The following is a 213029-nucleotide window of genomic DNA, read 5'->3' as shown; positions in this document are numbered from 1 at the left end:
GGTCCGGCAGGTCCAGTAGCGCCGTCGGCACCAGTCGGTCCGGCAGGTCCAGTCGCACCGTCGGCACCAGTCGGTCCAGCAGGTCCGGTCGCGCCGTCGGCACCAGTCGGTCCAGCAGGTCCAGTAGCGCCGTCCGCGCCAGTCGGTCCGGCAGGTCCAGTCGCGCCAGTCGCACCGTCAGCACCAGTCGATCCGGCAGGTCCAGTCGCGCCGTCAGCACCAGTCGGCCCGGCAGGTCCAGTCGGTCCAGCAGGCCCTGTAGGTCCTTCACCGTAAGGCCCAGTTGGTCCCATCGGTCCTTCGGGGCCAGTCGGTCCAGCAGGTCCGGTTGGTCCAGCAGGTCCAGCAGGTCCGGCAGGCCCTGTAGGTCCTTCACCGTAAGGTCCGGTCGGCCCCATCGGCCCTTCGGGACCAGTAGGTCCGGCAGGTCCGGTCGGTCCGGCAGGTCCGGTTATACCAGGAAAGCCGGATGGTCCTTCTATCTGAACGATAGCGGAGCCTTCCGTTACCGTGATCTCCATAGTGTTGGATTGGAATATCAGATTATCGCCAACATCAACGGAAGCTGATCCGTTTGGTCCAATAACTGTAAAGAGGGGACTTACATCAATAGAGCCAGTCGCACCCGTTGCACCGGTTGCGCCAGTAGCACCCGTCGCGCCGGGGAGACCTTGCGGTCCGGCAGGTCCAGTCGGTCCGACGCCATAAGGACCCGTTGGTCCAGTCGGGCCCGTTGCGCCAGGGAGGCCTTGCGGCCCAGTCGGTCCAGTCGGTCCGACGCCATAAGGCCCCGTCGGTCCGGTCGGGCCCGTAGGGCCAGGCAATCCTGGGAGACCCTGCGGTCCAGTTGGTCCGACCCCATACGGTCCAGTCGCGCCGGTTGCGCCTGTTGCGCCTCGCGGTCCGGGCAGGCCAGGGATGCCGGGAATGCCCGGAGGCCCGGGAGGGCCTTGTTCGCCGTCTCTACCGCGTCTGCCTCTTCTTCCTCGTTCGCCGTCCTCGCCTCGAGGTCCGCGAGGGCCTTCAGGTCCTTGAGGACCCTGAGGTCCCTGAGGTCCCTGAGGGCCTTGCTGTGCTTCAAGCCGAACGTTGGCCGAACCCTCGGATACGACGATATCGATCGTTTCGGATTCGAAATTTAATGTTTCGCCTAAATTGACTCTAGCCGATCCAACGGGACCGGTTACGTTAAAGAAACCGCGTCTGCGTCTTTTGCAGCATCTTTTTTTCTTTTTCTTCCTGTGAAGACAGCTGGATATTCTTTTTGCTTTTTTGGAAACAACGGCGATGACTTTTTTCTTCGATGCCAGCTTTTTTGTTATGAGTTTAATCTTCTTCTTTTTCCGAGACAAGGAATCCAGATTCAAGCACCTCCTCTAGGTTTGGATTATAGTACGGTTCCTGGACTAAAAACGTATGTGCGTTTGGTAAGTAACCAATGTATTTCCAGCTTTTGAACGATAAAATGTGCTCTTGCGTAGAGAAGGCCGGCAATAAGAAAAGCCCGACGCGCGGGCGGCGTCAGGCCTTCTGGAAATCACGGTAAGCTTACACGATCGTAACGCCCGCGCTGGCATAACCGGCAACCGCGTTCACGAGGGATACGCCGCTTGCCGTAGCCGAGAATACCATGAGCAGACGGGTACCCGCCGCAACGGGAATGTTCAGACCGGATAGCGCGCCGGTGCTGATCGTACCGAGATCGAGTACGCCGGTAAGACCAGGCGACAGCAGAATCTCAGCCCCTGGAATCGGCTCGAAAATATTGTTCGGTACAGCGGAACGATACAGCTGAGCGCGAATCGTAATCGCCGAGCCGATCAGGTTCAGCGCTACCGTGGTGCTGAAGTAAGCGGCCATCGATTCAATCGTTCCGGCGCGTGGAATGGTGAACGCGAAATTCAGCAGAGTGCCGGCAGCGCCGGTTAAATCGATGTTCGCTCCCAGAACATCGAGAGTAGGACCGCTGAAGCCGAATCCGACAAGCCCGGCCGTGCCGGCAAGGCCGCCAAGAATGGTCGTCAGTTCAACCGGCAAGCCTGATGAGAACGGTAATAGAACAGAGCTTCCCGGAGGACCGGCTTCGCCTGTAGGGCCTGTTGCTCCGGTCGCTCCGACAGGTCCCGTTGCGCCGTCCGCGCCAGCCGGCCCAACAGGTCCGGCAGGTCCAGTTGGTCCAGTCGCGCCGTCCGCGCCGGCAGGCCCTTGCGGACCTATTGGTCCTTGCAGCCCTTGAGGCCCCGCAGGTCCGGCAGGCCCGACAGGTCCGATTGCGCCGTCCGCGCCGGTTGGTCCGGCAGGTCCGGTCGGCCCTGTAGGTCCCATCGCGCCGTCCGCTCCCGTCGCGCCGTCGAGGCCGGCAGGCCCTTGCGGACCTACCGGTCCTTGCAGACCTTGAGGTCCGGCAGGCCCGGCAGGTCCTTGTGCCCCCGCTTCGCCCTGCGGTCCTTGCGGCCCGATAGGACCCGGAGCGCCCGTCGCTCCGGTAGCGCCCGTGGCACCCGTAGCGCCGGCATTACCTTGCGGACCTTGCACGCCGGGGAGGCCTTGCGGTCCGGCGACGCCTGTGGCTCCTGTGGCTCCTGTCGCGCCGGTTGCGCCCGTAGCGCCTGTCGCGCCGATTAGACCTTGTGCGCCTGCCGGCCCTTGAGGACCCGCGACGCCTTGCTCGCCTTGCGGTCCTTGCGGTCCGATCGGCCCTTGCGGCCCTTCCGGTCCTGCCGGACCGGGCAATCCTTGAATCCCTTGCGGCCCTTGCGGTCCCATTACGCCCGGAGCGCCAGGTACGCCCTGAGGACCTATCGGTCCTTGCGGACCGGCAGGGCCTGCGGGTCCCGGGGGACCGCCGGCCGGTCCGGCAGGTCCCTGGGGTCCGGGAGGCCCTTGCGGTCCGGCAGGACCTTCCGGACCGGTCGCTCCGGTATGTCCTCGTTTTCCTCGTTTTCCGTCTTCGCCTCTTTTACCGCGTTCCCCCTGCGGACCCATAGGTCCGGCTTCTCCGGGAGGTCCGTCCGCGCCGGTCGGTCCCGGAGGACCCATTAGCTCCTCTCGGAAGCGTGTAAGATCCAGGTCCAAATCCATTTCGGACGTGACGAGCCGTGGCTCCCTTACTTTAAGTTTCTTTCTTTTGACGCCGGTGGCTGCGAGAGACTTCCTGCGCTTAGAAGAGGGTTTGCCGCCTCTGAATGCTTTGATATGGACGATTTTTGATTTCGATCCGCTTTTGCGGCGTTTACGATTGAGCGAGAAATTCAGTTGGAGCACCTCCTAGGTGATTTCCTTTATCTTACGGGCGGGTACATAGATTTGATTGGGTTCATAGGCGCGGCAGGATGGGCAAACTCCCATTTTTTGAAAATTGGGCTGCTCAAAGCGGCTCATGCACGGGAGGACGCCGAATGGACGGGCAAGGGGCCTTTGTCCCGATTAACGGGCCATTTAGCGATAAGGACTGCAATAGAGGCTTAACAATCGTGGATAAGGGATCGTCATCAGCCCGTTGCCGGGAGGAAGAAGCTCGGAAGAACGGCCCATATGCCGTACAGCCTCAACACAAGCGCGGAGGTGCGCGACATGCCTGCAAAGACGCGCATCGACAAGGCGAGGTTGACATCGTTGTTGAGAATCGTTATCATAACATCGTAAGTGATAATGATTATCAACTAATGGAACGAGCAGCCATGACGATACCCATATCATATAGAGAGCAGACAGCTCTCGCGCGGATAGGAGATAGAACGATGCATACCGAAACCAAACAGCCCTGGAACTGGATGTTGTTCCCGTTCTCGTCCGTCAAAACGAGCCCGTACGGCGTATTCGCCGCAACCGTAGGGCATGGCGTCTACGAGATCGACGGCGCGCAGAACTGGGATAAGCTCGGCACGGGGTTGCCGGACACCGCAAGCATTTACCGGCTTCAGCTGCATCATGATCGGCTTCATGCCTGTACGAGCACCGGCTTGTACGAATGGATGGGCGAGCATTGGGAGAAGGACGGATTGGCGTTGCCATGCCATCAGTACAAGAGAATAGGAGGAGCCTGCTACGCGGCGACGGACGACGGCATTTGGATCCGCACCGGATCGAAGTGGGGGCAGCTTTGCTGCGAAGGCAAGCGGGTATACGATTTTCTCAATTTGCCGCAATACGTTATCGTGGGTCATGACAGCGGCATATCGCTATACGATAGATTCATGGACGAATGGGCGCACTTCGAGCTTCACCGGAGCGTGACGAGTCTTGCCGTATACCGGGGCCATTTGATTGGGGCGACCGATCAGGGAGAGCTGCTAGTCGGCGACAAGAAGGGGCAGTTCGAAAGAATCCAATTCGGGGGTAAATACATTTTCTCCGTCGCTTCCCAAAATGGGGACACTTACGCCTGCACGGACCAAGGCCTCTACAAGCTGGCTTATATCGCCGATAGGCTCATCCTGCTGTCGGTTCAGGTTGGGTTTCCGGTGACCGACGTCGATCACCGCGGCGACAAGCTGTATTTGGCTACTTTGTTCCAGGGTATTCGCACGTTTGACCTATAGCGGATTTACGAAGCTTCGTTTCTGCCCACAGGGCGGGAGACGAAGCTTTTTTTACCACTTCGAAAGCCGAGATTCTATTTGGCGATAAATCCTACCTCGTGCTTACGAAGCGAGTTTGCTTCGCAAACTTTCAGGTCGCTCGTCTCCGAAAGGCCTCGATATAGGATTTTTCATGGAAATTGACGAATAAATTTGGGCAGGGAAAGTATGGACAAAAGCTCGTCTCTTCAAGTAACATGGCAGTATTCAAGAGAGATGTCCGCGGACACCGCGCATCTAAGGAGAGATCAGCTTGTCAGACGAATTATTGCTAACCTTCCGTTCGCCGCCGCTTCCTTTTTTTATCGAATCGAATCGCCTGACCTACCAAGCGGGCGAGGAGCATCCTAACCGCACGAATCTCGGGGTGTTCGACCTGCTGTTCGTGAACGAAGGCACTTTGTATGTGGCGGAGGAGCAAAATAAATGGACGCTGTCGCCGGGGGACGTTCTCATCCTGCGCCCGGATCGCTGGCATTATTCGTTCCGTCCCTGCTCGGAGGAGACGGTGTTCGATTGGGTGCATTTCCAGACGGTGGGCGCATGGGAAGAGACGCGGGACAATCAGCCGGGGAATATTCGCGGCGATTATTATACCTACGCGATCCGTCTGCCTAAGAAGATGAGGCTGTCCTATCCGGATGAAGCGAAGCTCATCTTCTCGCAGCTGCACGAAGCGGCCAAAAGCTCCACGCACGGTGCGTTCTGGGACCGACAGCAGCGCTTCCTCCATTTGCTGCAAATGCTCGACGAGGGCTGGCGTTCCGACGCGGCCAAAGCCGCGGTATCCATTGCGGAGCGCGCCGCCGCCTACTTGAAGCTGAATTATCGGTCGCCGATCAGCAATACGATGCTCAGCGAAGCGATGGAGCTGCATACCAACTACATCACGCGCTGCATGACCGAGGTGTTCGGCTGCACGCCGCAGCAATATTTGCTGTACTACCGCCTCGATCAGGCCAAGCTGCTGCTCATCAAGACGGATTGGAACATCGCGAGAGTGGCGGAGGAAACAGGATTCCGGCAGACGCCGCATTTCTCGAGACTGTTCGCCGCCCATACGGGCATGCCGCCCTTGAAGTTCAGGAAGCGCTTTACGACTTGACGGGGCTGGGTTGGGTTAAGGGCTGAAAACGCCTTCCGGCGTCCTCTAACTGGGGGCGGGAAGGCTTTTTTGCATCATGCATAATTTTCCTCTCTGCTACAAAAACTGGATGAAACAACCCAGTCTAGGGCAGAAGGAGCGATTCGCGATGATAGAACGGTTTTCGTTGACGGCGGAAATAGGCGATTTAATGGACAGATTCGGCATTCAAAAGGTGGTTCACGGTCACTCGAACCGATTCAACGTAGCGCCGACGCAGACGGTGTCCATCATTATGAACGATCGGCATCAGACGCGCGTGCTGCAGGAGTCGCGCTGGGGTTTATTCCCGTTCTGGGCGAAGGACTCGCTTAACACGGATTATGCTACGCTTGGAGAGAAGCCGTTCCTGCAAAGAATGCTCCAGCGTCAGCGCTGCATCATTCCGTGCAGCGGCTTCTACGGCCAGAAGCAGTTCGGCAAGGAGCGCGAGCCGAGAGCGATGCACACGGTCGTGCCTTCCCAGCCGCTGCTTGCCGTGGCGGGCATCTATGATTGCTGGCGCCATGTGAACGGCAAGGAAGTGCGGGCCGTTACGATGCTGACCGCCGCTTCTTCGGGCACGATGTCGGTCTGGCAGCCGCGCGTTCCCGTGGTGCTCGACGAAGAGGGCGTGGAGGATTGGCTCAACCCGCAGCTGTCGGATTTCGGCAAGCTGCGCAAGCATCTGGAGGCGCCGGAGGGCTATCTGATGCGCTCCTATCCCGTTACGAACGCCGTCCACGACGACTGGTACGAAGCCCCGGACTGCATCCGGGAAATCGCGATTCCTGATTTTGCTTAAAATATAGCAGCGAGTAGAAACCCCCTTGGTAGCCGTCCACGGCATTCGAGGGGGTTGTTTGCGTTTGGGCGGAACTTTTAAGGGCAGCAGCGCCTTCTTATGCTTGAGAGCGTCCATGACTCGCGGTGTAAGGCGTTCTCAGCGCCTTGCAGGATCGAAATCGAATGGGACAGGCGCCGCAAGGCGCCCTCAGCGCCTTGCAGGATCGAATTCGAATGTTACAGGCGCCGCAAGGCGCCCTCAGCGCCTTGCAGGATCGAATTCGAATGGGACTCGCGCTGCAAGTCGCTCTCAGCGCCTTGCAGGATCGAATTCGAATGGGACATGCGCTGCAAGGCGCTCTCAGCGCCTTGCAGGATCGAATCCGAATGGGACAGGCGCTGCAAGTCGCTCTCAGCGCCTTGCAGGATCGAATTCGAAGGGGACAGGCGCTGCAAGGCGCTCTCGGCGCCTTGCATGCTCGCATTCGAATGCGATATGTGGCGATTGTAGCAAAAAGCCCCGAGTAACCGGGGCTTTGTTTGTTCCAATATTCGTTTAGTTGTCTCGTGATCGCAAAATCTCGTCGGTGAGCAGTGGAACGACCTCGAATAGGTCGCCGACGATGCCGTAGTCGGCGATGCCGAAGATGGGGGCATCGGGGTCCTTGTTGATGGCAACGATCGTGCGCGACTGGCTCATGCCGGCGAGATGCTGGATGGCGCCGCTGATGCCGCAGGCGATGTAGAGCTGCGGCGTTACGACCTTGCCGGTCTGCCCGATCTGCAGGGCGTAGTCGCAGTAGCCGGCGTCGCAAGCGGCGCGCGAAGCGCCCACCGCGCCGCCGAGCGCCGCGGCCAGCGCCTGCAGCGGCTCGAAGCCCGCCGCGCTGCGCACGCCTCTGCCGCCGGACACGACGACGTCGGCCTCGGCGAGATCAAGCTGCCCGCCGGCGCGGCGCAGCACCCCGCGCACCGCGGTCAAGAGCGGCGGCGGCGCGTAAACCAGCGCCTGCACGCTGCCGCTGCCGCTCCGCCCGCCGGCGTCCCCCGGCTCCGCCGGCGGCAAATTGTTCGGGCGCACCGTGATGACCCACGGGTGCCCCGCAGCGAGGCTGCGCCGCTCGAACGCCTTGCCGGCGTAGAGCGGGCGGACGAACAAGGCGCCATCGCCGCCGTCCGGCTCGATGGCGATCACGTCCGCGACGTGGCCGGCGCCATAGGCCGCGGCCACGCGGGGCGCGAGCTCGCGCCCCGCCGCGGTATGGCCGAGCAGCAGCGCGTCCGGCCTTACCGCATCCATGGCCGCCCGCAGCGCGGCGAAGTACGCCTCGGGCGCGTAGCTCCCGAGTGACGGGTCGTCGGCGATATGCACGACGTCCGCCCCTCGGGCTTGCAAGGCGGCGGCGTCATCCGCCACGATGCCGGAGCCGGCGAGGACGGCATGCACGGCGCCGTCCTCCCCCGCGAGGCGCCTGGCCGCGCCCAGCGCCTCGAAGGCGACGCGCCGCAGCTGGCCGTCGCGGCGCTCGGCGTATACAAGTATCGTTCTTGGCATGCTTTTGCAGCTCCTTTCGTTAGTCGGGGGCGCCGGGGAATCGGCGCATCAGATTAGCGTCTTCTTTGAAACACAGCGGTGCCAAGCTCATCGCCGGCTTACGCCCTTCCGATTACGGCAGCACCTTCGCCTCGGAGCGGAGGAGCTTCACGAGCTCGGCCGCCTGCTCGCCCGGCGTGCCGGCAATCCGCTTGCCCGCGGCGCGGGGAGGGGGAGGGTAGAGGCCGGCTTGGCTGGTACGAGCTTCTCCCGCGACGCCGGCGCCGAGGCTGAGCTCGCCCAGCATAATCGTCCGCAGCGGTTTCTTCTTCGCTTTCATGATGCCGGGCAAGGACGGATAGCGGGGCTCGTTCAAGCCTTGCTGGGCGGTAATGAGCGCGGGCAGCGGAATCGCGACCGTCTCCGTGTCGCCCTCCGCGTCCCGCTCGACGAGCGCGTAGCGCTGGGCCGCGGCCGGATGCTCGATGCCGAGCTCCGAAGCGGAGCCGACGCCAAGCTTCACTGCCGCGGAAGCATGGGGCAGTCCGAGCCGCTCCGCAACTTGCAGCGCGACGCTGCCGGCGCCGGTATCGACGGCGAACAGACCGGCGAGCAGCAAGTCCGGCGCCAGCGGCCGGATCACCTCGGTGAGAGCGAGGGCGATCACGTAGCTGTCGTCCGGAAGCTCGCCGGCGTCCAGACGAACCGCTTCGTCCGCGCCTACCGCAAGCGCGGTGCGGAGCGCCTCCTGCGCGCGTTCCGAGCCGCAGGTGACGGCAATGACCTCGCCGCCGGACTTCTCCTTGAGGCGGATCGCTTCCTCGAGCGCGTATTCGTCATAAGGATTGATGACAAATTTGGCTTCCCGTTCGTCGACGCCTTCGGGCGTGACGATTATTTTCTCCTCGGTGTCGAAGGTTTGCTTGAGCAGCACGACGATTTTCATCATTGGAGCCTCCCTGGAAGCTCTGTCCCGGCGCTAGCCGAGCAGAAGGATTTGACTGTCCATCAGTGCTACCTTATGCCCCGGGCGAAGCGATTAGACCGCTTTCAGAAGCCTTGCGCGAAGCATGTTCACCGTCCATGGGTCATATACATGGAGCACCGCGGATATTTTTGAAAGCGCTTCAAAAGCTTGTCCTATCCCATCGGGCAGAAGCCCCCGGCCGCCTAGGCGGGGCAAAACGGAGGAGGAAGGAGGGCTGTTCGGATGGCAGGAATATGGCAGGTTCTGCAGGCGAACGCCATGCTGGCGGACTATCCCCGCAGCGTGGAATGGATCAGGTGGGGGCTGTTCGCGGCTGCGGCGGTCGGCGCCGTCTGGTTGTTCGCTTTGGTCGTGTTGAGGCGGATCGGTTATATGAAGCTTGGAGTCCCCGTTCGATTCGAGAGGCATAAGCCCAAGCGGGGGCGGGGGTTCTCCGGGGAGGTGTTCGGCCATCGCAGGCTGCTCGCCGACGCGCGCAGCGGTTTTATGCATCTGGTTTATTTTTACGGCTTCATTATGCTGCAGTTCGGCGCGATCGACCTGATCTGGAAAGGCTTGAACGGCGGCGAGGCGCTTCCGATCCCGTTCTACCCGGCCTTCTCCTTGTCGCAGGAAGTAACGGTTACGCTCGTGCTGGCGGCGGTGCTGTACGGGACGTACCGGCGTTATGTCGAGCGGCTGTCGAGACTGAAGCGGGGATGGAAGCCGTCGCTTGTCATGTGGTTCATCGGCTCCCTGATGCTGACGGTCCTTCTAGCGCTGGCGTTCGAGCGGCTTGCCGTCGGGGAATCGGAGGCGGTCTCCGCGGCTTACGCGCCAATCAGCGAGCCGTTGTCCCGATTGCTGCTCCTAGCGGGCGTCCGGGAGGGAGGCTGGCTGGCCTATGCCGGATTCGAGCTGTTCTGGTGGCTGCATCTGCTTGTGCTGCTGGGCTTCTTGGTGTACGTGCCGCAATCCAAGCACTTTCATCTCCTCACGGCGCCGGTCAACCTATGGTTCCGCCGCAATGAGCCGACCGGGCGCCTGACGCCGCTTGATCTGGAGAACGAGGAGGCGGAATCGTTCGGAGCGGGCAAGATTGAGCATTTCAGCCAAAAACAGCTCCTCGACCTGTACGCCTGCGTGGAATGCGGAAGGTGCACGAACGTCTGTCCGGCAGCCAGCACCGGCAAGCTGCTGTCGCCCATGCACATGATCGTGAAGCTCCGGGACCACTTGACGGAGAAGGGCGCCGCTCTTACTTCCCGGTCCCCTTGGCTCCCGGCCAGCTTGTGGGCGGGCAAGGATTACGGCGTCAAAGACGCCCATGTCATGGGCGCGGTAATTCCCGCATGGGACGCTGAGCAGGAAGGCGAGGAGCCGTCGTACCGGACGAATATTTCGCCGACGATGGCCGTTCAGGGAGCGGCTTGGAGCAAGCGCGAAGGCGCGAAAGCGGTGGAGCTCGAGCTTGTAGGAGACGTCATGACGGAGGATGAGCTGTGGGCGTGCACGACCTGCCGCAACTGCGAAGAGCAGTGCCCTGTCGGCAACGAGCACGTGGACAAAATTATCGACATGCGCCGGCATCTGGTGCTTATGGAAGGCAAACTGCCTGCCGACGGTCAGCGCGCTCTCCAGAACATCGAACGGCAAAGCAACCCGTGGGGGCTTCCGCGAGGCGAGCGGGTTGCCTGGATCGACGCCTGCGAGCAGAAGACCGGCATTCGGGTTCAGACCATGGAGGAGCGGCGCAGGGCCCGGGGCCAAATGCCCGAGATTCTGCTGTGGGCCGGCTCCATGGGGGCTTACGATTCCCGCAGCCGGCGCGTTCTGTTCGATCTGGTAAGGCTGCTGACCAAGGCAGGCGTGGACTTCGCGACGCTGGGCAACGAAGAGCGGAGCTCGGGCGATACGGCCCGCCGGATCGGCAACGAGCTGCTGTTCCAAGAGCTGTGCCGCGAGAATATCGCAACGCTGGAGAAGTACGGCGTTCGGCAAATCGTCACCGCCTGCCCGCATACCTTCCATACGTTCAAGAACGAATACCCCGACTTCGGGCTCGATCCGCATGTGCGCGTGGAGCATCACAGCGAGCTGCTCGCCCGGCTTCTGCAGGACGGCCGGCTTACGCCGAGATTCGCGCTCGAGGAGCGCGTCACGGTGCATGATTCTTGTTACCTCGGCCGCTACAACGATACATACGAGGCGCCCCGGTCTTTGCTCCGCGCCATACCGGGCGTCCAGGTCGAGGAGATGGAGCGTTCCGGCCGGAACGGCATGTGCTGCGGCGCGGGCGGCGGGATGATGTGGATGGAGGAGCATGCCGGAACGAGGGTCAATTACGCCCGGACGGCGCAGGCGCTTGAAGTAAAGCCTTCGATTATAAGCTCCGCCTGCCCTTATTGTCTGACGATGATGGAAGACGGGCTCAAAGCGCTGCAGGATGACGATGGGCGCGTTACGGCCCGCGACGTCGCGGAGCTGCTGGCGGAGAGCGTGTTCGGCGAATAAGCGACAATTAATGAAGCGAGGTGACCTATACGATGAAATCCAGTTCAATTCGCAGCGCAGCGGTTATAGGCTCGGGCGTGATGGGCGCCGGCATCGCCGCCCACTTGGCCAATGCGGGCATGAGGGTCGTGCTGCTTGACGTGGCGCCGACGCAGCTGACCGCGGAGGAAGAGAAGAAGGGGCTGACGCTCGCCGACGCCGCCGTGCGCAATCGGTTGGCCGCCGCGGCCGTGGCGAAGATGCCGAAGGCCCAGCCCGCGCAGCTGTACGATCCGGCGTGGGTGAAGCGGATTACGCCGGGCAATCTGAGCGATCATCTTTCATTAATAGGCGACGCGGATTGGATCGTGGAGGCGGTCGTCGAGCGCCTCGACGTGAAGCGCGAGGTGCTCGCGGCGATCGAATCGGCGAGACGGCCGGGCACGCTGATCAGCACGAATACGTCCGGCCTCTCCGTCTCGGCTATGGCGGAGGGCAGAAGCTTGGAGTTCCGCCGGCATTTTGCCGCGACGCACTTCTTCAATCCGCCCAGATACATGAAGCTGGTGGAGGTCGTGCCGACGGAGGAGACGGATCCGGAGACGGTGGCTCTGCTGACGGAGCTGTGCGAGAAGCGTCTCGGCAAAGGCGTCGTGGTGGCGAAGGATACGCCGAACTTCATCGCCAACCGGATCGGCACGTACGGGATGCTGGTCACCTTGTCCGATACCCTCGAGCACGGGCTTACCGTCGAGGAAGCCGACGCGCTGACGGGACCCGCGATGGGACGGCCGAAGACGGCGACGTTCCGCATGCTCGACCTGGTCGGCCTGGATACGCTGATCCATGTGGTTGACAACGTTCGCGAACGAAGCGCGGACGATGAAGAGAAAGCCATTTTCGCAAGGCCCGAAATTCTTTCCGCTTTGGTATCGCAAGGCAGGCTCGGCGAGAAGTCCGGCGCGGGCTTCTACCGCAAGCAGCGAGGCGCGGGCGGCCGCAGCCGGATCGAGTCGCTGAACCTCCGCACGATGGAATACGGCGACCAGAGCCGCGTAAGCTCGTCGGTCATCGACGCGGCCAAAGCGGCCAAAGGCGCGGCCGCCAAAGCCAAGGCTTTGCTGACGGCCGATCCCTCGCACAAGCATGCCCAGTTCGCTTGGTCGACGATAAAGAAGACGCTGCTCTACTCGGCCGCCCAAATGGGTATTATCGCCGATTCGATTACGGACATCGACCGCGCGATGCGCTGGGGCTTCAACTGGGAGCTGGGGCCGTTCGAGCTGTGGGACGCCATCGGGCTCGAGAAGTCGGTCGCCCGGATGAAGAAGGAAGGCGAGCGTATACCGGAGTGGGTCGAGGCTTGGCTGGCCGACGGCCATGGCAGCTTCTACAAGGAGGCCGATCAGAAGCGCTTCTACGCCACGAAGGGCGGGTATGCAGCGGAGACGGCCGAATCGGACGTCATTTCGTTATCCGCGCTCAAGTCTTCGGGCAAAACCGTGCTCTCCACCTCGGGCGCCAGCCTTATCGATATCGGGGACGACGTGGTCTGCTTGGAGTTCCATTCCCAGAACAACGCGATCGGCGGGGAGATTCTGACGGCGATCCGCCAATCGGTGCAAGAGGTGTCCCGCAACTGGAGAGGGCTCGTGCTCGCCAACGAGGGGCGCAACTTCTGCGTGGGCGCCAATCTCATGCTGCTGCTCATGGAAGCGCAGAACGGGGAGTGGGAGGAAGTCGAGGAGATTATTCGTTTCTTCCAGGACAGCATGCTTCGGCTCAAAAGATTGGATCGTCCCGTCGTGGCCGCGCCGCATCGGATGACGCTCGGCGGGGGCGTGGAGGCCTGCTTGCCGGCCGATCAGATCATCCTGTCGCCCGAGACGTATTTCGGCCTCGTCGAGACGGGAGTCGGTCTTATTCCCGCAGGGGGCGGCTGCAAGGAAGCGGCGGCGCTTGCCGCAAGCCGGGCGAAAGCGGCGGGGGGCTCGGATCTGCAGTCGCCGCTGAACGCGCTGTTCGAGACGATCGCCATGGCCAAAGCGTCGACAAGCGGCCACGAAGCGGCGAAGCTGGGGCTGCTGCGTCCGCAGGATCGCGTCGTGACGCGGCAGGACGCTCGCATTGCGGAGGCGAAGCGGGCCGTGCTCGAGCTGGACCGGGCGGGCTATGCGCCGCCGGCGGAGGAGCGGATTGCCGTCGCAGGCAGAGAAGGGAAGGCCGTGCTTAAGCTGGCGGTTCAGTCGATGCGGTTCTCGGGCCTAATCAGCGAGCACGACGCCTTGATCGGCTCGAAGCTCGCGCACGTGCTGGCCGGCGGCGACGTGAAGCCGGGAGCCGAGGTGAGCGAGCAATACCTGCTCGACCTGGAATGCGAAGCGTTCCTCAGCCTGTGCGGCGAGCGCAAGACGCAGGAGCGGATGAGCCACATGCTGTCTACGGGCAAGCCGCTGCGCAACTAATCGAAGGGGGATTACGATGAGCAAATTTACCGAGCACGAGCTTGACGCCGTCATCGTCTCCGCGGCGCGGACGGCGGTAGGCAAGGCGAATAAAGGCAGCTTCGCGGAGACAAGGGCGGAGGATCTCGGCAGGGCGGCGATCCGGGGAGCGCTCGAGCGCGTGCCGGAGCTGTCTCCGGAGGCGATCGAGGACGTCATTATCGGCTGCGCGATGCCCGAAGGCGAGCAGGGTCTCAATATGGCGCGCGTCATTAGCTTGTATGCCGGGCTGCCGGTCACGACGCCGGCGGTGACGATCAACCGGTTCTGCGCGTCGGGCTTGCAATCCATCGCCTATGCCGCGGAGCGTATACGGCTTGGCGAAGCCGACGCCGTCATCGCCGGCGGCGTGGAGAGCATGAGCCACGTGCCGATGACCGGCTTCCGGCTGTCGCCTCATCCCGGCATCGTGGACGCGATGCCCGAGGTGTATATGGGAATGGGGCATACGGCGGAGGAGGTCGCGCGCAGATTCGGGGTCACGCGGGAGGATCAGGACGCCTTCGCTGCGGCCAGCCATCAGAAGGCGGCTACCGCCATCGCGGCGGGACTGTTCCAGGAAGAGATCGTTCCGGTCACCGCGAGGAGAACGGGGACGGACGACAACGGCAGGCCTTGGGAGAAGACGTTCACGTTGGCGATCGACGAAGGCGTGAGGCCGGAGACGACGGTGCAGACGCTGGCTCCGCTGAAGCCTTCCTTCGCGAGGGAAGGGACGGTCACGGCCGGCAACTCCTCCCAAATGAGCGACGGCGCGGCAGCCGTGATCGTGATGAGCAGGAAGCGGGCGTCCGAGCTCGGCCTGCGTCCGCTGGCGGCCTTCCGGGGCTTTGGCGTCGCGGGCGTAGCTCCGGAGGTGATGGGCATCGGACCGATCGAGGCCGTGCCGAAGGTTCTCCGCAAGGCGGGCTTGTCGCTGGAGGACGTGGATCTCTTCGAGCTGAACGAAGCGTTCGCGGCGCAATGCGTGCCGATCATCCGCGAGCTCGGACTCGACCCGGAGCGCGTGAACGTCAACGGGGGCGCGATCGCGCTGGGCCATCCGCTCGGCTGCACGGGGACGAAGCTGTCCGTGTCCCTGATCCACGAGCTAAGGAGAAGGGGCGGCGGCATCGGCGTCGTCACGATGTGCATCGGCGGCGGCATGGGCGCGGCCGGCGTTCTGGAGGTTTACGCGCCGTAACGAGGGCCGGCGCGACCGGAAGAAACTTGCGAATTCGTTAGTTAACCAAAGGGAGGACTAGAGGGATGACGGATACGAAACGATTCGGCGGACGGTTTATCGTAGAGGACAGCAAGCCGGAATCTGTCGTGACGCCCGAGGATTTCACGGATGAGCAGCGCATGATGTCGCTTGCGGCGGAGCAGTTCCTGGAAGCGGAAATCGAGCCGAACGACGCGGCGATCGAGGCGCTGAATTACGAATTGACGGTCGAGCTGCTGCGCAAGGCGGGCGAGCTTGGCCTGCTGGGCGCCGACGTGCCGGAAGCCTACGGAGGGATCGGGCTGGATAAAGTGAGCACGACCCTGCTGGCGGAGACGATGGCGAGAGCTTCCTCCTTCGCCCTGTCGGTAGGGGCGCATACGGGCATCGGAACGCTGCCGATCGTGTTCTTCGGAACGCCGGAGCAGAAGCGCAAATATTTGCCGGACCTCGCGATGGGCACGAAAATCGCCGCTTACTGCTTAACGGAGCCCGCGTCCGGGTCCGATGCGCTCGGAGCGAGAACAACCGCCAAGCTGTCGGAGGACGGCAAGCATTACGTGCTGAACGGCTCCAAGCTGTACATTACGAACGCGGGCTTCGCCGACGTCTTCATCGTATACGCCAAGGTCGACGGCGAGAAGTTCACCGCTTTTATTGTCGAACGCTCGATGCCGGGGTTCAGCGTCGGACCGGAGGAGCATAAGATGGGCATTAAGGGCTCTTCGACCTGCCCGCTGTTCTTCGAGGATGTCCCCGTGCCGGTAGAGAACGTGCTTGGCGAGGTAGGGAAGGGGCATCATATCGCGTTCAACATTCTCAATATCGGACGGTTCAAGCTGGGCGCCGCATGCCTGGGCTCGTCGAAGGAAACGATCGAGCTGGCTTCCGCCTACGCCAATACGCGCAAGCAGTTCGGCAAGCCGATCTCGAGCTATCCGTTAATTGCCGCGAAGCTGGCCGACATGAATATCCGGACGTTCGCGCTGGAGAGCATGATCTACCGGACGGCCGGCTTCATTGACGAGACGCTTCGCGACTCCGGGGCGGAGGAGGCCGAGTCGACCGCCGAGGAGGCCGGCATGCGCGCGGCCAGAGCGATAGCCGAATACGCGATCGAATGCTCGATGGTGAAGGTATTTGCTTCGGAAGCGCTGGATGCCGTCGTCGATGAGGGGGTGCAAATACACGGAGGGTATGGCTACATCCGCGAATATAAGGTCGAGCGGATTTACCGGGATTCGCGGATTAACCGCATTTTCGAAGGGACGAACGAAATCAACCGCATGCTCATTCCGGGCACGCTGCTGAAGAAGGCGATGAAGGGCGATCTGCCGCTGCTGCAGAAGGCGCAGAGCCTTCAAGCGGAGCTGATCGGACCGATGCCGCTCCCGGATTTCGCGGAGCCGCTTAGCAAGGAAGCTTACCGGGTAGCCCAAGCGAAAAAAACGTTCCTTGCCATAGGCGGCCTTGCGGTTCAGAAGCTTGGCCTGCGGCTTGAAGAGGAGCAGGAGGTGCTATGCGTATTAGCCGACCTGATGATTCAGACCTTCGCGATGGAGAGCGTCCTGCTGCGCTCGCAGAAGATCCTGCAAGGGATAGGGGGCAAGAACGGGGAGCAGGCCGGGCTTGCCGCGGCCATGACGGAGGTGTTCGTCCAGGAAGCGATGGAGAAGGTCGAAAGTCTTGCCAAGACTGCGCTGTCTGCCTTGGAGCGCGGGGACGGCTTGCAGATGCAGCTGTCCGTCCTGAAGAAGCTTATGCGGGCGCCGCTCGCGGATACGATCGCGCTGAAACGGGAGATCGCGGCCCGGGTGATTCGAAGTGAGCACTATGTCGTGTAGAGGGGGAGAGCATCCATGGAACCGCTTAGACCGGAAGACCCGCTTGTACCCGAACAATCGCGAGCCGAAGAGCAGGATGCCGCGCATGAGGCAGAAGGCGGGGGGGCACAGGAGCCCGCCTTGGTATCCGAGCCCGATCCGGAGACTGATGCAGAGCCGAACGATCCCGCAGACGAGCCGATCCTTCGGCCATGGCTTCGCCATTATCCCGTGGAAGTGCCGCCGAACCTGACATACCCGGACTGCAGCATCGCACGATTTCTGTGCGATGCGGCGGAGCGGTATCCTCACCATAACGCGCTCTATTTTATGGGGAAAACCTTGACCTACCAGGAGCTCTACGCGTCGGCCCGCAAGCTGGCGGGAGGCCTGTCGTCCCTCGGCATCGCGCGGGGCGATCGGGTCGCGATCATGCTCCCGAACTGTCCGCAAGCCGTTATCGCCTATTACGGCGTATTGTTCGCGGGCGCGATCGTCGTGCAGACCAACCCGCTGTACGTGGAGAGGGAGCTCCAGCACCAGCTGAATGACAGCGGCGCGGCCGCGATCATTACGCTCGACATGCTGTACGCCCGTGTCGCGCGCGCCCGCGGCGAGTCGCCGGAGTCAGGCCCGATCCCGGCTCTGAAGCATGTCGTGATTACCTCGATCAAAGACGGGCTGCCCTTCCCGAAGAGCATGCTGTACCCGATCAAGCAGCGTAAGGAAGGCTTCCGGAGCGATATTCCATACGGCAAGCACGGCGTGCTGGCTTACCGGAAGCTGCTCCGGGGCGGCGCCATCGAGGTCGATCCCGATGCGCTGCCGAAGGGCGAGGAGCTGGCCGCTCTGCAGTATACCGGCGGAACGACGGGAACGCCGAAGGGCGTCATGCTGACGCATCGCAACCTGGTCTCCAATACGATGCAGACGTCGGCGTGGTGCTACAAGGCCGAGGACGGCAAGGAGCGTTTTCTTGCGGCGCTTCCGTTGTTTCACGTGTTCGGATTGACGGTACTCATGAATATGTCGGTCATGCGGGCAGGATCGCTCATTCTTCTGCCTCGCTTCGAGACGGAAGCGGTGCTGAAGACGATTACCGACAGGAAGCCGACGATATTCCCCGGCGCTCCGACGATGTATGTCGCTCTTATCAACCATGCGAACGTCAAGAAGTCCGATCTGTCCTCCGTCAACGTGTGCATCAGCGGCTCGGCCGCATTGCCTCTCGAGGTCCAAGAGCAGTTCGAGTCGCTTAGCGGCGGCCGGCTGATCGAAGGCTTCGGCTTGACGGAAGCTTCCCCGGTGACGCATGCCAATCCGATCTGGGGACTGCGCAAAATCGGCACGATCGGCATCCCGTTCCCGGACACGGACGCCGTAGTCGCCGATCCCGCGACGGGCAAGCCGCTGCCGCCGGGGCAGCTCGGCGAGCTGATCATCCGCGGACCTCAGGTGATGAAGGGCTATTGGAACCGTCCTGAGGAAACGGCGAAGACGCTCGCGAACGGATGGCTTCGGACGGGCGACTTGGCGACGATGGACGAGGACGGTTATTTTACGATTATGGATCGCATCAAGGACGTCATTATCGCCAGCGGCTTCAACGTCTATCCTCGGGAAGTGGAGGAGGTGCTGTTCGAGCATCCGGCCGTTCGAGAAGCGGCGGTTCTTGGCGTGAAGGACGCCTACAGGGGCGAGACCGTCAAAGCTTATATCGTGCTGAAGGACGGGTGGCAGGTATCCCGCAGTCAATTGGATCGCTGGTGCAGAGACCGTCTTGCGGCGTACAAAGTGCCCCATCAATACTCCTTTAGGGAAACGCTTCCAAAGACGATGGTCGGCAAAGTGCTTCGGCGGAAGCTGGCGGAGGAGGAGCTAGAGCAGGAGTAGGCTTCGAAGCCGCCCGGCGATGAGAAGGGATGATCGAAATGGATGAACAAGGGCCTCGGCAGCAGCCGGATAGCTCCGAGCTGCTCGACCGTTTGGCGGAACGCGCGCAGCAGACGTTCTGGGGCCTGCTCGGCTGCGAGGTCGTGCAGGCCGACGGCCGCAACGCGACGATCTGCCTCGATATTATTCCGTCGCACTTGAATTTGCTCGGCATCGTGCACGGCGGCGTGCTCATGTCGCTGATGGACAACGCGATGGGACTGATCGTAATGCTGGCGGAGACGGACGGGAAGGCGGTCACGGCTACGATGAATACGCACTTCCTGGCAAGCAGCAGAGGCGGCTTGCTGCTCTGCGAGTCGGAGCTGCTGCATCGCACGGGGCGCACGCTTACTCTGGAGGCGAGAGTCAAGGATGAGGACGGCAAGCTGCTGGCCTGGGGCAGCGGCAGCTACCGGATTATTTAGCTGGCGCAATAAGGGTGCGAGGCACGCTTATTGGTGCCCGACCGGGCGTTTGCGGTGCAATAAGAATGCGAGGCACGCGTATTGGTGCCTGACCGGGCACTTGCTGCGCAATAGACGTGCGAGGCACGCTTAATGATGCCCGACTGGGTCTTTGCGGTGCAATAGACGTGCCAGGCACGCTTATTGGTGCCCGAACAGGCACTTGTGGCGTAATAGACGTGCGAGGCATGCTTAATGATGCCCGACTGAGCCTTTGCGGTGCAATAGACGTGCGAGGCACGCTTATTGGGGCCCGACCGTGCACTTGTGGTGCAATAAGCATTCGAGACACCTTAATGGTAACCGCACGGGCACTTTTGACGTAATAAGCATACAAGGCACGCTTAAAATGCCCGTTCTCTCGTTTGAATTCCGCTCGTGGCACATTCCGCGGAGTCCGTCAACTCCCCTGTACCACGAGTTGCTAGTAGTTGTCGAGTTCGATATAATTATAGCAAATATATGGAAGAATTTTTGTGCATGGTGCACATATTGAGAAGCGGCGGCATGACCGATAATATTCTTAAGCATGTAAAAGAATGGAGGTGGGGATATGGATCAAGGATGGGCGACTGTGCTGCTACTGGCGTTCGGCATCGTTGTCGGCGTCATAGGCGTCATCGCTTACTTGCGCATGCTGCGCAAGGACAAAACGGCGTTCGTCTCATCTAGACCCGATGCCCCGCCTGCCGGTTCGAATGGAGCGGAAGAGGCGAAGGATTCCGAACATACCTTCATAAAGGACTAATATTTGTTCACTTTCATAATCCTTGGCAAACTGTTATAATAGTAAGAAAAATGAAAACATTGTGACTCATTGGCCATGGAGTTGCCTGCACCGAAGGGGGTTCTTGCGGTGTAAGAGCCGCATACGTTCTCGGATAATGCTGTTTAGGACATCCATCCATCGTATAAGGGAGGAGATTTCATGGCGAAACATAGCCAGAATGAAGTCAAGGAAAGTCTGAAGGAACTAACGAGAATTTTCCAGCCCAAGGACCCGCGCAAGTTTGTGAAGGATTACATTCGCAAATATCGCATAACCGGCGGATATGAGGATGAGCTTACATCATTGGTCGAGGATGAGCTTGGCAGACTGAACTCTTCGGTAGGATGATCATAATAAGGATAGGCTTTGCTCCCGGGTGGAGCAGAGCCTTTTTTGTTACAATAATATGGTTACAATAGAAGAAGCTCCGCGGGACAGAAAAAGTATGGCGCTCGTCTGGAGTCTGGTTTATGATAATGAGAATTTATATCATCATTTCTAACAGCAAAGGTGAATGCAATGGGTGCACAGGAAGGAAACGAAAATCGAATAGTCGCGCAGGCAGCCGTCAAAAAAACAAGCAGGCCGCTGACCGCGTCGTTCGTCATTTTACTCGGGCTCGCCGCGCTGGCGATAGGTCTGGTCATCTCCATCTCCTTCGGAGCGGCGGAAATTTCTTTCCGCGTTGTCTGGGAAGCTGTATTCCGGTTTAATCCGGACATCCCGGACCATCAAGTCATCCGGGAGCTGCGGCTGCCGAGGGTGCTCGCGGGCGTAATCGTGGGTGCGAGCTTCGCGGTCGCCGGCGCGATCATGCAGGGGATGACGCGCAACCCGCTGGCCGATTCCGCGCTTCTCGGTCTGAATTCCGGGGCGGCTTTCGCTCTGGCGGCATGCATGGCTTTTTGGCCGGGGTTGTCCTATACATACATGATCTTGTTCTGCTTCGTCGGAGCGGCATTCGCTGCTGCAATCGTGTATGGCGTCGGCTCGCTTGGCAAAGGCGGGGTGACTCCCGTGCGGCTAACGCTGGCCGGCGCCGCGCTGAGCGCGCTGCTCAGCGCGCTCAGCGAAGGAATCGCGCTGCAGTATCAAATTGGACAAGATTTAGCCTTCTGGTTTGCGGGCGGACTCGCCAGGACGAAGTGGGAGCAGCTGCAGATTATGCTCCCGTGGATCGTCGGCGCGTTGCTGGGTGCAATGGCGCTGTCCCGTTCCATTACGCTGCTCAGCCTGGGCGATGAAATCTCCAAAGGTCTCGGGCAGCGGACGCAGCTGGTCAAGCTTGCGGGAACGGTTATTGTGCTTATATTGGCGGGCGCATCCGTGTCGGTCGTCGGAATGGTCGGCTTCGTCGGACTCATTATCCCGCACGTGTCGCGCAGGCTGGTAGGCGTAGACTATCGCTGGATCGTTCCCTGCTCCGCCGTGCTTGGCGGGCTGCTCGTCGTGTTCGCGGATTTGGCGGCGAGAATGATCAATCCGCAGTCCGAAACTCCCGTCGGCGCGCTGATTGCCCTGATCGGCGTTCCGTTCTTCCTCTATCTTGCCCGCAAAGAAAGGAGGGAGCTGTAGATGAAACCGATCGCCATGAGATCATCGGAAGCGCAATCGAGACGAAGAGCTTATATCGTTGCAGCCATTTTGTTCGCGCTCATATTGATCGTATTCTTCATCAGCATGAACACCGGCCAGATCAAGCTCGCTCCTCAGGACGTGCTCGGCACGCTGTTTGGTTTTGGGACTGCCCATCAGGAGCTGATTCTCTTCAAATTCCGGCTGCCGCGCATCGTCATATCCGTGCTGATTGGCGCGGGACTCGCCATATCCGGATGCATATTGCAAGGTATTACCCGCAACGCGCTGGCGGATCCGGGAATACTCGGGATTAACTCGGGAGCGGGTCTCGTCGTCGCTTTATACATTGCGTATTTTCCATTGACATCTGCTGCACCCGTATTCTTGCTGCCTCTTCTGGCTCTGCTGGGAGCTGCCGCAACGGCCGCCTTGATCTACGGGCTTGCCTATAAGAAGCGGGACGGCATCTCGACGACGAGTCTGCTGCTTACGGGCATCGCCGTCACCGCCGGCATCAACGCGGCGATGATCGTCCTGACGATCCGGCTGAATCCCGCGGACTTCCAACGCATCGCAACGTGGCTGGCGGGAAGCATTTGGGGGACGACTTGGAAATTCGTCCTGGCGCTGCTGCCATGGATCGTGATTCTGATTCCTTATGTCATAAGCAAAGCCAGAACACTAGACGTGCTGAATCTGGGAGAGACGACGGCAACGGGACTTGGCGCTCCCGTTAAAAGCGAGCAGCTTAAGCTGATAGCGGCAAGCGTGGCGCTTGCCGGAGCCAGCGTCGCGGTGAGCGGCGGGATTGGCTTCGTCGGACTGATCGGTCCGCATCTCGCCAGACGCTTGGTCGGTCCGAGGCACCGCTTCCTTCTTCCGGTCACGGCGCTTGCCGGCGCGCTGCTTGTACTTGTGGCGGATACGGTCGGACGCGTCATTCTGCCTTCCGAAGTGCCGACCGGCATTGTCGTGGCGGTGATCGGCGCCCCGTATTTCCTATATTTGATGGCTCGTTCCAAAGCGTAAGAAAGGTTGTTCGAACGGAGGGGATCAGGCGTTGAATTACCGATACGAGCAATTGGCCAAACAATTCGCGAGCATTCCGGTTACGGTGTACGGTGTCTTCCAGACGGTACTAGAATCGAATCATATCTACACCGGACACGTGGACAAGCCCACGACCAAATGCGGCATGATCATCGGGCTGAGAGGCGAAGCCGAGTTCATCTTCGACGGAACGGAGCGGTACCGGGTATCTCCGGGAACCGTTCTGCTTGGCGGGGCGGGGAGACAGCTCGAGATCCTGGTGGGCGACAGCGGCTTCGAATATTGCCTCGTTCACTATTTGCTGGATCAGGACGACATGGATAAGCATGCCGTTGCTTATTTGACCGTCACGCTGGAGCCCGAGCTGATCCGCTTGCTGGAGCAGATCGTGAAGGCGGCGTCCGAGCCGGATTATATGGGACAGCTGGAGAAGAAGGCGCTGTTCTATCGGATCGTCACGTTCGTCATCCAATCGGACAGACGCGAGCAGATCGGGGAGAGCTATCCCGTCGTGGAAGACGCGATCGCGTATATCCAAGCGCATTACATGGAGGGGTTGACGCTCGCGGGACTCTCCGAGAGGTACCAGCTGAAGCCGAAGTATTTCTCTTATTTATTCCAAAAATATACCGGAACCGCGCCAATCGATTATTTGATCGCCTACCGGATGAACCGCGCGCAGGAATGGCTGACGACGGGCCAATTCTCGGTATCGGCGGTGGCGAGGAGCGTCGGATACGCGGATCCTTACTATTTCAGCAGGCTGTTCAAAAAATATAAAGGCGTGCCCCCGAGCAAGCTGGGATTCGCCGCCAGAAGAAATTGTCCATCTTAACTTCGGGAAACTCTCTATTCTCACCGGCGCCGTCCGGTGATATCTTTTTAAATGGTAATGAGAATCGTTATCGAATAAATGTAGGGAAAAGTGAGGATACTAGCCATGAGAAAGCATTCATTCATCGGATTTATTAGCGCCATCATCTTGGTGATCCTATTATCCGCATGCGGGAATAACGCCGAATCGAACACGCAGCCGTCTGCATCGCCTGAAGCGAGCGAAACGACAGGATCGGGTGAAGGACAGCAAGAGGAGGTAGCTCCGAAGTTCCCGCGCACGATCAAAGCGGCCAATGGCGACGTGACCATCGCCGAGGAACCGAAGAAGGTTGCGGTTGTGCATTGGGGCTACGGCGATTCACTGCTGCTCTTCGATGTGGAGTCGGTAGGCATCGCCCTTCCTTTCACCGAAGCGCAGTCCGCTCTGAAATCGGAGACTTACAAGCCTTATGTCGACAAAGTCAAAGAGATTAAGATCGTGGGCGAGAATACGACGGTCAACATGGAAGGGCTGCTCGCTTACGGTCCGGATCTGATTATTGCCGGAAGCAGCGTGAACGGTGATATTGCCGAGCAGCTGGAGAAAATCGCGACAACCGTCGTTATCGACGAAGCGGTAACGGACGTGTGGAGCAACTGGCAGGGGCTCGTGACGGAATTCGGCAGCATTCTCGGGCAGGAAGAAGTCGCGGAGAAGTACGTGGCGGACTACAACGCCAAGCTTCAAGAAGCCAAAGAAAAGCTGTCCGGATTGGAAGGCAGCGTCGCGTTCCTGCAGGTCAGGGACAATGCCGTCTGGCTGCAAGGATCCAATTACTTGAAGCCGTACTACGAAGGCATGGGATTGACGCCGCCGGAAGGCGACGCGCAAGGAGAAGGAGCCGAGCTGTCGCTCGAGGGTCTTGTCGCGATTAATCCGGATCATCTGATCCTGGGTTACTTCAACTACGAGGATCGATCGCTCCCGGCTATGACGGACGAGTGGGAGAAGAGCGAGGTATGGGGCACGCTGAAGGCCGTGCAGAACAACCAAGTTTACGGCATTAACGGCCAGCTGGCGCTGGGTTACGGTCCGATTGGCAATTCCTACGGAGTAGATGCGGTGCTCCAAGCATTGGAATAAGAGATAGAGGAGTGTCCGGCGCGAGGTGCGGCGGGCATTCTTTTTTTGCAAAGTAATTGAGAATTGGTCTCAACTCATGTATAGTTGAAGTTATTGAGAATCGTTATCACGAGCAAGCGTAGAGTGACGGGGAGGAAACAGGGATGGAGACAGCGGCGAATAAGCTGGAGCTATATGATGTGACGATAATCGGCGGGGGACCGGCGGGATTATATACGGCTTTCTACAGCGGCATGCGCGAGCTCAAGACGAAGCTGATCGAGGCGCAGGATCAATTGGGGGGCAGGATGCTGCTCTATCCGGAGAAGATCGTATGGGACGTAGGCGGCGTCGTGCCGACTCGGGCCGAGAAGCTGCTTGAGCAAATTATACAGCAGGGCATGACCTTCGACCCGACGGTCGTGATGAACGAGCAGATTGTCGGATTGGATAAGCAGGAGGACGGCACGTTCCTGCTGACGGCGGCGAGCGGAAACAGGCATCATACGAAGACGGTTATCATGACATGCGGGTACGGCATTCGGAAGCTTGCGAAGCTGGAGATTGAAGGAGCCGATCGTTATGAGGTAAGCAACCTGTATTATACGGTGCAGGAGCTGGAGCGCTTCCGCGGCCAAAGAGTGCTGATCTCCGGCGGAGGCGATTCCGCCGTGGATTGGGCTAACGAGCTGGCGCACGTGGCGGCCAGCGTGACGGTTGTGCATCGCCGCGACAGCTTCGGCGGGTTGGAGCGCAACGTGTCGATGATGAAGCAAACCGCGGACGTGCGGACGCCATATGCAATCAAAGCCTTGCAAAGCGCGGATGGGAAAAGCATTTCCCAAGTGCTGCTCCAGCACGTAGAGACGGGAGAGGAAAGCACGGTGGAGGTGGACGCAGTTATCGTCAACCACGGCATGCGCTCGGACTTCGGTCCGATCCGGAATTGGGGCATCGACATGGGCGAATGGAAGGCGAACGTCGGCCCGAAGATGGAGACCAATATTCCGGGCGTATTCGGAGCGGGAGATTTCGTCGGCTTCGAGAGCAAAGTAGGCCTTATCGCCGGCACATTCACGGATGCCGTGCTGGCGCTGAACAGCGCCAAGGTTTACATGGACCCCGAGGCGACGCCGTACGCTTACGTCTCCTCCCATAACGACCGGTTCAAGGAGAAGAACAAGGAGCTGGAGGAGCTGCAGAAAGTGTAGCTGGAGGCTTCGGAGAAGCCGGCTGAACGGAATGGAAGCCGACTTCGAGAAAATGCCGTCTTTTGCGGTAATGAGATCTTGGTTCGCGGAATAGGGTAAGCATATACGCCCCTTTTCTACCCACGACTAAGAAGGAGGTATCGCAAATGTCAGTAGAGTTGAAGACGCGGGAGCATATTAGGGGGATCCGCAAGGCGGGACGGGTTGTGGCGGCATGCCACAAGGCGTTGTCGAAGCGTCTTGCGCCGGGGGTGACGACCCGCGAGATTGACCGGTTCGTAGAGCGTTTCATGATAGATCGGGGGGCGACCCCCGCGCAGAAGGGATACAAGGGCTATCCGTACGCAACCTGCGCATCCGTGAACGACGTCGTCTGTCACGGCTTTCCGGATTCGGAGCCGCTGGAATCCGGGGATATCGTGACGATCGACATGGTGGCGGATATGAACGGTTGGAAGGCGGATTCTGCCTGGACGTATATAGTCGGCAAGTCCACCGCGGCGACGGATAAGCTGTTGCACGTGGCCAAGCAAGCGATGCTTGACGGCATTAAGATGGCGCTGCCGGGCAATTATGTCGGGGATATCGGGCATGCGGTGCAGAAGAGGGCTGAGCGAGAAGGCTTCGGCGTCGTGCGAATGTTCGTCGGGCACGGAATCGGTCGCAGCATGCACGAGTTTCCGGAGGTGGAGCACTTTGGCCCGCCGGGCCAAGGCGTGAAGCTGGAGGAGGGCATGGTTATCACAATTGAGCCGATCATAACGACAGGCCGCCCTGAGGTCTACGTCGGCATGGACGGTTGGACGGCCCGGACGGTGGACGGATCTTGGGCGGCCCAATTCGAGCATACCGTCGCGATCACGAAGGACGGCCCGGTCGTGCTGACGCGGTGGGACTAGCGAGCGAAGAAGAAGGCAGAGCGCTTCCTTGTGGGAGCGCTTTTTTTGTTTGGTGCTGCAGTTGAGCCCGGTGATTGGGAAGAGGAAGTTCGGGGGAAATAGAGGTGTGAGGAACGTCTAATATGCTTGGCTACTTGCCAGGCTCGCAGGCTCGCCGCGGGGGCGGGCCTGCGAGCCTGGGGGCCAAAACACATCTACGGAGCGGCTTTGTCGGCCGCTTCTTTGGCGCGTTTCCAGTCCTCGTGCAGGCGGAGCACCTTGGACCAGAGGGCGTCCCGTTCCAAGCCGTCGTAGACGACCAGCTTCTCGCCGAAGACGTCGCCCATGACGTCCAGCCATTGCTGCTTGTCGAGCAGCTCCGTCTTCCGGATGCTCTTGCCTTCGCGGCTGCTCCATATGCAGCCGCGAAGCTCGTTGCCGCCTGTCGCGTGGCGATGACGAAGCAGGAAGGTGTTCATCCAGGGCGATTCCGGCGACGTGCTGTAATGCTCATGTTTGGAAAGGAATGGCGTGATGTCATCGACGATCTCGGGGGCGACGTCGACGCCGACGAAGCTGGCCAGCGCGTCGTGCTCGAGCCGCCAGCCGCCTGGAGCGACGGCGGAGCTTGTAACGCCGTACGTGTAGGCGCCTTGGACATACGAGCCATGTACAAGGGGGAGCGGCTCATATGGCATATCGCCAAGTCCGACGTCAACGATCCACCGCTCTTGGCCGTCCTCGCCTGCGCCGATCGTAACGGTCTGAGCCAAATGAAAGCCGTTCACGCGCGGCGATTCGCCGTTCGGCTGCACGCCAGCGCGATGCCAGTCGACCTGGTAGCCGAGGGAACGGAGGAGCGTGCCGAACGCCCCGTTCAGGTGAAAGCAATAGCCGCTTCGGCCGGTAAGCAGCAGCTGAACGGATTGCTTCGGGTCGATGGATGCGGGTCTCCCGGCGACGATATCGACGGTTTGCCAGGAGAAGCGTTCGACATGGGCCCGATGGAGCCGCATCAAATAATCCAGGCTCGGTTCCTCGACTTCCGGCATGCCGAACCGCTCCAAATAAGCTTTTATTTCGTGCGGAGTAAGCAAATGAAGAGCCTCCTTCGGGAAATGAATATGGTCGCAAGTATCTATCATCATCTTATTCGAACTCTGGCATGGATTAAATGGTCAGAATGCAACAAAATGAAGGGGACAGATGCGGATCGGAAATAACGACGACGTATCGAATCTGTCCCCTTGCATGTGCTGTAATCTGCCCCTTCTTAGCCATACAGATTTTCGTTATGGTAAACGTAATACTTTCAAGCAAGGAGTCATAAACGATGTCAAATGTAACGGTTCAGGCGGACGGCTTGCGACAAGTGCTCCGTCTGCCTCAGATTATTGCTCTCTATATCGGATCCGTGGTCGGTTCCGGCATACTGCTCATACCGGGAATGGCGGCGGAGGCCGCCGGACCCGCCTCCATACTGGCTTGGCTGGCCATGTCCCTGCTCGTCGTGCCGATGGCCGTCACGATGGGGCTGCTCGCGTCCAAATACCCAAGCGCGGGCGGTGTATCACACTTCGCAAGGCTGGCATTCGGGCCGCAGTACGGCAGCCTTGTCGGCTGGTTCTTCTACCTGTCCGTCCCGCTTGGAGCTCCGGTATTGGCGGTCACCGGCTCCCAATATCTCGCGGTTCTGCTCGATTTGAGCCATGATCAGCTCTACGCGCTTGCCGCGGTGATGCTGCTGCTGCCGATCGTGGTGAACGTATTCGGCCTGAAGCTCGCGGGAGGCGTGCAGACGGCGGTGATCGCGATGATTATCGCGATTCTGCTTCTGGCCATCTTCGCCGCCATTCCCCATCAATCCGCGGAGCGGTTCACGCCGTTCGTGCCGCACGGCTGGTTCAGCGTAGCTCAGGCGGCCGGGCTGCTGTTTTGGTGTTTTATCGGGTGGGAGGCGGTCACGCATCTCTCTTCCGAGTTCGTAAACCCGGAGAGGGATGCGATACGCGGCGTGCTGTGGAGCGCGGGTATCGTGGCGCTGCTCTATTTCTCGGTCGCGTACTTCACAATCGCGACGGGCAGCTATGGAGGCGCCGCTTCGGCCGCTTCCTTAAGCATGATGGTTCAGCTCTCGCTCGGGCAGGCGGGGGGCTGGGCTGTTGCTCTCGCAGCGCTGTTCATCTGCTTCGCCGGTCCCAATGCCTACGTCAGCGCTGCCTCGCGGATCGCCTATTCGCTGGCCAGGGAGGGCGCGGCGCCAAAGGTATTCGGCTTCGTCAGCCCGAAATTCGGCACGCCGACCGGCGGTCTGCTGTTTATCGCGGCCGGCAGCTTTGTAACGCTTGGCCTTATGTACAGCGGAGTGATCACGTTGTCGCAGCTCATCCAATGGCCGAACGCTACCTTCGTCGCGACGTATTTGGCCGGCTGTCTGGCTGGCGTTAAGCTTCTGAAGGGCAGCAAGCTAGGAAGACCGGCGGCGATCATTTCGTTCGCGTGCACGCTCTGCCTGTACCCGTTCCTCGGGTGGTCGGCTCTGTATCCGCCGGCTATCGCGGTCGTCGTTTGGCTCATCGGCCGGCGGGGCAAAAGGAAGGCATAATCCGTTTTGAAACCGATATACGTTAGAAATGGTTATTTTCGTTAAAGGAAAACGCTGTGAAATGTTTAATTCATTAAGAATAAACGATGCGAAGGAGTGAATGGATAGTGAGCAACATCGGAGTATGGGAGCCTGCGGAGCCGGGCGTGAAGCGCAAAATCATGGAGCCGGGCAAAACGGTCATGATGATGGAGGTTCATTTCGAGGAGGGCGCCGAGGGGTATCAGCATTCGCATCCCCATGAGCAAATGTCGTACTGCTTGAAGGGGCGTATCGCGTTCACGATCGACGGCGTCACGACCGAGATCTCGGCGGGCGACAGCATCTACATTCCGAGCGGGGCCGTTCACGGCGTGAAGGCGCTGGAGCCGAGCGCGCTGCTCGATTGCTTCACGCCGGTGCGCGAGGATCTGGTGCGTAGGTAAGCAGGTTGAAGCACGGAAAGCCGGGCGAACGTCGGGAGACGGGGCATCGGCTTTTTTTTGGCTGTATGGTAGGGGAGAGAGAGAGGCCATTTATGGAGGCAGTCGAAACCCCATGACGATGGCGTTATAATGATAGGAGCATGACTTCGAACATTCGGATGGAGGGGGCAGTGTTCATGAAGGGATGGCTGGAGCGGCTGCGCAAAGGATACGGGAAGAAGCTGGTCGCGCTGCATGCGTGGAATGGCTGGATCGTCGTCGTACTGGCGCTGACCGGCTTGATCCTGCTAGGCGGCTTCTGGAGGGGCGTGCTCGGCGAGGGCAGGGTTTGGCTGAAGTGGGCGCATATTGCCGTAGGCATCGCTTCGATCATGCCGATACTGTATTACTTGGCGCTCGCAGGCAAGCATTGGAGGCAGCTCCGGGGCAAGCCATGGCAGAAGTTCAATGTATACGTCGTGCTTGGCTTTCTGCTCGGATGGTTTCTGTCCGGCGTTCTGCTGTGGCAGTTCAAGCTGGTCGGCCCTCGGATATCGAATGCCGCGCTTGTCGCGCATGATCTGCTGACTTGGATCGGCCTTCCTTACATCATCTACCACTCCATTACAAGGGCCAAGTGGCTGAAGGATCCGAAGCGTCGCACGGTGCAGGCCGAGAATAGGTCCGTCGACGAGCTTCATCCGGCCTCTCCGCAGCCGGTTTATACGAGAAGGGCGTTCATTCGCGGCGCGATCGGCGTCGGCTTGGCCGTAACGGTCGGTCCGTCCTTCCTGAAGTGGCTTGGCGAATCGCTCGGGAGCGCCGGGGGCGGCGCCAGCATCGACAAGCTGATCGAAAACAACGCCAACGAGCTCCTTCCGGCGCCGCAGCCGATGACTGCGTCTTCGCCTCCGATCGGAGGCGGGGCCCAGGGGCATTTTCGCGTGTACACGGTAACGCCGATTCCGAGCTTCAACAACGCGAACTGGTCGTTCCGCGTGGATGGTCTGGTAGACCAGCCGCTGCAGTGGAAATGGGAGGAGTTCGTAAAGCTGGCGCGAACCGTGCAGGTGAGCGATTTCCACTGCGTGACGGGCTGGTCCGTCTACAAAAACACATGGGAAGGCATTCCCGTAAAGGAGATGCTGAAGCTGGCGGGCGTGCAGGGAAAAGCGAAGTCGGCCATCTTCTACTCCGGCGACGGCGTCTACACGAGCGGCATTACGCTGGAGCAGCTAGCGAAAGACGACGCGATGATCGCGGTTCTGCATGACGGCAAGCCGATCCCGAGCGATCTCGGCGGACCTGTGCGTCTGATCATGCCGAAGATGTACGCCTACAAGTCGGTGAAGTGGCTGAACCGGATCGAGCTCATCGAGGGCGAGCATATCGGCTACTGGGAGCAGCGCGGGTATGCGAACGAGGCGTGGGTGTAGGTTTTTTGGGGGGCTGGTCGTTCCTGGACTCCGTGAGAATAAGATAGGGGCTAACGGAACTGAAAGACGTTATTCGTCGGAAAATAGGGCGTTTCGGTGTGGTAGCGGAACTGAGAGCCTTTATTTGAGGGAAATTGAATGGAATCACCAAGGAAATAGGCGAATAGCGGCTCTCCGTTCCGTTAGCGATGAAAAAACGCTAGAATACCACAAATAAGGTCATCCAGTTCCGTTACCATTCGAGGGGTTATAGCTTAAGCGTTCGATGGCGTAGGGAAATTCACCTAAGTTGGCCTAATCGGCCTATTGTCCTCTGGCAGCACTGCCCATTTCTTTACTTAGCAGCTGCTGCAGCTGCCGCTTGCATAAGCTCGTAAATTTTGCGGGCGGTGTTGACGTTGCGGACGGTCACTTGGCGATACAGCTTGGTGCCAATTATTTTGTTCATGCCGCTTCTCCCCGCATTCTCCCGGTCGTACGACCATAGGATGGCTCCGCTCACATAGATGACATGATCGACGTCGGGATTGGTCGTTAATTGCTCAAGCACCGATTCGTTGTTGATTTCGTCCCACAAATACAGCACGTCGCTCTTCATGCTCGTGTCGTTCGTCCAGCTGTCGGGCAGCTTGTCCATGATCGTCTTGATTTCATCCATCGTTCGAATCATGACTTTGATGGTCAAACCGAAGTCGCGGGCTATCGCTTCCTCGAGGATGACAGCCAGCTCCGGGGCGGTATGCGTGCTATCCGTGAAAATAATATTTCCCGTATTGATGTACGTCACGACGTTGGTCAGGCCGAGTCCTTCGAATGTGCGCTTCAGCAGCTTCATATCGATCTTGTTGTTTCCGCCGACGTTAATGCCCCGCAATAAGGCTACGAATACCATGCAGTTCCCTCCAATAGACGATCGGATTTGATAGGATATGGAATTATTATAGAGGCAGCAAGAGGGAGAAACAATGAAGAGAAGGGTACAATCCCTCCAATCACCACGTAAATATGGGCATGAGCCGTGGTACAACCTCGAACGGACTGGCATATAATGCAGTGAGGTTGAGGAGGTGATGCAAAGTGTTTGGATCGCTGACTTATTGGATGGAAGTTGCGATGTGGGTCGTGATGGGATCTATGGCTGTCGACTTTTTGGTCGGTCTGTTCATGTCGCTCAAAGACGGCAAGCTGTCCCATGAACTCGTGCTCGGCTACCTGAAGGACATGATGTACTATGTGCTTCCACTCTTCGTGCTGGCAGGTATTTCGGCTATGGACCAGACGGGATGGATCGTCTTAGTCGGATACTACGTTGGGGCTCTCGCAGTAGTAGTCAAGTATATCTCAGATATTAAGGCGAAATTGTAAACGCCTACACTCTCTCACCGCTAAGGAACCTCCGTTCCGCCTGAATAGGTGGAACAGGAGGTTCTTTTTTTGTTGGGCTGTTTTCCGTTATAATAGGACGCAGGAAAGCAAGAGAGGACGGAAACTGGGATGAATAATATCGTTTCTTTGAAATGGCTTTTGGCTCGCATGTACGAGCCTGATATCGTTATCGTGGATTGCCGCTTCTTGATGGGCAAGCCGGACGCCGGCCGCGAATTGTATGAGGCCTCGCATATTCCGGGTGCGGTTTATATGGATCTGGAGAAGGACTTGTCTGCTCCGGTAGAAGAGGATGGGCATGGCGGGCGGCATCCGCTGCCGGATATTTTCGACCTGACGGTCGCGCTTAGCCGTGTCGGCATCGGCAATGAGTCTCGCGTCGTCGCCTACGATGATCAAGGCGGAGCGATGGCCTCCCGTCTGTGGTGGCTGCTCAAGTACCTTGGCCACGAGCAGGTTTACGTGCTGGATGAAGGTTTCACCGCGTGGGTGAATGCCGGATTCCCGGTTTCTTCGGAGCAGAAGGTGCTTATTCCGGCGAAATTCCTGGCGGAGGTTCAGCATTCGATGCTGGCCGAGATGGCCGAGATTCAGGAACGTTTGGGCGACGAGTCCCTGACGTTGATCGATTCGCGCGAAGCGCCGCGCTACCGGGGCGAAGTCGAGCCGCTCGACAAAGTCGCCGGCCACATCCCCGGGGCGATCAACCGCTTCTGGAAGGACGGCTTGAGCGAGTCCGGCGCTTGGAAGGACGCGGCTTCGCAAGCAGATCGCTTTGCCGATCTGGATCGCGAACGCGAGCTGGTCGTCTACTGTGGCTCAGGCGTCACCGCGACGCCTAACGTCATCGCGCTTCAGGAAGCGGGATTCACGAAGGTTCGTCTGTATGCGGGGAGCTGGAGCGATTGGATTTCGTATGAGGAGAATCCGATTGCTAAAGGAGATGAAGAAAGCCCGAGCAAGGCATAGCAGTATTTCGTCTCCTTGTATAGAGTGCCTTCAGACAAATAGTCTTTACATGCCTCTAAAGCGTTCCGAGTCAACACGAAGTCAACAAGCAACTCATGATAGCATGTACAGCACATGACAAACCGAGCGCGTTATCACACGACGAGCATACAATAGAAGGGCCGGGAAGCCACCTCAATCGGTGACTACCCGGCCCTTAACATTTGTACTTTCAAGTAAGTCAACAATTTTTAACAAACAATATGGCAATCAACAGGGAATCAACGTTACTGACGTTGCTGTTTTTCACCGGTCAGCCACTTTTTAATATCGTAATCGTATTTGCGGATGGAAAAGAAGATATAGAGAAAAATCACGGCATTTCCAAATACAAAGGCCAAAGGTGCGAGCAGAAGCACCTTGACGAGGCTTCTTTCCCGAAAATAAATCCAGCATAAAATAAAAAATACACCCAAATACAAATCGACCAATGTCGCTTTGACCCATAATAAAGTGAGGTAGGTTCCCGTAGTTTCAAATATGTTTTCGTTGATCTGAGCGTAAGCAGTACAGCCAAGGATACAGACTGCGAATAGCAGGCTTGTATATTTAATTGCCTTCATACATTCGACTCCTCTTTTTATAGAATCCTCATGCAAAATCCTCTCCGGTGCTTTATCAAAACAAAGCCCATTGGTGTTGCATTAAAGTCAGTATATTAGCTTTTAAAGCAGTTCGGTAGGATGAAATCCCTTCACCCCCCTGAATGAATCACTCAAGAGTTGGCCGTTTTTATGCGCATCATTGATAGTAGACCTTTATTTTGGAGTTTGAATATGATGCGGAGGGACGGGGTGGCACGAGCTCCAAGAACATTCACCATAGCCGCGGGATGGAAGGCTATTATATTTGCAGGAAAATTGATCACTGCGTACGCTTGATAACGAAGAACATGCGGAGTAGTTCGCGGCTATTACTGTATTCGCATGATAGTCCCGAAAAAGGAAAAATAAACGGCGTGACAACGCTGATGTTCCCGATTCGAGTTGGCTCAGTGAAAATCTGACTCTGAGTTTGGAGCGATTGGATTTCGTATTGCGAGAATCCGGTTGCGGTGGGGGATGAGGAGAAGGCGGAAGACGAATAGTAGTATCAACTCGATGTATACATTGCCTTGCGGCTTGTACGCCCTGGCGATGTTTTTTTTATGCCTCGAAGTCAACAAGGAGTCAACAATCGTTCTCTGAAGTGCTTACAGAAAGCCCTAGACCGAGCGCTTGCTCGGCTGAAAAGAGTTGTTATTGTAGTGGTTCTTCCTAGCGAATCAACAACAAGAAGCCTCTCGAGGACTAATCAACATCGAATCAACAACCTTTTGTACAAAGAGTCGGAAATTAGAATTTCACTGCTCTGTTTCTTACAAATTATGCTATAATTAGACAAGCACGTAGAACGGCTTGCAAGGGCGGTCGGCTACCTCTCGAAGAAGGGAGGGATGCCCATGGAGGTTAAAGACGCTTTGACGTTGATGATTGGTTTTGGGGCGCTTATTGTAGCGCTGCTTACGCTGGTTGTTGCCATAGTCGTAGCGTTTAACCAAAAGAAATAGACCGCCCCACTGCAAGGATTGCGGTCTATTTCTGATCTCAGATCCGAAGCCGACCGCCTTTGAAGCGGTCTATTGTGCCAAGGAGTCGTGTTGACGCACGGCTCCTTCTTTAGTTTTATTATAACTTCGCAGTTTTATACATGCAATAAGGTGTCACAAGTCAGCTTGAACGGGATCATCGAATCATGGGCTGAAGGAGAGAGCGATAAGGTATTCATGCTCTGGCGATGTATTTTTTATGACATGAAGTCAACAAGAAATATACGTGTAGAAAAATCTTTACCTTTAATTGCAATAACAGTGAACGATTCGCAACCGGCTCTTGTCTAATAGGATGGAGGTGAATATATGGAATCCCGCATGGAATTTCAATACTTGGTGAATGTGGATCGTATGGACAAGACGGAGTTATATCGACTAATGACTACATATGGCGATGATGTAACGAGATACGCTTATGCCATCACCAAAAACAGGGAGCAGGCCAAGGATATTGCCCAAGAAGTATTTATTAAAGTGTTCCATGACGTTGGCACATTCAAGGGCCGGTCATCTCTGAAAACATGGTTATTCTCAATCACAAGAAACTTGGCTATTAACGAACTGAAGTCCAGCTATATGCGTCGCATCGTTCTGTTCGGCTGGGTGAAGCCGCAAAAGAACGAACAGTCGGCGGAAATGAATTATTTTATGGAACAATCCGTCCGCGAAATAAGAGACATTATCATGTCTTTGCCGAATAAGCTGCGAGAAGTTCTGCTTCTGACTCTTGAACACGAACTGACAATGATCGAGATCGCTAAACTAATAAACGTGTCGGAAGGAACGGTAAAGTCGAGGCTGCATAGGGCGCGTAAAATCGTGAACAGTAAATGGAGGGAGATAGAGCCATGAACGATCGATCTGTTGATTGGGAAAGCAGAGTAAAACAAGGACTGTTCCCGGAGGAAGTTTTCTCTAGTGATATGAGACGGCAGGTTATGGATACATTAGATCGTCGTCCCGGTTACTTCTCACGGCAATGGAAGTTTCTCGCAGGGGCAGTGGTCTTGAGCTTCCTTTCAGTTATTGTTGCGATTAACTGGTCATACGAATTTACCAGCAAGGGCGCTTCCGGCTTGAACGATGAGAGGGGGATGCCTGTCGTATTTAAACCCTTAATTGCGACAGAGTGGGAAGAGGGTGAAACGAATAATCAAGCAGATCCAGACATCCTACCGGGATTATCCAATAAATATAACCCATTAAGAAATAAGACAAACGGACACATTGCGCAAATTCCGTATAGCGATATTCAATTACTTGATGAAAAGCCAATAGAAGGCTTTGGGATGGCACTGCATTATACCCTAAAGCCCGATTCGCTGACCCCGCATGAAACGAACGGGGATGTGGATTATTTTGGGTTCACCTTAGACGAATCTTCCCAGCCGGAAAATCTGTACCATTATGGCTACGGGCATTTGTATGACTTACAGTTCAGTATGACGCGATTGTTCGGACAAGAAGTGTTGAAGATCGAAGGAGCCAATTGCAGAACGGATGGCGAATCCTGCGTCTGGTATGTAAGAAAAGACTCGGACGGCCAGGTTTATTCTTACATAAGTCTTGAGGCTGCCAGTTATGAACGTGACTTGGACGGCGACGGGAAAGAAGAAGCTGTGGTTGTGACCCGCAAACGAAACCAAATCTATATATTTAAAGAACAGGACGGGCAACTTTTATGGTCGAGCGTACGGGAGACTTTGGGAGCTAACCAAGATGACAGTATACAATACGATGATGCTAGCGGTACCTTCACTATACATTCAATCCTTGGGGAGGGGAAATACACCGATAACGTTTACGCTTATAAGGAAGGTTCGGACTCGCTTATTCGAAGGGATAACCGCGGCAGATAGCATCAGTAGAATTTTGTATATGATAAATACATCGCCTTGCGGCTTATGAGCCGTGGCGATGTATTTTTTTGCTAATGCCAGAAATCGGACCAAGGTTTACAATTCGACTCTCCAGTTGCCCATCATCTTGGCAACTTCCGGATCGCGGTACGATAAGAATAGACTTTCTCGCGTATCTAGCGTGGAAATTAGCCCCATTTCGTCCGCGCTTAGCTCAAAATCGAAAATGTTGAAATTTTCGACGATCCGTTCTTTGCGTACCGACTTTGGAATGACAACAACTTCTCGTTGGACAAGCCAGCGCAATACGATCTGGGCGACAGACTTGTTGTGTTTCTCCGCGATCGTGGTCAGCACTTCGTTAAAGAACATGTTGTTCCGTCCTTCGGCGAACGGCGCCCACGATTGGTGCTGCACGCCCTGCTCCTTCAAGAAAGCAGCGCTCTCTGTCTGCTGGTAGAACGGGTGCGTTTCAATCTGGTTGATGGCGGGCACGATCTCGTTATGCACAATGAGGTCCATCAGACGATCCGGCATGAAGTTGCTGACCCCGATTGCCTTGATTTTGCCTTCACGGTACAGCTCTTCCATCGCGCGCCAAGTGCCGTAGTAATCGCCGAACGGCTGGTGAATCAAGTACAGGTCGAGATAGTCGAGCTGCAGCTTCTTCAAGGATTTGGCGAACGCAAGCTTGGCACTCTCGTAGCCGGTATCCTGAACCCAAATCTTAGTCGTAATGAACAGCTCCTCACGAGGTACGCCGCTGCGCTTAATAGCGCGTCCGACCGCTTCCTCGTTAAGGTAACCGGCGGCGGTGTCGATCAAGCGGTAACCGGCCGACAGTGCCTCGTACACCGCGTTCTCGCACTCTTCGGCATCCGGAATCTGGTAGACGCCGAAGCCTAGGATCGGCATTTCTACACCATTGTTCAAAGTTACAGTTCGCATTGCGATTCCTCCTATTGTTCAAATGTATGAGAGCAACCGGTGCGTATCGCGGAAATTGGGGTGGTGCGGGAGTTCCGGTTACGGCACAGTTGCATTACAATAAGCATAGTACCTTCGTGTTACACGAAGGCAAGAGGCAGTTATTCTTTTTTTTCCAAGGGGGACTCCATATGAATACGGTCAAAGAAGCCGCTCAGATCACGGGCCTCACCGAGCACACCGTCCGCTTCTACACGGACAAAGGTCTGGTGCCAAGCTTACGGCGCAATGAGAATAATATTCGATTATTCGATGAAGAATCCATTAACTGGCTGCATGGGATCAAATGCCTCAAGCAATCCGGTATGCCGATCGATGTCATTAAAACGTATATCGATTTATGTCTCGAGGGCGATTCCACCATTCCGCAACGCTACAAGCTCATGATGGAGCATAAAGAAGCTGCGCTCGCCAAGCTAGAAGAAGCCAAGCAGCACGTTGCCCATTTGGAAGAGAAGACAACACTGTACCAGGCCATTTTGGAGCACCGCACCCTAGACACAACCAACCCCGCCAATTGGGAAAGAGTTCAGCATATGCATAGTGACGTATTTTATAAGGCTTCAGAAAGAGTGTGAATGTCGAAGCCGGTTGCGGTGGGGGATGAGGAATCGCTTATTGGCGAGCAAAGTTTACATGTAATGAATACATCGTCGTACGGTTAATAGCATCGGTCATGTATTTTTTATGCTTCGAAGGGGGTCAACACTCACATACAGAATCATAAGAAGTTAAATATCCAATTGTTTCTAGGGTTAAATTAAAAGGAATAAAATGATACGATGGCAGGGGGGCCGCCGGTTTTGAACGGGTCCTCTATTAACGGTCTCCGACCTAGAGAATCGTCATTAGATGTAGTTAATAGAATCCTATAGGGAGAGGAGAGGTTACAGATCTATACCGTTCTAATTGTAGATGATGAACCGCTCGTCCTGGAAGGCTTGAGCTTCATGGTCGATTGGGAAAGTCACGGCTTCCGAATCTGCGGAGAAGCGTGCGACGGGGAAGAGGCGCTGGAGCGTATCAAGGAGCTGGGTCCCGATCTAGTCGTCACGGACATCAGCATGCCGGTCATGGATGGATTGCAGCTGATTGAGCACTGCACGAATGTGCTCCACGCACCTTGCCGTTTCGTTATTCTGAGCGGGCATGATGATTTCTCGGCCGCGCATAAGGCGCTGTCATGCGGAGTGCTCGACTATTGGCTGAAGCCGATCGACACCATGGAGATTCATGCAGCGCTTAAGGAATTTCGCAGCAGGTGGTCGCAATCCGAGGCCGGTGATCGTACGAAGCAACTGGGTAAGGCCTTGCCGCTGGAAGCGGCTTGGACGGTCCCGATTGCTTCGGATCCGCTGCTGGATGCGGAGGATCGCCTGTTATTAGCCATTCAAGCTGGAGACAGGGAGGGGATTGGGAACGCCGCCGAGCAGTTGTGTCACCAGTTGAAGCTTTCATTCGGCGGCGGCGGAGAGATCGGCAAAGCGTACTTGTCGAACGTACTGCTCGAAGTGACCTGGACCGTCTTCGAGGGAGAGAAGCAAGGCTCATCCGCTCTAGACGAACAAGCCCTATCCCCTCCCTGCTTGCCGGGAATGGAGGAACGTTGGCCCGAGGTTTTGACGGCTTACGCTTGCAAGGCAGCGGAGCGGCTGGCGCGGCAGCGGTCGGAGTCCGGCCCGGCTTGGGAGGTGGCCCAAATCATCCGGGAGCGCTATTCCGAGCCGCTTCAATTGCAGACCATCGCGCAGATGCTCCATTTCCAGCCGGCATATCTCGGTCAGTTGTTCAAGAAGCACATAGGCATGTCTTTCCTTGACTATGTTCATCGTACGAGGGTCGAAGCCGGCCGCAAACTGCTCCGGCGAACCGATTTGAAAGTCGCCGATGTCGCGCGTAAGGTCGGCTATGAGGATCCCGAGCATTTTGCGGCGAAATTCAAGCATTGGACGGGCATGACCCCCTCGCATTACAAAAACGGCTAATTCCAAGGAGGCGACCGCATGCCGTTCGGCTGGCTCAGCTTCGTTAACAACATCCCGCTGAAATGGAAGTTTACACTGATATACCTGCTGTGCATTCTGGTGCCGATCCTCACCATCAATGTTCTGCTGTTCCAGCAGATGTCGGAGAGCATTCAAGCCCGGGAACAGAACAACCTTCAGATCGCGATGGAGCGCGCGGACAAGAAGGCGATGGATATGATCGAGGGCGGAGTAACGCTCAGCCATTCCGTCGCGACGGACCGCAGCCTATACGAGCTGCTGGACAAGGAATATACCGATATTGTCGATTTCTACGAAAGCTTCAATGAGACGCTGACCGGCAAAATGAGACCATTCATGTCCGCCTACACATATGTCGAGAATATTTCGGTATTTACGGAGAATCCGACCATCGTGAGCGGAAGCCATTATTTCATATTGGATGAAGCTTCAAAGCGCAGCCCTTGGTACGAGACGGTTACGAGCTCCCCGTCGGCCGTCCAAGTGATGATGTACCGGAGCGTCGACCCGATGAACGCGATGGGTAACAAGGTTTACTTCAGCATCGTGCGCAAATTGAACGAATATCCGACGTACGGGCGCTACGCCAAGTACTTGCGGATTGACCTCAAGCTCAGCAACTTCGAAGAGATTCTCGAAGAGGAGAAGCCGTACTTGGCGATCAGCATGCTGGATCCGCAGGACCGGGTATTGCTGCCCTCCTCCCGGTACATGGATCCGATGGACCAGTGGGACAACGGCGAGCAAGGCGAATTGATATTTCGAAGCATGCTTGGGAAGCCTTCCTACATGCAAGGATGGAAGCTTGTCGGATTTGCGGAGGAGGACCGATTCCAGACCGCCGTCCAGAGCTCGAACCGCTTCATCTGGATGCTTGCGGCCGTCAGCACGTTGCTGCCGACGTCGCTCATCTTCATCATGCTGCGCTCGTATAATTATCGGATTCGCCGCTTAGCCCGTCACATGGAGAAAGCAAAAAACGAGAAGTTCGACCTGATCGTGCTGCGCGAGGGCAAAGACGAGATAGGCGGGCTGATCCGCAGCTACAACCGGATGGCCTCTCAGATCGAGTCGCTCATCAACGATGTCTACAAGCTCGAAATCCAGCAGAAGGACATGGAGCTGGAACGGATCCGCGCCGAAATGAAGCTGCTGCAAAGCCAGGTCAACCCGCATTTTCTGTTTAACACGTTAAATGCCCTGCTCGTTGTCAGCGTGAAAAACGGCTATACGGAAGTGACCGATACGATCCGCAACTTGTCTCAGCTGCTCAGGCGGATGCTCAGCTGGTCAGACGCCGCCGTAACGCTGCAGGACGAGCTTCATTTTACGGAAATGTATTTGAAAATCGAGAAGTTCCGGTTCGCGGACCGGTTCGGCTACGAGTTCGACATCGAGGAAGAAGCGGCGAAATGCCTGGTGCCGAAAATGTGCATCCAGCCGCTAGTCGAGAACGCGTGCAAGCACGGACTGCAGGCGGTGAAGGGGCAGCGCGTTATCCGGATTGAAGCCCGTCGAACAGATACTTATCTATATGTGCAAGTCGAAGATAACGGCAAAGGGATGGATGAAGAGCGGTTGAATGAAATCCGAAGGCTGATGAACGGAAGTCTCGATACGGACGAGAACGTGGGCATGCGCAACGTTTATAAGCGGCTCCGGCTCCATTACGGGGAACGAGTCGATTTTGTCATCGACAGCCGTCCGAATGAGGGGACGAGAATCGGTTTTCGAATTCCTGCGATGTCCGTGGACGAAGGAGGGAAAAGGCATGTATAAGGTAATGCTGGTGGACGATGAACCGCACGCGATCGAAGGCTTGCGAATGTTCGTGGATTGGGAGCAGCTGGGCTTCCAGATTTGCGGCGTGTGCGAGAGCGGCTCTGAAGCGCTGGCGGCAGCGCGCGAGTCGATGCCGCATGTTATCGTAACGGATATCCGAATGCCGGAGATGGATGGCCTGGAGCTCATTAGGAAGCTGCAAGAAGAGGGAGGAAAGGGAGCGCCTGCCGAGATCGTCTTGGTTAGCGCCTACAGCGATTTCTCGTTCGCGAAGAGAGCCATGCAGCTGGGCGTCTATCACTACTTGCTCAAGCCAATCATCGGAGAAGAAGCCGCGGAGGTGCTGACGCAGATTCGAGCCCGGCTGGACGCCCGCCAGGAGGCCATGCAGAAGGGGCAGGGCGGCGGAGAAGCGGCGTCGCTGCCGGCTCTGGCGGCGCGTCTGCTGAAGGACGTGCTGCAAGCGATCGAAGATGCGGACGGGGACCGGGCGGCAAGCGTAATAGATCGATTATTCCGGGAGCTGGAAGGGCATTCGTTCGAATGGGCCGAGCTGTTCGCGGGCTCCCTGACCGTTCAATGCGGCAAGCTGATCCGGGAGTCGGGCGGCGATCCTGCTCTGCTGCTGCGTCCTCGTCAAGCCTCGGATAGGTATGAAACCAGTGCTGATGCGGCATCCGTGCGGGCACGCATTCTCTCATTCGTGGAACAAGTCATAGGCGCCGTGCAAACGATTCGCGAGAGCAAGCCGGGCAGCACGTTGATGGAGATTGACAGGTACGTTCGAAATGATTATCGCAGTCCGCTCACGATTCGGGATATAGCGGCGCGCTTTTATTTGAATCCCGTTTATTTGGGAAGGGCTTATCAAAGCAAATTCGGCCGCGGCTTACTCGATCGGATTCACGATTTGAGAATCGCCGAGGCCTGCGAGAAGCTTCGCGGCACTACCGAGCCGATCAGCGTTATCGCGGAGCAGGTCGGGTATGCGCACTATCGTCACTTCCTCCAGCATTTCGAACGGCGCACGGGCAAGAAACCGGCAGAGTTTCGAACCGCAAAAACCGATTTTTCGGGGGGGTACCCATTTAATACGTGAATTGTCAGCCTAATAAAGAAAGCGTTACCATAAAGAAAGCAAGATGAAAGCGCGCTTATCTTGCGTCACATCCGCTAAGGAGGATTATACATGGGGGTTCGTACTAAGAAGTCAGCTTTATGGTTGCTTATGCTGACACTAACGGTCAGTATGGTTGCAACCGCTTGCTCTGGGAACAACAGCAATAACGGTAATGCGTCTTCGACGGCTTCGTCATCGCCCGATGCGGGCGATTCCACGAATGGAGAGAAAGTGGAACCGTTCACCATCTCCTTGTTTACGGCTGCTACGGGACCAATCCCGACGGATGACAACAAGATCTATCAGGAGATCAAAGAGAAGCTCGGTGTTACGCTGAAGGAAGAATATTTGGTCGGCGATATCGAGCAGAAGCTCGGCGTTATGATCGCGGGCGGAGACTACCCGGACATGATCACGGCGAATACAAAGCTGACGGCGGCCAAAGCGGTCATTCCTCTGGAAGACCTCATCGAGGAGCATGCGCCGAATTTGAAGAAGCATTACGGAAAAGTATGGGAGCAGTTGAAAGACCCGGCGGACGGCCACATCTATTGGCTGCCGAACTACGGGGTCTACCAAGGCGACTTCAAGCCGACGGACTACATGGGGCCGGCCTTCTATATCCAGAAGGCGATTCTCAAAGAATACGGCTATCCAAAAATCAAAACGTTGGATGAATACTTCAAGCTGATCGAGGATTATGCGGCCAAGTACCCTGAGATCGATGGCCAACCGACGATCGGGTTCACGTCGCTCGCTTTCGATTGGCGCGATTGGGGCTTGCGCAACGCGCCTCAGCATCTGGCCGGTCACCCGAACGACGGCGGCGTCCTCGTCGATCCGGATACGAACGTCGCTACGCTCTTCTCAGCTACGGATGTAGCGAAGCCGTACTATACCAAACTGAATGAAATTAATGCCAAAGGCTTGATGGACAAAGAAGCATTCGCACAGAACTATGACCAGTATCTGGCGAAGCTGTCCAGCGGCCGCGTGCTCGCCATGTTCGACCAACGCTGGAACTTCGGGCAAGCTCATGATTCGCTCGTTTCGCAAGGCAAAGTCGATCGTACGTACGTCGGTTTCCCTCTTGTGTATGACGAGAGCACAACAGATTACTACTTGGATCGACCTGTAGTCAATCTGGGCAATGGATTCGGAATTACGGTCAAGGCCGAGGATCCGGTGAGAATCATCAAGTTCATTGACACGATGCTATCGGAAGAGTGGCAGAAGCGCCTCAACTGGGGTGAAGAAGGCGTCGACTATCTCGTTGGCGACAACGGACTCTACTACCGGACGCCGGAGATGCGCGCGCAGCAAGAAGACGTCACTTGGAAGCAAAAGTTCAAAGCGGAATCGCTTTGGGGCTATCTGCCTAAGCTGGAAGGCAACTACCCGGACGGCAATGCCGACGGACCGGGCAACCAGCCTGACGAATATTTCGCAAACTTGAAAGACATCGACAAGGAAGTGTTATCCGCCTACGGCTTTAAGGTGTGGAGTGACTTCTTCTCGTCTCCACCGGAGAACCGCGTTTCGTATCCGGCCTGGAACATTGACCTTATCGAAGGTTCCGATGCAAAAGTCGCCAACCAGAAGATGAAGGATTTGGATTTCAAGTATTTGCCTAAGGCTATCTTAAGCAAACCGGATGAATTCAACAATGTTTGGTCTGAATATGTGGCGGAAATGGGCAAAGTGAATACGCAAGCTTATCTGGATCGAGTCAACGAGCAGCTGAAGTGGCGTGTTGACAACTGGAGCAGTAAATAAGACGAAGAGGAGCGGGAGGTTGGAGCTAAAGTTCCGGCCTTCCGCTCGTTAGAAACAGGAGGCGGGAACCGATGCCGCAGCAAACGGTCCATAAGATTGAAGTCACACCCCAGTCCGCCCGGCGGACGAACACGTTCTGGAGGCGCATGATCCGCCAAAGGCAGCTCATTCTCATGTCCATTCCGATGGTGCTATACATCCTTCTCTTCGCGTACGGCCCCATCTGGGGCTGGCTGATGGCCTTTCAGAACTATAAACCGGGCTTCCCCATCCTTGAACAGACTTGGGTTGGGCTCGATCAGTTCCGGTTTCTGTTCACGGATGATAGCTTTATCCGGGTTCTTCGAAATACGATCGCCATGAGCTTTATTTCGCTCATCCTCGGTTTCGTCACGGCAATCGGCTTGGCGCTGCTCATGAACGAAATAAGGAAAACCGGAATTAAGAGGCTGATCCAAACGATCTCTTATCTTCCGCACTTTCTTTCCTGGGTCATCGTGACCGGTCTTGTCTCCATGGCCTTGTCCACCGAAGGCGGCATCGTGAACGTCGTGCTTATGAAGCTTCATATTATCAATGAACCGATATTATGGTTAGGTGAAGGCAAGTATTTTTGGGGAATCGTAGGACTCACCAACGTCTGGAAAGAAGTAGGCTGGAACACGATCATTTATTTGGCGGCCATTGCTTCCGTCGATCCGTCTCTGTATGAGGCGGCGGAGGTGGACGGCGCAGGTCGCTTCCGCAAAATTTGGAACGTGACGCTGCCCGGCATTCGTCCCGTTATCGTCATTCTGCTGATCATGAACGTGGGCTGGATCCTGAACGGCGGCGGCTTTGACATTCAATATTTCCTTGGCAACGGACAAGTGCTCGACTGGTCGGAGACGATCGATATTTTCGTTCTGAAGTACGGTCTGCGGATCGGGAACTACTCGCTCGGCGTCGCGGCCGGCATCTTCAAAACCGTCGTCAGCATTGTGTTGCTCTATTGCGCGAATATCATCGCCAAGCGTCTCGGCGAAGAGCGAATCATATAAGGAGGGCTCCCTATGCAAACAGTACGAACCAAATTCAAAGCGGAGCCGTTTCTGTTCCATACGTTCAACTATCTCATCATGCTGTTCATCGTGATCGTCACGTTATATCCGTTTCTTAATACGCTGGCGATCTCGTTCAACTCGGGGATCGACACGACGCGCGGCGGCATCTACATTTGGCCGCGGGAATGGACGTTCAAAAATTACGAGGCGGTCTTCGTGAGCGGGAAAGTGTATGATGCGTTCTGGGTGTCCGTAGCCAGGACCGTCATCGGCACGGTGATCAGCGTCTTCCTGACGGCGATGCTGGCGTATACCATCAGCCGTAAGGAGTATATGTTCCGGAAGCCCGTCACGCTGATTTTCGTGCTCACCATGTACTTCAGCGCCGGTCTTATCCCTTCCTATTTTTTGATTAAGGATCTGCATCTGCTGAATAACTTTCTGGTTTATATTCTGTTCCCGGGAGCCGGGGCAGGGCTGATTAGCGCGTTCAACATGCTCGTCGTCCGCACTTATATTCACACGCTGCCGGAAAGCTTGGTCGAATCGGCCAAGATGGATGGCGCGAGCGACTTCAAGGTGTTCATCAGCATCATTCTGCCTCTCTGCGCGCCCGTGCTGGCGACGATATCGTTATTCACGGCCGTCGGCCAATGGAATCAGTGGTTTGACACGTTTATCTTCGCCTCGTCGAGGCAGGAGCTCAGCACGCTCCAATACGAGCTCATGAGGCTATTGTCCTCCTCGATGAATTTCAACAGTAATCCGAACATCTCTTCAGCGGCTGCCGCGGATACGGCCACGATGCTTACGCCGCTGTCGATTAGGGCCGCCATCACGATCGTGGCATCGCTGCCGATTCTGGTCGTGTACCCATTCCTGCAGCGGCATTTCGTCGCCGGCTTGCAGCTTGGAAGCGTGAAGGAATAGGCTCGGCGCCAAGAACGGTATATTGGAGTGGAATACACCATCAAGAGGTTATATCTTGATGGTGTATTTTTTCATGGAACAAAGTGGCAGCAGCATTGGCAAGTGATAAAATTACAGTATCGGAATATAAGCGAGGGGTGCGTATGTTTAAAATTGGAGCGTTCGCCAAACTGAGCGGAATGACGATCAAAACGCTGCGTCACTATGATGAACTTGGCCTGCTAAAGCCCGCTCACGTAGAGAAGGATTCGGGCTATCGATACTACACGGCAGATCAGCTGCTGACCATTCGTCGCATCGAAGGGTTCAAAGAACAGGGCCTGACACTCGAGATGATGCGGCCGCTGTTGACCGGAGCGGTTTCTCCGTCGGAAGCGGTAAGTACGCTGCTCAAGAAGCGGGAGGAACTCGAGTCGCAAATACGGATGGCCCAGCAGCAGCTTGAAGAGGTCGATGAACGGCTCGTACGGGTAGTAAGACATGCGGCGACTGCAGAGGATGGGAAGATTTCGCTGCGAAGCGTGGAGCCTGTTCTCGTGGCTTCCATCCGCGAGAATACGCCGAAGGGCAAGCTTTGTCTCCTGCTCGACGAACTGAAGCGGTATGTCCGCTCACACGGTGAGGATCCGGAGCGCGAGATGACAATCGTATGGCACAGGAAGGCTGATTGTGACGAAGAGCCTTCGGACATCGAGGTGGCTATGCCAATCTCCAAAGAGATACCTGACAGCCGCAGTGTGAGCATCTATCAAATGCCAGGCGTGAAGGCTGCTGTTATTTATACCCACCGATGCGACCCGTATAAAAATAATTGCAAGGCGGCCGAGGTGCTGAGGTCATGGGCAGCTAACGAGGGTTACCGGCCGCTCGAGACGGTTCCGGTCCGGGAGGTATATCTAACGTCGGACAAAGATATCTACGGCCAGTTACGAATGGCGGAGACGATCATGCCGATCGAACGGATTCGAAAAAAAGCTTCGGGATCCACTTGACTCTCCGCTCCAGGGGAGGGTTTATCATGGTACTTACCAATTGATAAGGAGTGGGTCTATATGAATAGCAAACGTCTGGAAAGCAAAGTCGCGGTTGTCACAGGAGCCAGCCGTGGAATCGGGAGAGGGATCGCTCTGCGCCTCGCGGACGAAGGTGCGCTGGTCGCTGTACATTACGGCTTACGGAGAGACGCGGCGGAAGAGACTGTTTCCATGATACATGCCGCGGGCGGCACGGCTTTCGCCATTGGCGCAGAATTGGATTCCCTGGACGGTGTCGACAAGCTACTTAACATTCTGGATGAGGAGCTTATTCGCAGGACGGGCAGCAACCAATTTGATATCTTGGTCAACAATGCTGGAATCGGCACATCGTCGTCATTTGAAGAGACGAACGAAGAGGATTTTGATAAGCTGTTCGCGGTCAATGTCAAAGCGCCGTTTTTTCTCGTCCAACGATCGCTCGGACGCTTGCGGAACGGCGGTCGCGTTATTAACATTTCATCCGGAGTGACACGAATTGCCTACCCGCATATTATGGCCTACAACTTGACCAAAGGCGCAATCAATACATTTACCCTTCACCTGGCCCAGCTTCTGGGTCCGCGGGGTATTACCGTCAATGCGGTCATGCCTGGCATCGTCGATACGGACGTTAACGCGGCGTGGCTGCATACGCCCGAAGGTCGAACGCACGCCGAAGGAATGTCCGCGCTTGGACGAGTGGGCGAACCTGCGGATATCGCGGATATCGTCGCGTTTGCGGCTTCGCCGGACGGCCGTTGGGTAACGGGACAGATGCTCGATGCGACGGGCGGGTCTCATTTGTAAGCGAGAGACGCAACGCCATGAAGGGCCATTTGCGGAGGATGGCCCTTCAACTTGCGGTTACAGAAAGCGCGGGGAACCGTGCCGCATTTCACGCCAGCCTTTATCCCTTTGCGCCATTAGCTCTAAACCATTGGACCGTATCCCGAAGGGTATCCTCAAGCGGTCTAATGGCAGCCTTCAGATTACGAACGGCCTTTGCCCCGCTTGTTCGCTTCATTTCGGTCATGACACGAAGCTCCTCTATGGAGAGATCGGTTTCCTTGTTTCGCAATACGGCTATTCGTTCATTGATCCATGTTGACAGATAGACAAGAGGAAGGGGGAATTTTTTGGACGGTCCTTGGACACCGGATACTCTCTGAAGAATGGCGAACAATTCCTCTAAATTCGTATAATGGCCGGAAATGATATATCGCTCGTTGCCAACGGAGGATTCGGCCGCTTTAATCATCGCAAGCGCCACATCCCGGGCGTCCACGACGTCGATACCGGAAGGGAAGGACCCTGGCAGCTTTCTGGACAGGAAGTTCAATACTAGCTGGCCGCTGCCGGTCGGAGCGGAATCGCCGGGACCGAACATCCAGGCGGGCAGAATCGTTACGACCGGGGTTTTGTGCTCCCGCAGAAATTTATCGATTGCCTGGTCTCCGACCACCTTGCTTTTCCCGTATAAATTAAGTGCTTCATCGGGATCCATCCGGTCGCTTTCGTCGCTTGGCCTTCCATCCCCGCGTTTGCGAATAGTCGCATTTGTACTGGTATGAATAATTTTCCCCACGCCGTATTTTTCCGCATACTCAAATAATCGAACAGTCTGAGTCACGTTCACCTTGTGTAATGGGGTCCAGTGATCTCCTCTGCGGAACGTCTCGCGGAAATAAGCCGCGGTATGAAAGAGAACATCGCAATCCTTCAGATGATGCGCCCATGGTTCAATGTCCATCATATCCCCGGTAATAACTTCGACGTTCAACCCGCCAAATAACGTTTCTGCTTTTTTGGCCGATCGGACAAGGGTCTTGATCTGATAACCCTGATCCGCCAAAAGCCGAATTAAATTGCCGCCGAGCAATCCTGTGCCTCCAGTAACAAAAGCGCGCATCGTACCACTCCCCATCATGTAAATTATTGGTTTAAACCCAATACACAACACAACTCGAACAAAGTAAACTGAAAATGCAAAATTAGTTTAGTTTGTTCATATCGTCAAGAATCGTTTACTTCAGGGCAAATGTGAGCTACGATGGAAAGGAGGAGATAGGAGGCAGGGAAGATGGAGAAAGACCAAATCAGATACAAATATTTCGAAAAAATAAAGCCTGTTTTTAGAAAAAACCGATTCAGCCAGCTCAATATGGATGATATTGCGAGACATATGGATATTAGCAAGGCGACCATGTATAAATACTTTTCTTCCAAGGACGATATCGTCAAATTGTTTGTTGATAGTTGCGCCGACTACTTTAAATCCGGCGAGAAAATGATGGTAGACCAGGGAATATCCTATTCAGAGCGATTTCAGATCGTCTTTGAGCATTCTTTGAAAGCGGCGGTGTATGTTCCCGATATTCTCCTGCAGGATTTGAAGGAAGCGTATCCCAATTTGCTAGATACTCTCCTGCGAGCAGAACAAGAACGCCTAACCTGTTTTAGGCAGTTTTTCGAGGCTGGTGTCGCCGAAGGCGTATTCAATCCCATAAACCCGGCATTGTTCTTGGTGCAGGATGATGTCGTGCTTAGACGTATACTCGAGCCGGCGTTTACCATACAATTCGATATCACTTTGAAGCAGGCGTTGTTGGATTATTACTTGATAAAAAAACAGCAATTAATAACGCCAAGCTTTCTGGATTCGGTAGACGATGCGGGTATGGATAAGAAGATCCTGCAAGTCATTCAGCAGCTTTCATGAGGATTTAGCGGTAGTAATCATAGAGGGGGAGTCTTGCATGGATAAAAAAGCAGCGGATATTGCGGCGAATGAAATGCCAGAAGGAACACAGGTTTTATTTGGGGATTATGCGGAAGCGGGAAAGTTTTATTCCTGTTCTTATCGGCCCGACGTCGTCTATGCTACCTATGGAGAAATCGAAAGAAGACTTCAAATCATCATGCCGCGCCGAGAGGGGTACAAATTTCCTCTTGTCGTCTTTGTTCAAGGCTCTGCCTGGAGAAAACAAGACGTATATGCCGGGATTCCCAATCTCTCTCAAATCGCGGCAAAGGGATATGTGGTAGCCAGCGTTGAAATCAGGGATACCGATATCGCGCAGTTCCCGGCTGCCGTCGAGGATGTAAAATGCGCGATTAGATTTATGCGAAGGCACGCAGAAGAATACGGAATCGATTCGAATCGTGTAGCCGTATGGGGCGACTCATCCGGAGGACATCTTTCTTTAATGACGGGACTTACGATAGGCGACTACAATAACGGACTTTATGGGGAGCAGTCGGACGAGGTAAGCGCGGTAGTCGATTATTATGGCGTGACGGATCTGCTTACCTTGGGAAAATATAATGACATTCTGGATCACGATGCCGCCGATTCCCCTGAAGGTTTGTTGATCGGGGGCAAGGTTAAGGAGCATATCGAAATCGCGAAGAAAGCAAGTCCTATTCATCAGAATCTGAATAAAGAGCTTCCGCCGTTTCTTATCATGCATGGAGACAACGATCGAATCGTTCACGTGAATCAGAGTATAGAAATGTATAAGACGCTGAAGGAACACGGGCATCGGGTTTTGTTTTATAAGGTAGCTGGCGCCGACCATGGTCCAGGCTTCTGGAGTCCCCAGGTTCTTGCTATTACCGAGCAGTTTTTGTCTGCTTATTTGAATCGGCCAGTCGCCAATTAATGATCGAGGGGGACGAAGAATGCAAAACGCAGCGAAATCGAAGCTAGAGAGCCATGAAATAGAACGGATCATTCTTCATGCATTCGGAAAGCGCCCGCAAGAGACGAAGGAGTTAACTGACGGGTGGGCGAACAGCGCCTACTCGATCCTTATGAGCGATGGAACGGCTGCCGTTCTTAAGGTCGCGCCGATCCACGGGACAAAGATGATGCGGTACGAACGAAGCATGATGAGAACGGAAGTCGAAGTCCTCCGCTTGCTGGACAAGGGCGGCGCGGTTCCAGTTCCGAATGTATTGGCTTACGATGATGCCTGCACCTTGGTTCCGTCGGAGTATTTCATCATGGAGCAGCTCCATGGCGTCCCCTACAATAAAATAAAAGAGTCATTGTCCACGAGTGAAAAAGACGCGATCGAAAGCGAGCTGGGCGCATACAATCGACTCATTAACGAAAACCGCGGAACCCGTTTCGGGTATTATGCGCAGGAGGATTCGTGGAAAACGACATGGGCCGAAGCCTTCCAGCAGATGATTATGGGGGTTCTGGCCGACGGCAAGGACGCCGAGATTGAGCTGCCGGGCGGATACTCCGCCATAGAAGCGGAAATCATTCGCCATGCGGACGCCTTAAGCGAGGTGGAGCAGCCCAGTCTCGTGCACTGGGATCTGTGGGAAGGCAACGTATTCGTCGATAACGGGAAAATATCGGGTTTGATCGATTTCGAACGGGCGCTCTGGGGAGACCCGCTCATGGAGCATTTTTTCAGCCACTTTAACCGGTCCGGCTCGTTCGCGGAAGGCTATGGGAGGAAGGTCGCGACGATCCATGAGCGGAGAAGAAGAGCGCTGTACGATCTGTATTTGGATCTCATTCTATGGATTGAATGTACATATCGCCAGTATGAAAACAAGGATCACTGGAATTGGGCCCGGGAAAATATGGCGCGAGGCTGGGAACGGTTTGTCGAGTTGAAGCGGCTTTAAGATCTCACATTTCATAGAAAATTCGAGAAAGTACATCGCTCAGACGGCGATGTGCTTTTTTTGCGCCGCCGCCTTTATTTATAAACGTTTTTTATCTGGAAGGAAGACCCAACTTCGTCTAGACTATTGATTGTTGCTAATGAGAAGGGGGAAAGCCCATGGCTGACCAACAGAAAATATCTACGATATGGCTGCTGCGTTACTTGAAGCCGGTGAAGGGCCGCATTATCCTGCTGCTCATCCTGCTTCTTGGATCGACGGGTCTTCAATTGATGAATCCACAAGTCATTCAGCGCTTTATCGACGCGGCGTCGGGAGGCGGAGGGATGAGCGAGCTGCTGGAGCTCGCGGCGTTGTTCCTTGTGCTCGCCGTCGTCAATCAATCGCTGGGGGTTGCGGTCACTTACTTGGGAAGCGACGTGTCCTGGCGAACGACCAATCGTCTTCGCGGCGACCTTCTGAAGCATTGTCTGCGGCTCGATATGCGATTCCATAACCAGAAGACGCCGGGCGAGATGATCGAGCGCGTTGACGGCGACGTGTCTAATATTTCGAATTTTTTCGCGATGTTTATTGTGCAAGTTATCGGCAGCTTCGTACTGCTCGCCGGCATTCTCGGCTTTATGTATACGGTTAGCGTGCCGATCGCCGCCGTGATGACGGCGTTTACGCTTCTGTCCGTTCTCGCGATGACGATCATCCGCAATGTTGGCGTCCAGTCTTCCAGCAAGGATCGTGAAGCGAGCGCCGCTCTGTTCAGCTTGATCGAAGAACGGATTGCCGGCATCGAGGATGTGCAGGCGAACGGGCAAGTCCCTTACGTCATGAATCGCTTCTACCGCGCCATGCGCGCCGTCTTCCTGAAAGGGAGAAAAGCCTGGATGCTTCGCGTCGTGCCTTGGAATATGACGGTTTCCTTGTTTACGCTGGCGGTCACGGCCGTCATGCTGCTGGGCGTTCGTTCCTATATGCAGGGCGAGATCAGCCTGGGCATGCTTTATCTGATCTACCAATATACGCAAATGCTGAATGATCCGATCGAAAGGCTGGGCGACCAGGTGCAGGAATTCCAAAAGGCCAAGTCGGGCATGCTTCGTTCCCGCGAATTGTTATCGCAGCGCACGGAGATCCTGGACGGCGAAGAGGAGTGGCTGCCGGATGGCGCGCTCAGTCTAGAGTTTGAACAAGTAAGCTTCAGCTACAGCAAGGATAAACCGGTCCTGCAAAATATCTCGTTCTCGCTTCAGCCGGGAGAGCGCCTCGGCATTATTGGGCGAACGGGCAGCGGGAAGTCTAGTCTAAGCCGGGCGCTGCTCCGCCTGTATAACCTGGACAGCGGCGTCATTCGCATTGGCGGAGTGGATATCACGAAGCTCGCGTTGCCGGCGTTGTACCGCCGGGTCGGCATGGTGACGCAGGACGTTCAATTGTTCGACGGCACCCTGCGCGACAATTTGACCTTGTTCAATGAGAACGTGACGGACGCGTCCATCATGGAGACGATAGGGCAGCTTGGTCTGCGTCCCTGGATTTCGGCTCAGCCGGAAGGGCTGGATACGCATTTGTCGTCGGGCGGCTCATCGTTGTCGGCAGGCGAAGCGCAGCTATTCGCGCTTGCGAGAGTGTTTCTTGCCAAGCCGAGCTTGATTGTGCTGGATGAGCCTTCATCGAGGCTTGACGCCGCGACGGAAGCGATGCTGCAAGCGGGAGTGAACCAGCTGCTGCGGCACAGCACGGGCATCATCATTGCCCATCGGCTGGCTACCTTGGAGCAGGTAGATAAAATTATGGTGGTCGGCGACGGCCGCCAATTGGAGTTCGGCTCGCGGGAAGAGCTGGCGGCGAATCCGGATTCGCATTACGCCAGACTGCTGCAAAGCGGGCGAGAGGAGGAGCTTGCATGACGATCACCGGGTTTATCGGCCGTCTGTTCCGATTCAGACTGGCCTTGTTTCTTGTGAATGGCTTGCTATGGTGCGCCTTTCATTCGCTGCCGCTGCTGATCGGCATCGGCATGCAGCATTTTTTCGACCGGGTGGCCGTCGAGGGTTCGGATTTTATGTGGCTTGCCGCGCCGCTCGTGTTTATCGCGGTTGTCCGGCTTGGAAGAGTCGGCGTTTTTTTCGCGGCCTTCTATAAGTGGATTACTTACATTTACCATATTCAAGCGATTCTGCGTACGAACATGCTGGCCGGCATTATGCGCTGGCCGGGAAGGAATCTGCCGGCATCGCCGGGCGAGGCGATGAGCCGATTCCGGGACGATGTCAATGAAGCCGTTGAATATGTGGAGTCCTGGGTCGACTTCTGGGGGATGTTCGTGTTCGCCGTCATGTCGGTCGGCATTATGGCTTCGATCAACTGGCAGATTACGCTTGTAGCTTTGCTGCCTTTTGCGCTGGTCACGCTGATTAATAATTTATCGGGTAGCCGCGCCCGCCGCTATGGGAAGGAGAATCGCGAGGCGACAGGCAAAGTGACGAGCTTTATCGCGGAAACCTTCGGAGCCGTGCAAACCTTGAAGCTGGGGCAGGCCGAGGAGCATGTGTCCAAGCGGTTCGAGCATTTGAACGAAAGCCGCCGCAGGGCGGCGCTCAAGGATGACCTGTTCAAGCAATGGATGAAATCGCTTAGCCAGCATGTGCTCAGCATTAGCACCGGTCTTGTACTGCTCATGTGCGCGGCGGAGATGAAGGCCGGCCAGTTCACGGTAGGAGACTTTGCGTTATTCTCAAGCTACTTGATGAATATCGGCTACAGCATCTCCTTGTTCGGTTATATGGTATTCCAGCATAAGCGGCTGAAGGTGTCGTTCGACCGTATGCGAACTCTGTTCCGATCCGGCGAAGAGGACCGCATTATGGAGTATCGGGAAACGTATCTGCATAAGGATCCGCCTCCGATACCCGAGGTCTCTAAGAATGATAATGAAAAGCTTCGAGAATTGGCGGCGAGCGGGCTGACCTACCGATATCCGAATTCGGACAACGGCATCGAAAATATTGATCTCAGACTGAAGCGAGGCCAGTTCCTCGTTATTACCGGCCGGATTGGCTCGGGCAAATCGACGCTGGTAAGAACGCTGCTCGGACTGCTGCCCAAGCAGCAGGGAACGATTCGCTGGAACGGCCAAGAGGTTGACCCGGCGAGCTTTCTGATGCCGCCCTTTGCCGCGTATACGCCGCAGGTTCCGCGCTTGTTCAGCGACACGCTGAGAGAGAACATAACGGCAGGCAAAGAAGACGGCGACCTGGATCGAGCGATTCGTTTATCCGTTATGGATAAAGATATTCACGATCTGGATAAAGGAATGGAGACGTTCGTCGGGCCAAGAGGCGTCATGCTGTCCGGCGGCCAGATTCAGCGGGCTGCGACGGCCCGCATGCTGATGACGGGCGCCGATTTGTATATTTTCGACGACCTGTCCAGCGCGCTCGACGTGGAGACGGAGCAGAAGGTATGGGATGGGTTATTCAAGGAACGCGATATGACCTGCATCGCCGTATCCCATCGGAGGGCCGCGCTGTCGAAGGCCGACCATATCATCGTCTTGAAGGACGGCCGGATCGAGGCGGAAGGAACCTTGTCCGAGCTGCTGGCAACGAGCGAGGAGATGCGGCTTCTATGGCAAGGGGAGGAAACTCCGGAGCCTAAGCTGGTCGAGAGTAAGAGCTGATTTACTCCAATAGCGAGGGAGAGGCGAGCCTGATACCGGCGCGCCTCTTCTTTGTGCTTATGAATTCACCGTTCGAATATCGCCAGAGATGCCATGGGTTAGCAGAAAGTGGTCAAACCTAGCCTGTGCGCCGTCGCCGACCGGAGACTGCGCGACCACACCTACTTTGATCTCCTCCGGACAATTGAGCCGGAAATAACGGACCAGCTTCCATTGCTCCCCGTCCAGCGAATAGTGGAAGGCGAAGCAGTTTCCGGCTCTTGCCATTCGCAGATACGGCTGACTGGTATCCGCTTTGGCGGAGATGCAATCATCCGAGCTTTCTTTGGTCACGACACTAAGGATGGAGGGATGATCCGCAAAAAACTCAAAGCAGAGCTTAGCCCAATGAGTGTCATCGGACATAAACATCAAGCATCCGGAATCGTATTGCTGCTTCATCTCCACGCTGACCCGGGTGACCGCGCTGAAATCGCCCTTGACCCGAGTATACAAAAAAGGAGCAGAGGATTTGACGTTGTCCCCAGATGGATCAATAAAAAAATCGGCAAAAGCTCGCGCTGAGACGATTAATGCCCGATTGGCGTCGAATTCCCAGTAATCCGGCTCATTTAACCAGTTCAGTCCCGCTTGCAAAGATTGGCCGGAGCAGCTATCAAATAAGTTCATGGATACACCTCTTTTTTCATTTTTTAGCTACAATATAGGAATATTATGGCAGGTAAAACCTTAACCAGCAAGGGAGGCGGCCCGACTCTGGTCTGGCTGTGCCGGTTAGAAGAGTTACCAAATATGGGATGAACGTTTTTGTGGTACAATGGTACGGGCAAATCGAGAGATTAATATGTTGGAATTAGCGTGCATATAGGAATGGAGATATAGAACAATGAGTTTATTGACAGTCGAGCAATTATCGCATACGTTTGGCGATCGGGTATTGTTTAGGAATGTGTCCTTCCGTTTGCTCGAGGGAGAGCATGTAGGGCTGGTTGGCGCGAATGGTACTGGAAAATCCACGCTTATGAATATTTTGACAGGCAAGCTGTTGAAGGACGAAGGCAAGGTGGAATGGACGCCCCGCGTTCGTTACGGCTATTTGGACCAGCATACGAAGCTCGAAGCGGGTAAAACCATTCGGGATGTATTGAAAGATGCGTTTCTGCCTTTACTTGTACTAGAAGAAGAGCTGAACGCTATCATTGCGCAGATGGGCGATGCCGATCCGGATACGCTGGAGCAGCTCTTGGAGCGAATGGGGGAGATACAGGAAGAGCTTGAAATCGGCGATTTTTATTTAATCGACGTGAAGGTCGATGAAATGGCCAATGGTTTAGGTCTTAACGCGATCGGTCTTGACCGCGACGTCACGGCGCTAAGCGGCGGTCAGCGGACGAAGGTGCTGCTCGCCAAGCTGCTGCTCGAGAAGCCAGGCGTTCTATTGCTTGATGAGCCTACGAACTATTTGGATGAAGAACATATTCATTGGCTGACCAATTATTTGAGAAACTATCCGCATGCCTTTGTTCTTATCTCTCATGAAACGGGCTTCATGAATCAGGTCGTCGACGTCATCTATCATCTGGAATTTACGAAGCTGACGCGTTACTCGGCCAATTACGAGAAGTTTCTGGAGATGGCCGAGCTGAACAAAGCGCAGCATATCGACGCCTACGAGAAGCAGCAGGAGTATATTAAGAAGCAAGAGGAGTTCATCCAGAAAAACAAGGCGCGCGCTTCAACCTCCGGGAGAGCGAAGAGCCGCGAGAAGCAGCTCGGCCGGATCGACCGCATCGACAAGCCCGAGGAAGCGGCAAAGCCGACTTTTCATTTTAAAGAGTCCAGATCAAGCGGCAAGACCGTATTCGAGGCGGCGGGAATGGTCATCGGCTATAATAAGCCGCTCCTTCCTAAGATGGATATGGTCATTGAGCGAGGCGATAAGATTGCGATCGTAGGCTGCAACGGCGTCGGCAAGTCCACGCTTCTTAAGACGATTCTTGGCGTTATTCCTCCGCTGGATGGCAAAACATATCTTGGCGATTATTTATTCCCCGCTTATTTCGAGCAGGAAGCCAAGGCTCCAACGATGACTCCGCTAGAAGATGTATGGGAGGAGTTTTCCTCCATGAACCAGCATGAGGTTCGGGCGGCGCTAGCCCGCTGCGGGCTAAAGAATGAGCATATTACACGCTCTCTTAATCAGCTTAGCGGCGGAGAGCAGGCGAAGGTTCGTCTTTGCAAGCTGATGATGCGGGAAAGCAACTGGATTTTGTTCGATGAGCCGACGAACCATTTGGACGTAGTGGCCAAAGCCGAATTGAAGCGAGCGCTGCAAGCTTACAAGGGTACAGTCGTACTCGTCTCTCACGAGCCGGACTTTTATGAGGAGTGGGTCACCAAAACGTGGGATGTAGAAGCATGGTCCATGAGCAGCCTGAACATATAGCTGGCTAGCGTCATATTGCGAAGTATTGGAGGGCTGCGACCGGTCAAGTGCTGTGACCTGTTGCAGCCCTCTTTGGCGTGCTTGTTCAACGGCTTGCTTAATCCCTTATCTTATAAGCTGACAGGACAAGCCCTATGTGCTGAATGACGAATTCAACATGTTTATTGTCTTGGGTTAGCCTGCTCGACATTACCCCGCCTTCGATCGAAGAAACGATGAATGAGGCAACGGCTTCGGTCCCCATATCCGGTTGAAGCTCCCCGTTGTCAACGCCTTTATCCAATATGCTTTGAATGAGGGCTGCGAATCGGCCATGCGCGGCTACCGCATCCTCTCTTAATGCAAGGTATCCGTCGTCTGCTTCAACCGCCGTGTTGCGCGCGAGCTGCAACGGTTGGTGGAAACGGGGCATCGAAGATTCTATTTGGGGCACGGCGGACCTCTAGAAGCGGATGAAGTTCGGAGGCATGCTCAATATCTGATGACGCTGTAGCTTACCATGTGATTCAATTGGTATAATGTGGGTTAGTCATATTATACAACCTACTATGTTCAGAAACGGAAATGGAGGAAGTGCAAATGGCGAAGGTTGCAGTTGGACAGGAAAATGGAAATGCGGTTGAGCTGCATTACGAGGATGTAGGAAAGGGAAAACCGGTTGTCTTGATTCACGGTTGGCCGCTTAGCGGGAGGTCCTGGGAGAAGCAAGTGCCTGCATTGGTGGAAGCCGGTTACCGGGTCATTACATACGACCGCCGCGGGTTCGGTCAGTCTTCGCAGCCTTGGGACGGTTACGACTACGATACATTCGCTGCGGATCTGAATCAATTAATCTTGCATCTGGACCTTCACGATGTGACGTTGGTCGGTTTCTCGATGGGAGGCGGAGAAGTAGCGCGTTACATCGGTACTTATGGGACAGAGCGTGTGGCAAAAGCGGTGTTGGCCGGAGCCGTTCCTCCGTTCCTGCACAAAACCTCGGATAATCCGGACGGCGGATTCGACGATGCGGCCATTCGAGGCCTTCAAGACGGGGTGAAAGCCGATCGCCTGGCATTCCTGGATACGTTCACCAAGAACTTCTTCGCCTCGGGTGACCGAACGGACTTGGTTTCCGAAGAGTTCCGTCTCTATAATCGAGATATTGCGGCCTTCGCGTCACCGAAAGGCACGCTCGATTGCATCTCCGCATTTTGTTACACCGATTTTCGCGGAGACTTGGAGAAATTCAACTTGCCGACCCTCATTCTTCATGGCGACTCCGACGCGATTGTCCCTGTTGAAATAAGCGGACAGAAGGCGCATGAGCGGATAGCGGGCAGCCAATTGGTCGTTATCCAAGGCGGGCCGCACGGATTTAACGCAACGCATGCCGAAGAATTCAACCAGGCGTTGGTGCAATTTTTAAATTCCTGAATGGTATAGAGGCGCGCTGAGCGCCGCCTTTCTATAGTCTAGTATGCTGGGAGTCGTGCTGGAGCGCGGCTCCTTCTTTCGTTTTATAGCAAGCGGGGATGGAAAATGCTAGTGGATGAATTAGTATGATGGTATATTAAGGGGTGTTGAGATTCGATCAGAGGAGATAGATGACATTGAAGAAGGCTAAAAAAGGGTTGATCGCTGTATTAAGCGCCATCATGCTGGCTGGCGCTGCTCCGGCATACGATGCCGTACAGGCAGTAGAGAGCAAGATGGTAGAGAATGCATCCGTCCACGTTCTCATAGACGGCCAGCCGCTTCGTTCGGACAAGCCGGTTCTCATCGACGGGAGAAAACGCTTCGTGCCGCTGCGCGCCGTGTTGGAGCAGATGGGCTGGAAGGTGGAATGGTCGCCTGGTCTCATAAAGATCACTTATACGGAACGGCATATTAGCGTCACGAGCAATTTGTGGCTGAAGGATGAAAGCGACATTCGGATGGTGAACAGTACGGCTTATATCGACATGTATCGCCTTGGGGAGATTAGCGATACCGTTGTGAAGTGGATCGACGACACGAGCACCATTATGGTCACCTACGAAAGCGTAGAGGATGACGAAAGCTCCTATGAGGAAGAAGCGGAGCAGCCCGCGTTGTCTGAAGAGGAGAGCAAAAAGGTAAATTACGGGAAGTACGAGAATTCTCCTACTCTTGACGCTTTGGTTGAGCTTAGTGAAGAGCTAACGCGGGAAGGATACGATATTTGGGACGGGATCGGCTTTTACCCCACCTATGACCTCAGCGGCTATTTCAATACGCCGCTGGACGTAATCACCTTCGGATGGACGGGCGGAGACGGCGAGCATTACGGGTTCCTGACGGATTTCGGAATGGCTGCCAGCTTGGAAGAAGCGCCGATCGTCATGGTATCTCCGATGAGCTTCGACCAGCCTGCCATCGTCGTAGCGGACAATATCCGTGAATTCCTTCGCATCGGGATGGTGGATACCAGTCTGTTCTATATGAACTATAAGGATGAACAGGATTATCTGGAGCAGCTTGAGGAGTGGGAGAACGAGTCGGACTATACGCTAACGGATGAAGAGCGTGAACAATGGGAGGAACAGAAGCGGATTGTACGCGAACGGGTAGAGGCGAAGCTGAAGCTGCCCGCCATTCGCGATCCCTACACCTATTCGGAGAAAGTGAGAGCGAAGCGGGAGAAGCAAATCATTGTCCCGACGGAGGATCTGCTGGGCGTCCTGGAGGTGGATTCGCAGGCTGCCGGACTCAATCACAGCACGATCGTGCTGGATGAAGATATCAGCTTAATAGAGCTCAAGGCGTTCCTGAAAAACGCAACTTACGCGTCTAAGCTTGCGCTTTTCCGTGATTTCCACCTTCATTTGGAATCCTACTTCTATCATGAAGACGGCATCGAAGAGACGATCATTCAAGAAATGGAAAGCCTCGGACTGAATGATGAGCTCGCGAGAATGAAGGCAACCCGGATCCGGTATGGTATTAATAAATAGATAACGGAAATTAGGAGGCACCAGTCTTGGTACTGGTGCCTTTTGTTATCGGCTTGCTGCCGAAGTACTGTAATAAAATCGCAATTTATAAGAAACGTTTAGTCGTTGTTTCTGTCATAATGAGGACTGGGAAATTGGCTGTATGGCAATTAATTGTTATAGGAAGCCTCGGGAAAGGTGGAAGAGATGACACATATGGAAGAGAAAAAACATTGGAAGAGGGACATTATTCTCTTCCTGAGCGGTCAAACCATATCGTTGTTCGGCTCGGCGTTAGTTCAATATGCGATTATGTGGCACGTCACGCTAACCACGCAATCAGGACTCATGATGACGCTGTTCATCGTTTGCGGGTTTATCCCTACCTTCCTGTTATCGCCGTTCGCCGGCGTATGGGCGGACCGCTTCAACCGGAAAAATTTGATTATGATAGCGGACTCCATGATCGCCGCCGTGACGCTGGTTCTCGCGATTACCTTCTTAATGGGCTACGACGAGCCGTGGCTTCTGTTTGTCATCGCTGCCGTCCGGGCGCTCGGAGCGGGCATACAGACGCCGGCGGTTGGGGCGATATTGCCGCAAATCGTGCCCGAGGATAAGCTGACGAAGGTTAACGGCGTTAACGGAACGCTTCAGGCGTTAATGATGTTTGTTGCGCCCATCGTGAGCGCGTCGCTGCTTTCCATGGCAACGATCGAGGTCATTTTCTTTATCGACGTGGCCACTGCGCTGATCGCGATCTTCACGCTGCTGTTCTTCTTAAGGATCCCTTTGCACCAGAAGGCGGCGGACGGCCAAACCACAAGTTATTTGGACGATTTCAAGCAGGGAATAACCTACATCAAGAACCATAGCTTTCTGAAACCGTTTTTTATCTTTTTCGCGTTTTTCTTCGTATTGATGGCGCCTGCCGCGTTTCTAACGCCTCTGCAGGTCACGCGAAGCTTCGGCGACGATTACTGGCGATTGACGGCTATCGAAATTGCGTTTTCGGTCGGCATGATGGCGGGCGGAGCCATTATCGCGTCATGGGGCGGCTTCCGCAACAAAGTGTATACCATGGCTTTCGCTAACTTGATTATGGGCGCATGTACGCTGGTGCTGGGCATTGTTCCGGTGTTCTGGATTTACTTAATCGTGATGGCCGTATTCGGCGTTGCTATGCCTATGGCGAATACGCCGACGACCGTCCTGCTGCAGGAGAAGGTGGATTCGAACTATTTGGGCCGGATTTTCGGCGTGTTCGGCATGATATCGACCTCGATGATGCCGATCGGCATGCTCATATTCGGTCCGCTGGCTGATGTGGTGGAGATCGAGTGGCTGCTTGTCGGAACGGGTTTGCTTATTCTCGTTCTGGCTCTCTTCTTCGTTGGCAACAAACAATTAATCGAAGCCGGAAAACCGGCAGCGACAGGGCAAGAATAGACGCGAAGGAAGCAAGGATGATGGTGCGGGTTGGGGACCGAGACAGGGAGGAACATGAGACCTGATTCGGTCTCTTTTTGTGCATATAAGGACAGGTAGAACATATCAGCTAAGCTCTCAGCAGGAAAACGTGCTATAATATGGGAATCATAGGCTTGGAAGATTAACCAATTCTTCATATGAAGAAATTATAAATGCGGAGGCGGGATCCATGAAGCTGGAAGCGGATATAACGGAACAGGTGAAGCACACGCAGCGCAAATTAAGGGGATTGACTTTATCGAGGGTATTGGAAGAATTCGATGGCCAAATTATGGGGCTGAGCGACGAGAAGCGCATGTTGAAATATGCGAAGATGAGAGGCAGCGCGTATTTGTTTTTTCGCGGGAGCGCTTATTTGTTTTATTTCGATGTAGGAAATGAATGGCTGCCTTATCATACCGACCCGGAGCGGCCGACATGGATTCAGGGCGACCTGCACTTCGAGAACTTCGGGGCGTTCCGAAGCGAGAAGGGGCGAATTGTTTTTGACGTTAACGATTTCGATGAAGGGTGTATGGGGTCTTATCTGTACGACGTACTTCGTATGTCCGTCAGCCTCTTTCTAGCTATGTCCGAGAATGGGCTCCTGCCGCCGGAGGAGCAGACGGATATCGTAAACGCCTATTTGACGGCTTATGTGGAGCAGATTAGGAAGTACGCCGAACGCAAGGAGGATCCCGCAGACCTCGTGTTCGACGAGCATTCGACCAAAGGCCCGGTCCGGAAGCTGCTAAGGAAGACGGAAAAGCTTGCGGCCAGCCATTTCATCGAAAAAATTACGTTACTGGAAGAGGGGAAACGCACCTTCCGGTGGTCGGAAGAAATTCAGAAGCCGACGGATGAAGAAAGAGAGCTCATCGTGGACGGCTGGAACGAGTACATGAGCGACTTGGGCTCCCGCTTGGGGCTCGCGGCGAATTACTTTCAAATAAAGGATATCGCGGTTAAGCACGGCTCGGGTACCGCGTCTATCGGATTGGACCGCTTCTACGTGCTGATGGAAGGCGGGGCGGAGAATCAAGGGCTAGACGATATTATTATCGAGATTAAGGAAGTGCGCGCGCCGGTTCCGGTGTACTTCATGCCTTATAGCGAGGCGTTCTGGGAGCAGTTTGCCCATCAGGGCAAGCGGGTTATTACCACACAACAAGCGATGCATCATGAAGCGGACCCGTTCCTCGGCTACTTGACGCTGAATGGCCGACATTTCTACGCGAGGGAAAGATCGCCGTACAAGAAGAAGCTGAAGCTTGCCAAGCTGGTGGAGCCGAAGGATTGGGCGAGAACAGCGGAATGTATGGGACAGATTACGGCCAAAATGCATGCACGCGCGGATGCTGACGTGGATAACGGCATATTGAGCTATCACAGCGAGGACGAGATCGTCCGGGCGATAGGCAAGGATACGGGAGCCTTCTGCGAATATGTGGCGAACAGAGCCTTATCCTACTCGGAGCAGGTCATCGAGGATTATCAGCTGTTCCAGGAATGGAGCGAAGACTGGGAGGCGAAGCGTCGCAGGTCGGCCGCCCGGAGGAAGCAGAGCGTAACGAAGTCGTAAACGAAAAATAGGGGGGGAAGACCGCGATCCATAGAGGGGCGCGGTCTTCTCTTTTTTTTAACGGTACCGCTCCAGAACAAATTCCGTAAACGTCCTTGCTGCGGGAGTATGGGCAGAGACGGCACGCGTAACGAGTCCAATGGAACGATGAAATGCCGGAGTTAACGGCAGAGCGGCAATTCCCGTTGATTCCGACGGAATGGCGAGATGGGGAAGCAAGGTGACTGCTAATCCTGCCCGCACGACCGAAAGGATAGAGTTGGTGTTGCTCAAATCGAAGGTTGCGTTCAATCGAACGGATGAAGGCGCGGCTTTAAGAATCATGTCGAGCAACTGCTCGTAGCCGCTAACGTTGATATAGTTTTCATTAGCGATGTGTTCGATTGAAAGAGCCGATCGCCCGGCTAGCCGATGGGATTCGGACATGACGACGTAAATCGGATCTTCAAGCAGTGGGAAAAAATGAAGGTCATTCTGCGGATGGATAGAAAAACCAACGTCCACCTCGCGGATTTTGACCCAGGCAGCGATATCGTAATAATCGCCCTCCCTCACGAGATAGTCGATGCTCGGGTATTTCTCCTGAAAACCAACCAGTAGCTCTGGCAGCAGATTCGCGGTAAAGCTTGGAAAGGAGCCGATTTTTATTTTGCCTGTTTCAAGCTTCGTCAGTCTTGATGCTAGCTGCTCAATAATTCGGGTTTGATTGATGGCCTCTCTGGCATGAGAAAGGAATGAAGCCCCTGCCACCGTAATTCGAACCTCTCTTCTGTTTCGGTCGAATAGCCCGATGCCTAGCTCTGATTCCAGCGCTTGAAGGGAATGGCTGATGGCGGATTGCGATAAATTCAGGCGCTCTGCGGCTTTTGTAAAACTTCCGGTTTCATATATGGCAATAAAGATTTCGAGCTGAAGAAGCGTCATTATTCACTTTCCTTTTTAAATGAAATTAATTCATATCTATTAGTATTATTATTCGTTTGATTCATATTAATCTCCATCTTATACTAAACGGGAAAGAGGATTCAACTTAAGAAAGGTGTTGCTGCGCATGATGCGGGAAATGACCATGAATGACTATGATCAAATGATTGCTTTATGGAATGAAATTGAAGGACTTTCTTTGAGCGATGCCGATTCTCAACCTAATATGGAGTCGTATTTAATCCGAAATAAAGGACTCAGCTTTGTATATGAGACGGGTGGTCGCATCGTGGGAACTATATTATGCGGACACGATGGACGAAGAGGATTTATACATCATGTCGCTGTTCAACCCGAGTATAGGATGCAAAGGATTGGTCAGCTGATGGTCGATCAGTGCTTAAGTAAATTGAAGGAAGAGGGCATTGATAAGTGCCACATCTTCGTATTGGACGATAATGAGGCGGGCAACCGTTTTTGGAGCAGGACAGGCTGGCAGAAAAGAAGCGGCTTCTCGGTATATTCTAAAGACATTCGATAAACGGAAGGGGCCTAAACTGCTAGAGGCAGCTGGTTCGTCTTACGACGAGACAGCTGCCTCTTTATTTATTCTTATCGTAGAAAACTCAGACTATTGCTTTTTGCTAGTCTATCTTCCGAAATAATAGTTAAGGCAGAGAACGGTTAACGGCATCAGTTATAAGAGCTCGTCTGCAGGAGCATACTGAATGATACGAATCTAGTAGCGGCTTACATAGACTTCAGTTTACCTATGAGGTGGTGTGCAGAATGCAAACTCAAACTTTATTAATGCCAGCGGAAACGATGACCAGAATCGCCCATGTGGCAGGCAATTTTCAGACGCAGCTCGGCATCGCAGGCAACTGGATCGTGGACGCGGCGGAATCTCGGATGAACCATATTGGTAACGGTCTGCATATTCTAAGAGTATCCCTAACTCCCGGCAGCTACGAATACAAAGTAGCTCTGAACGGCAGCTGGCACGAAAACTATGGCGCAGGCGGGGAACCGGGAGGGTACAATATATCGTTCAGGCTTGACGCCCCCAAGGAGGTAACGTTTATGTTTCATGACGATGCCGCATCCAAAAGAGTGGCGGAATGGTATGAAGACATTGCGGACTCCAATGTCGCGCACGCGACATGGGCAGAGTTGGATGCGAATTATGTTTATGACGGAGACGATTTGGGCGCGGTGTATGCGAACGGTCAGGCGGTCATGAAGCTGTGGGCGCCGAAGGCGGATGCGGTCACGGTTCGGTTCTATGATAAGGACAACGCCGAACGGCTGATTGGCAGCTTGGCCATGACGCGAGGCGACAGGGGTGTATGGTCCGTAAAGGCAATGCCGGAAGCACTGAACATCGCGGATGTAAGAGGGTATTATTATCAATATGAAGTGACGCACGGCAAGACGACGCAAAGCGTGCTGGATCCTTACGCGAAGTCGATGGCCGAATTCCGTGTCAGCCCGGCGGGATATCCGCTCGGGGAAGACCGGGATATCGTTGGCAAAGCGGCCATCATCGATCTCGAAAGCACCAATCCCGAAGGGGAATTCGGCTTCGCCCGGATCGAAGGGTACGAACGAAGAGAAGACGCCGTCATCTATGAAGCGCATGTCCGCGACTTCACGTCCGATCCTTCCATCGCGGGCGAGCTGCGGGCAAGATGGGGATCCTTCCGGGCCATGATCGACAAGCTGGATTATATCCGCTCGCTCGGCGTCACCCACGTTCAGCTTCTGCCCGTCATGGCTTGGTATTACGGCGATGAAGCGGCCATGGGGGATAGGGAGCTCGAGTATTCCACGGAGAACAACCAGTACAATTGGGGGTACGATCCGCACAGCTATTTCTCGCCGGACGGAGCCTATTCCGAGAACGCGCGCGATCCCGAGCTTCGGGTAAGGGAGCTCAAGGAGTTAATCGCCGCGATTCATTCGGCCGGAATGGGCGTCATTCTCGACGTTGTCTATACGCATATGGCGAAGGCATGGCTGCTGGAGGATATCGTCCCGGGCTATTATTTCTATCGCAATGAAGCGGGAGAGCTGCTCGGCGGCTTCGGCAGCAACCTGGCAACCAATCACAAGATGGCGGAGAAGCTGATGATCGATTCCGTCAAATACTGGTTCGAGGAATACAAGATTGACGGCATGCGCTTCGATATGATGGGCGACGCGACGTACGAGTCGGTGCAGCGCGCGTATGACGCGGCGGCGGCCATTCATCCCAATCCTCTGTTCATCGGGGAAGGCTGGCGAACGTTCTCCGGGCATCTGGGGGAGCCCGAGCTGACCGGAAAAGGGGCCGATCAGGATTGGATGGATAAGACGGATGATGTCGGCGTCTTCTCCGACGAGTTCCGCAACGAGCTCAAATCAGGCTACGGCTTCGAGGGCGAATCCCGGTTCCTGACGGGCGGAGCGCGTCATATCGCCACGTTGTTTCAGAATATTAAGGCACAGCCTCATAATACGCCGGCGGATTCGCCTGGCGACATGGTGCAGTATCTGGAAGCGCACGACAATCTGACGCTGCATGACGTGATTGCCTTGACGCTGAGAGCGGATCCAAACGACCCTGCTCATGCCAGCGACATCCATAGGCGAATTCGGCTCGGTCACGTACTGCTCTTAACGGCGCAAGGGACGGCATTCCTGCATGCCGGCCAGGAATACGGCAGGACGAAGCAGTGGAGAGGCGGCGGCACGCCGGCTCACGCGCATCCGTTCTATTATGGACACGGCGAGTTCGCCGGGTACTTCGTGCACAACTCCTACAATTCTTCGGACGCCATTAACCGATTCGATTGGAGCAAGGCGACAGATGACGGAACGTTATACCCGGAAAGCCAGCGAACCCGCGCCTATACAGCCGGCTTGATTCAGCTGCGAAAGTCGACGAACGCGTTCCGGCTCGGCGATAGGGACGCTGTGAACCGTCTAGTGACTATGATTCAGGCTCCGGAAATCGGGGAGCTCGATCTCGTCATCGCGTACCGCTGTCAATCGACGGACGGAACGGGCGCTTACTACGTATTCGTGAACGCGGATTCATGGCCGCGTACGCTGACTCTAAACGAGGATCTGACTGGAGGAGACGTTCTGGTGGACAGCGGGGAGGCGGGTACAACCGAAGTGGCGGAGAGATCGGGATTTGCGCTGACGCCAGGCGCCATTGAGATGGAGCCGTTGACGGCGGTTGTTATTCGGGTGAAGCAGCCTGGCGAACATGAGGCGGGATAGTGGGAAAATGGGAAGCTTGCGGCAGAGTCCGCAAGCTTCTTTGTTTTTGATTTCCATGGTTGTCCTCCTGCATACGTACAAGCTACCTTTCAATCGGAGACATATACTATCACCAATCTTACTAGCAGGAGGTGATATTTCATGGGAGCAGAGCTGAAGGCATTTTCATTTTTTGTTTTGCCCAATAACGTTACGGGAGGTACCGCAATTGTATTAACGCCGGCGCCGCAGTCCATCGCTGCGTTCACCATTTCGACTTCGGGCAGCGACCTAGTGAGCTTATTTGGAACTGTAGGATGGCAAGCCGTAGTGGATCAAGGAGGACAAGTCCAGAAGGTAGATGTCATATTCGAAATGTGGCGGGGAGCTGTCGGCACGGGAGAATTAATTTTTCGCGTCATCGACAGCGCGCAAGCGACAAACCAACTAGGCCAGTTATTCGATAATTTGAGGGTAACGACGCTCAAGCATATCGACAAGAGATTTCAGTCGTCGTCATCAAGCGTCTATACGCTTAGCGCGCGGCTTGGAACCGGTGGGGCATCTGCCGCGACGGTGATCGGTCCGATCACTTATTTCGGAGAAGCCATCAAGAATGGGAATTAAGGAACAGGATATGAAGGAGGTGAACTTGAATGGCGAAATTGGAATCTTTCGACTTTCATTGGCAGCAGCTGACACCTTACTCTCTGGCGCAGACGCCGACGGAGTTGGCATCGATTCGCGTTGAAGCTAAGCGTAACGGCGTCGTGAAGCTAGCGGGGAACGTGGGGTGGATTGCACTCATAGATGCTGAAAGTTTAAGCAGCTCGATTGAAAAAGTGGACGTTGTTTTTGAGATTTGGCGTGATGCTATAGGCAAAAGTTCTCCCATCTATGTGGGGAGAGACAGCGCTCAGGCGTCGGATCGCGGGAGAGGACTTACTTTTGATAACTATTGCATTTCATCCATGGATCTCATTGATTACAATGGCGGGGAGAATGGCAAATATATTCTAACTGCTAGAGTGATAAACCTTTTGAACATAGATGCACTCGTTATTGCTCCATTAACGTTTTATGGCGCTGCCATTGAAAAATGAATAATTAGTGAGGAAAGGTGGTGGTTATATTGTCAAAACTCAAAGAGATTGCTTTTAGTATACACTCGCCTAATATCTTGGAGATACCCGTAACGACGGTTCCTCAATCTATTGGGGACTTTACGATGAACGTACGAACGAATAACGTTGTGAAACTGGTAGCGAACGTCGGATGGTTGGCCGTGGAGAACAGTGGGCTACAAAGCGTAGGGCCGGTAAAGGTAGATTTGATCCTTGAGATTTGGAGAGGACCTGTTGGAACAGGCACTGTCATTTATCGTGCAACGGATAGTGCTTCGGCCACAAACCAAAGAGGATTTGCCGTATTTGATAACTTCAGACTTACGACGATCTGTCATGTCGACGGACCTTTCGCATCATCGCAAAATGTCACCTATAATCTGTCCGCCCGACTGGGCACACCGGGAACACCACAAGCCTTGATTGTTGGACCGATTACGTTCTACGGGGAAGAAATTCAGCCGTAATAGAAGCTGATAACGACCAATTTAGGTAGCGTTAAGACTCGCTCGACTTGAAATAAGGCAAGCGAGTCTTTTTTCACTGTTGCAAGGCTTACATAGAATAGTTATGTTATGCTACTTAACGAAGACGATTTTCTTATATGGGAGGGAGCAACATGGTGACATCCCCAAAGAGCTTAAGAACGTGCCCAAACGGACATGCCTACTATAAAAGCAGCGACTGTCCTACGTGTCCGACCTGCGAGCAGGAAAAAACGGCGGGTGGGTTTCTTGTCCGATTATCCGCGCCCGCAAGACGGGCGCTGGAGCATCATGGCATCACGACGCTGCAGCAGCTTTCGCAGCACAGCGAAAAAGAAATTTTGAAGCTGCACGGCATAGGACCTGGATCTCTCCCGAAATTAAGGGAAGCGCTGGAGGAGCAAGGACTTACGTTCAAGCCATAGCGGTGAACGAAAAACAGAGCAAAAGATGCGGCAGCATCCTTGCTCTGTTTTTCTGCGTTACGCTTCGTCAACAAGCTTATCTACGAATTGATGGAGCTGATGGAGAATGAGACCGTTCATTCGGTCGAGATGCTGCAGCCCCTGCTCATTGTCGAGCCAGTCGCGCCTCAGCATGGCGTTATGCTTGAAATAAAGCGCCCCGCCCTTGGCGGCTACGCCGAACGCGCCGAGAGGGAGCGTGTGGTTGAGACTGGCGCAAATATCCAAGAGACGCTCATAGCTCTCCGGCTCCGTCTCCTCGCGGACGACCGAGAACGTCTGCAGCAGGTGGACGCCTTCCTGCGCCGCTTCGTCCAAGCCGGGGATGAACCCGATCTCGAAGATGAGCGAATCGCTGCGGGATCCGATCTCGTCGAATCGGATCAAAAGCGATGCGTAAGGCGCTTCTTCATCCGGCTCCGCCAGCTTCGAGGCGATCCCGTGGCCGTCGTAATAATCGAATAGTCGGGTTAACACGGAGTAAGCGAACGATGATGAGTCTGTCATGGCGATGCTCCTCTACGTATGCAGTTTTTTGGCGATCATTTCTTTGCTCGGCGCTTTCTTCTCCTTATCGATTCTAAGCCCGATGCCTTCGATAATTTGAATGCTTTCCTTGTCCTCGCCGGCCACGCCGCTCTCGTACAGCATGGAAGCCAGATCGGTTACCAGCTGGGCATAACACTGACCAACGCTATTGAAGCCGTGCTTCTCGAGCAGCGCCTGCCGGAGCTGGCTTTTCTCGATGCCCTGGTTCTCGGGAAGCGCCGCGGCTTCCTCGACTTTGAGCGCCTTGTCGACGAACATTTCTTTTCTCTTGTACTTCTTGTAAAATTTCACGACCGCCGCGACCCCGCCTAGAATAGCGGCAAGCGCGATGAGGATCGGTCCGGCCGGTGAAGCGGCCGCGGCGATCAGCATGGCCCCGCCGGCGATCATCATCGCTCCTTTGACGGCGGTCATTCCGCTCTTGGACTTGTTCATCTCCTGCGTCGACCGGCCAAGATTCGCCGCCAGCAGCTTCTTGTCGCTCGTCTCGTCGCCTTCCTTCTCGGTAAGCTCTTCTTCGAGCTGACCGAGCTTCTTCGCGTTGCGTCCGCTCTCGATATAGCCTGCTGCGCCTCCAACCATGTAGGCCGCGCCGCCGACGATGGCGCCGGCGCCCGCCGCCACGGTAGCCGCGCCGTTCAGCGCCATGCCGGATACCTCTCTGACGCCGTTCACCGTGCCGGCGGAGAATCTCGCCAAATCGGCGGCTCCGCTCGCGCCTTCCCCGGCGACGATCTGGGCCTTGCCGGCAGCGCTCATAGCGCCGTCGTAGTTCTGCGTCGCGTTGTAAATCTGCGACACGGCCGCGACGCCGCTCAGGCCGCCCGCAATCGGAGCGGCGACCAGCGCCGTGCCGGTCGCCCCGCCGGCTCCCAGCGTCTTGCTGATCGTCGCCGAGCCGGAGACGCCGCCAGCCGCGCCGGACGTGCCGATCGCGGCATAGCTGGCGTAATCGCGGTCTTGGTCGGCATTGTAGTTGTTCGTATCGATCATCTTGGCCTGACGGCAGATGACGGAGAACTTGTCCCAATCGACCGACTTGGAGATCAAGCCGGTCATCATGATTTTCTTCACGGCCTCGACCGATATGGACCGGGCGCCACCGGCCATAGAGCGGATCGCGCTCATCTTCTGCTCGGGACTCAAGACATCGAAGAAGCCGAATAAGCCGGATTTCTTGGAGGCGTTCGCCTGCTCCTTCAGCCAGCCGTACACATCCGCATAGCCGCCTTTGCCCTTCAAATCGGCCGGTATGCTCGGCGTCGCTATGACGGCCTCGGCAGACGCCGCGCCGGCAGACGCGTTCTGAAACAAATTGCCGGGGCGTACGACATGCGGCTGGGCAGGAGGCCCGGACCCGGAGACGGCGCCGCTTCGTTCGCGGAACAGCTGCACAACCGCTTGATTGCCTGCAGTCCGCTGCAATTGCATAATAGCCGCGGGGGTCATATGCCCTTGATTGATTTTCGAGAATGCTTGTCTGGGTTCGAAATCGGCCTCGCTGGATGCGCGAGAGGCATGTGGGGAGGGAGCGGTAGATTTGGCTTGCGGCAAGCGATCGGCTGGTTCGGGCATTGGAATCCCCTTCTGCTAAGTGGTAATAGATAGAAACATCGTACCATAACGCCATTACTATAGCACTACTTCCTGGAATGGGATTCGACATTTTTCGATGAAACGGAGCTGCGGAACATATCCGTCTTAACGGCGAGAGAAGTGACGATCATATCCCTTCAAGGGTTCTAAGAGGCAAAGTCCCTGCTTGCGGATGCAAAAACTAACTTTTTTTTAAATTTTTCCGTGCGATTCACAGCCGAGAAGGGGGTTATAAACGAACATGCCGTGTTAGGTTACAGGCAACTGGAGCCAAGAGAAACTCCGTATAAATCGTAAAGTTTATATAAATGTAACGATACCTAACTTAAGTAGTTATCAAGAATTACAGTTAATAATTGTGATATATTCGGACGAAATTGCGAAAAGCACGACATAAAAAAAGTTATCAAACATCCATCTGTGACTAGCCTAGAGCATTCGCGCGAATGAAAAAAGAAGATGGAAATCAGCAAGTCTGCCAGCGGAAAAATAAAATGGGGTTGACAAAATACGATGTTAGGTTACCTTCTGTTTGCACTATATAAATATTTGTTTGCATTATTGCGATGAATTATTTAAAATAAATCGATGTTATGATTGGAATTCAGCGAGTCTGAGACATTTTTGGCTAAACCCTTGTCTTCTGTCTCTAAATCTCGAAGGACGGAGATGAGCTCCAGATAATAGGTGGTTTACCTTGATTTTAGGAGGAAAAAAATGGAAAAAATTAAAGTGGGTATCGTCGGTTACGGTAACCTCGGCAGAGGCGTCGAAAAGGCGATTAAACAAAATCCGGATATGGAGCTTGTTGCGATTTTCACCCGCAGAGAGCCGGAGCAGCTGGCGACGGGCGAAGTGAAGTTCGAGCATATCTCGGTGGCCGAGCAGTACAAAGGCAAAATCGACGTTATGATTCTCTGCGGCGGTTCGGCGACGGATCTTCCGGAACAAACGCCGTTCATGGCAAGCATGTTCAACACGGTTGACAGCTTCGACACGCACGCGAAAATTCCGGAGTTTTTCGATCAGGTAAATGCTTTAGCGAAGCAAAGCGGTAAACTAAGCGTTATCTCGACCGGCTGGGATCCGGGTCTCTTCTCGCTTAACCGCTTGCTGGCACAAGCCATCCTGCCGGAAGGGACGGATTATACGTTCTGGGGCAAAGGCGTCAGCCAAGGACACTCGGACGCTATTCGCCGCGTGCCTGGCGTGAAGGCGGGCGTGCAGTACACCGTTCCCGTCCAATCGGTCATCGAGCGTATTCGCGCCGGCGAAACTCCTGATCTGGCGACGCGCGAGAAGCATCTTCGCGAGTGCTTTGTCGTAGCCGAAGAGGGCGCCGACCAAGAGGCCATCCGCCAGACGATCGTTTCGATGCCGAACTACTTCTCCGATTACGACACAACGGTTCATTTCATCACGGAAGATCAGCTGAAGGCCGAGCATCAGGGAATGCCTCATGGCGGCTTCGTCATCCGCAGCGGTATTACGGGAGAGGGCACGAAACAAATCATCGAGTTCGGCCTCAAGCTGGAGAGCAATCCCGAGTTTACGGCAAGCGTTATGGTCGCATACGCAAGAGCGGTTAACCGGATGAGCATCGAGGGGCTCAGCGGCGCGAAAACCGTATTCGACGTCCCATTCTCTTATTTGTCCCCTAAGTCGCCTGAAGAGCTTCGCCGCGAATTACTGTAGAATCTACAGTAATTCGCGTTAACCCTAATCCTATTCATAAACGAACGATGAGTAGAGTTCAGTCTTTATCCCCGTCGTTTCGTGCCAAAGGAGTGTCCACCGAGTGAACGATGTAATGGTTAAACAGCAATCCGCAAGGGAATATGTGCAGTCCATTTACGAAACGGTAATTCACCGCAACCAAGGCGAGAAGGAATTTTTCCAAGCAGTCAAAGAGATACTGGATTCGCTGATTCCGGTGCTCGAGGCTAACCCGCATTACATCGAGCACAGCATCCTCGAGAGAATTACCGAGCCGGAAAGACTCATCTCCTTCCGCGTGCCATGGGTTGACGATAACGGCAAGGCACAAGTCAACCGCGGCTTCCGCGTTCAGTTCAACAGCGTTCTTGGGCCTTACAAAGGCGGTCTTCGATTCCATCCTTCCGTTAACGCAAGCATTATTAAATTCCTCGGCTTCGAGCAAATTTTCAAAAACTCACTCACCGGCCAACCGATTGGTGGAGGCAAAGGCGGCTCCGACTTCGATCCGAAGGGTAAATCGGAGCAGGAAATCATGCGCTTCACGCAAAGCTTCATGACCGAGCTCTACCGCTACATCGGCCCTGATATCGATGTGCCGGCTGGCGACATCGGCGTCGGCGCGCGCGAGATCGGTTATATGTTCGGACAATTCAAGCGGATCAGAAGCGGCAATGAAGCGGGCGTTCTTACGGGCAAAGGCCTGGGATACGGCGGAAGCCTTGCGCGTAAGGAAGCGACGGGTTACGGCTGCGTCTATTTCGTCAACGAGATGATGCAAGCGAAAGGACTGAGCCTGGAAGGACGCACGGCCGTCGTATCCGGCTCCGGCAACGTATCGATCTACGCGATCGAGAAGCTCCAGCAGTTTGGCGCGAAGATCGTAGCCTGCAGCGATTCGAACGGCTACATTCACGATCCGGAGGGCATTGATCTGGCTCTTGTGAAGCAGCTGAAGGAAGTGGAGCGCAAACGGATCAGCGAGTATGTGAAAGCTCGTCCGAATGCGACTTATACGCCGGGCTGCGAAGGCATCTGGTCGATCCCTTGCGAGATCGCCCTGCCATGCGCAACGCAGAACGAGATCGACGAACAGTCGGCGCAGACGCTTGTCGACAACGGCGTTATTGCCGTAGGCGAGGGCGCGAACATGCCTTCCACATTGTCCGCGATCGATGTTTTCTTGAACAACAATGTGTTGTTCGGGCCAGCGAAGGCGGCTAATGCAGGCGGCGTAGCGGTGTCGTCGCTCGAGATGGCGCAGAACAGCATGCGTCTGTCGTGGTCGTTCGAGGAAGTGGACGCGAAGCTTCATGAGATCATGCGGGATATTTATCGTAACAGCGAAGCGGCAGCTGCCAAATACGGCTATCCGGGCAACCTGGTTGTCGGATCGAACATTGCTGGCTTCGTCCGCGTCGCGGACGCGATGATCGCACAAGGCGTGGTCTAATATATTCATCATACGTAGGCAGTGCGGAGATAACCTCCGCGCTGCTTTTTTTATTTTGTAATCCGTATCGAACTCTCGCAATCTAGCAAAAGCATAATTTTAATAGTAGTAGGATTAGCCCTATCAAAATCTGCTAGCGATACATTTAATATAGAAACTAGCAGAAGGGAGGGGACGAACATGTCGGGTAAATTAACAGAGTTGATTGAAAACGGCGGCTTCGAATCAGGGGTTCTTGCTCCTTGGACGGTCGTGGTGGGAACGGCGGTCGCCACGAGCGGGGCGAAGGCGCATTCCGATAATTTCGTTGCTTCGATAGGAACAAGCACCATATTGAGACAAACCATACGCAGAGGACTAACGGATGACAAAGCGTACCGGTTATCCGGCGCTTTATCCGATGGCGGAGGCGGGACTGATGTGCCGGAAAATCCAACCGTTGTTGTCCGATTGCAATTCATTGATGAAGACGGGGATATTCTGGAGATTTTCGCGAAAAAGTTTAACCGGCTAACGATTCCGAAAAACGCGGAAGGAAATTATCGGGTATTCAATCTATTAGCGAAATCGCCAGATAATACCGTAGGAGCAATCGTTACGATTGAAACCGCTGCTGACGGATTAGAAGGGATTGTTATCGCGGACGATTTCTCGCTCATTCAGGAGAACAACGACTAATCCTCGTTGAAGAGCTTGGTGCAAGCGCCACGAAAGCCGGAGTCCTCGCATGAGGACTTCGGCTTTCAGCTAGGTCCTGCATATAAATCCCCTCCTCCGCACAAAATGAAATGATTAGAAACAGAGGAGGTATGTGGGATGAACACCCAAAGAGCGCAGGAAATCGCGGAATCGCCAGTTATGGCGAACGTGGAGTACAATGGAACCCGCGTTTATATTCAGCATGTGAACGAAAGCAACGATACTGTCAGAATTTATCCCCTCGACCGGCCGGAAGAGGAGATGGAGGTGCCCGTTCGGAGTCTCTCCGAGCCCGATACGCAAGTCGCCATGGAAGTCGAGCAGATGGCCTGCAGGGTTCAAAGCGATACATAAGCAAGCCTTGGAATCCAAAAGAAACAGCGGCAGAGGAGGACGATAACCGTCCATCTCTACCGCTGTTTTTCGATTACTGCTGTTGCCGCGATTGCTCTACCAGCTTCCGTGCCTCGTGGCGTGTCATGACCTGGAGCTTGCTCAGAATGTTCGACACGTTGTTGGCGACGGTCTTGGCGCTGATGTGGAGGTGGTCGGCGATCTGAGCATTCGTGTCGCCGCTTGCGATGCGCGCCAAGATTTCCGCTTCGCGGCGGGTCAGCTCGGCGAAAGCCGGATCGCGCAGCAGCTCATGTCCTCCGACACGCCGTCCCGCCGCTTCTTCCTCGGGGAGAGCGGCCGCGGCCTGCGGGGCTTGCGAGGCAAAATAATGCATCATCCGCTCCGCGATTCCCGTGCCGAAGACGGCCCGGCCGCTTCCGACCATTCGGATCGCCTGAAGCAACTCCTCCTCGTCCGCATCCTTCAGCACATAGCCTTTGGCGCCGACCCGCATAGCGGTAAACACCGATTGATCTTCCTGATTCATGGTTAGAATCAGCACCTCGATCGACGGATACAGCTCCTTGATCCGTTCGGTCGCCTCGATTCCGTTCATGCCCGGCATTCGGATATCCATCAGGATCAGGTCGGGCTCAAGCTCGCCGGCCAGCCTTACCGCTTCTTCGCCATCCGACGCTTCCCCGATCACCTCCAGATCATCCGTCGTGGCGAGCAGGCTTCGAACGCCGCCCCGGAACATCGGGTGATCCTCGGCAATTATTATTCTCATCCGTCCGAGCCTCCTTCTATTGCAGCGGGAGCATCGCGCGAACTCGCGTGCCGCCGGTGTTCATTCGTTCAATGACGCATTCTCCGCCGATCTCCGCGGCGCGCTCGCGCATGGAGATCAGCCCGATGCCGCCCGTCATTCCCGTCAATGCCGGACGCTTTGCCGTGCCTACGCCTATGCCGTTGTCCGTAACTTCCACGAGCAGCTTCCGGTCCTCCGTCACGGTCAACGTGACTTGGCAGTCGGTTGCGTCCGCATGCTTCACGACGTTAACCATCGATTCCGTCACGATCCGATAGACCGCAACCTCGACGGCCGCGCGAAGCGAAGGCAGCTCCTGCGGAGCGTCAATCCGCATATGAAGCCCTTTGCTCGCAGCACCGTCCGCGCCAGTCGTGGCGGGCTTCGCCATCTCGTCCATGCGGGCGCGGATGGCGCCGACCAGCCCGAGCTCGTCGAGCGCAGGCGGCCGGAGATCATTAACGAGGGAGCGGATGTCTTGGACGGTCGAACGAATGACATGCCCAAGCTCATCAAGCTTGGTCACCGCCGCGGCGGGTTCCTTGTCGACGAATTTGCGCGCGATGGCGACATTCAGCGCTAGTGCGGCGAGGCGGGGCGCAAGATCGTCATGCAGGTTGTTCCGAATCCGCCGGCGCTCCTCCTCTCTGGCGAGGACCAGCTTCTCACGGGATTCCTGCAGATCCTCCGCCAGCCGCCGCATCCCTTGCAGCATATCCGCGTTGTTGACGATCGGCGCCGCTTGTTGAAGGAGCACTTCGAGGAAAATCAGATCCTCCGACGAAAAAACTTCTCCCGCCGAACGTCCCGCGGCGTACAGAGTGCCTATGGTTTTGCCCTGATAGACAATCGGAAAAGCATGCAGCTCCAACTCGTCTCTCCGCTCGCCGGCCTCGGCCAGCCTTGTCTCTTGGCCTTCAATATCCATCGCGATGCTGGCGTAAGGCAGTCGAAGCGCGACTTGCACCTGCCGGGCGATCGCGGACAGCATCGCATCGGGCGCAAGCGGCTGCATCATTTGGCTGCCCAGCTCTAGCAGTACGGCGTAAGGATCGTCATGGCGGCCTTTCATCAGCCGGTTCACCAATTTCTGAAGCCACTCCTTGAGGGGCCCGAACACGACGGCGACGAGCGCCGTCGCGATGAGTGAGACGACATAATTGCTCCAGTCGACGAACAAATTGCCGAGGTACAGCACGACGCCGGTATACAGTAGCACGATACATACCGTCAGGGCGCCGTAGACGATCGTCCGGTTAACGAGCGGATTGATGTCCCACAGTCTCCGCCTTAGAACGGCCAGCGTCAGCGTAATCGGAAGAGCCGACAGGCTGAGGTGGAGAGCGGCATTCAGATAGAGATAATAAACGGCATTCCCCTTGTAGAAGTTCGGATCGAACATCATGCTGATCACCACGAACCCGAAGAAGCAGACCGTCACGCCGTATACGACCCATTTGGTTTGCTGGCGCTGCTCGGGGGAGGAAACCTTCCTGAATCGATGAACCTGGGCATAGATCAGCAGCAGGGTGGTCGATGCATACCAGATAAGCTGAATAATTTGAGGGACGTGCAGAGTCCGCCATAAATTCCCTTCAAAAAAGATATGCGCAATATCCACGATCGCAATAAGCATCATGGCATACCTCGACCAGGTCGGCACAAACTTGCCGTTCGGGAACAGGAGGCAGAACAGCGATATGGCAATCCAGCCAACACCCGCCACTCCAAAAAACCAGTATTTCGAGAAGAGAAGACCTTCCGAGCCTACCGCGACAAGCGACGGGAAAGAAGTGCCGAAGGCGATCATTGCCAGCGCGGCGAGCAGGCCGATCGGCTCGCGGGCGCTCTTCCATAGCAGGATGAGGGCGGCGGAATAGAACACGATCGTAATCGAGCAGTCGATGATGACATGAAGGAGCGCGATCTCGGCTACCGTGGGTCCGCCAGGCTCCACGTTCAAGGCGGGAACCGACACGCCGCATCCTTCCGTTATACACTGGGCGACAAGCTTGTCGTAGTAGATCGGAATGCAGCTTGCATAGATGGCCGCCGTCACGATAAAGAACAATCCGATAAGGATTTGATAGATTCTAATTTTTCTCATGGCTCTAATTATAGCGGCGATAGAAAGTTTTGGATATGAGAAGGTTGAGAAAAAATGAAACCTTGTTCCCGAGCTTCCCGAAATCGGGAATGCCGATTTCCCGAAAAGTGGGGAAATTCATGCCCTGCCGTCCCACGTTCCCGCGGATGTAGGATAGAGACATGAAAACACACTATCGATGAGGTGAATGAAAATGAAGGATTTACGAGTTTTGAAATGGCTGGGCATGATCTGCCTGCTGGCGGGAATCGCGAGAATCGGCATGACGCCGACGGCGATCGTCTGGGGAACGGACAGCGTGCCGGAATTGTCCTTCGGCTATGCGGCCTGCATTCTGATGGCGATCGGCTCGATTGCCGGCTTTCTGGCGCAGTCGAAGGAAACCGGCTTGCTTGGTTTTATTAGCGTGCTCGGGATGTCGGTCGGCAACATCTTGACGTCTGCGCTGCTGTTTACGCTGTTCATCCTGGAGCCGTCCGCTCCGAGACCGGAAGGCGCGATGGTGGCGATTGCCCAGATGGGAGGGATGATCGGCACGACGCTTTGCACGTTGCTGTTCGCCATTCTGACGTTCCGAGCCAAAGTGTTCCCGCGCTGGGTAGCCGTTCTGTTCGTCCTGAATCTGGTCAGCATGTTCCTTCCGGTGGAAGACAATGTGTACTTCGCATTGTTCTGGGGACTCGCTTACGCGGGCTTGGGCTTCTGCATCTGGACCGGCCGAATGACGCCGCGCTCCCAGCAGGCGCAGCATGCCGACAATTCGCCGCGCAGCGCCGGATTAACCAAGTAAAGCGGCGGGAGGGTGAGAAAATTTCACCCCCGTGGTGAAAAAAATTCATCCTCCCCAACCCCGAAGGAGGAGCGTTATACTTCGATTTGTGATCGGTAGTGCCGACGGGGGCGATCGTCCCGGGCGCTGCCGAAGGTAAGCTTGATACCATGAAGGAGGCTATTATGAAACGAGTTTTATCCGCATTGTTGCTGAGCACGTCCCTGGTGGTTCAATCCGCCTTGCCGGGCGCTGACGCCTCGACATACGCGCTGCCGTCGCTCGCGCTCTCCTACTCCGAGCAGGAGCCGAACAACACGCCGGAGGATAATGAACGTTATTCGCTCGCGGGGGGAGAGAATTTCGTCTTCACCGGAGCGGTAAGCGGGAAGGGCTTCATGGAAGACTTGGTCGATTATTACCCGTTCCAGGTGACGAAAACCGGCTATTTGAGCGTGGTGCTCCAAGAAACGGCTACGGCGAATCTGCTTCAAATGGATATTTTCGACGAGTACGGCAACGAGATCGACGACGACAATCCGAACCACTTGTACGAAATCCACAATGTCCGCCTGGAGCAGGGCCGGCAATACTTCGTCCGGGTATCAGTGCGCGAGGGCATGATCGGCAGCGGCTTCCATTATCGAATGCAGGTCGGGTTCCAGGCGCAAGCGGCTCCCGTAGATGCTTTCGAACCGAATAACACGAGGGAGTCGGCAGCGGCTACCACGCTTGGGGCGTCGTCGTCCGGCAAGCTGGAAGGCGTCATCGGATCCGCGGATGATCAAGATTGGTACCGGTTCGAGGCCGCCGAGACGGGGTATTTCAAGCTGAATCTTCACAACATTCCCGAAGGCCGCGAATACGATTTTAAACTGTACAACGCAGAGGGCGTCCTTATCGCCTCGACGGAGAACCGCCCTGGAAAAATCATGCACAACGTGCACGGCAGCGCGGGCCAAACCTTCTACGTGCAGGTGTATTCTTCGAATGGCTTCGACCTGAACGACACCTACCAGCTCGAGCGCATCTTTACATCCAGCTATGACGCTTTGTCGGGGGACTTCCACGAGTGGAACAATAACCTGCAGACGGCTTCCGTGACGAACCTTGGCCAGACGCGGTCGGATGTCGCCGAAGGGACGATCCATGCCTCGAACGACGAGGATTGGTATGCCGTCCGATTAGCGCAATCCGGTAACTTCCAGGCGCAGCTTCTATACCGGCCGTCGGAAAACTATCATATTGCTTTATACGAAGCGGACGGAGATCCTCTCTATTCGACGGAGTACTTCGAAGAGCACGAGCCGAAGCAGCTTCCGCTGCACTATGGAAATCAAGGCGAGCTATTCTACGTCAAAGTGTTTGCGTCGGGCGGCGATTACGAGCCTCATGACTCCTACGAGTTCGAGGTCGCGCAGCTGGACGGGGACGTCTACGAGCCGAACAATACGAAAGAAACGTATACGTCAACGAAGCTTGGACAGACGAACGGCGCTTATGTGAATGCCACGCTGCACAATCAGCAGGACGTCGATTGGTATTTGTTGTCTCCTTATAAGACGGGATACTTCACCATCGACATGAACAAGATGCCGCTTGCGGGTTACGCCATGAAGCTGTACGACGAATCGATGCAGGAAGTGGGCACGGCTAAGCTTGTTAATGGCAAACCCCAAGTCGCCGACGTATTCGGGAAGAAGGGCCAGCCGTTCTACCTGAAGGTATATTCGACCGCCATCGGCTCGGTTAGCCCGAATCCGTACGAAGTCACGATGTATCTGGGAAGCTCCGGCTTGTCCGAGAATGAAACAGAAAGCAACGATTCCTTCGAAACGGCGAATCTGCTGAAGGACGGAGTCGATAAGCTCGGTGCGCTTTCCTCCTCGACCGATAGGGACTATTACAAGTTCAAGACGAACGGAGCGGGCAAGGTTCACTTCGCTCTGGAAGGACCAGCGGACCGCGATTATAATTTGGTTGTTTACGACGCGAACAAGACCTTGTATAAGGAATCGAGAGTCCCGGGCAATCAGGCCGATTACGTCCTGGACGTTCCGGTGAACAGCAACGAAATCTATGCTTTGGTGTATCCGGCTTCCGGTTCGCAGACGGGCGCGCAGGCTATCTACCGCTTGAAAGCATTCTACAAAGCGGTGGCCGCGGATGCATACGAGAATAACGACACGACGGATAGAGCGACGGAAGCCAGCGTGTCTGCGACAGGCACTCCGAGAACCTTCGTCGGCACAATCCATGCCGGAACCGACATGGATTACTACAAAATCGTGAACACGAATCTGCCTTACGATTTGCAAATCGACTTGACGAACATTCCTGCGGGATCGAACTATGATGTGAAGGTTCTTAACCAAGCGGGCGTTGTCGTGGCAAGCTCCGAGAAAGCCGCTAACCAAAACGAAAGCTTCTCGGTTATCGTGCCGAAAAACGCCATCTACTATATCGGGGTATACACGCAGAATAACTCCTACAATGCGGAACAGCCTTATCAGCTTACGCTGAAGAAGAACGGCGACGTCCCGATCATTATCGTGCCGGGCTTCGGGGGGACGGCTTTGTACGGCCGGGACACCGACGACGGGAAAGTTAAGAACGTATGGATGAACTTTAACGTGTCTTATACGGCCGAACTGATGCTCCAAAACTTTTTTGGAGAAAAGGAAGAGTATATCGGCATTCATTTCAAAGACAAGGACGCGGGACTGTGGGATATTACCGACGTTGCGCCGGAGTCGCCTATGGCAGGCCAAGATATCTACTTCCAGGATATGATCGCCGATTTGAAAGCCGAAGGCTATGTCGCAGGCCAAACGTTGTTCGGACTTCCTTATTACTTCATTCGTGATAATACGGAACATACCGAAGCGCTGAAGAGAAGAACGGATCTGGCGATCGAGAGAAGCGGCTCCAGCAAAGTGATGCTGATCTCGCACAGCAACGGAGGACTCATCATCAAAGAGGCCGTACAGGATTCGAATTACGCGAGCAAGGTTGGCAAATGGGTGGCACTCGGAACGCCTTGGCTCGGGGCGCCGAAAGCATTGAAGGCTTGGATTGACGGCTTCGACTTGGATATTCCGATTCTTGCCAATGACTTGGGCCGCGAGCTTGCCATGCACTCGCCAACGGCATACGGCTTAATCCCGTCTCCAAGCTACCATCATCTTCATGGTCCCGTACTCACTTATTATCAGAAGATGAGCGAGACAAGGAACGATCACTATCCCGTTGTGATTGACGATTATTTCAAGATGGTCGATTTCTTATCCAACGTGAATGATGGAAGAAATTGGGACTATTTGGACTTCCGCGAAGATTTGATGGATCAAGCATGGAAAAAGCACGCGACGATGTATGATCTGGCTCAAACCAACATTCCGCTGTACATTATTTCGGGCGAAGGCGAGCCCACCGTGGGCAGCTACAGATATATGAAGCCTGTAAACGATGTGTCGGAGCTGGCGAACAACGGCAGCGTCGTATTCCCCGAGTATATTAGCGGGGATGGCACCGTTCCCGTGCTGAGCAGCCAGGGCAGGCCAAACTTCCCGGTCGGTACGAAAAACACGGTCGTCTACGGCGTTGGAGGCGTCGAGCACACCCCGCTGGTCATTGATCCAAGAAATCGTCTGATGGTGAAGCAGCTTCTCATCTATGGGAACGAGAATCCGGTTGCCGATCTCAGGGTCGTCTATAAGAACCGTACGGGAGCAGCATCGAACACTATCGGGAAGACGACGCCGATTGCTTCCCCTGAAGGCATTACCGCTACGGTATATTCCATTCCACTGACGGGCCAGGCGTCTACCATAACTCTTACCTTAAAAAATGGCGAAAAAACGTCGATTCAAATGTATGCCAATAAGACATATTTCATCGAGGAAAAAGGGGCCGAGGTAACGGTTAACAACGTTGGCAACGCGCTGTGGATTACCACTCCCGTAGATTCGGGAACGGTCGTGAGCTGGACGGGGGCGGACGTTACCGGGATCACCGTGTATGACCTTCAGAACAGCGAATACATGACGTCTTACGACGTGCAAGCGGCGACCGCCTATAAGACGTTCACGGTAAGCAACTCCGTGGCACAGCCGAACAAACTCAAAGGCGTCTCCGTCCAGGAGAAGCCCTTGATCGAAGAAGATGGCTCGGGATTGCCGGAAGAATACGAGTCCGTTGACGAGGAATCCGGTCTTGGCTTGCCAGGGTCATTCGAATCCATTGGTGGAGAAACGGGATCCGGCTTGCCGCAAGCTTACGAATAATGATGGAATGAACAAAGCCCCCGTCTCAGAGAAGAGACGGGGGCTTTGACAGGCATATGGCGCTCCTACAGTCTCTGCGCGCGTATGTTACCATATAAAACATAGTTTACCGGATAAACAAAGTCTGCTAAGCTAAAAGAACGAAGGGAGAGATCATCAATGGCAGATCAAATAAAAAAGGTAGTCGTTACTGGCGGCAGCGGCATGCTCGGACGCTGGGTCGTTAAACATTTGGTAGAGCACGGCTACGAGGTGCTGAACGTCGATACGCGTCAGCCGGAGGAGCAGCTATGCCCTACGCTGATTGTCGATCTTGAGGATTTGGGACAGACATACGGGGCGCTTGCCGGGGCTGACGCGGTCGTGCATATGGCGGCCATTCCGAGAGCGGGCATGGTGCCGCCGGAGGTGACATTCCGCAACAACGTCATGTCAACGTACAATGTATTGGAAGCGGCTTCAGGGCTGGGCATCCGGAAAGCGGTCCTCGCGTCCAGCGAGTCTTCCTACGGCATTTGTTTTGCCGTTCATCCGTTTGGCCCGCAATACGTGCCGATGGACGAGGAGCATCCGCAGTTGCCTCAAGACAGCTATGGCTTGTCGAAAATCGTGAACGAACAGACCTCGGATATGTTCCACCGAAGATCGGGGATTCAGGTCGTGTCGCTTCGCCTCGGCAACGTCATTCCGCCGGACTGGTACGAGCGGTTCCCGTCGTGGATTCATAAGCCGGAGGAACGCGAGCGGATCCTGTGGAGCTACATCGATACGCGCGATGCCGCAGAGGCGTGCCGTCTCGCGATCGAGGCGGAGGGGCTCGGTTCCGTCGCACTTAATTTGGGCTCGAACGAGACGAGCATGGATATGCCAAGCCGCGAGCTGATGGCCGCGCGATATCCGGAAGTAACGGATTTCCGCGCGCCGCTTGAAGGGAATGAGGCGTTGCTGGACAGCTCGAAGGCGATGAGGCTGCTCGGCTGGGAGCCGAAGTACAGATGGCGTGAACAGCTTGCCAAGGGAAGAAGCTAGACCGTTTTGGGATATGTATTGCTTCTGCTCGCAACGCTGGCCTGGAGCTTCGTCGGGGTGCTCGTCAAGACGGCGTCGACGATGGTGGACAGCTCGGTTATTTCGTTCGCGCGCTTCTTTTTTGGAGTGCTCTTTCTAGGGATATTCCTTTTCATTCGGGACGGCAAAGTGGATCTCCGAGTCGGCCTGAAGTGGATTTGGATCGGAGCGATCGGGAAAGCGTTGAATTATATATTCGAGAATATCGCCATACAGATTGGCTACTCCTATGGCAATATTCTCGTGCAGCCCGTTCAGACGGTCGTGTTGCTGCTGGCAGCTATGCTGCTATTCAAAGAGAAGATTCCGATGCGCGGCTGGATCGCCGCGGCGTTCTGCCTAGCGGGAGTGATTGTGGTCGGATGGAACGGAGAGCCGATCGGCGAGCTCATGAAGAGCGGCGGAATAACGACGCTGCTGTTCACGCTTGCCGGAATCGGAGCGGCGACGCACGTCTTGAGCCAGCGGATGCTGCTGAAGACGATGGATAACGGCAATATGAATTTATCCGTTTTTGTCGTTAGCACCTTGGTCGTAACGGCACCGATTCCGTTTCAATTCGAGGGACTGGCCGGTCCGGTAACGCTTTCGGCTATAGGGGCTCTGGTGCTGCTCGGCGTTATTACGGGCCTCAGCTTCTTCTGGTTCGCGGAAGCGATCAAGCGGGTGCCGTTCGCCGCCGTCGCCATCGTCGGCAATTGTACCGTCTTGTTCGCGATCCTGTGGTCCTACCTGTTTTTCGAGGAGCCGATTACGATTTATCTGATTGGCGGGTCGCTCCTGTTCGTAGCGGGGCTTCTCTTGCTGAACTTGCCTTTGCGTCGAAGAATTAGAGAGCCCAAGCAAGTTCCCGTACAGGCTAAATAAATGTTGAGAGAGTCTCGAGCCATTTCTGCGGAAGCAGGAATGGTTTTTTTATGCGGCTGCAGGGAATGGGGAGAATGGCCTGCCTCCCTGCAATTACCATGCTATTTTGGCTATATAACTAATACAAACGGGACTTTATGCCCATGCCATTTATGCTATGAGAAATTACAATGTACGAAGATGCTAACGATAAAGGCAAACCTATGGAAACATGGGGACGCAAAGCTGCAGACCTAAGGGAGAAGCTCTCCTATGGTGGCTGGGTTGCCAATAGTGTTCCTATTGGTGCATTCACTATTTCTATTAAGGAGTGTACCCCAATGAAGAAGAAGAAAAGCGCTTTAGCCGTATCCACCGCTCTGCTGGTATCCTTGACCCTGGCGATGTCGCCTTCCGCAAGCGCGAAGGGACCCGACTGGAAGGACAAGCCGGCCCACCAAGGCAACAAGGCTGAGGACAGTGAAAAAGGCAAGGGCAAGGGCAAATCCGATAACGAAGAATCGACGGTTTCCTTGGAGGAAGATTTCGCTCAAAAAGAAGAAGCTCTTCAGCAAGACTTCGAGCAGAAGCTCGGCGAGCTGGAAGCCCGAAAAGGCGAGTTGACCGAGGAAGAGTATGAAGCCCAAAAACAACAGCTGGAAGAGGAGTTCGAGCTGGCGAAAGAAGCCTTGGAGCAAGATAGCGAATCCGAGGAAGAATCTCGCAAGGCTTTGAAGGAACAAATCAAAGAAGAGCGCAAAGCGATTCTTGAGCAATATAAAGATAAGAAGGAAGAGCTGAAGGCTCTCGCGGATGAGCTGAAGCAGCAAATTAAGGCGTTAAAGGGAGAGGAAGAGCAAGCGGCGGACGAGCTGTACGAATCGCTCGCGAAATATTATGAGGAAGCGGGAGAGCTTGCAGAAGCGATTGCCGCACAGAAGGAAGCCGTAAAACGCGACCTCAGAAACCTTGCGCGCTACAAGCAGCTGTCCGGACTCTTGGAGCAGGAAGGCTACGATGGCGTGAAAGCCTACGTCAACGGCGAGATGCCGGACTTCCCGATTCCGCCGGTTATCAAAGGCGGCACAACGCTCATTCCGTTCCGCGCGGTTTCCGAGGCTCTCCATGCGGAAGTAACGTGGAACGCCGACGAGCGCTCGGTAACCGTCGTGCGTGATGGAATCGAGATTAAGCTGTTTGTCGATGAGGCGAAAGCCATAGTGAACGGAGAGGAAGTCATTCTGGCGGTTCCGGCCCAAATCATGAAGGGCAACACGATGGTGCCGATTCGTTTCATCAGCGAGGCCCTCGGCGCAGAGGTGCAGTACGAAGGAGATTCGCAAAGCGTCGTGATCGTCGACGAGACGGTGCCGACCGAGCCCGAGACGACGGAAACGGCTCCAGAGGAGGGAGCCGCAACGGAGACGGCGCCTGAGGAGACGGCACCAACGGAGGAAGCAGCAACGGAAACAGTTCCCGCGGAAGCTGAGCCTGCGGGAGGCGAGACTTCGGAGAGCACGCCTGCAGAAACAGCGCCAACTCCGTAGCCGATATAGACAAGACGGGCCTGCCCCCGGAGAGGGAGGCCATTGAAAAGGTCTGGTACAGCCGCTCAATGAGGCGGCTGTATTTTTTTATATTTTGCGCAGATATCCCTACCGCTTAAGCTAAGCCTCTACGCGGTACTGTAACCTTACGATGCCCAAGGTCAATACGCTGCCGTTTCAGACAACAAACGGACGGACTTCGCAGATGGCTGTGACAGTAGGGCTCTGAAAGCTTAAGTTGAGTTGGCAACGGAACTGAGAGGCCTTATTTCAAATATATTCGCCATTTTTCAACGCTAACGGAACGGAGCGCCGTTATTTGCCTGTTTCGAGGGTGAATCTAATCAAATCAAGGGTAATAAAGGCGCACAGTTCCGTTAGCTCCCCCAAAAGCCTAATTTTCCGATGAATAACGTCTCTCAGTTCCGTTAAGCAAGCTTCAATCCTATTCTCCCGAACTCTTGAGCTGGTTACCCAGATTTAACTGATACGTCCGAAATCTCCTATTGCCGCCAATGACTATTAATTGCTGCCTTTCAACCAAACCATGCAGAATGGTTCGAGCATACCGATCCGTAATCCGCAGATGTGCCGCCAGTTCATTCGGGGTAAAAGGCCGGAGCAGCCGCCGCGCCAATCGCACCGTCTCCGCTTCCATACTAGTGAGCCCGCCATCCACGTCGAACGAAAGAAACTTCCCGATGAACGATAATATCAACTGCTTGCAAAATTCCGGTTCATCGCGTATCGATAGATAGGCGATCGGTAAATAGACCCGATCATCGAGCGATAACAAACTTTGCCGGAGACACAAGTCTTTAAAGCGTCGCGTATCCAGATCTCTGGCGTGAGACCGATAATCTTGAATTTCGATATTTCCTTTAGCGCCGCCCCTTAAGAAGGCAAAGTCGAGGTAGCGGTAATTGTTATGAAAATCTCGCACTTCCCATTCCGGATATAAATGATCGAAATGACCGACAACCGGATACCAGATCAATCGGAGCAGCTCCATGGAACTGTGACTAAGACCCTTTTGTAGCAATTCTCGTCTGCGATGGTTTTTCTCCTGATCGATTTGCTTCTGCATCCACAATTCGTATTCTTTTTCGAACACACTCCCACCCTCATTTCCTCGAAAAATAGAAAAGCCGCTTCGATACGATTTCGTATCAAAGCGGCATGTGCTTCATGACCGTTGGTTTTTATAATTTCATTTTGCTGTTATGGTTGCACCTCAGGTTCGTCTGACCCCTGAGATTCGTCTGATCCCTCAGGTACGTCTGACCCCTCGGGTACGTCTGATCCCTCAGGATCGTCCGATCCCCCAGGTTGTTCTGGTTCTTCCGCTGGCAGCTCCGGCTCTACCTCAGAAGATGCAATATCCGAGTCCGTTACCGTAACATCCACGAACTTCACGATTATGTTGGAACTGCTCACCTCATACAGACCAATATGTTGACCAACAACCAGTCCAGTAAGGTAGCCTTCCTCGTTATAAGGCTGTGCATTACTAGGGGAGTAAGTATTGACATAAGGAGTAACGAATGCCGTGTCTTGCACGACGTACAGAAGGTGATTGTTTGGCGAAGGCGTGTACGTAATGATCGTCGAGCCCGCAACATCGCCTTTATCAATCACATCGCCTGTAATTGTCGGAACAGTAGACACCGGCGGCACATAAATCGGCGTCGGAGTAGGTGTTGGTGTAGGAGTCGGGGTAGGCGATTCCGCCGCTTTGATCTCCTCGTACGTTTCTTTCGCTTCATAGGAGCCTATGACAAGCAGTTCCCTTGTGGCTGTTTCTTGACCGCCGAAGGTTCCGTCCTCGCCGTTTGCCATCAATTTTTTCTCGATTGCCAATGCAACGTAGTTTTTTGCCCAATCCGAAACGGTCTCATCTTTTACGCCCGGTGTTTTCTCGGCTTCATTCTTCATCCCGAGACCTTTCACGAGGAAGGCGGCGAGCTGCTCTTTCGAGACGTCGCCGGCAGGGTTGAATTTGCCGTCGCCCATTCCGTCCGTAATGCCCGCCTTTTTGATAGCCTCAATGTAAGGCAGAGCATAACCGTTCGCAGCGTCATCCGATTTGACGTCGGAGAAACTGGAAGTTTTGACGTTCTGATCGACTTTCAGGTTGAAAATGAGAGCAGCTACTTTGGCGAATTGGGCGCGATTCATTTCTTCTTCCAACCCAAACTCGCCTTCGCTTACTCCGTCGAATATACCGGCGGAGATAAGGGCATCGAACTTGGCTTTCGTCGCCTCGTCGAGATCCTTCAAGTCGGTGAAATCCGCCGACGTTTTGGCTTCGACGCCCGGTACGGGAAGGGCGGCTCCGGATGCGAGCAATAAGGCAACCAGCGCCGCGCCCATCCATTTTTTTGATCTCACTATCGCGAACCTCCTTACAAAAAATGTGATAAATAATAGTTCGATAGTATCAGACAAGTTCCGCTATTGTCTATCATTAAATATTTATGTTATTAACGATATCGTCAGTTAAGTATAAAGGAAGGCCTGATTCCCCATCAGAGAGGAGATCAGGCCTTTTGGTTTGGATAGCATCGTTATCCATGACAATCGTCTCATTCAGCGCTCCATCAAAGCGGCAGTCCCCGCGATGATTCTCTCCAGACCAAACTGATAAGCATGCTCCGGTCCGAAGTAGCTTTGGTAGAAGATGCTGGACGCTTCGCCAACGCGGGAGGAGACGGGAAAGCGGCTCCAGTCGGTTAATTTATCAAGGGCCGGCGAAAACTCCAGCCACCACTCGTTATCGTCTATGCCCGACGAGTCGGCTGTCACCTTCATGCTTTTCAGCATCCGGGCACAGCTTTCGACATGCATGAGAATCAGCGAGAGGGTGGAATCCATCTCGATATCGGTAAGCCCGATGCCGTCCAGCGCGCGCAGCTCGAGCTCGTATTTCAGCACAATATGAGGGCCGAGCACCGGCCTTCTCCCGGACAGCTCCGTAATCCATGGATGCTTCATGTACATGTCCCAGTTCGTCTTCGCGATATAGCGGATCGCTTCCTTCCAGTCTCCGCCGCACGCGGCCCGGATGTCCTCGGAGGGGTAGAGGCCCGCTTGCGTGGCGTTCAGCATCAGGTCCAGCAGCTCGGACTTACCCGGCACATAAGTATAGAGCGTCATGGCGCCGACTTCCAGTCGTTCTGCGACCTTTCGCATGGACAATTGCTCGATGCCGTGCGCGTCGGCCAGTTCGATTCCGGCGTCGACGATCTTCTGTATGGTAAGGCCGCGCCGCCCGGGCGCGTTGTGGGATCCCCACAAGAGACCAAGGGTACGGGCGTAATCGTTGCCTGATTTGGAATTGCTCATGATAAAGGTAAGCTCCAATCCGAATAAGTAGTGTCCTTATTCTATCATATTAGGCGGCGCGAGACGAAAGTGGATTCGCAACGCGAATTTCGAAGATTGACACGTTTTTACCCAAATGGTACACTGTACGATACATTGTACGAAATGGCTATTGCCGCTCAAAAGGCGGATCGCCGCGTGCAACGAAAGGTGTCTAACGTAAAGGAGGACGAAGCGGAATGAGTGCGAGCGATTTCGCGATTCGAGCGTACCGGGTGAAAAAGAACTACGGCAAATCCACGGATGGGCCTGGACTGAACGGCCTGACGATGGAGGTTCCGAGAGGCACGATTCACGGGCTGCTTGGACCGAACGGAGCGGGGAAGACGACGGCGGTGAAGATCTTTTCGACTTTGCTCAGGCTGGATGAAGGGGAGGCCAGCGTGGCGGGTTATGACGTAACCGCGGAGGGACATCGCGTGCGTGAACGGATCGGGCTGGTTGGGCAGTATGCAGCGGTGGACGAACAGCTGACAGGCTGGCAAAATCTCGAAATGTTCGGGAGGCTGTACCGGCTGCCGCTTAAGCAAGCTAGGCTTCGCGCGGAGCAGCTGCTGGGCCAATTCGGATTAACCGAAGCGGGGAGCCAGCAGGTCGCGAAGTATTCGGGCGGGATGAGGCGGCGCCTTGACCTTGCGGCAAGCTTGATCGTGTCTCCGGAGGTGCTGTTCGTGGACGAACCGACGACGGGGCTTGATCCTCTGGCGCGGCAGGAGGTCTGGCAAGCCATTCAATCATTGAAGGAAGCAGGCACGACCGTGCTTCTGACGACGCAATACTTGGAGGAAGCGGACCAGCTGGCGGACCGCATCTCGATTCTGAAGGACGGGCGGATCATTCAAGAAGGGACGCCCGACAGCCTGAAATCTTCATTCGGCGGAGACAGGCTCGACATTACGCTGTTAACACAAGAGGATGCTTCCAGCGCGGCGGCGATCCTGCGCGAACTTGGCGACGGAGGGTTCTCCGTCGACGAGGCGAACAACCGAATAAGCGTGCCCGTCAGCGACCGCACGGGCTCGCTGCTGCGGGCGGCGTCCGCGTTCGCGGCCTCCGGCCTGGAGCCGCTGGATATGGTGCTTCGCCGTCCTACATTAGATGAAGTATTCATCCATTACACGACCCGGTCGGATTATCGCGACACGAAGGAGGCTACGCAAGCATGACAACGCAAGCTAAAGGGCTAACCGCTACTCCCCCAAGAGCTTCTCGTTTCCGATTCGCGCTCGTAGACGTATGGGTGCTGACCAAGCGGGAGCTGCTGCATTGGATCGGCAACCCATGGGGGATTATAATCGGATTGTTGTTCCCCGTTCTCATGGTGCTCATGTTCGGCTTTCTATTCGGCGGCGCGATGTCCGTGCCGGGCGGGGGCTCTTATTTCGATTTTTTGATGCCGGGCATGTTCGCGATGACCATGTTCTTCGGCGTGGAGAGCACGGTGCTGGCGATTACGACCGACGCGTCCAAAGGCGTGACGGACCGCTTCCGTTCACTGCCGATCCATGCATCCTCCGTCGTTCTTGGGCGCTGCATGGTGGATATGCTGAATTCCGTGCTGGCGCTAGCCGTGTTGATGGTAACGGGGCTCCTGCTGGGCTGGAGGTGGAACGGAGCATGGGAGCATGCGCTGCTAGCGGTGGGTCTGCTTCTGCTGCTTCGATTCGCTTTGCTGTGGGTGGGCATCTTCATCGGATTAAGCGCCCGCAACGCGCAAGCCGTATCCGCGCTTCAAATTCTGGTATGGCCGATCGGCTTCCTCTCGAACGTGTTCGTGGATACGTCGACGATGCCGGCATGGCTCGGAGCGATCGCATCCTTCAACCCGCTATCGTCGACGGCCACCGCAACGAGAGAGCTGTTCATGAACCCGGGTGCCCAGGGCGATACGTGGATTTCGCAAAGTGCCATGCTGCTAGCGGTAGCTTGGCCGATCGTGCTGCTGGCCATTTTCTTTCCGCTGGCTGTACGTCGTTATCGAAGGCTGAACCGCTAAGCCGACGAGCCGCTGAGTCGTAACAACTGGAAGAGCTTGCTCCGCATTTGCGGGGCAGGCTCTTTTTTTTTGGCAGCGTCATTCCGAATGAGGGGGAAGCAGGTTCTATGCACGCTTGAACAGACATGATACAGTTAAATTTGTATGGAATGGAAAATGAGTACAATCCATTCAAGAGAGTCTTCGCGAAACAAGCTGCAGGAGGTCGACTATGCAACCATTCAATTTCCAGGTCAATCTGAAGGGCATTATTGATTTGTTATCGAATCACCTCTATTCCGATCCCGGCGTCTTCGTACGGGAGCTGCTGCAGAACGGTGTAGACGCGATTACGGCACGAAAAAGGCTGGGGCAGGCCTTCGATGGGGAAGTGAAAGTCGAAGTGTTCTCGTCGCATTCCATATCGATTACCGACAACGGCTCCGGCTTGACGGAAGAGGAGATCGAGCAATTTCTGGCCAGAATCGGAAGCTCGACCAAGCGGGAGGAGCAGGATGCCGCGGATGATTATATCGGCCAGTTCGGCGTCGGGCTGCTTGCCTGCTTCGTCGTGAGCGAGGAAATTGCGCTGGTTACCCGTTCGGCGAAGGACGGACAAGCGTTGGAATGGCGCGGCAAGCCCGACGGCACTTATACGATCAAGAAGCTGGAGCGAGAGGTATCCGTCGGGACAACGGTTTACCTGAAGGCGAAGGCCGATTACGAGGAGTATTTCGAGTATTACCGTTTAAGCGGACTGATCGAGAAGTACGGACAATATTTGCCGATTCCCATACTCTTGATCGAAGACGGCTACGAGCAGACCATGACCGTGCCGACGCCGCCTTGGCGAATGTCCGGGGAGGAGGCGATGGCATTCGTAGAGGAAGCCGTCTACACCAAGCCACTCGATATTATCCCGCTTGAATCCCGGCTCGGAGGGGCGCGCGGCATCGCGTACGTGCTTCCATACGGCGTAAGCCTGCAGGATGAGAAACGGCATCGCGTCTATCTCAAGAACATGCTGTTATCCGACAAAATGACGAACATCCTGCCCCCTTGGGCGTTCTTCGTGAACGCGATCATCAACACGGATAGCTTGCGCCCAACGGCCTCCCGCGAAGCGTTCCAGGAAAACGAGCTGTTCTATACCGTTCGCGACGAGCTCGGGGAATGTATCAAGAGGTACCTCATCGAGCTGGCGGACAGCAATGCGGAATTGTTCGAGAGGATCGTCATGATCCATTACGCTTCGCTGAAGACGATGGCGGTAGAGGATGACGAGCTGTACGCGCTCTTCATCCGTCACTTCCGGTTCGAAACCTCTTACGGCGAGATGAAGCTGGCGGATATCGTCCGCGAGCATTCGTCCATCCTGGTCGCGGCTACGCTGGACGAGTTCAGGCAGGTGGCCCGAGTGGCGAAAGCGCAGAACCTAATGGTAGTCAACGGCGGGTACGTTCACGATCTCGATCTTATGCGGAATCTGCCGTCCGTCCTGGAGCAGGTTACGGTTCAGGTTCTGAACAGCCTGGAATTCGCGAGCCGGTTCGAGGAGCTGAGCGTCGTCGAGCAGAGGGAAGCGAGACCGTTCCTGGATTTGTCGGACGAGCTGCTTGGCGGATACGATTGCCGTTCGCTTATTCGGTGGTTCGAGCCTGCCGATATCCCCGTTCTATACAACACGAATCAGGATATGCACTTCTTCCGGATGGCCGAGGAGAGCGAGCGCGAAGCGAACGCCTTGTTCGCGGAGGTCGTCAGGACGATTCGGGACGACATGTACGAGAAGCCCCATGCCAGGCTGTGCTATAACTACAACAACCCTCTGGTTCGGAAGGCGATCGAATCGGGCGATGCGGAGCTGAAGAAAGCGAGCATCGAATTGTTTTATACGCAGGCGCTTCTGCTCGGCAATCACGTGCTCGGCGCCAAGGAGCTGGAGATGATGAACCGTTCTCTGCTGCGCTTTATGAATATGGGGTTCGATGCACCGGAGGTTAGGTCATGAAGCAGCGATTCGACGAGCTGAGGCGAAGCAGCTGGGGGATGTCCGACGCAAGACAGAAGCTGCTCGTGCTGGAGGAGATGATCGGCATCGCGGATCGCTGGCTGACGGAGGAGGATGCCTATCAAGTCCGCATCCAGTATATGTCCGCCGCGGTCGAAGCGGGAGCGAGGGAGAGATTGCTTGTTGCTTTCGCTTGGTGCCTCTCCAGGTTCGAGCGTTCGCCCGGCGATTTCTCCCAGCACAGTCTGATGTGGCACTACAAATGGGTTTTGAACGAGATTTGGCGGATGCCGGAGTTCAGTCTGGAGGTCATCGGCCGGGTATTCGAGGATTTTAGGCAAAAATGCCTGCAGTACGGCTACAGCCTCCGGCCTTATTACCAGCAGCAGGTTAATTTTATGCTGTCCCAGGGGATGGTGGAGAAAGCGAGGGAAGCCTACAAGCTGTGGCGGGCCGCGCCGCGAGACGGCATGGCGGACTGTCGGGCATGCGAGCAGAACCTGTTCGGCTCTTACCTGTTCCGAATTAACCATTTGAAAAGGGGCTTGCAGACGCTGAAGCCGATCCTCGACGGCAAGATGAGCTGTCAATCCATTCCTCAGAATACGTACAGCAAGGTCATCGTGCCGCTGCTGAAGCTGGGCGAACGCGAACAAGCCGCCGTCATCGCGAAGAAAGCGGACCGGGATGTCAAGGGACCGATGTTTCTGGAGGAGCATGGTACCTTCCTTGAGTATTACGCCGTAACGGATATGAAGAAAGCCGTGAAAATCTACAACGACACGATTCGGTACGGGCTGGCCAGCAAGGTCGGATGGGACAAATTCAACTATTTGCTGTCGGTGCGTCTGTTTCTCCGGGAATGGGGCAAGAAGAAGCGGAGGAAGAAGCTGGCGGAATCGGATTACGTGACGCTGGAGTGGCTGGACCGGGAAATCGCCGGACTGGCGGAGGCGTTCAATCGCCGCAACGGCAACTCGTATATGGATGAGTATATGAAGGACAAGGATAAGCATGCGAGAAGGCTTGTCGAGGCCTATCGGCCGGAGTAGCCTCCTCTGAAGATGTGTTTTTACGAATATCGTGTGCAATATTATTTTTTGGGACAGAATACCAATATTCGTTACATTCCCGGAGGGAAGGCATGAGCGCCAACACGTATTGGTTTCTGGGCCTAAGTCTTATAAGCGTCATTATTCTCATCGTCATGCTGGTCAAGAAAGACAAAACGACGATTTTCCTGATGCTGATGACGATGACGCAGATCGCGTATTTAATCGAAACGGTTATTTATATTTTTTTGGACGCGTACAGGTACTACCCTAAGATTATCTCGAGCGACGCTTTCTACGACAGCAACATGGGGGCTTTGACGTCCAATATGTTTATCGTGCCGACGTTGGCGACTGTTATAGGGGCGTTTCGTTTGCGCTGGCGGTGGATTCTCGTTTTTATCGCGCTGCTGGCTGTCGTGGAATGGCTGTTTCTTAACGCGCACGTCTATACCCACAATTGGTGGAAAACCGGCTATACGTCCACTGGGCTACTGGTGTACTTTCCCATTTCCCTGATCGTTTATAGAAGGCTGCTGCGACCGGCCTCCGGCTGGCTTCACCATTTGCTGCTCTTCTTATCGGTCGCGCCTATTATGGGAACGCTGCATATCATTCCGATCATGCTGTTTCTGAACCGTTCCTATCATCCCGGATGGTTCGCCGAACCCGGGAGAGAAACGACGGCTTTCTCCGCGATCTACTATGTTGCAAGTACCCTGTGTCTAATAGGAATCCTGATGCTGAAGTGGCGCCGGACATGGCCGAAATACGCGCTTCTCGCCGCTTTCTATTCCGGGGTGACGGTTGTCCTGCAATGGACGGGGCTTTTGAGCATTCATACCTGGTGGGATCCGATCTACTTTACGCTATTCCCTCTGGGGGCATATTTCGTGGCTTCGAGAATGAGCAAGCGTCTCAAGCAGGGAAGCCCCCATGCTTCGGGTCGTAAAAAAAGTCTGCCCGGCTCTTGATATTCAAGAGACAAGGCAGACTTTGTTGGTTTGGGGCCGCGATTAGTACATAGGAGGAGGCGGTGTCAAACGGAGCTCTTGCGCCGATGTCAGGTTGCTGGCGATCGCCTGATGGCGCAAGGCCATATACAGCTCCGCTTTGGTCTGATTAATATAAGGGAGGACGAACAGAACGCCGATGCCGCAAGCGAGGACGCCAAGCAGAATCCAACCTAGAAAACTCAGATCAAGCACGAACATTCGGAATTTGTGGCCGCGCGTCATTTGGTTGCTTAAGTCCACGGCGCGTCTTGTTCCTATGTTCGGATTATCCGCCAGAAGGTAAGGGACCATGGAGTACGCGTAGGCTTTGACGATGCCGGGAATGATGAGCAACAAATACCACAAGAAATTAAGAAGTCCTCTCCAGAACATGGCCTTCACGATATCCATGTAGCGGCTGCCGTTAAAGGCGTAGCCGAGATGGTTCAGGTTCGCTTCACGCTCGGAGGAACGTTTGAAATACTTGATGGAGCCGACTTCCAGCGGCGCGCCTACGAAGATGCGGAATGCCACAAAGCAGAGGATCACAATTAACAGAATGCCGAATGCCAACGCGAGAATAGGGGCCAGTACTCCCCAATCAAGCTCCATGCCTTGGACGCCTGACCCGGAGCCGGATGATCCGGTGTTAAAGTTAAAGCTCGGCGAGCTGACGCCTCCGCCTACGATGCCAAGTATGATGCTGACCAGAAAAGCCTTCCAGTAGGATGTCCGCAGCACATATTTGGCATTGCTTTTTAGTTCTTTTCTTTCCCACATGGCAATCCCACTCTCCTTGGATATTCTGAATTCTTCTACCAATTATATGGTACAAGAAGGGGTTCATGCTTGAATAATACGCTAAAAAGACCGGCTTCGTTCCATCCTTGGAACGGTAGCCGGCCTGCCATCCAATCTTTGCTTAGAACGCAATGGCGATTTTGCCGAAGTGCGAGCTTTCTTCCAGATGCTTGAGAGCAAGAACGGCATCGGAGAAAGGATAGATCCGGTCGACGACCGGCCGCATGCGGTTATGCGCAATGGCCGTGTTCATGTCCTCGAACATGGAACGGCTTCCGACGTTGATCGCCTGGAGACGCGCTCTTCGCAGAATGGCGGGGACGAGGTTCAAACCTTCTACGCTGAAGCCCGATAATACGCCGACAATGCTGATTTGACCGCCAACTCTTAGGGCAGCAATTGACTTGTTTAAGGTTGTGTTGCCTCCGAGATCCACGATGTGATCGGCGCCGCGTCCGTCCGTGTATTCGAGAACGGCTTGCTCCCAGTTTGGATTTTTTTTGTATTGAATGCCATAATCCGCCCCCAGCTCTTTGGCGCGCTCGAGCTTATCGTCGCTGCTGGAAGTGACAATGACGCGGGCGCCTTGCAGCTTGGCGAACTGCAGGGCGAAGAGGGAGACGCCTCCCGTCCCTTGGACGACGACGATATCGCCGGCTTTCACGCGTCCTTCTTCCACGATGGCGTGCCAAGCCGTCACTCCCGCGCAAGGGAGGCTTGCCGCCTCCGCATCACTTAAATGTTCGGGGACTCGTACCAGTCCTTCCTCTGAAAGCACGGCATACTCCGCAAGCATGCCGTCCAGCGGGCTGCCCAGCGTGGTGTCCCAGTTCCCCCTAGAGGGGTCGCCCGAAATCCAGCTTTGGGTGAAGATTCCGGCTACCCGCTCGCCAAGCCGAAACTTCGTTGCGTCCGGACCCAAAGCGACCACTTCGCCTACTCCATCGGAGACGGGAATAAGGGGCATGCGGAGATTCGGATCATAATAGCCTTTAATAACACCAAGATCTCGGGAATTAAGCGATGCTGCTTTCATTTTGATAAGCACTTCTTTCCTTCCCGGAGTAGGAATTTCCCGCTCGACCTGCGCTACATAATCGAGACCGAAGCCGCCTTGTATAACATATGCTTTCATTGTACATCTCTCCTTGCTATGGAATAGACATAGCATAAAAGATACTCTAAACTTTGGTAAGACGGCACTTTTGGGTGGGTTGCGAACCTGAAGGTGCGCAAGGGAGGAGTGGAAGCGTGAGAAAACCGGTCATATCGGTAGCAGCTTGCAGCTATTCGCATGTGCTTGAGATCGTCGCGAATAAATGGACGTCCCTCGTGATCTACGCGATGGAAGACGGGACGATCCGCTATGGGGAAATGATGAGGCGGATAGAAGGTATTTCGCAGAAAATGCTGACTCAAACCCTAAAGAAGTTAGAGAGAGACGGTTTGGTTCACCGGAATGTCATCCCTGCCGTTCCGCCGATCGTCGAATATTCGCTTACGCCGCTGGGAGAGTCGCTGCTGCCTAGCATGCGGATGCTGAAAGAATGGGCAAAGAACCATTACGCGGAAGTCGAAGAGTCGAGGGAGGCATACGATTCGCGGGAGCAGCTCCCAGCTTCGGTTGAAGGGTGAAACAACGGCGGAAGCCCCCGAATCGGCCATGTACCGGAAGGTCCCTCGACCGCACATCCCTTTATATAGCCGCTCATCTAGGAAGAAGCCTTCTCTCCGCCGCCTGGCATGTCCGGGCGGTTTTTGCTATTGCAAGACTGTCTCTCTTCGATGCAAGCGTCCAGCATGACCGTGCGACGAACGGGCTCGTCGCTGGACATAATATTGACGAGCGTGGCGGCGATTTGCCGACCGTACAGCTCGAGAGGCACGCCGACCGCGGTGACCGGCACGTCCAGCTCGGCGAGCTGGGGGACGTTGTCGTAGCCGATAAGCGAGAGGTCGCGTGGCACGTCCAGGCCGCCGTCCTGCACCGCGCGGAGAAGGCCGGCCGTCAGGTCGAAGGTGCCCGTGATAACGGCGCTCGGCAGCTCTCGCTGCAGCAACGACCTTCCTGCTTCGAAGCCATGTCTCCATGTATTGCCATGCGAATCGAGCACGATAGCGGAGGCGGGGGACAAGCCGCATTCGAAGGCGCCTTCCATGAAGCCGGCGACCTTCTCCTGCTGTTTGTTGTCCGAATCGCGGTTATCGCCGACATAGGCGATACGAGTATGGCCAAGCGCGGTCAAGTAGCGGACCGCCTCCTTGATCGCTTCCTTGCGCTTGGCATCGACCAAGGCGAATCGGGAGCCGGTCATATGCGACGCGCCGATCGATAGCACGGGAATATCGGTAGGGACAACATCCTCATGCCGGTCTTCCGGCGCGATGTCCTCGAAGACGACGATTCCGTCCATCTGCAGCCGCTGGAAGAGAGCGGCTGCGGGAGAAGGAGCCAGCGTTGAGAGAATGACGTCGTAGCCTCGTTCCGCAAGCTCGTCGTTAATGCGGCCGACCAAAGCGGACAGCGCGACGCGTTCGAGCGACGGCAGAATGACGCCGACCGTCTTGCTGCGCCGGGACACCAGGCTTTTGGCTGCAATATTGGGCTGGTACCCGAGCTGCTCGGCGAGCTCAGCGATTCGCCGCTTCGTATCCGGCTTGACCAGCGGGCTGTCGTTCAGAGCCTTGGACACGGTCGAATAGCTGACGCCGGCCAGCCGCGCGATATCTTTGATCGTCACATTCATTGTAGGTTGCTCCCGTCTTCGAATAACAAACGTTTTCCATAAAAAAATTGAGGTATTCTTAAAATAGCATTGATATAGGCGGAATTTCAACATATGATAGAGTTATACGTAAAATAACAACGTTGTTATTTTCTAATTTCTGCGAGAGGCGGATGATCCTGCATGGCTGCATTTATGGATGACGATTTTTTGTTGGCAGGCGAAACGGCGAAGACGCTGTACCACGACTACGCGAAAGACATGCCCATTATCGACTACCACTGCCACTTGAGCCCGAAGGAAATTTACGAGAACAAGACGTATCAAAACCTGACGGAGGTATGGCTGTATGGCGACCATTATAAATGGCGTCTCATGCGGGCGAACGGAGTGGAGGAGTCCCATGTGACGGGCGAAGCCAGCGACTACGACAAGTTTCTGGCATTCGCCAAAACCATGCAGGTCGCGATCGGCAGCCCGGTGTTCCAATGGTCCCATCTGGAGCTGAGAAGGTACTTCGGCGTGCAAGAAGTCATCAACGAGGCGAATGCTCCGATCATATGGGAGAAAGTAAATGCCCAGCTAACGGGGCAGGGCTTCGGCGCGCGGGACTTCATCGTGAAATCGAACGTGAAGGTCGTATGCACGACGGACGATCCGGTCGATTCGCTCGAATATCATATGAAGCTTCGCGAGGATAAGGAGTTCCCCGTGAAGGTGCTGCCGTCGTTCCGTCCGGACAAAGGTCTGGAGATCAACCGCAAAGGCTTCGGCGAATGGATCCAGGCGCTTGCGGGCGTTACGGGCTCTCCGGTCACGACGTACGACCAGCTGCTTGCCGCGCTTGAGTCGAGAGTCGAGTTCTTCCATTCCGTCGGCGGCCGGGTATCCGACCATGCGCTGGACTTCGTGCCGTACGCCGAGACAACGAAGGAAGAGGCTTCAGCTATCTTCGCGAAGGCGATTGCGGGAGAGAACGTCAGCCTGGAGGAAGAGACGAAATACAAGACTTATACGCTTGTTTTCCTTGGCAAGCTGTACGCGGAACGCGGCTGGGTGATGCAGTATCATATGAACGCCGCCCGCAATAACAATGCGAGAATGTTCGCGAAGCTGGGGCCGGACACCGGCTTCGACGCCATGAACGACCAGCAGATCGCGCTGCCGCTCGCGCGCCTGCTCGATGCGATGGACCGGGAGAATACGCTGCCGAAGACGATTCTCTATTCGCTCAATCCGACGCATAACGCCGTCATCGGCACGCTGATCGGCTGCTTCCAAGGCGGAGGCGTAGCGGGCAAAATGCAGTTCGGCTCGGCATGGTGGTTCAACGATACGAGAGAGGGCATGATCGCGCAGATGAAGTCTCTTGCCGACGCGGGGCTGCTCAGCCAATTCGTGGGCATGCTGACGGATTCCCGCAGCTTCCTGTCATATACGCGCCATGAATATTTCCGCAGAATTCTATGCAATTTGATCGGCGAGTGGGTGGAGAACGGCGAAGTGCCGAACGACACGGAGCTGCTGGGCGACATCGTGCGTAACATTTCTTACAACAACGCGGAGTCGTATTTCCCGTTCGAGTAGTCGTTAGCAGCTGCACCATATGTGGCAAAAAAGAAGGAGGCGTCCACCGGACGTCTCCTTCTTTTCGGGGGAAAGCGCGGTCAGCCTGGCTTACCCCGTCTGCTTATCGCGATACTGGCCCGGCGTCATGCCCTCCAGCTTGCGGAAGGAGCGAATGAAGTTTTGCGGGTTGTTGTACTGCAGCCTCGCCGCGATATCCTTGATCGACATGTCGGTCTCCGACAGCCAGCGCTTGGCCATCATGAACCGGTACGTCGTCAAATATTCGCTGAACGACAGGTTCGTCTCCTTGCGGAAGACGCTGCTTAGGTAGTTGGCGTTATAATGCAGCCGCGAAGCGCACTCCTCCAGCGTCAAGTCGGTATCGTAGTGACGGTGGATAAGGTCGATGATCTTCTCCGAGATGTTGTGGTACTGCTCGTTCTGGCGGTCGCGGAAGATGCTCGCAAGCGGACCGACAAGCTTCAGCCAGAACCACTCCTCGATCTCGTGCGCGATCTGCAGCTCGAAGAGCTCCTCATATAGCGATTCGTTCGTCTCGTGGATGCGGCTCATGCCGATGCCGGACTCCTGGACCGCGATAATCAGGTTGTTCAGCAGCCTCGCCAGCGGGATCTGATAATCCTGGGGCGACATCGCCGCCGAGAATATCGATTGAAGCAGCTGCTTCAGCAGCTCGCGCGCCTTGTCCTGCTCGGCCAGCTTGATCGCGTCGAGCAAGTCGGCCTCCGTCTGGTTCGGATAGTTAAGCAGAAGGAAGTGCTGGCCGGAATTCAGCTTCTCGTACTGCATGATGATGCCCACTCCGAGCTTGATCCGGTGCTTCAACGCTTCGAGCCCTTCCCGGTACGCGAGCGGCAAGTAGTCGAGCGACTGGAATGGGAGCGAAATGCCGATGCTCACCTGCAGCTGCAAGTATTGCTGGATGCTGCGCTGCAGCTGCTCGGTCAGCGCGTACACGTAATCCGTGAACGGCTTCGCCTCGTTGTCCGCGCCGCCGATCAAGGCGACCAGCGTCTGGTCGATCGTGACCGGCATGAGCCGCGAGCCCGGATCGACAAGCTCCTCCATAACGTTCTGGACGGCGAACAGCAGCAGATCCAGATCGTTCCGGCCGAAGCGCTCTTTGTCCAGCGCGTCGATCTGAAGCGTGATGACCGCCATCGACCGCCAGGATGGAAGCTGCTTGCCGTATCCGAATTGCTCCAGCTTGCCCGCCAGCTCGCTTGGCTTCGTCTGCCCCTGATACGCTTTGATCAGGGAGAAGGCGCGAACTTGCTGCAAGTGCTGGCTGACTTCCTTCTCCAGCTTGGAGTTGGACTGGAACAAGTGCTGGACCTGCTCGCCGATCAGCTGGAATTCATTGGCCGGCTTGCTGTGCTGTTCTTCCGGCAGCCGTTCCTTCATCAGCGCCAAGAGCTTCTGAATCGGGGAATACATGCGGCGCGAGCCGATCCAGGCGGCCAGCATCGAGAGAGCGAGCATCAACAAGCACACATAAAGGGTATAAATCCCGATTTTGCGAGATTCCTGACGCAGGTCGTCGACCGATACGGCGGACAGATACTTCCAGCCGTTGAAGCCGGACGCATGGACGCTGACGGAATATTCGCGGGAGCCGGATTTCGCCGTGAAGGGTCCGGCATAAGCCGTCAGCTTGGCCTCGTCAATAAGGCCGCTCTGCTGCACGGGGCTGCCGATCAGCTCTTCGTTCGGATGGAGCAAGATTCGGTTCCTCTCGTCGATAATCATCATGTCGGCGAACGCTTCCTGCTCGTATTGCAGAAATTCGCTGAGCGTGCATGTTGGAATATTAGCGATCGCCAGCGCATACTTTTCCAGTCCCGTGGTCGGCAGCTTCTTCACGAGCGAGATCGTGTACGGGCAGCCGACGTTGCCCGCGCTTTCTTCGCTATAGAACCATTTGGTCGGGTTCAGCATCCACACCGTATCTTCGGGCTGCGCCAGAAGGCCGGCCAGCTGCTCCTTGTATTCGTATTCGTCGAACCGGTAGAGCCCCGAGTTTTTGATCATCCAATTTTGTTCGACATTGACGAGCACGACGTCCTCGACGCGAGTGTCGAACGATTGCATGTGGCGGAGTTCCATGCTAAGGTCATTATAAGTGCTGAAATCGTTTACAGTCAGCGGCTGCTCCATCGCCTTGCGCATAACGGTGGAATTGATCACCTGATTTAGCGTATGGTTGACAGTTGTAAGAATTTGCTCTACATTGGCACTAGTCTGCATAAGCAGCTGCATCTTGCCGTTGTTCACCCTGCTTTCGATCTCGCTCGATGAGGTCATATAGGCGAATACGCCGATGAAGATGACGGGGAGCGTCGCGAGAAGGAAGCCGAAGATCGTCAGCTTGTACAGAAAACTAAGTGAGCGCACTCGAATGATCACCTCGCAGCCATAGATAGCTCTATCATAGCCTGAGAACCGTGAACTAGGAAATAATCATCTTCTCAGCGCATAATCATCGTCTCATATAACGGCAAAATATCAAGCGTGCGGGGGGAAATGCATGAACCGACGAGTAAGCGCTTTAATCATGACGGCAGCGCTCTTGGCGCTGACCGTACTGCTGTCCGGATGCAGCCTGGGGGCCAAGGACGGGCACGCGGCCGATGCATCCAAGGAGAAGACCACGATTTCGATTATGGCACCGCTGCACTTCCCGCATCCCCCGCATGAGGACGTCGTGCAGGAGATCGAAAGCAAGACGGAAGTCGAGCTGGAGATCGTGTGGGTGCCGAACGAAATTTATACGGACAAGATGAATACGTCTTTGACGACCAATTCGATGAAGAAAGTGACGTTCGTCAAAAATACGGATTACATCTTCCTCAAAACGTCGATACGGTCCGGCGCCTTCTGGGAAATCGGTCCCTACTTGCAGGAGTATCCGAACCTGAAGCACTTGGATGAGGATATCCTGCGGCAGGCCGCGGTCGAAGGCAAAATTTACGGGCTCTATACGGAGAGGCCGTCTTCGCGTCAGGGGTTGATTATCCGGAAGGACTGGCTGGAAGCCCTGAACATGAAGGAGCCGGGCACGATCGAGGAGCTGTACGAGGTGCTGCGGCGCTTCACGACGGATGATCCGGACGGCAACGGGCAGCAGGACACGATCGGCTTGACGGACCGCAACGATCTGATCTACGGCGCGTTCAAGACGCTTAGCTCGTATTTCGGCACGCCGAACAATTGGGGCGTGGAGGAAGGACGGCTCGTGCCGGAATTCGAGACGCAGCCTTATATCGACACGATGAATTTCATGAAGAAGCTGTACGACGAAGGGTTAGTTAATCAGGACTTCGCCGTGACGAGCAAGCAGATGCAGCGGGATCTGCTTATCCGCGGCAAAGCGGGCGTCTATATCGGCAGCATGACGGACGTGCAGCGTTTGTCAGACGAAGCGCGGAAGGTGAACCCGAACGCCGAGTTTACGCTGGTGAATCGGATCGAAGGACCAAGCGGCTACAAGGTCTGGTCGATTCCGAATTTCAACGGTCTTTATTTGTTTTCCAAGAAAGCGATACCTACGGAGGAAGAGCTGCGGCGCATTCTGCAGTTCTTCGATTCGACGATGGAGGAGGACGTGGCGAATTTGATGCGTTACGGCTTCGAAGGCCGTCATCATCGGATTGCGAACGGGAAGGTCGTGCTGCCGGAGGAGCTGTCGCCGGCGAGGGTGGCGGAGGTGAACGCGCTTCACGCGCTCATGATCGCCGATCTCAGCAATCCGAACATGATGCAGGTAGCCGAGGGAGAGCCGCTCATGGAGGTTGCGGAGCGACTCAGCCAGGATAACGAGAAGTTTATCGTCAAGGACCCGACCGCGAACCTCGAATCGCCGACGTATGACGAGAAGGGCGTCTCGCTGTACAAGATCATCTCCGACGCGACCTTCAATTACATTCTCGGCCATATGGACGAAGCCCGGTTCAAGGAACAGGTCCAGCGGTGGAGACAGAGCGGAGGCAACGCCATCGTCCAGGAGTATTCGGACGCGTATTTCAACCAATAGGAAGAAAATTAGCGAAAACCGTCATGCCGGCAGGCAAGACGGTTTTTTTGTGCGTCTGGCCGTGTCAGCAGAACAGAACATAATCATCTTCTCAGACAGCCCGCGGCAGGGGAGGAATCTACTCCCGTGATTGTTTCCGTACCGGGGATGCCGGTTATATGCTGAAAGCGTAATCACCAAGCAACTCAAAACGACATGGAGGGGTTTGCCAAGATGAAAAAGAAGAAATCGATGCTTATGCTCCTGAGCGCTATGATGATCGTCACGCTAGGGCTTAGCGCCTGCTCGGGAAATAACGGGGGCAACAACGAACCGTCGCCTGCCGCCAGCAACGCCGGCGCAAGCGAGAAGCCTTCGGAGGCTCCGCCGGAAGAGGAGGAGCCGACGGAAATTACGATCATGCTGCCTCTGAACATCGCGGAGACGCCGCCGGATACGATTAAGACCGAGCTCGAGAAGCTGACGAACACGAAGCTGACGTATCAATTCTTCCCGGCGGATACTTATGAAGAGAAGCTGAACGCTTCGTTCGCGACCGGCGCGCTGCCGCAGGTCACGTACCTCAAAAACCAAGCGACGTTCATCCGATTCAAGGAAGCGATCCGCGACAATCAGTTCTGGGAAATCGGTCCTTATCTTGGCGAATTTGAAAACTTGAGCAAGATGAAAGAATCGATCCTGAACAACACCAAGGTAGACGGCAAGCTGTATTCGCTGTACATCGGCCGTCCGCTGGCGAGACAAGGCCTGATCTATCGGAAGGACTGGGCGGATAATCTCGGCCTCTCCGCGCCTCAAACGACCGAGGACCTGTTCGCGATGGCGAAGGCGTTCACCGAGGACGATCCGGACAAAGACGGCAACGACAACACAGTCGGCTTGGCCGACCGTAACGATCTGATCTACGGCGCGTTCAAGACGCTGTCCTCGTTCTTCGGCACGCCGAACAACTTCGGCGTCAAGGACGGCCAAATATTGCCGGAATTCATGTTCCCTGAATACATCGAGACCATGGATTACATGAAGAGCCTGCGCGATGCCGGCTACATGAACCAAGACTTCGCGGCAACGAGCAAGACGGACCAGGTCAACCTGTTCCAGAGCGGCGAGGCGGGTCTGTACATCGGCTCCATGCAGGACGTCAACAGCCTCTATAACAACCTGGTGAAGAACGTTCCTACCGCTGAGGTAGCGACGCATAACAAAATCGTGAAGCCGGGCGGCACATTCGGCATCTGGGCGATCCCGGGCTACAACAACGTCGTGCTGTTCCCGAAATCCGCAATTAAGGACGAGGCGGAGCTGAAGAAGATTCTCGCGTTCTTCGACAAGATGATGACGCCGGAAGTCGCCAATCTGATGTACTGGGGAATCGAAGGCACGCACTATAGCGTAGTCGAAGGCCAAGCGAAGGCATCCGACGACTCGGACAAGGTCGAGCGCGAAGTCAAAGGATATAAGGACAGCGTAATCGGCGAGCCGGAAACGAACGGTCAATTACAAGGCTTCCACGATCTTCAAGCGCGAATCGACGCGGAGAAGTTCATCATCGAGAACGAAGCCGCGGCGATTCATGATCCGACGGCGCCGCTGGACTCCGTAACATTCACGGAGCAAGGCCAAGAGCTTCAGAAGATCATTACGGATGCCACGTACCAATACATGTACGGCCAGCTGGACAAAGCGGGCTTCGAGAAAGCGGTCGAGACGTGGAAAGAGCGCGGCGGCCAGAAGATCATCGACGAATTTACGGCGGCGTATAACGCGAGCAAATAATCGGTTCGGAAAAGGGGCTGCCCATTCGATGCGGCGGCCCCTTCCATCACCGGCTGGACGCAAGGGCCGGACGAACCGGAAAGGACGGAGCATATGGAACTAACGGCAGAACCGCAAATCGCCCCGCCGAAGTCCAAAACGAGCAGCGAGCTGAAGAAGCGCATTTGGAAAAACAAGCTGCTGTACGTGATGGCGATTCCGGGCATCTTGTTTTTCATTTTATTTAAATACGTGCCCATGTACGGGCTTGTCATTTCGCTGCAGGACTTCAAGCCGTACGAGGGCATTTCCGGCAGCGATTGGGTCGGATTCGAGCATTTCAAACGTCTGTTCACCGAGCCGGAGTTTTTGAACATTTTAACGAACACGCTCATCCTGTTTGGCATGAATCTTATCTTCTTCTTCCCGATCCCGATCATTCTGGCTCTTATGCTGAACGAAGTGAGGATCGCGATCTTCAAGCGTCTGGTGCAGACGCTCGTCTACATTCCGCATTTCATGTCGTGGGTCATTATCGTGTCTATCAGTTACGTCATGCTGACGATGGACGGGGGCATTATTAACGAGCTTATCGCGAAGTTCGGCGGGGAAAAAGTGAATTTCCTGCTGAGCCCGGAGTGGTTCCGTCCCATGTATATCGTGCAAGTCATCTGGCGGGAGGCCGGATGGGGGACCATCATTTATTTGGCGGCGATCGCCGCGATCGATCCCGGATTGTACGAGGCGGCCCGCATCGACGGAGCCGGCCGTTTCCGGCAAATATGGCATATTACGCTCCCCGCGATCCGAAGCGTTATCATCGTGCTGCTTATTCTGAAGATCGGGGACGTTCTCGAGCTGGGCTTCGAGCATGTCTACCTGCTGCTGAATTCGATGAATCGCGGCGTCGGGGAAATTATCGATACGTACGTCTATACGGCAGGCCTGCAGCAAGGGCAGTTCAGCTACAGCACCGCCATCGGGTTTTTCAAATCGTTTATCGGCCTCATCCTGGTCATGGCGGCGAACTGGCTGGCCAAGCGAATGGGAGAAGAGGGCGTCTATTAATCGCGGCGGAAGGGGGAACATGGAATGGTTCAAGACAAAACGTTTGCCAGCAGGCTGTTCGACATCGTTAACTATGCGCTTCTCGCGATTATAGGTATCGTCACGTTTCTTCCGTTCGTCCACGTCGTCGCGGGGTCGTTCACGACCTCGGCCGAGATGGCCGCGAAGAAATTCATTCTGATACCGACGGTGTACAGTCTGGATGCATATCAATATATTTTCTCGACAGGCACGATCTTCCGGGCGATGTTCGTGTCCATATGCGTGACGGTGCTCGGCACCGCCTTCAGCATGTTCATTACGGCGCTGTTCGGGTACGCGCTGTCGCGCAGAGATCTCGACGGACGGAGGGTCATGATGTTCCTCGTCGTGTTCACGATGCTGTTCAGCGGCGGGCTTATCCCGACGTTCCTCGTCGTGCGCGAGATGGGCTTGATCGACTCCTACGCGGCGCTCGTGTTTCCGATCGCCATTAACGCGTTCAACCTTATCATCCTGAAAAATTTCTTCCAGAACATTCCCGAGGGACTCGAGGAGTCGGCCAAAATCGACGGTTGCAACGACTTCGGCATTCTGTTCCGCATCGTGCTGCCGCTGTCGCTGCCGGCTATAGCGACGATCTCGCTGTTCTACGCGGTTACGTACTGGAATACTTACCTCAATGCGATCATGTACCTCAATGACAGCTTGAAATGGCCGATTCAAGTGCTTCTGCGCCAGATCGTCATTCTGGCCAGCGGGCTCGATTCCGACGCTTCGCTTGACAGCGAAGTGCCGCCGCCTGACCAAGCGGTGAAGATGGCGGTTATCGTCGTGGCCACGCTTCCGATTCTTGCCGTGTATCCGTTCCTGCAGAAGCATTTCGCGAAGGGCGCGATGCTTGGTTCGATCAAAGGATAGGAGCTGCAGGCGATGGCGGGGGGAAATGAGGAAGCGTTAGAGTCCTTGTCCGCAATGGGAGACTTGTTCGAAGGGTTCTTCGACTGGCTTGCGGACCGGTACGATCCGGTCAGCGGAGGGTTCTATTACGCGGGGAGCTCGGCGTATCTGGCGAAGGAGCCGGATATCGAATCGACGGCGCAGGCGCTTACTATTTTGGACCAGACGGGGCTGCTGACGGGGATGCCTGTGACCGTCCGCAGAAGGCTTATCGCTTTCTTACAGCGCAAGCAGGATCCGGCCGGCGGTTATTTCTGGGATGAGGACCCGGCGATGAGACAGGACGAGGTCATGGCGGCCCGGGCGATCGGGTATAGCCGGAACGCGCTGTATAAGTTAGGCGCAGAGCCGTTATATCCGCTGCCGGGCGGGCTGACGACGGCACCCTCGTATATGAGCTCGCCTTCGGCTTATCGGGAATGGCTGAAGTCCATTCCGCTGACGAACAGCTGGCGCGGCTGCGACCGGTTATGCGGCTCGCAAGCCTACATCAAAGCGCTGCCTGTAGAGAAGCAGGGCGATTACGTGAAGGAGGCTTTGCGCTTCTTCGAGGAGACGCAGGATTCCGCGACGGGGTTATGGGGCGAGGGCTCGCTGTACGTGAGAGTTTCCGGGACCTTCAAGCTGCATACGTTCTACGGCGCTTTCCGGGAACGGATGCCCAGGACCGACGACATTCGCCGCACCGTTCTTCATTGTCTGAGGACGGAAGAAGCAATCGATATGTGCTATATCCGCAATCCCGTCGACTTAATGTATTACACGAAAGCGGCGATGGACGCGGAGGAGCTTGCCGGTTTTCTCAAGATTACGCTAGGCAATATGGGGAGACTGCTTCGGCCGGACGGGGGCTTCTCGCGCGAGCTGGCGCACTCGCCTGCCGCCCCGAACGTTGCCCAGGTGAAGGATGGCGAATATTACCCGGATATGCCGGAGCCCGTTCGTCTTGGTCTAGGGCTGCTAGAGGGAGACATGAACGCCGGTACGCAGGCGGTGCGAATCCGCGAGTGGTGCCATAAGCTCGCCGGCTTGCCCGCGCCAAAGTGGAAGGTTGATGACGTTCGTTTTTTTGAGCGGTTCCATGCAGGGGTATAGAGGAGAAGGAGGAGACGGAGATGGCGCAAGAGAGAAGCCCGCTGAGTTGGGCTAGAGAGGCATGCGATGCGCTGATGGCGGCATACGAAGCGCCGCAGCTGCCGCCGGCGAACCGGTGGCATTATCATCAAGGCGTATTCCTGTGCGGCATGGAGATGCTGTGGGAGGCGGTCAAGGAGCCTCGCTACGATGAATATATTCGCTCTTACGTAGACGCTCTCGTGGACGAGAACGGCAACCTGTATTTCGCTCGCGACGAGCTCGACGCGATTCAAGCCGGCCTGCTTCTGTTCCGGTATGACGAACGCGAGCCGGGCGGCAAGTACCGAATTGCGGCCGGCAAGCTTCGGCGGCTGTTCGATACGCTGAACAAGACGAAGGAAGGCGGCTTTTGGCACAAGGACAAATATCCGTACCAGATGTGGCTGGACGGTTTGTATATGGGCGGAGTTTTCGCCTTGAAATACGCGAACGCGTACGGCGAGCCCGCACTGCGGGACATGGTGCTGCTGCAGGAGCGCTTGATGCGCCAGCATATGCTGGACGAATCGACGGGGCTGCTGTACCATGCGTGGGACGAGACCCGCTCGTTCCCGTGGGCGAACCCGGACACCGGCTGCTCGCCGGAGTTCTGGGCGCGATCGCTCGGTTGGTACGGTCTCGCGGTCTCGCAGTTTCTGGATGAGCTCCCGGCGGAGGACGAAGGAAGGCTGAGGCTGGCTGAGTCGCTGCGTTCCTTCGTGACGGCTATCGTCCGTTATCAGGACCCGGCGAGCGGATTGTGGTATCAGGTCGTGGATAAGGGCAACCAAGGGGATAACTGGCTGGAGACGTCCGGAACCTGCTTGTTCGTCTACGCCATCGCCAAGACATATAAGCTTGGACTCGTGGGCGACGAATGTCTGGAAGCGGCGAGGAAAGGGTACCGCGGCTTGATCGAGACCGTCCGGATCAATGCGGAAGGTCGATTCGAGCTGCCTCTCATCTGCATCGGCACGTCGGCCGGCGACTACGAGAACTACGTGACGCGGCCGACGAGCGTCAACGATCTTCATGGCGTGGGCGCCTTCGTCATGGCCTGCGTCGAGATGGAGGGGCTGCTCGAGGGAAGCGGAGACGGCAAGCCGGAGCAGGTGGCTTCGCATGGCTAAGTACGATGTGAGGGCATTCGGGGCTGTCGGCGACGGGACAACGGACAATACGTCCGCATTCACGGCGGCAATCGCCGCCTGCTCGGAAGACGGAGGCGGCACGGTGTATGTGCCGGCCGGCACCTATTTGACGGGGCGTATCCGACTGGTGAGCTTCCTGACGCTGGAGATGGAGACAGGTGCTACGATTCGGTTTGTCGACCAATTCGATGCATACCCGGCGGAGAAGACTCGCTGGTCCGGTTACGAGTGCTACGGCTATTCGCCGCTTCTGTTCGGATCCGGTCTGCAGCAGGTCGCCATCCGCGGGAACGGCATTATCGACGGGCAGGGCGAGGCCTGGTGGAACGCGTACCGGAAGCTACGGTACGAAGGCATCGTGCCGGACTCGGTGCGGAGGCTGGAGCTGGAGGAGCTGAACCGCGAGCTGAAAGCGTCGATTCGCAGCAACATTGTGGAATGGGACACGCAGTTTCTCCGCCCGCCGCTGCTGCAGCTGATCGATTGCCGCGACGTTGTGCTTGAAGGCGTAACGCTTCAGAATTCCCCGTTCTGGAACACGCATCTCGTGTATTGTGACGGCGTTCGCATCACAGGCGCGACGTTCCGGAATCCATCCGATGCGCCGAACGGCGACGGCCTCGATATCGACTCGTGCTCGCACGTGACGATCTCGGACTGCCGCTTCGACGTGGGCGACGACTGCTTGTGCCTGAAGTCGGGCATCGACGAAGACGGCCGCCGCGTCGGGCGCCCAACCGAATTCGTGACGGTGACGAATTGCATCATGCAGCGCGGTCACGGCGGTATCGTCATGGGCAGCGAGACGGCGGGCGGGATCCGGCATGTCGTCGTCACGGGCTGTCTCTTCATCGGCACGGACCGCGGTATCCGCATCAAGACGAACCGCGCCCGCGGCGGCGGAGTCGAGGATGTGAACATTAGCAATATCCAGATGAGGGACGTGCTGTGTCCGATCGTGATGAACACCTTCTATCGCCACGGCATTGATGAGTCCAATCCGCTGCTGACGAGCGAAGAAGCGGTTCCTCTGACGGCTGGCACGCCTGTCGTGCGCCGGATTTCCATAAGCGATGTGACCGCGCGGGGCGTGCAGGCATCCGCCGGCTTTATTTACGGCTTGCCGGAGATGCCGATCGAGGATGTTATTCTCAGCCACGTCACGGTCGAGATGACGCAGGATCCGAACGAGCAGGGCGGCGAGCCGGACATGGTGAAGGAGCGTATCGTCATGGCGGGCGAAGGCATGTACGTCAAGCATGTCCGCGGCCTTGAGCTTCATCGCGTCCGGGTCGAGACGCGTCAGGGTCCCGCCGTTCGCCTGGAGCGGGCGGAGGACGTCGTCCTTGACGGCGTCACCATGCGGCGGCGGCATCCGGATACGGAGGTTGTCGTGCTGGAGGATGAGGGCGTAACCGCCGGCGAAGCTCAGCAGCTTCGTATCGGAGAAGCCGAGGCTGCCGGAACGATTGAATAACGGGGTGAAACGGTTATGCCGTTAATGAATAATGGGGCTAACAAACGAGAGAGCCGCATGGCTAGTAGCAAGGCCGCTGAAGAACCTATTTGGTCCATGAGAAGTGGAGGCTAACGGAACGGAGCGACGTTATTCTTCGGAAAATGAGGTATTTTGGGTAACGAGCGGAACTGAGCGCCCTTATTTCCTTGGGTTTGAATAAAATAACCCTTGAAACAGGCATATAGCGTTCCTCCGTTCCGTTGTCATTGGAAAAATGCTCGTAAACCTGGAATAAGATCGCTCCGTTCCGTTACGATCACGATCCATCCGCGAATTCGCATTCGTGCTACACCACTTCCGCCCTATATACGAATAAAGGTACAGCCGCCTCATCATTTTTTTGAGGGCTGTACCTTTCATTTGTTCAGGGGGGCTAGAAGGTAAAACGAGGAAATATGTCGAATAATTTGCAAGCCCATCAATTACATATTATTCGACAAGGTGGAACGAGACATGAAAAACAAATTAATTGCCATCATGGCTGCATTGACGCTGTTGATGGCCTGGGGCAGCCCTGCTTACGCGGAAGACAGAATAACGTACGGGGAAGCGTTGAAAGAATTGGGCTTAATTCAAGGGACGGATCAAGGGCTGAAGGAAGACGCACAGCTGACCCGCGAGCAAATGGTAACGATTCTGGCTCGCCTGAGCGACCGGGAAGGCCAAGCGGCATTCACGCCTCCGGCCGTTCCGAGCTTCTCCGATGTACCGAAGAGCCACTGGGCGTACTCGGATATCGAGAAAGCTTATGAGCTTGGCATTACGACGGGAATCGGCGGAGGTAAATTCGGTATCGGCAATAAGGTAACCTACCAGCAGGCCGTTACGTTCCTGGCGCGCGTGGCGGGCTTCGATATCGATTACGCGAACGCGATCGAGCAAGGGGCGGAGATTGGCATCAATCTGGTCGCAGACAAGGAAGCGACGGCCAACCTCTATCGCGGGGACGTATTCGAGCTGATGGTATGGACGCTAGTTGTATCGACGGATGATGCTGGGGAGGAGCTCCTTATCTACTTGATTCCGACCATCGATCCAGAGGTAAGGGATGCGTTCCTGGACAGCAACATTTTCCTCTATTACAACCCTATGGGAGCGGCATACCTCTACGAAGCGGCCGAGGACGCATACGAGGGGGACGACGAGTTTCTCGCCGAGGCATCCTTGAAGCAGCACCAGTATACGACGCAGGTAGCCGAAGTCATCTCGGCGTTCGTCGGATCCGAGAAGGAAGTGAGTTATTCCGATTTCTTTAAGGCCGCGTCCAAAGGCGGTTCCGTGCTCGAAATGCCGTACGATTGGGCAGTCTATAGCGAAGAATCCGAATACGAGGAGTTCGGCATCTGGGGAACCAGCTACATCAATCTGGATGCGGACGGCACGCTTTACGGAACGGTGGAATCTACCGAAGGGGGAGCCGACGAAAGCGCGTCAAATCCGACGGTATGGCAATTCGGCAAAACCCAGGTGGATGGCCGGTCGGTAGACGCTTATTACGTTCTGATGGAGAATGAATGGTCCGACGGAGAGACCGGCTTGGTGGAGCTGTTCGTGCTGGTGGACGACAAAGGCGTGTATAAAGCGGCTATTATCGGATCGTACGGAGACGGCGTTTATACGCGGGGATAAAAAAAGAAGATGGCCGCGAGCTTGATGGGCTTGCCCGCGGCCTGAATTTGAACGTAAAGAAGCCGCCGGGGATTTGCCCTGGCGGCTCCTTGGCGTACCTGCTCACATCGTAACGATGACGTTACCTTTCTTGCGGCCCGTGTCCACATAACGATGGGCTTCCGCCGCCTGTTCGAGCGGATAAAGCCTATCGATGACGGCGCGCAGCTTGCCTCTCTCGTACAGCTCCTGCAGGTAGGCAAGGTTTTGTTTGTTCTGCATGAGGCCGGCCGTGGCGAACATGGCTTTCTTGCCCCCGGACAAGGAAGTCCGCAGCATATGGAAGACGATGGAGAGCGAGGGCTCGGTTGTGAGGTAGATCCCTCCGGAAGCCAGCGCGCCGCGGCATTCCCCGAACGACCGCTTGCCGACCGCATCGAAAATAACGTCATAGCTTCGCCCTTCCCGGGTGAAATCCGTCCGGGTATAATCGATCACGCGGTCGGCTCCAAGCGATGTGACCAGTGCTGCATTCGCTCCGCTGCATACGCCTGTCACCTCCGCGCCGTAATGCTTGGCAAGCTGGACGGCGTAAGCGCCGACCGCCCCGGAGGCTCCATTGATCAACACGCGCTGGCCGGGTCTGACCTTCGCTTTGTCGCGGAGGAACGTCAGCGCGGTTGGCGCGCCGTCGCTCAGGGCAACGGCTTCTTCGCTGGTCATGGCGGAGGACTGAACGATAAGCGGGGCTTTCTCCGGCAGGCACTTGTATTCGGCATGGGCACCGAACGTTGACGGGCTTAGTCCCCATACGCGGTCGCCCGGTTTGAACGACGTTACGTTTTTGCCTACTTCGTCGACGACGCCGGAGAGCTCCGTTCCAGGGATCGAATGCCTAGGTTTTTTGAACCCGTACATAAGCCGGATGAGGTACGGATTGCCTTGCCGGAATGCGGAATCGGACGGGCCGACTGAAGCCGCGGCAACGCGGATGCGAATTTCGTGATCCTTGGGCGAAGGCTTCCCTACTTCTTGCAGCTGCAGCACGTCCGGCGCGCCGTAGCTTGTGCACACTATCGCTTTCATAAGCATTCCTCCCACAAGTTTAATGGAGCAATCTGGTCACAATCCGAGCATGCTATTGCTCGCCTTCGAGGAAAAAGATGTCTTCGATAGGGGCTCCGAAGACGCGGGCGATTCGAAACGCAAGCTCCAGCGAAGGCGAATAATTGCCTTTCTCGATGGCGACGATCGTTTGCCGGGTTACGCCTACTTGATCGGCGAGCTGCTGCTGCGTCATTTCGTCGTGGTGGAATCGGAATTTGCGGACGTGGTTGCCAATCAAGCTTTTTGCCATGTTAAACTCCTTTGCGGTAGTAGTAGAGCTGCGAGACATAGTCGGTTACTTCGGCAAGGAAGCCGGAGGCGACGAGAATGATGAACATCGCGCCGGGCGCCATGCCCGCGGCCAGGGAAGCCATCGCCAGTACGAACCCGAGGATGAACGTGTAGTAGGAATTTCTCGAAGCCTTGAGCCCGATTAATTTGTCCAACTCATCCGCGAAGTTCGGCTCGTCTTCTTTGGTCGCGATTCGGTGAAGGATGGAGAACACGATGGAGATGACGATTTTCGCGATGATCGTAACCGGGATCAGAATGAGGATGAAGGAGCCCCAGAAGCGGTAGGGACTGTCTGGATCCAGAGCGCCGAAGGGCTCGTTCTGGAACACATACAAGCTGTATAAACCGAAGATGAGAAAAGAGCTGATAAGCGAGACTGCGTTTTTTTTCTCCTGGATGGACATTGAAGGACGCCTCCAAATGATGGGATTAGTATGATATACATAATGTATGATAAACAAAACAATAAGTCAAGTAAACTTTACATGTGGGGGCGTAGTAGGTTACTGTTGCGCGTGGAGTGACATGAGGCGGGTTAGCGGTATGAGCGATCGTTACAGGCGCGCGGCGGTCGATATGAGGCGGGATAGCGGTGTGAGCGATCGTTATAAGTGTGCGGCCGATGGTATGAGGCGTGATAGCAACACGAGCGATCGTTACAGGTGCGCAGCGGTAGGCGTGAGGCGGGATAGCGATACGAGCCATTGTTACTGGTGCGCGGCGGTAGATGTGAGGCGGGATTGCGACACCAGAGATTGTTACAGGTGCGCGGCGGTAGGTTTGAGTCGCAATAGCGACATGAGAGATTGTTACAGCCGCGCGGCGGTAGGTATTAGGCGCGTACTGGAGGGGCGAGAGCAGAATAGCACGAAAAAATCGTGTTACAGGTGCGCGTAGTGGGGCAGAGGAGTGCATTAGCACGAAAAAATCGTGTTACGGGTGCGCGAGGTGGAACTGTTAGCCGCGGCCGCCGACATGTCTGGTCCTGCGCAAAAAAAAGCCAGCGCCCCGGACCGGGTGCGCCAGCTTGCCATGCCCTCTCTTTGCGACGTTGTCGTTGCCGTCCTAATCCTTGGAAACCTTGGGCAGCAGGGAGAGCGCATATAGCGCGGCTGCACCAACGACGATATACACGATCTTCGATCCGACCTCCGTTGCACCCCCGAATAACTCGCTGACGACGTCGTACTCGAACAGTCCGACGGATAGCCAGTTAAGCCCGCCTAAGATGACAAGAATCAAGCTGATGAGGTTAACAACCTTCATACCGGATTCTACCTCCTTGGAGTCGGCATCATGGAACCGCTCGCGGAACCAGTCAGCGTTCCACTCGCCGCATAATGGTCGATCACTACAAGGTTATGTCGAAGAGGGGAATATATGCCAGACGGGCTAAGAAACCTCTATGTGATCGATTCGAGCGGGTTCGCCCGGTAAGGGCCATAAATCAATCACATGCATCACATAATGCCTGAGATCGATCATCGACAAGGCTCGACCGCCCCGTTTATACTGGTAATAAAATGGCAGAGGGCGGTGCCTATGTACAAAATATTAGTCGTTGACGACGAGCCGAACGTGAGCATCGGAATCCGGGATTTCCTGCTGGCGTCGGAGCTGCCCCTGACCAGCGTGGAGACGGCGCTTAACGGCTTCGAGGCCGTCGATTATTTGCGAATGGACCACTTCGACCTGGTGCTGACCGACATCCAGATGGGACGGATGAGCGGCATCGAGCTGATGGAGACGATCTACATGGAGCAGCCCAACCTGCCCGTTGTCGTCATCTCCGCGCACGAGAAGTTCGATTTTGCCAAGAAGTCGCTCAGGCTCGGAGCGAGGGATTACCTCGTGAAGCCCGTGGACGAGGACGAGCTTCTCCGCGTCGTGCGCGGCGTGCTGGTCGAGAAGCAAGAAATCGGCAAGCGTTCTCTGGAGCGCTCTATCGAAGAGCAGCATCAACATAGCTCCGATTCGGCCAGAAGACGCGAGATTCTTATGGAGCTGGTGACGGAGCGGGGGCTGTCGAAGGAGGAGCACAACGAGCTTGCGGCCGAGCTGGGAGGCGAGCTTAGAGGTCCGTATTTCGGCGTCATCTCCGTTCGTCTCGATTTCAGCCACGGCGGGTTCAGCCAGCGCGAAGTGCTGTACCGGGACCGGAAGCTGCTGAAGTTCGCCGCTTTGAATATTTTCGAAGAGAGCTTGTCCGAGTGGGACGGTCTGACGATGAACGGCTTCGGCAACGAGCTGATCGGCATTATCCAGTTAGGCGAGGAGGATGCGGCGGGACAGAACCAGTCCTTGCAATCGCAGCTTCATCTGGTCGGTCAGTTCGTGGCGGTCAACTTCAAACAATATTTGAACATGGACGCGACGATCGGCATGAGCAGCCTGCAAGCCGACGCGACGCTGCTGCCCAAGCAGATGGAAGAGGCGCATCTATCGGCGGAGTGGAAGAAGCTGCATCCCGAGCAGCAGGTATTCTATTACGGGGACGTTGCCGCGCAGGACAGCTTGAATATGGTGGAGTGGATGGAGCGCGTGGAGGAATGCGTGCAGCTGCTTAGGGGAGGCGACAACGAGCAGCTGGCTCCATGCATACGGGACGTGGTCCGGCACCTTGAGAAGCTGGGCCATACGGACGAGCTCGTTAACAGCTATTTCGGCATGCTGGCGTACCGCATCTACGGGCTGCTGATCGAAATCGGGCACGGGAACGGAACGTCGCTGCGCCGTTTCGACCCGGATGTCTACTTCCGGGACCTGCCCTCCGCAAGTAAGATCGAGCGTCTAGCCTCTTATATTGAAGCGGCTGCCCGCTCGCTTGGCGATCTGGCCCGGGAGCGGGACCGCAGCCTTCTGGCGAAGATTACGGGCTTCATCCAGAACCATTACCGCAACCCCGCGCTCAAAATCCAGGATATCGCCGGCGAGGTCCACTTCAGCTCGGCCTACCTTCGCTACCTGTTCAAGCGGGAGACCAACAGGAGCGTATGGGATTACGTAACCGAGCTCCGGATCGAGGAGGCCAAATATTTGTTGGCGACGACCGACAAGAAGCGGTACGAAATCGCGAACGAAGTCGGGTACGAGTCGCCGGAGCACTTCAGCCGCATGTTCAAGCGCTACGCGGGCGTCAGCCCGGCGGATTACCGCAAAGGGGCAGGAGGGATCTGACTGAAGCTGAAATATAAAGTAACGATGGCGTTCGCGCTCTTCATCATTGGCCCGTTCCTGATCGTCGGCTGGGTATCCGCCTACAAGACGGAGAGATCGATGCAGGAGGAGCTGGGCCGCACGATGCTGCAGCTTGCGAAGCAGAACCATGCGACGATCGCGAAGTCGATGTCCGCGGTGAACGACAAGACGATCACGTTTCTCGGGAATCACCTGTTCAACCGGACCGAATTCAACACGTTTTGGTCCAATGTCGAGACGCTCGGCCAGATGAAACGGGCGGACGAAATATTGGAGCGCTGGTCCTCCGACGGTACGCAATATTCGCTTTACATGATTAATAAAGAAGACAAACGAACGCTGGTCGACCTGTCGGGCAAAGAGAGCGGCTTCAAATATATCGAGGACGATGCTTCCAAAATGCCGGCCTGGTCCGAGAGGGCGCTTCAGAAACGAGGGGCCGGCGTATTCCGGCTTATCGCCTCGCCGGCGGGTGTTACCAGCATCAGCTTCGTCCGAAGCGTGCTGAACGCGCAGAACTATAACGACGTCCTCGGCTTTCTCGTCGTCTCCAATCTGGAGGTGTATTTGACGCGGGACCTCCTGAATATACAGCTTCCGGAGCGTTCCGGCATTTTTTTGTTTAATGACGTAAACGAGCTTCTCATGCAAGCCGGCTCGGACGAATTGCCCGAAGACAGCCTCTCCGCGCTGGCGAACCCCGAGGGTTCGAGTTATCATTTCGCCGGCGAGGGCGGGGAGCGATGGTTGTACGCGCTCTCGTACGAGCCCGAGTACCATACCCGTCTCGTCTACCGAGTGCCGCTGCAGTCGGTTTCCGGCGGCTCGAAGGAGTTCCAGTGGGTCATTATGGCGTTGTCGGCCGTCTATCTGGTTCTCGTGCTGCTGTTCGTCTTGTATCTGCTTCGGATCGTCGTCAGGCCGCTGCACCGCTTGGTCGCGATTACGAAAATTTACGAGCCGGGAGTTCCGCTCGACGCGGCCCACGGGAGAGAGCTGCTGCGATCGGACGAGTTCGGCATCTTGTACGGCGCTTTCCTGAAGATGACCAGGAGGCTGGACCGTTCGTTCGAAGAGAATTATTTAATGAAAATCGAACAGAAGGAAACCGAGCTCGCCACGCTGCATTCGCAGATTACGCCGCATTTGCTGTACAACACGCTGGACTCCATCTATTGGTACGCGGTCGGCAAGGGCAACCGGGACGTCGGCGGAATGGTGAAGGATCTGTCAAGGCTGCTCCGGATCGGGCTCAGCAAAGGAAAAACGATGATTCCGATCGGCGAGGAGATCGAGCATGCTTCGGCGTATTGCCGGCTTCAGATGAAGCGGTATCCGGACAAATTCGAGGTGCTCTACGACATAGACGAAGAGGCCAAAAAATACGCGACGCCGAAGGTTATTTTGCAGCCGCTCATCGAGAACGCCATCTTCCATGCCGTCAGCGGCATGGACGGGGAAGGCGAGATCCGGATACGAATCCGCTGCACGGACGCCGAGATCGAGATGGCGGTCGAGGACAACGGATTTCTTCCGGTCGACATCGGGAGATTGGAGCGCATCACGCGAGGGGAGCTCGCGGACAAGGGCTACGGCATCCGGAACGTCCATCAGCGCGTTCAGCTGCATTTCGGCGAAGCGTTCGGCTTGAGCTATGCCCCGCGTGAGGGCGGAGGCGTTATCGCCAAGATCAACCTGCCTCGGCGGGAATATAAGAATACCCATTGACTCCGGCATGCGGCCGGAGTTTTTTTGTCGTTTTCCCCCAGAGAAGGGATGACTCCGCGGCTCGTTTACATCACGCAACTGCTTCAATAGATCATCGATATCGCTGGGGGGCTCGCCTATACTGGGATTAACAGAGAGGAGTGAACGCCGGTGAAGGAGAGAGCGGGATTTGCTTATTTCGTCCATGCTCTATGGAAATTCAGATTTCTGACGATCATGCTGATCCCTACGCTTGCCGTATTGATCGTCAACAGCTACATGCCGATGTTCGGAGTGTTCATCGCATTCAAAAATATCAATTATATCGACGGCATTCTCGGCAGTGCCTGGGTCGGCTTCAAAAACTTCGAGTTTTTGTTCACGTCCGGGTCGATCTGGAGAATTACGCGAAATACGGTGCTGTACAGTCTCGCATTCATGATCTTCAATACGGTCATCTCCATTGCGATCGCGGTCGCGATCAACGAGCTGCGGGGCCGGCTGGCCAAGGCTTATCAGACCTTCCTGATCATGCCGTACTTCCTGTCCATGATCGTCGTCAGCTATCTGGTGTACGCCTTCTTGAATCCGGACAAGGGGCTCATGAACGCCTCGGTTCTCGAATGGCTCGGTGTCGACCCGGTCTACTGGTATTCGGAGAAGGCCTACTGGCCGTACATTCTCATTCTGGTGAACGCGTGGAAGAACGTAGGCATCGGCGCGGTCATCTATATCGCGGCGATAGCGGGCATCGACAACGAATATTACGAAGCCGCCGTCCTCGACGGCGCGTCGAAATGGCAGCAAATCCTCCATATTACGCTGCCGATCATTCAGCCCATCATCATCATTCTGACGATTCTATCTATGGGCAGCGTATTCAATACCGACTTCGGGCTATTCTATCAGGTTCCAATGGATTCGGGCGCTTTGTACCCCGTAACCGACACGGTCGATACCTACGTCTACCGCGTGCTTATTGAATTGAACGATATCGGCATGTCGTCCGCCGCGGCGCTCGCGCAATCGGTGCTCGGCTTCGTGCTCGTCCTGTTGACCAACTCGGCGGTGCGCAAGATCAACCCCGATCAGGCTTTGTTCTAACGTTCTACGATTCCGACAAGAGGTGAAGCAGATGAGCAGTTCCGCCAGCCGGCGGGAGAACACGATCTCTCCCGTCGCCAATACGCTGTTGAACGGCGTATTCCTTATTCTATCGTTCTTGTGCGTCATGCCCGTTATTCTGGTGGTCATCGTATCCTTCACCCACATCGACGCCTTGGTGAACGACGGGTACCAATTCATCCCTAAGAAGCTGTCGCTGATCGCTTACGAGAGTCTGTTCAAGGACTACGGGACGCTCGTGCGGGCTTACGCCATCAGCATCGGGATCACGGTGTTCGGAACGGCGTTAAGCGTCATGCTGATGGCGATGTACGCCTATCCGATCTCCCGTCAGGATTACCCGTTCCGAACGTTCTTCACGTTCTTCCTGTTCTTCACGATGCTGTTCAACGGGGGCGTGGTGAGCAAATATATCATCTTCACGCAGACACTCGGCCTGCTCGATACGTACACGGCGCTGCTGCTGCCGCTGCTGATCGTCCCGTTCAACGTCATCATTATGCGCACGTTTTTCCAATCGACGATTCATCCCGCGCTGATCGAGTCGGCGAGGATCGACGGCGCAAGCGAATTCCGGATCTTCTTCCGGATCGTGCTGCCGCTGTCGCTTCCCGTCATGGCGACGATGGCTCTGCTCGGCACGATCACGTTCTGGAACGATTGGTTCAACTCGCTCCTGTTCATTCGATCCGAGGACAAATATCCGATTCAATATTTGATGCTGCGGGTGCTTAACGATGTCCAGTACCTGCGGTCCAACGTACAGCTGGCCGCGCAAAATCCGGAGATGATGAGCAATCTCCCGGACGAGTCGCTGCAGATGGCGCTGGCCGTCGTATGCATGGGGCCGCTTCTGTTGATTTATCCGTTCTTCCAAAAATATTTCGTCAAAGGCCTCACCGTCGGCGCCGTCAAAGGCTGACCCGGCTGCGGTAGTCTCGGCGACAGGTGAATGCCCGCGCGCCGTGCTATATTATTAGACTAAATGGAGGGTTATAAGATGAGACAAAAAAATCCATTCCTGCTTGCGCTCGCCATCATGCTGGCGGCCGTGCTAGTCCTTCAAGCCTGTTCGTCCGGCGGCAACGGGAATAACGAAGGCAAGACGAACGATGCGGCGTCGAGCGCCCCAAGCGAATCGCCAAGCGGGGACAATGCCGCGGCTGCGCCGGCCGCATCCGAGCTGAAGCCGTATCAGGTGTCCATCGTGTACTTCGGCACGCCTCAGGCAGACGACGGCCTCGTCGAAGAGAAGCTGAACGAATTTTTCAAAGAAAAGATCAACGCCACCGTCAAGCTGCAGCCGATCGCTCCGAGCGACTATCAGAACCGGACCGAGCTGATGATGAATACCGGAGAGAAGATGGACCTCGTCTTCACGACGTCGTGGCTGAACTACTTCGGCAACGTGACGAAAGGCGCGTTCCTGGAGCTGGATGAGCTGCTCGAGAAGCACGGTCAAGGCATTAAGCAAGAGCTGCATCCGCTCTATCTGGAAGCGCCGCGCATGAAAGGCAAGCTGTACGCCGTTCCGACGAACAAAGAAATTACGCAAGGGCAATCGTTCACTTACCGCAAGGATATCGTCGACAAGTATAGCATTCCGATCGACACGATCAACAAGTGGGCGGATCTGGAGCCGTGGTACGAGAAGATCGGCAAGGAAGAGCCGGGGCTGACGAATCTGTACTTGGCCGGCGGCTCGGGCAATGCGGGCGGCGGCATTCACATGATGTTCGAGACGAACTCCAACTACCGTCCGATCGGCCCGACGCCGGGCAAGACGCAGATGTTCCTCATGGATTACACGTCCGAGGACATGCAAGTGAAGACGATACTGGATCCCGAGCTTGTGGATATTAACAAGAAAGAGTTCGAGCTGTTCCGGAGCTACTACGAGAAAGGCTATATTAACGCCGATGCGGGAACAAGCAAGACCGACGCGGCGGATCTGAGACGCCAAGGCAAGCTGTGGATGTCGTCGGGCGTGTGGAAGCCGGGCTCCGACATCGAGATCAAGATCGCCGACAACAACCAGTTCGATTACGTGTCGCATGTCGTGACCGAGCCTATCGTAACAACGGATCTCGCCACCGGCTCGATGTTCTCCATCTCGAGAACGTCCGAGGATCCGGAGCGTGCGATGATGGTGCTGAACTATCTGCATACCGATCCTTACGTCATCAATCTGATCGTGCACGGCATCGAAGGGAAGCACTACAAGAAGGTCGGCGACAACCGGATCGAGCCGATCGCGGATTCCGGCTACGGATCGACGGCGCTGTTCTGGGTCATCGGCAACCAGATGCTGAACTATCTCAAGCCGGGCCAGCCGGACGATCTGTACATCAACTGGAAGAAATTCAATGACGAGGCGGTTCGCTTCCCGCTTATGGGCTTCGTCTTCGACGATTCCAAGGTGAAGAACGAGATCGCGGAGCTGACGGCCGTTGTGTCGGAATACAAAATCCTGGCCACGGGAGCCGTCGCGAATCCGTCCAAAATGATCGACGAACGCAACGCGAGGCTGAAAACCGCGGGCATCGAGAAGGTGCAGGCCGAGCTGCAGGCACAGATCGATACATGGCGGCAGGAGAACAACAAGTAGAGGCGAGGCAACAGCCGGGGAATCCCCTACGGGAGCTCTCCGGCTTCCTTGAATAAACGACCGTGCTCCCAGGTGCGGGACAAGAGAGGAAGCGCATAACGTGAATCCGGAAAAATTGATCTATACTTTCGTCAGCTTCGCGACCCATGTCGATCAGAGCTGGGGGCATGGAATCGCGATCGACGGCATCGATATGACGGCATCGATCGCCCATAAGCACGGCATTCCGGTCACCTGGATCGTCAACGCCGGATCCGCGCCGGTGCTCGCCGAACGCATTAATCGCTGGCATGACGAATACGGGGACGACGTCATCCTGCAGACGCCGTTCTACGCCGACGAATCGGAGCATTCCCGGGCGAAATTACGGGAATCCCTGGAGGAAGGCTGGGCGGCCTTGCAGGAGGCTTTCCCTTGGGCGAAGACGAAGATCGTGGTCAGGGGCAATATTTACAAGGATTTCGTCGAAGTCGCGGAGGAGCTGGGCTTCCAGGGCATATGGGGATATTGCTGGGAGCAGGTATGGTGGGATAACATCACCCACAAGGGCATCCCATGGGGCTCCTGGTACATCGACGGCGGCCGGTTCAAGGCGCCGCATCCGGGCAAGGGCAAGCTGGTCGCCAGCGAATGGACGGCCCGCGATCTGCACGCGACGTATCATTCCGGCAGTCCGTGCATCTACTCGACCGACCCGAACGACGTGCTGCGCGCGGGCTTGTGCACGGGAAGCAACATCGAGTATTGGAAGAAGCTGTTCCATAATTATTTGGACAATACGGCGAATAACGAAGAGGTGTATTTCCTGCAGCAGCAGGAGGGACACGAGATGGAATTCACCGACCGGTTCGCCGTCTATCCCGCCTCTCATGTCGAAGAATGCGCCGGCATGCTCGATCTGTTCTTCGAGTATATCTCGCAGTATCCGATTACGCGGACGACGCTGCCGCTGGCGATCGAAGCGTATCACGAACGTTATGAGCAGACCGCGCCTTCGTACATGCTGACCCGCGATACGCTCGCCCGTCCCGAAGTGAACGAATATACGATGACGATGGGCGGAACGGCCGCCGGGCCGTGGCCCGACACGTTCCAGTATTACGACGCCGAGTGCCAGATGGCTTTCGTCGAGGGCATGTGCACGCCGGAGCGGCTGCGCAATTACGTCGGCAAAGGCAATATGGCGAGCGAATTCGAGGAGGACGTACCGCAAGTATTCGTGAGCGGCTACGAGAAGAACGGGAACGTGATCCGCATGACGTTCGAGATCGGCCATTGGCCTCCGATGCCGTTCGGCCTTGCTTATTGGGACGATCTGCAAGGGTATTCGGTCCGCTCCTGCTCGTCAGGCGTGGAGACGAAGCTGATCCAGGATCGGCTCGCGTTTCTGCGTTTCAATCTTACGGGTGCGCCTGCGAAGATCGAGCTGGTGCTGGAACGGCGGAAGTGATAAGCGGAGGAGGATGGACATGGCGGGCAAGGGAAAGACGATTTTGTTCCAAGGGGACTCCATTACCGACGCGGGTCGGCCAAGGGAAGAAGGTTCTTCGTCATTAGGGCAAGGTTATGTCAATCTGATTGCGGGCAAGCTTGGTTACGAGCTAGCGGAATCCCGCCATCGCTTCGTGAATAGGGGCATCGGAGGCAATCGCGTCTCCGATCTCTACGCGAGGTGGAACGAAGACGCGATTCATCTGCGACCGGACGCGATCAGCATTCTGATCGGGGTCAACGACGCATGGCGCATCGTGCGCAAGCTGCCGGAGGGAGCGACCGACCGGTTCGAGCGCGCTTACCGCCACCTGCTCGACGAGACGAAGGAGATTCTGCCGGACGCGGGGCTCATTCTGTGCGAGCCGTTCCTCCTGCAGGCCGGTATTGCCGTGGAAGGATGGGAAGAGTGGCGCAGCCATCTGGACGGCTATCGGCGAATCGTCTCGACACTCGCGGAGCAATACGGCGCCGTCTTCGTTGCGCTGCAGGAGCCCTTCGATCAGGCGGCCTTACGGACCAATCCTTCGTATTGGCTGAGAGACGGCGTGCATCCCACCGCGGCGGGGCACGAGCTGATCGCGAGGGAATGGATTGGCGCCGTGCAGCGGAGTCCGCTCGCCTTGTCGTAATCTGAGTACGCGAGGGAACAGCAAGTAAAATGAAAGGCTGGCGCATCCCTGATGGAGCGCCAGCCTTTCGTATTTGGGTTAAGCGTCAGCTTCCTGGGTCAGTAACTCCATGATGCGCAAGAGCAAAGCCCCTGCTTCGGCACGGGTCGTGTTCGCGCCGGGCTTCAGCCTGGAGGAGTCGTCGCCTCTCAGCCAGCCTTCATGCGCGGCGGCGGAGATTGCATCCCTTGCCCAAGCGGACACGGCTGCGGCGTCTTGGAACGGGCGCAGCGTCTCGTCCGCGGAGATACCGTTCTCTGCGTTGTAGCCGAGCAGCGTCGCTGCTCGGACAAGAAGCGTGACCAGCTCTTCGCGGGTAATCGGTTCATTCGGACGGAAGCGGCCTTCCGAGCCTTTGACGAGACCGAGCTCGGCCGCCGCCCGAACGTCCTCCGCGTACCAAGCGTCCGTCCGGACGTCGGAGAAGCCGGTTCCGGCCGTCGTCGCTTCCGCCGCACGCGTCGCTGCCGGACGAGCAATGCCTAATTGCTCGATCATATTCATCAGCATGGTGGCGGCTTCCGCTCTCGTTAGGCTTCGGTTCGGCTCGAACCGGCCGGGCGCGACACCTTGCACGATATGGCGGCTGAGCAGAATCCCGATTTCGGGCTTGCTCCAATGCGAGTTCAGATCATCCATTCTTGGAGTGTAACGCATAATGGCGTATTCGCCGTCCAGCTCCGGTTCCGAAGTCAGGAAGCCGGTTCCATGCAGAACGCCGCCGCCCACGTAGGTCCAGCCCCCATCGGCGCCGGGATCCTTGCGATACAGCCCAAGCTCTCTAGGGGAGAAGTCGATTAGAATGAGCGGATCATGCGTAATCGTAAGCTTCAATCTGCCGCCTTCCTGCGCCTTGCCGCTGCTCTCCAGCCTGTAGGTCGGCGAATAACGGATGTAGTCGTCCGATGGCTTCGATTCGTCGTCCTTAAGCTCCGACCACTTCACCTGCACACCGTCAGCATATATGCCGTGCGGAATCATCAGCTTCAGCCGTCCTTCGAACGCTTCGAACCTGCCGCCTTCGGAACCGATCTCCCACTTGCCGGCTGCACCGGGATCCGGCTTCTCGCCGCCGGTCTGGCCGCCTCCCTGATTCGGATCGGGATTTCCTCCCGAGGAGGGGGCGGTTGCAGCTGTTACGACGGCGGCGGCCGAGAAATTGCCTTCATCGTCATAGGCGGTTAGCGAAATCGTATACCGCGTGGATGGCTTCAGTCCTTCAATGGAATACGATTGGGAACCGGGCCGCACTTGAACCGATTGGCTGTCGGCCGGCCGATCGGCTGGGAACCAAGACAATCGCAGTCCGGCTAAATCCTCGGCGAGAGGATCGTTCCATGTGACTCGAAGCCTGCCGTTTCCGGTGTCTGACGCTTCTACTTGGCCCGCGGCCAGCGGAGGCGTCAGATCGGGTCCAGGCGCGTATTCTTCCAGCCGGATGCAGCCGCAGTTCGACTCATTGCCAGACAGATCGACGGAAGTAACCTGGAAGTCATAAACCGACCCTGCTTCGAGCCCCTCGATCTCGGCCCAATGCTTTCCTTTCTCTATGGCTATCGGAGCGGAGTAAGCGGCGGAGCCGGCCGTGCGGTAGCGGATATACGCGCCGTTCCCGTCCGCCTCTTCCGGGCTTTCCCATACCAATATAGCCGTTGCGCCTTCCATGCTTCCCGTGAGATTCTCCACGGCGGACGGCGGCGTGTCGTCGGATGCAAGAGAGGTGAAGGAGCTCAAGTAGGGAGCGTCCAAAGCCGTGCCTGCGTAGCTGGCCAGCTGGCCGCCGACGAGGAGCTCGTATTCGACTCCGGAAGCAAGCGGCGTATCCGGCGTGAAGACGATGGCCTCCGTCAAGCCCAGTCCTTCCGGCGATTGCTCCGGCTGCTTGGCGGTTACGCTGCCGCTTACCGGCTGCCCGCCGCCGCTTCTCGCAACGGAGACCGAATCTTCGCTTACCGACTCGACCAGCATCGGCTTAGTAAAGCCGATCTCGACCGACCGGCCCCCGGGCTCTGGCAGCACATAGCTGACCTCCGGCGGGGCATAGGATGTAAGCGGAATGTTTACTTCGAAGCGGGGAGGAGGGACTTCAAGCTCGTCGCTGTAAGCCGTCTCGTAGCCGTCCTTCTCGTAACGCACCTTCCACATGCCCGCCGGGACATCCCAGCCGTAGCGCCCTTCGCCGTCCGTCCTCTGGGGATTGATCTGGCCGAACCACTCCGCGTCCCATACCTTCCATTGGCCGTCCTCGAGGTACAGCGCGGTTGCCGTTGCACCTTCAATCCGGTTGGAAGGGAGCCCTTCGTAGACGTATCCGCTTGGATCCCAGATATAGACGGGATCGGCATCGGGCGCCTTCCATGGTTTCACCTTGCTGCAATCGTACTGCTTCAGATGATCCTCCAGCTCTTTGAGCTCATCCTCGATAATCTGGTCCAGCTCCTTGCCGGCCCATTGCGACTCGCCCCAGAAGAGGACGGAGCCCCAGCCCGGGAGCAGATTGCCGATACCTCCGATAACGGTCTTCGCAATCTCGTGGGCGGCGATGTCGAAGCGGATCTGCAGCGCCATGTTCGTATAATATTCGGCAGCTTGCGTATCGCAGATGTTGCGTGCGATCTCCAGATCCTTATCTATGCGCTCGAATACTCCCGGGTCCAAGACGGAGTTGACCGTTTTCCAGGTATCGTATACTTTCGTTCCTTTATCCATCGCGTCAATGGTCAGATTAATCGTTGTGCGCGCCGTATCGGAGAGGGCAAGCTTCGACGTGTTCGAACTCCCTTTGGCGACGACGTTTCCGGAATCTCTGCCCGGGAAATAGGCGGACAAGGACATCTCCGCCGGTCCGCCGCTTTGCGAGCGGCTGAACGACAATCCATATACCGAGCGTCCAGACCGCTCGGCTCGCAGGATGTCCTGCTCGCTTGGTTCGAAGCCGGGGACTTCTTCGCGGGCGAGCTTCACGTTCGCCCACACGCCTTCGGTCAGCTCGATTCGCGTCTCAAGGGAATTCGGGGCTACCGTCCGGCCGTCCGGCGTCTTCTCGCCCGCGGATGCCGCCCATTCCGTCTCGAAGCCCGCGAGCGATTCGGGCAGGGTGTTGCGGATATACGCCTCGGAGGGCGCGGGCTCGTAAAGCTCGCTCGGATCCGATTGGGTCTGGTAGGTCACGTAGAGCGGCCCGAGCTTCTCCGGGAATCTTACGACGGCGACGTATTCGTCTCCGTTGCGTTTGGCTTCCACGCTTCCGGAGCCGAATTGCACCCTGACGTCATAGACCCGATCCGGATCGCGGAAGGTTAGACGGAAGGTGAACGGGTTGCCCGGCTCGACGATATACGGGAAGACGGCGGTGCCATCCTCCGGCTTGAACGTCTTCAGCTCGCCGCCCCCGGCCATCTTCATCGAGATCTGCTCCAGACCGGGATCATCCGTTATAAATTGAACGACGGCGTTCTGTCCGGAGAGGCGCTTGCCGGCAAGCGTCGTCTCCGTCCGCAGGCGGTGGAAGCGCATGCCGTTATCCGGCAGCTCAACGCTCATCGACCAAAACCCTTGCGGGGAAGCGGCTGCCCGGCCGAGCGCGAGCGTATCGGCGTAGACCGTTACTTCTTCGCCGGGGGGCGCATAACCGCTTACTCGAATGCTTCGCCGGGTCGTCTGCTCGGGCGCGCGCAAGGTAGCCGCATACAGCTGAACCTGTACGTCGCCGATTCGTTCCTCCTTCGTCCCGCCATCGCCGTCATATCGGATTTTCGCCGAGATGAAGGCGGACTCGGCGAGACTATTCTCGTCGATGCGCAAGCGGAACCGCGCAAAGCCGTTATCATAGTGCTCGATTAGACCCATCGGAATATCGAGCAGCCGGCCGACCGGAGCTGCGGCAAGGGGGCGGCCGTTCAAGACAAGCGAGCCTGCTTCCAAGGACGTCTCGGGCGGCAGCTCGACAATTAGGCGCGCATTCGCCGCGGCACCGCTCGGGAGTCCCGTATTATTGTAGGTGACTCTCACATCGACGGAGCCGCCTTGGGCGATTTGATCCGTCGATGCGGTAATCGCGTTGCCGCGCAGGCCTCCGAATTTGCCCTTAGGTTCCAGCCGTATATTGCCAAGCTGCAGCCGTTGGCCTTCGGCGATCGTGAACTGTACGGCCCCGGTGAACTCCGCGTTTTCGTTGATGATCATGTTGTACGTGCCGGGCTTGGAGAGCTTGACGGTCCTGCCGGGAGGACCGACATCGGCGTAATCGTAATAGGACTCCGTGCTGCCGTCCGTCCGAATGAATGCCGCGCGAACGGAGCGTGCGACCGATCCGTCGGGATTAAGCGCCTGGAACGAAACCTCCGTATCCAGATCCTCCAGCCGGAATTCTAAGGCTGCTTCATTATTCTGATCCAATGTCGCCAGCTGGCACGTCGTAGGCAGTCCGTCCGCGGCACCGCTCACGCAGAGACGCACCGTGTCGCCGGATACGGCCCGAACTTCGAGCGGGTCGCCCGCTGCCATAATGGGATAAGAGGCGTGGATAGAATAGTACCGCATCAGCGACGGGTCGATCTCGAGCGGTCCCTCCCAATTGCCGCCGTCCTTGCGTATGAACAGCTTAAGGCCGATGCGGCCGTTTTCCATCAGCCGCAAATCCGCGGTTTCCGTTTCTCCGGCGGCAACGCTGGTTTTATGAAGAGGGGAGAGCGATCCCAGTCTTTCCTGGTAGCTCGTTGCCCTTACTTCTACGTCCCCGGCCGGGAGCGAGAGCGTATACGTGCCGTTCGCTTGCGAGATGGCATCATACACCTTCGAGTAGCCCTCTTGAACGACGGTCGCCCGGACGTTAACGCCCTTGGCCGGCGTTCCGTCCTTGGCATAGACGGTGCCCGACAGCGTAGCCTGCGGCCGCTTCGTCAACACGGCATCGGCGGTTAAGGAAGGCCGGTCCATGACGGCTTCGACGGTTGTCGGCGCGTAGTCCGCGTTCTTCGGCGTAATGCGCAGCCGAACGGTAGTGTCGGCCTTCGCGCCAAACGTGATGCTGTACGAGCCCCAGGTTTCTCCGCTTGCGAGCGCCTGCCCTTGATCGTCGACTAGCGTATATTTGGCTTCCTGCAGTTTGCCGGCTTCGTCCTTGACACTGCCGCTCAGCGTCATTCGGTAGGTCGGTATGATTTCCGCATCGTATACGGTTCCGGGCTTAGCGGCTTTGATGTCGGCCTTCGTCGCTACGATCGGCCCTGTACCGGATGTAAGCGAGATCGAATAAGGATAGGATTCGCTGGTGAAAGGGACATCGAATGCATAAGTCGTCTGGTTTGCGCCCAGCGTCGTTCGGTCCGTATAAAATTTGCCTGATCTGTCGTTGAACTGCAGGTACAGCGAGCTTCCGCCAAGCGTCCCGGACCATTCCAGACCTTCGGGCGTTCGGATGGAGGTCCGAATACGGGCCGCTATTTGCTTCCCGACAGGATAAACGGTATCGGACCACGTATCGCCGATTTGAATTCGAATCGAGTCGATACGAACCATTCCTTCTTCGACCAGGAACGGGGCGCCTTCGTATTCGCCGGGACTAACCTCGGTGAGAGGAATCAGCTTCTCGGCGTTCTCGGTCGACATGCCGCTGCCCTGCAAGGTGTGCAAAATTTTGGCTTGGAGAGCCAGGCCGGGACCGGCCGATGCCCGTACGATGCCCCGGCTTCCGATAACGGGAGCGGCCGACCAGGCGGGTCCGACCTCGCGGTCGAAATCGAGACTGACAGATTGCACCGTGTCTTTCTTGCTCTCCAGCCGGAAGATGAGCCCGTTTGTTCCAAGTCTCAGCGACAGGCTCTGAGCTTCGGCCGGCATATGCGTGTTCGGAGCCTCGACGGATACCAGGATCCGCGCGCCTTCGCGGCCGCCGCCGGGGAGAGAAGCATGGCCGGAGGCATCCGTTACCGTCTCGGCAATCAGACTGCCGGAGGAATCGCGGAAGAAGACGGGAACCCCGGACAAAGCGGTGCCCTCGCGTTCGTCCAGCACGCTAATATTTAGATGAGCTAAATATTCGGGGGACAGCGTAACAGATGTCGGCAAGCCGCTCTGGGTAATTACTCCCGATTGGCTGGCAAGCACCACTTGCCCGTCAGGACTGACCAAGGAGACGGACAGCTCCGTCCGGGGCGGACCGAACAGCTCGTATTGCATCTGAGAAGAGCTGATGCTCCATTCTCCGACGTTCTCGCCCGGCGCTTGGATGAGCAGACGGGCGAGATCGAGCCGCTCCGGCCGGTCCGCATAAATCTCGATATTGAGGATGCCGGCAAGCTCGGGCAAGGATGCGAGCGCTTTGCCTCCCGAGGCCGCGCCGGCCGGCTTCACGACGATCGACTCCACCTCCGTTATGCCTCTCGTCAATTCGAAGCTGCCCCGATAGGTTTCGGGCGCGCGGGCATCCGCCGACAACGGGACGGACATCTCCTGCATCTCCGGCACATTCGCCGACTTGTAGCGGATGACGGCTTCCACGGTCTGATCCTTGCGGCCGTAGGCCACGAGATCGATCTCGCCGCCCGGCTTTATGAATTGTCCGATCTTGTGCTCGCCATCGGCCGTCCATGAGGCGGAGACGATCGGATCGCCGCTGCCCGCGTCGCCGCAATCGCCGAAGCACGAAGTATAGATAGCGTCTTCGTACCAATAGGCCACGCGGTTGCCCGCGGAGTCGATCACGGGCGCCCAAGCTTGACGCGCCGGATTGCCGACGCGGGTCACCTGGCCGGTCTCCCGGTCGAACCTTTCGATATAAGAGCGCACGCCGGGGAGCTCGGGATCGTAGTCGCTCACGCCGGAGAAGACGTATTGCCCGTCGCCGCTGATAGCCGTTCCGCCATCGTACGATTTCCGGTCCAATTGGTCAGGAGGCGCATTCAGGTAGAGACTCGTGTCCGTTCCCTCATCGACATCGAGGAGAAACACTCTCTCGAGGTAGCTGTCCGCAGCGCGCGTATAAGCGATGTAACGGCCGTCAGCGCTAATGCTTATGTTTCCGCTGCTGCTTTCGTGGGGGAAAAAGCCTGCGAGGCCGTCTTCAAGCAAGCTGTACACCGCGATCGCATTGGAGCCGGGCGGCACCTCTTCGCCGCCGTCCAGATTGGACGCTTCCGTCAGGAAGGCGATCGTATGGCCATCTTCGCTTATGACCGGATTGCCGTTCCATGCGGCCGAGGGCTCTCCGCCGCTGGTTCGGCTGATCAGCCTTCGCTGGCTGGGGTTGGCCTGATCATAGAGGTAGACGTTGCCGTTATCGATGTAAGCGATCCGCATCCCGTCCCCGCTGATCGAAGGTTCGCCTGCGGAAGAATCGGGTTCGGAGACGAGCATTGTCTCTCCGGACGCTGAATCATGCCGATACACATGACGGAGTCCTGGGGCGGCATCGTCCGGCGCGTAAGCTCCCCGAGCGACGAATGCGGTAACCGAGCCGTCCGCGCTAGTGGACGGTTCGAGTACGACGTCGTTCCAAGGCTGTCCCTCGGATTTGACGCTGAGCAGCTTCGTTTCCTTCGTCTCCGTATCGGCCGCGTACAGATTGCTTGGCCGGAGCGAAGGCTTCAGCTCGGCAGTCCCGCTGGCAGCCTCCGCCTTTTCCGCCAGCCGGGTATCGACGTAGGCCAGCGTGGAGCCGTCGGCGCTCAGCGCCGTCTCGGACTGCCGATTATGCAGGAAGCTGACCCCCTCGACGAGCTTAGTCTCGGATAGCGGCGACGTTCCCGCGTAGAGGAATGCGCCGGGTGATTCGTTGCCGGCGTCATCCGCGACGCGAATGTCGTAGACGTAGGAGCGGGAAGGCTCCAGTCCTTCGAAGGCGTATGAAGTCTCCTGCGTCTCGGCGAGCAGTCCGCCGTTCGAATCATAGATCCGGTAACGAATCGGCTCCATGACCGAATCCGGCGGCGACCAACGCAGCAGGAGGGACGTGTTCCCGATCAAATCCCATGCCGGTTCTATAATATCCCCGGGTACGGAGCGATCCGCGATCACGGTCATTCGCTCGGAGGGCGGACTCACTGCGCCCTCGAGCTCCGCAACCGCCTCCAAGGTATAAACTCCGTCCGTATCCAGATAAAGCGATATGGAGAACGAACCGTTCTCGTCCGCGAACGTCTGATCATAATAACCGGGCTCCTGACCATCGAACCCGACGTACAGCGTAACGGCGGCGTTCGGCGCCGCCGTGCCGGCCACCATCAAGTATTCTCCCGTGGCGTAAGCCGGGAGGCCGGTCAATTCCGGAGCGCCGGAGGCGGATAGGGAAGAGGCGGATGTCTCCGCCGCCTCCTGGATCGGAGCCGCAAACCCGCTGATCGGAGCGGCGACAGTGGTCAGAAGGATGGAAGAGGCGAGGGCGGCCCCGAATAGCCTGCGGAGAAGCGGGCTCCGGCGTGCTGCCAGATGTTTCATATGGCCCAAGCTCCTTTCCAGTCCGATGTGAAGAGGCTTATTTTACGCGCGCTACTCATACTGCTACTCCTTTGTCTGCCGACTGCCCGGCGTTAAGCCGGCCTCTCCAGATGCAGTAGCCCATGGCGATGTAAGGAAGCCCCCAGAACAAGGCGAACCATTCCGTCCAAGGCAAGGCGAGCGCGAGGACGTTCGCGATCATCAGCATAATGACCCAGCGCGGGAACACCTTCGCTCTCCAGGACAAGATCGGCAGCAGCACCGAGCCGCCGAGCACGCCTGCCGAAGAGACCATGCCCGTGACAGCGATGAGCAGGCCGTCCTCTTCGCCGTAGTGGCCGTAATGCAGCTTCCCCCAAAGGATGCATGCCGTCAGCAGGTTCCCTATCATGATGAAGACCGCCGTAATAAATCCGAGAATGCCTGTTTCTCTGGACTGCACCAGGAAAAAAGCGATGCTGAAAATCGCCATGAGCACGCAGGCAATCAGCCCGAACGTCAGCTCCTCGGGGCTGTCGCTCCCCCATGCGTAGCTGGATGGCGTCATGCCGATTCTCGCGATGCCCGCAAGCAGGCACCCGAATCCCAGCCATTTGATCACTTGCTCCGCTTTCATTGTTATTCCTCCCGCAACTATGAATTTGTTTTCCGTTCGTAGTGTAGGCCACGCGAATTCCCTCGGGATAGAGCAACGTTCCCGGCCAAGGCGGGAAATCCGGCGGGACTATTCGGGAAATGCGCTTTGACGGCTAGGGAAATTGCTTGCGGCTTCTATTCAGCGCAGAGGGAAGTTGCTACAATGGCTATAATCTGGTAGAGACAGCGAGGAGGAGCGGTTAGATGGCAAGAATCAGCCCGCAGACGAACGGGTCCGGGGTTCAGCCTGCAAGGATACGGCGGATAGAGGGCGCGGCGAGGCTGCTTCTGCAGCTGGCGGTTGCGGTATTCGGCTTGGTCACGCTGCTCGTCTACCTCTCATTCATTCCGGATTACTATGACGTTCTGGTTAATAAGTGCGTTCTCGCAGACTGCGGCTTGGCCAGCCCCGCGCCGCCAACGACGCTTGCTCTGCTCGAAGCCGCGGGACATACGCCCGGCAGCTACGCGCTGCTATACGTGCTGATCGACAGCTCATTCACGCTGCTGTTCGCCGGATCCGCGATCGTGATTGCCGCGAAGGCGCGGCAGGAGCCGATGGCGCTGCTCGCATCGGCCATGCTGCTCGCGTTCGGCGCGACCTTCCCGCAGCTGGTGCATGCATCGGCGGATTCCGACTTTTGGCGAATGTACTTCTCCTTGGCGGCGGCGATTGGCTGGATTACTTTGTTTCTGTTCTTCTGCATGTTCCCGAACGGGAAGCTCGTTCCGAAGTGGACGTTCGCGCCAATCGCGCTGTTCGCTTTCATCCAGCTTAGCGGCGTGTTTCTGCCCGGAACGCGGACCGATCATCACGAGTGGCCGCTGCCGCTGCAATTATTGTTGTTCGTTGCGCCTATCGCAACCATTCTATATTCCCAAATTTATCGTTACCGGAAGCTGTCGACGCCGGAGCAGAAGCAGCAGACCAAATGGGTCGTGTACGGCCTAGGCGTCGGACTGACGGCGTTCATCGTCATTAGCGTCCTATTCGAGCCGAGCTATTACCATACGCCGATGGCATTCGTATATTTGAACGCCGCGCTTCATCTGTTTTTGTTCATCATCCCGTTTACCCTCACTCTGGCTATTCTGCGCAAGCGGCTGTGGGATGTGGACCCAGTCGTTAGCCGTACGATCGTTTACGTCTTGCTGTCGGCCTCAATCATCGGACTGTACAGCTTCACGATTTTTTATTTGAACCGATTGTTCGGAACGGAGGATCGCGCCTTAACGTCATTGGCGGCCACGCTTGCCGTTGCGCTGCTGTTCGCTCCGCTTAAGGATAAGCTGCAGCGTTTCGTGGACCGGCTGTTGAAAGGAAGGCATAACGATCCTTACGGCTTGCTCGCCGAGCTAAGGGGTCTTCTGGCGGAGCCGTCACCGCCGGAGGCGATGCTGGATAAGGTCGTACGCTTTCTTCGCAAGGAGCTTCGCATCCCTTACGCGGCGATTCTGGTAGAAGTGAACGGGCATGACCGGGTGGTGGCGGCTGACGGGGAAGGACGGGAGGAAGACGCGGCCGGCAGCCTGACGTTCCCGATCGTCCACCGGGGCAAGGAGGTCGGAGCGTTGATCGCCTCTCCACGCGCAGGAGAGACGTTCAGCGCGGACGACCGGCGCTTAATCGACGTGCTGCTTGGGCACGCGGGTCCCGTCGTCGACAATTTCACCATGACGAGAGGCATGAAGCTGCTCGCCGAGGATTTGCAGCAGTCGCGCGAGAAGCTCGTGCTCGCGCGGGAGGAGGAGCGGAGAATGCTCCGCCGCAATCTGCATGACGAGCTGGCTCCGAGGCTCGCGTCGCTCGGACTGAACGCGACGGCGGCGGAGATGTACGTGAAGCGGGACCCGGAAGCGGCATCGGAGCTGCTCGGCGAGCTGCGCAAAGTGATTCGTTCTACCGTGGAAGATATCCGTACCCTCGTAAGGGACATGCGTCCCGCCAGTCTCGACGAATGGGGGCTTGCGGGCGCGATCGGGGAACGGATTCGCGAGCTGTCGAAGCCGCTCCAGGTAGCGGGCAGAGGCGGCCGGCCGGCTGGCGGGCTCCGGATCGAGCTGTCGACCGGAGAGCTGCCGCCTCTGCCCGCCGCCGTCGAGGTGGCGGCATATCGAATCGCAACGGAGGCGATAGCCAATGCGGCGCGTCATTCACAAGCCGCGAACTGTACGGTAAAGCTGGAGATGATCTCAGGGAAACGTCTATCCATCGATGTGAGGGACAATGGAATCGGCATCGATGAGAGACGGCTGTCATCCGTAAGGAAAGGGATCGGAATCGGCTCGATTCGCGAGCGCGCGGCCGAGCTCGGAGGATATTGCGTCATCGAGCGCATGGAAGAGGGCGGCACCCGGGTATACGCCGAGCTGCCCGTTATATCAGAAGAGGGGACTCAGCCATGAACATTCTAATCGTTGACGATCATCCGCTCTATCGGAACGGAATTCGTAATCTGATCCAAGCGACCGACGATCTGACGGTTGCGGGAGAAGCAGGCAGCGGCGAAGAGGCAATCGAGCTGGCCGAGCAGCTGCGGCCCGATCTCGTGCTGATGGACATCCGGCTGCCCGGAATGGACGGCATTGAAGCGACTCGCATCATCAAGCAGCGGTTTTCGGACATACACGTGCTGGTATTGTCCATGCACAAGGACGACCAATCGGTGTTTCCGGCGATCAAAGCCGGAGCCCGAGGCTATTTGCCGAAGGAGTCGGACGGCGCCGAGCTGCTCCAGACCATCCGCATGGTGGGGAACGGGAGCGCCGTATTCGGGCCGGACATCGCCTTGCGTCTTGCCAGTTATTTCGAGGATCCTCCGGAGCCGGAGGGCACGCTCTTCGACGAGCTGACCGGCAGGGAGAAGGAAGTGCTTCAAAGACTGGCGGCCGGAGACAGTAACGCCCAGATTGCCGCGAAGCTTGGCCTCTCCGTCAAGACGGTCGCGAATAACGTCACGAACATTCTGAACAAGCTGCAGGTTGCCGACCGGCACGAAGCCCGGCTTCTGGCCAAGACCATGGGCGAAGCGGGGCTCGGCGAGTAAGGTTTGGTACGGCTGTAGCCGCGCGCTCTCTTCGGAGGGCGCGCGGCTTTTTTTGATGAAATCAGACTTTTTACAGTGATTTCCTTATGTATTTTTCGAAAAAATGAAATAATGATGAAAGCTCCTTATTGCGCGCAGGGGCGAATATAATAGAGGCATAACCTTCGGGATAGATAGGATGAATGGCTATGTTCAGGCTGCTTGGCAGAAGCATCAGAGATTTCTACGCTACATACCAGAAGCTGCTGGTTTTCGAATATTTGTACATGCTGCTTACCAGCTTTGTCATTATTCCGGTAATTACGTTTATTTTCAACCGTATTCTGACGGTGGTGGGCTCCGGCTCGCTGCTGAACAATGAGGTGTACCGGCTCGGGTACAGCTACGAGGGCGTGATCGGGCTGACGATGATCGGCATGGTCGCTTCGTTCGCCGTGTTCATCGAGCTGTGCGTGCTCATTATTATGGTGCAGCAGCATTATTTCGGCAGGGAGGTCGCGATCATCGATTCGCTGCTGACGACGCTGCGCCAGACACCGCGATTGCTTGGATTCGGCGTCGTACAGCTGATCGTCTTCCTGCTCGTGCTTATTCCGTTTATCGAATCGCCGATGTCCGCGTCGTTCTACGCCTTGTTCAACGTGCCGATATTCCTGCAAAGCAAGGTGCTGAACGCGCCGATCGCGATGACCGTCGTGTATGGGCTGATCGTGCTTATTACGCTGTATATCGTGCTGCGCTGGATCTTCGTGCTGCACTTCATCGTGCTGGAAGGGAAAACGATATCCGAAGCGATTCGCAGCAGCTTGGCTCTAACGCGCGGCAGGCAGCTCCAGCTGTTCCTCTGGCTGTTCCTGCTGAACGCCGTCGTCTTCGGAACGGGCTTCGCGGCCATCTCGTCGCTGTCCTATATGCCCGCATGGCTCGACATCAACGTGCTCAAAGCGTTCACGGATCACAACTCGCTTACGCTCTCCACGATCCTGACCTATATGTTCGCGCTGCTGCTCATGCCGGTCAATATCATTTTCTTAACGCGAGTGTATTACAATTTCGCCCGCAGGCAGGGGAAGCTCCCCGAGGACCGGCTTACGATCTATCGCAGCGGACTCGGCAGGCTCGAGAAGCGGATCTCCAGCTATGTATTCGTGAGAAAACGGACGAGACTGTTATACGCTTCGGCCGCCGTCGTTTATTTGGGGCTGGCGCTGTATGTCGGCTTCAAGTCGAATGACAGTCTCGTCTATGCCAAGTGGGGGGTGTTAATATCCGCGCACCGGGGCGATGCCGCATCGGCGCCGGAAAACTCGCTCCCATCCGTGCAGGCCGCCATCGAAAACGGCATTACGTCGGTCGAGCTGGACGTGCAGCTGACCAAGGACGGCGTCGCCGTCCTGAATCATGATTACGATCTGAAGCGGGTGACCGGCCACGCGGTGCGCGTGTCGGACTTGACCTACGACGAGCTGAGGAGCTACGCGATCGGACGGGACGAGGAAGGGAACGCGATCCCGATCCCCATGCTCAGCGAGGTGCTGGCGGAGGCCAAGGGGCGGATTAAGCTGCTGCTGGATTTGAAGCCGTACGGACCCAGCGAGGAGCTGGTGCAGGAGGTCGTGTGGACCGTCGAGCAGTTCGAGATGGAGAGCGACGTGTACATTCAATCCTTCGACAGCGAGACGCTCCGTCATATTAGGGCGATCGCTCCGGACATTAAGATCGGGCAGATTCTTTATTTTGCGCTGGGGGACCTGACGGAGCTCGACGTCGACTTCTATACAATCGAAAAAGTGATGCTGACGGAGCAGCTTGTCGAGCAGGCTCATGCGAACGGCCGGGAAATTTGGGTATGGACGGTAAACGACAGGCGCAACATGATGGAGGTTCTGAAATTCCGCGTGGACGGGATCATTACGGATGAGCCCGCGCTCGCGCAGTCGCTTGTCGAGGTTGATTTGTAGGAATGGCTTCGGCCGTCTAATTGTGATATGATTAGCGGTAATTTACAGCTTGCATGTGACTGGCGCTGCATGGGGAACCATGAGGGAGCATGCGAGTAGCGGCCGTACGCCTGGGCAGAGGTAAAGGGTTCATTCCCTTTGCCTCTTATTTTTTGCGAAGAAGATGTGGAGGAGATGGGGATGACGGTGAAAACGGTGCAAAGCGAATGTTTCGAAAAGGTGTATCCGGGAAGAACGTTGATCGTGGGCATGACGCCTTCGGGGGCGCATTACGCGCAGGTGTATTGGATTATGGGGAGGAGCGCGAACAGCCGCAACCGGGTATTCGAGCTTGCGGGCGACGGCGTCAGGAATAAGGCGTACGATCCGGCTTTGATGGAGGATCCATCGCTCATTATTTACGATCCCGTCCGCAGCTTAGGGGATTTGCACATCGTGACGAACGGGGATCAGACGGACACGATCTGCGACGGTTATTTGCAGGGTCTGAGCTTCCAGCAGTCGCTGATGTACCGCGAATTCGAGCCGGACGCTCCGCATTTCACGCCGAGAATATCGGCCGTTCTGGACGCGGGCAAGAAGACGTACACGCTCTCCATTCTGAAAACGGCGGGCAACGATCCTTCGGTATGCCAGCGCCAGTTTTTTGATTACAGCGGGTTCAAGCCGGGCATTGGCCATTGCATCCACACCTACGATTCGGAGCAAGAAGGCCTGCTGCGTCCGTTCCAAGGGGAGCCGTTCGAGGCGCCGCTATTCGATTCGATCGAGGAGACGGCGGATTTTTATTGGAACGGAATTAACGAAGACAATCGGATCGCGATTCTCGTTAAACATATCGACGCGTCTAGCGGGGAAGTTTCGTTTGCGTTCCGGGATAAGCATGGGAAGTGAAGTGACATCTAGAGCCTAACCGCTGCTTGAATTTTATGCAATTCCCGAGCGGTGCTATGAAGGACGCAGGTGCATATTAATAAGTTGGAACTGCCGAAGGCATCGGGAGGCTGCAAAGTCGTAATAGACTTAGCAACCTCCTATTTTTCTTTTTCCAATATATGTACCTGGTGCTATAATGAGAGTAACTGAGATAGGTAGAAATCCCTATTATGAAACGTGATGAAAATCGCTGGCCGTTCAATTGCTGAGCTTCTCTGCCGCCGGAGTTGAGAAGCTACGGGGGCGACGGTAGGGAAGTGGCATCCTGACGAGGAGATTTAGTCCATCCCGTATACGCTGGATATGGTGGAGCGGCATATAGCCGCAGATCGAGACGGAGCAGCGTCAAGACGATTAAAGCGTACCGTAGTCAGGTCGAACGGTTTCTTGCGTCTGGAGGCGATTAGGCCTTACATCTTGTCGATGATGGAGCGCGGCTGCTCGCATGCGCATGTGAAGCAAGCGTTAAGCGCCATCAAATTTATTGTCAAAAGATACTGCAGCTGCATGATGCGACAAACTACGTCAGGTCGAAGAGGGAAAGCAAGCTTCCGCAGGTGCTTCTTTCCACAAGGTCATTTTTATTAAGGCGAAAAAGACTCGGTATAGCTAATTCATGAAGGTATTAACTTTGGCTAACACTGCACTCACGCATTGGGGCTTGCACGACTTGTTCGCAAGAAGCACATTAAAGGGAGTAGAATCAGCGGACATGACCAAATCTTCGACCCGGCGGTTGAGCCAGTGAGGGCTCGTAAATTCATCAAATTTAGCTGAAATCCCCTAAAAATAAAGAGGAGAAATGAAAAATGAATTTTTCAACAATTTGGAACTGGCAGATAGAACCTTTGCCTATATTAATTTCACTATTAGTTTACTTTTTACCTGTTATATGGAGGGAAAAACGTAGTGATGCTTACACTCCACTATATTTTTCGATATATCCATTGGCTAAACTTAATGTTCCCTTATCACGCTATTTAGGTAAAAGCTATTTATATGATTATTTTGATGAGGAAGATGCAGAAAAAGAAAAAAAGGTAATGAAAATAAAAAGTGTATATTCTGCAATAATTTTTGTGGTTGTAACCCCTGTTTTCATATCTGTCATTTGGACATTATATTTGACAGAAAAACAATTCTATATAGTAGCTGCATTTGTTTTACTGTCTATATTATATAGATTTATTAAATCTACTTATTTTTTTAATCATTACACTTATATACCTAGAAGAAAGTTGATTGGAACCTTTTATTTTCTAATACTATTGATTTTTTCTTATATATTAATTAGAAGCCATTTATGGATTAGTCCATTATTACAAAAAAAAGAGTATTTAAAAATTCTTACTTCCGCTGGTGATTTTATTTTAATTAATATCGTTATTAACATTTTGCTTGTAGCGATAATAATTCCAACTTTAATTTCCATAGTTTTTAATAAAGATGAAAGGAAAAAAAATCTTGAGGGAACCAATGCATACAAGCAGGTCGGAGCTTCATATGATTCTGAGATTATTAATGAAAATAAATATTTCTAGAAATAATATCCCCCTTGCTATAATGATTGTCGAGAATGAATTTCGTCCGTTTATTGTTCGACTAATTGAGTATTTATATTTGTTCATATGCTTACGATTTAACAGAGAAAAAGCACTAAATATCTCAATTGGAGTAGCTCAAGTGAAATATAAATATTGGTTGGAGTATTATACCGGGACTGATAATTATAGCTCGTTTTATAACATTTTCTTTTTTGAAGATCCAATAAAAAATTATGATCTTGTAGAGTGGTATCTTAACCAAAGAAAATTCAGAAATAGCATTGAGATTAGTGAAATATACACAGGTGCAAAAAATATTTATTACGCAAATAAAATTGATAAGGCAATGATTACAATAATCAATATTCAAAGACTTGGTAGACACTTAAAAAGTGGGGACATCAGCTAACACCGTATTCACGCTGCGTCTCTATCGCTCCTTGACCGGACCGAAGTAGAAAGAAGTTTCGGTGAATTAGATTCAGTAGCAGAGAAGCAATTTCAACCAGTCAACCTTGCACTGCCTAACCGCGTCATGGCCATTCTCTACGGTCGTTTAAGACAGTGAAGGTTCGTGAGTACGAGAATTTTATAAACAATTTAATATAAACCAAATTTATACTAAACACATTCCGAATATATTATCTATTATCCGCAGGAGGTTAAGATGGGATTCTTTCGATCTAACAGACTTGATGAAAGGCAACAAGGTTTGGAAAAGCTAAATCAACTTAGAAATAATAGAAACAAGACTCTAGTAATACATTACTCTTGTGAATCATTCTTTAATATTGAAGGAAGAACTCCTCGAGTAACAAGTATATGCGTTAAGAACAGAGCAAGTGGTGAAACAAAGGCTTTTTCTATTCATTTACAGGCTCAATTCAAGAAAATTAACCTTGTAAATGCAACAGTACAGGATATTGATCTATTAGAAAAAGAAATGCTGTCCGAATTTAATTTATACGTAAAAAAACATAATTTGTATTACTGGGTTCATTGGAATATGAGAAATGCAAGTTATGGCTTTGAAGCAATAGCAAATAGATGCAGGATAGTTGGTGGTAAGACTTTTTCTATAGAAGATGAACATAAATATGATCTTCCTGATTTACTTGGGAAGTTATTTACCTATAAATTCGTTGAACACAAACCATCAGGTCAATTGTTGAACATGTCAAATTTAAATACAATTTCTACAAAAGATGCACTTACTGGGTTGGAAGAAGCCACAGCATTTAGTAACAACGATTATCTAAAATTACATATGTCAACAATGAGAAAGGTTGAAATGATTGATAGAATTTTGACCTTATTAGAACAAGGGACAATAAAGCAAAAAACAAAGATTAGAGATATTTATGGACTTAGCTTATTAGGAGTATTTGAAATAGTGAAAAACACTCCGTTCATGTTAGTAATCTGGTCACTTCTAGTTTTTATACTAGGAGCTGCAATGGAACCCGTAATACAGAGAATATATGGAACAGCAAACTAAAAACATGTTTGAAAGGGGCTTTCATTTATTGGGAAAGTGATTTCACGGAAGTATGCAATTGTGTATAACACCGCATTCACGCATCGGGACGCTGCCGGCTCGGTCGCCTGTGGTGACAGTTGATAATCTCAGGCGACAACCCTGCATTGGCTAAGTTTTATGTTATGACATAAGAGGAGAACGAGAGCATGAGTCAGATAACAAAACCAAAAAGCAATCTTAAAGAATTAATTATAGTTTCAATTATAGGTGCAATAGTTCAAGGTACCTGTGGTTATTTTTGGGGATATAGTGGTTTGATTGTCTCCTTTTTATTGTTTTTTGTGGCACTATTTTTTAGGATGTTTTCATTGGAACTTCATGGGGAAACTACTAGAATGATTTTTGTGAGTTATATCATGCCACCAATATTTTCAATAATACTGCGATTTTTCATTGTCACCGGATTGTCAATCAAAGATAATCCTGTTTTATCCGTAGCAGGTGTTCTGATACTACTGTCTATGTGTAGTTTTTTTCACCTGTTTTCATATAATAAATGTTGTAATGAATCAAAGAAAAAGATATCCGCATATAAAAGTGGGTTTTACAATGGACATCGTATAAACAATAAAGAATTAAGAATTAAAAATGAGATTAAAGTAATTGAGGGATTACAAGAGAAAATTAAGTTTGCAACAAATTATGCCATGTTTGTTTTAGGCTTTATTACTCTAATCTTTAAACTGGCAGGATATCAAGACAATAATATCTTTCTGGTTACTATCACTTATTACTTATTGTTAGTGCTTTTTATACAAACATTCACTGAACAAAGACTATCAAATATTAAAACACATTAGAATTAAATCAATTACAAAACTAGGTAATCAAAGGAGCGACGAACGTCATATAACTCCATAATTACGAATCGGGCCACTCGGCCTTAGGCCCGGCAGAAGCTATTGGCTAGGTGCTTGGATAGCCGGACACATTCAACTTTGTTGGACGTCGTGAATATACGAAACGTTACCGGAAATTTTTTTGAAAAGGAGTGTTATGAAGTTGTTCCCAAGTAAATTGGCCAAGTTGAGAATACAAAAAGTCAGTAGTAATTATTCATCTGCTGGATACTTAGAAAGAAATAGAATAATTGAAGAAATGAATGGAAGAGGGCTCTTACATTCTGGAATGACTTTCTCCCGACTTTCAGATCTGGTCACTAAACAAGCTAATGATGGAGCACTAGAATCTTTAGTTATTCTGAAAGATGATATCTTAAGTCAACCGAGTGAAAGGCAAATAAATATCAAAAAACTAGATTCAATTATCATAGAGGTTTATGATAATTTAATTACTTCCGGAAATAGTATGCTAAATGAAATGTTAAGTAGGCTAGGATCAGAAGGCTTAAATCAAACTCACGAAATTAGAGTAAATGCTGGAAGAAAGAATTTGAGAAGTGAAGTGGAGCTGGTTCAAGAAGAAATTAGAAGTATGTCAACAGATATAGCAGAAGAACAAAACAAACCTCGCTCCCCATTAACTATTGACAACTTGCACGAAAATGTAATGAGAGTTTCAAAAGACTATTATAAGGATGGGCATTATCGTGCTGCAGTACTTGATACATATATTGATTTAATCAATCGAGTTAAAGTGATCTCAGGAAGAACAGATATTGACGGAAGTCCCTTAATGCAACAAGTTTTCTCTCCAAAAAATCCTCAATTATTAGTTTCGGATGATTCGGATGAACAACAGGGATTTATGTGGCTTTTCTCAGGTGCAGTAATGGCAATCAGGAATCCCAAAGCGCACAGAATTGTCGAAATAACAGATCCTCAAAGAACTTTAGAATGGCTTGGATTTGCCTCTGTACTTCATAGAGTACTAGACGATATAGAGAATGTAGGTAATTCATAGAAGACAGCAACATCCGATAACACTATATTCACTCTTAGGGTTCGGATTTATTATTCTTGCACTACTCACATACATCTCGAATAACTTCAAGAAAAAGTAAGAACACACTAAATGGTTAGCGCCCCAGGTAGGTTCTATTTCCTTTAACAACTTAAAGGGACATCCCATTCAAGTCATTTGTCTGCCGAGTGTTTGTAGCACTCGGCTTCTTTTTAAAAAATATGATTACACAATTGGAAAAAAGTAAACTTTAAATGATGGTTGAAGACTTGTGACTTGAGAATACAACAAGAAAATACCCGGTATGGAAGACGTACAATTACTTGATGGATCTGAGAAGTGAAGATTTTTACAAGTAGCCCAAGCTTCTTTAGGATTTATATAATTAGATTTGGAATGAGCAGACAACACTTCTATGAGTACTCAACTATTGCAAATCTGAATTAGAAACTATTACTGAAGAAGGTGTCTTCATGGACGAGAAGTCTGTAAACAGATTAATCAGTAATGGCGGTGGCGAGGTTGGCGTAGCCATTCCGGAAAACATGAATAAGAATGTCATTCATAAGACAAACAGCATCTACTGGGATACGAAAGGCAATGACTTCTTAAAAGCCATTACACTTCCTTATTATGGGTGGTTCATCTCGGAAGAAAAACACCAGCTCTTTGGCGATATTTCAGGAAAAAAGCTACTGGAGATCGGCTGCGGCAACGGCCGCTCCTTGCAGTACCAAGGGGAACGCGGCGCATCTGAGTTATGGGCTGTGGATATATCGGAAAAACAAATCGAAAAGGCAGCGCAGCACTTGGAGTCACACGGTCTATCGGCAAAATTCATCTGTTCTCCCATGGAAGAAGAATGCGGCATACCGGAGGATTATTTTGACTATGTGTATTCGATTTATGCCATCGGTTGGACAACTGACCTTGAAGGTACCTTTCGCCGGATCGCTTCTTATCTAAAAAAAGACGGCGTATTTATTTTCAGTTGGTCTCATCCTATACACCGATGTGTTACTGAAGATGATGGCAGGTTTGTTTTTAGAAAGAGTTATTTCGATGAAGCTTGGTATCCGGTAGCCGTTGATGAAGGCGAGCTATTATTAGCGGACCGTATGCTATCAACCTATGTGAACGCTCTGGCGAAAGCGGGATTTGTAATTGAGAAACTGATTGAGCAATCTGATGATGAGATTATGCAATTGCGGGACGATAAAAGCGATTTGGCAAGGAGAGCAAAGATGCTTCCTGTAACTTTTGTAATTAAGGCAAGAAAACTATAATAGCTGCGAGGAGGAGCAAGCGTGGAAAATAGTAAATTACTAAGAATGGACAATGTCGGAATCGTTGTAGAATCCCTGGATGACGCGATTTCTTTTTTCGAAGAGATTGGCTTGACCCTTGAAGGGCGGACCACTGTCGAAGGGGAATGGGCGGGTCGCGTAACCGGACTAGGCTCTCAGCGCGTAGAGATTGCCATGATGGTTACCCCAGACGGCCACAGCCGGCTGGAGCTTTCTCGCTTTCTTACTCCTCCCGTTATATCGGATCACCGGAAGGCTCCTGTAAACTCCCTTGGTTATCTACGCGTCATGTTCGCCGTTCAAAACATGGACGAGTTGGTATCCCGACTCATTAAGCATGGTGCTGAGCTCGTTGGCGAAGTGGTTCAGTACAAGGATTCGTATCGGCTCTGCTACATACGTGGAACCGAAGGACTTCTAATCGGTTTGGCGGAACAGCTTGGTGACAAATAAAGGTTCAGAATGAAAGGATAAACTATGGCGGATCCAATAATAGTTACTCCATATAACCCGGAGTGGGTTCGAGAGTTTAATGAGATAGGTACTCGTATTCGACAAGAACTAGGTGACACTGCAATTCGAATTGATCATATCGGTTCAACATCTATTTCGGGATTAGCCGCAAAGCCAATTATAGACATTCAAATATCGGTAAAATCGCTAGAGCCGGTTGATTTATATCGAGGACAAATGGAATCGTTAGGGTATGTTTTCAGAGCGGACAATACGGAAAGAACGAAGCGATATTTCAGGGAAAGCAACAACATGAGAAGAACTCATATTCATATAAGAGAAGCAGGAAGTTTTTCGGAGCAATTTGCTTTATTGTTTAGGGACTATTTAAGGAGTCATTCCGACGATGCAAAGTACTATGAGGCGACCAAGTATAGACTGATGGAGCTGTATCGGAATGATCGACATCGATATGTCGAGGAGAAGGAACCAATCTTCTGGGAAATCATTAGAAAAGCAAGTAGATGGAGTCAAGAAGTCGGATGGAAACCTGGGAAATCGGATTATTAATCATCATATAGTCGGAGGCGATTTTTATGGCTATACATAAGATCGAATGGGTTCAGGCTTCTTTTATCGGTTCATTTACAAAAGAAGTATCTCCAATCCTTGAAGTGTCGTCAGGCGATTCAGTCCGATTCCAGACATTGGATGCAGGCTGGGGAAGCGGTTCAAGTAACAGGGAGCGGATTAAACCATTCTCAAGAAGAGAGAAGATGGACGGGGGGCATGCATTAGTAGGGCCTATTTATGTATCGAATGCCAAAAAAGGAATGACATTAGAAGTTGAATTTAATGAGATCATTCCTGGAGGTTATGGCTTCACTTCAGCGGGTCAATATCCGAACTGGCAAAATCAAAAATTACAATTAACCGAATTTCAGGAAATGATTCTTGATTGGAAGCTGAACAATACAACCATGACGGGCACCTGTGAAATCAATGGTAAACCTTTTACTGTCTCGTTAAAACCTTTCATGGGCGTCGTTGGAATGCCGCCGGAGGACTCTGGTATCCATGCGACTTGGCCGCCGCGTTTTTGCGGAGGGAATATAGATTGCAAGGAATTGGTCAAAGGGAGCAAGCTATATTTGCCTATTCCCGTTGATGGATGTTTTCTGTCGATCGGAGACGGACATGCTTTGCAGGGGGATGGGGAGATAAGCTGTCAGGCCATTGAATGTCCAATGGAACTGGTCGACATAACCGTAAATGTATTAGAAAACACGGCAATAAAAAATCCTCGCGCCAATACTCCCACAGGTTGGATTACCTTTGGTTTTCACGAAGATCTCAATGAAGCAACAGTCCAGGCGCTGGATGGAATGCTTGATCTAATGGGAGAGCTGCATGGATTGAATCGCGTGGAGGCTATGGCTCTGGGAAGCTCGGTAGTCGACTTGCGAATCACGCAAATCGTTAACGGAGTAAAAGGTGTTCATGCTATCTTGCCCCATGGGGTTTTTAAGTAACTCGAGAATGACGCCAGCCTAATTGCATTGCATCTATGAAGATTTTTTTACTTTCGCATTGTGCCAACGTTTACTAGAATAGAAGGGAAAGCCAATCGAGAGGAGACGATGAACATGCAGTATAGAAAACTCGGCAGAAGCGGACTGAAGGTCAGCGAGATCAGCCTTGGGAGCTGGCTGACATACGGCGGCTATGTGGAACGCGAAAACGCGGTGAAAGCGATGCAGACGGCTTACGGGCTGGGCATTAATTTCTTCGATTCGGCGAACGTGTACGAGAAGGGCGCTGCGGAGAAGCTGATGGGCGAAACTCTGAAAGCGTTCCCGCGGGAATCGTATGTCCTTGCGACCAAAGTATTCTGGCCGATGGGCGACGGGCCGAACGATCGCGGCTTGTCCCGCAAGCATGTGATGGAGCAATGCCATGCGAGCCTGAAACGTCTCGGCACCGATTATGTCGACATCTACTATTGCCACCGTCACGATCCGGAGACTCCAATGGAGGAGACGCTTCGCGCGCTGGACGATCTGGTACGCCAAGGGAAAGTGCTGTACGTGGGCGTCAGCGAGTGGACGGCAACTCAGATGGCGGAAGCGCACGCGATCGCGGACCGCTATCTGCTGGACCGCATCATCGTCAATCAGCCTATCTATAACATGTTCAATCGCTACATAGAGAAGGATGTCATCCCTTACGGAGAGCGCGGAGGCATCGGACAAGTGGTGTTCTCGCCGCTGGCCCAAGGCTTGCTGACAGGCAAGTATAGCTCTGTTAACGATATACCGGCGGACAGCCGGGCATCCAAGCTCGAGCATATGCGCAAAGGCGTGACCGAGGAGAAAATCCAGAAGGTCCAAGAGCTCGCCAAGGTGGCTTCCGAGCTGGATCTGACGGTTGGGCAGCTGGCGCTTGCATGGATTCTTCGCCAGCCGAACGTTAGCAGCGCACTTGTCGGCGCAAGCCGTCCGGAGCAGATCGAGGAGAACGCGAAAGCGGCAGGCGTGACTCTTGAAGCCGGCGTGCTGGAGCGGATCGAGCAAATTCTCGCCTAAGGAAGACCGAGCAAACTAGCAGTAATTCATAAAAAAACAAGCCCCCGTTGCTTGTCCCTAAGGGACAAGGAGCGGGGGCTTTTCTGCATGACGGGCCGGGCTTCCGAATAGGTTAGGAATATCAGGGGGAGGTGGTGAAAGCGTTGAACGGAATGAGATGGGTGAAGCTAATGGGCCTCCTGTCCGGCATCGTGCTCCTCAACGTCTTCTTGCTCTCCCCCGGCTTCGTCGGGCTCGAGATCGGCCGAAGCAACGCCATGGAAACCGCCGCCGGAGCAACGGTGTTCGTGATGAGCATCGTCGTGCTGGTGTATGTCAGCCATGCCTTAATTTTCAAGCCTCCCCCGGCATTGCCGTCAGGCCCCAAGGCCTTCTCCCGGGAAGATTATTTGCGAGCTTTCCGCCGATTCAAGGGGATGAAGGCTTATCGGAAGGAAGCCGCCGCCGCCTTGGATCAGATGGATCGCATGGAGAAGAAGAAAGCCGCTTTGGTCGGCGTGCTTAGCAGACGGTTCGAACCGAGCGAACTGAGCTTCCAGAAATTCTCCGCCGCCATCTCCGAGGTGGAGAAGCTGTTCTACCTCCATCTGCGCGGAATTCTGAATAAGGTTAGCGTCGTGCATGCAGCCGGCATCGGTGCGCCGGGGGACGCTAGTCCACATCGCTCTGACCAGCTTATTCAAGAGAAGACGACCCTATACCAACAATATGTGGTTTACGCGACGGGATGTCTGAGCGCAAACGAAGGCATTCTGCTGAAGCTGGACCAGTTGCTTCTAGAAATTACGAAGCTGAGCTTGGCGGACCACCGCGACGTGATGGAGATGGCCTGCATGAAGGAGATCGACGTGCTGATCCAGCAGACGAAATTTTATAAGCCATGAAAGGAGGGGGGAGGATGGGAGGACGAGGCAAGACGGTAATGGTGCTTGGCCTGATCGCGTGTCTGGTATTCGCGCTCGTCTATTACGGCATCCGACTGACGGCCGACTTCGGCAAGACCGATACGCAGATTACGGCGGAAGACGCGGCGAAGCGGCTTGACCGATTATATGGCGACATTCGCGTGACGGTCGAACCAACCGTCAAAGGGTCCATCGATCTCGATCCGGCGGAGGTCGGCGACACGCTGCCGGATATTTCGAAGTTTCCCGTGTCCGTGACGAATTCGACGGATAGCTACGTCGAAATTTTTTCATCTACGGAGAAGTCCGGAACGGGTAACGATGGTTGGCTGAACGAAGTGGCGGAGGCGTTCAACGCGGCGGGAATCGAGGTCGACGGGAAGACCGTATCGGTTCGGATTCGCAACATCGCCTCGGGTACGGCAACGGATTACATACGGTCGGGCAAATACATGCCGGACGCCTTCACGCCTTCGAACGAGCTGTGGGGCGAGATGGTCAGAGCGCACGGAGTCGGAGCGGAGATGATCGCGAGCCGGCTGACCGGCAACGTCGCGGGCATTGTCACCAGCAAGAGCAAATACGAGGAGCTGATCGGCAAGTACGGCGCGCTGAACGTCAAGACGCTGACGGATGCCATCGCGGCGGGCGAGCTGGCGATGGGCTACACGGATCCGTTCGCAAGCTCGACGGGGCTTAATTTTCTCGTGACGGCGCTCGAAACGTTCGATCATTCGAACCTGCTCGGGGAGAAGGCGGTGCAAGGCTTCGAGCGGTTCCAGGAGGGCGTTCCCTTTATTGCTTCGACAACGCTTCAGATGCGGGAGGCGGCCAAGACCGGGATGCTGGACGCGTTCGTGCTCGAATACCAGACGTTTCAGAACTCGGCGGATTTGCAGAGCGGCTACGTGTTTACCCCGTTCGGCTTCCGGCATGACAGCCCGCTGTATGCGATCGGGGACGTGTCGCCGGAGAAGAAGGAGATTATGCGGAGATTCGCCGAATTCGCGGCAGGGGCAGAGTATCAGCGGCTTGCCGGGGAGAAGGGCTTTAACGGCCTCGACGATTACCGGCCGGAGCTGTCCGCCGTGGACGGGAATACGCTGACCGCCGCGCAGAAGCTGTGGAAGGAGAAGAAGAACGGTAGCAAGCCGATCGCCGCCGTATTCGTGGCCGACGTATCGGGCAGTATGGACGGCGAGCCGCTGCACCGTCTCAAGGAGTCGCTGCTCAGCGGGCAGAAGTACCTCGGGCGCGAGAACAGCATAGGCTTCGTCTCGTATTCCGACGACGTCTCGATCCGTCTCCCGATCGGACGATACGACGCGAATCAGCAGTCGATGTTCGTGGGCGCGGTGAACAGCCTGACGGCGGGGGGGGGAACGGCTACCTTCGACGGCATCGTGGTCGCGATGAAAATGCTGCAGGACGAACTGGCGGCAAATCCCGACGTCAAACCCGTCGTCTTCGTCTTGAGCGACGGCGAAACGAACGAAGGCCATTCGCTGAACGATATCCGGGGGCTGATCGAGACGTTCGAAATCCCGGTCTACACGATCGGCTATAACGCCAATATTAAGGCGCTCCAGAGCATTTCCGGCATTAACGAAGCCGCCAGCATCAACGCGGATACGGAGGATGTGGTGTACAAAATCGGGCAGCTGTTGAATGTGCAGATGTAGGTTTATTTTGCTCGAATAAAAAGGGGGCATGGGGATGTCGTTTACGATGGAAGTGATCAGTCCGGAGGAGCTGAAGACCGTCATCGAGGAGGAAGTGAAGCCGGAGCCGCAGGAAGTAAAGAAGCTGAAGGAGCTGGCCGTGAGCAACGTTGCCGCTATACTGGAGCTTGATCTGGAGTCGCTCGAGAAGCGTAAGGCGATCTTGGGCGCCATGGACAGCTTCGGCATGAACACGATGCGGTCGTCCTCGGACAAAAACAACCTGCTGCAGGTGTCGGTCGCGAATTTGGCGAAAACGGGCGATGACGGAGGCCAAGTGGCCAGAGGGTTGACGGAGCTCCATCACCAGCTGAAGGACCTCGATCCGAGCGCGATCGATTTTGCCAAGAGCGGACTGTTCGGCAAGTTTTTTCACCCGCTGCGCGGCTACTTCGCGAAGTACCAGAAGGCGGACGAGGTCATCTCGGACATCATTGTGTCTCTCGATAAGGGCAAGGCCGTCCTGCGCAACGACAATACGACGCTGGAGCTTGAGCAGCAGGCGCTGCGGGAGCTGACGAAGAGGCTGCAGAAGGAAATCCAGCTCGGCCTGATGATGGACGCGGAGATCGAGCGGCAGCTGGAGGCGGCGAAGGCACGGGGGGAGTCGGAGGATAAGATTCGTTTTATTACGGAGGAGGTGCTCTTCCCGCTGCGGCAGCGCGTCATGGACCTTCAGCAGATGCTGGTCGTCAACCAGCAGGGCATCATGGCGATCGAGGTCGTCGTCCGCAACAACAAGGAGCTGATCCGCGGCGTGGACAGGGCGAGGAACGTGACGGTGTCGGCTCTGAAAATATCGGTGACGGTGGCGAGCGCGCTGTACAACCAGCGCATTGTTCTGCAGAAGATCGAGCTGCTGAACCAGACGACCGACATGCTGATCAGCGGCACCTCCAGAATGCTGAAGGAGCAGGGCGCGGTCATTCACAAGCAGGCGCTGGAGGCGAGCGTGTCGGTCGAGACGATGAAGCAGGCGTTCTCGGACGTGCTGGCGGCGCTCGAATCGATCAGCACTTACAAGCAGGAGGCTCTTCCTCGCATGAGGGAGACGATCCTGCAGTTCCGGGAGCTCGCCGACAGCGGCGAGCAGCAGATCAGGCGGCTGGAGAGAGGACAGCGGCTCGGGTTATAGTAGCTGCGATTTGGGGCCTTCCGCGATTTTATGCGGAGGGCCTTTTTGGCGCTTGGGGGGCGGCGATAGCGACACGAGGGATCGTTGCAGGTGCGAGGAGGGCGGGGCGGGGAGCGATAGCGACACGAGGGATCGTTGCAGGTGCGGGGAAGGCGGTGCGGGCTGCGATAGCGACACGAGGGATCGTTGCAGGTGCGGGGAGGGCGGGGCGGGGAGCGATAGCGACACGAGGGATCGTTGCTGCCCGCCCCCAATTGGACATGCTTGCTGACCCGAACCTGCGACTCGTGACACCCGTGACGCCCCGTGACAAAATGGATGACAGCCTGTAACTACTGGCAGCTTCCTCCTTCTTCTACAATTTGTTATGACTAAGCAAACGAATGTAGATGGAGGCGGATGATGGGATGAGGAAGAAGCATAGGCTTGCCCGGGCGGTGCTGGTATTTCTGTGCCTGCTGCTGCTAATGCCGGCAGGCTGGCCGACGGGCGCGGAAGCGGCAAGCAGCGGATGGAAGCCCGCGAAGGGAGAGAAGCTCCCTAGCTGGGCCGAGGAGGAGATTAAGGAGCTCGGCGCGGAGGGGATTATTCGCGGCTACGCCGACGGATTGTTTAAGCCGGAGCGCACCGTGACGCGGGATGAGCTGCTGACGCTGCTGCTGCGTCTTGACGGCAGCAAAGGGAGCGTACAGAACGAAGAGCTGGCATCCATTGTCAAGGAGGCCATAACCAACAAGGTGCCGTTTGGCGCTTACGACGGCAAGAAACCGGCGACGAGGCAGGAAGCCGCTTATTTCATCGGCGAGCTGCTGCAGCTTGGGACGGATTCCAACAACAACCAAGCCAAAACGTACCGAGACGGCGGCCGCATACCTGAATGGGCAGACGAAGCCGTGCAGGCGGTCAGCTCGGAGGAATGGCTGCAAGGCTACGAGGACGGCACGTTCCGCGGCGAAGCCGTGCTCACTCGGGCGCAGGCGGCGGTTATTATTTATCGCATATGGGAGTGGATGCAGGAGCGTAAGCTTCACCTGATGGCCGCGCATGTATCGGACCAGGCAGGCATGCCGCTCCAAGATGCGGTCGTAACGACGCACGAAAAAGGAAAACAGGCCGTCAGCCGCTGGGGCAGAACAAATGCCCTCGGCCTATATTGGACGTTCGCGCCTTACGGCAAGCTGGAGCTCAACGGGTGGAAGGGGACGAAGATTGCGAATGAAGCCGCCACGTTCAGCCGCTCTAACCGTCTTTTCCGGCTGGAGGCAGGCGAAGCGGCCATCATTCAAGGGAAGCTGAAGCAAGCGGATGGCCAACACGCGGCCGGATATGCCGCTGTCTTCACGACGAACCCGACGTTCTTCGCAGTTACCGGTCCAGACGGCGGCTTCCGGGCCTACGTGCTTCCGAACCGTGAGTACGAGCTAACCTTAATAGAGGACCAGGTTATTCAAAATAGGCTGGAGACAGCGGGAACTCCCGATAACGTACTGGGCTACTCCGACATTCCGGCAAGCCTTAAGCTGATCGGCAAGCCGAAGCCGCAGCAGAAGGAATGCGATTGCCAATATAACGAGCTGCAGGGAACGATCAAAGCGCCGGCCGCAGGCGAAACGCTTAATCTCGGAACGTTCTCGTTTACGGATACAAGAGTGCCTGGCGGGGGCCAGCCGGGACCAAGCACCGTCCCCACCACAGGCCCGACAGCAACCGCGACGCCGACCGCGACAGTGTCGCCGAGCCCGACGGCGACGGCGACGGCAACGGCAACGAGCTCCCCGAACCCGAGCGGCTCGCCGACGCCTTCCACGCCGACAGGGCTTGCCGGAGAAGCATTCAATGCCTCTGTCGCGCTGAGCTGGTCCGCGAACGGAGCGGCGGGCTACCGAGTGTACAGGTCAATGGACGGCGGCGCCACGTGGGACGCCGGCACGGATATTGGAGCATCCGCGAGCCGCACCGTAACCGGCTTGAGCAACGGCACGACGTACGCGTTCGCCGTGACGGCTTACAACACCGCCGGATCGGAGTCGCCGCGCTCTGCGTCGATTACGCTGACGCCAGCCGCCGGCGAGGTCCAGCTGCCGCCTGATCCGGCCACGATTGCGGAGCAGCTCCCGCTGACGGGACCGGCGACAATGGCCGACATGTCCGCTTTCCTATATGAAGGAGAGGACCCGATCCAATCAGGCGTTGCCACCGGAGCAATCGAGCTGGATCGCATCGCGGTTCTCCGGGGGAAGGTACTCGATGCCGATAACCGGCCGCTCCCGGGGGTGAAGGTTTCCGTGTTGGGGCATGGCGAGCTGGGTCAGACGTATACCCGGGCCGACGGCATGTTCGACTTGGCCGTGAACGGCGGAGGCGAGCTGACGGTCGAGTACGAACGGGAAGGCTTCATGGAAGCCCAACGCAAAATAGAAACGAACTGGGAAGAGTTCGAGGAGCTTCCGGACGTGACGCTGCTCGCTTACGACACGAAGGTGACGACGATCGGTCTTAACGGCTCGGGCGTCTACCAAGTCGCCCAAAGCAGTCCGGTATCGGATGCGGACGGCACGAGACAAGGCACGCTGATCGTTCCGCCGGGCACGTCGGCAACGATGAAGCTGCCGGACGGCACCGAGCGGTGGCTGCCCGAAATTCATTTCCGCGCGACCGAATACACGGTGGGGGAGAACGGATTATCGGCCATGCCGGGCGAGTTGCCGTCATTCGTTGGGTATACGTACGCGGTAGAGCTGTCCGCCGACGAGGCGATCGAAGCGGACGCGACGGAGGTTACGTTCAGCAAGCCGCTCTATTACTACGTCGATAACTTCCTGGAATTTCCCGTAGGGGAGACGGTGCCGATCGGCTATTACGACCGCGAGGCGGCGAACTGGGTGCCGTCGGACAACGGCGTGATTATCGGTATCGTGGACACCGCCGGAGGCATGGCATCCGTCGACGTAGACGGAGATGGCGCCGCGGACGACGGGGCAGAGCTAACCGCGATCGGCATGACGGAAGAAGAACGAGTGGAGCTCGCCAAGCTGTATTCCGCGGGCAAAAGCTTGTGGCGCGTGCCGATTGCCCACTTCACGCCTTGGGACTGCAACTGGCCTTACGGCCCGCCGGCCGACGCCATCAATCCGCCGAATCGCGAGCCACGCGCCAAAATCGAAAAAGAAAAGGATCCGTGCCCGGAGAAGGGTTCGATTATCGGCTGTCAGGACCAGAGCTTGGGCGAGCGCCTGCCTGTGGCGGGTACGAATCTCGACTTGATGTACCAAAGCAAGCGGACTGAGGGCTACGCGGACAAATCGAGCCTGGACATTCCGCTAAGCGACGACACCGAGCTCCCGGATTCCCTGCGAAGCATATCGGCGACCGTCCGCATCGCGGGCAGGACGTTCACCCGCAGCTTCGCTCCGCAGCCGAATCTATCGTACACGTTCCAATGGGACGGCCGCGACGCGTACGGGCGAATGCTGGTCGGGAGTCAGCCCTACGAAGTGACGGTCGACTATCACTGGAATATTCAGTATTACGCTTCCCCGGAATCGTTCCAAGCGAGCTTCGCGCGGCTGGGCGATACGGCAACCGTTATCGGGTCCAGAGGCCTGCAGACGATCCGAACGTCGAAGAGTTGGGAGGGAGCGCTGGTCAGCCCGGCCAATCCTTACGAGGAAGCGGGCATCGGCGGATGGAGCTTCGACAACTGGCATGTTTACGATCCGGATACGAATATGCTGACGCTCGGCGACGGCAGGTTCAGAATACTCCCTGGATATATGACGGATGCTTTCGAGCTTCGTTACAAAAAAGACCCATCGGCAGCTGAAAGCGCCGTTCTGTCGCAGGATTACGGCGTCAGCGACCTCATCGTCGGAGGAGACGGCAAGGTGACGTTCACGGCGAATAAAGGTTATTCCGGCAGAGTGGAGTTGTTCCAGCTGGAGAGGAACGGCGCGGTCAATCGAATCGACTCGTTCGCTAACAAAGCATGGTTCGAGATTATGGTCGACGACGCCGACAACCTGTATTCGCTGGATATATCCTATGAGACGATCTATCGCAAAAAGCCTTCCGACCTTCAGTGGACGCGAATTGCGGGCATAGGTAACACGACGGACGACTACTCGTCGAATCTGGACGGCAAGATCGCCGTCGACACGGATCTCATCGACCCGCGGAACCTCGAAATGGGGCCGGACGGCAGCCTTTATTTCATTGATTACCAGACTCTTCATAAGCTGGATCCCGACGGCGTGCTGACGGCGCTCGGCGCTAGAGATACATGGGGGACGGACAGCGGTGCCGCCACCAAAACGAATATCGGCAACGTGACGGAATTCCAGTTCGGAGCGGACGGCAGCATCTACTTGCTTGATTCGAAGTGGTGCAACTCGCCGGGTTGTTACCGAAGCCGGATCCGCGAGCTGACGCCGGAAGGAACGCTGACGCATATAGCGGGCGACGTGTTTACCACGGCCAAAAACATTTCGGACGGCATAAAAGCGACTGAAGCCGTTTTTTATGCCAGCGATCTGGTAGTGGGCCCGAACGGCGAGCTTTATTTCGTAGAGCCTGATCAGAACAAGCTTTATACCATAACACCGGACGGCATCCTGCAAGAAGTGCTCTCGGATTTCATGGCGAACGTTCAGAGGAAGGTCGTTAATGAGAATGGGGCGACCGGGGGCAAGGTTCCCATTTCGCTGCTGGGCATTGGACCGGAGGGCGAATTCTATATGGGGGTCCAGCATCGAAATACCAAGGGCGGCAGACTGTTCTACCGCGTGGATGCCAGCCATTACCGAATCCCGTCGGAGGACGGCATGCAGATCTACGAGTTCGATCAGGAGACCGGACGGCATGTGATGACGAGAAGCGCCTTGACCGGCGTCGTGGAAACCAGCTTTGGGTACGACGCCGAGGGAAGACTGATTTCCGTCACCGACCGCTACGGTAATGTGACCGCGGTGGAACGCAATGCGCAGGGCGATCCGACGGCGATTGTGGCGCCGGGAGGACAGCGGACCTCGCTCTCGCTGAGCGACAGCGGAGAGCTGGCGTCGATCGTCAATCCAGCGGGAGAGGCGTTTGCCATGACATACGGAGACGGCTTGCTCACGGAGCTTACGAATCCGAAGCAGGAGACGAGTCGCTACCGCTACGATGAACTTGGATTTTTGGTGGAGGCAGTGAATGCGAAAGGCGGTGTCAAAACGCTGGAGCGATCCATTGCGGGCAATGCCGAGATCGTGACCTTCACCGATCCGAACGGAAGGGCAACTCGCTACGAAACGTCAGCAAATGAAGCCTCGACCGTTCATACGACCACCGATTCGAGCGGCTATAAGACGGTTACGGAGAGCGCGGCGGGACGAACCGAGACGGCAACGCTGCCGGACGGCACGGTCATCCGCAAAACGTTCGGCATCGACCCGCGGTGGGGACGACTGACTCCGTACGTTACCCAGCTGACGTACACCTCGCCGGACGGAACGACGACGTCGTTCCAAGAGCAGCGTTCCGCCGTCATGGACGCGAGCGGCATGCTGCAGTCCTACACGGTAAGGCATACGGTGAATGGGGATATTTCCACGATCCACTATGATGCGGCAGCCGACAAATTCACGCAAACGACGGCGGAAGGCGTCGTAACGGAAACGTATTTGAACGCCAAGGATCAAGTTGCCCGAGTGGCATGGCCGGGTACGACCCTGCATCCAATCGAATATGCGTACGACGGGGCTGGGCGAATCGAGAGAATCGTTCAAGGCGAGAAATTCGTCGCTTACACGTATAATGCGCAGGGCTTAATCGAGAAGGAGGAGGATGCGCACGGCAGCGTCAAGTCGTATACCTATGACGAAGCGGGCCGCATTCTGTCCGTAACGACGCCGGGCAGCAAGACGTATGGCCAGACGTATGACGAGCTTGGCCAGCTGACGGGACTGACGATGCCGGACGGAAGCGGCTACGGTCAAACCTACAACGCGCTGGGTCAATTCGAAGGCTTCGGGCCGCAGGAGTCTGCGCCGTGGACCGAATCCGAGTATGACCATGGAGGAAGCATCACGGAATCCCGATTGGCTAGTGGCCGGACGGTCAGCCACGTTCTGGAGACCGAGGGAGGAAGACGGCCGATCGCGATGAACGATGCCGATATTTTGCGGACGTTTTCTTACGAGGGCAGCTCCGATTTCGCAGCGGCGATCGTAAGCGCCATGCCTGCCGACGCGGCGAGAAACCAATCCATCGCTTATGGCTACAGCGGGGAGAACGTGTCGTCCATGGAGCTCTCCGGCAAAGTGAACGCAAGCTTCGCGTACGATTACGATGATTTCTTTAATTTAACGGCGATGAACATGACGATAGGGGATACGGTCGCGAGCACGGCCATGCAGTATGACCGAGACGATAATCTGACCCGGTACGGGCCGTTCCAGTTCGCCCGCAGCGGACCGCTTCGGGCGGTTGGCTCCATGAGCGACGGCGCGATGGATATTCGGCTCGGCTACGACGAGTACGGGAAGCTGGCCAGCACGGCCTATGTGCTGCAAGGCAATGAGGTGTACCGAGAGGAATACGCGTATGACCTTAGAGGCTTCGTTACGGACGTCACGATTCGTTCGGCAAGCGGGACGGAGACGGTCCATTACGATTACGACGCCGACGGCCAGCTGACAGGTGTGACCCGGACGGATGGCGGCGGTGTAACAACAACGGAAGCTTACGCCTACGATGTGAACAAAAACCGGGTAAGCAGCCAGCTTGGGGCGGCGGAAGCCTTAACGAGCACGTACGGCAATAACGGCGTGTTGCAGCAGGTGGGCGACGTGGCGTATGTTTTCGATGCGGACGGCTACATGACGGCTCGGGGAGCAGACGCGTTCCGCTACGGCGCGCGAGGCGAGCTGCTGGAGGCAACGATAAGCGGAGTTACCTACAAGTACACCTATGACGGCTTAGGCAGAAGAGTGGCCAAGGACGATGGTGAAGGTCGTTCGACAGGGTATGTGTACGGCAATCCGGAGGCGCCGAACCTGCTCACCGCAAGCGTCGCGCCGGATGGCGCGGTTACTCAATACTATTATAACGAGATGGGTCTCCTGATCGGCATGGAGACGGCGGGCACCCGCTATTACGTTATCGCCGACGCGGTCGGCACGCCGAGCAAAGTGCTGGATACCGGCGGTGCGCTCGTCAAGGAGCTGCGTTACGACGGCTTCGGCAGGCTGCTGTCCGACTCGAATCCGGCATTCGAGCTCGTGATCGGTTATGCGGGCGGCATCGAGGACCGCGATACGGGGCTCGTGCGGTTCGGCGCCCGCGACTACGATCCGCTGTCCGGACGGTGGACGGCCCGCGATCCGCTCCTTCTGGAGAGCGGCCAAGCGAATATGTACGCTTACGTCAACAACAACCCGATCATGTTCCGCGACCCGTGCGGCCAGTTCTGCGTAGGCGGGTCGGTCTATTCGGGAGTCGGCGGCGGAGGCAAGGTTTGCATCTCGCACGAAGGCGTCTCCGCTTGCGCTGAGGTCGGCTTCGGCGTAGGCGGTGGAACCGAGATTTCACCGTTCGAGGGCATATCCAAGAACGAGCTGACCATGGAAATAACGGGCAAAGCGACGTTAGGGGTAGTGAACTTAACCGCTGGCTACAAGTTTGCTTATGACTTCGACACGGGCTGCCGGGGAGACGGGATCATAGCAAAAGCCGAGGCGGGACCGTTCAGCTATGACGCGATGAGTCCGGAGGAGTCGGCGGTCAGCGGCGAGAACGACAGCATGAAGTCCAAGGTAAAGGACTTATTGAAGAAGAACGGCTTCAAGGCCGAGGCTGCGGTCAAAACGAAGTTTTGCCGGAACCTGAAGTGGTGAGGCGATAAGTGTAAGGCAGGGGCGTTGGATAGACGCTCCTGCCTTTTTTCTTTTTTAGAGGAGGGAGAAGGGAACGAATGATGCATCCGTACATCATTTTTTCGGCAATATCCGCTTCTTGCTTGTAAATCATGCTAATCTGCAGTATTTTTCTGCTCAAAGTCGCTTGGAGCGCCATAGAGCTTGAAAATCCTGCACAATCTCCTAGGCCCCCTAATTAAACTGGAGTCCTCCCACCCAATAATTTAAACTTAGGACAAGGGAGTGATCCAACGTGGGGAAAAGGCTGAGCAAAGAAACGCAGCTTAAAATAGTTAAAGAAGCACTGGCTGGGATAAAGGTGGGGGCGCTTGCCCGCATGTATGACATCCATCCTGAAACCATCCGTACATGGGTAAGAGATCACCGAGACTCCATTCCAGTGGAAGAGATTCCGCTTGCTGACGAACACTTGCAGGAAATGCAACGACTGCAAGAGGTTGAGCAACGGTATGAAAAAGCCGTTAAAGTACTCGGTGAGAAAGAACTCGAAATTGAGATTCTCAGAGAGCTACTAAAAAAGAAAGACCCCGCTTATCTGAAAAACTTGAAGTAGCAGATCCATTTATTAAGCGGGGAGAAGCAGTGGCAGTGGTTCTGCGCATCCTAGGCATCTCTGAATCCACCTATTATGACCGAAAGAACAGAGAGGCGTCTTTACCGCCTGAATGCCCTACAGAAAGCCGGCGTGGCCGTCCTGTGCCTGGATACTCTCATACGTTTGAGGGTGAACGCGTATACGACGAACAGATCAATGAATGGTTGTTGGAGCTCATTGAAGGCGAGGAGCATGTTTACGGCTACAAGCTACTCGCGCAATGCATACGTGACAAGCACAACGTGCGATTGGACAAAAAGAAAGCATACCGACTATGTGACGAGTTGGGTATTCTTCAAAAGCCCCGTCAGCGGGTTCAGGCGCATCCGCGCAGACTTCCGAGGAACCGTGTCGTTACGGGCTCCAACCAATTGTGACAAATGGATATTAAGTATGGCTACGTCAGTGGGCTAGAGCGATTCTTCTATGTGCTCAGCATCATTGACGTATTTGATCGCGTCGTTGTTAAGCAGTACAGAGGAGCATCTTGTGAAGCTAAACATGCCGTTCAGACGCTTTGTTATGCACTACAGAGCCGTCTAAGTGCAGGTGATGAGATGCCTGTTATTCGTACGGATAACGGCCCTCAATTCGTCAGTAAGCTGTTTGGAGATATGAGCGAAAGTCTCAACGTTGTCCACGAGCGTATCCCCCCAAGAACGCCTAATATGAATGCATACATCGAGTCGTTCCACAGCATATTGGAACGCGATCTGTTCAGCAAGAGAGCTTTCAAGACGTTTGAAGAAGCGTATGATGAGCTCGATCGATACATGGACTTCTACAACAACCGAAAAATGCATGGCAGCTTAAAACGGAAACCTCCCGTCGTGTTTTCAGCTTGGGTCAAAACATTGGAGGATTCTTCAGCATTCCATAAAGCGATGTAATACCTCAAAAAAACGAGCAATTCTACGTCTGCTTCATTTTTGGTGGGCAGGACTCCGGATTAAGGGGCCTAGCCGCAATTGCATCAATGACGATTTCAGGTGCGGGCCGGCTTGAATTTGCTGCAGGATTACATCATTTTGAATTGACGGCGTCATGCCGCTGGAAAGTCTTGATCGGCAACGGGCGCGGCCGGTTCTTTTTTGGAGGAGGAATTTCCGAAAAGGGGGATGAGATGGCAGGACGGTTGCTTAGAGTACTTACCGCATGGGAGCAGGAAAACGAATAACAAGCGCCCGGCAGCCAAAAGCAAAATAACAAAATAGAAGCCTCCTAACCCGCTTGCGATGCGGGGGCGGAGGCTTCTTCAACTCCGCCTTGCGGAGCCGGAAGACCGGTCGAACGCCTCATTTCGGCACCTTATGCGGATAGTTGCCCCTTTGATACGTTTTGCAGCATTATGCCGCGCCTCCCGCTATCCTATAATGTTCCCGTATGAAAGTGCTTTCAACTTTATAACGCGGAAGGGGAGAGGAACGGATGATAAGGATGAAGAAACCGCTCGCATGGCTGCTGGCTATCGTCATGCTCGCTGCGGCGATCGGGGCGCCGGCGCCTTCAATGGCATCGTCGGACGGGGGGACGCCGGCAACGATATTCGGGTATGCGCCATCGGAGCGTTACGCGGCGTCGGTGAACTACACGCTTAAGGCGAATGGCGTGACGATTCCGGTTATTCAGGCTTATGCGGATTACGATTACGCGCATTTCTCCGCATCGGAGGGGCCGATCACGTACGAGCTCACGATTCTGAATACGGACAAGGTGCATGAATATGCCATCAGTCCCAAGAAGCTTGGCCTGACGGCCTCCAAGGTGGAAGGGAGAACGATCACCTTCACGACGGAGAGCGACGAATACTTGATCGTCATGATGAACAACCGCAAGACGAGAATCGTCATCGCGGCGGATCCTATGGAGACGGATGTCCCTGCGTCTACGGGCACCGGCGTATTCAACATCGCCGAGGAGCCCTATTCCGTGACTCCGGCGGGAGGCAATGCGGACGTCGCGGCGCGAACGTCAGCGATTCAGCAAGCTATCGACGAAGCCAGTCAGTACGGTACGGAGCAGGGAGGCGGGGCACAAGGCATTGTGTACGTCCCGCGCGGCACCTATTACATCGGCAACCTGGTGCTGAGAAGCAACACGGCTCTCTACATGGAGCCGGGAGCAACATTCGTCGGCACGGGAAGAACGGCGGACTACCAAGAGCATTGGTTCAAGGATTCCATGGGCCGGCCCGCAACCTGGTGGATATCGACCGAATTCGATTCCGCCAATATACGCATTTTCGGAAGAGGCACCATCGACGGCAACGGGCGGCTGCTTCATGACGACAAGAGCGCGAACGGCCGGGGGATGATCAACAATCTCGTCGTGCCGATCGCGACCGAGCATTTTGCCATGGACGGCATTATTATTCGGGAGTCAGCGGCGTGGGCGGTCATGCCGGTTCGCTCGAACGACCTGCTCTTCACCAACCTGAAGATGTTCAACAGCCTCGGCATGGGCGAAAACGACGGCATCGACATCGTGGAATCGCAAAACGCGGTCGTTCGCAACTCGATCGGGATCGCGCTTGACGACCCGTATTCCACGAAAGCGTGGAAGGAGGATACCGACATCGCCTCGGGCGTTGTACCTTGGCCGGGCAATCCGGAGCCCGTCGACAGCGTGTTGTTCGAGGATGCGATCTCGTGGACGATGTGCTACGGCTATAAGATCGGGCAAGGCGTCATGCAGAACCAGTCCGACATCACTTTCAGGGACGCGGTTGTGTACAAGGCGGCGGTCGGCTTCGCCATTCATCACAAATACGGCACCGGCGAAGTTCGCGACGTCACCTTCGAGAATATCGACGTCGAGGATATCAGCGGCAAAAACGAAGACAACAGCGCCTGGATGACGATGTTCACGGTCGACAGCGGCGGCAATGGCGTCGGCCCCGTTACGGGCGTTACGGTGAAGGACATTACGGTTCGCGACGTCGGCGAAAGCTTCAGCAAGCTGAAAGGCGCGCCGGGAGCGCCGATTACGGACCTGACCTTCGAGAATGTCCGGATGCCGGGCAGCTCGCAGCCAGCGACCACGCTTCACGCGATGAATTTCTTGAGCAAGGAATATTACGGCGGCGTCACGATCCTGCCTACGCAGGAACCGGAGCCCCGCAAATGGACGAACTTGGCGCTGCTGCGTCCGGCCGTCATCTCATCGAACGACGCGGCCGAGAATACGGCGCCGTATGCGTTCGACGGCAAGCTGACGACGCGTTCGGGGACGAAGCGGGCCGTCGATCCGGGCTGGATCTATGTCGACCTCGGAGAAGTGAAGACGATCGATCGGGTCCATCTCATTTGGGAGGCGGCGTACGGCAGAAGCTATCAAATTCAGGTGACGGACGAGGATCCCGGCCCTGCCGGCGATCAGGCGGAATGGAGCGACGTATATTCGACGACGACAGGCAAGGGAGGCCTGGAGGAAATAACGTTCGCGCCGACGGAAGCCAGGTACGTTCGGATGTATGGAACCGCGCGGGCTACCCAATACGGCTATTCCTTGTGGGAGATGGAGGTGTACGGTCCGGAGATATTCGTCGACAGCATCGGGTTAAGCGGCGATGAGCATGTCCTCGAGCTAGGAGAAGCCGTGGCGATCGAAGCCGTCGTATTGCCCGATAACGCGACGAACAAAGCCGTCATTTGGTCCTCTACGAACCCGGGCATCGCTTCCGTAGACGGGAGCGGTCTCGTAACCGCCGCGGGCACGGGGACAGCTTATATTACAGCGACGTCGCAAAGCGGCGAACGGAGCGCGACGGCGAAGATAACCGTGACGGCGCCGGGAGCGGGCATGACATTCATCGAACCGACGCATGCCGCCATACAATATGTCGGACGTTGGGACGCGGCGACTTCGGACACCTACATGAGCCATTGGCCGGGGGCTTCGATTCGAGCCGGCTTCACGGGAACGAAAGCCCGTCTCGTTCTCGGAGGCGCAGCGGATCTTTTCGTGAAAATCGACGATGGAGCGTATACGTTCTACGATAATGCGAGCGGTACGATTAACTTGACGCGCACTCCGCTTGAAGACGGAACGCATGAGCTTACGATCGTGGCCAAGGACATCACGGACCGCGTGGCGTTCCAAGGTCTGCTGGTAGAGGAAGGGAAAACGGTTTTGCCGGCGGAGCCGAAAGAGCGGCTTGTCGAATTCGTCGGCGACTCGATTACCGTCGGCTACAGGATGCCGGACGTGGTCCTTGATTCTTATGCGCGGCTGACGGCCGAGCGGCTTGGCGTCGACCATACGCAGATCGCGTACACGGGCATCTGCCTGCAGACGGGCGTTGCTTGTTACGCGCCGAATTCGCTCGGTATGAGCGAACAATATTTTAAGCTGGGCACGGGCGACGACGCGGCATCGCCAGAATGGGACTTCGCGCGATATGCGCCTGACGCGATCGTCATCAATATCGGCACGAACGACGATAAGTTCGAGGTAACCGAGGAGGCATTCCGGAGTACCTATGCGACCTTCCTGGCAGACATACGAGAGCGGCATCCGAATGCCGACATCCTCGTCATGAGAACGCTAGGGGGCTTCCTCGCGGAGGCAACGGAAGCGGCGGTGCAAGAGCGGATCGAGGCGGGAGACGACGCTGTGCAATACGTGGATACGACGGGATGGCTGGATTCTTACCCGTCTGCCGACTACTATGACAGTCTTCATCCTTCGCGGGCGGGGCATGCCAAGATCGCGGCGAAGCTGGCGCCGATTCTGGAGGAGCTATGGCAGGAGGATCCCGGCACGGGACCCGGGCAGCCAGGCGAACCCGGTCCTGGTCCGGGAGCAGGGCCTGGTAATGGCGTGAATACCGGATCCGGCAATTCTCCGAAGGATGCCGTGATCTACGTGAACGGCAAGGCCGCGACGACCGGCAAGCTCGAGACGAGGATCGAAGAAGGGCGCCGCACGACGACGGTCAAGCTGGACGGGGAGGCGCTTAACGGCAAGCTTTCCGGGCAAGCGTTCATCTCCATTACGGTTCCCGCTGTCGAAGAAGGTGCGCCTGATACCGTTATCGGGGAAATCGGCAGTAAGCTTCTTGCAAATCTGATCAAAAATAATGCAGTTCTGGAGCTGGCGACGGGAGAAGCGTCATACGCTTTGCCGCTTGGGGCGCTGGTTCAGTCGGCCTTCAATGAAGGGGACGGACAGCTTCCTCCGACCGTCAGAATCGTCATCGCGAAGCCGACGGAACCACAATTGCTGCTCGCCAGGGAAGCGGAGGATCGTCATGGCTTCCGGATAGCCGGAGGGCCTATGTCCTTCCATGTCGAGGTCGTCCAAGACGGAAAGACGACTCTCGTCGAGACATTCGGCGTATTCGTGGCAAGACGAATCGCCTTGCCGGATGGCGCCGATCCGGACCGGGTTTTTGCGGGAGCGGTGTTGGAGCCGGATGGCTCGATCCGCTATGTGCCGGCGAAGTCCGTTTCGAAGAACGGCCGCGATTACATCGAGCTGGCCAGCTTAAGCAATAGTCTCTATGTGATCGTACAAGGAGGCGCGGACAGCTTCCCTGACGTCGTCGGGCATTGGTCGGAGGACTCCGTGACGGCAATGGCCGCCCGTTTCGTTGCGGAAGGTACGGACGAGGGCTTGTTCCGGCCCGACCGGGACATCCGGCGCTCCGAGTTCGCGGCCTTGGTTGTAAGAGCGCTTGGCCTAAAGCGGATTGCCGGTAACGGCGAATTCGAATTCCATGACGTGATTGCAGGCGCGTGGTATGAGGCGGACGTGGTGACGGCAGCGTCGTATGGTCTCATCGGAGGCTTCGGCGACGGAACGTTCCGTCCGTCGGATGCGATTACGCGCGAGCAAGCGATGAGCATCCTGGCGAAAGCGGCGGAATTAACAGGCTTGAAGCAGGCGCAGTCGGACGAGGCCGTGGACGATCTTCTCGGAGCGTTCCTCGACGGCGGAGACGTGTCGGAATGGGCGCAGCCTGGTGTGGCTTTCAGCCTAGAGGAGGGCATCGCGAAAGGCAGAAGCGAATCGAGACTCGCGCCGCGCGATCCCGTCACGAGAGCCGAGGCTTTCGTTATGCTTGAGCGATTGCTCGAAAAGTCCGGTTTAATCGAATCGTAAATCGAATGAAAATGGCGGTGCGGGGATCCAGTCGATCCCAGGCACCGCCATTCCGCTTTGGCCTGTTTCATTCATCACGGCCTAACTAAGCTCCCTCACAATCTCCCGGTCGTTACGTTCGATCTCCCGAAAGTCTAGAGACGCATAGAGCCGGGCGGCGCGTTCGTTCTCGGGTCTATGGCCGAGACGAATGCGATCGCAGCCGTGCTTCTCCTTCATATGGCGGAGCAGCTCCTCCATGGCCGCGCGGCCCAATCCCAGGCTCTGATACCGGCGGTCGATGACAAAGGCCATAACCCAGTAGCTCCCGTCGTCGGGATCCGCCGCATAGACGGCAAGGCCGACCAGCCGACTCGCCGCATAGATGGCAAGAGGCGTCATTCCGCAATAAGCGGACTCCGCAAGCCAATAAACGAGAGGAACAGGGAATATGTTTTTCTGCTCCTCCGTTACTTCAATCTGGGTACAGGCATACCAGTTGCCCGCATCGACGGGGCGCAGCTCTACCGCCGGCCGAAGGCGCGTACGTATGCGATCGCATGCTTTCCTAAGCTTATCGTATAGCGTAGCCGCCCACTCCGGCGCGGTATCGGCCTCGAAGCTATCCAAGCTTCGAAGCAGCCTAGCCAGGGTATAGAAATTCGCAAACCTGCGGAATACGGGAAGCAGCTCCTCGCAGCGGCTGTCGAGCGGCCGAACGGAGCGATAACCCGTTAGGAACCGCTCCAGCTTTCTCGCTGAAACGGCATCGACTTCATCCAGCAAATCGGCTGCCGCCGAAGCGATATCCATCGCATGCCAGTGGACGATCGCATCATCGAAATCGATGATGGTGAACCGCATGAGGTGATCGTCATAGAAGACGTTATCCGGCTGAAAGTCGTAATGGATGACACCGAACGCATCGGGACCCGCGGCCAGCTCGGATAATTCCGACAGGAGCCGCTCCAGCTCAAGCAGCAGAAGACGATCCTGCGGACTGTGCTCCAATGATGCAGCGGCCAAATCCAGCGCATCCCGCCAGCTTCCGCGCACGGCTTCGCACGGTTCGTACGCCTCGGAAAGCTGGTGCAGCTTAGCCAAGGCTTCTCCCCAGCGGAGCAGGTGCTCATCGGACATCTCCTCAAGCGGGAGGCTTCGACCTTCGGCTTCTTCGAATACAACTCCGTAATAACGGCCGTGCGCCGTTTCCGCCGTCTCGATGCAGCCGCCCCTCATGGAGCGTACGGGCGCCGCGGCCGGATAACCCGCATCGATCAGATACCGGACGTACTCCAGCTCGGCTGCAACGTTTTCAAGCGTATTATCCTTCTCGTGAACAAAACGCAAGTAGCGCCCTTTGCCCGAAGCTTCGAACCGATACACGAAATTGCTGCTGGCGCGCCAGAGCGTCAGTGTGCCTTCGTCATGCTCCCAGCGCTGCAGGAGCAGACGCGCTGGCTCATCCTGCGCCATTCCCCGAACCATGTTGACTAAATTCATCATTGGCTGTATGCCTCCCATGTCCATCTGAGAGGCCGAACAAGCTTAACTTCGGCAGCCTCTCGCGGACTTTTTTGTATGTGTAACGTGATTCAAACATCATCACTCCTTTCGTTTCGTGTAACGTAGTAGAGCAAAACCGCATCGGAAGCATTCGCTTATCGTAGCAGGGCGTCATTCAGCCCCCATGAGCATTGTCGGTTCCGCGGAGATTTTCTTCAAGGGAACAATTGGTTTAAATCGAAGTTTCTTCTATACTATTAGGAGGTGTCTGATAGTTTCGGAGGAGGAATAGGCTTGATCTACGTCGTGCGTCACGGACAGACCGATTGGAACAGAGAGGGCAGGCTTCAGGGGAGAAAAGGGCTGGAGCTTAACGAAGAAGGCCAGCGGCAGGCGGAGGCCTTGCGCGAGAGGCTGGGTGCCGTCGCATTTGATTACGTGTATTCGTCGCCGCAGGCAAGGGCCGTTCAGACGGCCGAGTTGGCAACGGGAGCGAAGGCGGTCATTGACGGCCGGTTAGACGTCTTTGACTTGGGAGAGGCGGACGGCCTACATCGGAGCGTGGTCCGGTTAGCCGGAGCTATTCCGGATCCTAACGTCTACCCAGGCGTAGAGGATATTCAGCGATTTATGGGGCGCGTGTTTTCGTTCATGCAGGAGCTGGAGAAGAAGCTCGCAGGCGAGGAAGCGAACATTCTGATAGCCGGTCACCGCTGCACGACGGGGGCGATCGGCGCTTATTTCGAAGGGCTGCCGGCGGACGGCAACATTCTGAAGCTTTCTTCGGGCAACGGGGATTACCGCATTTACGATTTCGAAGGCAGGATGAGAGCATGAAAATGAAGCTGCTTTATACGGTGTCCGGGTTATTGGTTGTGGCATGGTTAGGCGCTACGGCTTGGATCGTCTTTCAATTCGTGGAGGGTCGGGAAACCCCCGAAGTGCTTGAACAGGTTAATACGGTTTACGGGGGCGAAATGACGGATTTCACGCTGGAGGATCAGTTTGGGGAGCCTATGGATGTCTCCATTGCGTCGGGTAAGCCAAAGCTTATTAATTTCTGGACGTCATGGTGCCCGGGCTGCCAGGATGAAGCCGATGATCTGAACCGAATCTACGAGGAATACAAAGACGAGATCGAGATCATCTCCGTCAACGTGACGACGAGCGACACGATGGAAGATGCGATGGATTTTATAGAAGAGTACGACGTGCAAATGCCCGTTTTATTCGATTTGGATGGTGAAGTTTCAGGGATATACGACATCACTTCGATACCGACCAATTATTTCGTCCGGGCGGACGGAACGATCGAGCATATTACGTACGAGCTGACGGAAGACAATGCCGAGCCGTTCCTGCAAGAGCTTCTGGAGAGCGGCAGATGAATCGCCTGCTCCGAGACAGACTTTTCTACGCCGGAGCGACACTCGTCGTGTTGATTGCGGGTCTGGCATCCCGGGTATGGGCAGACCGCTTGCCGGCGTTCGTCGCCTCCCATTTCGGGGATGCGCTTTGGGCGGCGATGATCTATTGCGGGATAAGAGTTTTGACCGCTAACAAGACAACGACGATCGCATTCGCCGCGAGCTTGCTGTTCTGCGCTGCCATCGAATTTAGCCAGCTATACAAAGCGGAGTGGATCGAAGCGTGGAGAGGGACTCTTCCCGGCTCCCTCATCCTCGGACACGGATTTCTTGCCGTCGATCTGATCCGGTATGCGGCAGGAATTCTAATTGTATATACCGTGGATCGTATCGTTTGCGCACGGCGTTAAACATTGCTACCATTAACCATACATCACGTGAAAGAAGGAATACGCATCATGACTAATGGTTCATTATCGGAAATATACGCGAAGGCTGCCTATCCGCTGCTCGGTCATGGCAAGAGGAACGTTCAGGTGCTGAAGGAAGCGCTTGAGCAATACGAGGGCGAGCTGGACAGCGATATGTACGGATCGGGCAAGGTCATCGAGAGCTTTCAGGTTAAAATGGCGGACATCCTGGGCAAAGAAGCGGCGGTGTTTTTCCCGAGCGGAACGATGGCGCAGCAGATCGCTTTAAGAATTTGGAGCGATGACCAAGGCAGTAAGAAGGTCGCCTACCATCCGACAAGCCATTTGGAAATACACGAGCAGGACGGCTTGAAGGAGCTGCATCATTTGGAGCCGACTTTGCTTGCCGACCGGACCCGTCCTGTCCTTCTGCAGGATCTGCGCGAGATGGAGGAGACGCCGGCCTGCGTGCTGCTGGAGCTGCCGCAGCGGGAAATTGGCGGACAGCTGCCCGAATACGCGGAGCTGGAGGCGATGTCGGCGTTTTGCCGCGAACGGGGAATCAAGCTTCATCTGGACGGCGCCCGGTTGTTCGAGGTGCTTCCTTATTACGGGAAGACGGCGCAAGAGGTTTGCGCGTTATTTGACAGCGTATATATTTCGGTCTATAAAGGAATCGGCGGCGTGGCGGGAGCGATTCTAGCCGGGGACGTTGGCTTCGCGGAGCAGTCGAAGATTTGGAAGAGGCGCCATGGCGGCGATTTGATCAGCTTGTATCCTTACATCCTGGCGGCCGATTATTATATGGAGAAACGCCTGCCGCTAATGGGGCGTTACTACGAGGAGGCCAAGGAGCTGGCCGCTTATTATAATGGCTGCCATGCGTTAAAGACGATACCGCGGGTGCCCGTGTCGAATATGTTCCATGTCCACTCTGATCTGGACAAGGAGCAATTGGAAGCGGCAATCCTGGAGGCGACGCGGGAGACGGGTGTCGGATTCGCTTCGTCCATCAGGGAACGTGAGGGCGGAGGCTGCTACTACGAAGTAAGCATCGGCGACCGTTATGCGGAAGTGCCGCAGAACGCGCTTCAGCAAGCGTTCCAAGCACTGGGCCGCAAGCTGCGGCATACAGCGGAGCTTTAATTTCAATCTATCAAACAGGCTGCCCATCGCGCGATGGGCAGCCTTTCTTTTTTGAGATAGGGTCGATTAGTAAAGAGGACCCGGCATTGCGCAGCCCGGGAAACCGTTAATATCCCGTACGGATTGGAACGGATACTGTTTGGCGGCGAACTGGCTCTGGTACAGATATTCCTGCAGCACGACGTGTCCGCCGCTCAGACTGCACAATACGCCGGTTACGCCTTGCCCGTTCATTAGCGAGAGGCCGACGGGCTGCCCGACAAGTCCTGTTGCTTTCGCATACCATGGCATTTGCAGCAAGTCATTCACCTCCAGGGCCATTATATGTAGGGGCTCGCGGAGGCGGAACGGAAGCTGTGAATGAAGCTGCTACTATTTCCGCCAAAAAGTCGTACAGTCGGCCTTGTCCTGAATATTAAACTCGATCATTTGCTCAAGCAAAGCGAAATCAACCGGACGATTCCAAGGAATGCGCACCAGCTCCTTCGTGTGATCATAGCCGGCCTGAACGATTGCGTCGGAGAACCGCTCGATTCCTGCTTTCTCGGGGGCGACGGCCATATGCTTCTTGGCCATGCTGAAGCCGATAATGAAGGTGTCATGATCGGTGAACATGGGCTGATTCCACGCTATTTTTGGTACTAGATTTGGAAATCTTTCGGCCACGCGGCCAAACACTTCTTCCATCCGCTCGCGATGATCCGGGTTATCGATACGATCTAAATAATCGGCAAAAGCCTCCATGTGTTTCCCTCCTGAAAGTGTTCCGGGCATTCGTCATTAATATGATAGCAGTGGGACTAGGCGGATACAAGCTTCGGGCAGGGGGCGAAAAAAAAGGATTCTCGGACCGAAAAGTCCGAAGAATCCCTTAAGGGTTATTTACTCAGCTTGATAGCCGCGATCGGCTCGGCTTGCTTGATCGTAACGCCTGTCGTCGCTTCGAAATCGTACATCGCTTTGGCTGTTTCGGAGAACCGGTCGAGCTCGTTGTATGCCGGGATTCCATGGTAAGCCATGTCGAGTCCTTCCTCCTCTTCTTCCGTCGAGGCGCGAAGGCCGACCGTCGCTTTCGCGAGATAGGCAATGCCGATGCCGCCCGCGAAGCCCCACACCAGGATGACCAGGACGCCAAGCGCTTGCGTGCCGAGAAGGGCAGCTCCGCCTCCCGTGAACAAGCCGCCTTGCGAGTCGAATAAACCAACCGCTAGGGTGCCGAACGCTCCGTTAAAGCCATGCACGGCGACCGCGCCGACCGGATCGTCGATCTTCAGGCGGTCAATGAACAGCGTCGCTCCGATGACGATGAGTCCCGCCGCCGCGCCGATAAGAACGGACTGCCATTGATTGACGTAAGCGCAGCCCGCCGTTATGGCGACGAGTCCGGATAAGGCGCCGTTCATTACCATGCTCGGATCCGTCTTGCCGAACTTGAACATCGTGAACAGCATGGAGGCGGCTCCGCCGGCCGCGGCGGCAAGCATCGTATTGAGCGCGATGGAGGAGAGCATGCCGTCGCCCGCGTTCAGCGTGCTGCCCGCGTTGAAGCCGAACCAGCCGAACCATAACACGAACACGCCGGCGGATGCGAGCGGAATATTGGACGGCGCGAATACGTTAACGCTGCCGTCGGTGTACCGGCCTTTGCGCGGGCCGAGGATCCATGCGATGGCAAGCGCCGCCGACCCTCCGAGCAAGTGGATGACCGCGGAGCCCGCGAAATCCTTCATCCCAAGCTGAGCCAGCCAGCCATCCGCGTTCCATACCCAGTGGCCCGACACCGGATACAGAAACAAGGTAAGGAAGGCCGCGATAAGTACATAGGCTTTAAAATTCATCCGTTCCGCAACCGCGCCGGACACGATCGAGATGCATGCAATCGCGAAGCCGAGCTGGAACAGGACATAAGCGGCGGGAGGGAGCTCGATGGCAAGCTGAATCTTCTCCGGAGAGCCGAACAACGAGGTTCCGATGAAGCCGCCTGCGTCGTCTCCGAACATGAAGCCGAAGCCGACCGCCCAGAATGCGAGCGCGCCGATGGTCAAGTCGACAAAAATTTTCATGGTGACGTTCACCGCGTTTTTGGTGCGGACGAGTCCGGCCTCCAGCAAGCTGAACCCGCCTTCCATGAAGAGAACCATGGCCGCCGCGAGGACGACCCATATCGTATTTAAATGAATCGCTTCTACCATGACCGTCTACCCCTCTTCCTTAATCGGGCGAAGCTCGTCGATCGACTCGTCGATGACGCCCGTCCGAATGTTGTAGGCTTGCTCGACCGACGTGATAAAAATTTTGCCGTCGCCGGCCTCGCCGGTCTGGGCGGCCGAGATGATCGCCTGCACGGTTCGCTCGACCATGAAGTCGGAGATGACGATCTCCATTTTCACTTTCGGGTGCAGGCTCATCGTGAAGTTGCGGCCGCGGTATATGCCGCTTCGGTCCTTCTGCATGCCTCGGCCCACGACTTGATTGACCGTAAAAGCCGTTACGCCGATCCCGTGCAGCGCTTTAATCGTATCGTGAAGCTTCTGCGGTCTTAGAATCGCTTCGATTTTTTTCATGAGGACAACCTCCATGGCATCTTTTATACGCCGAACGCTGTGTGTTTCACACAAACGATTGTATATAATGTACAATTTATATGTAACAATATCTCACATCATTAACTATTCGTCAATATATGAGTCTGAAATGTAAAAGAAGATTAATATTTTTGCGGAAATTCATTTTTGGTGTTAGTTAACGTGTCATGTGTGGATGGTGAAAGATTCGGAGGCTAAGCCTTGAAGGCCTTTTGTAGAATGGACGCTCATGACTTCGACATTTCCCGGGGAATAAATGGCAAATCTGCGATTGTCGACGGTAAGGCATACCTTTCCTCTCAAAAATTGCTATATACTAGTTTATAACGACTGTCGATTTAGCCGAGTTTGAATCGTCGTAAAGGTGTAGGCGACATGAGAAGCCTTAAACTAATTGTTCCCGAGGAGGATTTAAGAATGAAATTTATGATGATCGTGAAAGCGACAAAGGATTCGGAAGCGGGGGTTATGCCAAGCCATGAGCTGTTGGAAGCGATGCAGCGTTATAACGAGGAATTGGCGAAGGCGGGCGTGCTGCTGGCGGCGGATGGTCTTCATAGCAGCGCGGGCGGCATTCGCATCTCGTATCCGGAGCCCGGCGGCAAACCGAAGGTAGTAGACGGGCCATTCGCGGAGACGAAGGAAATCATCGCCGGCTACACGCTGATCGAGGTGAAGTCGAGGGAGGAAGCGATAGAATGGGCGCTTCGGATGCCAGATCCGCATGGCAACGGCGAAGGGCAGATCGAGCTGCGTCAAGTGATCGAACCATTCGAATTGACGCAGGACGATGATGCGAGGTCCAGATTGATTTCGCTCCAGGAGGAGCTGGACAGGGCTAAACGCCAGTGAGCCGTTCATCAGCCGGGCGTACGATTGACGCGATATGGCGGATCGAGTCTCCTAAGCTTATTGCCGGATTAACGCGCATGGTTCGGGACGTCGGTCTTGCGGAAGACCTGGCGCAGGATGCGCTCGTTATCGCTCTGGAGAAGTGGCCGGAGACTGGCATTCCGGACAATCCGGGCGCGTGGCTGATGACGACGGCCAAACGCCGGGCGATCGATCTCCTGCGCAGAGAGAAGACGCGGGACCGTAAATACGAGGAGCTTGGCCGGATAAGCGACTTATATACCGAAGAGGACGTAGACGCGAAATTAGACGGGGAGATCGGCGACGATCTTCTGCGTCTGATCTTCGCGACCTGCCATCCCGCATTGTCCCAGGAAGCGCGCGTCGCGCTGACCCTGAGACTGCTGGGAGGATTAACGACGGAGGAGATCGCCCGCGCCTTTCTGACGGCGGAATCCACGATCGCCCAGCGGATCGTGCGGGCGAAGAAGACGCTGAGAGAGGCGCGCGCGGCTATCGAGGCACCGACGGGGCGGGAGCCTCAGGAGCGGCTTGTGACGGTGCTGGAAGTCATTTATCTCATGTTCAACGAAGGATACACAGCTTCTTCCGGGGGGCAGTGGTTCCGTCCGCTTCTATGCCAGGAAGCGCTGCGGCTAGGCCGGATGCTGGCGGAGCTAGCGTCATCCGAGCCGGAGGTTCACGGGTTGGTCGCGCTGATGGAAATTCAAGCATCCCGGTTCAAAGCGAGACAAAACGGGCAAGGCGAACCGATTCTGCTCATGGAGCAGAATCGCGCGTTATGGGACCAGCTTCTCATTCGGCGCGGTCTCGCCGCCATTGAGCGGGCTAGGGGGCTTGGGCGGCCGCTCGGACCCTACGCGCTTCAGGCTTCTATTGCTGCTTGCCATGCGCAGGCCATTGAAGCTGCCGACACCGATTGGGCGCGTATTGCCGCGCTTTATGAGGCGTTGTCGAGAGTTATGCCGTCGCCCATTGTCGAACTGAATAGGGCGGTCGCCATCTCGATGGCGTTCGGTCCGGCATACGGCCTTCAGCTGGTGGATGAGCTCGAAGGCGTGAAAGCGCTGAAGGAGTATCACCTGCTTCCAAGCGTTCGCGGCGATTTGCTGTTCAAGCTGGACAGAAGGGGAGAGGCGGCTGAGGCATTCAGGCGCGCGGCTTCCTTGACGCGCAACGAGCGGGAGAGAGAGCTGCTGCTGCGGCGCGCGGCCGAGTGCGAAGACCCCGAATAAAATATCGTGCGCCGCTGTCGATTGGCTCCGTATTCGTTCGTCGTAAGAGTAGAGACCGCAGATGCGGGACTTGGATCTGGACGGATGAAGGGAGAGGCAAAGCATGCGATTTATGATTATGTTGATGGCGACAAGGGAAACGGAGGCAGGGCTGCCGTTGCTCGTTCAGGACTCGGAGATGGATCGTTTCCATGAGCTGCTGTCGAGGGATGACGCGCTGATCGCCGCCGATCGGCTGATGCCGAGCTCGGCCGGCTTGCGGGTATCGTGCAAGCCTGCGGGAGAAGGTTGTACCGTGGAGGCAGGACCGTTCGACGAAGGTCGTATGCTGACGGAGGTTATGGTCGTAGAAGCGGATTCGATCGAGGAAGTGCTCGAGCGGGTCGTTGGGCTGGGGCGATTTGCGGGCGGCGGTGGATTGGAAGTCGAAATACGGGTGATTCGCAACCACGCCGCGCAGGTGGAGGATAGAAGCGCATCGGCGATGGAAGCCGAGCTGCGGGATCAGATGAGCATGCTGAACAATAGGAGAGGGGTAAAACTATGAATCAGGAAGTCGTTGATTTTATCGCTAATGTCAAGGAGCCTTGGCAATCGGAGCTGTGCCGGGAATTGAGGGACTTGGTGCATCGTGCCTTGCCGGACGCGACGGAGCGTTTGCAGTACAAGAAGCCGCATTTTCTGAGGAATGGCAAATACGCTGCCGTCATTTCGACGTCGAAGGACGCGGTGAGCTTTACCATTTTTAATACGGCCGAGTTGTCTTTGCCGGAGGGTCTGTTCGACGGTCCGCCGGAGCGGAAGACGATCAAGCTGAAGCAGGGGCAGGCTTTGGACGCGGAGCTGCTTGAATCGCTGCTTGCAGAGGCGGCTGCGGGTTTGTAAGGCTGCGCTTTGGGTGGTTCGGAGTAAATAAGTGTGCCAGGCACGTCTAAATGAGCTGGACAAGGTGGTTCGAAGCAAATAAACGTGCCAGGCACGTCTAAATGAGAAGGACAGGGCGGTGCGGGGCGAATAAGCGTGCCAGGCACGTCTAAATGAGAAGGACAGGGCGGTGCCGAGCGAATAAGTGTGCCAGGCACGTCTAAATGAGCTGGACAGGGTGTTTCGGAGTAAATAACGGTGTCAGGCACGTCTAAATGAGATAGTCAGGGCGATGCCGGGCGAATAAGCGTGCCAGGCACGTCTAAATGAGCTGGACAGGGTGGGTCGGAGCAAATAAGCGTGCCAGGCACGTCTACGCTTGACGAGAGCGCCAAGACAGGCAGGCTCGGCTAGGAGGTTCATTTCCCGCCATGTCGCTCCATGTCGATGTCGACGTTCACGCGATAAACCATTGACGGCGTTAATGGTAAGCGGCATTCCCCCAGTTGACAGCAAATGGAACGCCGCATATAATGATTGAAAATTCGATACGCGAGCATTGACCGAAGACATGATTCCTTGTCAGGGCTGTTCAGAGAGAGAGGTCCAGGCTGTAAGCCTCTCCAGCGACCGGCAAGGCGTTACCCCTTCGCAGCTGCGCCCGTGAAGCCGCGGATTCCGTGTCCCGGTAGTAACAGGCGCCGCCTTATCCCCGTTAACGGATGCCGAAAGGATTTGTCCGCCTGCTGCAGACGGCCGGCGAATCGAATGAGGGTGGAACCACGAGCTGAACGCACTCGTCCCTTTGTGGAACGATGCGTTTTTTTGCGTTCAGTTATAACCATTTGAGGAGGTTTATGTCGTGGGGATTCAAGTGAAGCTGTCGGACGGAAGAATAAGGGAGTATGCGAAGGGGACGACAATCGCGCAAATCGCGGAGTCGATCCATGCGGGGCTGAAGAAGAAGGCGATCGCGGGTAAAATGGACGGAAAACTGGTCGATCTCAATTGGCCGATCGAGCGTGATTGCGAGGTGGAAATCCTCACGACGGACAGCGAGGAAGGGCTCGAGATCATGCGCCACAGCGCGGCGCATCTGATGGCGCAAGCGCTCAGACGGTTGTACGGCGGCCAAGCGGTGAAGCTCGGCATCGGTCCCGTCATCGAAGACGGCTTTTATTACGATGTCGATCTCGGGAAGCCGCTGTCCTCGGAGGAGCTCGTCCGAATCGAAGACATGATGCGGGCAATCGTGCGGGAGGATTTGCCGATCGTGCGGAGAGCGGTAAGCCGTGAGGAAGCGATTCGACTGTTCGAGGATTTGGAAGAACCGCTGAAGCTGGAGCTTATTCGCGAATTGCCGGAGGGCGAGGAAATATCGGTCTACGAGCAAGGTGAATTCGTCGATCTATGCCGGGGACCGCATCTTCCGTCCACGGGGCGGGTCAAAGCCTTCAAATTGCTTAACGTCGCGGGAGCCTATTGGCGGGGGAATTCGGAGAACCAGATGCTGCAGCGGATCTACGGCACGGCGTTCCCGAAGGAATCGCTGCTCGAGGAGCATCTCCGCATGCTGGAGGAGGCGAAGAAACGGGATCACCGGAAGCTGGGAGCCGAGCTCGATTTGTTCTGGTTCTCCGAGGAGGCGCCGGGCATGCCGTTCTACCTGCCGAAAGGAATGATCATCCGGACGGAGCTGGAGAACTACTCGCGGGACGTGCAGAGGGCGCTTGGTTATGACGAAGTACGGACGCCGGTCATGATGAACAGCCGGGTATGGGAGCAGTCGGGGCACTGGGATCATTACAAGGACAATATGTACTTCTCGAAGGTGGACGCCGCGACTTACGCGCTGAAGCCTATGAACTGTCCGGGGCATATGATGATTTTCAAAAGCGCGCGGCACTCGTACCGGGAATTGCCGATCCGATTGTCCGAATTCGGGCAGGTGCACCGGCATGAATACTCAGGCGCGCTAGGCGGCATGATGCGGGTCCGCACGTTCTGTCAGGATGACGCGCATCTCTTCGTAAGGCCGGACCAAATTGAAGAAGAGATTGGCGGAGCGATTGAAGTGATTGATCGCATGTACGCCGTATTCGGCTTCGCATACAAGGTCGAGCTGTCGACGAGGCCGGACGATTGCATGGGCTCACCGGAGCTGTGGGATCAAGCGGAGGACGCGCTCCGGAACGTGCTCGAGAAGCGGGGGATCGCGTATCAGCTGAATCCTGGCGACGGGGCGTTCTACGGGCCGAAGATCGACTTCCATATCCTCGACGCGCTGAAGAGGAGCTGGCAGTGCGGTACGGTTCAGCTCGATTTCCAAATGCCGGAGAAATTCGACCTGTCCTACATCGGTGAAGACAATCGGAAGCATCGGCCGGTCGTCATCCACCGCGCGATCTTCGGTTCCATAGATCGGTTCATGGGCATTCTGACGGAGCATTACGCCGGTGCCTTCCCGTTATGGCTCTCGCCTGTGCAGGCGAAGCTTCTGCCGGTGTCCGATCATTGCGCGGAATACGCGCTTGAGGTGAGAGGGCGGCTTGCCGAAGCCGGGATACGGGCGGAGGCGGACGTGAGGAGCGAGAAGCTGGGCTACAAGCTCCGCCAGGCGCAGCTGGAGAGGTCGCCTTATATTCTCGTGCTTGGCGAACGCGAGAAGGCGGACGGAACGGCAGCCGTGCGGAAGCGCGGAGGAGAGGGCCTGGGGCAGATGGTGATTGAGGAAATAATCATGCTGCTGCAAGGGGAGATCGCGGCGAGAAGGTAGAAGGTAGAAGGTTTCGGTCTCGCGCGAAATCAGAATTGAATTTTTGAAAAAATAGAGAAAGGCCATCCGGTCGGGATGGCCTTTCGTTGTCTATTAAGCCTTGTCAGGGGAGGAGATAAGCTTGCGAATCCATTCTCTCGCACCGAACGCTGTTACGTATTGGCTCGACTTCGGGGATGCGATCGAGCAGCATTTGAATAGTTCCGGAAGCGCGTGCGCCTCCAGCTTATTGATCGCTTCCTCCATGTAGCCGGGCAACCGTGCGGTGCTGCCGCCGATGACGAGGGCGTCCGGGTTATACAGATGGAGAAGATTGGCCAGCGCATACCCGAGGTAAGCGCCTGCTTCCCGGACTATGGCGGACAATTGCGCGTCGCCGTCCGCAAGCTTTTGCGAGATCGATGCCGCGTCCAATCCGGATTGATGCGCGATCGCGTATCCGCTTGCTAGCAGATCCAGCGGCTTGGGCTGTCCGTCCGCGGTCGTCATGATCATGTAGCCGAATTCTCCGCTCCAGCCTTTGGCGCCGAGAAGAAGGTCGCCGCGGACGACGACGCCAGAGGCGATGAACGTGTCGATCATAACGACGGCGATCGTGTCGCGATCCGGATAATGCGCGGCCTCGGCCAGCGTTGACGCCTTCGCGTCGTTAATGAAAGCGACGGGAAGTCCCGTCCGCTTCGCGAACAGGTCGGCCGTCGCGCCGCTCAAAGCGGGGATGACGTGACTGAGCTCGACTTTATCGGTGCCAACGACGAGCCCGGGCATGCCGATGCCGATTCCGCTAGGAACGTATGGAAGGTCGGCGACAAAATGTTCAACCTCATATACAATGTGCTGCAGCTCGCACTCTCTGCCTGTAGCGGCGGTGCGCACGATCAGGTCGTCCGGCCCGTCCGCCAGCATGGTCAGCCGTTCTGCGTCGATCTCTACGCCAATATAGCTATTCAATGGTCGAATCCTCCCCATCTCATATGGAATTAATAGGAGCAACGATACGGATAAATGCTAGCATGATTGCCCTCGATGTGGCAATCTATCTTTTTTATGGTAAATTAGTAGTGCGCTACTTTATGATTTGGGAGAGGTTAGAATGAAAAAATGGTTGACTGTCGAAAACGGATTTCTTCTTGCGGCGGCTGGAATCGTCATATCGCTGCTGCTCGCGGGGACGTTCGTCGGGGTAGCGGATAACGGCGATTTTCTGCGCATTATGGGGTCGATCGGCCTGGATTATTATGAGGAGGAGCCTTATGAAGACCGCTTCTTCCGATATGCGCATTCGCTGTTTGCTTACGATGCGTTCTTCCGCGGGTTCTATCCGTCGACGCAGCTCGTCTTGGTGGTCGTCGCGAGGAGCATCGGTTATCTGCTCAACGGAGAGGCGTTCGATGTTCGGGTGCTGGGCGCGATTTATGCCGTCATCTTGATCGCTGCCGGCTATGTGCTGGTCAAGCTCGTCCGGACTCGATCGCTTGCGGCCGCCATTGCGCTGGCCTTGCTGTTATTGTTCGTCTTTTTTGATATCGGTTATTTGGCGTATTTTAACTCGTTATTCGGCGAGCCGGTTTCCATGGTGTTTCTGCTGCTGACGATGGCGCTTGGACTTTATGTAGCCATGCAAGAAAAACCGTCGCGGAGGGCGTTGATTTTGTTTTCTGCGGCTGCCCTGTTCCTGATCGGCTCCAAGACGCAAAACGCGCCGGTCGGCGTCGGGTTCGCGCTTCTCGGACTGAGGTACGCGTGGCTGAGGGACGATAAGCCATGGCGCAGGCTGGCTCTGAGCTTGTCGGCCCTGACATTGCTTCTGTCCGTCGCGACGTATGCGCTTGCGCCCAAAGACTTTAAAGACATTAACACGTACCAAACGGTGTTTTTCGGCATTTTGAAGGATTCGCCGGACGTGGAGGGCGACTTGAAGGAGCTTGGATTGCCGGCGCGGCTGTCGGTGCTGGCGGGAACGAACTATTTTCAAGCGGATACGGCGATCAAGCAGAACGATCCTTCGCTCAAGGCGGATTTCTATGACCGCATTTCGCACGCCGATGTGCTGCTGTTCTATATGAAGCATCCGGGTCGTCTGATCGACAAGCTGGAATACGCCGCGAAATACAGCATGATTATCCGTCCGTATTACTTGGGCAATTTCGAGAAAGCGGAAGGCAAGCCGCCGGGTGCGCTGACGTACAAATACAGCGGGTGGAGCGAATTCAAGAAACACGAGGTGCCAAGCGAGCTGTGGTTTATCGCGTTGTTCTTCGTCCTGTATTTCGCCTTGGCGGCCTGGGAGTGGGCGAAGCGGAAGGACATGCGGTCGCGGACGGCGGTGGAGCTGTTCGTGCTGTTCGGCCTAACGGGGGCGTTCAGCTTCGCCATTCCGATACTGGGGGACGGCGCGGCGGATATCGCCAAGCATTTGTTCTTGTTCAACGCGGTGTTCGATATGATGGCGGTGTCGATGGCCGTGTGGCTGATTTATCGGGTGGTTCATCTTATTAATAGAAACTTAAAAGCTAAATGACCAAAAAAGAAACAGTCTCGATAGTCGCAGGGCGGCTATCGGACTGTTTTTTTTGTTGTCGGCTTGATTATGGAGCAGCGGAAAGCTTGTTGATTTCATCCATGACGGCAGGTCTCTATACGTGAGTGAGCCATCGCAAGCTCGGTTTATCGACATATTCCGATGGTCATAATGGGGAGAAGAAGATCCCATCTTAGAAAGTGGCGAAGCTCATGCACCGAAACTCAAACGTTCAGCCTCGCTCGAATGAGGATCCGTATTGGAAGGAACTCGAGGCCGCCGCGATCCATTCGACTGCGGAAGTCAATCTGGCAAGGCTGAAGAGGGATATGGGAGACAGCGACGATCTCGTGATCAGGCCGATAAGGCATCCGAAGTCGGGCAATACGGCGGCCGCTGTCGTCTACATCGACGGCTTATCGGACTCCGCGGCCATTAACCTTTATATTTTCGACGTGCTGGGAACCTCTCTTGTCAGCCGAGAGGATGACCCGGAGTGGATAGGCATTCAGCCGAATCTTGAGGAGGCGGCCAAAGAGCTGCTCGTTGGTCTCGGTTCCATAGAAAGAGTCCATCAATTAGGGGATCTATACCGGAATTTGCTGTCTGGCGAAGCGGTTATTCTTATCGATGGAGTCAGCTTTGCGTACCGCGCGGATATTCGGAAGTGGAAGGGCCGCGAAGTGACCGAGTCCACGAACCAGACGTCGGTTCGAGGTCCTAGGGAGAGCTTCACGGAAACGCTGCGCGTCAACACTTCGCTTCTGAGAAGGAAGATCAAGGATCCCCGTCTCTGGCTCGAAACGATCGAAATCGGACGGATGACGAAGACCCAGGTGACGATCATGTACGTGAATGGCCTCGCCAAGCCCGCGGTCATCACTAATGTGCGCACTCGTCTGCAGGCTATCGATATCGACGGCGTGCTGGATAGCGGCTATCTGGAGGAGTTGATCGAGGATGCGAAATATTCCTTGTTTCCGACCGTTTACAACTCCGAGCTTCCGGACGCCGTCGCCGCGCAGCTGCTCGAAGGCAAGGTCGCGATCGTGGTGGACGGCACGCCGAACGCCCTTGTCGTTCCAACGGAGCTGTCCGTATTTTTTCAATCGGCGGAGGATTATTACCAGCGCGCGATTTATGCCAGCTTGCTGCGTTTGCTGCGTTTCGGGACCGTGTTCATCTCGCTTCTTTTTCCTTCGTTATATATCGCGATTACGACGTTTCACCGCGAGATGCTGCCGGCCTCGCTGCTCTTCAGTCTGGCCGCTCAACGCGAAGGCGTGCCTTTCCCCGCTTTCGTCGAAGCGCTGGTAATGGAGGTTACGTTCGAAATATTGCGCGAAGCCGGCCTTCGCATGCCGCGGGCGATCGGGCAAGCCGTCTCCGTCGTCGGAACGCTTGTCATCGGACAAGCGGCCGTAGAAGCGGGCATCGTCTCGGCCGCGATGGTCATCGTCGTATCCATTACGGCCATCTCGACCTTCACGCTTCCGTCTTACAGCATGTCGATACCGGTTCGGATTCTTCGTTTCGCTTTCATGGCGGCCGCGGCCACCTACGGCTTGTTCGGCATTATACTCGGCTTGTTCGTGCTGTTGCTGCATCTCTGTTCGCTGCGTTCGTTCGGCGAACCCTTTATGGCTCCGCTGGCTCCTTACAACGCGGCGGAGATGGAGGATACGATAATTCGGATGCCGAGATGGTTATCCTTCAAACGGCCGAACACGTCCTTATCCGGCGGCAGCAGCCGGATCCGCAGGCGCAGATAGGAGGAAACGCCGTGTTCGTACGCAAAATGGTCCTCGTGCTTTTGTGCATGCTGGTATTGTCGGGCTGCTGGAGCAGAAGAGAGCTCAACGACCTCCTAATCGTGCTCGGCGTAGGAGTGGATTGGGAGGATTCGGAGTATCTCGTCTCGTTCCAGGTGGTCAATCCGAGCGAGATATCGGCCCAGAACAAAGGCGGAGGAGAGCGTCCTCCCGGCACGCTTTATCAGGGCAGGGGCAAGACGGTATTCGAAGCGGCAAGAGCTGTGACGGCCGAGGCGCCGCGCAAAATGTATTTCGGCCATCTGCAGCTTTATGTCGTGAGCGAAGAACTGGCCAAGAGGGGGCTGAACCGCTTCATCGACAACGTGCTGAGGGATAACGAATTGCGTCTTGATTTCAATCTGGTTGTAGCCAGAGGCGCGCGGGCGGGCGATATTCTGAACTTGTACACGCCGGTAGAGAAGCTCCCGACCTTCAGCATGCTGCAGTCCCTGCGCACGTCCGAGAAATCATGGGCTCCCACCGTCTCGGTGACGATGGACGAGGCGCTTGACCGTCTCTCCGGCCCGGGATACGAGCTGGCTTTGACGGGGATTCAATTGGTCGGCGATCCGGCGATAGGCGACACTCCTCGTAACGTGCAAACCTTCAAGGCGTCAAGGCGCTACCGTTATAAGGGCATTGCGTTGTTCAGGGGCGACCGTCTGGCGGGTTGGATGAATGAGCAGGAGAGCAAAGGGTACTCGGACATAACCGATAACCTGGACAGCACCTCCATCGAGCTGGCATGCGGCGAAGGCCGTTACCTGGGGGTGGAGGTCGTCTCCTCGAAGTCCAAGATCAGCACCGAGCTTAAGAATGGCGAGCCTTCGGCCGTGGTTCATATCCGGACGGAGGCGACGATCGTGGACCGGCCTTGCAGCGACGTGGATCTGACCGACCCCGCCACGATCGAGAGGCTGGAAAGGGAGTCGGCCGCGGTCATGCTCTCGAACGCGGAAGCCGCAGTCAAAAAAGCGAAGCGGCTGAAATCCGACGTACTAGGCATTGGCAATCAATTCGGCAAGGAGCATCCCGCTTTCTGGAAAGAAGCGAAGGATAGCTGGAATACCGATTACTTCCCAAGCCTCGATGTTGGGTTCCATATCGAGCTGTTCATCCGCAAGACGGGAACGACGTCGAATTCTACATTGAAATAATCGGGAGGGGCGAACGAATGGCTTCCTTAATCGGCGTGCTTGCGATTGCGGGCGGGGTCTTCTGGCTGGAGGCTCCGGGTCTGTTGAAACGAAAGCGCGTGAAAGAAATGGTCTGGTTCGTAAGCTTTCTTCTGATCGGTACCGGACTCTACGGAGCCTTAACGCTGGAAGCGAAGCTTCCGAATCCGTTCAAGCTGCTGGAAATCATGTTCGGTTGGGCGGCATGACTTTAATTGCCGCTTATGAAGGGGCAGGCTAATGAATCCATACGCAAACAAAAAAATAACCGTCAGGCAATTCCAAATCCTGATCATATTAGGTTTGATCGGAGACGCGATCTTGATCATGCCGACAATCACCGCGTCTTCGGCCAGGCAGGATGCTTGGCTGTCCATGCTCGTCGCGTATGCGGTCGGTATGCTGATCGGCGTTTTTTTTGCGCTGATTGCGAACCGGATCCGGCAGTCGGAGAGTCTGATCGCCGCTTCCCGCGAGGTGCTGGGACCATGGGGCGGGGGCTTCGTCGGACTCTTGCTTGTGTTTAATTTCTTCATGTGCGCTTTGTCGCTGCTTAGCGAGATGAGTCAATTCATGACGACGCAGCTTATGACGGAAACGCCGGTGAACGCGATCATCTTCGTGTTCCTTGCCGTCGTCATTCTCGCTTTCCGCTACGGCGTGGAGGTGTTCGCCCGCATGGGAGAACTGCTGTTCCCCGCTTTCCTCGTACTATTCGCGTTTCTGGTCGTTTTCCTGCTTCCGCAAGCGGAAGGGGATCGGCTAATGCCGGTGGCATCCGAGGGGGTGCTTCCGATCCTGAACGGCTCCGTTATGGCAATCTCGATCACTTTCATGGAGATGGTGGTTCTGCTAGCGCTCGCGCCGCACGTCTCCGGCAGCCGCGGGTTGACGAAGCCGATCCTGTCCAGCTTCGCCATCGGCGGTTTGCTGTTGTCAATCGTCGTATTGTTATGCGTCATGGTGCTGGGTCCCAACCTGATGGAGACCAAGCTATATCCTACGTTCGTGCTGGCGCAGAAGCTCACCATCGGCAACTTCCTGGAGAGGATGGAAGCGATCATCGCGTTTATGTGGATCATTACGGTTTTCTACAAAACGCTGCTGCTGTATTACGCGGCAGTCGCGGGGATCGCGCAGCCCTTGAAGCTGAAGGAAAATGTCATGCTGACGATTCCGATGGCGATGATCATGATGGTTTTCACGGTGACAAGCACGCCCAGCATAACCGAATACAGCTACCTGCTGGAGCGATATTATCCATGGTTTGACCTGACATTCTGCTTGCTGGTGCCTTCTCTGCTGCTCGCGGGGCTTCTAGTGAAGAAGAAGCACGGAGGGAATGCTGACTCGAAACCATAATTCATGTTAGGTAATATGACGAAAAACTTCTGCCCTCCATGCTCGTAAAGAGGAGTTATGTCACCTTATTAGAGCTTCTGCACAATAAACGCCTCCAATTTTAGCTATGTTATCTATTGTTCGCGCATTAATCGAATGTTAACATGTCATTAAATCTAACATCCAATTGTGCGAACAAGGAGGGCATCATGGGAGACAAAGAACAGGGTCACTTCGTAGCCTTTCACCACGTCGGCAAAATATATAGCACGGGCACGACCGCGCTTGCGGATGTTCATTTCGGTATCGGGGAAGGGGACTTCGTCAGCTTCCTCGGCCCGTCGGGCTGCGGCAAGTCGACGGCGCTTCGGATGGTCGCGGGGTTGGAGGAAGCGTCATCGGGCAGCGTACTCGTCGGCGGCAAGGAACCGAAGCGCGTTATCCGGGAGTCGAACGATATCGCGTTCGTCTTCCAGGAAGCCAACCTGCTGCCGTGGCGCACGGTGCTGGACAACGTCATTCTGCCGCTGGAGCTGAGGGGCGGAAGCATGAAGGAGCATAGAACCGAAGCGAAGCGAGTGCTCGAGATGGTCGGCTTGAAGGATTATATGAAGGCTTACCCGAGACAGCTGTCGGGGGGGATGAAGATGCGGGTGTCCATTGCCCGAGCGCTTGCCGCGAAGCCGAAGCTGCTGCTCATGGACGAACCGTTCGCGGCGCTCGACGAAATCACGAGGCAGACGCTCCAGATGGAGCTGCTCGACATCTGGCGGCGGGAGAAGATGACGGTGTTGTTCGTGACGCATAACGTGTTCGAAGCGGTGCTGCTGTCCTCCCGGATTGCCGTCATGTCGGCGCGTCCCGGCAGGCTGTCGACGATGATCGACGTTGAGCTTCCGTATCCGAGGACGCTTGCCATGAGAACGGACCGGTCGTTCGGCGAATACGTCGATCGTGCTTCCTCTTATTTGGAACACGGTTCGCTGCGGAAGGAGCTGGGATAATGTCGGTATCTACAGCGGAAACGATTCAAGCGGGAACGCTCGAGCCTGAGGTGAAGAAGCGCAAGGCCGATTGGCGTCAAACGTTTGTTCATTATTACCTGGGTCCGATTATCGCGTTCGTCGTGGTGACCGCGTTGTGGCAGCTCGTGCCGTCATGGCTTGGCATGAAGCCGTTCATCTTCCCGAAACCGACGGACGTGCTGGAAGCGGCCGTTCAAGACTGGAGCATCCTATGGGAAGCCGTACGCATTACGGTGGTCGAATCGGTTATCGGCTTTCTGCTCAGCGCGATTATCGGCATCGGCGTCTCGGTACTGCTGGCCAGCTCGCTTATTCTGGAGCGAAGCATCTATCCGTACGCGATCATTCTCCAGACGATACCGGTCGTAGCGGTCGCGCCGCTTGTCGTGATCTGGTTCGGCGCCGGCTACAATTCGATCGTGGCGATCGCCTTCCTGATCGGCTTCTTCCCGGTCATCTCCAATACGCTCATGGGGCTTAATTCCGTGGACCGCAGCATGGACGAATTGTTTACGCTCTACCATTCCTCCAAGTGGCAGAAGATGTGGAAGCTGAGACTGCCGGCCGCGATGCCGTATATGATGACGGGGCTGAAAATATCGTGCACGCTCTCCATCGTCGGAGCGATCGTCGGCGAATACGTGGCCGGAATCGGGGGCGGGAAGGGCGGTCTCGGCTACGCCATCACCATCGCGGCCGTCCAGATGAAAACGCCGTTCTTGTTCGCTTGCGGCATTGCCGCCGCCATTCTCGGCATTACCTTCTATCTCGTCGTCAGCTTGATCTCGAACCGGATACTCGGCTCCTGGCACGAGTCGGCGATGAAGTGAAGATAAATAAAGATACAAGTGGAGGAGAAGCGGATCATGGGGAAAAGAATGAAGCTCGGGGGATTGGTCTTATCGTTATGTATGATGATCGTGCTGGCGGCGTGCGGAGGAGGAGGCAACGAGCCGGCGGCGGCCCCGCCGGAATCGCCGAATCCGACGACAAGCGCCTCGGCGGAGCCGTCGGCCACTCCGTCGGAGGCGCCGGTCGAAACAAGAAAGGCGAAGCTCGTGCTCAACTGGTTCCCGAAGGCGCAGCACGGCGGCGTCTATGCGGCTCAGGAGCAGGGCATCTTCGCGAAGCATGGCTTCGATCTTACGATCGAGCCGGGCGGACCGCAAGTATCGGCGGTGCAGATCGTCGCGTCGGGGAACGCGGAATTCGGCCTCGCGCATGCGGATCAGATCGTCATCGCCAAAAATCAGGGCATCGATCTCGTCGTCGTCGCGGCCGCGCTGCAGGGAAGTCCGCAAGCATTCATGGTCCAGGAGAATGCGGCGGTGGAGAAGTTCGAGGACTTGAACGGCCGTACGGTATTCATTCAGCCCGGTATTACATACTGGGATTATCTGAAGAAGCAGTATGATCTAAGCGGTGTCAAAGAGATGACGTACACCGGCCAGCACGTGAATTTCCTGGCCGATCCGGAGTCGGTGACGCAAGCCTTCGTCACGTCCGAGCCATTCTTCATGGAGAAGGAGGGCGTGAAGGTGAAGACGCTGCTCGTGTCGGAGTCCGGCTATAATCCGTATAACGTCGTGCTTTTCGTGACGAAAGACTATTTGGACCAAAACAAAGAAGCGGTCGCGAGCTTCGTCCAGGCGTTCTCGGAAGGCTGGATGTCTTATAAGGACACCTCCGCGGAAGTGAACGAAGCGATTCACGCGGCCAACCCGAACATAGCGCTTGACGCCATCCAGTTCGAAGACGAAGCGCAGAGGGAGTTCGTCTACGGAGGCGACGCGTCCGAGCACGGCTTCGGCTATATGACGGAGGAGCGCTGGCAGACGCTGATCGACCAGCTTGCCGAGATCGGCCTGCTGGAAGAAGCATTTGCCGCGAACGAAATATTCACAACGGAATTTTTGCCTGCGCCATAGCCTGCGAGTCCGAATAAGAAAGCCCTGCTTCCCGCCGAAGCAGGGCTTTCTGCCGCTTGAAATAAGGCTGTTTTAACCGCGCGGGCTGCCCAAATCCTCATCGTAATTTCATTGAAAGAGTCTGCCACATAAGCTAGACTAGAGATGGGAGCGAAGGAAAGGATTGGGGATTGAAGTGACGGAGGAATTATTAAGCGCTTTCTTATCATCGATCAGAATCGTCAAAGAACATATAACCGGAGGCTATCTGTTCCTCCTTACCGACGAACGGGGCAAGCTGACGGCCATGGATTATAGTCCCGAGATGAAGGAAGCCGCGGATCGGTCGCCGATCCGGATCGGCCTTGTATTCTCGGAGGAAAACTGCGGCGTGAACGCCATCTCGGAAGCCATGGCGACGGGGAAGGCCGTATATCTGAAGCCGGAGCATCATGAGAGTCCGCACTTCCAGACCTGGCACTGCTTTGCAACCCCGTTGTTATCGGGGGACAAGCTGCTTGGCTATCTGGACGTCTCGACCGTCAACGAGGAGATGAAAGGCGAGCTGATCGCGATCGTGAAGCTGATCTCGGCGCATATGCTCGAAAGCGTACGAAATCTCGAGGTTGACTGCGACGCGAGCGATTATGCGGATGCGGTGCTGACGGAGCGCCAGCTGGACGTGCTGCGGCTCATATCGGAAGGGCAGACGGTCAAATCGATCGCACTGAAGCTTCATATCAAGGAGAGCACGGTCAACCACCATAAGAAAATGATTTTCGAGAAGCTGAACGTGCAATCCAGCGCGGAGGCCGTGCGAATTGCAAGTCAATTGTCGATGATCTGACCGATGCCTATAGAATCCTATAGGTGGAAGAAGCTTCCTCCAATTGTTACACTGTTCAAGTGTCAAAAAAAACGAATGGGTAACAGGAGGACAACATGAACAAAAACAAATTCGGCGCGCTAGCCCTTATGCTGGCGCTGATCGCCATAATGGCCGCTGCGTGCGGCGGCGGCAGCAAGGAGAAAGTCATCAGCCTCGGCACGACGTCGAGCGGCAGCTACACGAACGACTACTTCGGCGTATCGCTTCAATTCCCTTCGGAATGGGAAGCGCAGGATATGGAAATGGTGAATCAGCTGGCCGAAGCGGGCGCGGAGCTGATCGCCGGAGACGACGAAGAGCTGCAGAAGGGAATGGATCTCTCCCAAGCGAAGACGGTTAACCTGCTTATGGCGTCCAAATATCCGATCGACACGGCTGACCAGCCGAATCCGTCCGTCATTCTCGTCGGCGAGAAGGTGAGCTTGCTGCAAGGCGTGAAGGACGGCAAAGATTATTTGGAAGCTTCCCAGGAACTGATGACTCAAAGCGGATTGCCGTACGAATTCCAGGAAATCAAGGAGCAGCAAGTGGGCGGCAAGGACTTCCATGTGATGGAGGTAGCCGTCAACGTATCGCCTGAGCTATCCATTACGCAGAACTATTACAGCACGATCTTGGAAGGTTACGCGTTCAACATCATTACCACGCACGTAGATGACGAGACCAAAGCGCAAGTCGAGGACATCATTCAATCGGTTACATTCAAATAAGGAAGACAGGGTCGGCCGATCTTTGGTCGACCCTTTTTGTATGGGCTATGGTATGATAGTGGCATATATTGGGTTTAAGGGAGAGTGGGATGGATGGGGTATTTGGACAAAAAAATGCGGGAGCTCGAAGCGTACGCACCGGAGCTGACGAAGCGATCGGATTTCGACGCGTTCTGGGAAGAGACGCTCGGGGCGTCGCGTAACGTTCCGCTTGAGCCGGAGAGGACGGAGATTGATTACCCGATCCGATCGGCGAACCTTTATGATATCGCTTACAAAGGGATGGACGGAACGCGGGTGCACGGCTGGTTCATCGTCCCTGCCGGAGGCGGGAGCAAGCCCGTGCCGTGCTTGATTCACTATCATGGCTTTACGGGGAGCCGGGGCGAGCCCGCGGGTTTCATGCATTGGGTGATGATGGGCTTCGCCGTCCTGTCGGTCGACTGCCGGGATCAGGGCGGACAGACAGGCAATAACACCGCCTATACTCATGGCTTTCTGTCGAACGTTGCAAGCAAGGGCGTTCATAATAAACATGAATATTATTACCGTTATGCCTACACGGACGCGCTGAGGGCGATCGATTTCGCCTGCGCCCAGCCGGAAGTGGACGGGGAACGGATCATAATCGAAGGCGGCAGCCAAGGCGGAGGGCTGGGCATGGCGGTTGTCGCGCTCGACGGCCGGCCGAAGGCGGCGCTCGTCGACGTGCCGAGCAACAGCAATCTGGCTGCCCGGGTCGAAGGCAACCACGGCGCGTTCGGAGCCGTGGCGGACTATTTGAAGCGGCATCCGGAGCAGACGGATCTGGTCATGGACAACTTAAGCTATTTCGACACGATGAATATGGCGGATCGGATAGCTTGTCCCGTGCTTGCCTCGGTAGCGTTGAAGGATGAGACGTGTCCCCCGCAGATGTACTTCGCGACGTATAACCGGATACGGGGCGAGAAGGAAATCGTATTGTATCCGTTCAATGGCCACGAGGGCGGGGGAGGCAGACAGACGGAGGTCAAGCTGCGGTATCTCGCGAAGCATTTCGGGCATTGGTTCGCATAGATCCCGGCAAGCCGGACGGCGGGACGCCAAGCGGGTCAAGCGCGGCAATTTCTCGTTGCCAGGCATCGCCGATCCAAGTATTCTGGATAAAGATGGACATTCTAGCATAGGACGGATGTGGGAATATGGCAGGGAACAAGGCGATGAACTCGCCGTGGATGTACGCGTTCGGGATGCTGGCCATTATGATACCCAGTCATGCTTTCAGCACTTTTTACAGCTATTATTACGTAGACAAGCTGGGACTCGGCCTGGGGCTCGCTACGCTGGCAAGAGTAATCTTCATGATCTGGGACGCGGTGAACCAGCCCATGGCGGGCTATTTCTCGGATCGGACGAATTCGAGGCACGGCCGGCGGAAGCCTTGGCTGTATGCTTCGATTCCGCTTTTTTTTCTCGCCTTCTATCTCGTGTTCAGCGCGCCGGAGGGACTCCCGCAAGGCGGGCAAGGCGGATTGTTCGCATGGTTCCTGGTCGCGCTGCTGCTGTTCGAAGCGGTGGCCACCATTCTATGGGTGAATTACGGGGCGTTGTTCCCCGAGCTGTTCGGCGGCGACCGGATCCGGAAGAAGGCGTCTGCTATCCAGCAGGGCTACCAAATTGTGGCGATCCTGATCGGATCGGCCGTAGCCCCTATTCTTTTCAACGGGCTTGGCTTCGGCATGATGGCAGTCATCTTCGGCTTGTTGTTCGTCCTCTTCATGGTGCTGTTCCTGCGGTTCACGCAGGAGGATCCGGCGCTGCGCGAGGGGCCGAAGATGGGGCTGAAGGAATCGTTCGCCGCCACGCTTAAGAACAAGCCGTTCTGGATCTTCAATCTGTCGAACTCGTTCGCCCAGACGGTGAACGGGCTGCTCAGCTCGATGATTCCGTTCTACGCGAAGTACGTGCTGCGCATACCGGAGACGCAAGTTACGCTGCTGCTCGCCTCCATCTTCGTGTCGGTTATTCCGCTTGTCGGCGTATGGTTCTGGCTAATTAAGCGAATGGATTCGGTGAAGGCTTGGCGGCTGTCCCTCCTGGCGTACGCGTTATCGGTCATTCCGCTCTGGTTCGGCCAAACGCTCGCAGGCGGCATTATCGCGGGCATCATTGTCGGGTTCGGACTTGCCGGCTTCCTGGTGACGCCGCCGGTCGTGAACAGCCTGATTATCGACCTCGATTACAAGGAAACCGGCCGTAGAAGGGAAGGCATCTATACGGCGGTCAGCGGCTTCATTACTCGGTCGAGCGGGCTTATTTCAGCGGTGGCCTTCCTCATTGTCGGGGTGTTCACCGGCTACAAGAGCGGGGACGAGCCGGGCAGCGATCCCGAGCTCACGTTCCGCATCCTGATCAGCGCCGTGCCTCTCGCTCTGCTAGCGATTTCGTACGCGATGTCGTTCTTCGTGAAGCTCCAGGGCGCGAAGGAGCCGAGGGATCAGGACGCCGGTCACTGATCCTCCGCTTATATTGCGCGCTCCCGCCCGCGTATGGTAGGGTAGACGAAGCGATCAATAGAGGATAGGGGTAATGCGCCATGTACGAAATTACGATGAACTTGGTGGACGATTGGGTGAACACGGTGAAGGAAGTGCTGCGCGGCGCCGGCTACTCGTTGGAAGAGGATTGGACAGTGGATGAAATCGCGATTCGTTATTTCTTGCATTCCCAGCCGGAAGACGTCGCACGTTCGCTGGCGGCGGATACGATCGGCAAGCTTCGGGAGATGGAAGAAATCATTATCAGCCATATGGACACCACGATTGTGCCGGATATCCGGATGCGGACCAAATATGAGGGCAACGCCTTTCATTTCTGCTGGGTATACAATCAAGGCGAGCATATCATTGAACTGAATTCGGAATATCGGATTCCGCTTTAATCGCGATCGGCGATTAGAGGTGTGCCGCAGCAGCGATAGCCTCCTTAGACCATGATGGTCTAGGGAGGCTATTCGTTTTATTAGGGCCGATTAGAGCGACCTTATGCCCTCCCCCTCGCTTTTCGTTTCCCTTCTTAGGGCTCACTCAGGGTAATTGCGATTGTTGTTTTTTGTTGCGATTAACAGTTTATGATCTGACATTTTGCTATATTGACAGCAACAATCCACAGGAGTACAATCGAAATGCAACAAAAACCAATGAAACACACAGAAAAGGGGTTTCGCGATGGCTGTAGCATTGACGCTCGTGTTGGGATCCGGAATCGCGCATGCGGTGTGGAATCTGTTCACCAAATCGAGCCGCGACAAAAAGGTGTTCCTCTGGCTGATCAACTTCGGCGGCTTCATTGTTTTTCTTCCGTTCCTTATATACGAGATGGCACAGGGAATCCCGCTTGCAGGCTACGGATTGATGGCGGTTACGCTTGGCTTCCAGATCATGTACGCTTATCTGCTGCCGATTGCTTATCAGAGGGCGGAAATGTCGCAGGCGTATCCGGTTATGCGGGGAATCGCCGCGCTCCTCGTGCCGCTGCTTGGCGTGTGGCTGTTCGGCGAGAGCTTGACTACAATCGGCTGGCTGGGAGTCGCGGCGATCGTGGCTGGATTATTCGCTATCGGCGCCAGGGGCAATCGGCAACTGAATCGCGGCCAGATGCTGCACGCGTTTCTTCCGATCCTGGGCGTAGGGGCGGCGATAACGGGGTACACGCTGAATGACAAGCTGCTGCTATCCTATATTTCTCCGCTTGCGCTCATCGAGGTTTGCAACATCGGCTTTGTTATTATATTGGCCCGATCGGCATGGAAACCGAAAGCTATCCGGACGGAATGGGACGGCAGCTGGAAACAGATCGTCATCGGCTCCGTGCTGTCGCCGGGCTCATACTTATTGTTCTTATTTGCCATGGATGTCGGGCCGGTCTCGCAGCTTGCTCCCATCCGCGAGATCAGCACGGTCATTGGCACGCTGCTGGGCATCTGGCTCCTTAAGGAAGCGGGAGGAGCCGGGCGCGTTCTGTACGCGGGCATCATTACGGCGGGCATCATCGCGATCGGAGCTTGGGGGACTTGATTATGGATTGCAGCGGAAGCCCTGTGGTTTAGGGCTTTTTTTTTGTTTTTTATGAGAGTGAGGGGAAAATATCGCAATCGATGAGAAACGAATGAATGTTCCCTATGGTAGCATATAGTACATGTGGATCGGTGGCCGAAGCCATCGGGAAGGGAGTGGAAGGATGGATAAAGAGAGACAAGGGACGGGAGACGGGAGCACGTTCGGGAGCCGGAGCAATTTTGTCGTGGTCATGGTTATGATTCTTGGGGTGTTCGTGGCGATCCTGAACGAAACGCTGCTGAACGTGGCGCTGCCGAAAATTATGGAGGATATCGGCGTTGCGCCCAGCAAGGCGCAGTGGCTCAGCACGGGCTACCTCCTCGTCATCGGCGTGTTAATCCCGATGACCGCTTACCTGATGCGTCGCTTTACGACTCGCAGCCTGTTCTTGACGGCGATGGGCTTGTTCTCCGCAGGAACGTTGGTGGCTGCAGTCGCGCCGGGCTTCGAGCTGCTGCTGCTCGGCCGGGTGCTGCAGGCTTCCGGGACGGGGCTGCTGTTCCCGCTGCTGACCAACGTCGTGTTCTCCATCGTCGCGCTGGAGAAGCGCGGTTCGGCGATGGGCACGATCGGTATCGTCATTACATTTGCGCCGGCGATCGGGCCGACGTTATCCGGCATTATCGTCGAGCATTTCAGCTGGAGGGTGCTCTTCTACAGCGTCATCCCGATCGCGTTGTTCGTCATGGCGTTCGCCTATTTGAAGCTGAAGAACGTAACGGAAACGTCGCGGCCTCGGATCGACGTGTTTTCCTTGCTGCTGTCGACGCTGGGGTTCGGGGGATTGGTATACGGGGCCAGCAGCGCCGGTGAAGGGCATGGCAGCCTTCTCAGCGTGGAAGTGCTTGCTCCGATCGCCGTCGGCGCCGCCGCGCTCATCCTGTTCGTGATTCGTCAGCTTCGCCTGCAGGAGCCGCTGCTTGAGCTTCGCGCGTTCAAGTTCCGCATCTTCAGCCTTTCGACGCCGATTATGATGGTTGTCATGATGGCGATGTTCTCGGCTATGATGCTGCTGCCTCTGTTCCTGCAGAATGCGCTCAGCTATACGCCGCTGGAAGCCGGACTCGTCATGCTGCCAGGGGGGATTCTGATGGGCATAATGTCGCCGATTACGGGCCGCTTGTTCGACCGCTTCGGCGCCAAGTGGCTGTGCATTATCGGCCTCGGGCTAATCGGTCATACGCTTATTCAATTCGCTTTCATGACGCCGTCTACCAATTACGGCTTTATCATGCTGCTTAATACGCTGCTCATGCTAGGCATCTCCATGATGATGATGCCGGTAATGACGAATGCGCTGAACGCGCTGCCGCCGAAGCTGTATGCTCACGGAACGGCGATCATCAGCACCCTGCAGCAAGTTTCCGGCGCGATTGGCACGGCGCTGCTCGTCACCGTCATGAGCATCAGCTCCGAGCGTTATATGGAGGGGAAAGATCTGAACGATCCGGGCATACAGCTCAGCGGCATGATGGAGGGGATGAAGAACGCGTTTCTTATCGCGTTCCTGTTGATCGCCGCCGCGTTTCTGGCCTCGTTCTTGCTGAAGCGGGCAGCCCGCCAGGAACAGGAAGAAGGAGAGGGCGTTCCGTACCCGTCCCATTGACCGGGTGAGAAGGAGGCGCTTCCGGCATGCCGATGCGAAGGTTGCATCGCGGCATGCTGGGAGCGCCTCTTCTTTGTGTTTCAATCGTACGGTATGAGGTTAAGAAGAAGCAAGCAAGCGGCGAACGGAAGATGAGGAAGGCGGGCGAGATGAACCGCGAGCCAACCCTATCGTCTGAACCATCATTCCTGTTATCGCGGCAGCTTGCAAATACGAGTAGAAGAGGTGTTGTGTCATGAGCAATTTGACGAGTGCTGCTTATCGTACGGGCGAACGAGTCCAGAGAGAAGGGGACTACATTTGCGAAGCGGGCAGGCGAACCGCGCTCCGGGAAGGGGACAAATTCCCTTACTGTCCGGTTACCGGCCTCGACACGAACTGGTATTACTCGGAATAGGTTGAACTTCTCTTTCTATTAATAGGTGAAAGACCGGCCCCCGGACAGCTGATCTGTCCGGGGGCCGTCTGTTTGTAAATGGTGCATCACGATTTACATATTCTTCATTTCCTCGTAATCTTCCGTTTACGAATCGCCCACATAATGATTAATAGATTCGAACTATAAACCTACTATGGTTGGAGGAGATTCATTTGAAGAAGAAAGCAGTACGCACGCTGCTTGCCAGCTGCATGGCATTATCCGTATTATCCGCAACAGCCGTTTCCGCGGAAGACGCAGTGCCTGCGGAGGCGGAGGCTCCCAAATCGAAAAACCTGATCGTTCTGATCGGCGACGGCATGGGGCCGGCTCAAGTAACCGCGGCGCGCAACTACTTGATGTATAACAAAGGCATCGACCATCTGACGCTGGACAGCATCTACGTTGGTCAAGCCACGACATACGCGGACCGCGGCGAGGACGGCGGCACGGTCGTATCCGGCGTTGTAACGGATTCCGCATCGGCGGGCACGGCTTTCGCGACGGGCAACAAAACGTATAACGCGGCCATCAGTATCTCGAACGAAGATGTGTCCGTGCCATTCGCGTCCGTTATCGAAGCATCTGAATTGGCGGGCAAGGCGACAGGTCTCGTGTCCACGGCCCGCATTACGCATGCGACCCCTGCGGTATACGCATCCCATGTAAGAAGCCGCGACAATGAGAACGCGATCGCTTCGCAGTACCTGGACAGCGGAGTCGACGTGCTCCTGGGCGGCGGCAGCGCCAACTTTATCAGCAAGGAAGAGAACGGCAAACGCTCCGACAAAACGATCATCGACGACTTCGAAGACAAAGGTTATACATACATCAGCGATAGAGCGGGGCTTGAAGGTCTGACGGAAGAGAACGACAAGGTGCTGGGCCTGTTCGGCGGCTCCCATGTCTCTTATGTGCCGGATCGCTCCGAAGAAACTCCGAATCTGGCCGAGATGACAGGGAAAGCCCTAGACATCCTGTCCAAGGACGAAGACGGCTTCACGATCATGATCGAAGGCGGCCGTATCGACCATGCGGCTCACGCGAACGACTTCCCATCGATGATTCAGGAAGTGCTGGACTTCGACGCTGCCGTTAAAGCGGCACTCGACTTCGCGAAGAAGGACGGCAACACATCCATCGTTATTACAGCTGACCATGAGACGGGCGGTCTGTCCCTGTCCCGCGACAATATTTACGAGCTGAACATCGACCTGTGGGATAAGCAGAAGAACTCCTCCGAGTCCCTGGTCGGCAAGCTGAAAGAAGCGGCAACGATCGAAGACGTGAAGGCGATTGTTGCAGCTAACACTTGGATTACCGACCTGACGGATGAAGAAGCCGAGCTGATCCTTGCCGGCGATGGATCCTCCTATGGACGCGAAGGCGGCTATAACGCCGTTATTAGCAAAAGATTGCTTGTCGGCTGGAGCGGCCACGGCCACTCCGCGGTAGACGTAGGCGTATGGGCTTATGGTCCGATCGCCGACATGGTAACAGGTCAAATCGACAACACGCAAATCGCGTTGGCATCCGCCGAAGTGATCGGCGTCGACCTTGAAGCCGCGACAGCCAAGCTGCAAGAGAAATACCTGTACCCGAAATTCAAAGTGAGCAGAGAAGGCCAAGTGCTGTTCCCTGCCAAGGCGCTTGCGGAAGCTCTGGGCGGCAAAGTCGAGTGGAACGCGGATTCCCGCACGGCTACCATCACGCACGGCGACAATACGGTGGAAGCGAATATCGAGACGGGAGCCGTCGTCCTGAACGGCACGGCATCCGAATTGGCAAGCGACGTGGACAACGGCAAGCTGTACCTGCCTCTTGAAGCGTTCAACGAGCTGACTGGCTTGAGCATGACATGGGACACTCTGTCCGAAAGAATCGTGAAGTAATATACGCTGCGTTAATGCTTGCGGACAGGGGAGCGCTGCTCTCCTGTTTGCTTTTTGGAAAGGGGACATCATGATGGAAGAGATGATTCGGGTCGAAGGGGTGCGCAAAGCCTTCTCCCAGCAACAAGGGCGGCTGCCCATTATCGAAATCGATCAATGGTCGGCGCGGAAGGGAGACGCCATCGCCCTGCTCGGGCCGAGCGGCAGCGGGAAGAGCACGTTCCTGCATCTGCTCGGAGGCGTCTTGCCCGTAGATGGCGGCTTGTTGGAGATCGCCGGACAGCAGGTAAGCGGAATGAAGGAATCGGAGAGGGACGCGTTCCGCGCGCAGACAGTCGGCTACGTGTTCCAGGACTTCTACCTCATCCCCTCTCTCACGGTCAAAGAAAACGTGGAGCTCGTCATGCCGCGAAGCATGAGCAAGCCTCTCCGAGCGCGGTTAATCGGAGAGTGGTTCGAACGGGTCGGGCTGCAGGATCGGATGAACCAGCTTCCCGCCAAGCTGTCCCGCGGCCAGCAGCAGCGGGCGGCCATCGTTCGCGCCATGATTCATTGTCCTCCGCTCGTGCTGGCGGATGAGCCGACGGGAAGTCTGGACTGGGAGACGGCCTCTTCCATTATGAAGCTCCTGCTGGATGTCAGCCGGGAGAACGGTTCGACTCTCGTCACGGTCACGCATGATTTGCATCTGGCGGAGCTGTTCCCTACGAAGCTGCAATTTGCAAGCCTGAATCAGCTCCTGAAAGGCAGGGCGGAGAGCAGCTCCGACAAGAGGGCTATGCAAGAGACGGCAGCGGGAGGCGTAAGTTCATGAATTACATTTGGAGCAATTTGAAGCATCGCGCTTTCCTGACGGTACTAACGGTTATCGCGGTAACCGTCACCGTTGCGTTGTTCTCGTTGCTGCTGATGAGCAAGGACGGAGTGGAGCAAGGCGCGCGGCAAGGCTACGGTCCGTTCGAGGTCGTCATTGGGGCGGACGGCAGCGAATCGCAGCTCGTGCTGAACACGTTCTACCGCGTCGGGGCTCCGACGGGCAATATTCCGTACGAGACGCTTGAGCAGGTGCGGGAGACGGGGCAAGCGGAGGCGGTGTACGGCATGACGACAGGGGACAGCCACGAGGGTTATCCGATTGTAGGGATCGACCCGACTTACTTCCAGACCCGCTACGAGGATCGGAGTCTGGCGGAAGGCAAGCTGTACGGGCAGCAAGGCGAAGTGACGGTCGGTTATACGGTTGCCAAAGCGCTGGGTCTGCAAATCGGGGACACGTTCAGCGGGGCGCATGGGTTAGTCGAGCACGCGGATATCTCGGAAGATCACCATGAAGAGGAAGCTGCCCATTCGGAAGAGGCGGAGCACGCGGACGAGGCAATGCACGCAGACGAAGCGGAGCACGCAGACGAAGCTGCACACGCCGATGAAACCGTGCACGCCGACGAAGAGTCCCACGCGGACGAGGCGGCTCATGCCGATGAAGCGGCACACGTAGACGAAGCGGCGCACGCCGATGAAACCGCGCTCGCCGACGAAGAGTCGCACGCGGACGAGGCTGCGCATGCGGACTTGCATGACAGTTTCGCCTATACGGTGACCGGCATCCTGCCGAAGCTGGGGACGGCCGATGACCGGGCGATCTTCACGACGATGGATTACGCTTGGGCCGTGCATGCGCTAAGCGAAGAAGACCGCGAGATTACCGCGATCATCGTGAAGCCGGCGACGCTGCTTGGAGCTCAGACGGTGAAGACGCAATTCGAGGAGCTGGACAACGTGCAGGCGGTCTATTCGAGCAAAGCGGTAGCCGACGTGCTGAACATGGTGGACAGCGGATCGCAGCTGCTCATGATCGTTATGTTCATCTGCGCGCTGCTGGCAGCCGCGACGCTGCTCCTCGCTCTGATGTCATCGGTGCAAGAGAGGAAGCGGGATGTTGGTCTGCTGCGGCTGATCGGCAAATCGAGAGCGTATATCCTGTCCTGTCTCATTGGGGAAGGAGCGGCACTTACCGCCGCAGGCGTTGTTCTCGGCATCGCGGCCGGCCATACCGCCGCGGCGCTTCTGGGAGACCTTGTGTTCACCGAAACGGGCATTCAACTTGATGCGCTGAGATTCGCGACGAACGAGTGGCTGTTGATGGCCGCCGCGCTCGGGATCGGCATACTCGCGTCGGCTGGTCCGGCTGCGCGCGTATACCGGACCGACGCGCTCACGTTATTTAGAAACTAAGCGTTCCACTTCGTTACACAAAACTTTAGGAGGGATGATAAGATGACACGGAGGAAATATCCTTACAAGCGTACCGTCATCGGAATGCTGGCGGCGGCGATTCTGCTCGGCGGCTGCGGGGCGGACAAACAAACCGCGGGCGGCGCGGGTTCGTTCGGCGACGCGGCGCCTTACGAGCCGGAGCAGACGCAAGCGGCGGCGAGCACAGCGCCGGCGGAGGCAGCAACCGCAGCAGCGGATCCAACGGCGGAGAGCGCGGAGTCCGCTTCGCCGCCAATAGCCAACGCGGGCGGCGAAGAGCAGGCTTCCGCGATCGACGCGGCCGCAGACACGCCGGAAGCGTCGGCAGAGCCTGCCGGCTCGGTAACGCCGGCCGCTTCGTCCGCGCCTGCCGATAGCCAGGCATCCGCGACCGCGAAGCCGGCTGCGACGGCGCAGGCACAGACGGAAGCGACCGCGAAGCCCGCCGTCTCGGCCCCGGCGCAATCGACCAAGCCCGCGCCGTCCAAACAGCCGGCAGCGACCAAGCCCGCGCCTTCCGGCAAGCCTGCCGCAACGCCGGCTCCGGAGAAGGAATCGAACAGCAAATATCCGCAGATCGGCTGGAGCGAATTTTTTGATAACGAAGATCAGACGACTCCGTCCAATCGCTTCTGGGAGCTCTCCGATGAGAGGAAGACGGTGCAGATCAAAGGCTTCATGGGCGAAGTGCTATCCTTCGACCAGAACTGGTTCCTGCTTATTCCGGAGCCTGGCGCGGAATGCCCGTTCGATAACGGCGACGAGACGTATTGGAACAAGATCATGATCGTATTCGTCAAGGACGGCACGAAGCTCAGGTACACCTCCGAGCCTCTGCAGCTCACGGGAAGACTGGATGTGGGCATCAAGGTCGACGAGTCCGGCTACAAAACGATGTTCCGGCTGTACGACGCCAAGTTCGAGCCGATCAAGGACTAATCCGAAGGCGAAACGCGCTCGCAAAAAAATCCCCCGCTGCCGCTTGCCGCAAGGCAAGAGAAGCGGGGGATTTGTTATATGGCGATTACTGCTGAGCGTTCATCTCGTCCTGCTTCTCCGATTGGAACGCCTGAACGCTGTTCTGGCGACGCTCGTTTTTCGCCTGCAGGTTTTGCTTCTCCGAAGCCGAAATCTCATCGCCGAACTCGGCGAGATATTGATTCGTCTCTTGGATATTCTGCTGCGTGTTCTCAATATGCTGCTGCAGGTGTTCCGCATTATCCGCGCGGTTATCCGGTTTTGCCATCGTAATCCCTCCCATCACATTAGATCGAAAATCCTCTTATAGATTGAACAGGAAGGCGACCTCTTATTCATAAAAAATCCAAAAAAAATCAGACCGTCCTGCCGCAACAATTACGAAAATCCGTACGTTTCAGTATTGACGATTCGAGCAGGAAAGGGCTACCATATAATAACGTCGCTCTTTTAGGAAGAATTTGGGTAATAGACAGAAGTTCTGGAGTAGGAGATAAGCATGCAACCGATAGCAAACGAAGAAAGAACAATCAATGAGCTCGAGACGTCCCGGCTCTTATTCGCGCAGCTGCGGCCGAAGCAATGGTCCAAGAACGCGCTTATATTCGCCGCGCTTCTATTCTCGTTCGAAAGAATCAATCTCTCGACGATAACGGCGACGCTGGCCGGCTTCTTCCTGTTATGCTTCGTCTCGGGCTGCGTCTACATCGTCAACGATTACGCGGATCGGGAAGCCGACCGGAACCATCCGCTCAAGAAGCACCGCCCGATGGCGTCCGGCCGATTGAACCCTGTGACGGCGATCCTGTTCGGCAGCTTTCTGCTTCTGGCCTCGCTCGCCGCGTCCGTCCTGCTGAATCCGCTGTTTACCGCGCTGCTTGCCGTTTATTTTGTCCTGAACGTCTTGTATTCGTTCCGCTTGAAGCATATCGTCATCGTGGACATCATGGTCATTGCCGCCGGCTTCGTTCTTCGCGCGATCGCGGGAGGATTGGTCATCCATGCCCCGCTGACCCCGTGGTTCCTGATCTGCACCATGCTGCTGTCCCTGTTCCTCGCGATCGGCAAGAGGAGGCATGAGCTGCTGCTATTCCAGTCGAACAGCGGGACGCATAGGAAGGTGCTGGACAACTATTCGTTCGCCCTGCTCGACCAGCTGATCGGCATCGTCACGACGGCCACGATCATCAGCTATTCCTTGTTCACCTTCACGTCGGGCCGGACGATCCATTTGATGTGGACGATCCCTTTTGTCATCTACGGCATTTTCCGTTATCTCTACCTCATTCACGTCGAACAGAAGGGCGGGGCGCCGGACCGGATCCTGTTCGAGGACAAGCATATCCTGGCGACGGTCGTCTTGTACGTCATTGCCGTTGTCGCGATTCTAGCGTTTTTGGAATAAATCTATGAATACACGATCGGTGGTCATTATGGGATTCTGGAATTATTTATTTCGTGCTAAAAAAGATTACTACGCGGCAGGCGGTCTATTCGCGGCCTTCTACGTCTTCTACGTCGTCATGAACTTGCCCTTCATGTCTTATATGAAAGAGAACCAGGCGCTGCTCGCGGAGCATAACCCATTCTACGGCGTGCCGTTCGCGTTGAATCTGTTTAACTTCGATCCTTCGATGCAGTACGGGCCGGGCAACGCTTCCGTCATTCATCCCCTGATCAGCTTTCTGACGGGGCCGTTCGGGTTTCTGTCCAAGCATCTATTCGACAATCTATTTTTCCTCGCGCTCCAAGCCGCCGTCAACGCGCTGAGCGTCGTGCTGGTTTATTGTTATTTGAAACGAAGCGCCGAGGGAGCGATCATTCCATTCCTCATGGCGGCTTTCTTCGGCATTAGCTCTTACAGCTTGTTCACGGCGCTCGTGCCGGATTCGTATCCATACGCTCAGCTGTTTCTTATTTTGTCGGTCGTTTATCTGCAATACAGCAGGGAACAGGCGAAGACGAAGGTGCTGCCGCACGCGGGGCTGGCGCTCGCGAACTTCGGCATCACGTCGACGAATATCGTGCCATTCATGGCGTCGCTCTTCGCGAACAACGTGATGCTTCGGGAGAAGGGCTGGATCTGGAGGCTTGTCCGGATCGTCGCGGCGTTCCTGCTGCTCGTTATCCTTGCGACCGGACTGCAGTGGCTGCTGTTCGACGGACACAGCTGGATTCACAATTGGTCGAAGACGCTCGACAACGGCGGCTATAATTACGTGGCTCCTTTCTCGTTCTTCTATCACTGGAAGGCGATCTATATGCTGGGGATCAGCCCGATTCTGACGCCGGACGCGGCGCTCGTCACGCCAAGCATCGTCGCGTTCGCCACGGATTTGCTGCAGCCGTATCCCATCCATGTGTCGGTCGTCGGTATGGCGCTGCTCCTGCTGGCGGCTGCGGGATTTATTCGCCTGATCAAGACGAGAGAAGCTTGGATTCTCGGCAGCTACATCGGGGCGGCGATCGGTCTCCACATCGTTGTGGGGTACGGCCTGGCCGCGTTTCAGAACGACTTGTATCTCTACGCCGGGCACTATTTGTTCGCGATATTCCTGCTTGCCGGCAGATTCGCGATGGAGATCAAGCGGGACGCTCTCCGTAAGGGACTTACGGTAATCCTCGGCATCTTCTTGCTGGCTGCGCTAGTCCATAACGTTGTTCAGCATGCGGAGGTTCTTCAGGTGATTGAGAGCTCCTTTGCGAACGGCATATCCAACTAGCATAATTTTTTTGTTTTCGATATGAACTTCATTTCGAGAGGCCTTGCCGCTCCATTGGGCGGCAGGGCTTTTTGTTCATCAAAATCGCCCTGGATACTCCCGACTTCTATAAGCGGGGGAGGAATGGGGGTCCGGCGTTAGCCGGAATGATATTTCGTATGTTCTTGTTCTCTCTCCTATGCTAAAATTAGCATAGGAGGGAGGCGAACATATGATCGTTACTATGACGGCGAAAATCAAAATCAAACCGTCAGAAAGTCAAATGAAGGCACTGCAACAAACGATGCTCGCTTATCGTCAAGGCTGTAATTTTGTCTCTGCTCTTGTGTTCGAGACGAGCGAGCGCCGGCAGCCTGCCCTGCACCGAATGACGTATCAAACCCTGCGCAGCACGATGGGCTTGCGCTCTCAAATGGCTCAGTCGGCATTGAAAACGGTGCTGGCAAAATACAAGACCATCTTGAGCAGCGGTCATGCTTGGACGCGTGTACAATTCAAGAAGCCGGAATACGATCTTGTCTGGAGACGGGATTACTCGCTAAGCGCAAAGCTATTCTCCGTCAATACGCTGCAAGGCCGTATCAAGGTTCCCTTCGAAGCCAAAGGAATGGAGGCCTATTTCGACGGCACATGGATATTCGGCACAGCCAAGCTGGTGTGTAAAAAACGGAAGTTGTTTCTGCATATTCCGGTGTCTAAGGAAATGGCCGTTCCTGAGCTTAAGGAGATTGAACGTGTTGCGGGAATTGATCTGGGCATCAACTTTGTAGCCACGGCGTATGACACCGAGGGGAGGACGCTGTTTTTTCGGGGGAGGGAACTCAAACACAGACGAGCAAACTACAAACGATTGCGTTCCGAGCTGCAGCGCAAACAAACGGCTTCGTCCCGCCGCAGACTGAAGCAAATCGGAGAACGAGAAAACCGCTGGATGACCGATGTGAACCATCGGGTAAGTAAGGCACTCGTTACCCGCTATGGGGCGAATACGCTGTTCGTGCTGGAGGATTTGACAGGGATCCGCCGCAGGGCGGAGAAGGCAAAGCTGAAGCATCGGTATGTGACGGTATCATGGGCTTTCTATCAATTGCGTCAAATGGTGACGTATAAGGCGAAGCTTGCGGGCTCGATGGCGATAGCCGTGGATCCGAAGCACACCTCGCAGGCGTGTCCCCTATGCCGCCACATGGCCAAAGAAAACCGGGATAAACGCAGGCACCGGTTTCGTTGCCAGGCATGCGGATATGCAAGCAATGATGACCGGATCGGCGCCATGAATCTCTGTCTGAAGGGAAAAGAGTACCTTCTTGAAGGTGCAGGCTTAGCATGACTAGGCTTGCAGGGCAGCTGTCAATCTGCCCATCGGTAGGCGAAGGCTTACTCGAGGATGTAACACCACGTTCTTCGGAACGCCAAAAGATCGGAGTCGCGGGACGTTCGTACGATCGGGTCGTTACAAGCTCCCACTTCAAACGTTAGTTAAGTGGGGGTCATTGACTGACAAGTTTCAACTGCCTCATGAATTTCACCTTGCCATGCGGGTTTTCATCACGTTCCGCCTCCTTGTGTTCAGAACTTTGATTTCATAGGAAGAACATGCGATAATGTTTCGACATGATTCCTGGAGGCCGAACCCAAATTGAAACGTTATCCTTTTGAATACGATCATTCCCGTCCCTTTCTTAAGCAGGCTGGAGATTGGATCGCGGATGTGTTCTACGATATATTGCCGGAAGCGGGTTTCGAACTTCGCGATGAGCAAATCTATATGGCCTACCAACTGGAGAGGGCATTCGCTCAGAAGCAAACCATCTTCGCGGAAGCCGGCGTGGGAACCGGCAAAACGCTAGTATATCTGCTGTATGCGATTGTATACGCTCGTTATACTCGTAAGCCTGCGATCATTGCCTGCGCGGACGAATCACTAATAGAGCAACTGGCGAAGCCGGAGGGCGATCTTGCCAAGCTGGCTCGACATGTGGGCCTTACGATCGACGCTAGAATGGCGAAGTCGGCGGATCGTTACCTTTGCTTGGCCAAGCTGGGTCAAGTGCCATTCGATGACGAGGATTCGAATTTGTACAGAGGGGTGCGCGATGAGCTGCCCCGCTTTGTCCATCAATATGAAGCGATGCAGTCGTTCCATGCATATGGCGATCGCAAACAATACCCGCACTTAAACGACCAACAATGGGACAAGATCAGTTGGGACTCGTTTCAGGATTGTTTTTCCTGCGAACAAAGACACCGCTGCGGACAGACACTATCCCGCGAACACTATCGGAAATCCAGTGATTTGATCATTTGCTCGCATGATTTCTACATGGAACACGTGTGGACTTATGAAGGACGAAAGCGGGAGGGTCAGCTTCCGCTATTGCCGGATCACTGTGCCGTTGTATTTGACGAGGGGCATCTGCTGGAATCGGCCGCACAGAAGGCGCTGACATACAGCCTGAAACACTCGGTGTTCGAGGAATTGATCTGTCGACTGACAAAAGGCGAGATTCGGGAATCATTGGCCGTGCTTATTGACGAAGCGATTGACCGCAGCGAATCCATGTTCCACACCCTTACATCACATTGCGAGGATATCCCGGGCTCTGAGCGGAAACGGATTGTTCTAGGCAAACCGCTGCTTGAAGAGGTGCGCCTGTTTCGTCAAGTCATCGAGGCGATCGAAGAAGAACTCGTTTTTGAGAGCGAGCTTTATACCTTGAATGATTATCAGCTGCGGATCGTCGAGGAGCATCTGGAAACCATACAGAAAGCATTAAGCTTGTTTCAGAATTCCGAGGCTTTGATTAGCTGGGCAACGGAAACAGAGGACGGGCTCACTTTGGTCATTATGCCCCGAGCCGTTAAGGAAGTGTTCCGTGAACGGGTATTTGCCCTCGATATACCTGTTGTTTTTTCATCCGCTACATTATCTGTGGACGGTTCATTCGATTATATAGCGGGCATCTTGGGAGCTGACCATTATGTGTCGTTCAGCACTCAATCCCCCTATGATTATAGCAATCAAATGGAAGTTTTGGTCCCCGAATGGGCTCATGGGGCTTCGCTTGAAGAGAAAATGAGGGCTGCCGTAAGCCTGTTGAACCGAACCGAAGGCAGGGCGTTGATACTATTCAACGGCAAAGAGGAGCTGCTCAGGTTTAAGGAATTACTCCCTTCTTATCCGGAGTGTGCGGATATGCGGTTTTGGTTTGAAGGAGACGCTGAAATCAGTCACCTCATTCGTTATTTCCAGAGGGATGAAGCAAGTGTTTTGTGCGCGTTAAGTCTATGGGAAGGCCTGGACATACCTGGTCCTTCTCTCTCGAACGTCATCATTTGGTCGCTGCCGTTTCCCCCGCAGGATCCGGTGTTTATGGCGAAGCGGGAGGCGGCGGAATCGCCGTACGACGAGGTGGATCTTCCCTATATGCTTCTTCGTCTGCAGCAAGGCATAGGACGATTGATTCGCTCTCGCGAAGATCGCGGCATCGTCGCCATCTTAAGCGAGGAAATACATCGAGACGCGTTGCTTCGACAGGCGATTGAGGCATTATTGCCGCAGGGGGTCCCGTTGCAAACACTGGAGCTTCGCAGCTAAGCGGAACAAAACGTAGAAAGGCGGCCGATCGGATGAAGTGACCCCTTAAAGTTAGACAAATATTTTTATGCAACCTGTTGGGCATGAGCTCGGTACTGTACCGGGCTCATGCCTTTTAATTTTGACTTGATGCGTTTGTAATTGTAGTAATCGATGTAT

At 55.5% G+C, this 213029-nt stretch carries 172 protein-coding genes, 2 pseudogenes and 2 riboswitches; of the genes and pseudogenes, 137 read left to right on the top strand and 37 right to left on the bottom strand.

The annotated features are described in order from the left end of the window. Positions 1 to 584 (bottom strand): collagen-like domain-containing protein (locus NQZ67_RS19445; RefSeq protein ID WP_503636300.1); only part of this gene is annotated, 584 nt, incomplete at its 3' end. A gap of 25 nt (positions 585 to 609) precedes the next feature. Here NQZ67_RS19445 and NQZ67_RS30825 point away from each other — a divergent pair. Continuing rightward, positions 610 to 903: pseudogene (locus NQZ67_RS30825) on the top strand (hypothetical protein); the annotation flags it as partial. A gap of 645 nt (positions 904 to 1548) precedes the next feature. Here the strand turns inward: NQZ67_RS30825 and NQZ67_RS30395 are convergent. Next, entirely contained in the window at positions 1549 to 3039 is a 1491-nt protein-coding gene (locus NQZ67_RS30395; protein WP_306812955.1) for an exosporium glycoprotein BclB-related protein, read from the bottom strand. A 701-nt stretch (positions 3040 to 3740) separates the two neighbouring features. On the opposite strand from NQZ67_RS30395, the gene NQZ67_RS19430 reads away from it, so the two are divergent. The 4 genes from NQZ67_RS19430 to NQZ67_RS19415 all read left to right on the top strand — a co-directional run bounded on the left by NQZ67_RS19430 (position 3741) and on the right by NQZ67_RS19415 (position 7017). Beyond that, positions 3741 to 4541, top strand: coding sequence for a hypothetical protein (locus NQZ67_RS19430; protein ID WP_257449151.1), 801 nt, complete (start codon positions 3741 to 3743; stop codon positions 4539 to 4541). Between the two features lie 292 nt (positions 4542 to 4833). Continuing rightward, the gene (locus NQZ67_RS19425; RefSeq protein ID WP_257449148.1) at positions 4834 to 5685 is read left to right on the top strand and encodes a helix-turn-helix domain-containing protein; all 852 of its coding nucleotides are present in this window, start codon (positions 4834 to 4836) and stop codon (positions 5683 to 5685) included. Positions 5686 to 5833: 148 nt separating this feature from the next. Next, a complete protein-coding gene (locus NQZ67_RS19420) occupies positions 5834 to 6508 on the top strand; it encodes an SOS response-associated peptidase (protein ID WP_257449146.1) in 675 nt (224 codons plus the stop codon). Positions 6509 to 6654: 146 nt separating this feature from the next. Then, positions 6655 to 7017, top strand: a complete 363-nt coding sequence (locus NQZ67_RS19415; RefSeq protein WP_257449143.1) for a hypothetical protein — start codon at positions 6655 to 6657, stop codon at positions 7015 to 7017. 28 nt (positions 7018 to 7045) lie between these two features. Here the strand turns inward: NQZ67_RS19415 and NQZ67_RS19410 are convergent, their stop codons facing one another. Next, positions 7046 to 8044 (bottom strand): electron transfer flavoprotein subunit alpha/FixB family protein, encoded by a 999-nt coding sequence (locus tag NQZ67_RS19410; RefSeq protein ID WP_257449141.1) that lies wholly within the window; start codon positions 8042 to 8044, stop codon positions 7046 to 7048. A 112-nt stretch (positions 8045 to 8156) separates the two neighbouring features. Then, entirely contained in the window at positions 8157 to 8969 is an 813-nt protein-coding gene (locus tag NQZ67_RS19405) for an electron transfer flavoprotein subunit beta/FixA family protein (protein ID WP_257449161.1), read from the bottom strand. A 300-nt stretch (positions 8970 to 9269) separates the two neighbouring features. On the opposite strand from NQZ67_RS19405, the gene NQZ67_RS19400 reads away from it, so the two are divergent. The 14 genes from NQZ67_RS19400 to map all read left to right on the top strand — a co-directional run bounded on the left by NQZ67_RS19400 (position 9270) and on the right by map (position 26859). Further along, positions 9270 to 11504: a (Fe-S)-binding protein gene (locus tag NQZ67_RS19400; RefSeq protein ID WP_371825329.1), complete on the top strand. Its 2235-nt coding sequence runs from the start codon at positions 9270 to 9272 to the stop codon at positions 11502 to 11504. Between the two features lie 32 nt (positions 11505 to 11536). Beyond that, positions 11537 to 13948: a 3-hydroxyacyl-CoA dehydrogenase/enoyl-CoA hydratase family protein gene (locus NQZ67_RS19395; RefSeq protein ID WP_257449137.1), complete on the top strand. Its 2412-nt coding sequence runs from the start codon at positions 11537 to 11539 to the stop codon at positions 13946 to 13948. 16 nt (positions 13949 to 13964) lie between these two features. Beyond that, a complete protein-coding gene (locus NQZ67_RS19390; protein ID WP_257449135.1) occupies positions 13965 to 15170 on the top strand; it encodes an acetyl-CoA C-acyltransferase in 1206 nt (401 codons plus the stop codon). Positions 15171 to 15235: 65 nt separating this feature from the next. Continuing rightward, complete coding sequence (locus NQZ67_RS19385; protein WP_257449133.1) at positions 15236 to 17035, top strand: acyl-CoA dehydrogenase FadE; 1800 nt, start codon at positions 15236 to 15238, stop codon at positions 17033 to 17035. A gap of 15 nt (positions 17036 to 17050) precedes the next feature. Next, positions 17051 to 18907, top strand: coding sequence for a long-chain-fatty-acid--CoA ligase (locus NQZ67_RS19380; RefSeq protein WP_257449131.1), 1857 nt, complete (start codon positions 17051 to 17053; stop codon positions 18905 to 18907). A gap of 38 nt (positions 18908 to 18945) precedes the next feature. Continuing rightward, complete coding sequence (locus tag NQZ67_RS19375) at positions 18946 to 19374, top strand: PaaI family thioesterase (protein WP_257449129.1); 429 nt, start codon at positions 18946 to 18948, stop codon at positions 19372 to 19374. A gap of 592 nt (positions 19375 to 19966) precedes the next feature. Next, positions 19967 to 20161, top strand: a complete 195-nt coding sequence (locus NQZ67_RS19370) for a hypothetical protein (protein ID WP_257449126.1) — start codon at positions 19967 to 19969, stop codon at positions 20159 to 20161. Between the two features lie 180 nt (positions 20162 to 20341). Further along, a complete protein-coding gene (locus tag NQZ67_RS19365) occupies positions 20342 to 20530 on the top strand; it encodes a hypothetical protein (RefSeq protein ID WP_068687297.1) in 189 nt (62 codons plus the stop codon). Positions 20531 to 20701: 171 nt separating this feature from the next. Next, positions 20702 to 21757, top strand: coding sequence for a FecCD family ABC transporter permease (locus tag NQZ67_RS19360; protein WP_257449121.1), 1056 nt, complete (start codon positions 20702 to 20704; stop codon positions 21755 to 21757). After that, complete coding sequence (locus NQZ67_RS19355) at positions 21758 to 22789, top strand: FecCD family ABC transporter permease (RefSeq protein WP_257449119.1); 1032 nt, start codon at positions 21758 to 21760, stop codon at positions 22787 to 22789. Positions 22790 to 22820: 31 nt separating this feature from the next. Further along, a complete protein-coding gene (locus NQZ67_RS19350) occupies positions 22821 to 23645 on the top strand; it encodes an AraC family transcriptional regulator (RefSeq protein WP_257449117.1) in 825 nt (274 codons plus the stop codon). A 105-nt stretch (positions 23646 to 23750) separates the two neighbouring features. After that, positions 23751 to 24770 (top strand): ABC transporter substrate-binding protein, encoded by a 1020-nt coding sequence (locus tag NQZ67_RS19345; protein ID WP_257449115.1) that lies wholly within the window; start codon positions 23751 to 23753, stop codon positions 24768 to 24770. A gap of 143 nt (positions 24771 to 24913) precedes the next feature. After that, positions 24914 to 25960, top strand: coding sequence for an NAD(P)/FAD-dependent oxidoreductase (locus NQZ67_RS19340; RefSeq protein WP_257449113.1), 1047 nt, complete (start codon positions 24914 to 24916; stop codon positions 25958 to 25960). A gap of 146 nt (positions 25961 to 26106) precedes the next feature. Continuing rightward, complete coding sequence (gene map / locus NQZ67_RS19335; protein WP_257449111.1) at positions 26107 to 26859, top strand: type I methionyl aminopeptidase; 753 nt, start codon at positions 26107 to 26109, stop codon at positions 26857 to 26859. A gap of 194 nt (positions 26860 to 27053) precedes the next feature. Here the strand turns inward: map and NQZ67_RS19330 are convergent, their stop codons facing one another. After that, positions 27054 to 27983 carry an arylamine N-acetyltransferase family protein gene (locus NQZ67_RS19330; protein WP_257449160.1) on the bottom strand — a complete coding sequence of 310 codons (930 nt, stop codon included), beginning with the start codon at positions 27981 to 27983 and terminating at the stop codon, positions 27054 to 27056. Between the two features lie 188 nt (positions 27984 to 28171). On the opposite strand from NQZ67_RS19330, the gene NQZ67_RS19325 reads away from it, so the two are divergent. From NQZ67_RS19325 to NQZ67_RS19315, 3 genes are all read left to right on the top strand, one after another. Next, positions 28172 to 29443 (top strand): APC family permease, encoded by a 1272-nt coding sequence (locus NQZ67_RS19325; RefSeq protein WP_257449109.1) that lies wholly within the window; start codon positions 28172 to 28174, stop codon positions 29441 to 29443. 107 nt (positions 29444 to 29550) lie between these two features. Continuing rightward, the gene (locus NQZ67_RS19320) at positions 29551 to 29868 is read left to right on the top strand and encodes a cupin domain-containing protein (RefSeq protein ID WP_257449106.1); all 318 of its coding nucleotides are present in this window, start codon (positions 29551 to 29553) and stop codon (positions 29866 to 29868) included. 176 nt (positions 29869 to 30044) lie between these two features. Beyond that, positions 30045 to 31283, top strand: coding sequence for a molybdopterin-dependent oxidoreductase (locus tag NQZ67_RS19315; protein WP_257449104.1), 1239 nt, complete (start codon positions 30045 to 30047; stop codon positions 31281 to 31283). 334 nt (positions 31284 to 31617) lie between these two features. Here NQZ67_RS19315 and NQZ67_RS19310 read toward each other — a convergent pair whose 3' ends face one another. Next, positions 31618 to 32175 (bottom strand): DUF1697 domain-containing protein, encoded by a 558-nt coding sequence (locus NQZ67_RS19310; RefSeq protein WP_257449102.1) that lies wholly within the window; start codon positions 32173 to 32175, stop codon positions 31618 to 31620. Positions 32176 to 32408: 233 nt separating this feature from the next. Here NQZ67_RS19310 and NQZ67_RS19305 point away from each other — a divergent pair, with 233 nt between their 5' ends. Together NQZ67_RS19305 and NQZ67_RS19300 are read left to right on the top strand one after the other, a co-directional pair. Continuing rightward, positions 32409 to 32648, top strand: coding sequence for a hypothetical protein (locus NQZ67_RS19305; RefSeq protein WP_257449159.1), 240 nt, complete (start codon positions 32409 to 32411; stop codon positions 32646 to 32648). Positions 32649 to 32777: 129 nt separating this feature from the next. Then, positions 32778 to 33638, top strand: a complete 861-nt coding sequence (locus tag NQZ67_RS19300; protein WP_257449100.1) for a sulfurtransferase — start codon at positions 32778 to 32780, stop codon at positions 33636 to 33638. 266 nt (positions 33639 to 33904) lie between these two features. On the opposite strand, the gene NQZ67_RS19295 is transcribed toward NQZ67_RS19300, so the two are convergent. After that, positions 33905 to 34240 (bottom strand): hypothetical protein, encoded by a 336-nt coding sequence (locus tag NQZ67_RS19295; protein ID WP_257449099.1) that lies wholly within the window; start codon positions 34238 to 34240, stop codon positions 33905 to 33907. 878 nt (positions 34241 to 35118) lie between these two features. Here NQZ67_RS19295 and NQZ67_RS19290 point away from each other — a divergent pair. The 3 genes from NQZ67_RS19290 to NQZ67_RS19280 all read left to right on the top strand — a co-directional run bounded on the left by NQZ67_RS19290 (position 35119) and on the right by NQZ67_RS19280 (position 37127). After that, the gene (locus tag NQZ67_RS19290) at positions 35119 to 35226 is read left to right on the top strand and encodes a putative holin-like toxin (RefSeq protein WP_257449097.1); all 108 of its coding nucleotides are present in this window, start codon (positions 35119 to 35121) and stop codon (positions 35224 to 35226) included. 348 nt (positions 35227 to 35574) lie between these two features. Continuing rightward, complete coding sequence (locus tag NQZ67_RS19285; RefSeq protein WP_257449095.1) at positions 35575 to 36120, top strand: RNA polymerase sigma factor; 546 nt, start codon at positions 35575 to 35577, stop codon at positions 36118 to 36120. Then, complete coding sequence (locus NQZ67_RS19280) at positions 36117 to 37127, top strand: hypothetical protein (protein ID WP_257449093.1); 1011 nt, start codon at positions 36117 to 36119, stop codon at positions 37125 to 37127. The genes NQZ67_RS19285 and NQZ67_RS19280 overlap by 4 nt, the downstream gene beginning before the upstream one ends. Before the next feature lie 96 nt (positions 37128 to 37223). On the opposite strand, the gene NQZ67_RS19275 is transcribed toward NQZ67_RS19280, so the two are convergent. Then, complete coding sequence (locus tag NQZ67_RS19275; protein WP_257449091.1) at positions 37224 to 38075, bottom strand: aldo/keto reductase; 852 nt, start codon at positions 38073 to 38075, stop codon at positions 37224 to 37226. A gap of 170 nt (positions 38076 to 38245) precedes the next feature. Between NQZ67_RS19275 and NQZ67_RS19270 the strand changes: the two genes are divergently transcribed. The 9 genes from NQZ67_RS19270 to NQZ67_RS19230 all read left to right on the top strand — a co-directional run bounded on the left by NQZ67_RS19270 (position 38246) and on the right by NQZ67_RS19230 (position 48594). Next, positions 38246 to 38692 (top strand): MerR family transcriptional regulator, encoded by a 447-nt coding sequence (locus NQZ67_RS19270; protein WP_257449089.1) that lies wholly within the window; start codon positions 38246 to 38248, stop codon positions 38690 to 38692. A gap of 315 nt (positions 38693 to 39007) precedes the next feature. Beyond that, a complete protein-coding gene (locus NQZ67_RS19265) occupies positions 39008 to 40099 on the top strand; it encodes a response regulator transcription factor (protein WP_371825328.1) in 1092 nt (363 codons plus the stop codon). An 18-nt stretch (positions 40100 to 40117) separates the two neighbouring features. Continuing rightward, complete coding sequence (locus NQZ67_RS19260) at positions 40118 to 41899, top strand: sensor histidine kinase (RefSeq protein WP_257449087.1); 1782 nt, start codon at positions 40118 to 40120, stop codon at positions 41897 to 41899. Continuing rightward, entirely contained in the window at positions 41892 to 43001 is a 1110-nt protein-coding gene (locus tag NQZ67_RS19255) for a response regulator transcription factor (RefSeq protein WP_257449085.1), read from the top strand. Before NQZ67_RS19260 ends, NQZ67_RS19255 begins: the two co-directional genes overlap by 8 nt. A 90-nt stretch (positions 43002 to 43091) precedes the next feature. Then, on the top strand, positions 43092 to 44798 hold the full coding sequence (locus NQZ67_RS19250; protein ID WP_257449083.1) for an ABC transporter substrate-binding protein: 1707 nt from the start codon (positions 43092 to 43094) through the stop codon (positions 44796 to 44798). Between the two features lie 71 nt (positions 44799 to 44869). Continuing rightward, positions 44870 to 45838 carry an ABC transporter permease gene (locus NQZ67_RS19245; protein ID WP_257449081.1) on the top strand — a complete coding sequence of 323 codons (969 nt, stop codon included), beginning with the start codon at positions 44870 to 44872 and terminating at the stop codon, positions 45836 to 45838. Positions 45839 to 45850: 12 nt separating this feature from the next. Then, positions 45851 to 46771, top strand: coding sequence for a carbohydrate ABC transporter permease (locus NQZ67_RS19240; RefSeq protein WP_257449079.1), 921 nt, complete (start codon positions 45851 to 45853; stop codon positions 46769 to 46771). Positions 46772 to 46914: 143 nt separating this feature from the next. Then, positions 46915 to 47763 carry a MerR family transcriptional regulator gene (locus NQZ67_RS19235; protein WP_257449077.1) on the top strand — a complete coding sequence of 283 codons (849 nt, stop codon included), beginning with the start codon at positions 46915 to 46917 and terminating at the stop codon, positions 47761 to 47763. Between the two features lie 60 nt (positions 47764 to 47823). After that, a complete protein-coding gene (locus NQZ67_RS19230) occupies positions 47824 to 48594 on the top strand; it encodes an SDR family oxidoreductase (RefSeq protein ID WP_257449075.1) in 771 nt (256 codons plus the stop codon). 100 nt (positions 48595 to 48694) lie between these two features. Here NQZ67_RS19230 and NQZ67_RS19225 read toward each other — a convergent pair whose 3' ends face one another. Beyond that, positions 48695 to 49696: an NAD-dependent epimerase/dehydratase family protein gene (locus NQZ67_RS19225; protein ID WP_257449073.1), complete on the bottom strand. Its 1002-nt coding sequence runs from the start codon at positions 49694 to 49696 to the stop codon at positions 48695 to 48697. 171 nt (positions 49697 to 49867) lie between these two features. Between NQZ67_RS19225 and NQZ67_RS19220 the strand changes: the two genes are divergently transcribed. The 5 genes from NQZ67_RS19220 (at position 49868) to NQZ67_RS19200 (ending at position 56110) form a co-directional block, all read left to right on the top strand. Continuing rightward, positions 49868 to 50506 carry a TetR/AcrR family transcriptional regulator gene (locus NQZ67_RS19220; RefSeq protein WP_257449071.1) on the top strand — a complete coding sequence of 213 codons (639 nt, stop codon included), beginning with the start codon at positions 49868 to 49870 and terminating at the stop codon, positions 50504 to 50506. Further along, positions 50457 to 51449, top strand: coding sequence for an alpha/beta hydrolase (locus NQZ67_RS19215; protein ID WP_257449069.1), 993 nt, complete (start codon positions 50457 to 50459; stop codon positions 51447 to 51449). The genes NQZ67_RS19220 and NQZ67_RS19215 overlap by 50 nt, the downstream gene beginning before the upstream one ends. A gap of 19 nt (positions 51450 to 51468) precedes the next feature. Further along, complete coding sequence (locus NQZ67_RS19210) at positions 51469 to 52434, top strand: phosphotransferase family protein (RefSeq protein ID WP_257449067.1); 966 nt, start codon at positions 51469 to 51471, stop codon at positions 52432 to 52434. 158 nt (positions 52435 to 52592) lie between these two features. After that, positions 52593 to 54338, top strand: a complete 1746-nt coding sequence (locus tag NQZ67_RS19205; protein WP_257449065.1) for an ABC transporter ATP-binding protein — start codon at positions 52593 to 52595, stop codon at positions 54336 to 54338. Next, positions 54335 to 56110, top strand: a complete 1776-nt coding sequence (locus NQZ67_RS19200; protein WP_257449063.1) for an ABC transporter ATP-binding protein — start codon at positions 54335 to 54337, stop codon at positions 56108 to 56110. The genes NQZ67_RS19205 and NQZ67_RS19200 overlap by 4 nt, the downstream gene beginning before the upstream one ends. 57 nt (positions 56111 to 56167) lie before the next feature. On the opposite strand, the gene NQZ67_RS19195 is transcribed toward NQZ67_RS19200, so the two are convergent. Beyond that, positions 56168 to 56779 (bottom strand): DUF1349 domain-containing protein, encoded by a 612-nt coding sequence (locus tag NQZ67_RS19195; RefSeq protein ID WP_257449060.1) that lies wholly within the window; start codon positions 56777 to 56779, stop codon positions 56168 to 56170. Between the two features lie 217 nt (positions 56780 to 56996). On the opposite strand from NQZ67_RS19195, the gene NQZ67_RS19190 reads away from it, so the two are divergent. Further along, a complete protein-coding gene (locus NQZ67_RS19190) occupies positions 56997 to 58556 on the top strand; it encodes an ABC-F family ATP-binding cassette domain-containing protein (protein ID WP_257449059.1) in 1560 nt (519 codons plus the stop codon). Positions 58557 to 58653: 97 nt separating this feature from the next. On the opposite strand, the gene NQZ67_RS19185 is transcribed toward NQZ67_RS19190, so the two are convergent. Beyond that, positions 58654 to 58968, bottom strand: a complete 315-nt coding sequence (locus tag NQZ67_RS19185) for a TetR family transcriptional regulator C-terminal domain-containing protein (RefSeq protein WP_257449157.1) — start codon at positions 58966 to 58968, stop codon at positions 58654 to 58656. A gap of 167 nt (positions 58969 to 59135) precedes the next feature. Here NQZ67_RS19185 and NQZ67_RS19180 point away from each other — a divergent pair, with 167 nt between their 5' ends. From NQZ67_RS19180 to NQZ67_RS19165, 4 genes are all read left to right on the top strand, one after another. Then, positions 59136 to 59972: an alpha/beta fold hydrolase gene (locus NQZ67_RS19180; protein WP_257449058.1), complete on the top strand. Its 837-nt coding sequence runs from the start codon at positions 59136 to 59138 to the stop codon at positions 59970 to 59972. Positions 59973 to 60148: 176 nt separating this feature from the next. Then, a complete protein-coding gene (locus tag NQZ67_RS19175) occupies positions 60149 to 61510 on the top strand; it encodes a stalk domain-containing protein (protein ID WP_257449057.1) in 1362 nt (453 codons plus the stop codon). Positions 61511 to 61705: 195 nt separating this feature from the next. Next, entirely contained in the window at positions 61706 to 62938 is a 1233-nt protein-coding gene (locus NQZ67_RS19170) for an MFS transporter (protein WP_371825327.1), read from the top strand. 211 nt (positions 62939 to 63149) lie between these two features. Continuing rightward, positions 63150 to 64541 carry a DUF2252 domain-containing protein gene (locus NQZ67_RS19165; RefSeq protein ID WP_257449055.1) on the top strand — a complete coding sequence of 464 codons (1392 nt, stop codon included), beginning with the start codon at positions 63150 to 63152 and terminating at the stop codon, positions 64539 to 64541. A gap of 57 nt (positions 64542 to 64598) precedes the next feature. Here NQZ67_RS19165 and NQZ67_RS19160 read toward each other — a convergent pair whose 3' ends face one another. After that, complete coding sequence (locus NQZ67_RS19160) at positions 64599 to 65465, bottom strand: LysR family transcriptional regulator (protein ID WP_257449054.1); 867 nt, start codon at positions 65463 to 65465, stop codon at positions 64599 to 64601. Positions 65466 to 65592: 127 nt separating this feature from the next. Between NQZ67_RS19160 and NQZ67_RS19155 the strand changes: the two genes are divergently transcribed. From NQZ67_RS19155 to NQZ67_RS19130, 6 genes are all read left to right on the top strand, one after another. Beyond that, on the top strand, positions 65593 to 66006 hold the full coding sequence (locus NQZ67_RS19155; protein WP_257449053.1) for a GNAT family N-acetyltransferase: 414 nt from the start codon (positions 65593 to 65595) through the stop codon (positions 66004 to 66006). Between the two features lie 248 nt (positions 66007 to 66254). After that, the gene (locus NQZ67_RS19150; RefSeq protein WP_257449052.1) at positions 66255 to 68735 is read left to right on the top strand and encodes a pullulanase X25 domain-containing protein; all 2481 of its coding nucleotides are present in this window, start codon (positions 66255 to 66257) and stop codon (positions 68733 to 68735) included. Between the two features lie 141 nt (positions 68736 to 68876). After that, positions 68877 to 69341, top strand: coding sequence for a hypothetical protein (locus tag NQZ67_RS19145; protein WP_257449050.1), 465 nt, complete (start codon positions 68877 to 68879; stop codon positions 69339 to 69341). Positions 69342 to 69370: 29 nt separating this feature from the next. Continuing rightward, complete coding sequence (locus NQZ67_RS19140; protein WP_257449048.1) at positions 69371 to 69817, top strand: hypothetical protein; 447 nt, start codon at positions 69371 to 69373, stop codon at positions 69815 to 69817. A gap of 125 nt (positions 69818 to 69942) precedes the next feature. Next, positions 69943 to 70305 carry a hypothetical protein gene (locus NQZ67_RS19135; RefSeq protein ID WP_257449046.1) on the top strand — a complete coding sequence of 121 codons (363 nt, stop codon included), beginning with the start codon at positions 69943 to 69945 and terminating at the stop codon, positions 70303 to 70305. A 152-nt stretch (positions 70306 to 70457) separates the two neighbouring features. Further along, positions 70458 to 70748, top strand: a complete 291-nt coding sequence (locus NQZ67_RS19130; protein ID WP_257449044.1) for an RNA polymerase alpha subunit C-terminal domain-containing protein — start codon at positions 70458 to 70460, stop codon at positions 70746 to 70748. Positions 70749 to 70805: 57 nt separating this feature from the next. Here NQZ67_RS19130 and NQZ67_RS19125 read toward each other — a convergent pair whose 3' ends face one another. Both NQZ67_RS19125 and NQZ67_RS19120 read right to left on the bottom strand, forming a co-directional pair. Beyond that, positions 70806 to 71294, bottom strand: a complete 489-nt coding sequence (locus tag NQZ67_RS19125) for a hypothetical protein (RefSeq protein ID WP_257449042.1) — start codon at positions 71292 to 71294, stop codon at positions 70806 to 70808. 12 nt (positions 71295 to 71306) lie between these two features. Then, positions 71307 to 72911: a phage tail family protein gene (locus tag NQZ67_RS19120; RefSeq protein ID WP_257449040.1), complete on the bottom strand. Its 1605-nt coding sequence runs from the start codon at positions 72909 to 72911 to the stop codon at positions 71307 to 71309. 738 nt (positions 72912 to 73649) lie between these two features. Here NQZ67_RS19120 and NQZ67_RS19115 point away from each other — a divergent pair. The 4 genes and pseudogenes from NQZ67_RS19115 to NQZ67_RS19100 all read left to right on the top strand — a co-directional run. Continuing rightward, a complete protein-coding gene (locus tag NQZ67_RS19115; RefSeq protein ID WP_257449039.1) occupies positions 73650 to 74627 on the top strand; it encodes a diaminopimelate dehydrogenase in 978 nt (325 codons plus the stop codon). 115 nt (positions 74628 to 74742) lie between these two features. Next, positions 74743 to 76101 carry an NADP-specific glutamate dehydrogenase gene (gene gdhA / locus NQZ67_RS19110; protein ID WP_257449156.1) on the top strand — a complete coding sequence of 453 codons (1359 nt, stop codon included), beginning with the start codon at positions 74743 to 74745 and terminating at the stop codon, positions 76099 to 76101. A 180-nt stretch (positions 76102 to 76281) separates the two neighbouring features. Further along, the gene (locus NQZ67_RS19105; RefSeq protein WP_257449037.1) at positions 76282 to 76779 is read left to right on the top strand and encodes a hypothetical protein; all 498 of its coding nucleotides are present in this window, start codon (positions 76282 to 76284) and stop codon (positions 76777 to 76779) included. Between the two features lie 138 nt (positions 76780 to 76917). Continuing rightward, a pseudogene (locus NQZ67_RS19100) lies at positions 76918 to 77091 on the top strand (small acid-soluble spore protein H); the annotation flags it as partial. Between the two features lie 136 nt (positions 77092 to 77227). On the opposite strand, the gene NQZ67_RS19095 reads toward NQZ67_RS19100, so the two are convergent. Beyond that, entirely contained in the window at positions 77228 to 77926 is a 699-nt protein-coding gene (locus tag NQZ67_RS19095) for a response regulator transcription factor (RefSeq protein WP_257449035.1), read from the bottom strand. A gap of 16 nt (positions 77927 to 77942) precedes the next feature. Beyond that, the gene (locus NQZ67_RS19090; RefSeq protein ID WP_257449033.1) at positions 77943 to 80054 is read right to left on the bottom strand and encodes a GAF domain-containing sensor histidine kinase; all 2112 of its coding nucleotides are present in this window, start codon (positions 80052 to 80054) and stop codon (positions 77943 to 77945) included. Between the two features lie 193 nt (positions 80055 to 80247). Between NQZ67_RS19090 and NQZ67_RS19085 the strand changes: the two genes are divergently transcribed. The 5 genes from NQZ67_RS19085 (at position 80248) to NQZ67_RS19065 (ending at position 88570) form a co-directional block, all read left to right on the top strand. Continuing rightward, a complete protein-coding gene (locus tag NQZ67_RS19085; RefSeq protein ID WP_257449031.1) occupies positions 80248 to 80844 on the top strand; it encodes a hypothetical protein in 597 nt (198 codons plus the stop codon). Positions 80845 to 81008: 164 nt separating this feature from the next. Continuing rightward, positions 81009 to 85109, top strand: a complete 4101-nt coding sequence (locus NQZ67_RS19080; RefSeq protein WP_257449029.1) for a lipase/acyltransferase domain-containing protein — start codon at positions 81009 to 81011, stop codon at positions 85107 to 85109. A 159-nt stretch (positions 85110 to 85268) separates the two neighbouring features. Beyond that, positions 85269 to 86138 (top strand): NAD-dependent epimerase/dehydratase family protein, encoded by an 870-nt coding sequence (locus tag NQZ67_RS19075; RefSeq protein WP_257449027.1) that lies wholly within the window; start codon positions 85269 to 85271, stop codon positions 86136 to 86138. Positions 86139 to 86144: 6 nt separating this feature from the next. Then, entirely contained in the window at positions 86145 to 87044 is a 900-nt protein-coding gene (locus NQZ67_RS19070; RefSeq protein ID WP_257449025.1) for a DMT family transporter, read from the top strand. A gap of 184 nt (positions 87045 to 87228) precedes the next feature. Next, positions 87229 to 87316, top strand: a riboswitch (cyclic di-GMP riboswitch). Between the two features lie 48 nt (positions 87317 to 87364). Then, positions 87365 to 88570 (top strand): stalk domain-containing protein, encoded by a 1206-nt coding sequence (locus tag NQZ67_RS19065; protein ID WP_257449023.1) that lies wholly within the window; start codon positions 87365 to 87367, stop codon positions 88568 to 88570. Positions 88571 to 89015: 445 nt separating this feature from the next. Here NQZ67_RS19065 and NQZ67_RS19060 read toward each other — a convergent pair whose 3' ends face one another. The 3 genes from NQZ67_RS19060 to NQZ67_RS19050 form a co-directional block, all read right to left on the bottom strand. After that, complete coding sequence (locus NQZ67_RS19060; protein WP_257449155.1) at positions 89016 to 89657, bottom strand: transcriptional regulator; 642 nt, start codon at positions 89655 to 89657, stop codon at positions 89016 to 89018. A 134-nt stretch (positions 89658 to 89791) separates the two neighbouring features. Next, positions 89792 to 90961, bottom strand: a complete 1170-nt coding sequence (locus NQZ67_RS19055) for an S-layer homology domain-containing protein (RefSeq protein WP_257449022.1) — start codon at positions 90959 to 90961, stop codon at positions 89792 to 89794. Between the two features lie 198 nt (positions 90962 to 91159). Continuing rightward, the gene (locus tag NQZ67_RS19050) at positions 91160 to 91915 is read right to left on the bottom strand and encodes a TetR/AcrR family transcriptional regulator (protein WP_257449020.1); all 756 of its coding nucleotides are present in this window, start codon (positions 91913 to 91915) and stop codon (positions 91160 to 91162) included. 218 nt (positions 91916 to 92133) lie between these two features. Here NQZ67_RS19050 and NQZ67_RS19045 point away from each other — a divergent pair, with 218 nt between their 5' ends. The 5 genes from NQZ67_RS19045 (at position 92134) to NQZ67_RS19025 (ending at position 97966) form a co-directional block, all read left to right on the top strand. Next, positions 92134 to 93120 (top strand): ATP-binding cassette domain-containing protein, encoded by a 987-nt coding sequence (locus tag NQZ67_RS19045; protein ID WP_257449018.1) that lies wholly within the window; start codon positions 92134 to 92136, stop codon positions 93118 to 93120. Continuing rightward, on the top strand, positions 93117 to 93950 hold the full coding sequence (locus NQZ67_RS19040; RefSeq protein WP_257449016.1) for an ABC transporter permease: 834 nt from the start codon (positions 93117 to 93119) through the stop codon (positions 93948 to 93950). Before NQZ67_RS19045 ends, NQZ67_RS19040 begins: the two co-directional genes overlap by 4 nt. Positions 93951 to 94161: 211 nt before the next feature. Continuing rightward, a complete protein-coding gene (locus tag NQZ67_RS19035; RefSeq protein ID WP_257449014.1) occupies positions 94162 to 95940 on the top strand; it encodes an HSP90 family protein in 1779 nt (592 codons plus the stop codon). Further along, a complete protein-coding gene (locus tag NQZ67_RS19030; protein WP_257449012.1) occupies positions 95937 to 96992 on the top strand; it encodes a hypothetical protein in 1056 nt (351 codons plus the stop codon). The genes NQZ67_RS19035 and NQZ67_RS19030 overlap by 4 nt, the downstream gene beginning before the upstream one ends. 92 nt (positions 96993 to 97084) lie before the next feature. After that, positions 97085 to 97966: a hypothetical protein gene (locus NQZ67_RS19025; RefSeq protein WP_257449010.1), complete on the top strand. Its 882-nt coding sequence runs from the start codon at positions 97085 to 97087 to the stop codon at positions 97964 to 97966. Positions 97967 to 98008: 42 nt separating this feature from the next. Here NQZ67_RS19025 and NQZ67_RS19020 read toward each other — a convergent pair whose 3' ends face one another. Next, positions 98009 to 98767, bottom strand: a complete 759-nt coding sequence (locus tag NQZ67_RS19020) for a DUF975 family protein (protein ID WP_257449008.1) — start codon at positions 98765 to 98767, stop codon at positions 98009 to 98011. Positions 98768 to 98909: 142 nt separating this feature from the next. After that, on the bottom strand, positions 98910 to 99923 hold the full coding sequence (locus NQZ67_RS19015) for a zinc-dependent alcohol dehydrogenase family protein (protein WP_257449006.1): 1014 nt from the start codon (positions 99921 to 99923) through the stop codon (positions 98910 to 98912). Positions 99924 to 100039: 116 nt separating this feature from the next. Here NQZ67_RS19015 and NQZ67_RS19010 point away from each other — a divergent pair, with 116 nt between their 5' ends. Beyond that, on the top strand, positions 100040 to 100423 hold the full coding sequence (locus tag NQZ67_RS19010; RefSeq protein ID WP_257449005.1) for a winged helix-turn-helix transcriptional regulator: 384 nt from the start codon (positions 100040 to 100042) through the stop codon (positions 100421 to 100423). Positions 100424 to 100500: 77 nt separating this feature from the next. On the opposite strand, the gene NQZ67_RS19005 is transcribed toward NQZ67_RS19010, so the two are convergent. Beyond that, a complete protein-coding gene (locus NQZ67_RS19005; protein ID WP_257449003.1) occupies positions 100501 to 101535 on the bottom strand; it encodes a LacI family DNA-binding transcriptional regulator in 1035 nt (344 codons plus the stop codon). A gap of 162 nt (positions 101536 to 101697) precedes the next feature. On the opposite strand from NQZ67_RS19005, the gene uxaC reads away from it, so the two are divergent. Beyond that, a complete protein-coding gene (gene uxaC / locus NQZ67_RS19000) occupies positions 101698 to 103101 on the top strand; it encodes a glucuronate isomerase (protein WP_257449001.1) in 1404 nt (467 codons plus the stop codon). Between the two features lie 90 nt (positions 103102 to 103191). Here uxaC and NQZ67_RS18995 read toward each other — a convergent pair whose 3' ends face one another. Beyond that, positions 103192 to 105498 (bottom strand): helix-turn-helix domain-containing protein, encoded by a 2307-nt coding sequence (locus NQZ67_RS18995; protein WP_257448999.1) that lies wholly within the window; start codon positions 105496 to 105498, stop codon positions 103192 to 103194. A 133-nt stretch (positions 105499 to 105631) separates the two neighbouring features. Here NQZ67_RS18995 and NQZ67_RS18990 point away from each other — a divergent pair, with 133 nt between their 5' ends. The 8 genes from NQZ67_RS18990 (at position 105632) to NQZ67_RS18955 (ending at position 116314) form a co-directional block, all read left to right on the top strand. Next, complete coding sequence (locus NQZ67_RS18990) at positions 105632 to 107137, top strand: extracellular solute-binding protein (RefSeq protein ID WP_257448997.1); 1506 nt, start codon at positions 105632 to 105634, stop codon at positions 107135 to 107137. A gap of 213 nt (positions 107138 to 107350) precedes the next feature. Continuing rightward, on the top strand, positions 107351 to 108913 hold the full coding sequence (locus NQZ67_RS18985; protein ID WP_257448995.1) for an extracellular solute-binding protein: 1563 nt from the start codon (positions 107351 to 107353) through the stop codon (positions 108911 to 108913). Between the two features lie 93 nt (positions 108914 to 109006). Next, complete coding sequence (locus tag NQZ67_RS18980; RefSeq protein WP_257448993.1) at positions 109007 to 109960, top strand: ABC transporter permease; 954 nt, start codon at positions 109007 to 109009, stop codon at positions 109958 to 109960. A gap of 24 nt (positions 109961 to 109984) precedes the next feature. Next, positions 109985 to 110860: a carbohydrate ABC transporter permease gene (locus NQZ67_RS18975; protein ID WP_257448991.1), complete on the top strand. Its 876-nt coding sequence runs from the start codon at positions 109985 to 109987 to the stop codon at positions 110858 to 110860. Positions 110861 to 110872: 12 nt separating this feature from the next. Then, the gene (locus NQZ67_RS18970) at positions 110873 to 111994 is read left to right on the top strand and encodes a prenyltransferase/squalene oxidase repeat-containing protein (protein ID WP_257448989.1); all 1122 of its coding nucleotides are present in this window, start codon (positions 110873 to 110875) and stop codon (positions 111992 to 111994) included. 20 nt (positions 111995 to 112014) lie between these two features. After that, positions 112015 to 113145 carry a glycoside hydrolase family 88/105 protein gene (locus tag NQZ67_RS18965; protein ID WP_257448987.1) on the top strand — a complete coding sequence of 377 codons (1131 nt, stop codon included), beginning with the start codon at positions 112015 to 112017 and terminating at the stop codon, positions 113143 to 113145. Beyond that, the gene (locus NQZ67_RS18960; RefSeq protein WP_257448985.1) at positions 113138 to 114643 is read left to right on the top strand and encodes a glycoside hydrolase family 28 protein; all 1506 of its coding nucleotides are present in this window, start codon (positions 113138 to 113140) and stop codon (positions 114641 to 114643) included. Before NQZ67_RS18965 ends, NQZ67_RS18960 begins: the two co-directional genes overlap by 8 nt. A gap of 495 nt (positions 114644 to 115138) precedes the next feature. Beyond that, entirely contained in the window at positions 115139 to 116314 is a 1176-nt protein-coding gene (locus tag NQZ67_RS18955; protein WP_257448983.1) for an S-layer homology domain-containing protein, read from the top strand. 102 nt (positions 116315 to 116416) lie between these two features. Here the strand turns inward: NQZ67_RS18955 and NQZ67_RS18950 are convergent, their stop codons facing one another. The 4 genes from NQZ67_RS18950 to NQZ67_RS18935 form a co-directional block, all read right to left on the bottom strand. Further along, positions 116417 to 117379, bottom strand: coding sequence for an NAD(P)-dependent alcohol dehydrogenase (locus tag NQZ67_RS18950; RefSeq protein ID WP_257448981.1), 963 nt, complete (start codon positions 117377 to 117379; stop codon positions 116417 to 116419). A gap of 52 nt (positions 117380 to 117431) precedes the next feature. Next, on the bottom strand, positions 117432 to 117650 hold the full coding sequence (locus NQZ67_RS18945; RefSeq protein ID WP_257448980.1) for a helix-turn-helix transcriptional regulator: 219 nt from the start codon (positions 117648 to 117650) through the stop codon (positions 117432 to 117434). A gap of 1 nt (position 117651) precedes the next feature. Further along, entirely contained in the window at positions 117652 to 118098 is a 447-nt protein-coding gene (locus tag NQZ67_RS18940) for a hypothetical protein (protein ID WP_257448978.1), read from the bottom strand. Between the two features lie 661 nt (positions 118099 to 118759). Further along, positions 118760 to 118960 (bottom strand): DUF378 domain-containing protein, encoded by a 201-nt coding sequence (locus tag NQZ67_RS18935; protein WP_257448976.1) that lies wholly within the window; start codon positions 118958 to 118960, stop codon positions 118760 to 118762. Between the two features lie 276 nt (positions 118961 to 119236). On the opposite strand from NQZ67_RS18935, the gene NQZ67_RS18930 reads away from it, so the two are divergent. From NQZ67_RS18930 to NQZ67_RS18900, 7 genes are all read left to right on the top strand, one after another. After that, positions 119237 to 120871 (top strand): response regulator transcription factor, encoded by a 1635-nt coding sequence (locus NQZ67_RS18930; protein ID WP_257448974.1) that lies wholly within the window; start codon positions 119237 to 119239, stop codon positions 120869 to 120871. Positions 120872 to 120895: 24 nt separating this feature from the next. Next, positions 120896 to 122620: a sensor histidine kinase gene (locus NQZ67_RS18925; RefSeq protein ID WP_257448972.1), complete on the top strand. Its 1725-nt coding sequence runs from the start codon at positions 120896 to 120898 to the stop codon at positions 122618 to 122620. Between the two features lie 150 nt (positions 122621 to 122770). Beyond that, positions 122771 to 123703 carry an ABC transporter permease gene (locus tag NQZ67_RS18920; RefSeq protein WP_257448970.1) on the top strand — a complete coding sequence of 311 codons (933 nt, stop codon included), beginning with the start codon at positions 122771 to 122773 and terminating at the stop codon, positions 123701 to 123703. Positions 123704 to 123734: 31 nt separating this feature from the next. Further along, positions 123735 to 124646: a carbohydrate ABC transporter permease gene (locus NQZ67_RS18915; protein WP_257448969.1), complete on the top strand. Its 912-nt coding sequence runs from the start codon at positions 123735 to 123737 to the stop codon at positions 124644 to 124646. Between the two features lie 78 nt (positions 124647 to 124724). After that, entirely contained in the window at positions 124725 to 126332 is a 1608-nt protein-coding gene (locus NQZ67_RS18910) for an ABC transporter substrate-binding protein (RefSeq protein ID WP_257448966.1), read from the top strand. 100 nt (positions 126333 to 126432) lie between these two features. Further along, on the top strand, positions 126433 to 127782 hold the full coding sequence (locus NQZ67_RS18905; RefSeq protein WP_257448964.1) for a hypothetical protein: 1350 nt from the start codon (positions 126433 to 126435) through the stop codon (positions 127780 to 127782). 19 nt (positions 127783 to 127801) lie between these two features. Then, entirely contained in the window at positions 127802 to 128455 is a 654-nt protein-coding gene (locus tag NQZ67_RS18900) for an SGNH/GDSL hydrolase family protein (protein ID WP_257448962.1), read from the top strand. Positions 128456 to 128533: 78 nt separating this feature from the next. Here NQZ67_RS18900 and NQZ67_RS18895 read toward each other — a convergent pair whose 3' ends face one another. Together NQZ67_RS18895 and NQZ67_RS18890 are read right to left on the bottom strand one after the other, a co-directional pair. Beyond that, positions 128534 to 136930, bottom strand: coding sequence for an S-layer homology domain-containing protein (locus tag NQZ67_RS18895; RefSeq protein WP_257448960.1), 8397 nt, complete (start codon positions 136928 to 136930; stop codon positions 128534 to 128536). Positions 136931 to 136985: 55 nt separating this feature from the next. After that, positions 136986 to 137546: a hypothetical protein gene (locus NQZ67_RS18890; protein ID WP_257448959.1), complete on the bottom strand. Its 561-nt coding sequence runs from the start codon at positions 137544 to 137546 to the stop codon at positions 136986 to 136988. Between the two features lie 224 nt (positions 137547 to 137770). Between NQZ67_RS18890 and NQZ67_RS18885 the strand changes: the two genes are divergently transcribed. From NQZ67_RS18885 to NQZ67_RS18785, 21 genes are all read left to right on the top strand, one after another. Next, on the top strand, positions 137771 to 139972 hold the full coding sequence (locus NQZ67_RS18885) for a GAF domain-containing sensor histidine kinase (RefSeq protein WP_257448957.1): 2202 nt from the start codon (positions 137771 to 137773) through the stop codon (positions 139970 to 139972). After that, entirely contained in the window at positions 139969 to 140613 is a 645-nt protein-coding gene (locus NQZ67_RS18880) for a response regulator (RefSeq protein ID WP_257448955.1), read from the top strand. Before NQZ67_RS18885 ends, NQZ67_RS18880 begins: the two co-directional genes overlap by 4 nt. Positions 140614 to 140801: 188 nt before the next feature. Continuing rightward, positions 140802 to 142574, top strand: coding sequence for a glycerophosphodiester phosphodiesterase (locus NQZ67_RS18875; RefSeq protein ID WP_257448953.1), 1773 nt, complete (start codon positions 140802 to 140804; stop codon positions 142572 to 142574). 45 nt (positions 142575 to 142619) lie between these two features. Continuing rightward, a riboswitch (ZMP/ZTP riboswitch) is annotated at positions 142620 to 142697 on the top strand. A gap of 57 nt (positions 142698 to 142754) precedes the next feature. After that, entirely contained in the window at positions 142755 to 143468 is a 714-nt protein-coding gene (locus NQZ67_RS18870) for an IMP cyclohydrolase (protein ID WP_257448952.1), read from the top strand. 851 nt (positions 143469 to 144319) lie between these two features. Then, on the top strand, positions 144320 to 145051 hold the full coding sequence (locus tag NQZ67_RS18865) for a hypothetical protein (protein WP_257448950.1): 732 nt from the start codon (positions 144320 to 144322) through the stop codon (positions 145049 to 145051). Further along, positions 145014 to 145463: a hypothetical protein gene (locus tag NQZ67_RS18860; RefSeq protein ID WP_257448948.1), complete on the top strand. Its 450-nt coding sequence runs from the start codon at positions 145014 to 145016 to the stop codon at positions 145461 to 145463. Before NQZ67_RS18865 ends, NQZ67_RS18860 begins: the two co-directional genes overlap by 38 nt. A gap of 258 nt (positions 145464 to 145721) precedes the next feature. Next, a complete protein-coding gene (locus NQZ67_RS18855; protein ID WP_257448945.1) occupies positions 145722 to 146552 on the top strand; it encodes a hypothetical protein in 831 nt (276 codons plus the stop codon). A 188-nt stretch (positions 146553 to 146740) separates the two neighbouring features. Then, positions 146741 to 147394 carry a hypothetical protein gene (locus NQZ67_RS18850; protein WP_257448943.1) on the top strand — a complete coding sequence of 218 codons (654 nt, stop codon included), beginning with the start codon at positions 146741 to 146743 and terminating at the stop codon, positions 147392 to 147394. A 202-nt stretch (positions 147395 to 147596) separates the two neighbouring features. Further along, positions 147597 to 148457 (top strand): TIGR02391 family protein, encoded by an 861-nt coding sequence (locus NQZ67_RS18845; protein ID WP_257448941.1) that lies wholly within the window; start codon positions 147597 to 147599, stop codon positions 148455 to 148457. Positions 148458 to 148930: 473 nt separating this feature from the next. Further along, the gene (locus NQZ67_RS18840) at positions 148931 to 149743 is read left to right on the top strand and encodes a class I SAM-dependent methyltransferase (protein ID WP_257448939.1); all 813 of its coding nucleotides are present in this window, start codon (positions 148931 to 148933) and stop codon (positions 149741 to 149743) included. 21 nt (positions 149744 to 149764) lie between these two features. Continuing rightward, a complete protein-coding gene (locus NQZ67_RS18835) occupies positions 149765 to 150217 on the top strand; it encodes a VOC family protein (protein ID WP_257448938.1) in 453 nt (150 codons plus the stop codon). 24 nt (positions 150218 to 150241) lie between these two features. Then, positions 150242 to 150787, top strand: a complete 546-nt coding sequence (locus NQZ67_RS18830; protein ID WP_257448936.1) for a GrpB family protein — start codon at positions 150242 to 150244, stop codon at positions 150785 to 150787. Positions 150788 to 150813: 26 nt separating this feature from the next. Further along, positions 150814 to 151749: an acetamidase/formamidase family protein gene (locus tag NQZ67_RS18825; protein WP_257448934.1), complete on the top strand. Its 936-nt coding sequence runs from the start codon at positions 150814 to 150816 to the stop codon at positions 151747 to 151749. A 114-nt stretch (positions 151750 to 151863) separates the two neighbouring features. Beyond that, positions 151864 to 152802 (top strand): aldo/keto reductase family protein, encoded by a 939-nt coding sequence (locus NQZ67_RS18820; protein WP_257448932.1) that lies wholly within the window; start codon positions 151864 to 151866, stop codon positions 152800 to 152802. A gap of 143 nt (positions 152803 to 152945) precedes the next feature. Continuing rightward, positions 152946 to 153686 (top strand): hypothetical protein, encoded by a 741-nt coding sequence (locus NQZ67_RS18815; RefSeq protein WP_257448930.1) that lies wholly within the window; start codon positions 152946 to 152948, stop codon positions 153684 to 153686. A 14-nt stretch (positions 153687 to 153700) separates the two neighbouring features. Continuing rightward, positions 153701 to 155389, top strand: a complete 1689-nt coding sequence (locus NQZ67_RS18810; protein ID WP_257448928.1) for a vWA domain-containing protein — start codon at positions 153701 to 153703, stop codon at positions 155387 to 155389. Positions 155390 to 155423: 34 nt separating this feature from the next. Next, positions 155424 to 156563: a toxic anion resistance protein gene (locus NQZ67_RS18805; protein WP_257448926.1), complete on the top strand. Its 1140-nt coding sequence runs from the start codon at positions 155424 to 155426 to the stop codon at positions 156561 to 156563. Between the two features lie 407 nt (positions 156564 to 156970). Then, positions 156971 to 164437, top strand: coding sequence for an S-layer homology domain-containing protein (locus NQZ67_RS18800; RefSeq protein WP_257448924.1), 7467 nt, complete (start codon positions 156971 to 156973; stop codon positions 164435 to 164437). 274 nt (positions 164438 to 164711) lie between these two features. Then, the gene (locus NQZ67_RS18795; RefSeq protein ID WP_257448922.1) at positions 164712 to 165032 is read left to right on the top strand and encodes a transposase; all 321 of its coding nucleotides are present in this window, start codon (positions 164712 to 164714) and stop codon (positions 165030 to 165032) included. 422 nt (positions 165033 to 165454) lie between these two features. Beyond that, positions 165455 to 165964 carry an integrase core domain-containing protein gene (locus NQZ67_RS18790; protein WP_257448920.1) on the top strand — a complete coding sequence of 170 codons (510 nt, stop codon included), beginning with the start codon at positions 165455 to 165457 and terminating at the stop codon, positions 165962 to 165964. Between the two features lie 538 nt (positions 165965 to 166502). Beyond that, a complete protein-coding gene (locus tag NQZ67_RS18785; protein ID WP_257448918.1) occupies positions 166503 to 171179 on the top strand; it encodes an S-layer homology domain-containing protein in 4677 nt (1558 codons plus the stop codon). Positions 171180 to 171260: 81 nt separating this feature from the next. Here NQZ67_RS18785 and NQZ67_RS18780 read toward each other — a convergent pair whose 3' ends face one another. Further along, positions 171261 to 172664: a GNAT family N-acetyltransferase gene (locus NQZ67_RS18780; protein WP_257448916.1), complete on the bottom strand. Its 1404-nt coding sequence runs from the start codon at positions 172662 to 172664 to the stop codon at positions 171261 to 171263. A gap of 294 nt (positions 172665 to 172958) precedes the next feature. On the opposite strand from NQZ67_RS18780, the gene NQZ67_RS18775 reads away from it, so the two are divergent. From NQZ67_RS18775 to NQZ67_RS18760, 4 genes are read left to right on the top strand one after another with little or no spacing between them, the layout of a single operon-like run. Beyond that, the gene (locus NQZ67_RS18775) at positions 172959 to 173501 is read left to right on the top strand and encodes a histidine phosphatase family protein (protein WP_257448914.1); all 543 of its coding nucleotides are present in this window, start codon (positions 172959 to 172961) and stop codon (positions 173499 to 173501) included. Continuing rightward, on the top strand, positions 173498 to 174052 hold the full coding sequence (locus NQZ67_RS18770) for a TlpA family protein disulfide reductase (RefSeq protein ID WP_257448912.1): 555 nt from the start codon (positions 173498 to 173500) through the stop codon (positions 174050 to 174052). Before NQZ67_RS18775 ends, NQZ67_RS18770 begins: the two co-directional genes overlap by 4 nt. Beyond that, positions 174049 to 174441, top strand: coding sequence for a ribosomal maturation YjgA family protein (locus NQZ67_RS18765; protein ID WP_257448910.1), 393 nt, complete (start codon positions 174049 to 174051; stop codon positions 174439 to 174441). Before NQZ67_RS18770 ends, NQZ67_RS18765 begins: the two co-directional genes overlap by 4 nt. A gap of 48 nt (positions 174442 to 174489) precedes the next feature. Then, the gene (locus NQZ67_RS18760) at positions 174490 to 175587 is read left to right on the top strand and encodes a threonine aldolase family protein (RefSeq protein WP_257448908.1); all 1098 of its coding nucleotides are present in this window, start codon (positions 174490 to 174492) and stop codon (positions 175585 to 175587) included. Positions 175588 to 175653: 66 nt separating this feature from the next. Here NQZ67_RS18760 and NQZ67_RS18755 read toward each other — a convergent pair whose 3' ends face one another. The 4 genes from NQZ67_RS18755 to NQZ67_RS18740 form a co-directional block, all read right to left on the bottom strand. Beyond that, the gene (locus NQZ67_RS18755; RefSeq protein WP_257449154.1) at positions 175654 to 175878 is read right to left on the bottom strand and encodes a hypothetical protein; all 225 of its coding nucleotides are present in this window, start codon (positions 175876 to 175878) and stop codon (positions 175654 to 175656) included. Between the two features lie 81 nt (positions 175879 to 175959). After that, positions 175960 to 176331, bottom strand: coding sequence for an iron chaperone (locus NQZ67_RS18750; RefSeq protein ID WP_257448906.1), 372 nt, complete (start codon positions 176329 to 176331; stop codon positions 175960 to 175962). Positions 176332 to 176465: 134 nt separating this feature from the next. Beyond that, positions 176466 to 177779 (bottom strand): ammonium transporter, encoded by a 1314-nt coding sequence (locus NQZ67_RS18745; RefSeq protein ID WP_257448904.1) that lies wholly within the window; start codon positions 177777 to 177779, stop codon positions 176466 to 176468. Between the two features lie 6 nt (positions 177780 to 177785). After that, the gene (locus NQZ67_RS18740; RefSeq protein ID WP_257448902.1) at positions 177786 to 178151 is read right to left on the bottom strand and encodes a P-II family nitrogen regulator; all 366 of its coding nucleotides are present in this window, start codon (positions 178149 to 178151) and stop codon (positions 177786 to 177788) included. A 438-nt stretch (positions 178152 to 178589) separates the two neighbouring features. Between NQZ67_RS18740 and NQZ67_RS18735 the strand changes: the two genes are divergently transcribed. The 5 genes from NQZ67_RS18735 (at position 178590) to thrS (ending at position 183920) form a co-directional block, all read left to right on the top strand. Beyond that, entirely contained in the window at positions 178590 to 179024 is a 435-nt protein-coding gene (locus tag NQZ67_RS18735; protein ID WP_257448901.1) for a YciI family protein, read from the top strand. Further along, positions 179021 to 180280, top strand: coding sequence for an RNA polymerase sigma factor (locus NQZ67_RS18730; RefSeq protein WP_257448900.1), 1260 nt, complete (start codon positions 179021 to 179023; stop codon positions 180278 to 180280). Before NQZ67_RS18735 ends, NQZ67_RS18730 begins: the two co-directional genes overlap by 4 nt. Before the next feature lie 103 nt (positions 180281 to 180383). Next, positions 180384 to 180827, top strand: a complete 444-nt coding sequence (locus NQZ67_RS18725) for a YciI family protein (protein WP_257448898.1) — start codon at positions 180384 to 180386, stop codon at positions 180825 to 180827. After that, complete coding sequence (locus NQZ67_RS18720) at positions 180824 to 181165, top strand: DUF1801 domain-containing protein (protein WP_257448896.1); 342 nt, start codon at positions 180824 to 180826, stop codon at positions 181163 to 181165. Before NQZ67_RS18725 ends, NQZ67_RS18720 begins: the two co-directional genes overlap by 4 nt. Positions 181166 to 182006: 841 nt before the next feature. Continuing rightward, the gene (gene thrS / locus NQZ67_RS18715; protein WP_257448894.1) at positions 182007 to 183920 is read left to right on the top strand and encodes a threonine--tRNA ligase; all 1914 of its coding nucleotides are present in this window, start codon (positions 182007 to 182009) and stop codon (positions 183918 to 183920) included. Positions 183921 to 184013: 93 nt separating this feature from the next. Here thrS and NQZ67_RS18710 read toward each other — a convergent pair whose 3' ends face one another. Further along, complete coding sequence (locus NQZ67_RS18710; protein WP_257448893.1) at positions 184014 to 184871, bottom strand: ROK family protein; 858 nt, start codon at positions 184869 to 184871, stop codon at positions 184014 to 184016. 142 nt (positions 184872 to 185013) lie between these two features. Here NQZ67_RS18710 and wsfD point away from each other — a divergent pair, with 142 nt between their 5' ends. The 20 genes from wsfD (at position 185014) to NQZ67_RS18610 (ending at position 206510) form a co-directional block, all read left to right on the top strand. After that, positions 185014 to 186441 (top strand): glycan biosynthesis hexose transferase WsfD, encoded by a 1428-nt coding sequence (gene wsfD / locus NQZ67_RS18705; RefSeq protein ID WP_257448890.1) that lies wholly within the window; start codon positions 185014 to 185016, stop codon positions 186439 to 186441. Between the two features lie 212 nt (positions 186442 to 186653). Next, the gene (locus NQZ67_RS18700) at positions 186654 to 188213 is read left to right on the top strand and encodes a spore germination protein (RefSeq protein ID WP_257448888.1); all 1560 of its coding nucleotides are present in this window, start codon (positions 186654 to 186656) and stop codon (positions 188211 to 188213) included. Between the two features lie 11 nt (positions 188214 to 188224). Further along, positions 188225 to 189412, top strand: coding sequence for a Ger(x)C family spore germination protein (locus NQZ67_RS18695; protein WP_257448886.1), 1188 nt, complete (start codon positions 188225 to 188227; stop codon positions 189410 to 189412). 17 nt (positions 189413 to 189429) lie between these two features. After that, positions 189430 to 189639, top strand: coding sequence for a hypothetical protein (locus NQZ67_RS18690; protein ID WP_257448884.1), 210 nt, complete (start codon positions 189430 to 189432; stop codon positions 189637 to 189639). Between the two features lie 31 nt (positions 189640 to 189670). Beyond that, positions 189671 to 190792: a GerAB/ArcD/ProY family transporter gene (locus NQZ67_RS18685; RefSeq protein WP_257448882.1), complete on the top strand. Its 1122-nt coding sequence runs from the start codon at positions 189671 to 189673 to the stop codon at positions 190790 to 190792. A 188-nt stretch (positions 190793 to 190980) separates the two neighbouring features. Beyond that, positions 190981 to 191775, top strand: a complete 795-nt coding sequence (locus tag NQZ67_RS18680; protein ID WP_257448880.1) for an ABC transporter ATP-binding protein — start codon at positions 190981 to 190983, stop codon at positions 191773 to 191775. After that, on the top strand, positions 191775 to 192626 hold the full coding sequence (locus NQZ67_RS18675) for an ABC transporter permease (protein ID WP_257448878.1): 852 nt from the start codon (positions 191775 to 191777) through the stop codon (positions 192624 to 192626). The genes NQZ67_RS18680 and NQZ67_RS18675 overlap by 1 nt, the downstream gene beginning before the upstream one ends. Before the next feature lie 36 nt (positions 192627 to 192662). Next, positions 192663 to 193724: an ABC transporter substrate-binding protein gene (locus NQZ67_RS18670; RefSeq protein WP_257448876.1), complete on the top strand. Its 1062-nt coding sequence runs from the start codon at positions 192663 to 192665 to the stop codon at positions 193722 to 193724. A gap of 163 nt (positions 193725 to 193887) precedes the next feature. Beyond that, positions 193888 to 194550 carry a LuxR family transcriptional regulator gene (locus NQZ67_RS18665; RefSeq protein ID WP_257448874.1) on the top strand — a complete coding sequence of 221 codons (663 nt, stop codon included), beginning with the start codon at positions 193888 to 193890 and terminating at the stop codon, positions 194548 to 194550. A 95-nt stretch (positions 194551 to 194645) separates the two neighbouring features. Further along, positions 194646 to 195302 (top strand): hypothetical protein, encoded by a 657-nt coding sequence (locus NQZ67_RS18660; protein WP_257448871.1) that lies wholly within the window; start codon positions 194646 to 194648, stop codon positions 195300 to 195302. 93 nt (positions 195303 to 195395) lie between these two features. Beyond that, a complete protein-coding gene (locus NQZ67_RS18655) occupies positions 195396 to 196361 on the top strand; it encodes an acetylxylan esterase (protein ID WP_257448869.1) in 966 nt (321 codons plus the stop codon). Between the two features lie 125 nt (positions 196362 to 196486). Continuing rightward, positions 196487 to 197800 carry an MFS transporter gene (locus NQZ67_RS18650; RefSeq protein WP_257448867.1) on the top strand — a complete coding sequence of 438 codons (1314 nt, stop codon included), beginning with the start codon at positions 196487 to 196489 and terminating at the stop codon, positions 197798 to 197800. Positions 197801 to 197880: 80 nt separating this feature from the next. Continuing rightward, positions 197881 to 198225 carry a hypothetical protein gene (locus NQZ67_RS18645; RefSeq protein WP_257448865.1) on the top strand — a complete coding sequence of 115 codons (345 nt, stop codon included), beginning with the start codon at positions 197881 to 197883 and terminating at the stop codon, positions 198223 to 198225. Positions 198226 to 198511: 286 nt separating this feature from the next. After that, positions 198512 to 199360 carry an EamA family transporter gene (locus NQZ67_RS18640; RefSeq protein ID WP_257448863.1) on the top strand — a complete coding sequence of 283 codons (849 nt, stop codon included), beginning with the start codon at positions 198512 to 198514 and terminating at the stop codon, positions 199358 to 199360. Between the two features lie 163 nt (positions 199361 to 199523). Next, positions 199524 to 201008 carry a DHA2 family efflux MFS transporter permease subunit gene (locus NQZ67_RS18635; protein ID WP_257448861.1) on the top strand — a complete coding sequence of 495 codons (1485 nt, stop codon included), beginning with the start codon at positions 199524 to 199526 and terminating at the stop codon, positions 201006 to 201008. A gap of 235 nt (positions 201009 to 201243) precedes the next feature. After that, positions 201244 to 201405, top strand: a complete 162-nt coding sequence (locus tag NQZ67_RS18630; RefSeq protein ID WP_257448859.1) for a hypothetical protein — start codon at positions 201244 to 201246, stop codon at positions 201403 to 201405. Between the two features lie 194 nt (positions 201406 to 201599). After that, positions 201600 to 203318, top strand: a complete 1719-nt coding sequence (locus NQZ67_RS18625) for an alkaline phosphatase (protein ID WP_371825326.1) — start codon at positions 201600 to 201602, stop codon at positions 203316 to 203318. Positions 203319 to 203388: 70 nt separating this feature from the next. Next, a complete protein-coding gene (locus NQZ67_RS18620; RefSeq protein ID WP_257448856.1) occupies positions 203389 to 204132 on the top strand; it encodes an ABC transporter ATP-binding protein in 744 nt (247 codons plus the stop codon). Beyond that, the gene (locus NQZ67_RS18615; RefSeq protein WP_257448855.1) at positions 204129 to 205550 is read left to right on the top strand and encodes an ABC transporter permease; all 1422 of its coding nucleotides are present in this window, start codon (positions 204129 to 204131) and stop codon (positions 205548 to 205550) included. Before NQZ67_RS18620 ends, NQZ67_RS18615 begins: the two co-directional genes overlap by 4 nt. A gap of 42 nt (positions 205551 to 205592) precedes the next feature. Further along, positions 205593 to 206510, top strand: coding sequence for a hypothetical protein (locus NQZ67_RS18610; RefSeq protein ID WP_257448853.1), 918 nt, complete (start codon positions 205593 to 205595; stop codon positions 206508 to 206510). A gap of 85 nt (positions 206511 to 206595) precedes the next feature. On the opposite strand, the gene tlp is transcribed toward NQZ67_RS18610, so the two are convergent. After that, on the bottom strand, positions 206596 to 206817 hold the full coding sequence (tlp, locus tag NQZ67_RS18605; protein WP_257448851.1) for a small acid-soluble spore protein Tlp: 222 nt from the start codon (positions 206815 to 206817) through the stop codon (positions 206596 to 206598). A 231-nt stretch (positions 206818 to 207048) separates the two neighbouring features. Here tlp and NQZ67_RS18600 point away from each other — a divergent pair, with 231 nt between their 5' ends. The 4 genes from NQZ67_RS18600 to NQZ67_RS18585 all read left to right on the top strand — a co-directional run bounded on the left by NQZ67_RS18600 (position 207049) and on the right by NQZ67_RS18585 (position 212870). Further along, positions 207049 to 207954, top strand: coding sequence for a decaprenyl-phosphate phosphoribosyltransferase (locus tag NQZ67_RS18600; RefSeq protein WP_257448849.1), 906 nt, complete (start codon positions 207049 to 207051; stop codon positions 207952 to 207954). Positions 207955 to 207958: 4 nt separating this feature from the next. After that, entirely contained in the window at positions 207959 to 209272 is a 1314-nt protein-coding gene (locus NQZ67_RS18595) for a DUF6080 domain-containing protein (RefSeq protein ID WP_257448847.1), read from the top strand. Between the two features lie 211 nt (positions 209273 to 209483). Next, on the top strand, positions 209484 to 210602 hold the full coding sequence (locus NQZ67_RS18590) for an RNA-guided endonuclease InsQ/TnpB family protein (RefSeq protein ID WP_257448845.1): 1119 nt from the start codon (positions 209484 to 209486) through the stop codon (positions 210600 to 210602). Positions 210603 to 210911: 309 nt separating this feature from the next. Then, positions 210912 to 212870, top strand: coding sequence for an ATP-dependent DNA helicase (locus NQZ67_RS18585; protein WP_257448843.1), 1959 nt, complete (start codon positions 210912 to 210914; stop codon positions 212868 to 212870). 65 nt (positions 212871 to 212935) lie between these two features. On the opposite strand, the gene NQZ67_RS18580 is transcribed toward NQZ67_RS18585, so the two are convergent. After that, the coding region (locus NQZ67_RS18580) for an IS3 family transposase (protein WP_257447974.1) at positions 212936 to 213029 on the bottom strand (94 nt) is incomplete at its 5' end.

The organism is Paenibacillus soyae (assembly GCF_024623455.1).
GTDB lineage: Bacteria > Bacillota > Bacilli > Paenibacillales > Paenibacillaceae > Pristimantibacillus > Pristimantibacillus soyae.
The sequence above is the reverse complement of the archived record's forward strand: the minus strand, read 5'-3'. Positions and strand labels throughout refer to the sequence as shown.

What these genes read in the sequence shown, in the direction of transcription:
- NQZ67_RS30395 (WP_306812955.1), bottom strand. Translation starts at nt 3,039, where the DNA reads ATGGGTCCTCCGGGACCGACCGGCGCGGACGGACCTCCCGGAGAAGCC.
- NQZ67_RS19430 (WP_257449151.1), top strand. Translation starts at nt 3,741, where the DNA reads ATGCATACCGAAACCAAACAGCCCTGGAACTGGATGTTGTTCCCGTTC.
- NQZ67_RS19420 (WP_257449146.1), top strand. Translation starts at nt 5,834, where the DNA reads ATGATAGAACGGTTTTCGTTGACGGCGGAAATAGGCGATTTAATGGAC.
- NQZ67_RS19410 (WP_257449141.1), bottom strand. Translation starts at nt 8,044, where the DNA reads ATGCCAAGAACGATACTTGTATACGCCGAGCGCCGCGACGGCCAGCTG.
- NQZ67_RS19405 (WP_257449161.1), bottom strand. Translation starts at nt 8,969, where the DNA reads ATGAAAATCGTCGTGCTGCTCAAGCAAACCTTCGACACCGAGGAGAAA.
- NQZ67_RS19400 (WP_371825329.1), top strand. Translation starts at nt 9,270, where the DNA reads ATGCTGGCGGACTATCCCCGCAGCGTGGAATGGATCAGGTGGGGGCTG.
- NQZ67_RS19395 (WP_257449137.1), top strand. Translation starts at nt 11,537, where the DNA reads ATGAAATCCAGTTCAATTCGCAGCGCAGCGGTTATAGGCTCGGGCGTG.
- NQZ67_RS19390 (WP_257449135.1), top strand. Translation starts at nt 13,965, where the DNA reads ATGAGCAAATTTACCGAGCACGAGCTTGACGCCGTCATCGTCTCCGCG.
- NQZ67_RS19385 (WP_257449133.1), top strand. Translation starts at nt 15,236, where the DNA reads ATGACGGATACGAAACGATTCGGCGGACGGTTTATCGTAGAGGACAGC.
- NQZ67_RS19380 (WP_257449131.1), top strand. Translation starts at nt 17,051, where the DNA reads ATGGAACCGCTTAGACCGGAAGACCCGCTTGTACCCGAACAATCGCGA.
- NQZ67_RS19375 (WP_257449129.1), top strand. Translation starts at nt 18,946, where the DNA reads ATGGATGAACAAGGGCCTCGGCAGCAGCCGGATAGCTCCGAGCTGCTC.
- NQZ67_RS19370 (WP_257449126.1), top strand. Translation starts at nt 19,967, where the DNA reads ATGGATCAAGGATGGGCGACTGTGCTGCTACTGGCGTTCGGCATCGTT.
- NQZ67_RS19365 (WP_068687297.1), top strand. Translation starts at nt 20,342, where the DNA reads ATGGCGAAACATAGCCAGAATGAAGTCAAGGAAAGTCTGAAGGAACTA.
- NQZ67_RS19360 (WP_257449121.1), top strand. Translation starts at nt 20,702, where the DNA reads ATGGGTGCACAGGAAGGAAACGAAAATCGAATAGTCGCGCAGGCAGCC.
- NQZ67_RS19355 (WP_257449119.1), top strand. Translation starts at nt 21,758, where the DNA reads ATGAAACCGATCGCCATGAGATCATCGGAAGCGCAATCGAGACGAAGA.
- NQZ67_RS19345 (WP_257449115.1), top strand. Translation starts at nt 23,751, where the DNA reads ATGAGAAAGCATTCATTCATCGGATTTATTAGCGCCATCATCTTGGTG.
- NQZ67_RS19340 (WP_257449113.1), top strand. Translation starts at nt 24,914, where the DNA reads ATGGAGACAGCGGCGAATAAGCTGGAGCTATATGATGTGACGATAATC.
- map (WP_257449111.1), top strand. Translation starts at nt 26,107, where the DNA reads ATGTCAGTAGAGTTGAAGACGCGGGAGCATATTAGGGGGATCCGCAAG.
- NQZ67_RS19330 (WP_257449160.1), bottom strand. Translation starts at nt 27,983, where the DNA reads ATGATAGATACTTGCGACCATATTCATTTCCCGAAGGAGGCTCTTCAT.
- NQZ67_RS19325 (WP_257449109.1), top strand. Translation starts at nt 28,172, where the DNA reads ATGTCAAATGTAACGGTTCAGGCGGACGGCTTGCGACAAGTGCTCCGT.
- NQZ67_RS19315 (WP_257449104.1), top strand. Translation starts at nt 30,045, where the DNA reads ATGAAGGGATGGCTGGAGCGGCTGCGCAAAGGATACGGGAAGAAGCTG.
- NQZ67_RS19310 (WP_257449102.1), bottom strand. Translation starts at nt 32,175, where the DNA reads ATGGTATTCGTAGCCTTATTGCGGGGCATTAACGTCGGCGGAAACAAC.
- NQZ67_RS19305 (WP_257449159.1), top strand. Translation starts at nt 32,409, where the DNA reads ATGGGATCTATGGCTGTCGACTTTTTGGTCGGTCTGTTCATGTCGCTC.
- NQZ67_RS19300 (WP_257449100.1), top strand. Translation starts at nt 32,778, where the DNA reads ATGAATAATATCGTTTCTTTGAAATGGCTTTTGGCTCGCATGTACGAG.
- NQZ67_RS19295 (WP_257449099.1), bottom strand. Translation starts at nt 34,240, where the DNA reads ATGAAGGCAATTAAATATACAAGCCTGCTATTCGCAGTCTGTATCCTT.
- NQZ67_RS19290 (WP_257449097.1), top strand. Translation starts at nt 35,119, where the DNA reads ATGGAGGTTAAAGACGCTTTGACGTTGATGATTGGTTTTGGGGCGCTT.
- NQZ67_RS19285 (WP_257449095.1), top strand. Translation starts at nt 35,575, where the DNA reads ATGGAATCCCGCATGGAATTTCAATACTTGGTGAATGTGGATCGTATG.
- NQZ67_RS19280 (WP_257449093.1), top strand. Translation starts at nt 36,117, where the DNA reads ATGAACGATCGATCTGTTGATTGGGAAAGCAGAGTAAAACAAGGACTG.
- NQZ67_RS19275 (WP_257449091.1), bottom strand. Translation starts at nt 38,075, where the DNA reads ATGCGAACTGTAACTTTGAACAATGGTGTAGAAATGCCGATCCTAGGC.
- NQZ67_RS19270 (WP_257449089.1), top strand. Translation starts at nt 38,246, where the DNA reads ATGAATACGGTCAAAGAAGCCGCTCAGATCACGGGCCTCACCGAGCAC.
- NQZ67_RS19260 (WP_257449087.1), top strand. Translation starts at nt 40,118, where the DNA reads ATGCCGTTCGGCTGGCTCAGCTTCGTTAACAACATCCCGCTGAAATGG.
- NQZ67_RS19255 (WP_257449085.1), top strand. Translation starts at nt 41,892, where the DNA reads ATGTATAAGGTAATGCTGGTGGACGATGAACCGCACGCGATCGAAGGC.
- NQZ67_RS19250 (WP_257449083.1), top strand. Translation starts at nt 43,092, where the DNA reads ATGGGGGTTCGTACTAAGAAGTCAGCTTTATGGTTGCTTATGCTGACA.
- NQZ67_RS19245 (WP_257449081.1), top strand. Translation starts at nt 44,870, where the DNA reads ATGCCGCAGCAAACGGTCCATAAGATTGAAGTCACACCCCAGTCCGCC.
- NQZ67_RS19240 (WP_257449079.1), top strand. Translation starts at nt 45,851, where the DNA reads ATGCAAACAGTACGAACCAAATTCAAAGCGGAGCCGTTTCTGTTCCAT.
- NQZ67_RS19235 (WP_257449077.1), top strand. Translation starts at nt 46,915, where the DNA reads ATGTTTAAAATTGGAGCGTTCGCCAAACTGAGCGGAATGACGATCAAA.
- NQZ67_RS19230 (WP_257449075.1), top strand. Translation starts at nt 47,824, where the DNA reads ATGAATAGCAAACGTCTGGAAAGCAAAGTCGCGGTTGTCACAGGAGCC.
- NQZ67_RS19225 (WP_257449073.1), bottom strand. Translation starts at nt 49,696, where the DNA reads ATGCGCGCTTTTGTTACTGGAGGCACAGGATTGCTCGGCGGCAATTTA.
- NQZ67_RS19220 (WP_257449071.1), top strand. Translation starts at nt 49,868, where the DNA reads ATGGAGAAAGACCAAATCAGATACAAATATTTCGAAAAAATAAAGCCT.
- NQZ67_RS19215 (WP_257449069.1), top strand. Translation starts at nt 50,457, where the DNA reads ATGCGGGTATGGATAAGAAGATCCTGCAAGTCATTCAGCAGCTTTCAT.
- NQZ67_RS19210 (WP_257449067.1), top strand. Translation starts at nt 51,469, where the DNA reads ATGCAAAACGCAGCGAAATCGAAGCTAGAGAGCCATGAAATAGAACGG.
- NQZ67_RS19205 (WP_257449065.1), top strand. Translation starts at nt 52,593, where the DNA reads ATGGCTGACCAACAGAAAATATCTACGATATGGCTGCTGCGTTACTTG.
- NQZ67_RS19200 (WP_257449063.1), top strand. Translation starts at nt 54,335, where the DNA reads ATGACGATCACCGGGTTTATCGGCCGTCTGTTCCGATTCAGACTGGCC.
- NQZ67_RS19195 (WP_257449060.1), bottom strand. Translation starts at nt 56,779, where the DNA reads ATGAACTTATTTGATAGCTGCTCCGGCCAATCTTTGCAAGCGGGACTG.
- NQZ67_RS19190 (WP_257449059.1), top strand. Translation starts at nt 56,997, where the DNA reads ATGAGTTTATTGACAGTCGAGCAATTATCGCATACGTTTGGCGATCGG.
- NQZ67_RS19185 (WP_257449157.1), bottom strand. Translation starts at nt 58,968, where the DNA reads ATGCCCCGTTTCCACCAACCGTTGCAGCTCGCGCGCAACACGGCGGTT.
- NQZ67_RS19180 (WP_257449058.1), top strand. Translation starts at nt 59,136, where the DNA reads ATGGCGAAGGTTGCAGTTGGACAGGAAAATGGAAATGCGGTTGAGCTG.
- NQZ67_RS19170 (WP_371825327.1), top strand. Translation starts at nt 61,706, where the DNA reads ATGGAAGAGAAAAAACATTGGAAGAGGGACATTATTCTCTTCCTGAGC.
- NQZ67_RS19165 (WP_257449055.1), top strand. Translation starts at nt 63,150, where the DNA reads ATGAAGCTGGAAGCGGATATAACGGAACAGGTGAAGCACACGCAGCGC.
- NQZ67_RS19160 (WP_257449054.1), bottom strand. Translation starts at nt 65,465, where the DNA reads ATGACGCTTCTTCAGCTCGAAATCTTTATTGCCATATATGAAACCGGA.
- NQZ67_RS19155 (WP_257449053.1), top strand. Translation starts at nt 65,593, where the DNA reads ATGATGCGGGAAATGACCATGAATGACTATGATCAAATGATTGCTTTA.
- NQZ67_RS19150 (WP_257449052.1), top strand. Translation starts at nt 66,255, where the DNA reads ATGCAAACTCAAACTTTATTAATGCCAGCGGAAACGATGACCAGAATC.
- NQZ67_RS19145 (WP_257449050.1), top strand. Translation starts at nt 68,877, where the DNA reads ATGGGAGCAGAGCTGAAGGCATTTTCATTTTTTGTTTTGCCCAATAAC.
- NQZ67_RS19140 (WP_257449048.1), top strand. Translation starts at nt 69,371, where the DNA reads ATGGCGAAATTGGAATCTTTCGACTTTCATTGGCAGCAGCTGACACCT.
- NQZ67_RS19135 (WP_257449046.1), top strand. Translation starts at nt 69,943, where the DNA reads ATGAACGTACGAACGAATAACGTTGTGAAACTGGTAGCGAACGTCGGA.
- NQZ67_RS19130 (WP_257449044.1), top strand. Translation starts at nt 70,458, where the DNA reads ATGGTGACATCCCCAAAGAGCTTAAGAACGTGCCCAAACGGACATGCC.
- NQZ67_RS19125 (WP_257449042.1), bottom strand. Translation starts at nt 71,294, where the DNA reads ATGACAGACTCATCATCGTTCGCTTACTCCGTGTTAACCCGACTATTC.
- NQZ67_RS19120 (WP_257449040.1), bottom strand. Translation starts at nt 72,911, where the DNA reads ATGCCCGAACCAGCCGATCGCTTGCCGCAAGCCAAATCTACCGCTCCC.
- NQZ67_RS19115 (WP_257449039.1), top strand. Translation starts at nt 73,650, where the DNA reads ATGGAAAAAATTAAAGTGGGTATCGTCGGTTACGGTAACCTCGGCAGA.
- gdhA (WP_257449156.1), top strand. Translation starts at nt 74,743, where the DNA reads ATGGTTAAACAGCAATCCGCAAGGGAATATGTGCAGTCCATTTACGAA.
- NQZ67_RS19105 (WP_257449037.1), top strand. Translation starts at nt 76,282, where the DNA reads ATGTCGGGTAAATTAACAGAGTTGATTGAAAACGGCGGCTTCGAATCA.
- NQZ67_RS19095 (WP_257449035.1), bottom strand. Translation starts at nt 77,926, where the DNA reads ATGAGAATAATAATTGCCGAGGATCACCCGATGTTCCGGGGCGGCGTT.
- NQZ67_RS19090 (WP_257449033.1), bottom strand. Translation starts at nt 80,054, where the DNA reads ATGAGAAAAATTAGAATCTATCAAATCCTTATCGGATTGTTCTTTATC.
- NQZ67_RS19085 (WP_257449031.1), top strand. Translation starts at nt 80,248, where the DNA reads ATGAAGGATTTACGAGTTTTGAAATGGCTGGGCATGATCTGCCTGCTG.
- NQZ67_RS19080 (WP_257449029.1), top strand. Translation starts at nt 81,009, where the DNA reads ATGAAACGAGTTTTATCCGCATTGTTGCTGAGCACGTCCCTGGTGGTT.
- NQZ67_RS19075 (WP_257449027.1), top strand. Translation starts at nt 85,269, where the DNA reads ATGGCAGATCAAATAAAAAAGGTAGTCGTTACTGGCGGCAGCGGCATG.
- NQZ67_RS19065 (WP_257449023.1), top strand. Translation starts at nt 87,365, where the DNA reads ATGAAGAAGAAGAAAAGCGCTTTAGCCGTATCCACCGCTCTGCTGGTA.
- NQZ67_RS19060 (WP_257449155.1), bottom strand. Translation starts at nt 89,657, where the DNA reads ATGCAGAAGCAAATCGATCAGGAGAAAAACCATCGCAGACGAGAATTG.
- NQZ67_RS19050 (WP_257449020.1), bottom strand. Translation starts at nt 91,915, where the DNA reads ATGAGCAATTCCAAATCAGGCAACGATTACGCCCGTACCCTTGGTCTC.
- NQZ67_RS19045 (WP_257449018.1), top strand. Translation starts at nt 92,134, where the DNA reads ATGAGTGCGAGCGATTTCGCGATTCGAGCGTACCGGGTGAAAAAGAAC.
- NQZ67_RS19040 (WP_257449016.1), top strand. Translation starts at nt 93,117, where the DNA reads ATGACAACGCAAGCTAAAGGGCTAACCGCTACTCCCCCAAGAGCTTCT.
- NQZ67_RS19035 (WP_257449014.1), top strand. Translation starts at nt 94,162, where the DNA reads ATGCAACCATTCAATTTCCAGGTCAATCTGAAGGGCATTATTGATTTG.
- NQZ67_RS19030 (WP_257449012.1), top strand. Translation starts at nt 95,937, where the DNA reads ATGAAGCAGCGATTCGACGAGCTGAGGCGAAGCAGCTGGGGGATGTCC.
- NQZ67_RS19025 (WP_257449010.1), top strand. Translation starts at nt 97,085, where the DNA reads ATGAGCGCCAACACGTATTGGTTTCTGGGCCTAAGTCTTATAAGCGTC.
- NQZ67_RS19020 (WP_257449008.1), bottom strand. Translation starts at nt 98,767, where the DNA reads ATGTGGGAAAGAAAAGAACTAAAAAGCAATGCCAAATATGTGCTGCGG.
- NQZ67_RS19015 (WP_257449006.1), bottom strand. Translation starts at nt 99,923, where the DNA reads ATGAAAGCATATGTTATACAAGGCGGCTTCGGTCTCGATTATGTAGCG.
- NQZ67_RS19005 (WP_257449003.1), bottom strand. Translation starts at nt 101,535, where the DNA reads ATGAATGTGACGATCAAAGATATCGCGCGGCTGGCCGGCGTCAGCTAT.
- uxaC (WP_257449001.1), top strand. Translation starts at nt 101,698, where the DNA reads ATGGCTGCATTTATGGATGACGATTTTTTGTTGGCAGGCGAAACGGCG.
- NQZ67_RS18990 (WP_257448997.1), top strand. Translation starts at nt 105,632, where the DNA reads ATGAACCGACGAGTAAGCGCTTTAATCATGACGGCAGCGCTCTTGGCG.
- NQZ67_RS18985 (WP_257448995.1), top strand. Translation starts at nt 107,351, where the DNA reads ATGAAAAAGAAGAAATCGATGCTTATGCTCCTGAGCGCTATGATGATC.
- NQZ67_RS18980 (WP_257448993.1), top strand. Translation starts at nt 109,007, where the DNA reads ATGGAACTAACGGCAGAACCGCAAATCGCCCCGCCGAAGTCCAAAACG.
- NQZ67_RS18975 (WP_257448991.1), top strand. Translation starts at nt 109,985, where the DNA reads ATGGTTCAAGACAAAACGTTTGCCAGCAGGCTGTTCGACATCGTTAAC.
- NQZ67_RS18970 (WP_257448989.1), top strand. Translation starts at nt 110,873, where the DNA reads ATGGCGGGGGGAAATGAGGAAGCGTTAGAGTCCTTGTCCGCAATGGGA.
- NQZ67_RS18965 (WP_257448987.1), top strand. Translation starts at nt 112,015, where the DNA reads ATGGCGCAAGAGAGAAGCCCGCTGAGTTGGGCTAGAGAGGCATGCGAT.
- NQZ67_RS18960 (WP_257448985.1), top strand. Translation starts at nt 113,138, where the DNA reads ATGGCTAAGTACGATGTGAGGGCATTCGGGGCTGTCGGCGACGGGACA.
- NQZ67_RS18955 (WP_257448983.1), top strand. Translation starts at nt 115,139, where the DNA reads ATGAAAAACAAATTAATTGCCATCATGGCTGCATTGACGCTGTTGATG.
- NQZ67_RS18950 (WP_257448981.1), bottom strand. Translation starts at nt 117,379, where the DNA reads ATGAAAGCGATAGTGTGCACAAGCTACGGCGCGCCGGACGTGCTGCAG.
- NQZ67_RS18945 (WP_257448980.1), bottom strand. Translation starts at nt 117,650, where the DNA reads ATGGCAAAAAGCTTGATTGGCAACCACGTCCGCAAATTCCGATTCCAC.
- NQZ67_RS18940 (WP_257448978.1), bottom strand. Translation starts at nt 118,098, where the DNA reads ATGTCCATCCAGGAGAAAAAAAACGCAGTCTCGCTTATCAGCTCTTTT.
- NQZ67_RS18935 (WP_257448976.1), bottom strand. Translation starts at nt 118,960, where the DNA reads ATGAAGGTTGTTAACCTCATCAGCTTGATTCTTGTCATCTTAGGCGGG.
- NQZ67_RS18930 (WP_257448974.1), top strand. Translation starts at nt 119,237, where the DNA reads ATGTACAAAATATTAGTCGTTGACGACGAGCCGAACGTGAGCATCGGA.
- NQZ67_RS18925 (WP_257448972.1), top strand. Translation starts at nt 120,896, where the DNA reads ATGGCGTTCGCGCTCTTCATCATTGGCCCGTTCCTGATCGTCGGCTGG.
- NQZ67_RS18915 (WP_257448969.1), top strand. Translation starts at nt 123,735, where the DNA reads ATGAGCAGTTCCGCCAGCCGGCGGGAGAACACGATCTCTCCCGTCGCC.
- NQZ67_RS18910 (WP_257448966.1), top strand. Translation starts at nt 124,725, where the DNA reads ATGAGACAAAAAAATCCATTCCTGCTTGCGCTCGCCATCATGCTGGCG.
- NQZ67_RS18900 (WP_257448962.1), top strand. Translation starts at nt 127,802, where the DNA reads ATGGCGGGCAAGGGAAAGACGATTTTGTTCCAAGGGGACTCCATTACC.
- NQZ67_RS18895 (WP_257448960.1), bottom strand. Translation starts at nt 136,930, where the DNA reads ATGAAACATCTGGCAGCACGCCGGAGCCCGCTTCTCCGCAGGCTATTC.
- NQZ67_RS18890 (WP_257448959.1), bottom strand. Translation starts at nt 137,546, where the DNA reads ATGAAAGCGGAGCAAGTGATCAAATGGCTGGGATTCGGGTGCCTGCTT.
- NQZ67_RS18885 (WP_257448957.1), top strand. Translation starts at nt 137,771, where the DNA reads ATGGCAAGAATCAGCCCGCAGACGAACGGGTCCGGGGTTCAGCCTGCA.
- NQZ67_RS18880 (WP_257448955.1), top strand. Translation starts at nt 139,969, where the DNA reads ATGAACATTCTAATCGTTGACGATCATCCGCTCTATCGGAACGGAATT.
- NQZ67_RS18875 (WP_257448953.1), top strand. Translation starts at nt 140,802, where the DNA reads ATGTTCAGGCTGCTTGGCAGAAGCATCAGAGATTTCTACGCTACATAC.
- NQZ67_RS18870 (WP_257448952.1), top strand. Translation starts at nt 142,755, where the DNA reads ATGACGGTGAAAACGGTGCAAAGCGAATGTTTCGAAAAGGTGTATCCG.
- NQZ67_RS18865 (WP_257448950.1), top strand. Translation starts at nt 144,320, where the DNA reads ATGAATTTTTCAACAATTTGGAACTGGCAGATAGAACCTTTGCCTATA.
- NQZ67_RS18860 (WP_257448948.1), top strand. Translation starts at nt 145,014, where the DNA reads ATGATTCTGAGATTATTAATGAAAATAAATATTTCTAGAAATAATATC.
- NQZ67_RS18855 (WP_257448945.1), top strand. Translation starts at nt 145,722, where the DNA reads ATGGGATTCTTTCGATCTAACAGACTTGATGAAAGGCAACAAGGTTTG.
- NQZ67_RS18850 (WP_257448943.1), top strand. Translation starts at nt 146,741, where the DNA reads ATGAGTCAGATAACAAAACCAAAAAGCAATCTTAAAGAATTAATTATA.
- NQZ67_RS18840 (WP_257448939.1), top strand. Translation starts at nt 148,931, where the DNA reads ATGGACGAGAAGTCTGTAAACAGATTAATCAGTAATGGCGGTGGCGAG.
- NQZ67_RS18830 (WP_257448936.1), top strand. Translation starts at nt 150,242, where the DNA reads ATGGCGGATCCAATAATAGTTACTCCATATAACCCGGAGTGGGTTCGA.
- NQZ67_RS18825 (WP_257448934.1), top strand. Translation starts at nt 150,814, where the DNA reads ATGGCTATACATAAGATCGAATGGGTTCAGGCTTCTTTTATCGGTTCA.
- NQZ67_RS18820 (WP_257448932.1), top strand. Translation starts at nt 151,864, where the DNA reads ATGCAGTATAGAAAACTCGGCAGAAGCGGACTGAAGGTCAGCGAGATC.
- NQZ67_RS18810 (WP_257448928.1), top strand. Translation starts at nt 153,701, where the DNA reads ATGGGAGGACGAGGCAAGACGGTAATGGTGCTTGGCCTGATCGCGTGT.
- NQZ67_RS18805 (WP_257448926.1), top strand. Translation starts at nt 155,424, where the DNA reads ATGTCGTTTACGATGGAAGTGATCAGTCCGGAGGAGCTGAAGACCGTC.
- NQZ67_RS18800 (WP_257448924.1), top strand. Translation starts at nt 156,971, where the DNA reads ATGAGGAAGAAGCATAGGCTTGCCCGGGCGGTGCTGGTATTTCTGTGC.
- NQZ67_RS18790 (WP_257448920.1), top strand. Translation starts at nt 165,455, where the DNA reads ATGGATATTAAGTATGGCTACGTCAGTGGGCTAGAGCGATTCTTCTAT.
- NQZ67_RS18785 (WP_257448918.1), top strand. Translation starts at nt 166,503, where the DNA reads ATGATAAGGATGAAGAAACCGCTCGCATGGCTGCTGGCTATCGTCATG.
- NQZ67_RS18780 (WP_257448916.1), bottom strand. Translation starts at nt 172,664, where the DNA reads ATGATGAATTTAGTCAACATGGTTCGGGGAATGGCGCAGGATGAGCCA.
- NQZ67_RS18770 (WP_257448912.1), top strand. Translation starts at nt 173,498, where the DNA reads ATGAAAATGAAGCTGCTTTATACGGTGTCCGGGTTATTGGTTGTGGCA.
- NQZ67_RS18765 (WP_257448910.1), top strand. Translation starts at nt 174,049, where the DNA reads ATGAATCGCCTGCTCCGAGACAGACTTTTCTACGCCGGAGCGACACTC.
- NQZ67_RS18760 (WP_257448908.1), top strand. Translation starts at nt 174,490, where the DNA reads ATGACTAATGGTTCATTATCGGAAATATACGCGAAGGCTGCCTATCCG.
- NQZ67_RS18755 (WP_257449154.1), bottom strand. Translation starts at nt 175,878, where the DNA reads ATGCCATGGTATGCGAAAGCAACAGGACTTGTCGGGCAGCCCGTCGGC.
- NQZ67_RS18750 (WP_257448906.1), bottom strand. Translation starts at nt 176,331, where the DNA reads ATGGAGGCTTTTGCCGATTATTTAGATCGTATCGATAACCCGGATCAT.
- NQZ67_RS18745 (WP_257448904.1), bottom strand. Translation starts at nt 177,779, where the DNA reads ATGGTAGAAGCGATTCATTTAAATACGATATGGGTCGTCCTCGCGGCG.
- NQZ67_RS18740 (WP_257448902.1), bottom strand. Translation starts at nt 178,151, where the DNA reads ATGAAAAAAATCGAAGCGATTCTAAGACCGCAGAAGCTTCACGATACG.
- NQZ67_RS18735 (WP_257448901.1), top strand. Translation starts at nt 178,590, where the DNA reads ATGAAATTTATGATGATCGTGAAAGCGACAAAGGATTCGGAAGCGGGG.
- NQZ67_RS18725 (WP_257448898.1), top strand. Translation starts at nt 180,384, where the DNA reads ATGCGATTTATGATTATGTTGATGGCGACAAGGGAAACGGAGGCAGGG.
- NQZ67_RS18720 (WP_257448896.1), top strand. Translation starts at nt 180,824, where the DNA reads ATGAATCAGGAAGTCGTTGATTTTATCGCTAATGTCAAGGAGCCTTGG.
- wsfD (WP_257448890.1), top strand. Translation starts at nt 185,014, where the DNA reads ATGAAAAAATGGTTGACTGTCGAAAACGGATTTCTTCTTGCGGCGGCT.
- NQZ67_RS18700 (WP_257448888.1), top strand. Translation starts at nt 186,654, where the DNA reads ATGCACCGAAACTCAAACGTTCAGCCTCGCTCGAATGAGGATCCGTAT.
- NQZ67_RS18690 (WP_257448884.1), top strand. Translation starts at nt 189,430, where the DNA reads ATGGCTTCCTTAATCGGCGTGCTTGCGATTGCGGGCGGGGTCTTCTGG.
- NQZ67_RS18685 (WP_257448882.1), top strand. Translation starts at nt 189,671, where the DNA reads ATGAATCCATACGCAAACAAAAAAATAACCGTCAGGCAATTCCAAATC.
- NQZ67_RS18680 (WP_257448880.1), top strand. Translation starts at nt 190,981, where the DNA reads ATGGGAGACAAAGAACAGGGTCACTTCGTAGCCTTTCACCACGTCGGC.
- NQZ67_RS18675 (WP_257448878.1), top strand. Translation starts at nt 191,775, where the DNA reads ATGTCGGTATCTACAGCGGAAACGATTCAAGCGGGAACGCTCGAGCCT.
- NQZ67_RS18670 (WP_257448876.1), top strand. Translation starts at nt 192,663, where the DNA reads ATGGGGAAAAGAATGAAGCTCGGGGGATTGGTCTTATCGTTATGTATG.
- NQZ67_RS18660 (WP_257448871.1), top strand. Translation starts at nt 194,646, where the DNA reads ATGAACAAAAACAAATTCGGCGCGCTAGCCCTTATGCTGGCGCTGATC.
- NQZ67_RS18655 (WP_257448869.1), top strand. Translation starts at nt 195,396, where the DNA reads ATGGGGTATTTGGACAAAAAAATGCGGGAGCTCGAAGCGTACGCACCG.
- NQZ67_RS18650 (WP_257448867.1), top strand. Translation starts at nt 196,487, where the DNA reads ATGGCAGGGAACAAGGCGATGAACTCGCCGTGGATGTACGCGTTCGGG.
- NQZ67_RS18645 (WP_257448865.1), top strand. Translation starts at nt 197,881, where the DNA reads ATGTACGAAATTACGATGAACTTGGTGGACGATTGGGTGAACACGGTG.
- NQZ67_RS18640 (WP_257448863.1), top strand. Translation starts at nt 198,512, where the DNA reads ATGGCTGTAGCATTGACGCTCGTGTTGGGATCCGGAATCGCGCATGCG.
- NQZ67_RS18635 (WP_257448861.1), top strand. Translation starts at nt 199,524, where the DNA reads ATGGATAAAGAGAGACAAGGGACGGGAGACGGGAGCACGTTCGGGAGC.
- NQZ67_RS18630 (WP_257448859.1), top strand. Translation starts at nt 201,244, where the DNA reads ATGAGCAATTTGACGAGTGCTGCTTATCGTACGGGCGAACGAGTCCAG.
- NQZ67_RS18620 (WP_257448856.1), top strand. Translation starts at nt 203,389, where the DNA reads ATGATGGAAGAGATGATTCGGGTCGAAGGGGTGCGCAAAGCCTTCTCC.
- NQZ67_RS18615 (WP_257448855.1), top strand. Translation starts at nt 204,129, where the DNA reads ATGAATTACATTTGGAGCAATTTGAAGCATCGCGCTTTCCTGACGGTA.
- NQZ67_RS18610 (WP_257448853.1), top strand. Translation starts at nt 205,593, where the DNA reads ATGACACGGAGGAAATATCCTTACAAGCGTACCGTCATCGGAATGCTG.
- tlp (WP_257448851.1), bottom strand. Translation starts at nt 206,817, where the DNA reads ATGGCAAAACCGGATAACCGCGCGGATAATGCGGAACACCTGCAGCAG.
- NQZ67_RS18600 (WP_257448849.1), top strand. Translation starts at nt 207,049, where the DNA reads ATGCAACCGATAGCAAACGAAGAAAGAACAATCAATGAGCTCGAGACG.
- NQZ67_RS18595 (WP_257448847.1), top strand. Translation starts at nt 207,959, where the DNA reads ATGAATACACGATCGGTGGTCATTATGGGATTCTGGAATTATTTATTT.
- NQZ67_RS18590 (WP_257448845.1), top strand. Translation starts at nt 209,484, where the DNA reads ATGATCGTTACTATGACGGCGAAAATCAAAATCAAACCGTCAGAAAGT.